Here is a 230,686-nt window from a genome sequence, read left to right as displayed (position 1 = left end):
GTGGCCCTCAAGAATGTCATCGGTATCGATCACGCGGTCGTCGTGGTGAAGGATCTCGACGCCGCGGCGGAGACCTGGAAGCGGCTGGGTTTTACGCTGTCTCCGCGCGGCACGCACAGTGCCAAGATGGGATCCGGCAACTACACCATCATGCTCGATCCTGACTACATCGAGTTGCTCGGCATCCTCGCCGAGACCGATCACAACGTTCCAACCCGCAATTTCCTTGCCCAGCGCGGCGAAGGCATCGAGCGCATCGCCTTCACGGCGATCGATTCCGCGGCCGGCGCCGAGGAAATCCGCGCGAAAGGTTTTGAGCCGATTGGTCCCATCGATTTCGAGCGCCCGGTGCCCCTGCCCGACGGGACCATCTCGGCAGCGAAATTCCGCGTGTTTCAATGGCCGGTCGCGGAGGCCCCGGGCGGCCTGCGCATCTTCGCCTGCCAGCACAAGACGCGCGAGACGGTGTGGATCCCGGAACTGATGCGCCATGCCAACGCCGCCAAGCAACTGAAGCAGGCGCTGATCGTGACGCCGGACCCGGCCAAGGACGCGGCTCACCTGTCGCGCCTGATCGATCGCGACGGCCGGGACGAAGCCGACGGCGCCGTGACCGTCACCTCGGGCGGTGACCGCGCCGATTTCGTATTCCTGACCAGGGACCAGCTCGCAGTGCGCTATCCGGGTGTGTCGCTTGCCGGCCTGCCGGAGCGAGGCGGCGCAGGCCTGGTGCTGGCCTCACACGATCTGACCGCCACCGAAAAGGCTCTGGGCGCGGCAGCGGTGCGCAGTGGCGCGAGCCTGATCGTTCCGCCCGCGTCGGCCACCGGCACTCTGCTCGCTTTCATGGCCGGCTGAGCGCCGGACTGCGGCCGCGCGCGTCGCGGCCGCAACGATCTCATTCCGCCGGCTGGAACATGGCCGGCCGGCCTCGCTGGCTGTCGAGCCACCCGACCAGCCGATCCATGAGTCCGCCGCTCGACTCGGAGGGCTGCGCCGACGAGACGAACGGATCGCAATGACACTTCGCTCCGGCCGCGCGCGACATCTTCGCGACCGCCTCCGTCATAGCCGGCGCGCCGCAGGTGTAGACGACGTCGTTCGGCGTGAGCTCCGGCATGTGTTCGGTCGGCCGGCCGCTGCGAATCGCCGGCGAGACGTTCTGCGGCTCCGACACGATCGGGATGATCTTCACGTTCGGGAAGCGCGCCAAGCGGCACAGCGCCTGATGCATGTAGAACGACTGCAAGGTGCGTGACACGACGATGAAGACGATCTCGCGCTTCGGATTCTCCGTGATGGCGGCGACCGCGATCGCCCACATCGGCGCGAAGCCGGTGCCGCTCGCCACCAGGATGATCCGGCCGCGATGCTTCTGACGGAAGAACGCGGTGCCGAGCGGCGCCGTCAGCTTGACGCGATGGCCGACCTGGATGTCACGGCCGAGCGCCGAGGACACCAGGCCATCCTTCAGGATGCGGATGTGCAGATACAGCAGATGGCTATCGGGCGCGCCGACCATCGGATAGGTCGGGCTGTAGCAGCGTGTCGGAAAACCGCGGTACTGGACCTTGGCGTATTGTCCGGGGAAGAATCGCAGCGGCTTCGGCATCTCGAGGGTGACACCGACGACGTCGGGCGCGAGCCGCACGAGATCGCCCACCTCGCAGTTCATCGTCACCGTATCCGGCACGGGCTCCGTGATGATCTTGAGGTCGGACACGACACGCGCCTGGCACGCATGCGCCATGTCGCCTTCCATGCCGCCGAACAGCTTGCCGTCGATGACCGTCACTTTGCAGGAGCCGCAGATTCCGCTGCGGCAGTCATGGGGCAGATCCACGCCACTGTTGATGGCGCCGTCGAGCAGGATATCGCCCACATTCGCGTAGAACGTTTCCCTGTTGTACTGGATCTTGCAAATCTTACCCATTACTGCACCTCAAGTCGCATCGGCCGGATCTGCCTGGTATGTCTGATCTGGGTATGGTCGAACGCTGCGACACGCATGAACACGCCATTCTTGATCGGAACGTCGTACTTGCTTTTCGTGTCCATTTTGCGGGCAATTTCGAGCGTCCAGTGGCCCGCGGCCCAACGCGCAGCGCAACGGATGTCCGCGCGATCACCGGTGAACTCGCCGCTGACGAGAACACCGGGCACCACGGTCCCGATCGGCGTCTGGGCATCCGCCTCGGCCGAATAGGGCACCGATTCGGCCTCTGTCATGAACCAGCGTGAGCCTTCACTCTCGCCGATGTTGGGATCGAGATTGATCTCGCCCATCGCCGCGGTCATCGCGGCGACGTCCTTCGGCAGGCGCTTCGGTCTCACGCCCCGATTTCCCAGTCTTGCGGCCTCCCTGTCGATCACGAAATTGTCCGAATAGTTCGCAGTCCCCGGATCCGGTGCAAACCCGCCCTTGTAGGGCGTGAGTCCCTTGACCTGATCCGGTGTCGGCTCCGCAGGCGGACCGAAATGATCATCGTCCATCCATCCGGTCGGGCCGCCGCTCGTCGCCTTCCACAGCCAGGCGTCGGCATAGAGATTCGGCGCCGGCGTGTAGTGGATGCCGCGACCCGACAGCGTCGGCGGCTTGTCCGGCATCGGCTGCGAGCTCATGTGAAACGTTCGGTCCGCGGCCAAGGTGATCGGCAGCGTCGTGAACAACAGCGAGAACTTGTCCTCGTTGAAATCGTTCTCGTCGCCCTTGTCGAATCCATTCTGCAGGAGATGCCAGCCATCCGCCTTCTTGATCAGCGGCAGCTGCTTCAACGATCGCGTCGGATCCTCCCAGATGACGAGGAAGTAGACCCACGTGCCGTCATGCGCCGCCTTGATCCAGACGCGCGATTCGCCGGTACCGTCGAAATTGTCGCCCTGGTTGGTCGTCACCATGTGCGGCTGGATGTTGCGCCAGACACGATCCGACGAATCGCCGTCAAGCGTCGGCGCATCCGATGTCGCGATTCGATACACCGTGACGGTGTCCTCGGCGTAGTAGTCGGCGGCGAACATCGCCGAACCGATCACGATGGCTGCGGCGATCGCGACCATGAACGGGTTGGATTGGAAGCTCGGATTGCGGCGGCGGGAATTGCCCTTGGCAGGTGTCGGCGGCGGACGCATGCGGCCCGGCGGCACACGCGGCTCGGACCGGGCCCGCATCGGCTCCTCCATGCGCCGCGGCGCCGGCATCGGCTCACGTGCTGCAGGCCGCGCAGCTGGCGCCGGCCTCCTCGGAGGCGCCTCCGCTTCCTCCAGCTTTTCCGACTGCTCGACCAGCATCGTGAGGAGTTCGACGGGATCGAGCTTTGGCGGCGGCGGCGGCAAGGGCGCCGGCCGGAACACGCGATAGAGCTGCATCTTTCCGCCGATGCTGAAGTGAACCAGGACGTGCAACACCACGAAGGCCGGGATCACCCAGGTCGCGTACCAGTGGATCATCATGGTGACGTAGCCGGAGGCTACGCCGAAGAAGAGCATGCCTCCGGTGACGATCAGGATCGCCATGGAGATGAAAAGCACCCAATGCAGCATCACGCTGATCGAGCCCAGCCGCGCCGGCCGGCGGCCGAGCAAGCCCTTGAAGCGCATCTTGTCGATGGTGACGCGACGGCCGAGCCCTGACTTCGAGATATAGATCATGTAGGCGACGGCGACGCTCGCGAGCACGACCCCAGCCGGCATGTGCCAGGTCCAGGTCCGGTGCCGGGGCAGCAGCCAGTCGAGATTGTTGGCGATCCATGCGTGCCCAGGCGCTTCGGTCGCCATGCGAAGCCCCGTCAGGAACGCGATCACCGTGGCCCCAACCAGGGTCCAGTGCAGGATGATCGTTCCATAGTCGGTCTTGCGGATCTTCATGCGTGCGCCTCCAGAGCTGCGCGCACGCGATCGGCGCGATTCACCGCCGACCTGGCGACCGTATTTCGTCTCAGCGGACCGATCCGGCGCAGGATGATCAAGTATTCAACCCTGCGGGCCGCCCCTCGACCCGAATCCATTCCCGCATCACGCGTCTCGATGGTGATGTCGTCCAGCAACTTTGTCGTCCCCCGGATACGCTTTACTAAGTGAGCAACTTCGTCCGACTTCGGCGTTACGGCGCCGTTCTGCACCCAATCGTTGCCCCGCTACGCTTGAGCGTGATCGGTTGGATCACGCCTATGGTTGATCAGCTGCCGTGGCCCGAGCCGGTGACGAGTTGCTCGGATCGCACGCGGACTGATCTGCTTCGTCCTCCCTGGAGTTGATGTTGATCTCGTGCGCCCGATGCTTGGCGGGTCACCGGTTCCACAGCGGCCGCACGTTCGATGATAGAACACATCGTCGGTCGCCATGCCCGGCTGAGCTGATTGCACGTCTTGGATTGGTGCGCGGAGCCGCATGTCCTTGTGTTGCCGCCGCCATCATGATCGTTCTCCGCACCATCATCGAATACCGCATGATCGAGATGACAACGCCTGTGCGTTGCACCGCAGGAAGATTTATTCGGCTTCGTGGCGTCATTCGGCCCGGACCGCGACCAATGAGTACGGAACCAAGGTGATAGACGGACGAATGTGTGACACGCGTCGCGTGCCGATGGCTGCTATCACGCTGCAACTATCGACGATCGCGGACGGATTTCGCACGGACCCGATCGCGCTGAACGATGCCACACTTTTTCAGAGCCGCCCCGGCGCATCGCGCCTCGTGCCGGTCGTTTACCCGCGACGCTGCGACGGAATTGCCCACTTGTCCAATTGTTGCCGGAAAATCGTCGGTATCGACTGTCAATAGCGCGGAGTGAAGCACTGTGTTTGGGAGACGCGCCTGGATGAGTCTGGCTCAAGACCGCCCGAGAACGAAAGCCGCGGCTGCCCTCAACGACCTTCTCTCGGGAAGCGACGATCCGGTGACGCGCGGGTTGCGCCAGGCTGTCAAACGCATGGCCGGCATCGGCGTGTTCAGCGGCGTCATCAACATCCTGATGCTCTCGGGCTCGGTTTATATGATGCAGGTCAATGATCGCGTCGTTCCGAGCAAGAATCTCGCCACGCTCGTCGGCCTGTCGGTGATGATTCTAGCCGTCTATCTGATTCAGGGTTATTTCGACGCGTTGCGCACCCGCATGCTGTGCCGGGTGGCGACCGTGTTCGACGCGAGCTTGCAGGACGCGATTCATCACGCTCTGGCCACCTTGCCCCTGCGCGGCACCAAGCCGATGCTGATGCAGCAGCCGCTGCGCGATCTCGACCAGCTGCGCGCCTTTATGTCGAGCATGGGACCAACCGCCTTTCTCGACATGCCATGGATACCGATCTTCCTGATCGGCATGTTTCTGTTTCATCCGCTGATCGGCATCACGGCCGTCATCGGCACGGCCGGAATCATCTCGATGACGCTGGTGACCGACCGGTTGTCGCGTCAGGCGAGCAAATCCGCCAGCGATACGAGCGCCGCGCGGCAGGTTCTCGCCGATGCCACCCAGCGCAATGCCGAAGTGATTCGCGCGCTCGGAATGCTGGATCGTTTCTCGGCACGCTGGAACGCCGTCAACGAGCGCTATCTGAAGGACAACATTCGCGCGAGCGATGTCTACGCCAATCTCGGGGCCGCCGCGAAAGTGCTGCGCTTCATCCTGCAGTCGGGCATGCTCGGCATCGGCGCGGCGCTCGTCGTCTCCGAGCAGGCCTCCGGCGGCGTGATGATGGCCTCGTCGATCCTGATGGGCCGCGCGCTCGCCCCGATCGAGATCGCACTTGGCAGCTGGAAACAGCTGGTCGCCGCGCGCCAGGGCATCGCGCGTCTGCGCGATATCTGCAAGGCCACCGCCAGGCCGGAAGCGCCGCCGGTCGCGTTGCCCCGCCCGTTCCGCGAGCTGACCGTACAGGAGCTGACGGTCACCGCGCCGGGCACCGATCGGCCGATTGTTCAAAACGTGTCGTTCTCGATCAAGGCAGGCACGGGTCTGGCACTGCTCGGCGCGAGTGCCTCCGGCAAGACCTCGCTCTCGAAGGCGCTGGTCGGCATCTGGCCTGCACAGCATGGATCCGTCCGCCTCGACGGCGCAGCGCTCGACCAATGGAGCAACGAGGATCTCGGCCGCCACATCGGCTACCTGCCGCAGGACGTTGCCCTGTTCGACGGCAGCATCGCCGACAACATCTGCCGCTTCGACGAGAATGCGAGCTCGGATGCGATTCTGAAGGCGGCGCAGATCGCCGGCGTGCACGACATCATCCTGCGGCTGCCGGAAGGCTATTCGACGCGAATCGGCCAAGGCGGCATGTCGCTGTCGGCCGGTCAGCGGCAGCGCGTGGGTCTGGCCCGCGCGGTGTATGGCGATCCCTTTCTCATCGTCCTCGACGAGCCGAATGCCAATCTGGACACCGACGGCGAGAACGCGCTCAGCCGCGCCATTCAGATCATGCGGCAGCAGAACCAGAGCATCGTGATCGTGATTTCGCACCGTCCCAGCGCGCTGAATGCGCTCAACATGGCGCTGGTCCTGTACGAGGGCAAGGCGATCGCATTCGGTCCCTGCCAGGAGATCTTTGCCCGCGTCGCCGGGGCCAACAAGGCCGCGGGACCCGCCGTCGCGCATGCCCCCGCTCCGCCCAGGGTTGCTGCTCCCGCAGCGGCGCCAAATCCGAACGCCCGCTCGCTTCGTCGCGCCGCCCCAGCAGAAAGCGCTTGATCAATGAAACACATCAACGACTTCAGGCCGTTCGACGACGACGATTATGTGCGACCGAAGACTCGCGCGGTCGGTCCGCAGGGCGATGCATTGATCCTCGAGCTGCAGCGGCTGCAGGGCGCATTCGACGACGGCTCCGACGAGGACCCGCGGCAGCGCCACGGCACACGGGACGGCGGCAAGAAGCGACGGCGTCCGCCACCGTCGCCAGGCAGGCCAAAGCCGCGTTCGAAGAAGAAGGGCAGCACCATGGGCCGCGCCCTCGGTGCGTCGCTGTCGCTGTTCGGTCTCGGCGCCCAGGCGCCCCGGACACGCCGGGGTGAAGGCATCCGCGAGATGGACTGGCAGCAGCCCGCACCGATGCGCGGCAACGAGCCGGAGCTGTCGCCGCCGCCGCGCCATCCGCCCGCGCGCATGGCGGGCAGCAATTCGGCGCCCCTGCTCGACCTGCAGGATGCACGACGCGACGGCAATTTCGGCGTCGGCGCGCCGCGCGCGGTCGGGCAGCAGAACCTCCCCGCCCGTCTGGCGCATGCGCCTGCCGTTCCGCAAACCCGTGTCGGCCGCCTGGTCGGCACCGCCGGCACGGCCTTGACCACCGGCATGACCTTCATTGCGACGCAAGGAACGGCGGCCGATCTCGACGACGGCTCGGACGAATCGCTGGTGCCGCGCGTCAGCCGCATGTTCGAGAACGAGTTGCGTCTCGGCTTGCGGGTGCTGCTTGTCGCCGGCGTTCTCGGCGGCGGCTGGCTGACCCTCGTGCCGCTCGCCGGCGCGATCGTGGTCCCCGGCAATCTCGTGGTGCAATCCAACGTGAAGGCCATTCAGCATCCGACCGGCGGCATTGTCGCGGAAATCAAGGTCGACAACGGCAAGCGCGTCGCGGCGGGCGATCTGCTCGTGCGGCTCGACGCTACGCAGAGCCAGGCCCAGCTCCAGGCGATCACCAAGCAATTGAACGAGCAGCGCGCCAAGATTGCGCGGCTCTCGGCCGAGCGTGACGGTCTCGATCAGCCGGACTATCCGTCCACGCTGACCTCACGTCAGGACGATCCGAACGTCCGCACCGTGATCGCATCGGAGAACGCGCTGTTCAAGGCCCGTGCCACGACCCGCAAGAGCCAGAAAGAGCTGCTGCAGGGCCGCATCGTCCAGCTGAACAACGAAATCAGCGGCATGGAGTCTCAGCTCGAATCCAAGAACAAGCAGATCGAGCTGATCAAGGGCGAGTTGGCCGGCGTGCAGGAGCTCTATGACAAGCGGCTCGTTCCGCTGACGCGACTGACCACGCTGCAGCGGGAAGCCGCTCGGATCGACGGTGAACGCGGCCAGCTGGTGTCCAGCGTGGCGGAGACGAGGTCCAAGATCAGCGAAGCCGAGCTCCAGACCGTCAAGATCGATCAGGATTTCCGCAGCGAGGTGGTCAAGGACCTCAGCGAGTCCCAGGCCAAGGAAGGCGATCTGGTCGAGAAGGGCGTCGCCGCGCGCGACCAGCTCGATCGCATCGAGATGCGCGCGCCGAACTCCGGCACCATCCACCAGCTCGCGATCCACACCATCGGCGGCGTCATCAAGCCGGGTGAGACCGTCATGGAGCTGGTCCCCGATTCGGACGAACTGCAGGTCGAAGGGCACGTCCAGCCCAAGGATATCGATCACGTTCACACCGGGCAGGATGCGATGGTCCACTTCAACGCCTTCAACCAGCGCACCACGCCGAAATTGAGCGGCCAGGTCTCGTTCGTGTCGCCTGATATCACCAATGACCCGCGAACCGGTTCCACCTTCTACACGGTCAGGATCACGCTGTCCGACGAGGAGCGCAAGCGGCTCGGCAACGTCAACCTGATGCCCGGCATGCAGGCCGAAGTCTACGTTCAGACCGGCAGCCGGACGATGCTCAGCTATCTGATGAAGCCGGTTCTAGATCAGTGGCGCCGCGCCTTCGTGGAGTAACAAGACCGAACGGCCGCGGTCGGCGTCATCGCTCACGAATGAACGCAGACCGCGTCGGCACCTCGACATGAACGTTGCAAATTTTCCCCGCACCTCAGACCCGGCGATGGTGCCGGCAAGTGCGTTACCGTCCGCCCAGCCAGGCGCCCGCACCGAGGCGTCTGATCACGCACGCAAGCCGCGACTGCCGCCGCCAGCGGCCGTGCCGACCCAGGAGGGTCCCCAGGGGCTGCGCTTCGACTTCAACGACGGCTGTCGTGTCATGCTGCCCGACACCGGACACGCCTGGCACGTCCGATTGAGCGATCTCGAGACCGCCAACGTCCTGTTCGACATCGACCTGCGTTCTGGGCACGTCAACAGCAGCAAACGCTACTTTGTCCCGTTCAGGCTCGAAGTGTGGTCAGGGCCCGAGCTGCTGCTGTGCCACGACTATGACGCCACCGACCGCGACGTCCTGATCCAATTCCCGGTCGGCACGATCGGCGACATCATCGGCTGGATGAGCTATGCAGTGAAGTTCAAGGACCTGCATCGGTGCCGCCTGAGCTGTGCGATGGGCGAGCCGCTGATCCCGCTGTTCCGCGACGCCTACCCTGACATCGCATTCCTCAGCCACGAGACGGTCCAGCCGGAGCGATACTACGCAACCTACTCGGTCGGGCTGTTCTTCGACGATGCCGAGCTGGTCCATCAGCCCTATGATTTCCGGCAGGTCGGCCTGCATCGGACCGCAGCTCACATTCTCGGCGTGGATCCGGCCGAGCGTCCACCTCGCGTCGCGTTGAGCGAAGACAGCCGTCCCATCGAGGACCCCTATGTCTGCATCGCCATGCAGGCAACGACCGCGTGCAAGCACTGGAACAATCCCGAGGGCTGGCAGAGCATCGTGGCCTTCCTCCGCGCGACCGGCTATCGCGTGATCTGCATCGATCAGACCGCGGAGCGCAGCCACGGCGCCTACCGGACGCAAATTCCCGCCGCAGCCGAGGATCAGACCGGCGACCGGCCGCTGCCCGAGCGCGCCCGCTGGCTCAAGCATGCCGCGTTCTTCATCGGCCTTTCCTCGGGGTTGTCATGGCTGGCCTGGGCGGTCGGCACTCCGGTCGTGCTGATCAGCGGCTTCACCCACCCGACCAACGAGTTTGCGACCCCCTATCGGGTCATCAACCATCACGCCTGCAACAGTTGCTGGAATGATGCCAGTCATCGCTTCGACCATGAGGACTTTCTGTGGTGCCCGCGATGGCAGGGCACGTCCCGACAGTTCGAATGCACGCGCCTGATCACGGCCGCGCAGGTCGAGGGCATGTTGCGCCGAATTCCCGGCTTCGGACAGGGATTGCATCCGCAACCGCGCACCTCTCAGCAGCAGGCACCGCCTGCGCCCTTTGATCGGCATCGAACCTCGAGGGCAGAGTCGGCGCCGGAATCCGTGGAGAGCGACGAACCGGTCGCGCTCGCAGCACTGCTGGCGCGACCGTGCGGCGACGTTGCCCGCGGGGGCCTTGCAGTCGGCGTCACGGTCGCCGCCGGCAGGCTGCTGGATCAGGCTGCCGCCGGCATCGCGGAAGGCGATCGCGCAGCCACCGCGAGCGATCTCATGGGCGCGCTGCAGAACTACAAGCAGAGCATCGCCATCGTCAGGTACCTGACCGCAGCCAATCCGGACGACGCCGGGTTTCAACGCAACCTTTCGGTCGCCTTGAACCGCATTGGCGCCGTGTTGTTCGTTCAGCGAAACCTCGAGGCTGCGCATGCCGCCTATTCCGCCAGCCTCGCCATCATCCGGAAGCTGACCGCAGCTCACCGCGGCAATCTCAGCTTTGAGCGCGACCTCGCGTGGTGCCACGCTCTGCTGGCGGACGTGCTCGCCGCCCAGGGCCGCCATGCCGAAGCCTTCGAGCAGCGTCGCGCCAATACCGCGCTGATCACCCACCTCGCCAACACGGTCGCCAACGATCCGTCGCTGCAGCAGGCGCTTGCAAATTCCTACCAGAGTCTGGGCGATGCCTTCATTCCACTCGGCAACATCGACGGCGCGCTCGCCGTCTACCGGATCAGCCTGGGCCTGACCAAGCAAGGGCTGGACGCGAACGGGCAGAATGACCCGGCCTGGAATCAGCTCTACACCACACTGCTGCAGAAGATCAGGACTGCGCTCCTGGCACAGCGTCAGGCCGCGCCGCCGTCCTGAACGGCGCACGGCGAGGTCGGCCGATACGCCCAGGCGCGTTCGCCTTTCACTCCCCCGGACAGACGATCCATCGTGGCGTTTTTCCAGCAATCGCGCTGCGACAATGCCGCGCGCCCTCGTCGCTGGGCAGCCTTAAGCGCATCAGACCAACCCTGCGTCTGATCTCCGGAGACCGGCCACTCACCGGCGAGATGCAGGCAGCATCTTGACGACAACATGCAATTCGCGCCCGATCGCCGTACCCCGCATTTGTCGCTTGCCGCCAGAAATCAATCACTTGGCACGTGATCGCGACGCATCTGTCACAGATCCGCGATGTCCCGAGAACAACATATTTGCGGACTCCCCCACGCCTTTTTTGGCCCGATTGCTCCGAGCATATAGCGAGGTGCGACAAAGTAGCGCGCGTCAGAAAAGCGCGCGACACAGCGGCGCACGGGCGTGAGGCGCGGCGCAGCACGTCCGACGCAGGGCCGATGCGCTTCCGCATCGTCCGGCCAGTTTCGGTACGGGGCCCTGCCGGGCGTCGGATGAACTTGGGGAGAGATGATCTATGGCGAATAACACCTTCAACCCGACGGCGCTGGCCAACGGAACGTCGAACCTGCTGGTGCGCGCCTCAGCGCTCAAGATGTCGACCGACCTCGTCCAAGCCGGCGTGGTGTTCAACGATGCGGTGCGCGCCTCGCTCGGCCTGTTCACGCAGGCAGGCAGCGGCAACTCGAACCCGTTCCTCGGCAGCTACACGACCGATCTCCACGCCGTACAGAACGACATCGCCGCGATGCTCGCAAATCCCGGCCAGGTGACCCTGGGCGGCCAGGCCTTCACGCTGAATGCGACCGACACCGCCGTTCTCACCAACGTACAGGCGCAGATCTCGACGCTGCTCACGGCCGCACCGCAGACCACGAATGCTGCGACGATCACAGCCGCGGATCAGACGCTGCACGCGGTCCAGCAGGAGATCCTGCAGGAGATCAACGGCGACGCGCATCTGTCCGGCGCGCTCAACAAGGTCAACTTCCTCGCCAACACCGGCGGCCAGGACGTCGGCTTCCAGAACACGCCGGCCGGTGCCGATGATGCGGCGACCTTGGCCGCAGCGACCGCAGGCAACACGCTGAAGGATGTCGGCCTCGTCTTCAACAAGGTCGTCGACCTCGCCTCCGGCGGCATCAGCACCGCGAACCTGCAGGAGGTAACGAACGACCTCACGGCGATCTCGCAAGGTCTCACCAAGATCCTCAACAACAAGACCCAGCTTGCCCAGATCGAGAATGGCGAAACGGCGAACGCGGCCGCGCTCACGACCATCCATCTGCAAACGGTGCTCGGGCAGATCAATCTCGAGCTCAACCAGTATGCCAAGGCGGAAACAACCGGCAATCAGGCTGCGCTGCGCGGCACGGCGGACAATCTGCTCGACAGCATCGACATCATTCAGAACGACGCCAATCTGAACAAGGCCGCGGGCGGCAACGGCATGCCGGGCCATGCCGGCGGGTTCGCGGAGGATCCGGGCGGGTTGACCGGCACGGTCACCAAGTTCCAGGACAACCAGGCGCAGACGAATTTCTGGGCCGCCTTCTTGGCGGAAGGCAACACCATCAACGCGACCCTGCAGAAGATCGCAACCGGCGGAGCGCAGGCCAGCGCCGCACTGGTCACTCAGATCCAGAACTATCAGGCATTTGGCGCCAATTTCGATGCCGCGCAAGGCAACGTCTTCCGTGGCCGCTTCGACAACGAGCTTCTGAGCGGCACGCTCGAAGCCGACACGGCGGCCGCGGTGAAGGGCCTGCAAGGCATCCTGAACGGCGATACGGGCGCTGCGCTTGCCGCAGACAAGGCGATGCTCGCCGCGGCCGGCCAGGGCTTCGCGGCCGACGCCATGGACGTTTCCGGCAACAACATCGCCATCGGCGGCGCGACCTATGTCGGCTCGGCGACCACGGTCTCGACGGCCACGTCGGTGCACGGACTCGCCCAGGGCACGATCCCGGTCACGGCAACCCCGAACATTGCCAACGGCACCGGCGGCTCATCGTCGACGCCGCCGGCTGGCGGCGCCACGCCGGTGAATTTCAGCCCGACCGCGCTTGCCAACGGCACGTCGAACCTTTTGACCCGTGCCACGGCGATCCAGCATTCGACCGACCTGGTGCAGGCTGGCGTCGTCTTCAACGACGCGGTGCGCGCCTCGCTCGGCCTCTTCAGCCTCGCCAACAGCGGCAACTCGCCGGCCTTCCTCACCAGCTACCAGGCCGACATCACGGCGGTGCAGACCGATATTGCGGCGATGCTGGCCAACCCTGGTCAGGTCACGCTCGGCGGCAAGACCTTCGCCTTGAACGCGACCGACACGGCGGTGCTGACCAATGTCGAGGGGCAACTGGGCACACTGCTGCAGGCGGCGGGACAGTTCGCCAACGCCAGCACATCGGCAGCGGCAAGCCAGACGATCCACGCGCTGCAACAGGAAATCCTCGGCGAAATCCACAATGACGCGCATCTGGCGAACGCGTTGAACAACGTCCCCTTCCTCGCCAATACCGGCGGCCAGGACGTCGCCTTCCAGACGTCGCCCGCGGGCGCGGACGATCCGGCGAGTCTTGCCGCCGCTACCGCCGGCAACAGCCTGAAGGACGTTGGTCTGGTCTTCAACAAGGCCGTCGAGGTCGCCTCGGGCGGCATCAACACCGGTAACCTTGCCGAGGTGACCGCGGACTTCACCGCCGTCCAGCACGGACTGACGGCCATCCTCAACAACAAGACCCAGCTCGCGCAGATCGAGGCTGGCGAGACTGCCAACGCCGCGGCGCTGACGACGATCCATCTGCAGACGGCGCTCGGCCAGATCAACCTGCAGCTGGGCAAGTATGATCAGGCTGCGACCACCGGCAATCAGGCCGCTCTCCGCGGCACGGCCGACAACCTGCTCGACATCATCGACATCATCCAGGGCGACACCAACCTCAACATGGCGGCAGGTGGCAACGGCAACGCCGGCCATGCGGGCGGCTTCGCCGAGGATCCGGGCGGGCTCAAAGGGACGGTCACCAAATTCCAGGACAACCAGGCACAGACGAATTTCTGGGCCGCATTCCTGGCCGAGGCCAACACCATCAACGCCACGCTGCAGAAAATCTCGACCGGCGGTGCGCAGGCGAGCGCGGCCCTGATCACGCAGATCCAGAACTACCAGCAGTTCGGCGCCAATTTCGACGCCGCCCAGGGGGCCGTGTTCCAGGGTCGGTTCGACAACGAACTGCTCAGCGGCACGCTCGAAGCCGACACCGCCAACGCGGTCAAGGGCCTGCAAGGCATCCTCAACGGCGACACCGGCGCAGCACTTGCGGCAGACAAGGCGATGGTCGCCGCGGCCGGCCAGGGCTTTGCCGCCGACGCCATGGACGTCTCCGGCAACAACATTCCGGTCAATGGCGGCACCTATGTTGGGACGGCCACGACGGTCTCGGCGGCGACCTCAATCAAGGGGACCGCGCACGGCACCATTCCGGTCACCGCGACACCGAACCTGGCCAACGGCACCGGCGGCACTGCTGCGGCAGGAACCACCGCCGCCGGTGGCGCTGCAGCCGGTGGCACCGCGGCGAACGGAGGCACGTCGACCGGCGGAACCGCGGCTGGCGGAACGGCGGCTGGCGGCACGTCGACGGGTACCACGGCCAACAACGGCAGCAACGCCACGCATCACAGCGATCATCACCATCATCACGATCAAAGCCAGGGCGCGCATATGAGCCAGGCCGCGGCTGCCGGGCCCGACATGTCGCATCTCCACGCGATGCATCACATGTGGGGTTGACGAGGCAGCCGCAGCAGCCGCTGCGGCTGGGATACGGATACCCGGGAGCACAAGCAGATGAGGTCCACTCGCGCAGTGCTCCCGGGGGAAATGAGAAGGACAATGAGCCGGGCGAGACGACACGCGTTGAAGAAGGAGGCCTCGGAAGATCAACAAAGATGCACGTTCCGTTCCGCACCGCGGAGGCTCGTCACGCTGGAACTTTTCTAAGGAGAGATCGGTGACCGGTCGCAAGATCGGGGCAACTTCTTGTCTGGACCGTGCGTCGAGGCGCCGCTGAGCGACGATGTTGCGGGGATGCCACGACAGAAATCAACGAGTTAGTAAGCTTCCGACCGTCGCCGTGACCCGGCTGCGACAGGAGCCATTTGCCCGAACAACATCATATTTGAGGACTCCGCGGCGCTTCTTTTGGCCCCATTGGAGCAAATAATTCCCAGGTGCTCTGAGGCTGCGACATTTCGCCCGTTCCGCGAAGGAGCGAACGAGACGTCGCTGCCCGATCAACGCCCGCGTGCTGCCGATACGCCAAGCAGCAGACGCCGGGTTGAAACTTGGGGAGATGATCAATGGCAGCCAATACCTTCAACCCGACGGCGCTGGCGAATGGCACGTCCAATCTGCTGGTTCGCGCCTCTGCGCTCAACCCGTCGACCGACCTCGTCCAGGCCGGCGTCGTGTTCAACGACGCGGTTCGCATCTCGACCGGTCTGTTCTCGACGCCCCAGAACAGCGGCAACTCCAACCCGTTCCTCGGCAGCTACACCACAGACCTGCATGCCGTGCAGAACGACATCAACGCGATGCTGGCCAATCCCGGAGATGTCACGATCGGCGGCAAGGCATTCACGCTCAACGCGACCGACACCGCGGTGCTCACCCAGGTCTCGAACGAGATCACGACGCTGATCAACGCCGCGCCCAACACGACCAACCCGGCGACCCTCGCCGAGGCCGACCAGACCATCCACAACGTGCAGATGCAGATCCTGGCGCAGATCCAGGGTGACGCGCATCTCTCGGCCGCGCTCAACAACGTTCCCTTCCTGGCCAACACGGGTGCCATGGACGTGGCGTTCCAGAGCCTTCCCGCCGGCAACGACAGCGCCACCAATCTCGCTGCAGCGGCCGCGGGCGACCTGACCGCTATCGGAACGGTGTTCAATGCCGCCGCTGACCTTTCGCTGGGCGGCATGAGCGCCAACAACATCAACCAGATCCAGGCTGATTTTACGGCCGTGACGCAGGGCCTTCAGGCGATCCTGAATGACCCCGCGAAGCTCGCTGCGATTGAAGCCGGTGAAACCGCCGTTGCGGCCCAAACGACGACACTTCACCTGATGACGCTGCTCAGCCAAGCAAACCTTCAGCTGAACAAATACGATGTCGCCGAGACGATGGCCAATCCGACGGCGCTGCGCGGCTCCGCCGACAACATCGTCGACATGATCGACGTGTTTCAGAACGACGCGGCGCTCAACGCAGCGGCGGGCGGCACCGGCGCGCCTGGTCACATCGGCGGGTTCTCCGAAATGCCCGGCGGCCTGACCGGGACCGTCACGAAGTTCCAGGATAATCAGGCGCAGACCAATTTCTGGGCGTCGTTCCTCGCCGAGGGCAATACGCTGGGTGCGAAGTTGGTTGCGGTCGCAAATGGAACAGGTACGGCGTCACAGGCCCTGATCGACCAGATCACGAACTACCAGAACTTTGGCGCCGCGTTCGATGCGGCGCAGGGGGCGGTGTTCAAGGGACGGTTCGACGACGAGCTCGCCGCCGGAGCTCTACAGTCTGACACCATCATGGCCACCAAGGCATTGATGGGCATCATGAACGGCGACACCGGTGCTGCCCTGGCGACCGATCAGGCGATGTTGAAGGCTGCCGCGGCGAACTACATCGGCAATGCCGGAGACATTGCGGGCAACAACATCGCGATCGGCGGATCGGCCTACGTGACCTCAGCGACGAGCTTCGTGACAGCGACTGCGGTCAATGGCATTGCCCAGGGCACCGGCATGCCGGCGGGCGCCAATCCGAACATCGCCAACGGCACGGGCGGAACGCCTACGAGCACGACCACGCCCGGCGGCGGCATGGGCGGAGGTGGCACGACCGGTGGTGGCACCACCGGAGGCGGCACTGCGGGCGGCGGCACCACGGGTGGTGGAACGACCGGTGGCGGCACGACGGGCGGTGGAACGGCCGGCGGAGGAACCACCGGCGGCAACAACAACACCACCACGACCCATCACTGCGGCGGCCACCACAGCCATCATAGCAGCCACCACACGGCGGCAGCCGCGGCCACGGCGGCAACGGCGGCGGCAGCCTCGAGCGGTCCGGACATGTCCCACCACCACGCGATGCACCACATGTGGGGCTGACGCCTTCAGCAACCTGACCAACATTGGCCGGCGCAGATCCCTTGGGTCTACGCCGGCTCGTTGCGTTGTGGCAGCACCGGCCATCGACGCTGCACGTGGCCGGACAAGCTCCATCCGCTGCTCGAAGGGTTCTAGCCGACCGTTTGCGATCGGCCTCGCCTAAGCCTCCGTTTCGCTTCAATCCGCCTCGACAACGGCATTCGTCGAACATTCAGCAAGTTGCCATCATGAACGAGCTCGCCGTCGCCTTCCGTCCCCGCCTCGTCCCCGCAGCGTCCGACGGCAGACAGCCGTCGGCGGCCGCGCTCAATGATCAAGCCTTGCGCATCGCCGAGCAGGCCTACCGGAAGGTTCTTTCGCTTCAGCCCCGTCATTTCCGCACCCTGTGTAGCCTCGCCATGGTCCGCCTGCAGCTCGGCGACACACATGAGGCACGCGACCTGCTCGACCAGGCCGCAGAGGAAGCCGGTGACGCCGCGGATCTGCACCTGTCGCTCGGCAAGTCCTTTGCAGGCCTCGGCGACCTCGCCAAAGCGAGCGCGCATCTGCAGCGCGCCGTCGCGCTCGACGAGACCTCGACCGAGGCCAGGCTTCTGCTCGGCAGCGCGCTCACCAGCCTCGGCGATCCTGCCGGCGCGGTTCGGCATCTGGAGCTGTTGCTGGCCGCGGACGCGGGCAGCGCCGATGCGCACCAGGCGCTCGGCTTTGCCTTGCAGCGCCTCGACCAGTACGAGCGCGCGCTCGCGCATCACGAGGCCGCACTCGACGCGCGGCCGGATTTCGCCGCAGCCGCCGCCAGCCTCGGCGACGCCTGCCGCATGCTTGGGCGGCACTCGGAAGCCATTGTCCACTACTCGCGGGCGCTCGCGATCCAGCCCAACGCGCCGGTCGTGCTGCTCAACATCGGCGGCTGTCAGCAGGCCACCGGTCAGCTCGACGCCGCGATCCACACCTATCAGCAGGCCCTTGCCCTGAACCCCCGGCTCGCAGAGGCGCACTACAATCTCGGCAATCTGCACCTGGAGATGAAGAGCGGCCCTGCCGCCATCTTCCATTACGAGCGTGCCATCGCCGCGCGGCCGGACTTCCCGGAGGCCCATAACAACCTCGCCAATGCGCTGCGATCGCGCGGCAAGCACGACCTGGCGCTCGCGCATTACGACGAGGCGGTGCGCCGGCGCCCCGACTATGCCGTCGCCCACCGCAACCGCGGCGATGCACTGCGCGACATCCAGCGCTACGAGGACGCCGTCGCGAGTTATCGAACCGCCCTCGCCCACGATCCCCGCGATGCGACGACGATGAACCATCTCGCTGGCGTGCTGATGATCCTGGGGCGGCTCGACGAGGCGGCGCTCGCGTATGAATCGGCCCTGGCTGTCAACCCGCGCAGTATCGGCACGCACCTCAATTACGGCGTGGTCAAGCCGTTCGCGGTCGACGACGCGCGCTGGGCACCTCTGCAGGATCTGGCCGCGAGATCGGAGACACTCACCGAGGATGCGCGCATCGCCCTGCACTTCACCCTCGGGCGGGCTTATGCCGACATCAAGGACGGCGAACGGTCGCTGGTGCACCTCAACGCCGGCAACGCTCTCGAGCGCCGCCGCATCAACTATGACGAGAACCAGACGCTGCGCCAGATCGAGCGCATCCGCGCGGTGTTCTCCAGGGACATGCTACAGGCGCGCGCAGGCCATGGCGATCCATCGCACGCGCCGGTGTTCGTCATCGGCATGCCCCGGTCCGGCACCAGCCTGGTCGAGCAGCTCCTCGCCAGCCATTCCGCCGTGCATGGCGCCGGCGAGGTCAACTATTTCGCGGCCGCCGCGGGGCTGTTCACCGATCGTGACCGCGGTGACTATCCGGAGATGCTCGCCAAGCTGTCCGACGCCGACATCACGACCCTCGCGCGCGCCTATCTCGACCGGTTCACGGACCTGCCGGCGGACACCAAGCGCATCGTCGACAAGATGCCGTCGAACTTCCTGTTCGCCGGGCTGATCCATCTCGCGCTGCCGAATGCCCGGATCATTCACGTGCGGCGCAATCCGATCGACACCTGCCTGTCCTGCTACACCCAACTGTTCGCCGAGCCGCAGCCCTTCGCCTACGATCTGGCCGAGCTCGGCCGCTACTACCGGGCCTACGACGCCTTGATGAGCCATTGGCGCTCGGTGCTGCCAGAGGGCGTCATGCTGGAGGTGACGTATGAGGACATGGTGCGCGACTTCGATGCGCATGCCCGCAAGATCGTTGCGCATTGCGGGCTCGATTGGGATGACGCCTGCCTGTCGTTCCACGAGAACGAGCGTCCGGTGAACACCGCCAGCCTGGTCCAGGTCCGTAAGCCGCTGTTCTCCGGATCGGTCGGCCGCTGGCGCATGTATGGCGACCGGCTCAAGCCGCTGCTCGATGCGCTCGGCAGCGAGGCCGTGCGGCCGACGATTGCCGAGGCGATCGCGGGCGCCAAGCCGCCCCAGCCGGTGAACGTCGCTCCGCCCGTGGTGACGCCGACGACAGCATCGCTTTCCTTCGCTTCGCAGCAGGCCGGATCGCTGCAGACTCTGGCCGAAGGCGCCGCCGCCGTGGCAAAGAAGCTGCAAGGCCGCGGTGACTTCAAGGATGCCGAGACGATCTTCAAGCTGATCCTCGCGGGGCAGCCGAACCAGTTCGACGCGCTGGTCGGGCTCGGCATGGTCTGCACCACCACCAACCGGCTCGACGAGGCCAAGGAGTTCTTCCGGCGCGCGGTCGCGGTGAACGACAAGTCCGCCGAGGCCCATGGCAGCATCGGAGCCGTCGAGGCCTCCGCCGGCCATTATGAGACGGCCGTCCAGCACTACGAGACGGCACTTGCGCTGGCGCCGAGCCACGCCGGCATCCTCTATGCCTTCGCCATGGTGCGCCAGAACCAGGGGCTGATCGACGAGGCGATCGCCCTGCTCCGGCGGGCGATCGACAACAAGCCGCAGCACCTCGATGCGCATTTTGCGCTCGGCAACCTGCTCTATACGGCGGGCAAGGATATCGAGGCGGCGAAGCACTATCTCAAGGTTCTCGACTTCAGTCCTGAACACGCCGAGACCCACAACAACATCGCCAACGTGCTGCTGCGCCAGGGCCATCGCGAGCGCGCCATCGAGCACTACAAGCGGGCGATCGCGAGCCGGCCCGACTATGCCGACGCCTATGGCAATCTCGGCAATGCCTTCCTTGAGCTCAACCGGCTCGAGGAATCGATCGAGCAGAACCTGCTGGCCATCAAGATCAAGCCGGAACGCTTCGGCTCCTACAACAATCTCGGCGTCGCCTACCAGGCGCTCGGCCGCTTCGACGAGGCGACGGCGGCGTTCCAGAAGGCCTTGGAGCTGGCGCCGGACGACGCGCCGATCCATCTCAATCTCGCGAACATGTCGAAGTTCAAGCCGGACGACAGCCGGCTTCCTGGTCTGCGGCAGCTCCTCGAACGCGTCGACCGGCTCGATCAGGAGAAGCAGATCGCAGCCCATTTCGCGATGGGCAAGGCGTTGTCCGACCTGAAGGACTACGACCAGGCCTTCTCGCATCTGCACAAGGCGAACACCCTCAAGCGCAAGACCTTCGACTACGACTCCGAGCAGCGGCTCGGGATGATGAAAAATGTCGCGGCGCGCTTCACGCCCGAGTTCTTTCGCATGGTTGCAGGGCACGGCGACGACTCCTGGGCCCCGATCTTCATCGTCGGCATGCCGCGCTCCGGAACCACCCTGATGGAGCAGGTGCTGGCCAGCCATTCCAAGGTCTTCGGCGCGGGCGAGCTCGAGACCTTCAAGGATCTCGTCGGCGAATGCGCCAACCGCCAGAAGGTCGTTCCGGCGTATCCCGATCTGATCACGCTGCTGCCACCCGAGGAGATGACGAAGATCGGTCAGGAGTACACCGCCCGCGTTCGGACGCTGGCGCCCGAGGCCGAGCGCATCGTCGACAAGATGCCGCTGAACTTCCTGTTCGTCGGGATGATCCATGCGGCGTTCCCGCGCGCCAGGATCATCAACACACGGCGCGACCCGCTCGACAACTGCGTCTCCTGCTACTCGCTGCTGTTCACCGGCTCACAGCCCTTTGCTTACGACCTGACCGAGCTCGGCCACTACTACCGGGGCTATGAGGGCGTGATGGAGCACTGGCACCAGGTGCTGCCGCCCGGCGTCCTGATGGACGTTCGATACGAGGATCTGGTCGACGACCTCGAGGGCGTGTCGCGCCGCGTGCTCGATCATTGCGGCCTCGACTGGGAGGATGCCTGCCTCGACTTCCATCGCACCGAGCGCATGGTGCGCACGGCGAGCCTGATGCAGGTGCGCGAGCCGATCTACCGCCGGTCGATCGGAAGCTGGCGCCGCTACGAGAAACATCTCGGACCGCTTTGCGAAGCCCTCGGCATCGACCTTCCGCCGCCGGAATCCACATGACCGCCGGCAAATAACCGGGTGCTGTTGCCCAGGGATTGGTGACAGGCGCGGCACCCGGCTATCCGGCCGCGCGGCGGAGCGGCCGGAGCATTGTGCTCCGTGGCCTTTAAGAAATTATCTTCGTCATATGCAGAAGCGTCAGTTTTAATACGCAGACCGACAACTAATTACACAATCAAAGGTTTATCTATCCACTCAGCCATTGGCTGAGGCGAATTGCGTTCGCAGACCGGCCAGATCGAACCCATGAGCCACCAGGATAGCACCTTCGGTCGTCCTTATCAGTTCAATTGATAGTTCGCTCCTAAGGGGTTTGAGGCCTGTCGACGGGCATGCCGCGATGCGGCACCGGTCCGGACACAACCTTTCGGCGAGTTTCGGGTATCGGTCCTGCCTCGCGGTCCATCTGATGCTGACGCCGGTCCCAACGAGGGTGTGTCATCCGCCACGGTCATCTCGGCCTGCACCTTGATGGCGCCCCACGGCATTCGGCGAGGTTGAAGCGCCCGCCCAACTCTGGCTCGCAGCAGCTTTCTCCTTTCCCGTTTGAATCCCCCCAGCGCCTCCACCGGCCGGACGAAGCCAGACTGTGACGACGGCCCAGCAGGCGCTTGACCTGGAGGCCAAGGCTTGGTTTGACCCGTTTCATCCGGTCAGAGCCCGACCGGATCCAGCCCCCAACCGTGGAAGATCCCTGACCATGCGCATCACTCTCGTCGGCTCCCGCCATTTCGGTGTCGCCACACTGAACATGCTGCGCGAGAGAGGAATCGAGATCGCGCGGGTCGTCGTTCATGATGGCGAGGACCGGCTCGCAGCCGCGGCGCGAGCAGCCGGGATCGAGGTCGTGGTCCAGGCCAATCCGAAGGTCGTGCCCGCCGGTGAGATCGCCCCCGACACGGACCTGATCGTCACGGCACATAGCCACGCCCGCGTCACCCACGAGGCCGTCGCAGCCGCCCGGCTCGGCGGCATCGGCTACCATCCCTCGCTGCTGCCGCGCCACCGGGGCATCGCCGCAGTGGAGTGGACCATCAAGGAGGGCGATCCGATCGCGGGCGGCACCATCTACCACCTCGCCGACCGCATGGATGCCGGCGCCATCGCCGCCCAGGAATGGTGCTTCGTCAAGAAGGGCGAGACCGCGCGCGAGCTGTGGGAGCGCGCTCTCGCACCGCTCGGGCTCAAGTTGCTCGGCGATGTCGTCGAATCGGCCAAGGCGACCGGCACGATTCCGGCCAAGCCGCAGGACGAGCAGTTCGCGACCAACGCGCCCAGCCTCACCCCGCACTGAACATCTGATCGCATCGCCCCGATAAGTTGTGGACATCCTCCCCGCTGGCGCCTTCGCGGTGCCCTGCGAACGGCAGCATGGGCGGTCAGCGGAAGGATGTGGGCGGTCGTCCGCTCATGTGGTGGGCGAAGGCGCAGTTTGCGCACAATGCCGCCCGAATGGCTCAAAGCCGGGTTCCGCATTAATCGTTAATGGACTGAAATTGCTCGATAAAAATTCGTTGCGGCGCTGCGGCAAATTTTCGTCACAATTCCTCCAAATAAGGTACCAATCAAACGACATTGAGGGACAACGATTCATGCGTCTCGACCGCATTGGAATGGCTTTCGCCGCGTCGATCCTGGTGGGTAGCTCGGCCGCCCCCGCATTCGCCCAGTCGCCCTATGACGGTCAGTGGCAGGTGACGATCGTCACCAACAGTGGCAGCTGCGAGCCCACGGCCAGCTCGACCTTGATCGTCGCAGACGGTAAGATTTCTGCGGCTGGCGCCAATGTGTCGGGTTCGATTGGACGCGAAGGCCTCGTCAAGGTCTCCATCAATGGCGCATATGCGAATGGGCAGCTCAACGGCAATTCTGGCTCGGGCAAGTGGAACGGCGCCTCGGCCGGCATCCCCTGTAGCGGCCGCTGGCAGGCTTCGCGCCTGTAACGGCGCGCACACGCTCCTGAAGATGGTGCGGCGGGCCGCGGCCGCCGCCGTCGTTTTGACAGCGGGTATGACCGCCTCGCCGGGACACGCCGATCCGGGCCCCTTCACCGGCATGGCCGGAACGTGGGGCGGCGGCGGCACGGTTGCACTTGAGGACGGCTCAACCGAGCGCATCCGGTGCCGGGCCAATTACGGCGTCTCGGGACCGCGGATGACGCTCGTCCTGACCTGCGCCAGCGATGCCTACAAGTTCGGGCTGCAGGCCGAGGTGATCGCTGAGGGCTCGGCCATCTCGGGGACCTGGAGTGAGACCAGCCGCGGCATCAATGGCGTGCTGCAGGGCCGTGGCGGCGGCGGCAACTTCCAGCTGCTCGCGACCACCGCCGGCTTCAACGCCAACATCGCGCTCGCCACCCGCGGCAAGAGGCAGTCCGTGTCGATCCGGGCCGACAGCCAGTTCCGCGCAGCCAACATTTCACTGTCGCGGTGATCTCGATCAACCGCCACGCTTGGCGCCGGGGATTGCACCTGCAGAGGGCGCCGGAGCAAGCTGCGCGGCGGTGCGCTTGATGGTCTTGGCGACCAGCAGCGCCTGCTCCCGCGTCATGGCGAAGTCCTGCACACCTTTATGGGTGGTCAGCGACAGCACCATGAGATGAGGCTCCCGCTCCGGCCAGCCGGTGGCAAAGGCGGTCACGAAGTCGGCTGAAGCGGCGCGTTCGGTCATGTCGTGTCTCTGGCTGCCTTGGGCTGTATCGCGGCGGTCGCTTTAGGACGAAACACAGCCACACTCCACGTTTTTCTCGATGACACGCGTCCGTCGCGGGCAAAGCCTGCAGCGGCGTTGGTGCACTGCACCGTTGATTTCATTTGCATTGCTCTGCACGCGAGGTGATACAGCCCGCCTTCGCCGCCCTCCTCCCTCTCCCCGCCACCTCATGAATCGTCCCGCTTCGAAACTGATCGCCGCACTGTGGATGACGGGCTGGCTCAGCCTGATGCTGGTGATGGCGGTGGCCGGACGCGAAGCCATGCGCGAGCTCAACGTGTTCGAGCTGATGGAGCTGCGCTGCCTGATCGGCCTGGTGATGCTGTCGCCGGTCATCGCATTGAGCGGCGGCTTTGCCAGGCTGCGCACCTCGCGCCTCAAGCAGCACGCGGCGCGCAACCTCGTCCATTACGGCGCGCAGCTCGGCTGGTTCTTCGCGCTCACCTTGATCCCGATCGGCCAGGTGGTGGCGATCGAGTTCACGATGCCGATCTGGACGGCGCTGCTGGCGGCGGCCTTCCTCGGCGAGCGCATCACCCTGTTCAAGCTGGCGGCGATCGGGCTCGGCCTCGTCGGCGTCGTCGTGATCGTCCGCCCGGATACCGGGGCGATCAATCCGGGACAGCTCATCGCGCTGGCCGCCGCGGTCGGCTTCGGTATCTCGATCGCGCTGGTCAAGCTGCTGACGCGCACCGAGCCCACCGTGTCGATCATCTTCTGGATGCTGGTCGTGCAATCCATCGCCGGCCTGATCCCTTCGCTCGTATTCTGGACGCCGCCCTCGGCCGCGACCTGGGGCTGGATCCTCCTCGTCGCCTTCTGTGGGACCTTCTCGCATTTCTGCATGACGCGGGCGCTGCTCTACGCCGACGCCACCATCGTGGTGCCCATGGATTTTCTCCGCGTTCCGCTGACCGCCACCGTCGGCTGGCTGGTCTATGCGGAGCGTCTCGACGGATTGACCGTGGTTGGCGCTGCGTTGATTCTCGCCGGAAACCTGCTGAACCTGCGTCCGCCGCAGCCTCGGGCCGTGCCGATGGGCAGTTCGGCTGGGACCTGAGGCGCCGGGGAGCCCTCAAGCGGCGTGATCCGGATCACGGAACCGGCGCGCTACACGCGATCGTCGTGGATCGGGCGCAACACCCGCGAACTGGTTTGTGGCGGAAGCGTGATTTTTTGCCCGGGAACAAGACTTTTCGCGCCGATCCGCGACAAATGCTGCAGTGAACGCTTCGCTTGATCGTTGGGGGATCTCCTGATGCGCTATCTCACCGTCGCCCTGTCCCTGCTCTGCATGGTGCTGACCGCTGAAGCCGCCAAGGCCGACCGCCGCGTCGCCTTCGTCGTCGGAAACGGCGCCTATAAGAGCGTGGCTCAACTGCCGAACCCGCCGGTCGACGCCAAGGCCATGGCGGCCACCCTGCGCAACGTCGGCTTCGACGTCGTCGAGGGCACCAATCTCACGCGCGACAAGATGACCGAGAAGCTGCTCGATTTCGGTCGCAAGGCGCAGGGCGCCGACATCGCGGTGTTCTATTACGCCGGGCACGGCATCGCCATTGCGGGCACCAACTACCTGCTGCCGGTCGACGCCGACCTGAAGTCGGAAATGGACGTCAAACTGGGCTCGGCCATCAATATCGACGTGACGCTCGACCAGACGATGGGGGACGCCAAGGTCAAGCTGGTGTTCCTCGATGCCTGCCGCGACAATCCGTTCGCCGCCAAGATCAAGTCGAACTCGCCAACCCGCAGCGTGTCGGTGCAGACCGGTCTGGCCGAGATGAAGTCCGGCGAGGGCACGCTGATCGCGTTCGCCACCGGCCCGGGCCAGACCGCCCTCGACGGCGAGGCCGGCGCCAACAGCCCGTTTACCCGCGCGCTGATCTCGCACATCGCCCAGCCCGGCGTCGAGATTCAGCAGGCCATGACCGCCGTGCGCGCCCAGGTCAATGAGGAGACCAGCAAGGGCCAATTGCCCTGGGGGCATACCAACCTGATCGGCGCGGTCTACCTCAACCCGGCGGCTGCCCCCGCTGCAACGGCCGCCACGGCCGGCACGACGCCGGCCGTCGCGACGGCCACCGTGACCGCAGGCGAAGCCGAGCTCGAATTCTGGCGCTCGGTGAAGGACTCCAACAAGCCGGAAGAGCTCAACGCCTATCTCTCGACCTACCCGAACGGGCAGTTCAAGTCGCTGGCGATGGCGCGCATCGCCGCGATCGAGAGCGGGGCCATCAACACCGCCACCCGCAACGTCGCCAAGGGCGTCGATCCCGCCACCTATACCGAGGAAGGCACTCAGGTCAGCGAGGATCAGATCGGCCTCGACAAGACCAAGCGCCGCGACGTGCAGCGGCGGCTGACCGGTCTTGGCTTCGACACCAAGATGACGGGCGTGTTCGACGACCAGACCCGCGGCGTCATGAAGCGCTGGCAGGCGGCCCGAGGCTATCCGTCGACCGGATTCCTGACCAAGCTGCAGCACAAGGCGCTGCTGGCAGAGCCGCAGCCGGCGCCGGCGACCGCCGCAGTCGGCGATGAGGCCAGGCCGCGCCGCGCCAAGCCGGCGGGCAACGTCGCGGCCGGCGGCCCGCCGCCGCAGGGTGCGCCGGTCTATCGCAATCCGCCGCCGCAGGACAACGCGGGCAACGCCGCCGGCGCCGCCTTCATCGGTGGCATGATGGGCGGTGTGCTCGGCAGCGCGCTCCGCCGGTAAACGTCTTCGTCTTTCCCGCGTAAAAAAAGCCCGGAGCACGAGCTCCGGGCTTGTTCGTTAGAATGCAGCCGGCCCTCAGAGCCCTGCCGCCTTGCGCAGCGCCGCATTGATGCGGTCCTGCCAGCCCGGCCCTTCGGACTGAAAGTGCTCGAGAACGTCCTGGTCGATCCGCAACGTCACCTGCTCGCGCACGCCAGGAACCGCCGCCTTCTTCGGCGGCGCCTCCACCGGCTTGGTGGTCACCTTCTTGAACGCGGCCTCGGCCTCGGTACGGGCGTCAGCGAGCGTGCGGGGCCGCCGCGGCTGGTCGGCCATGGTCAGATCCCCTCGAACAGTGCGGTGGACAGATAACGTTCGGAGAACGAGGGCACGATCGCCAGGATCGTCTTGCCCGCGCTTTCCGGTCGCTTGCCGATCTCGATCGCGGCCGCAATCGCCGCGCCCGAGGAGATACCGCCGGGAATGCCCTCGTTGCGGGCCAGCGCGCGCGAGGTCTCGATGGCGGTGGTGCTGTTGATCTTGACGATCTCGTCGATCACGGACCGGTCGAGAATGTCGGGCACGAAGCCGGCGCCGATGCCCTGGATCTTGTGCGGCGAGTGCTGGCCGCCCGACAGCACCGGGCTCTCCTCCGGCTCGACCGCGACCACCTTGATGCCGGGCTTGCGCGACTTCAGCACCTGGCCCACGCCGGTGATGGTGCCGCCGGTGCCGACGCCCGCGACGAACACGTCGATATTGCCCGCCGTGTCGTTCCAGATCTCCTCGGCGGTGGTGCGGCGATGGATGTCCGGGTTTGCGAGGTTCTTGAACTGCTGCGGCATCACCGAGTTCGGCGTCGTCCGCAACAGCTCCTCGGCGGTGGCGATGGCGCCTTTCATGCCCTGCGACGCCGGCGTCAGCACGATCTCGGCGCCGAGGAACGCGAGCATCTTGCGCCGCTCCACCGACATCGACTCCGGCATCACCAGCTTCAGCTTGTAGCCGCGCGCCGCAGCAACGAAGGCCAGCGCGATGCCGGTATTGCCCGAGGTCGGCTCGATCAGCACGGTGTCGGGCTTGATCACGCCGGCCTGCTCCATCGCCAGGATCATGCCGACGCCGATCCGATCCTTCACGCTCGCGGCGGGATTGAAGTATTCCAGCTTGGCGAGGATGGTCGCCTTGACGCCATGTTGCTCCGGCAGCTTTCGCAACCGCACAATCGGCGTATTGCCGAACGCGTCGACAATTGAATCAAATACGCGCCCGCGTCCGGGACGCTGTGCTGACGACTCCATGAAATCACTCCTCTGCGCGCCCCGCGCGACGTCGACAACGCTTCCGACCATCTTCAGCGAGCCTGTTGCGCTGCGCAAGCACGTTTGCGCGATCTTAGGACGATCGCGGCGCACAACAAGTCGTGGCTAAATTGCGAAAAACCAACGCATTTGTGTTGCGACAAGGTCAATAAACTCGGTGTATGCTTGATTTCAGCCGGACGAAGATTCACGGTGCAGGTCGACTGCAACCCGGGCGGACATCAGCAAGATGTCATCTTCGGAGTGATACAATCGGGGCGTTCGTGCCAAACGACAGCACCGTTGTAGAATAGACATAAGAACAGACCACCCAAACAAACTCTTTGTGTGACGGACTTGATATCCGCGAAAGTTGGACTCGTCGGAAATAGACCCGTTCGAACGCGACTCGTTCGAAATCGACCCTTTTCGAAATTGACGTCGTTCAAGCAGAGATCGCCACCAACAACAAAGAGATCGTCCAGGAGGTCAATATGTCAGCACTCGCTGATCTCGTGTCGACCGCAACCGCACGCCCGAATCCTCGCGGCTGCGATCTGCCGACATGCCCGGTCTGCTCCGACTCCATGATTGCCGCGGAGGCGTCGGCATATTTGGCTGACAATGCGATCAGCTATCTCTGGACCTGCGACACCTGCGGCTATGGCTTCGTCACCAAGCACTCCGTGAAAAGCCGCTTCGTGTGCAACTGAACGGTCTGCAACTGAACGGCGCCAGGGCGAGAGAGTTCCGCGACGTGATGTCGCGGCCGTTCCGTCGCTGAGGATAACGCGACCGTCGGGCAGGTCGGCAATGCATGATCAGCACAATTTCAAGAGGGCCGGCGCATAGGGCCGGGCTCACAACGAGCTGGCGGCCTTCACCTGAAGCGGCCGTCAGCCGGCGCGCGGGGCGATGTCGCCGCGCGCCCAATCGGCCTTGGTGCGCTCGTAGAATTCCGTGAAGCGCCCTTGTGCGATCGCCGCGCGCATCCCGGCCATCAATTGCTGGAAGTAGGCAATGTTGATTTCCGACAGCAGCGTGGCGCCGAGCGCCTCGCCGGCCTTGATCAGATGATGCAGATAGGCGCGGGCATAGCTGCGCGCCGCCGGCCACGGGCTCTCCTCATCCAGCGGCCTGTCATCATCGGCATGACGCGCATTGCGCAGGTTCACCGGCCCGAAGCGTGTGTAGGCGACGCCGTGGCGGCCGTTGCGGGTCGGCAGCACGCAGTCGAACATGTCGATGCCGCGCCGGACCGACTCCAGGAGATCGTCAGGCGTGCCGACGCCCATCAGGTAGCGCGGACGGTCGGCCGGCAGCACCGGCGCGGTCGCCTCGATCATCTCGAGCATGACCGCCTGCGGCTCGCCGACGGCCAGGCCGCCGATCGCATAGCCGTGGAAGCCGATGTCGACCAGCGCCTGCGCGCTGGCGACGCGCAGTGCGGGCACATCGCCGCCCTGCACGATGCCGAACAGCATGTAGCCTGCCGGCGCACTCTCGAACGCGCGGCGGCAGCGTTCGGCCCAGCGCAGCGACAGCCGCATCGCGCGCTCGATATCGTCGCGCTCGGCCGGCAGCCGCACGCATTCGTCGAGCTGCATCGCGACGTCGGAGTTGAGCAGGCGCTGCACCTCGATGGCGCGCTCCGGTGACAGCTCGATTTTCGCGCCGTCGATGTGCGAGCGGAACGTCACCGCCTGCTCGGTCACCTTGCGTAAACCCGACAGCGACATCACCTGGAAGCCGCCGGAATCGGTCAGCATCGGCCCGCCCCAGCCGGTGAAGCGCTGCAGGCCGCCGAGCGCGGCGATGCGCTCCGCCGTGGGCCGCAGCATCAGGTGATAGGTGTTGCCGAGCACGATGTCGGCGCCGGCCTCGCGGACGTCGCGCCAGTGGATGCCCTTCATGGCGCCGGCGGTGCCGACCGGCATGAAGGCCGGGGTGCGGACCACGCCATGCGGCGTCGTCAGCCGGCCGGTGCGGGCCGCGCCGTCATTGCCGAGCAGTTCGAAATGGTTGGGAAGGTCGCTGGCCGAGGAGCTCATGGCCGGCTTATTGCGTCAGGATGGCCCCCGATTCAACCGCGATGGCGCCGTTTTCGTCCATTTCGGCCGTTGACGGCGGTTCCGACCGCCCCTATGGTCCCGCGCCATGTCGATCTCGACCAAACGCACGACGAAAACCACCAAGCCCACGAGGGCCTCGGGAGGCGTGCGCGCGTAGTCGAACTCGATTGCGACCATCTTCGAACCGAAGCCCCGCCTGATGAAGGTCCGGGGCTTTTTTATTGCCCGAATTTCAACCGGAGACTTGAGACGTGTCCCACGATCCCACCATTGCCATTGTCGGCGTGACCGGCGCCGTCGGCGCCGAATTCATCGCCACCCTGGACCGCCGCAACGTCCGCGTCGGCCAGCTCAAGGCGCTGGCGAGCGCCCGCTCGGCCGGCCAGACCCTGACCTTCCGCGGCCAGACCATCGTGATCGAGGAGCTGACCGAACGCTCCTTCGAGGGCGTCGACATCGCGCTGTTCTCGGCCGGCGGCGGCATTTCCAAGAAGTTCGCGCCGATCGCCGTGCGCTCCGGCGCCGTCGTGGTGGACAATTCCTCGGCCTTCCGCATGGATCCGAACGTGCCGCTGGTGATCCCGGAGATCAACGCCCGCCGAATCCGCGACCACAAGGGCATCATCGCCAATCCAAACTGCGCGGCCATCACGGCGCTGGTGCCGCTGTGGCCGATCCATCAGAAGAATCGCATCAAGCGCGTGATCATCTCGACCTATCAGGCCGCCAGCGGCGCCGGTGCGGCGGCGATGGACGAGCTGGTGCAGTCGACCCGCGCGAGCCTCAACGGCCAGGTCTATGCGCCCAAGGTGATGCCGCATCCGTTCGCCTTCAACCTGTTCAGCCACAACACCGCCATCGATCCTGAGACCGGCTACAACGACGAGGAAACCAAGGTCATCAACGAGACCCGCAAGATCTTTGAGGACGAAGGCATCGCCATCGGCGTCACCTGCGTCCGCGTGCCGGTGCTGCGCGCCCATTGTGAATCCATCACCTTCGAATGCGAGAAGCCGATCTCGGAGGACGACGTCCGCCGCATCCTGGCGACCGCGCCCGGCGTGCGCGTGGTCGACGACCGCGCCAAGAACTACTTCCCGATGCCCGTCGACGCCTCCGGCCAGGACGACGTGCTGGTCGGCCGCATCCGCAAGGATCTGTCCGATCCGTCAGGCCACTCGATCGCGATGTTCGTTGCCGCCGATCAGCTGCTCAAGGGCGCTGCGCTCAATGCGGTGCAGATCGCCGAGCTCCTGCCCGAGCGGGCGATGGCGTAGCTCTCAGGGCGAACTTGCAGGGTGGGCCTTTTGCCCACCCTACGGCTCGACGATGCGCTCGTCTGGCTGACGAAACAACAGGCACGCATCGCCATACGAATAGAAGCGATAGCCGCTGCGGATCGCATGCGCATAGGCCGCGTGCATCGTCTCCAAGCCGGCGAAGGCTGAGACCAGCATGAACAGCGTCGAGCGCGGCAGATGGAAGTTGGTCATCAGGATATCGACCGCGCGGAAGCGATAGCCGGGCGTAATGAAGATCGACGTCTCCGCCTCGAACGGCGCGATCGTGCCGTCGGGCTGCGCCGCGCTCTCCACGAGCCGCAGCGACGTCGTGCCGACCGCGACGATGCGGCCGCCCTTGGCGCGCGCCTCGTTCAATGCGGCCGCCGTGTCCGGCGTGAGACTGCCCCACTCCGCATGCATGCGGTGGCCTTCGGTGTCATCGACCTTCACGGGCAGGAACGTGCCGGCGCCGACATGCAGGGTGACACGCTGCAGCCCGACGCCACGCTCGCGCAGCCGCTGCTCAAGCGTCGGCGTGAAATGCAGCCCAGCCGTCGGCGCAGCCACCGCGCCCTCTTTGGCCGCGAACATTGTCTGATAATCTGTCGCGTCCTGCTCGTCTGCGGGCCGCTTGCCGGCGATGTAGGGCGGCAGCGGCGGCCGGCCGAGATCGGCGATCGCTTGGTCGAGCGCGGGCCCATGGAACACAAAGGACAGCGTCAGCTCGCCCTCCTCGCCCTTGGCCTCGACGGTGGCGTCGAGATGCCCGAGCAGGCAGACCTTGCCCTCGTTGCCGAACCGGATCGTATCGCCTGGCGCGAGCTTCTTGGCGGGCCGCACCAGAGCCTGCCAGCGCGAGCCGTCGAGCCGCTTGATCAGGGTCGCCTCGATCTTCGCCTCGGTCTCGCGGCTGATGCGCCGACCGGACAGCTGCGCCGCGATCACCTTGGTGTCGTTGACGACGAGCTGATCACCGGGCTCCAGCCAGTCCGGCAGGTCGGCGACCGTGCGGTCGCGTAGGACACCGTCGCCTTGCACCACCAGCATGCGCGCGGACTCGCGCGGGCTCGCCGGGCGGAGCGCGATGTTTTCGGGGGGAAGACGGAAATCGAACAGGTCGGTGCGCATCGTCGTTCTGGGACGACCATCGGCCCTTCATCCCGGGACGCGTGCGACAGCACGCGTCGCGAAGGATGAAGGCCCGACTGTCTGCCTCATGGTGCGAGACGCGTGCTGCGCACGCGCCTCACCGTGAGGATCGCAAAGTCTAAGCCGCGTCGGCGGCCATGTAGGCCTTCACGATCTTGTCCGGGTTCTGCACCGGCTCGCCGCGCTTGATCTTGTCGACGTTCTCCATGCCCTCGGTGACCTTGCCCCAGACCGTGTACTGCTTGTCCAGGAAGCGGGCGTCGTCGAAGCAGATGAAGAACTGGCTGTCGCCAGAATCAGGATTGGCCGCACGCGCCATCGAGGCGGTGCCACGAACATGCGGCTCGGCGTTGAACTCGGCCTTCAGCTTCTTGCCGGAGCCGCCGGTGCCAGTGCCCTGCGGGCAGCCGGTCTGCGCCATGAAGCCGTCGATGACGCGGTGGAAGACGATGCCGTCGTAGAAGCCCTCGCGGACGAGCTCCTTGATGCGCGCGACATGGCCGGGCGCGAGATCGGGACGCATCTCGATCGTGACGGGGCCCTGAGTGGTCTCGAGGATCAAGGTATTTTCGGTCACAGCCATTCTGGTCTCTCGGTTTTTGTAGAATTGACGGGGGTCAGGACAAAGCAAATCCTGGGTCTGAAATGTCGCGGCGCCTTCCCATGTGCGGCCGTCACCCCTCCTGACGGCAATCCGAGCACGACGAGGCCCGCGATGCTGGCCCAGAATAGACCCAATGCGCTTAAAGCTGAAGCCACCGGCCCTGTCGATGTGACAGGGCGGCAGAATCGGCATGCCTCCGTGACGTGGCAAAAGGTTCCTTAAGGCCCGGGGGAACCCGGGCGCGAGACCCGGGCATGCCCCTGCTCTGCCTGCCTACTTGATGTCCGAGGCGACCTGAACCTTCACCATCTTGTCCGGATCGGTGACGGCACCGCCCGACGAGCCCGCAGGCGCCTTCTTGAGCTTGTCGACGACGTCCATGCCCTGCACGACCTCGCCGATCACGGTGTATTGGCCGTTGAGGAAGGACGCATCGCCGAAGCAGATGAAGAACTGCGAGTTGGCAGAATCGACGCTGTCGCCCCGGCGCGCCATGCCGACGGTGCCGCGCTTGAACGGCGTGCTCGAAAACTCCTGCTTCAGGTTCGGGTACTTCGAGCCGCCGGTGCCATTGAAGTTCTGGCCGTCGCCGGTCTGCGCCATGAAGCCGTCCATGACGCGGTGGAACGGCACGTTGTTGTAGAAGCCTTCGCGCGCCAGCGTCTTCAGTCGCTCGGCATGCTGTGGCGCCAGATCGGTGCGCAGCTTGATGATGATGCGGCCCTTGGTGGTGTCGATGACCAGGGCATTCTGCTTGTCGAGGCCGGCAGGCAGCGACTGGGCCAGCGCCGGCAATGCGAACACGAGAGCAAAGACGAAAGCGAGAGCGCGGATCATGGCAACTCCGATGACATGAGACGATGAGGCGAGGAAGGCACCGCCGGAAGCGGCCGGTGCCCGAAGGATCACTTGAACTTGGCCTTGAGACTTTCGGCCACCGACGGCGGCACGAAATGCGAGATCTCGCCGCCCATGGCGGCGATCTGGCGAACCAGCGTGGCCGCGATCGGACGGACACCCACCGAGGCTGGAACGAACACCGTCTGGACCTGCGGTGCCATGGTCTGGTTCATGCCGGCCAACTGCATCTCGTAGTCGAAATCGGTACCGTCGCGCAGGCCCCGGATCATCATGATCGCACCGGCCTTTTGCGCGGCGGTGACGGTCAGATTGTCGTAGGTCGAAGCCTCGAAGCCGCAGCCCGCCGCGGCTGCGACGGGACCGAAGATCTCGTGCGCCATCGCCAGCCGCTCCTCGGTCGAGAACAGCGGCTTCTTGCCGTGATGCACGCCGACCGCGACGATCAGGCGATCGCAGAGATGAACGGCCTGCCGGACCACATCGAGATGGCCGTTGGTGACGGGATCGAACGAGCCCGGATAGAGCGCAATGCGTTGCATGCGCCCGTCCTATACCGCCCGGAACAGGCCGGCAAGCCGCCGTCAGGCCCGCTGGCGTGGCTGTGATGAGCAAAGAGCGGCCGAGAGACCGCACCGCAATGAAATGGGGTGCGACACCGGGGAGCCGGAACTGTGGTCGGCTACCGCGATTGTTTCATCGGAACTCGGGACACGAAACACGCTCGCGCCGAGACGAAACCAATTCGCCCGTTCCGCGAAGACGTCTCGAAACCCGAACTGATTATCAAATCCTTAACGAACAACGGGCCGAACGGCCCAGACAGGGGACCGTCATGATCAAAGCGCTATCTGCAGTCGCAGCGGCCGGCTTGGTGGCTGCCGGCATCACCCTCCTGCCCGGCTTCGCTCCTCAGGTCGAAGCCAGCGTGCCGCGTCCGCTCGCCAAGGCGGACCGCCTGGACATTCGACCGATCGGCCGCGACTGCTCACAGCAGGCCTGGCCGAACTTCGAAGCGGGCTGCCTGCGCAGCGCCGGAACCCGGGGGACCATTCGTGAGGCGCGGATCATCGGAGTCGACCGGACGCAGTGAGGAGAGAGCGAATAGCGAATAGCGAATAGCGAATAGCGAATAGCGAATAGCGAATAGCCCGAAACCTGATTCGTCCCTATTCGCTACTCCCTATTCGCCATTCGCCGGCTCGCTCGCCCCGTTGCCGTTCTCGGCCTCCTCGCCGATATGCTCCACCGACACGACATGCTCATCATCGGCGGTGTCGAACACGATGACGCCCTGGGTCGAGCGTCCCGCGATGCGGATGCCGTCGACGGGGCAACGGATCAACTGCCCCTTGTCCGTCACCAGCATGATCTGATCGCCATCCTCGACCGGGAATGAGGCGACGAGCTTGCCGTTGCGGTTGTTGACGGACATCGCGACGATGCCTTTGCCGCCGCGGCCGGTGGTGCGGTACTCGTAGGACGAGGTGCGCTTGCCGTAGCCGTTGACCGAGACGGTCAGCACCACCTGCTCCTGCGCCGACATCTCGACATAGCGTTCCTGCGACAGCTGGATCGCGCCAGCGGCCGCCTCCTCGCCCTCGGTCTCGACCGGCTCCTCGGTGGCAGCATCGCCCGACATCGCCCGGCGCATCTTCAAGTACGCCGTACGCTCGTCCGAGGTCGTTTCGACATGGCGCAGGATCGACAGCGAAATCACCTTGTCGCCGCCGGCGAGCGCGATGCCGCGCACGCCCATCGAGGTCCGCCCGGTGAAGACGCGCACGTCGGTGACGGGGAATCGGATGCACTGCCCGCCCGACGCCGTGAGCAGCACGTCGTCACGCTCGGTGCAGATCTGCACGTTGACGATCTCCTCGCCCTCGTCGAGCTTCATCGCGATGATGCCGGAGCGGCGCACGTCGACGAAATCCGACAGCTTGTTGCGGCGGACGTTGCCGCCGGTGGTGGCGAACATCACGTCGAGATTGGCCCAGGAGGATTCATCCTCCGGCAGCGGCATGATCGTGGTGATGCGTTCGCCCTGCTCCAGCGGCAGGATGTTGATCAGCGCCTTGCCGCGCCCGTTGGGCGCCGCGATCGGCAGTCGCCAGACCTTCTCCTTGTAGACCTGGCCGCGCGACGAGAAGAACAGCACCGGCGTGTGCGTGGAGGCCACGAACAGCCGGCTGACGAAATCCTCCTCGCGGGTCTGCATGCCCGAACGGCCCTTGCCGCCGCGGCGCTGCGCCCGATAGGCCGACAGCGGCACGCGCTTGGTGTAGCCGGCATGCGACACGGTCACGACCATGTCCTCGCGCTGGATCAGGTCCTCGTCCTCGACCTCGCCTTCCTGCTCGGCGATCACGGTACGGCGCGGCGTGCCGAACTCCGCCTTGATCGCGGCGAGCTCGTCCTTGATGATCCCCTGCACCCGCGCCCGCGAGCGCAGGATGTCGAGATAGTCGTTGATCTCGACCTTGAGCTTGTCGAGCTCGTCGGAAATCTCTTCACGGCCGAGCGCGGTCAGGCGCTGCAGACGCAGGTCGAGAATCGCCTTGGCCTGCTCGAACGACAGCCGGATGGTACCGTCCTCGGCGAGGCGATGACGCGGATCGTCGATCAACGTGATGATGGCCTCGACGTCGCGCGCCGGCCAGTCGCGCGACATCAACGCCTCGCGCGCGGTCGCAGGATCGGGCGAGGTCCTGATGACCCGGATGACCTCGTCGATATTGGCCACGGCCACGGCGAGGCCGACCAGGATGTGGGCGCGGTCGCGCGCCTTGTTGAGCAGGAACTTGGTCCTGCGCGTGACGACACGCTCGCGGAACGCGACGAAGATCGTCAGCAGGTCCTTCAACGTCATCGTCTGCGGGCGGCCGCCGTCGAGCGCCAGCATGTTGGCGGCGAAGCTCGTCTGCAGCGGCGTGAACTTGTAGAGCTGGTTGAGCACGACGTCCGGCACGGCGTCGCGCTTCAGCTCGACGACGACGCGGTAGCCGTCGCGGTCGCTCTCGTCGCGCAGGTCGGCAACGCCTTCGACCTTCTTCTCGCGCACCAATTCGGCGATGCGCTCGACCATCGTGGCCTTGTTCACCTGGTAGGGAATCTCGGAGATGATGATCGCCTCGCGATCCTTGCGGATCGTGTCGATCGTCACCTTGCCGCGCATCATGATCGAGCCGCGGCCCAGATGATAGGCCGAGCGGACGCCGGCGCGTCCAAGAATGATGCCGCCGGTCGGGAAATCCGGCCCCGGAATGATGTTGATGAGCTCGTCGATCGTGAGCGCGGGATTGTCGATCAGCGCGATGCAGGCATCGATCACCTCGCCGAGATTGTGCGGCGGGATGTTGGTGGCCATGCCGACCGCGATGCCGCCGGCGCCATTGACCAGCAGGTTCGGATATTTGGCCGGAAGAACCGACGGTTCCTTGTCCGAATTGTCGTAGTTCGGCTGGAAGTCGACGGTGTCCTTGTCGATGTCGTCGAGCAGCGGGATCGCCGACTTGGCGAGCTTCGCTTCGGTGTATCGGTAGGCGGCCGGCGGATCGCCGTCGACGGAGCCGAAATTGCCCTGGCCGTCGATCAGCGGCACGCGCATCGAGAAGTCCTGCGCCATGCGCACCATGGCGTCGTAGATCGACTGGTCGCCATGCGGATGGTATTTACCGATGACGTCACCGACCACGCGCGCGGACTTGACGTATTTCTTGTCGGGCGTGTGCCCCTGCTCGTACATCGAATAGAGGATGCGCCGATGCACCGGCTTCAGGCCGTCGCGCGCATCGGGCAGCGCTCGCGACACGATCACGCTCATCGCGTAATCGAGGTAGGAGCGCTTCATCTCATCGAGGATGGAGACGGGACGAATGTCGGAAGGTCCGCCCGGCTCGCCGGGCTTCTCATCTTCTTTATCGGACAAAGGGGATACCGGTCGGTTTTGACACGCGAAAATCGCTTGGAATCATATAGCGCAGGAGCGTGCCGCAGGCCACCCCCAAGGCGATCCGAAGAGCGCTTTTTCTGCTCGCCTTTCCAGTCACTTAACCGGTTGCCGCGGCCGCCCATGGCAGGCTCCGGGAACCGTCTTCGGCTACGGCCCGAAGACGACCTTGTGCATGATGCGTCCCGGCAGCAGCGTGAACAGTCCGGCGATCACCAGGGCGCCGGAAAACAGCATGATCATGGCCCGGCGATGGGCCGCCACCCGGTGCCGGTGCGCAGCCCACACCGCCAGCGGCAGCACGGCCAGCGTGTAGATCGACAGCAGGTGGATCGGGCTCCATAGACCGACCAACCGGATGGTGTGAATCCAGAACGAACTGGCTGCAACGGCAACCATGAGCGCGACCCAGATCCAGCCGACCGTTCGATGCGGCACGGTCCCCTTCGGGGCGGCGAACTGAACGAGCCCGAGCGCGAACGCCGTCATCGCGGCGACGGCGTGCAGCTGGACGGCGGGCTCGGCGTCGAGCAGCGGCGCGAAGCTCATGGCAGCCCCCAGAGCTAGATCGCAGCCCGCAGCTCGTGCAGACGTTCCTTGATTGCGTCGACATCCACGCTGCCAGCACGCATCTTGGCTTCGGCTTGGCCTTTCACCAGCCCGCACAGTTCGACGAGCATGGCGTCATGGGCGCATACCGCGTCCATCTTGGTGTAGACGAGATCGTACTCGACGGGCTCCCAGGTCCCAAGATCGGCAAGGTTGTGCTGCATCTGAACCTCGAGGTGATCGAGCGCCGCGGCGAACTTGGCCTCCGCCGTGAGCTTCGCCTCAAATTCATGGAACAGGTCGAATATCTCCTGCCCGCCTCCCCCGGGCAAGCGCGACCGGATGACTTCGATCGCCTCGCGCTCCTTGGCGACCTTGGCATCCTTTCGGCTGCCGGTCTCGAAGAAGGGGACGTCTCCGACCAGCGCCTCGACGAGGTCGTGGACGATGATCATCTTCAGCACGCGATCGATCTTGACCGGTCTTTCGAGATGACGGTGCACGAGCAACGCGAGCAGAGACATGCTCCAGCTATGCTCGGCCACGCTCTCGCGGCGCCCGTCAGACAGCCAACTGTGGCGCAACTCGCGCTTCAGGCCCTCGGCGAGCCGATAGAAGTCGAGGGTCCTTGCCACAGCCTCCATCATCGCACCAACCTCGCACGATCGCTTGCAGCACCCCGGCCGGCCCCCTCGGATGACCGCCGGCCTGCCGTCCAGACACGGGCAAGCCGGCTCGCATCAGCAGCGTCCGCGCGCGCGCCTCAGAACGGAATGTCGTCGTCCATGTCGCTGTTGCGTCCGCCACCGCCCGCCGAAGCAACCGCGCGGCGCGGCGGCGCCATCGACGGACCGCTGCTGCCGAAATCACCGCCACCCATGTCATCGGAGAAGCTGCCGCCACCGCCGCCCCGGCCATCGAGCATCGTCAGGGTGGAGTTGAAGCCCTGCAGCACGACCTCGGTCGAGTACTTCTCGACACCGCTCTGATCGGTCCATTTGCGGGTCTGCAGCGCGCCCTCGATGTAAACCTTGGCGCCCTTCTTCAAATACTGCTCGGCGACCTTGCAAAGACCCTCGTTGAAGATCACCACGCGGTGCCACTCGGTCTTTTCCTTGCGCTCGCCGGTCGCCTTGTCGCGCCACGTTTCCGACGTCGCAATGCTCAGATTGGCGATCGGCCGCCCATCCTGCGTGCGCCGGATCTCGGGGTCCTTGCCGAGGTTGCCGACCAGAATCACCTTGTTCACACTACCCGCCATCACCACTCTCCCGCGGTTCTCGATCATCGGACCGGCCGTCCACACCGGCCTCACGGCGTCCGGTGGCTAACCCTTCCTCTCGCGGCGGACCCTATACGGTTGCCGCGCGGTCCACCCGCCCTGTCCATTGCTTATCCACATATAGCAGGCGGAAGGCCACTGTTCCAGTTTTGTTCGCGCCCATATGTCTACAACCGTGCGTCGAGTTCCACGGAACTCGATGGAACCGCAAGTTCTCGCAATGGAACCCGGAAAAAGTTCCCTTATTCACGAAAAAGGGATTAACTTTCATTAAGTTAGCCAGCCTCACTTCCTCCTCGGCTGTGGCTTTTGGGAGACGGTATCCAGGGTTGAATCGCGTATATTTGAGGATGGATTGGGGCCGCAAGCGTGGTCGCACCAACTTCACAGACGAGCGTCTCCGGGGACCATTTTGGAGACGCCCAACGCGGGAGACTTGGGATGAAACGAATTTTTCTCGGAGCTGTCAGCTTGATGGTTTTGGGGGCGCTGACGCCGGCGGGAGCCGCCGATCTCGCCGCCCGCCCGTACACGAAGGCCCCGGTGATGGCGCCGGCGCCGCTTCCGACCTGGGCCGGCTTCTACCTCGGCCTGCAGGGCGGAGGCGGCTGGGGCCGCAGCAACGAGACCTTCTTCGGGGCGCCGAATACGGCGATCTTTGCCGGCACCCAGAACTATGACACCAGCGGCGGCTTCGTCGGCGGTGTGGTCGGCTACAACTGGCAGGTCGACAACATCGTGTTCGGTCTCGAGGGCGACTATCACTGGGCCGACATCAACGGCCGGTCGGGCGTCGTCAACGCCGGTCTCGGCGATACCTACTTCACCAGGCTGCGCGGCTTCGGCGACATCAAGGGCCGCCTCGGCTGGGCTGCGGGTCCGGCGCTGTTCTTTGTCAGCGGCGGCGCTGCCGTCGGCGATCTCCAACACCGCTACGACGCAGCGCTCAATGGTGGCGCGGCGAATAGCTTCGCTCAGAACAACTGGCGCTGGGGTTGGACGATCGGCGCCGGCGCCGAGTACATGTTCGCGCCGAACTGGTCGGCCAAGGTCGAATACAACTATCTCGACTTCGGCAAGAGCTCGATTCAGTACAGCGCGGTTCCGGCCAATCGCTCCGAGTGGAGCGACACCGTGCACACCGTCAAGGCGGGCGTCTCCTATCACTTCGGCGGCCCGATCGTGTCGCGCTACTGATTGCACGCAAAAAGCGAATATGTCGAAAGGCCGGCCTCGCGCCGGCCTTTTTTGTGTGCCAGAACCGGCACTTGCCGAGCCGTTGTGTCCTTTGGGTGACGGCTTTTTACGGCGGAAGGAGCTATCAACGTCCGGCGGGTGGGCGTTGGTGAGAGCGTGCGTGCGGGCGTCGGACGTGGTTTGGGGAATGCGATGAGAAGGCTGTTGCTGGGGGCGACAACTTCGCTGGCGCTGGGGATTGCGCCGGCCATCGCTGCCGATCTGCCCGCGCGCACCTTCACCAAAGCGCCTGCGATGATCACGACGATCTATGATTGGAGTGGCTTCTATATCGGCCTGAATGCCGGTGGCGCAGCGGCCCGCACCTGCTGGACCAACAAGGTCAGCTTTGCCGGCGTGGCCGCAACCAACGCGGAAGGCTGCCATGATGCGACCGGCGCGCTGGCGGGCGGCCAGATCGGCTATCGCTGGCAGGCTGGCGGCTGGGTGTTCGGCATCGAAGGTCAAGGCAACTGGGCCAACCTCAAGGGCAGCAACACCAGCCAGTTCGCCCCGGCCGTGACCAACCAGACCAAGATCAACGGCATCGGCGTGTTCACCGGCCAGATCGGCTATTCCTGGAACAACGTGCTCTGGTACGTGAAGGGTGGCGCCGCGGTCGCGGGTGAGAAGTACAACGGCCTCTCCACGGCCACGGGCGTGGTGCTCGACGTGTCCAGCGCCACGCGCTGGGGGGCTGCGGTCGGGACTGGTGTCGAGGTCGGCTTCGCCAAGAACTGGTCGGTCGCAGCCGAATACGAGCACCTGTTCATGGGCAACCGCACCCTCGGCTTCTCGGGTGTTCCCCTTGGAGCCGCGGGCCGGACCGATGCGGTCGGCCAGGACGTCGACATGGCGACGGTCCGCGTGAACTATCGCTGGGGCGGTCCCGTCGTTTCCAAGCACTGACCCTCGAGGGCTGACACTCGGGATCTCACGCGGCGGCGCTTGCCCGGCCTGTCGTCACTCACGCTGTGACACAGCTCCCCCGTCGGCACTGGCAGTCGCCGTCTTTACCCGCGCTTAAGCACGATCGGTACATCCCGCCACGCGGCTCGTCCCGGTCACGAGTTTGGAAAGCAGTCTCCCTTACAACCAGCCACAGGCCACCTTCGCGTGGGCCCGGATCGGAGGGATCCGGAGCGTGGTGTATTGGGACTGGGGAGAGACGAATGCAGAAGACGACCTTGATCTTGACCGCAAGCGCCGCGGCGCTGGGACTGGCGCCGGCCTCGGCGGCCGACTTCGCGACGCGCCCTTACAGCAAGGCGCCGCCGCCGGCCTATGTCACGCCGCTGCCGAGCTGGGCCGGGTTCTACCTCGGCGTCAATGGCGGCGCCGACTGGAGCCACAATTGCTGGACGCTCAACCGCGTCGGCGGCGTGGCGGTCGTGCCGACCCAGTCCGAAGGCTGCCACAACGCCTCGAGCGGCCTCATCGGCGGCCAGGTCGGCTATCGCTGGCAGGCGGCGAGCTGGGTGTTCGGCGTCGAGGCCCAGGGCAACTGGACCGACCTGAAGTCGTCCAATGCGAGCACGGCTGCGCTGGCCGCGGGCATCACCAACACCACCACGACCGATGCGATCGGCCTGTTCACCGGCCAGGTCGGCTACGCCTGGGGCAACGTGCTCTGGTACGTGAAGGGCGGCGCCGCCGTCACCCACAACAAATACACCGGCACGGCGAATGCGGCCGCGCCCTTCCCGGTCGGCACGCTGCTGGATTCCGCCAGTGAGACCCGCTGGGGCGGCACCGTCGGTACCGGCGTCGAGTTCGGCTTCGCGCCGAACTGGTCGGTCGCCGTCGAGTACGACCACCTGTTCATGGGCTCGCGCGACATCAGCTTCCCGGCCACCGCAACCGTGCTGTCGCGCGTCGATACCATCAAGCAGGACATCGACATGGCGACCGTCCGCGTGAACTATCGATTCGGGGCGCCGATGGGCACGCGCTACTGAAAAAAGCCGCCGCTCGCACGCATTCGGAAAGGCCGGCCGTCGCGCCGGCCTTTTTCGTGTCAACAGCCCGGCAGCGTCGCGGCGTTTTTGTGCTAAATATATGATATATAACGCTTTTTAATTTCTGTGGCGGGCGCGTTACAGCCTCTCCGGGATGCCCTGTGTATGACTTGCCCATCGCTTGTCATTCCAACCTCCCGGGGGAGAATTTGATGAAGAAGTTGCTTGTGATCACGACGGCGCTCGTCGGCATCGCATCCGCCACATCCGCGTCGGCGGCCGACATGGCGGCCCGCCCGTACACCAAGGCGCCGCCGATGGTCGCGCAGATCCTGAGCTGGTCGGGCCTCTACGCCGGCATCCAGGGCGGCGGCGGCTGGGGCACCAGCAAGGAGACCTTCCTCGGCCGCTTCAATGCGCCGGGCTTCCTGGGCACCCAGAACTACAACACCAATGGCGGCTTCGTCGGCGGCGTGGTCGGCTACAACTGGCAGGTCGACAACGTCGTGTTCGGCCTCGAAGGCGACTATCACTGGGCCGACATCAACGGCCGCTCCGCCGTGGTCAATGCCGGCGTCGGCGACACTTTCTTCACCAAGCTGACCAGCTTCGGCGACATCAAGGGCCGCCTCGGCTATGCCGCCGGTCCCGCCCTGTTCTTCGTCAGTGGCGGCGCCGCGGTGGGCCAGTTGCAGCATCGCTATGACGGCGTGCCCGGCAACGTCTTCAGCCAGAACACCACCCGCTGGGGCTATACGGTCGGCGCCGGCGCCGAATACATGTTCGCGCCGAACTGGTCGGCCAAGCTCGAGTACAACTATCTCGACTTCGGCAAGAGCACGATCCAGTACAGCGCTGCGGCGCTCAACCGCTCCGAGTGGAAGGACACCGTTCACACGGTCAAGGCCGGCCTCAGCTACCACTTCGGCGGCCCGGTCATCGCAAAGTACTGATGCCTGCAAACCGACAGGTTCCGAGAAGGGCCGGCGAAAGCCGGCCTTTTTTGTTGCCCTGATGCCACCTTGCCGGCTCGCCACACCCGGAACCAAGTAATTGAGTGACATAGGCTTTCTGGAACTTGGCCGTAAAAACGCGGTTTGGGCGCGAGTGTGTCTTCAGGGTGACGGTAATCCGTACGGAACCGGGCTATAGGAACCTCGTCAACTTGAACGGGTGAGTCTGTTTCGTGCGTAAGCTTATCGGTGCGATGCGGACTTCGAGGAATAAAAATAAACTGGAGACTGGAATGAAGAAGATCCTGCTCGCGACCGTGGCCTTGGCCGCCCTGGCCGCTCCCGCTGCCGCCGCTGATCTTGCCGCGCGCCCGACCTACACCAAGGCCCCGGTTGCTGCGCCGGTGCTGACCTGGACCGGCTTCTACATCGGTGCCATGGGCGGCTACGCCAACGAGAACGCTGACTTCGCGGCTATGAAGGGCGGCTTCGCCGGCGGCACCGTCGGCTACAACTGGCAGCAGGGTGCTGTCGTGTTCGGCCTCGAGGCCGACGCCGCTTGGGCCGACATCAACGCAAACGTCGGCGCGCTCGGTGTCAACGCCGAGTCCAAGATCCGCGACTGGGGCACTGTCCGCGGCCGCATCGGCTACGCCTTCGGCCCGACCCTGCTGTACGCGACCGGTGGTTACGCCTGGGCCGACAACCGCATCTCGCTGACGGCCCCCGGCTTCGCCGCTGCCGACAGCAAGATCCACTCCGGCTGGACCGTCGGCGCTGGCGTCGAGTACATGTTCGCCCCGAACTGGTCGCTGAAGGGCGAGTACCTCTACAAGAGCTTCGGTGGCGAGAACTACACCTTCACCGGCCTTGGCACGCTCACGACCGGCACCCTCAACGTGCATTCCGGTCAGGTCGGCATCAACTACCACTTCTAAGTTTTTGCCTCCGGGCCAACGCACACAGCCTCCGCTCTGCCAGAGCGGAGGCTTTTTCTTTGTGGGATCGTGCACAAACCAGGACGGAACCGGCAGCCTCCTGCCAGTCGCTGCCATTCCCTGAGCGCATTGTTGATGATTCGCTGACGGCACTGGAAATCCAGCTCCGTTCTTCCTACGTTCCGACCATACCTTTTCCCCCTGGCGTCCGATGGCCGGCTTCCGGCGAAACGCGCCTGCAACGATGGCGCGACTCTGCGCCGTGGGACGATCGTCATGGATGAAGTGCTCAAGGCCAAGCAGCGCGCGCAAGCCAACCAGTCGAGCCTGCGGGCCATCACCATCCGCGGCGCCCGCGAGCACAATCTGAAAAACATCGACGTCGAGATCCCGCGCGACAGGCTCGTCGTGTTCACCGGGCTGTCCGGCTCCGGCAAGTCCTCGCTCGCTTTCGATACGATCTACGCCGAGGGTCAGCGCCGCTACGTCGAATCGCTGTCGGCCTATGCCCGCCAGTTCCTGGAGATGATGCAGAAGCCGGACGTCGACCAGATCGACGGCCTGTCGCCGGCGATCTCGATCGAGCAGAAGACGACCTCGAAGAACCCGCGCTCGACAGTCGGCACCGTCACCGAGATCTACGACTACATGCGCCTGCTGTGGGCGCGCGTCGGCGTGCCCTACTCCCCGGCGACCGGCCTGCCGATCGAAAGCCAGACCGTCTCGCAGATGGTCGACCGCGTGCTGGCGATGCCCGAGGGCACCCGCCTCTATCTGCTGGCGCCGGTCGTGCGCGGCCGCAAGGGCGAGTACAAGAAGGAGCTCGCCGAATATCTCAAGAAGGGCTTTCAGCGCGTCAAGATCGACGGCACCTTCCATGAGCTCGCCGAGGCGCCGACGCTCGACAAGAAGTTCCCGCACGATATCGACGTCGTCGTCGACCGCATCGTCGTGCGCCCCGACATCGGCCAGCGTCTCGCAGAAAGCTTCGAGACTGCGCTGAAGCTCGCCGAAGGCCTGGCCGTCATCGAGTTCGCAGACGCTCCCGCCTCGGCCGCGCCGGCGGAGGAGAAGGAAAAAAAGAAAACCGCAAAGATCCACGACAAGAGCGGGCCCGAGCGCATCCTGTTCTCGGAGAAGTTCGCCTGCCCGGTCTCCGGCTTCACGATCCCCGAGATCGAGCCGCGGCTGTTCTCGTTCAACAACCCCTACGGCGCCTGCCCGGAATGCGGCGGCCTGGGGGTCGAGCAGCACGTCGATGCCGACCTCGTCATTCCCGACAAGGACGTCACCCTGCGCAAGGGCGCGATCGCGCCCTGGGCCAAGTCGTCGTCGCCCTATTACCTGCAGACCCTGACCGCGCTCGGCAAGTTCTACAAGTTCACGCTGGACACCAAGTGGAAGGATCTGCCGAAGAAGACGCAGAACGCGCTGCTGCACGGCTCCGGCGACGACGAGATCAAGTTCACCTATGAGGACGGCGTCCGCGCCTACGACACCAAGAAGCCGTTCGAGGGCGTCATCACCAACATCGAGCGCCGCTTCCGCGAGACCGAGAGCGAATGGGCGCGCGAGGAGCTCGGCAAATACTTCAACGACGTGCCCTGCGCCGGCTGCAAGGGTTTTCGGCTGAAGCCCGAGGCGCTGTGCGTCAAGGTCGGCGGCAAGCACATCGGCGAGATCAGCGACCTCTCCGTCAAGGCGGCCGGCGAGTGGTTCGCCGAGGTGCCGAAGCAGCTCAATGCGCAGCAGACCGAGATCGCCACCCGCATCCTGAAGGAGATCCGCGACCGCCTCACCTTCCTGCTCGACGTCGGCCTGAACTACCTGACCCTGGCGCGCTCCTCCGGCACGCTGTCCGGCGGCGAGAGCCAGCGCATCCGCCTGGCGTCGCAGATCGGCTCGGGGCTGACGGGCGTGCTCTACGTGCTCGACGAGCCGTCGATCGGCCTGCACCAGCGCGACAATGCCCGCCTGCTCGACACGCTGAAGCGGCTGCGCGACCTCGGCAACACCGTCATCGTCGTCGAACATGACGAGGACGCGATTCGGCTCGCCGACTATGTGCTCGACATCGGTCCCGGCGCCGGCACCCATGGCGGCCACATCGTCGCCGAGGGTACGCCGACCGAGATCATGCGCAATCCGGCGTCGCTGACCGGCAAATATCTCACCGGCGAGCTCGAGGTCGAGGTGCCGGAGCGGCGGCCGCCGAACCATCGCCGCACCATCAAGGTCGTCAATGCCCGCGGCAACAATCTGAAGAACGTCTCGGCCGAGATCCCGCTCGGCCTGTTCACCGCGATCACAGGCGTGTCCGGCGGCGGCAAGTCGACGCTTCTCATCGACACGCTCTACAAGTCGATCGCACGCAAGCTCAACGGCGCCAACGAGGCCGCCGCGCCGCACGACCGCATCGAGGGGCTGGAGCATATCGACAAGATCATCGACATCGACCAGTCGCCGATCGGCCGCACGCCGCGCTCCAACCCCGCGACCTATACCGGCGCGTTCACGCCGATCCGCGAATGGTTCGCCGGCCTTCCCGAATCCAAGGCGCGCGGCTACGAGCCCGGCCGCTTCTCCTTCAACGTCAAGGGCGGCCGCTGCGAGGCGTGCCAGGGCGACGGCGTCATCAAGATCGAGATGCACTTTTTGCCCGACGTCTACGTCACCTGCGACGTCTGCAAGGGCAAGCGCTACAACCGCGAGACGCTCGACGTCCTGTTCAAGGGCAAGTCGATCGCCGACGTGCTCGACATGACCGTCGAGGAGGCCGCGGAGTTCTTCAAGGCGGTGCCGCGGGTGCGCGACACCTTCGAGACCCTGCGCCGCGTCGGCCTCGACTACATCCACGTCGGCCAGCAGGCCACCACGCTGTCCGGTGGTGAGGCCCAGCGCGTCAAGCTCGCCAAGGAGCTGTCCAAGCGCGCCACCGGCCGCACGCTCTACATCCTGGACGAGCCGACGACGGGCCTGCACTTCCACGACGTCAAGAAGCTGCTGGAGGTGCTGCACGAGTTGGTCGCGCAGGGCAACACGGTGGTCGTGATCGAGCACAATCTCGAGGTCATCAAGACCGCCGACTGGGTCATCGACCTCGGCCCCGAAGGCGGCGACGGCGGCGGCGAGATCGTCGCCTGGGGCCCGCCGGAAGATATCGTCAAGGCGCCGCGCAGCTACACCGGGCAGTTCCTCAAGCCGGTGCTGGAGAAGTCGGCCAAGCCGAAGAAGCGCGGCCGCGGCGCGGCGAGCGAGGCTGCGGAGTAGTTGCCCTCAATTCCCTTGTATCGATCGTCATTGCGAGCGAAGCGAAGCAATCCAGGGCCGCGTACGCGACTCTGGATTGCTTCGTCGCTGCGCTCCTCGCAATGACGCATGTGGTCGATACCGGTTCATCACAGCAAAGCCCGCCGCGCCCTGCAGAGCGGCGGGCTCGATGTTTCTGCAACGAACTCAGATTACCACTGACGGTAATACCCGCTCCGCGTGCCGTTGTTGTTGCCGCGCGGGCCGACGTCGCCCTGGGTCGAGCTCGGGGTCGGGTGGTTGGTGCCGTTGTAGCCGGCGCCCCAGCCCGGGCCGTCATACGGGCCCGGCGCGACGGCGACGTAGCCTTCCTCATAGACCGGCCCTGGCGCCCAGGCGAAGGAGTCGCGGTAGGCATAGGTGCTGGTGACCTGGCCGCCATAGCCGTAGCCGCCCGGCCCGTATTCGCCGGCCGAGGCGCCGATCGTGCCGGCGACCAGCGTGACGGCGGTGAGCGCTGCCAATCCAAACGTGCGTGTCATGAACTTGCTCCGTTGTTCCCAATTCATCGAGGAACAAACCATCGTCATGCCCCGGCAGTTCCGCCACCCGCCACAACATGTGTGCGACACAACGTGGCGCTCACGTTGCCGCGATCAGATGATCCGGAATGCTGGTCGCATCACCTCGCAAGCGACTGGGCGCCCTCTCGGACGACAAACCCGCCGCTCTTGTCGGAGCGGCGGGCTTGATCGACTCACTTCAGCGCGAGATGGCAACTACCACTGCCGGTAGGCGCCGGTCAGCGTGCCGTTGTTGTTGCCGGACGGACCGACGTCGCCCTGGGTCGAGCCAGGGGTCGGATGGTTGGTGCCGTTGTAGCCGTGGCCCCAGGCCACTGGGCCAGCCACCGGACCCGGCGCGTAGGCCGGCGCCGGCGCGGCGCCATACACCGGCTCGGAATCGGAGGTCTGCGCCGGCGGCACCCAGGCCATCGAGTCGCCGAAACGGGCATAGCCCTGCGCGGACGCCGCGGCGGTGCCGATCACCAGCGTGGCTCCGGCCAGCGCGGCCATCTTGATCGTGCGTTGCATGTCTCTCTCCTTGCTTCTGTGCGGGTCAACCACCGCACGGCGCAAGGCGTTCCTGCAGCGCACACTCACAAAAAACGTGATGAAAGGTTGATTGGCCGACGCACCGAGCCCCCCTTGCAGGACTGAGCGAACCCAGCCCTGCAAGAGCTGCCCTGCGGCGCTCAGGCCGCGACGGCGACCGCCCGTGGCCGCGCCACGCCGGTCTTGGTGACTCCCGGCAGCAGCGGCGCCTTCGTGCCGGTCGCATGCGGGAAATACTGCAGCTGCATGGAATGCATGTAGCCGGCTTCCGCGGTCCAGGAGTCGTTCGCCTCGACGATCGGCGTAATCGTGAACAGATCCGGATTGCTCGGCGCAATCGACGTATAGGTCGGGATCGCTGCGCTGAGCCACTCGAGCGGTTTGTAGATCGAGTAGTAGTTGGTGTCCTTCAGGACCGGCGCCGGCGGCGGATAGGTACCGAGAATTCCGTTCAGGTTGGCCCAGGCCATCGGCACGATGTCGTTGCTGTTGACCGCCGCGTAATAGGTGTAGCTCTTTGCGAAGGTCGTCGCGAAGCCCGCGTTCCACATCGTCGGAGCCGCGAAGGTGTGCGGCCACAGCGTGAACGTCAGCGACGAGTTCAGCTTCGGCAACTGGTCCTGCAGCCACGCCGTCGCCACCACGGCGAGCGCGCCGCCGAGACTGTGCCCGGTCACCATCAGTTGCAGGTTCTGCTTGGACGCAAGGCCGCGCAGATAGTCCAGCAGCGACAGGTCCGTCGTGGGATCGGTGAGCGCGATGACCAGCGCCAGCGCGTCGTTGATTCCGGCGCTGATCTGCAGCGGCGCTCCGGCCTGCTGCGGATAGAGCCACGGCACCTGGAAGACAGCATCGGCATCGGCGAGCACGTTCTCGAACGCGCCGGCGACCGAGCCATCGACATCGGTGCCGCGGAACGCCACCGCGTAGCTGCCGTCGCTGCCTTGCGCGACATAGGCGAGCACGCCGTTGTTGACCGCCGGGCCCCAGCATAGCGACCACGGACCGTTCGCCGCACCCGACGGGACGGACTTCAGCATCGCCACGAAATCGCTCGGCTGAACCACATCGAGCGCGTCGTCGATATAGGCGAAGTAGGACAGATACGCTGCAGCAACCTTGTTGAGGGCCATGTGAAATCTCTCTGGCTTGAATGATGAAAACAATTTCGATCAAATCGGGCAGGCAGACCATGATCCGCCGGCCCACCGGGATGATAGACCGCGTTATCTCCAGGTGCACATCACAACATGTTCAACCCCTGATCATCGAACGTCACCGTGGAGCTGCGACACGCAATGATCGCATCTCATTGCGCGCCGCCCCTCCCATTGCTATGGCGCAGGGCTGTCGCAGGACGACACGCCTCGACGATCATCAACTCCTCGCCACGCTCACCTCGCGCGATGCCCTACTCTCTCGTCATCTTTGATCTCGACGGCACGCTCGCCGACAGCTTCCCGTGGTTTCGCACCCACGTGAACGTCGTCGCGCAGCGCTTCGGCTTTCGTCAGGTGAAGGACGAGGACATCGACGGGCTCCGCCATGCCTTGACCCGTGAGATCCTCGATTTCCTTCAGGTGCCGCGCTGGAAGCTGCCCTTCATCGCGCGCCACGTGCGCCAACTGAAGACGGCGCATGCAGCGAGCATCCCGCTGTTCGCAGGCGTCGACATCATGCTCGACACCCTTGCCGCGAACGGCACCATGCTCGCATTGGTCTCGTCGGACAGCGAGGCCAACGCGCGGCAGAAGCTCGGATCGCGCGCCGGGCTGTTCGCCGATTTCGATTGCTCGGCCTCGGTGTTCGGCAAGGCACGGAAGTTTCGCCGGGTGCTGAAGCGGCTGCGCGTCGACCCGGCAGAGGCCATCGCGATCGGCGACGAGACCCGCGACATCGAGGCGGCGCGTGCCGCCGGCATCGCCTTCGGCGCGGTGACATGGGGCTATGCCGCGGAGCAGGCGCTGCGCGACCACCAGCCGGAGATGCTGTTCACCCGGATGGACGAGATCGTGGAGCGGTTGGTGGTGCCCGCCAGACGAGATTCGTAGCCTGCATCAGCGCCGCCGGCGACATGCAGGGATAGTGACGAGCCTCGATAACCTCACCGCGTCATTGCGAGCGCAGCGAAGCAGTCCAGAGTCTTCGCGCGGCCTCGATTGCTTCGCTGCGCCGCTGCGCTCGCAGTGACGGAGGCTGCAGATGCAACTCCATTTCCGCCACCGGCGGACCTGCTCACCGCCGCAGGAACGCGCCGAATGCGCGCGGACCGTCGCCGACCTTGATCTCTCCGGTGACCTTCAGCGCGGCCACGTCGATGACGCTCAGAATGTTGCTCTCCCAATTGGCGACGATGACGCGCTGGCCGTCGGCGGTCGCCTCGATGCCCTCCGGATAGTCGCCGACGCTAATGCGCTTGAGCGGCTGCAGGCTCGCCAGGTCGAACACGCTGACCGTGCCGTCATACTGGTCGGTGGCGAAGCCCCTGCCCTGCGCCAGCGCCACCGCATAGGGCCGCAAACCGGTCTTGACCCGGCCGATCTCGCGGCGCTCGGCGAGGTCGATCACCGAGACGTCGTTGGAGGCGACATTTGCCGTGTAGGCGCGCTTGCCCTCGGCGTCGATGGTGACACCGAACGGCCGCGTGCCGACCTTGATGGTCGCAAGGCGCTGGCGCGTCGCCGTGTCGATCACCGAGACCATGTCGTCATCGCGGTCGGCGGAGAGCAGCAGCTTGCCGTCTTGTGTCACCGCAAGCCCCGACGGCGAGGCGCCGACCGCGATGCTGCCGGTCACGGTCCGGGTCTTCGCATCGATCACGCGGATTGCGGCGTTGTACCAGTCTGCGACGTAGACCGTCGAACCGTCCGGCGTCACGGCAATGCCGAGCGGCCCGCCACCGACCTCGACCCGTCCAACCACCTTTCGCGCGACAGCGTCGACGACGCTCACGCTCTTGTCGTCCGGGCTCGCCACATAGGCGAAGCGTCCGTCGGCAGCCACCGCGACGCCGGCCGGCTTGCCGCCGATCGGGATCGTCGCCACCGGCTTCGAGGTCGCGAGGTCGACGATCGTCAGATCGTCGCTGAGCTGGTTGGTGACGAAGGCCTCCTCGGCATGGGCACTGGCGCAGCAGACGAGCAAGGCTGCGAGCAGAAACGCTCGAATAGGATCTGGGAGACGATGAGTGGTGCAGCGCCTTGCCTTGTACCCACCTCGCCCCGCTCTTGTCCGCCGTAGCTCGCAGAGCGAAGGCGGATGCGGGGCCGCGACGAGCTTCGCTCGCGCTGAGAGGTCGGATTGCATCGCCAGATGCAATCCGGGTGAGGGGGCACAGGTCCCACCACCCACACCACCCGTTCGGCAGCCCCTTACCCCAACCCTTTCCCCGTAAGAACGGAGAGAGGGAGCGCAGCGCTGACTTGGCGACATGGTCGTATCCAATCAGCTCCCGCTTTCCACCTTCTTCTTCAGTCCTTCGAGCCCGCCCTTGTACAGGCCGGTCACCGCATTGACCGCGGCCTCGTCGTTCAGCTCCGGTGGCGGATCGTTGTTGGGGAAGCCGCGGTAGAACGCGCCGGTCCATTCGACCACGCTACCCTTGCCGTCCGCGCTCGGCGTCACCGCGATGGTCGACGAGTAGTTCGTCACCGGCAGCACCTTCACGTCGACGGCGGTGATGCGGTACGAATAGCTCATCTTCTCGGCGTCGTATTTGTAGAGCTCCTCGTCGACGGTAGCGCCGCCCTTCAGGGTCAGCTTGCGCGTGGCGCCAATCTCGTTGCCCTTGTCGCCCGCGGTCTTGTCGACCACGCCGAGCCAGCTCATGTCCTGGAAGTTGCCGATCACGGCCCACACCTTGGCGGGCGCGGCGTTGATCTCGACGTGCTCCTGCACCTTGCGCCGGGTCGGACCATGCGCATCCGCTGTGGTCAGGGCCGTCGTTGCGATCGCGAGCGCCGCCGTCACGGCCAGCGCCTTGCCGAACACCATCCTCATGTCGTTTCCTCAGTCACTCTCATTGGCCGGCGCATCCGGCGCACGGCGGCGCATCTTTGCACCGCTCCCGATTGTTGCAACAAAAAAGACCGTGTCGTGGCCGATCAATTCGCGCCGCAGCAGCGCTTGTATTTCTGGCCGGAACCGCAGGGACAGGGGTCGTTGCGGCCGACCTTGCCGAACGACGCGAAGGGATTGGGCTGCCGGGCGAAGCTGGTGGACGCGGGCAGCGGAGCCCCGCTCTGCCGGTATTGATGCAGCGTCAGCACCGCCTCGCGGATATTCTGGGGCGCGTTGCGACTGAGATTTCGATATTCGACGGGATCCGGGTTCTCGTCGAGAGTTGCACCGATCATCATCATCAGACCGACCGCAGCCATGGCGACTTCGCCGCCCACCCGCTCATACGCATCGAACCTGTCACGACGCAGGTTCGTGGCCGCCGCGAAGCCGTCGATCCACAGCTCCCAGACGACCTCGCCGTTGAAGCCGTCGATCGGAAAGCGCGGCTGGTACTGCTCCGGATGATGCGCGAGCGTCAGCGCGATCTCCCGGTGATAGTCCATGACCAGCCCGAGCACCTCGTTGGCATGGTCGATGCCGGTGAACACGGAGCGACGGCCCTTGCCGAGCCCGAAGGCCGCCGCGAACCATTCGCCCGGCGGAATCGGCTCAGGGAGCACGAGCAGGCCGGCGATGAAGCCGTCGAGCTCCTCCAGCACCATGGCGCGATCATCCAGGGCCAGGAGCGCCTGTTCGAGCTTGTCGTGGCGACCGATCTGCTCCGGCATGCAGCCCCTCTTCCTTCGCTCCTGTCACGTTCCGAGTCGCCCGACGGGCACGGCGCGCACATGGCCGAGCCACGACGCGGCCGTTTTGACACCAAAACGGCCATGCGCGCAAAACCTAAATTTGCGCACGGGATCAGCGGCATCACCCTTGTCCAGTCCTGCCGTGAAAAATATTCCTGTTTCGCCATTTCGGAATTTCTGTTTTCCTGCATGCGTCCTGTCCTCACGAGAGGGGCGCTTCGCGGTCGTCACGGGCGTGGAGGGCGGGATGCGATGGACGTCACGGGCCCGGCGCTTTTGCGCAGACGACGGGTTTTGTGGCGGACGGCGAAATCGTGTGGTCCTGACCTCCCGACGCTGAGGTCAAGTGGGTGTCGATGCCTTCAAGGCGTCGCGCCGATGACGGTGGCCAGAAGGCCCGGCGCACCGAGGAGAGCGCGTATAAGCCGGTAGAAACCGTCGCGCAGGGAAGGCCGGTTGTTCGGCCAATCCTGTGGTTCCTGCCGCCTGCATTTTTTTTCGCAGGCGGGCCATGGGTGCGGCCTGCACCCGGCCTTCCCTGCGCCCTCTCACTGAGGAGGGCGGAATGAACGTCAAAGCTCGGGTGCACCTGGCACGGCGAGAACGCGAAGTCATGTCTCTCCGTCATCGCGAGGAGCAAAGCGACGAAGCGATCCAGAGTCCTCGTGGGATCCTGGATTGCTTCGCTTCTGTTCAGCCCGGTGACATAGCTGACGGGTGTTCGGGGAGATGGTTGATACTTCAAAATCGGCTCGATTCGTCAAGCAGAGGGGCGAGCGATGCCGTGGCGAGAGGTGTCTGTCATGGACCAGCGACGAGAGTTTGTGATGCTTGCCAAGCAGGAAGGGGCGAACCGGCGGGAGCTGTGTCGGCGGTTCGGCATCAGCCCTCAGACGGGCTACAAATGGATCCAGCGGCATGACGCTGGGGACACGGCGCTGGCGGATCGGTCGCGGCGGCCTCATCGAAGTCCGGAGCGCACCGCGGCTGCGACCGAGCAGCAGATCGTCGCATTGCGCGATGCTCACCCGGCCTGGGGCGCGCGCAAGCTCGCACGGTGTCTTGAGCGTGATGGTCAAGCTGTCCCGGCGATATCCACCGTGCACACCATCCTGCGCCGCTACGATCGAGTGGTCGAGCCTGCAGGCACGCCCGGACAGCCCTACACGCGGTTCGAGAAGGATGCGCCCAATCAGCTGTGGCAGATGGACTTCAAGGGGCACAGTGCGCTGGAGAACGGTGTGTCCTGTCATCCGCTGACAGCGTTGGACGATCACTCCCGCTTCTCGTTGTGCCTGGCGGCTTGTGACAACGAGCGCGGCTCTACAGTCAAAGGACATTTGGAGACGACGTTCCGCCGTTATGGACTGCCGGATGCGATGTTCGTCGACAATGGTGGCCCCTGGGGATTTACCCTCGAAGACCCCTGGACCGCGTTGACGGTCTGGCTTCTGAAGCTCGGCGTTCGAACGATCCACAGCCGGCCCTACCATCCTCAGAGCCGCGGCAAGAACGAACGCTTCCACCGTAGTCTGAAGGCCGAGGTGTTTGCCTTCAGGCGCTACCGTGATCTTCCCGATGTCCAGCGGGCACTCGACGGATGGCGCTCTGTCTACAATCTCGACCGGCCGCACGAGGCCTTGAACTTCGACGTGCCGGCAAGCCGCTATCAACCGAGCCAACGTGCGATGCCCGACCGGCTTCCGATCGTCGAATACGACGAGGGTGAGAGCATCCGTTCCGTGTCGAGCACGAAGGCCTACGTCAGTTTCGAGGGGCGGCTCTGGAAAGTCCCGCAAGCCTTCCGAGGTGAGCGGCTGGCTATCCGGCCACTCAGTGCCGACGGAAAGTTCGGAATTTTCTTTGCCGCACATCAGATCGCAGCGATTGATCTGCGCGACCCCAAAACTGTCAACTATGTCCCCGAACAGGTGTAAGCTATGTCTCCGGGCTGAACACTTCGCTCGCAATGACGGCCGAGCAGGCTTCGCTCTGCTCGCCTATCATCCCGGCCTCACTCCGCCAGCACCGCCTGCACGAAGCCGTCGGGGTCGGCGCAGAACTCACGCATCGCCTTGAAATGATCCGTATCCTGCACCGCGACCTTCTCAAGGCCGTATTTGGTCAGCCGCAACAGGGTCGCGCCGGGATAGGCCATCAGGACCGGCGAATGCGTCGCCATCAGCACCTGGCAATGGCTGGAGTCATCCATGCGCCGCATCAGCTTCAGGAACTCGATCTGGCGCGCCGGCGACAGTGCCGATTCCGGCTCGTCGAAAATGTAGATGCCCTGGCGCTGGCAGCGCTCCTCGAAGAAGCGCAGGAACCCCTCGCCATGCGAATGGGACAGGAAGTCGGGCGGCGGCCCGCCGAACGGATCGTCCAGTGCGGCCTGATCGAGATAGCGCGCCACCGAAAAGAAGCTCTCGGCGCGGAAGAACCAGCCTTGCGTGATCTTCGGCAACCAACTCGCGCGCAGCGCGGCGGCGAGTGCGCCGCCCATACGCTCGATCGCACGCCCATGGTCGACCGGCATGTAACCCTTGCCGCCGCCAGCTTCGTCGTAGCCCGCCAGCGCGGCAATGCCTTCGAGCAGGGTCGATTTGCCGGTGCCGTTCTCGCCGACGATGATGGTGATGGCGTTGGTGAAGCTGAGCTCGAACGCGTCCTGCAGGAACGGCAGGCAAAACGGATAGGCCGCGCGATCGGAGATCTTCGCCGGATCGAGCCACAGCCGCTTCAGATAAGGGGCCGGCAGCCGGATCTCGCGTTGCTTCCTCGCCATGACGCCTTCACAACCTCGGTGACATCACCGGCAATCTCGCACATCGCGCCCGCATCGGCCACCGGCCCACGCGGGCTACGCCACGACCTCCAGCACCAGCTCCATCGTCATCAGCACCGGATTGTCGCCGCGGACGAGGCGCCCCCGCGCGAGCGCGCCGGTGTAGTCGACCAGCGCGACGTCAACAGTGGCTTCAAGGCCGTCGTCGCCCGGCGCGATCGCGCCGGCGGTGATGGTCAGCTCCGTCGCGAACGGCTCGACGACGACGCCGTCCTCGAAGCGCGCCCCGATGGTCGAGCCGACGCCGCCGCGAATGCGGGCCTTGCTGATCCCCTGCGCCCGGCAGAACGCTTCCAGGCAACCGGCGAAATCCTGGTTCGGCCGCAGCCGGAGCGCGAAGGCGCGGCAGTCCGTCGTGGCGCCGCTTGGTGCGGCCGCTACCGGCCCGAACAGCTTGAAGCCGGTCTCGACGTCCGGCTCTGCCGTGAAGATCGCGCCGTCGAGCCCGAAGGCGTCGACCTCGAACGGCTCGGCGACGATGGTCTCCTCCGGCAGGATGTGCCCGCCGCCGTTGCGGCTCCCCTCCTCCATCCACAGCGCGTGGCAATGGAAGAATGGCGCGCCGTCGCGCACGCCGAGGGTCATCGTCCCCGTCGACAGGCGCGTCACACCGGCGGGACGATAGGTGTCGCTGTAGAACGCGGCATGATCCGCCGTCTTCGACAGCGCCGGCATCACATAGGCGAACGGTCCGAGCGCACCGCCTTTGATATCGAGCACACCGCCGGCAAAGCCATTGGCCGCAAAGCCGCGGCGCGCGGCGTCCAAGAGCGGCAACCCCTGCTCCATGGTGAAGGTGAACACGCGGCCGCGGGCCTCGACCCACTGGATGCGATCCGCGACGGGCGCACCGGGCTGGGTGATGGATCGCATCACGCGTCAACCCTGCCTGGTGAGATCGAGCAGGCCGCGCGCCTCGAGCTCGTCGCGCACCAGACGCTTCGGAATCTTGCCATAGCCCGATTTGGGCAACGCGTCCCAGAAGAAGAAGCGCTTCGGCATCTTGTAGCGCGGCAGCTTGGTGGCGAGATAGCCGGCGATCGCGCTCTCGCTCGGCGCGGCCGCACCTTCGCGCGCCACGCAGACGGCGACGCCGACCTCGCCCCAGACGGGATCAGGCACGCCGAGCACGGCGACCTCGCCGATGTCGGGATGGGTCAGGATCTTCTCCTCCACCTCGCGCGGATAGATGTTGGAGCCGCCGGAGATGTACATGTCCGACGCGCGGCCGGTGATATAGACGAAGCCCTGCGCGTCCATGTGGCCGAGATCGCCGGTGCGGAACCAGCCGTCGCGAAACGCCTTCGCATTGGCGTCCGGATTGTCGTAGTAGCCCGCAAACACGGCCGGACCGATGACGCAGATCTCGCCGGTCTCGCCCGGCTTCAGCTCACGCCCCTGATCGTCCTGGATCGAGACCTGCATGCCCGTGCGCTCATAGCCGCAGGTGCCGATCCGCGCCTCCGGTCCATCCTCTTCCTCGTGCGCCGCGGCCGGCAGCACCGTGATGTTGCCGGTGACCTCGCCGAGGCCGAAATACTGGACGATGACCTTGCCGAGCCGCGCCAGCGCGCGCTTCTGGTCCTCGCGATACATCGGCGCGCCGGCATAGATCACATGGCGCAGCGAGGAATGATCGAATTGGTCGACGGCGGGATGCTCGACCATCATCTTCAGGATGGTCGGCACCGTGAACAGGTTGCTGATGCGATGCATCTCGATCAGGCGGAAGGCTTCGGTGATGTCGAACTTCTCGCTCGGCAGCAGCACGGTCTTGGCACCGCGCGCGCTCTGCATCAGCTGGTGCACGCCGGCGCCGTGCGACAGCGGCGCCACGACGAGCGACGCGTCGTGCTCGGTCGTGCCCGGCGTCAGGTCTGCAAGATGGTTCGTGATGACGAACGCCATCTGGCCATGCGTCAGCACCGCCGCCTTGGAGCGGCCGGTCGTGCCGGAGGTGAAGAAGAACCAGCAGGGATCGTCATGCTCGACGGCCGCGTTCGCGACGTGTGCGCCGACATGCGCCTTCATTGCGTCGGCCACGGTCCCCGCGCCGAAGCTGCCGCCTTCACCGATGCGCCAGGTGAAGTCAGCAGTCGTCACCGCGGCAGCATGATCCGGAAAGTCGCCGTGGCAGAGAAACGCCTTCGCGCCCGAGGCGGTCGCGAGATAGGCGACCTCGTCCGGCATCAGGCGGAAATTGGTTGGCACCCAGACCGCGCCGAGCCGGAACGCCGCGAACATCGAGACGAACATCTCCTCGCAGTTCTTGGAGTGCACCAGAATGCGATCGCCCTTGGCGATTCCCTGCTCGGCCAGCGCCGCCGCGAGCGCCGAGACCATCGCGTCGATTTCGCGCCAGGTCCACGACCTCTCGCCCCAGACGAAGCCGACGCGGTCGCCAAGCCGGCGGCCATTTTGCGTGACGATATGCGCGAGGTTCATCACCCGGCGGGACATGCGCAGGGGTGCCGGCGTCATCGACAACCTCTCGCGCCGCTGCAGCTGACGAACAGAGCCATGGAAGCGTCCCCTCGATCGATCCTTCAGGCGATCTCAGCCGCCCGATACCTTTGGGCCTGTTTATCCCGGTCCTGCTCGCCCTCGCAAGGCCGGCCTCCCCATCGCACCCATGCGGTGGCGTGTTTCGAACGGATGCAGATGCCGCGCGACAAACCGTGGCCGGCCGCGCATTTCTTCATATCACCGCGCGCCGAATCTGATTTGAGGACAACCATGATCGATCGTCGCTTCCTGCTTCTCGGCCTCGCTGGCGTGCTCGCCGCTTCTCCGCTGCACGCGCAGGCGCCTGCTTCCAGCGAGCCCGTCGGCATCATGACCGCGATCTACACCCGCGTCGCCAAGGGCAAGGGGGAGGACGGCGGCACCTTCGTCATCGAGGACAAGGCGGCGCGCGCGAAATATCTGTCGAAGTCGCTGGCCGCCCAATGGGCGAAGATGGACGCCCGCACGCCCAAGGGCGAGGTCGGGGCGATCGATTTCGATCCCGTCACGAATTCGCAGGATCCCGATGTCGCCTCGTTCAAGGTGACGCTGGAAATGCAGGACGGCGACAAGGCAACCGTCGCGGTCAGTATTCGCGGCCACCGGACCGAACGCAAGGAACAGGCCGACGACATCATCCGTTACGACCTCGTGCGCGAAGCGGGCCAATGGAAGATCGACGACATCCGGGGGGCGGTCGATGGCAAGCCATGGTCGATCCGTGCACTGCTGGCGGAGTTCCTCAAGATCTCCGAGAAACCTAAACGAAAGTGAAAGTAGAGGCGCATGACTGATGTCCGTGACAACAAGGCCGGGAGCCGCTTCGAGCTCGACATCAACGGCCACGTCGCGTTTGCCAATTACCGGGCCACGCCGCAGGGGGTGATCATCACCCACACCGAGACCCCGCTACCGCTGCGAGGCCGCGGCATCGGTTCGCAGCTCGTGGAAGGTGCCCTCGCGCTGATCCGCGCCGACGGCCGCAAGGTCATCGCGGGCTGCAGCTTCGTCGCCGACTACCTCCGAGACCATCCGGAGAACCGGGACATCATGGCCTGATGGGCCGTGCAATTACCGGGCGAGACGATTGGAGCGCCTTGACGCAATGGCTACCTGGATGGATCAGCAATCCCCCGCCGAGCAGGCAACCAGACCCATGGGGAGAGGCAGATGTTCATCACAGCCATTTTCGACGTTCTCAAGCGCTACGTTCACTACCGCACGCAGCTCGCCTATCTCGACCAGCTCGACGAGCGCACGCTGCGCGACATCGGCTTCGACCGCGACCAGCTGCATGCGGAGGCCTGGGAACGCGCCGGCTTCGTGCACGTCTGAGGCGCTGGCACAGCCTCGCGCCAGACGCGATCCAAGACGACAAAGGCCCGCACGATGGCGGGCCTTTCGCTTCTTGTTCTTGCCGTGAGCGGCGCACGCTCAGTGCTTGATCTCCGGCGGCAGTTTGCCGCCATTGGCGGCGAGCTTGCTCATCACCTGCTTGTGCAGCCACACGTTCATGCTGGCGGAGTCGTTGGTGTCGCCGCTATAGCCGAGCTCCTTGGCGAGCTCCTTGCGCGCAGCGAGGCTCGAATCGATATCGAGCGCCTTCATCAGGTCGACGATCGAGGTTCGCCACTCCAGCTTCTCGTGCTTGGCAGCCGCCGCCTTGTCGACGATCGCAGCCACATCGACATTTTGCGGCGCAGCAGCCGGGGCCGCCGTCGGGGACGCAGCCGCGCCGCCTGCCGGCGCGGCACCGCCCGCGGCGGGCGTGCTGCCGCCGGCCGGTGCCGCCTCGGCATGATGGCCGAAAATCGCGCCCATGATCTTTCCGAAAACGCTCATCAATGGCTCCCAATGGATGGTGATCGTAAGAAGAACTCGGCCGGCGGTGTTCCGTTGCAGAGACGCCCGTCGGAGCCGCTCCGCCACCGCCGTGGCCTGCCAAACGCGAACACGGCGACGAATGTGAAGCTTACCCAAGGCGGAATGACGGCGGAACGACTTTATTGGACCATGCTCAGGCTTCTGCATGGGCGTGCCAAGCTAATGCACTGCGACATTCACAGCCCTCACCGAGGCGTGAGTAGGCGCAGCCTGTTTTGCCACTATCCTGATGACTTCCGTTCGCGAATGGCCGCCCCGAGGTTCGTCGCGTCTGGCCATCCGCGAATTTGTTCCAACGAGAAGCGCAGCCCGCCTGCGTGGTTGGGAAGCGCCCTGCGCAAGTTGAGGGAGCACACGACGATGGCTACCTACCACAGCAATGCTGCATCCCACGTTCGGGCGGCAGACGAGGTCGCGGCTGAGCTGACGATTCGTACGATCGACATGTCGAGCCTGATGCGTGCGCTGCGGCTCGGCTGGGATGACTTCAAGGCAGTGCCGAGTCACGCCGTGATGCTATGCGCGATCTATCCCGTTCTCGGCCTGGTGCTGGCGCGTGCAGTGTTCGGCTATGCGGTGGTGCCGCTGTTGTTTCCGCTGGCGGCCGGCTTCGCCCTGCTCGGCCCGTTCGCCGCGCTCGGTCTCTATGAGCTCAGCAGCCGCCGAGACCGCGGCGAGGACACCAGTGCCTGGGATGCCCTGGAGGTGCTGCGGTCGCCGTCGTTCGGCTCGATGCTCGGACTGGGCACGCTGCTGTTCGCGCTGTTCGTCACCTGGGTCGCGACCGCGCAGGCGATCTACGTCGCAGTGTTCGGCTATGGCGGCGCGACCGGTGTGAGCGATTTCCTGCAGCGGGTCTTCACCACGCCGCAAGGCTGGTGGCTGATCGCGGTCGGCTGTGGCGCAGGCTTCCTGTTCGCGTTGCTGGCGCTGTGCCTCAGCATCGTGTCCTTCCCCTTGATGCTCGACCGTCACGCCGGCGCGCTCGAAGCGGTCGTCACCTCGCTCCGCGTGGCGGCCAAGAACCCAGTTCCGGTTGCGGCCTGGGGCCTCATCGTCGCAGTGCTTCTGGTGGCCGGCACGATCCCGTTCTTCCTCGGTCTCGCCGTCGTGATCCCGGTGCTCGGCCACGCCACCTGGCATCTCTACCGTGAGGCCATCGCGATCCACCCCGACGCCGCCCGGATCGTGCCGCCGGTCCCCCGCAGCTCCAAGCCCGCGGCCGATTTCCCGGCGAACCTGTTCCCATGGCGCTCGCGTGACCAGATGTGAGGACGCAGCGATGAGTTTTCACTGCCGCCGGCCTCCGGGCCGGCGGTCGCGTCGAGCGGCCGCAGAGTGTGGCGGCGCTCACGAAATCCGACGCCAATGTGATCGAAAGGCCTTGCTGCTGCCGCGGTTACGCCCGACATGGAGCACGCCCAGCAACGCTTTTTGAATCCATTGCCGTCCAGGTGTTTCGATGATTGCTCGCGTTCTCGCCGTGTCCGCTCTTGCCTGTCTCGCTGCCCTTACCCCCCTGTCAGCGCCAGCGCACGCCGCGGTACCTTGCGGCAACGGCAATTTCGACGGCTGGCTCGCCGAGTTCAAGACCGAGGCTGCGGCCAAGGGCATCTCGCAAAACACGATCAATGCGGCGCTGACGGGCGTGACGCCGGACCAAAGCGTGCTGAACCGCGACCGCGGTCAGAAGGTGTTCAGCCAGACCTTCGAAGAGTTCTCCGGGCGCATGGTGCCGCCGCGCCTGACCCGCGGCTCCAACATGCTGAAGCAATACGGCTCGGTGCTGTCGCGGATCGAGCAGAGCTACGGCGTGCCCGGCGAGGTGCTGGTCGCGATCTGGGGCCTCGAGACCGATTTCGGCGTCAATGTCGGCAAGTTCCCGACCATCCGTGCGCTCGCGACCTTGGCCTATGACTGCCGCCGCGCCGAGCAGTTTCGCGGCGAGTTGCTGGATGCGCTGCGGATCGTCGACCGCGGCGATCTCCAGCCGGCCGAGATGCGCGGCGCCTGGGCCGGCGAGATCGGACAGACCCAGTTCATGCCGTCGTCCTGGATCAAATATGCCGTCGATTTCGACGGCAATGGCCGGCGCGACCTGATCCGCAGCGCGCCCGACGTTCTCGCCTCCACTGCGAACTATTTGAAGGGCTATGGCTGGCAGAAGGGCAAGGACTGGGAGCCCGGCGGCCCGAATTTTGCGGTCATCCAGCAGTGGAACAAGAGCGAGGTCTATGCGCGGACGATCGCGACCTTCGCGACGCAGCTGGCGCGGGCGCCATAGCCTGCCCGGAAAAAGGCCGATCGCGGTGACGCGATCGGCCCTTGGTTCAACGATGCGAACGATTGACGCGCTACTTGATCATCCCGGCCTGCATCGCCTTCGTCAGATGAACGCTGCAGGCGCCCATCTTGCCGCTCAGCAGCGCATCCTGGGCCGCCGCGATCTCTCGCTGCGCCGTGTATCTGGCATCGCCATCAGCCATAGCCTCGATCGCCGTCTCAGTCTTCTCCAGGTTGGCCCCGCTGCAGCCGGCGCCGTGCATCCGCGCCGCCTGAGCCGGACCGAACGCGGTCATCGCCGCGATGACGAGCGCGGCCCCCAACAGTTTGCTGTTCATTGTTTTTCCTCGCTGGTGCGACGGCGCAGGCATCATTGCCGGACGCCGCGACAATTTGTCGCACCACCGCGATATTCTCGCGAAATGAAATCACTGCGAGCCGCGCGTGATCGTGGACATCGGTTCACCGTCGCGACATCAAAGAGTGAATAAAAATTCACGCCGATCGACCCATGCACTTCGTCGGGGCTCGCGAGATGCTCAACGCCTAACGGCTTCACAGCCGTGGTGGCAGGCTATCGATCGGGCTTTTCAAACGAACGATTGAAAAACAGCATGATTACGGAGGTTTCCGACAGATCCGCCCCCTCTGATCCCCCTGCCCGATTCTTACTCAAGCGTTACCCAAGCTATGCGCCGGAGGTTTAGCTGCATCGCAACATCAACGCTTCCGCATCGCAACAATCTCTTCTATGTTCATTTCAACGATGAGGTTCCCAATGAAGAACTGAATCGTGAACTAAAGGAGATTTCTCATGTTGCTCTCGCTCATCCGCATGGTTCAGGCGTTCCGTGAGTATCAGCGCAACGTTGCCGAGCTGTCGCAGCTCAGCGATCGCGAACTCGCCGACATCGGTCTCGATCGCTCGGACATCCCGCGCGTTGCCGCCGGTCACTACAACGGCTGATCGGCCTTCTTCCGATATCTACCGGACATCGCCCGCCTCGCTGCGGGCGTTGCCGCATCTAGGCCTGGCGCAGCGAAACACATGCGCCCGCTTTCTCGCGCCGAGCCTCATTGGCGCATTTGCAGCGCTCGGGAAAAGCGCTACCTGTCCCGCGCATGACAGGCTCCAAATCACCTTCGAATACCGTCCACGTTGTCGGTGCCGGCCTCGCCGGCTCTGAAGCCGCTTGGCAGCTCGCCGAGGCTGGAGTCGATGTGGTGCTGCACGAGATGCGGCCGGACCGCATGACCGAGGCGCACCGAACCGCCACCGCGGCCGAACTGGTGTGCTCGAACTCTTTCCGCTCCGACGATGCGGCCAACAACGCCGTCGGCCTGCTGCATGCCGAGATGCGCCGGCTGGGCTCGCTGATCATGCGCGCTGCCGACGCCAATCAGGTTCCGGCCGGTGGCGCATTGGCCGTCGACCGCGACGGCTTCTCGGCGGCCGTCGCAGCGGCTCTCGAAGGGCATCCACGCATCGCGCTGCGCCGCGGCGAAGTTACCGGCTTGCCGCCGGTGGAGTGGGATCGCGTCATTGTCGCCACCGGTCCCCTCACCTCGCAGCCGCTCGCCGAGGCCATCCGTGACCTGACCGACGAGACGGCACTTGCTTTCTTCGACGCCATTGCGCCGATCGTGCACAAGGACACGATCGACATGACCAAGGCGTGGTTCCAGTCGCGTTACGACAAGGTCGGTCCGGGCGGCACGGGTGCTGACTACATCAACTGTCCGATGACGAAGGAGCAGTACGACGCCTTCGTCGCGGCGCTGCTCGCCGGCGAGAAGACCGACTTCAAGGAGTGGGAGACCAACACGCCCTATTTCGACGGCTGCCTGCCGGTCGAAGTGATGGCCGAGCGCGGCCACGAGACGCTGCGTCACGGCCCGATGAAGCCGGTCGGCCTGACCAATCCGCACAATCCGACGGTCAAGCCCTACGCGATCGTGCAGCTGCGCCAGGACAACAAGCTCGGCACGCTCTACAACATGGTCGGATTCCAGACGAAGCTGAAATACGGCCCGCAGCAGCAGATCTTCCGCACCATCCCTGGCCTCGAGAACGTGGAATTCGCGCGGCTCGGGGGTCTGCATCGCAACACCTTCCTCAACTCGCCGAAGCTGCTCGATGCGCAGCTCCGCCTGCGCGTCCAGCCACGGCTGCGCTTTGCCGGCCAGATGACGGGATGCGAGGGGTATGTGGAGTCGGCGAGCATCGGGCTGATCGCCGGCCTCTACGCCGCCGCCGAGGTGCGCGGCGCCAATCTGCTGCCGCCACCACCAACCACGGCGCTCGGTGCCCTGCTCGGCCATATCACCGGCGGCCACATCGAGACGATCGACGGTGCGACACGCTCGTTCCAGCCCATGAACATCAATTTCGGCCTGTTCCCGCCGCTGGCGACGACCCCGACCCGCAAGCCGGACGGCACGCGGCTGAAGGGCAACGAGAAGACGGTGGCGAAGAAGCAGGCGATGAGCGCCCGCGCGCTGGCCGATCTCGACCGCTGGATCGCCGAGCACTTGCCCGTCGCGGCCGCTGCGTGAGAGCCCCATGAGTTTGCCGAAGACTGATTTCGCCGTGCTGGCGGCGCGCTGGAGCGAAGGCGTTCTGCTCAAGCGCGACGTGTTCTCGACCGTCGAGCGCGGCCGCTTCAAGAGCGAGGCCGGTGACGTCGACGCCGTGCTGCGCCGGCTCGATGAGGTGCCGTGGTGGTCGTTCGTGCTGGCGCGGCATTTGTTCGCGCGCGAGCGCAAGGCGCTGATGCGCGCCAAGGGGCTCAACGCCGGCCCTGATCTGCTATGGGCTGGGGATCGCGCGCTGGTCCGCGGCTTCATCAATGGCGTGGCGCTGCATCTGGCCAAGCCGCACGGCAACGCCGCCTATTTCCGCTCGGCCAAGCGGATGATGCGCCGGCTGCATCGCGCCGGAATCACGCACAACGATCTCGCCAAGGAGCAGAATTGGCTCGTCGGTCACGACGGCCATTGCTACGTCACCGATTTTCAGTTGGCCGCCTGCTTCGAGAGCCGCAGCCGGCTGTTCCGGATCGCGGCCTATGAGGACCTGCGTCATCTGCTCAAGCATAAGCGGAGTTACGCGCCCGAGGCGCTGACGCCGCAGGAGCGCAAGATCCTGGCACGCAAATCGCTGTTCGCGCGCGTCTGGCTGATGACCGGCAAGAAGGTGTATCGCGCCATCACGCGCGGCATCTTCAATTTCACCGACCGCGAGGGTGGCGGACGACGCCTGGTCAACGATGCGCCGGTGCTGATGGACATGATCCGGAAGAACCCGGCCGTGCGCGACGCGGCGATCGTTGCCTTCGCAGACCGCCGGACCGGCGTCGGGCTCTATGCGTTCGTCGAGGGAGAGCAGCCGACGCTTGAAACTCAGCTGCAAAACGAGCTTGCTTCAGCCAAGGGCCCGAAGCCGCCGGAGCATATCCAGGTCGTGCATGCCCTGCCGCGCGACGCCAGCGGCAGGCCACGCACTGAACTGTTGCAGCTGGTCGCGATGAACCAGATCGACCTGATCGAACCGATGCTCACGAGCGACAGCGATCGCGCTTTCCTCAAGGACATCCTGGACTCGCGCAAAAACCTGCGCGACCGGTTCAATTTCGAGGCGGACCTGAACCTGCCTTCGGCCTGAGCGGACGAGACTTCGCGGACCGACCATTGTATCCTTTGGTTGCAATGTCGTTTGGGAGGATTGGCAATGAACGTCGAAACCCGCGCGGCCACAACGTCTCGGTCGTCGAACATCGAGATCATCCCGACCGGCCGGCAACTCGGTGCCGAGATTCGACATGTCGATCTCAAGCATCTGGACGATGCGGGCTTCGGCTCCCTGCTCCGTGCCTTTCACACGCACTCCGTTTTGCTGGTGCGCGGCCAGGGTCTGACGGACCAGGACTTGATCGCCTTCAGCCGCCGCTTCGGCGATCTCGACTGGGCGCCGGTGCAGGAGAACGGGCGCCGCTTCGTCGACGGTCTACCCGAAATCTATATCGTCTCGAACGTGAAGGTGAATGGCGAGGCGATCGGCAGCCTCGGCGCGGGCGAAGCGGTGTGGCATACGGACATGTCGTATCTCGACACGCCGCCGATCGCGAGCGCGCTCTACGCGCTGGAAATTCCCCCCGTCGGCGGCAACACGTCGTTCTGCAGCATGTATGCCGTGTACGACGCGCTTCCTCCTGAACTGAAGCGCCGCGTCGCAGATCTGAAGATCAAGCACGACGGCACCTACAACAGCGGCGGCTTCGTCCGACAGGGCGTAACGCCGACCGATGATCCGCGCACATCGCCGGGCGCGATCCATCCGCTGGTCTGCACGCATCCCGATTCCGGCCTGCGGATGCTTTATCTCGGCCGCCGGCGCAATGCCTATCTGGTCGGCCTCGAGCTCGCCGAGTCGGAAGCATTGCTCGACGCGTTGTGGGCCTATGTTGCCCGTCCGGAATTCTCCTGGGAGCATGTCTGGAAGGTCGGAGATCTCGTCATCTGGGACAATCGCTGCACCATGCATCGGCGCGATCCGTTCGATGATCATGCGCGGCGAATCATGCATCGGACCCAGATCAAGGGAACAGATCGTCCACACTGATTCGCTTGCGCGCGGGATCAGCACGATCAAGCGCCAGATTGCCTGCGAATGAGTTGCAGGTTGCTGGATATTTCCTCGCGCATCGCCTTGAAGCGTCCAACTTCCGACTCAGAGCGGCAGAGTGTGCCGACAATCGGCAGATCGTGCCGCGATCCTTCCGCGAATTGCCTCCGAGCCGAAACACCCCCGACAAATTACGATGGTTGATTTGCAGGCGCTGGTGAAACTTGGGAGATGACGCAAGTGAGTCTCAGAAGCAACGTTGCTCGAAGCGCCGAAAGCAGCCTCATCCAGGTCATCCCGACGGGAAAGACGCTCGGTGCCGAGGTCTGCAATGTCGATCTCGGATCCTTCGACGATTGGGCGTTCGCCTCGTTCATGCGCGCGCTGCTCAAGCATCAGGTCCTGCTGGTGCGCGGCCAGCGGCTTGGTGAACGTGACATCGCGGCCTTCAGCCGTCGCTTCGGTCACGCGGATCTATTTTACACCTCCCACGGGGGCTTGCTGGGCGACAGACTGTCATTCTGCAGCCTCTACGCCGCTTATGACGCGCTCTCACCGGCGCTGCGCAGCCGCGTCGCTCATCTGAAGGTTCGTCATCTCGCGACCGACACCGCCGATGATGGCCGTCGCACCGTCATCGCAGGCCCGGTGCATCCTCTGGTCGGCAATCATATCGATACCGGCCGCTCGATGCTCGCGCTGGGGCAGCGTCGCCATTCCTACGTCGTCGGCCTCGAGCAGGACGAATCAGACGCGCTGCTCGACGATCTCTGGCAGCTTGCCGAACGGCCCGAGTTCAGTTGGACCCACACCTGCCGACCGGGTGATCTCGTCGTCTGGGACACCCGCTGCACGATCCACCGGCACGAGCCGCCGGACATGCCGAGACTCCTGCACAGCCCGCCGCTCTGGAGCACGATGCCCTCGGCTTGAGCCCGCGACGGGGTCAGCGCGCGCAAAAACTCGTCGTCCCCGCGGCCCGCCACAGCGTCCACAGCGTCGCGAGGCGCGAGCGGGAGCGCGGCTGAAACGGATCGTCGCGGGGTCCGGCCCGCGCAAGGTCGCGCCGGACCAGCGCGAGCGGCAGCAGAACCGGCCGCACGGCCGGTGGCGCCTGACGCGCCAGCTCGAGGGTGTGATCGAGATGCTGCCGGGCCTGCCCGCGCAGGTCCATGATCACCTCTTGGATCGCCGGCGACGCCTTGCCGGAGAACATCTCCTCCTGGCCGACGCCATGCCGCGCGAGAAGATCGAGCGGGACATAGAGCTGCCGGTGGGCCGCATCGCGCGGCAGCGCCGCGATCACCTGGAGCAACCCTTGCGCGATGCCGGCATGGTGCGCGAGATGATCGGCGTCCGCAAACGGCGGCGCAATGATCTGCGCGGCCAGCGCGAACAGCGCGCCACGCGTGTCGCCGAGATAGCCGTCTAGCGCCGCCATCGTCGGCATCGGATCGTTGTAGAGATCGAACTGATGCTCATCGACCAGGCGCGTCAGCCGCTCGACCGGAAGCGCGAAGCGCTGCACGGTGAGCAGCAATTCGGCCGCAACGGGATTTCCCTCCGCGCCGCCATGTTCGTGACCCGTCAGCGTGTCGTGCCACCACTGCAGGCGGACTTCGCCCGGCAGCGGCTGCGACACGAGATCTCGAATGCGGCTGACTTCGACGTTGAATGCGTACAGCGACAACAGCGCACGCCGGGGCTCGGGCGACATGAACAGCGTCGAGGCGTAGCGGTCGAAATCGTGCTCGCGGACAAGGCCTGCACAGAACGCGGCGTCGCTGTTGGCGTTCGTCTCGCTCATGGGACGGCGATGAGCGCTGCCGCAACCCGGCGCCGCTCGCCGATCATGACGTTGTAGGTGCGAATCGCGGGGCCGGTCTGCATCGCATCGAGCACGACGTTCACGCCACGCAGGGCCGCGCGCAGCGGTGCCGGCGCGATCCAGACTTCGTTTCCGGTGCCGATGATGAGCGTGTCGATCCTGTTCGCCGCATCAAAAACGCGCTGCAACGAATAGCGGTCGATCTGGTCGGGCTGGATGACGTCCCAGGCCCAGATCGAGTCGGGCAGGCACAGCAGCGAGCCGCGATGCGACATGCCGGCAAAGGCGAAGCCGCCTTTGCCATAACCGTCGATCGGCGCGGACCGCGGGAAATGCGGGGCGTCAGTTGCCATGCGAGACCAACATCTCAACCCCGATCCGGGTCCAACGGCTGATCAGGGCTTCTTTTTCGGCTCGTCGATCTGATCACCCCGAACGGTTCCGACGCCGAGATAGATCAGGATCGGCGCGGCGATGAAGATCGAGGTGTAGGTGCCGACCAGCACCACGCCGAACATCATCACCGCGGTGAAGCTGTGGATCGCCGGGCCGCCGAACAAGAGCAATGCCAGTAGCGCCAGGGTCACCGTGACGTGCGTGATGATCGAGCGCGACAAGGTCGAGTTGATCGATTCGTTGAGCAGCTGCGGCATCGGCATCTTCTTGTAGCGCCGCAGCATCTCGCGGATACGGTCGTAGATGACGACGGTGTCGTTGAGCGAATAGCCGAGAATGGTCAGCAGCGCCGCGATGCTGGTGAGGTCGAAATCGACCTGGCTGATCGACATGAAGCCGATCGTCAGCACGATGTCGTGGACGTTGGCGATCATGGCACCGAGCGCAAACTGCCATTCGAACCGGAACCAGAGATAGATCAGGATCGAGATGATCGCGAGCATCAGGCCGAGCATGCCGACGGCCAGGAACTCGCCGGAAACGCGCGGCCCCACCACCTCGACCCGGCGATACTCTACGGAATCGCCGATCGCCGCCTTCACCTTGTTCGCGGCCTCCTGCTGCGCGGCGTCGCCGCCCGGCTGTTCGGCAATTCGGATCAGAACCGATGCATCGGCCGCAGTGCCGAACTGCTGCAGCTGCACCTCGCCCAGACCGAGGGTCGCCAGCGTCGCGCGCATCCCCGCAATGTCGGCGGTGCCGGACTTGGCCCGCACCTCGAGCAAGGTGCCGCCGCGGAAATCGATGCCGAGGTTCAAGCCATGGGTGAAGAACAGCACGATGGCGAGGATCGACAGCGCCGCAGAAATCGGAAAGCTGATGCGGCGGAACTGCGTGAAATCGAAATGCGTGTCGTCGGGAACGATGCGCAGCGACGGCAGCAGGCCGAGCGCGCTGACCACCGTCAGCACCGCGATCAGGATGCCAAGCCCGATGAGAACCCAGTGTGTCACAGTAGCTCCTAGATTGGCACGCTTTGCGGCCGCTTCCACCGCACCCACCCCGCGACGATCAGACGGGTGAGCGTGAAGGCGGTGAAGACCGTGGTGAGGATGCCGATGCCCAAGGTCACGGCGAAGCCGCGCACGGGGCCGGTGCCGATATAGAACAGCACGGCGGCGGCGATGAAGGTGGTGATGTTGGAGTCGAGAATGGTCGCCAATGCGCGCTTGAAGCCGGCGTCGATCGCCGAGATCGCATTGCGACCGCCGCGCAGCTCCTCGCGGATGCGCTCATAGATCAGCACGTTGGAGTCCACGGCGATGCCGACCGTCAGCACGATGCCGGCGATGCCCGGCAAGGTCAGCGTGGCATTGAGCAGCGACAGCACGCCGAAGATCATCGCGACGTTCACCACCACGGCGATGTTGGCGAACACGCCGAACAGCCGGTAGGTCAGCAGCATGAACACGATGACGAGGATCGAGCCGACATAGGAGGCGAGCTCGCCCTTGGCGATCGAGTCCGCGCCGAGGCCCGGACCGACGGTGCGCTCCTCGATGACCGTCAGCGGCGCGGGCAGCGCGCCGGCGCGCAGCAGGATCGCGAGCTCGTTGGCGGACTGCACGGTGAAATTGCCGGAGATCTGGCCCGAGCCGCCAGTGATCGGCTCGCGGATGACCGGCGCCGAGATCACCTTGTTGTCGAGGACGATGGCGAACGGCTGCCCGACATTCTCGGTGGTGGCTTGCGCAAACTTGCGCGAGCCGGCCGAGTTGAAGCGGAAGGTGACGATCGGCTCGTTGGTGCGCTGGTCGAAGCCGGTCTGCGCATCGGAGAGATCACCGCCGGAGACAAGCACCTGCTTCTTCACGACATAGGGCTGGTTGGGTGGCGATGCGCTCTGGAGCACCTCGGAATCCGGCGGCACCCGCCCCTGCACCGCCTGATCCGCCGGCACCGAGGTATCGACCATCCGGAATTCCATCTTGGCCGTGCGCCCGAGCAGGTTCTTGAGCTGCGTCGGATCCTGCAAGCCCGGCACCTGCACCAGGATGCGATCGTTGCCCTGGCGCTGGATCACGGGCTCGACGGTGCCGAGCTCGTTGACGCGGCGCTCGACGATCTGCATCGACTGCTCGATGGTCTGGCGGATGCGTTCGGTGATGGCCGCCGGCGGGATCGTCAGCCGGACCAGTCCGCCGCCGGCATCGCTGACTTCGAGGCTGCGCTGGCCGCTGGAGCCGAGCAGCCCGCCGAGCGGCTGCGAGAGATCGCGCAGCTTGGAGATCGCGGTTCCCGTGTCGCTTTCCTTGGTGATCCGGACCTCGACCCCATCACCCCGGCTCACCAATCCGGTGTAGCCGATCTTGGCATCGCGCAGCGTACGGCGAACGTCGTCGCGCACGGCATCGAGCCGCTCCTTCTTGATGTAGTTGGAGTCGACCTCGAGCAGCAGATAGGAGCCGCCCTGCAGGTCGAGGCCGAGCACCAGCCGGCGCTGCGCCCAGGCCGGCCAGGTCTTGACCGTCGCTTCGGAGAAGAAGTTGGGCACCGCGCACAGGCACACGACGAGCGCCGTGAGAATGATGCCCAGCGCCTTCCACCGCGTGAAATACAACATGGAGGTTGTCCGTAAGGGCCGTAGCCGGCCCGGAAAATCAGAACATCACAAAGAGCGAAGGCCGGCGTTCAACCGGCCAGGTCGGCGATCAGCTCGCTGCCTTCTCGTCCTTCTTGTCGTCCTTTGCGTCTGCCTTCGCGGGCTCGCCCTTGGTGCGGACGCCCGTGATCATCTGGCGCATCTGGCGCACGCGCACGCCGTCGGCGATCTCGAACTCGACCTGGTCGTCGTCGACGACCTTGGTCACCTTGCCGACCAGGCCGCCCTGGGTCACGATGGTGTCGCCGCGGCGGACGTTCTTGACGAGATCGGCGTGCTCTTTGACCTTCTTCTGCTGCGGCCGCAGGATCAGGAAATACATGATCACGAAGATCAGCGCGAACGGCAGCAGCGACATCAGCATGCTGTTGGTGTCGCCAGCGCCGGCGGCCTGGGCATAGGCAGGGGTGATCAGCATGTGGTCGATCCTCGTGGGCAGCGCCCGGTGAGACGGGAATAGCCGGCGAACCACGCTTGTCTCGGCGCGGGCCGGCCTCTTGCGAATTTCGCGCGGAATATAGCGGCAGCAGTCCCAATAGCAAGGCGCCCCGCCCCTTCATTTCGCCCCGCTTGCGGCAGCCGGCGAGGCCCGATATGGCTGCCCCATCAGGAACTTGCAGCATGTCGAAAAAACCAGCCAGAGCCTCGTCCCGCGCCCCCGCCAAAAACGCCCTCAGACCGCTCGCCAAAGGCCCCCGGCCTGCAGCGCAAAAGCCACCAAAGATCGCGGCAAAACGTCCCGCCGGCCCCGCCTCCGATGATACGGCTGACCGGATTGCCCGTGCGCTGGAAGCAATTGCCGCGCATCTGGCGACAACCCATGCGGGTGCCACGCCCGCGCTGGACCTGAACGCGGCCGACGCCTTCGTCTGGCATCCGAACGGCCGGCTCTCGACGGTGCCGCGCGTCAGCCGTGTCGAGATCGACCTGCTCAAGGGCATCGACCGGATGCGCGACATCCTGATCGAGAACACCGAGCGCTTCGCCAACGGCCTGCCGGCCAACAACGCCTTGTTGTGGGGCGCGCGCGGCATGGGCAAATCATCGCTGGTGAAGGCCGCCCATGCCAGCATCAACGTCACGCGCAAGCCCGCCGACCGGCTGAAACTGATCGAGATTCACCGCGAGGACATCGAGAGCCTGCCGGCGCTGATGGACATCCTGCGTGCCGCGCCGTTCCACTTCATCGTGTTCTGCGACGACCTGTCGTTCGACGGCAATGATGCGTCCTACAAATCGCTGAAAGCCGTGCTCGAAGGCGGCATCGAGGGACGCCCGGAGAACGTCATTCTCTACGCCACCTCCAACCGGCGCCATCTGTTGGCCCGCGACATGATCGAGAACGAGCGCTCCACCGCGATCAATCCGGGCGAAGCGGTCGAGGAAAAGGTCTCGCTGTCCGACCGTTTCGGCCTATGGCTCGGCTTCCACCGGTGCAGCCAGGACGAATACCTCGCGATGGTCAAAGGCTATTGCAGCCATTTCGACGTCGCAGTCGCCGAGGATCAGTTGGAGCGCGAGGCGCTGGAATGGGCCACGACGCGCGGCTCGCGCTCGGGCCGCGTCGCGTGGCAGTTCACGCAAGATCTGGCGGGCCGCCTCGGCGTGCGGCTGACAACGCAAAAAGCCGCGCAGTAATCTGCGCGGCCCTGTGTCGTCCACGATTGCGTGGGGTCAAACGACCGGACCTCACGCCCCGTTGAGGAATTGCAGCGGGTCAACCGGAGACGATCCCTTGCGGATCTCGAAGTGGAGCTGCGGCGATCCGACTTCTCCCGATTGACCCGACTTGGCAATGACCTGGCCGCGCTTGATCGGATCACCGCGCTTCACCATCAGCTCACTCGCATGGGCATATGCGGTGACATAGCCGTTGGAATGCCGCACCAGGACCAGATTGCCATAACCCTTCAATTCATTGCCGGCGTAAGCGACGACGCCATCTTCGGCCGCCTTCACCGGGGTGCCCTCGGGCACGGCGATGTTGATGCCATCGTTGGACTTGCCGTTGGTCTTGGCGCCGTAGCTGGTGATCACCTTGCCGCGCGCCGGCCAGCGGAAGGTCGGCAGCGAGCTGGTGGTCTCGGCCGGCCGTGCCGGCTCCTCCTCCTTCTCGGGCGCCGGATTGGCCTGGGCCAGGCGGGCGGTCTGGACCGGACCGGCGGCCGTCGCGACCCGCGTTGTCGGCGCTGGCGCCGGCACGGTCGCAACCGCCTGGGGAACGGTTGCGACCGGAGCCACCGGCGCAGCTGCCGCCACGGCCCTGCCAGGGACGGTCAGCCTGGTCCCGAGCTTGAGCGGCGAAGCCTGATCGAGATTGTTGGCGCGGGCGAGCTCAGCCGCCGTCAGATGATTCTGGCGGGCGATGCTGGCGAGTGTCTCGCCGCGGTTGACGAAATGGACGGTGGACGGTGCGACGGCCGCCACCGGCTTCGGCGCGACCATTGGCGCGGCGGCAACGGGCTGGGCCGCGGGCGCAGCCGCCACCGCGCCAGGATGCGGAATGATCAGCTGCTGGCCTGGCGACAACGCGCGCGGGCCCTTGTAGCCGTTGGCAGCCAGGATCTCAGCCGGCGTCACGCGGTAGCGCTTGGCAAGGATGTCGAGCGTATCGCTGGTGCCGACGATGATCTTGGTGCCACTGGCAGGACGCGCGGCCGCGACCGAACGCGGCGGCACGGTGCCGGTGGTCTCGAGGCGCGGCTGGGCCGGCGGAGCATAGGAATGCGCGGGCTGTGCATAGGCCGGGGGTGCGGCGACGGCGGGCGCCGCGACCGGGACCGCAGCGGGTGGCGCATAGGACGCGACGCCGCGCCCGCCCGACGACATGCCTCCGGCGCCGCCACCGGTCGGATAGGATTGCGGAGCCCCGACCGCCGGGGGCGGCAGCGCCGAGGACGAATAGGCAGGCGCCGGCGCGGGAGCCGGCGTGTAGGACTGGCTGTATTGCTGGTGCTGCCGGGGCGGCTGCGCCTGCACCGACCCGGTGGAATCGGATGCAAAGGGGTTTGAAAACGGATTTTGCGTCTGCGACAGCCGCGTCGACATGTCGGCGCTGCAGCCGGCGACGCCGAACGACATCAGCGCCAACGCCGCAACTTGCGGCAGGCGGCGCGAGCGAAGCAACTCGACAGTGGCGGGCATGGTTACTCACTCGTACGCAACAAACAACGAATTCGAGTAAACACAGCCGCGGTAAATAAGCGCTTAAGCCGCGAATAAAGCGTTGTGCGGCCTGCTGATCCGCACGTTTAAAGTTCGCGCGCAATCCCCGGAATTGCCGGCACAAATCGCACGTCGACGAGCTCCTTTCGGTCGAAACGATCACCCGTCCGCGTGCTCCTGACGAGCGTCTGCACCCCGTGTTGCGGCCCGACCGGCGCGATCAGGATACCGTCCGGCTCCAGCCGGTCGAGCAGGCTCTGGGGAATCTCGTCCATCGCCGCCGTTACGATGATGCGGTCGAATTGGCCGCCCCCCGGCGGCAGCGCGTAGCCATCGCCGAGCATGACCTCGACATTGAAGCAGCCGAGCTTCTCCAACCGTTCCCTGGCCTTGTCGGCCAATGTCCGGAAGCGCTCCACCGTCAGGACGTTGGTGGCCAGCCTGGACAGAATCGCGGCCTGGTATCCTGACCCCGTCCCGATTTCGAGTACACGATGGGACTTCTGCAGCTTGAGCTGCTCGGTCATGTAGGCGACGACGAAGGGCTGGCTGATGGTCTGCCCACAGGCGATCGCCATCGCGCTGTCGCGATAGGCCTCCGGGCGGTCGGCCGGCAGAACGAACTCCTCCCGCGGCACCTCTTCCATCGCGCGCAACACCGCCTGATCGCTGATCCCCCGCCGACGCAGGGTCAGCTGAAACATCATTTTCTCGGGAGGAGCAGCTGGGGGCATCGGGATGTCGGTTGGTGGGCTCGTGCGCAATTTACCTGCCGGGCGAGGGTTGCGCACCGATTTTCCGCACACCCGTCGCAACCGGATGCACCGTCATGGTCCCGACGACGGACCGCGTTCCGCACAAGGAACCAAGTCGGGTCCGGTTCGTTCACCTTATGGGCGATCGTGCCCACGCCGCACGACCGTGAAAGACGACATTGTTGACGTTGCGCCATAAGCCGTTATTTGCGAGCGTCAAATCGGGTATGGGCAAGGACTGACATCATGACTGCACCGCGGCCGCCGCGCGGCTCTGTGTTTTTGGTTGAAGACGAAGTCATGATCCGAATGATGGTCGCCGACATGCTGGAAGAGCTCGGCTACACCGTCGCGGCCGAAGCCGGCGAAATCGGCGAAGCGATGCGGCTGGCCGAGAGCACCTATTTCGACGTCGCCATTCTCGACGTCAACGTCAACGGCAAGGTCATCTCGCCGGTGGCCGATCTCATCAAGGCGCGCAACCGTCCCTTCATCTTCGCAACCGGCTACGGCTCGTCGGGGTTGCCGGAAGAATATCGCGACCGGCCGGCCCTGCAGAAGCCATTCCAGCTCGAGACGCTCGGAAAGGCGATCGACCATGCCCTGCGTGGCGCTGGGCCACAGGGGTAGAAGGCGCTTCAGCCGAGAATGTCGCTGAGCTTGCCGGAGAACGCCTCGTCCGTGCGATCCAGGCGAAGCGGGGTCACTGATACGTAGCGCGCCGCGAGAGCTGCGAGGTCCGTCCCCTCGTCGGGCACATCGAGCGCGGCAGCCCGGTCGAAGCCGATCCAGAAATAGGGGTTGCCGCGGCCGTCGCGCCGCTCATCGACTTTCAAGAAGCCCAGATTGCGCTTGCCCTGGCGGGTGACCACGACGCCCCTGACCTCTTCCGGTGCACAGGCGGGGAAGTTGACGTTGATCACTGTATTCCTCGGCACGCCGGCTTCGAGCACCTTGCGCACGATCTGCGGGCCGAATTTGAGCGCGGTGTCCCAAGACGGCTTGTCACGCGTTGCGACGCTGAATTCCTGCGACAGGGCAAACGACGGCAGACCGAGAATGGTGCCTTCGAGCGCGCCGGCGATGGTGCCCGAATAGACCACGTCCTCGGCAACGTTGCGGCCCTTGTTGACGCCGGACAGCACCACGTCGGGCAGCTTCACCCCCAGGATATGACGGGATCCCATGATGACGCAGTCGGTCGGCGTGCCGCGCACCGCGAAATGCCGCGGGCCGACCTCACGCAGCCGCAGGGGGTCATTGAGCGAGAGTGAATGGGACACGCCGCTCTGGTCCAGTTCGGGAGCCACGATCCAGACGTCGTCGGACAGGGCGCGTCCGATCTCCTCGATCACCTTGAGACCCGGCGCATGGATTCCGTCGTCATTGGTGCAGAGAATCCGCATGGCCAACCTTCCGTCCCTCCGAAAGCATCGTTCGGGGGTGTCTTATCTGCTGTGCAGCATCGAGGCAAACCTGAGCGCGCTGCGGCACCACCCGGTCAATGCCGGATCCGCCACTGCGGCAGGAACCTGGCGAACTGCCCTCGCGTGCCCAGCCTCAACGGTAGGCTGGATGTGCCGGATCCGCCGGGTGCCTGCTGGACAGGAGGCGCCGGCACCGCTGAAGGCTCCGTCCGCGGCACTGCCGCAAACCGGACCCGCGCGACACTCAACGCCTTCTCGAAGTCGACGGGGTTGAACCAAGCCTGATCGCGCAGCGAGTCGTGCAGGCCCTCGTCCCAGACCCTTGAGGATTCGATATCGAATGCTCCCTTCAGGCGCTGATCGACCGCCTGGATGCCGGAGCCGGTGACGGCCCATTGCCGCCCGATCCAGAAAATATCCCGATGCAGAGCCATGATGCCGGTATCTGAAAAGCAATTGCTGAACAGAACCGAGGATACGACCCGCCGGCGCGTACGCAATGGCGGCGACCTGAGCGGATGCAATTTGCCGCGACGCTATGGCTCCGCGGCCACCACCTTGAGGCCGCCCATATAAGGCTGCAGCACGTCGGGAATCGCGATCGAGCCGTCGGCCTGCTGATAGGTCTCCATGACCGCGATCAGCGCACGGCCGACAGCCGTGCCCGAACCGTTCAATGTGTGCACGAAGCGCGGCTTGCCATCGCTTCCGCGATAGCGTGCATCCATGCGGCGCGCCTGGAAGTCGCCGCACACCGAACAGCTGGAGATCTCGCGGAAGGCGCCGCCATCGCCCTGCCCGGGCATCCAGACCTCGATGTCGTAGGTCTTCTGCGAGGAGAAGCCCATGTCGCCGGTGCACAGCGTGATGACTCGATAGTGCAGATCGAGCCGGCGCAGCACTTCCTCGGCGCAGGCCAGCATGCGCTCATGCTCGTCCTTGCTGGTCTCCGGCGTCGTGATCGAGACCAGCTCGACCTTGGTGAACTGATGCTGACGGATCATGCCGCGGGTGTCGCGGCCGGCGGCGCCCGCCTCGGCGCGAAAGCACGGCGTCAGCGCCGTGAGCCGCATCGGCAACTCCTTCTCATCGACGATGGACTCGCGCACCAGGTTGGTCAGGGCCACCTCGGCAGTTGGGATGAGACCCAGCCGCTCGGTCTTGAGGCGATCATCCGGCTCTGCAATCAGCTCGCCCTTCACGGCCCAGAACTGGTCGTCCTCGAATTTCGGCAATTGGCCGGTACCGAACATGACGTCGTTGCGTACCAGCAGCGGCGGATTGATCTCGGTGTAGCCGTGCTCATTGGTATGAAGATCGAGCATGAACTGCCCGAGCGCGCGCTCGAGCCGCGCCAGGCCCCTCTTCAGCACGACGAAGCGCGCGCCCGACAGCTTCGCAGCCGATTCGAAGTCCATGGTGCCAAGAGCCGCACCGAGATCATCATGCGGCTTCGGCGCGAAGGCGTAGTTGCGCCGGGCGCCGAACATGTGGCGCTCGACATTGTCGTGCTCGTCCTTGCCGTCCGGCACCTCGTCGAGCGGCAAATTGGGAATCGCCGAGAGCTCGCGCGCCAGCTCCTCATCCGCCTGCTTCGCGGCTGCCTCCAGCTCCGGCATGGTGGTCTTGAGCTTGGCGACCTCCTCCATCAGCGCCGATGCGCGCGCGTCATCCTTGGCCTTCTTGGCCTCGCCGATTTCCTTGGAGGCGGCGTTGCGCCGGGCCTGGGCCTGCTCGGAGGCCAGGATCGCCGCGCGCCGCCGCTCGTCGATGGCGAGCAGATGCGACGACAGCGGTGCCAGACCCCGGCGCGTCAGCGCCACATCGAAACCTTGCGGATTGTCACGGATCGATCTGATGTCGTGCATGGTCGTTCGGTCCTGGGAACGAAGAGTATCGGCGAGTCGCCTGGGCTCGCGGGCCGGCCTGCACTACCGCGAATGGCGCCGGATGGGAACAGGCAACGCCCTGGGATGTCCCCGAGCGCAACCGTTCTATTCGGAAGGGTCGGCCGGGAGATTCCCCGAGCCGGACGACGAGCCGGACTTGGCCGCAGCCGCCTGCTTCTCGACGATGCCGACCGCGATGATCGCGCCCTCGTAGAGCGCCAGCAGCGGCAGCGCCAGCGAGGCCTGGCTGAGCACGTCCGGCGGCGTAAGCACGGCCGCGATGATGAAGGCGATCACGATGAAATAGCGCCGCTTCTCCTTCAGCATCTGCGAGGTGACGATGCCGATGCGGCCGAGCAGGGTCAGGATGACCGGGAGCTGGAACGCGATGCCGAAGGCGAAGATCAGCGACATCATCAGCGACAGATATTCACCGACCTTGGGCATCAGCGCGATTTGCGCCGTCTCGGGGCCGCCGAGCTGCTGCATGCCCAGTGAGAAGCGCACGATCATCGGCCACACCGCAAAATAGACCAGCATGGCGCCAAGCACGAAGAAGACGGGGGTCGCTATCAAGTAGGGTAGGAAAGCATTGCGTTCGTGGCGATACAGCCCCGGCGCCACGAACTTGTAGATCTGCGTCGCGATGATCGGGAACGAGATGAAACCAGCGCCGAACATCGCGAGCTTCAACTGCGTGATGAAATATTCGAGCAGCTGGGTGTAGATGAACTTGCTGTTCTCGGCACCTGCGACCCAGACGAACGGCAGCACCAGGATGTTGTAGATCTGCTTGGCGAAAAAGAAGCAGAAGATGAAGGCCACGCCGAAGCCGATCAGCGCCTTGATCAGCCGCGACCGCAGCTCGATCAAGTGGTCCATCAACGGGGCCTTGCTGGCCTCGATATCTTCGACGGTCATGACGCTTTGGCGTCCTTCGGGCGGTCAGCTTCTGCTGACGCAGACATTTCAGGCTGTGGCTCGGGTTTGATTTCACGGACGATCGCCAGCGGCTCGCCCACGGATTGATGGACTTCAGCCTCTGCGAAGGTCTCGGCCACTGGAGGTTCGGGGGTGGTCGGGGTCATCACAGGAGGCTCGGGCGAAGCAGCAGCCACATCCGATGCGGGCGCCGGCTCGGCGGGCTTGTCGATCCCCTCGATATCGAGAGCCTTGTCGACGTCGCGCTGCAACGAGGAGATCACGCCGGTCGGAGTGAAACCGCTGGCCGCCTCGCGGACCTCATCGAAACTCTTCTTGAGGTCGGCCATCTCCGCTTCGCGCATCGCCTCCTGGAACTGGCCCTGGAACTCCGAGGCCATCCGGCGCGCCTTGCCGATCCATTGCCCGACCATGCGCAGGACGCCCGGAAGCTCCTTGGGACCGATCGCGATCAACGCGACGACCCCAATGACGAGCAGCTCACTCCAGCCGATATCGAACATGAAACAATCCGCCTACGCGACGACGCCTCTGATCCCGCCTATCCGGGCCTGTCTGAACAGGTCCCGGTGCCGTCCCTGCGGGAGCGCGCCGCCGGCGCCTTTCACGCGCAGATCAAACGGCTTTGCTGCCGACATCCGTGCGGGTGGCCGAAGGCGTGGCGCCGTGATCGATCGACTTGACGGGCTCGGTCTTCTCCGGCGCCTTGTCGTCGTCCTGCATGCCCTTCTTGAACGCCTTGATGCCCTGCGCGACGTCGCCCATCAGATCGGAAATCTTGCCGCGCCCGAACAACAGCAGGACGACCGCGATCACGACGATCCAGTGCCAAATGCTAAGCGAACCCATCCTGCAACCCTCCAAACACCGGCGCAGCCTTCACCCGACTGCCCGTCGACGCTACCGCCGAAACCGCGTCATATCCATGGACTTGACCGCGACACTTCGCTTCTAGCATTCGATTGCGAAACATCAACACGAACGCGGCGCATCAGCCGAAAACGGCCCGCGGACAGCCCAATCTGGCCGGAAGGTAGGCGCCAACGCCCCCAAAAACAAGCACTTAAGGTCCGACAATTCGCGGCCGGACCTACGTAATAACGCGAGTGTTAACAGCCCCGGCCGCTAGCTTTGGTGCGGCGAGCCGTCGTCGTCGGTATCGCGGTCGTGCGCGTCATCGGCCGCGTCGATCTCCTCATCCGCCATGTCGACCTCGGCCTCGGCCTCTGCCTCGTCGTCTGCCTGAGCGTCAGCGTCGGCAGACAGCTCGACGACCTCGATAACGGCCTCGTCGTCCGGCTCGACCTCGATCTGCTCGACGGCCAAGTCCACCTCGGTGATCTCGGTTTCCGCATCGGCGCCCGGCAGTTCCAGATCGCCAACGGCAACCTGCGACGAGGTGTCGTCCCGAACGGCGGCCTCAGTGGTCGCCATCTGGCCTTCGGCGACCTCGGCCGCAGCCGTGTCGGCTGCGACCGTTTCCATCTCGGCCGTTTCGTCTTCCGCGGCTTCGGCCTCGCCAGGCTCGGCCTCCACCGCCGGCGCAAGCGCCAGGTCGAGATCGCCCGGATCCAGCGGCTCCTCGTCCTCCCGCAGCGTCGGATCGTCCGATGGCGTCGGGACGGTGAAGCCGGTCGGCAGCCGGGAATCCAGCAGGCCGGTTCCCTTCAGCTCTTCCAGGCCAGGCAGATCGCCCAGGGTCTCCAGGCTGAACTGAGCCAGGAACGCATCGGTGGTTCCGAAGGTCAACGGACGGCCCGGCGTCTTGCGGCGCCCCCGCGGCTTGATCCAGCCGGTCTCCAGCAGAACGTCCAGCGTTCCCTTGGAGGTGACGACGCCGCGGATCTCTTCGATCTCGGCACGCGTCACCGGCTGGTGATAGGCAACGATGGCCAGAACTTCGATCGCCGCGCGCGACAGCTTGCGCGTCTCGGTGCTCTCGCGCGTCATCAGCCAGGCGAGGTCGCCGGCGGTACGGAAGGTCCACTTGTTGGCGACGCGCACGAGATTGACGCCGCGATTGGCGTACTCCGCCTGCAGCTGCGCCAGTGCGGCCTTGATGTCGACACCTTCAGGCATACGCTTGGCGAGCGCAGCCTGCTCGAGCGGCTCTGCCGAGGCAAACAGGAGAGCCTCGAGGATACGCAACTCTTCGGGGCGCGCTACAGGCTCGATCGCGATCTCGTCGGGCTCTTCCATGCGCAGTTCCGCCAAGCTTGCCATGGCAGGGTCTCCTTGTTCGTTACTCAACCGTCAAGTCCGGCGCAGCCATGGCGCCGGGCTGGATCGGTGGACGCTTACGAAAGTACAGCGGCGCGAACGCCTGCTTCTGGTTCAGCTCGAGCTTGCCTTCGCGAACCAGCTCGAGGACGGCCGCAAAGCTCGATGCGAAGACGGTGGCCTTCTGTGCAGGCTCGACGACGTAGTCCAGCAGGTAGTCGTCGAGACATCCCCAATCGTCCGAGACCTCGGTCATGCCGACCAGACGCTCGAGCGAGGCGCGGGCCTCGGCAAGCGACCAGACCGTGCGCTTGGCCATATGAACGGACGTGACGACGCGCGACTGCCGCTGGATGGCATAGGCCGACAGCAGGTCGAACAGGGTCGCGGTGAACTTGGGACGACGAACCTCCGCTATGGCCTCCGGGTTGCCGCGCGGGAACACGTCACGCTGGAACTGGGGCCGGTTCATCAGGCGATTGGCGGCTTCGCGGATCGCCTCCAGCCGGCGCAGCCGGTTGGCAAGTGCCGTGGCCATCTCCTCGGCGCTCGGACCTTCCTGCGCTGGCGGCTCGGGCAACAGGAGACGCGACTTCAGAAAAGCGAGCCAGGCCGCCATCACGAGATAGTCGGCGGCGAGCTCCAGCCGGATCTTGCGGGCAGCCTCGATGAACTGGAGATATTGGTCGGCGAGCGCCAGGATGGAGATCTTGGCAAGGTCGACCTTCTGCTGCCGCGCCAGCGCGAGCAGCAGGTCGAGTGGGCCCTCGTAGCCCTCGACGTCGACGACCAACGCCGGTTCGGCCTCGGCCAGCTCCGTCGTGGGACGGCCGGTTTCAAACGACAGAATTTCAGCGGTCATGCGCTAGCGGATCCCAGCCGGTTGATCAAGGCGTCGAGCTCGCCGCGCGCGGCGTCACGATCGAAGCCTGTGGGTGCCTTGCGCGCCGCAAGCGCGCGATCGGCGCGGATCAGAGCCTGCCCTTCAAGCTCCGGCGTCTCGGCGGCCACGGCCTGCATCTCGTCGAGCTTGCCGTTGCAATGCAGAACCATGTCGCAGCCAGCCGCCACGATCGCACGCGTGCGCTCGGCGATCGATCCGGCCAACGCGTTCATGGAAACGTCATCACTCATCAACAAACCCTGGAACCCGATCCGTTTGCGAATCACCCGTTCGATCATTGTCGCAGAAGTCGTGGCCGGATGGGCGGCGTCGATCGCGCTAAACACAACATGTGCAGTCATCGCCATCGGGAGGTCGGCCAGCGGCCTGAACGCGGCGAAATCGGTTGCGTCGAGTTCCGCTTCTGGCGCGTCCACGGTCGGCAGCCGGAAATGGGTGTCGGCGGTGGCCCGGCCATGCCCCGGAATGTGCTTCAGCACCGGCAGCACGCCGCCCTGCTCCAGCCCCTCCGTCACCGCCCGGGCGATCGCCGCCACCTTTTCTGGCGTCGTGCCATAGGCTCGATCCCCGATCACGGCATCGGCGCCCGCGACAGGGACGTCGGCGAGCGGCAGGCAATCCACGGTGATGCCGAGCGCGAGCAGGTCGTCGGCGATCAGGCGAGCGCTGAGCCAGGCGGCACGGACGCCTGCGGCCGAATCAAGGTCGTAGAGACGGTCGAACACCACGCCGGCGGGATAGACCGGCCAATGCGGCGGCCCCAGCCGCTGCACCCGGCCCCCCTCTTGGTCGATCAGGACCGGAGCGTCGGCGCGGCCGACGCAGGCCCTTAATTCCTCAACCAGTGCAGTCACTTGGGCGGGCGACTGGACGTTACGTTTGAACAGGATGAAGCCCCAGGGCCTGAACTCGCCGATGAACGCGCGCTCGGCGTCGGTGAGATCAGGCCCGGAGATGCCGGTAATGAAAGCCCGCATGGTCATGCGGGCCGCATAGACCCCGCCTCGGGGCCGGTCAAGCAGGCCTTAATTGTTGCTAAACGGGAAACACTGTCCGCCGGCAGTTTTCAACGATCCGCACATCTTGTTGGCCTCTTCCTTCGTCGCGAAGGGTCCGACGGCTGCGCGGTACCTGACGCCGCCCTTCTCACCCAGATCCATCCGCTTGATGATCGGCTCATATTTGCCCAGCACGGCGCCGTACTTGTCCTGCACCGCCTTGTAGGACGACATCGCCTCCGCCTCGCTGGCCTGCGACGAGATCGAGACCAGGTAGCCGCCGGTACGATCGGTCTGGGTCTGCTCGGTGACCGGCACGGCCGCGGCGATGCGCGCCGGTGCGGCCGGCTGCGGTGTCAGCGGCATCGGGCTGTCGTTGGCGGCCGACGCATTGGCGTTGGCCGGCGATTTGCGGCCCTTCGGCGTCGCCGCCGGCTTGGTTGCAGGCGTCGCCGGCATCGGCGGATCGGCCGCAGCGGCCTGATTGCCCCCCGTCACGGACAGCGTCTTGATCGGACGCGGATCACTGTTGGGCAAAATGCCGTTGGCGTTGGCCATCTGCGACATCGGGGCCGCCCCGGCGCTGACCGGTGGCGGAGCCGCATTCTGGTTCATCTGCGGGAACACCACGCGCGGATTGCCGCCGCGGGCGTTCAGATCCATCGGCGTCTCCTCGCGGGACACCAGCTTCTCGCCGCCGTCATTGCCGAGCAGACGATCCGGCACCTTCGGCGTCGGATCCTGCTGGGCCATGATCTTGGTCGGACTGTTGTCGGCGCGAATGATCGGCGGCTCGCCGGTACGGCCGGACGAGATGTAGGTCTTGTAGCCGTAGGCGCCGCCGGTGCCGACCACCGCAAGGGTCAGCACGGCGAGCACGGTGCTCATTCCGCTGCGCCGCCGCGGCCGCTCCTCTTCCTCGCCCTCGTCGTAACCGTCCTGATAGCCGTATTGGCCGTCCTGGAAATCGTTGTCGCCCTGAAACCCCTGCTGTCCCGAGCCCATCTGCCCGAACAGCGCATCGTCATAGCGCGAGGAGTCCGGCTCGTTGTCGTCGAAGCCGTTGTCGCGGTTGTAGTCGCGGTCATTCTCGGCGAACCCGTGGCGCGATTCCCCGACGCTGTAGTCGAGCTTGGACAACTGATCGGCGAACTCCGCGTTCGGATAACCCTGCTGCTGCCGGGGAGCGGGCGCGGGCGCGAAATCCTGGTCCGGGAAACCCGGCTGGCCGCGCGGATCCTGATAGCCCGCCGGAAAGGCCGGCGGTGCAGGCGCCGGCTGCGGCGGCTCGCGGCCGATGTCGGCGAAGGGGTTGGCGGCGGCAGGCTGGGCACGTTGCATCCAGGCCGGAGCGCCGGCCGGAGGCATGCCGGGAACCGGCTGTTCCGGCGCGGGCGCCGCGGGGCGCGCCATCGGACGCGGTTGAGATTGCGGAGTTGCCCGGCCCGAGGCGGCAAAAGGATCGTTCTGCCCGATCAGGCGAGCGAGTTCGGCGAGCGGATCGGCATCGGCCTGCTGGTTTCCACCACGGCCAAAACCATCAGCGGGAAAGGGTCTGTCCTGGTAACGATCAGCCATCGTGATGAAGCGTCCCTGCGGGTGAGCCGCATATGCGTCCTAAGGCGGACCCTGCCAGATTGAGGCCCCCAACTGAAGTCGTGTGTTTCCCCCAATCAGCGCATTGCATCAGGAGCATTAACGCCCAAGATCGCAAGTCCCGACGCCAGAACCGAGACGACGCCCTGAACCATGGCCAAACGTGCCTTGGTCAATTCTGCATCATCATCGATAATGAAGCGTAAATAGGGCAAATCCCGCCCCCGCGTCCAGAGGGCGTGAAATTCGCTTGCAAGTTCATACAGGTAGAAGGCGATCCGGTGCGGCTCATGCGCCAGCGCTGCGCTCTCCACCGTACGTGGGTACAGTGCCAGGCGTTTCAAGAGGTCGTGTTCGGCCGAGTCGGAGAGTTTTTCGAGGTTGGCCTCGCGGAGGAACGCTAGCCGCGCCCCCTCGTCCTCCGGCAGGTCCCGGAAGCTCTCCCGCGCATTGCGGAAGATCGAATGCCCCCGCGCGTGGCCATACTGGACATAGAATACGGGATTGTCGCGCGACTGCTCGATGACCTTGGCGAGGTCGAAATCGAGCACGGCGTCGTTCTTGCGGTAGAGCATCATGAAACGGACCGCATCGCGCCCCACTTCATCAACAACTTCCCGCAAGGTGACGAAGTCGCCGGAGCGCTTCGACATCTTCACCGGCTCGCCATTGCGCAACAGCTTGACGAGCTGCACGACCTTGACGTCGAGCACGGCCTGTCCGGCCGTCACCGCTTTCACCGCCGCCTGCATGCGCTTGATGTAGCCGCCGTGATCGGCGCCGAATACGTCGATCAGGTCGGCGAAGCCGCGCTCGAACTTGTGCCGGTGGTTGGCAATGTCGGAGGCGAAGTAGGTGTAGCTGCCGTCCGACTTGATCAGCGGCCGATCGACGTCGTCGCCATAGGCAGTGGCGCGGAACAGAAGCTGCTCGCGATCCTCCCAATCCTCCACCGGCGCGCCCTTGGGCGGCGGCAGACGGCCTTCATACACGTCACCCCGCTCGCGCAGGAACTCGATCGTGTCGGCAACCTTGTTGGTGCTGCCTGCAATCAGCGAGCGCTCCGAAAAGAACACGTCATGACGGATGTTGAGCGCGGCGAGATCATCCTTGATCTCGGCCATCATCATCGCGATCGCCTTGTCGCGCACGATCGGCAGCCACTCGGTCTCAGCGAGCGCCTTGAGCTTGTCGCCGTGCTCGGCCGCGAGCGCCTGCCCGACCGGCTTGAGATAGTCGCCGGGATAGAGCCCTTCCGGAATCGCGCCGATGTCCTCGCCCAGCGCCTCGCGATATCTGAGGAAGGCGGAGCGCGCGAGTACGTCGACCTGAGCGCCGGCATCGTTGATGTAGTACTCGCGGGTGACGTCGCGGCCGGCGAACTGCAACAGGCTGCATAGCGCGTCGCCGAACACGGCGCCACGGCAATGGCCGACATGCATCGGCCCGGTCGGATTGGCCGAGACGTATTCGACGTTGACCTTCGGCGCGCCCGGCACCGGCGCAACGCGGCCGTATTCGGCGCCTTCGCGCAGGATCGTCGCCAGCGCCTTCGCCCAAACCGTCGGCTGTAAAGTGAGATTGATGAAACCCGGACCGGCGACGTCGACCTTCGCCACCAGCGCATCTTCGCGCAGGCGCTGGGCGATCTGCTCGGCGAGATCACGCGGCTTAGCCTTCGCCTCCTTGGCGAGCACCATCGCCGCGTTGGTGGCCATGTCGCCATGGCTCGGGTCGCGCGGCGGCTCGACGACCACGCGCGAAAAATCGATGCCCTCGGGCCAGCCGCCATCCTTGGCGAGCGCGGCGCAGATCGCGTGCACGCGGGCCAGCATGTCGGCGAAAAGATAGGGGGTGGACGCTTGTTCAACCATGCCGCCGCCTAACGCAAATCCGGAGTCGAGTCAAAAAGCCGGTGGTGCTCCGTTAAGGCGAAACGGTCCGTCATTCCGGCGATAAAATGGCCGATGCGGCGAGCCCGATCGCCCTCGCCGTCGCAACCGTCCAGCCAGCCCGCGGGCAGCGTCGAACCGTCCTCATGGTAGCGGCCGTACAGGTCGGCGACGATGCGCTCGGCGTCGCGCATCACCCGCATCACCCGCTCATGGCGGTACATCCGCTGCCAGAGAAACCCCTTGATGGTCGCCTCATGCTCGGCCACATCGGCCGGAAATGCCACCAGCGGCCCGCTGTGCCGCCTGATGTCGTGAGGCGACATCGGCTGCGCCCGCGCGATCCGGCGCTCGGCCTCTGCCGCTACGGCTGCGATCAGGTAGGAGATCAGCTCGCGCACCAGCTCGGCGCCGCGCCGGATCGGATCGAGCGCCGGATATTGGCGGTCGATCTCGGCGATCATCGCGGCCAGCAGCGGAATCTCCTTGAGGTCGTCGACCGTGAACAGGCCGGCCCGCAGCCCGTCGTCGATGTCGTGGGCATCATAGGCGATGTCGTCCGCGAGCGCCGCGACCTGAGCCTCGAGCGAGGCGTAGCTCCACAGCTCCAGGTCGAACCGGGTATTGAACTCGGCGATTCCCGGCGGGATCGGCTCCTGCAACGGCCCGTTGTGCTTGACGATGCCTTCGAGCGATTCCCAGGTCAGGTTGAGTCCGTCGAAATCCGGGTAGCGCTGCTCGAACGACGTGACGATGCGCAATGTCTGGGCATTGTGGTCGAAGCCGCCATGGTCCGCCATGCAGCGGTTCAGCGCGCGCTCGCCGGCATGGCCGAACGGCGGATGGCCGAGATCATGCGCCAAGGCCAGCGTCTCCGTCAGGTCCTCGTCGAGGCCGAACTGCCGGGCCAGCGCGCGGGCGATCTGGGCCACTTCCAAAGAATGGGTCAGGCGCGTGCGGTAGTGGTCGCCTTCGTGGAAGACGAACACCTGGGTCTTGTGCTTCAGCCGGCGGAAGGCGGTCGAATGGATGACGCGGTCGCAATCCCTGCGGAACGCGCTGCGGGTCCGGGACGGCGGCTCGGCGAACAGGCGGCCCCGGCTGCGATCGGGATCGCAGGAATAGGGAGCGCGGGGGGCAGCCATTCCGACCGACACGGGCGATTGTTCCTTTTGCGGTTTGATTCCTCGGCGGAGCCCACTTAACTATGGGGAGCGCCCGGCACCAAATGAATAGGGCATGACGCGCTACCTCGGAGACCTCCTGCCATGACTGATGCCTCGACCGGCCCCGTCACCATCAGCGAACGCGCCGCCCGCCGCATCGGAGAGATCCTCGGCAAGGAGAGCGCCGGCGCGATGCTGCGCATCTCGGTCGAAGGCGGCGGCTGCTCCGGCTTCCAGTACAAGTTCGACATCGACCGCGCCAAGGCCGACGACGATCTCGTTATCGAGCGCGATCGCGCGGTCGTGCTGGTCGATCCGGCCTCGGTGCCATTCCTCGCCGGCTCGGAGGTGGATTTCGTCGACGACCTGATGGGCGCCTCGTTCCGGGTCAATAATCCCAACGCCACCGCCTCCTGCGGCTGCGGCACCAGCTTCTCGGTCTAGCGTCCCCTCGTTGTCGGCTCAGGCCTCCGCCGTCGCAGCCGGGACATCTGACGGCGCAAGCGCCGGCGCCTCGACGTTTGGCGCGGGCGTTCCGATCGCCTTCAGCATTGCCGCCACCATGGCCGGCTTGCGCAACGGCTTGGCCAGAAAGTCGGTCATGCCGGCCTCGCGGCATTGCTTGATGTCGTCCGGGAAGGCGTTCGCGGTCAGCGCGATGATCGGCAGCTCGGCGAGCCGTCCACCCTTGGCCCGGATGGCCCGGGTCGCGGCGATGCCGTCCATTTCCGGCATGCGAACGTCCATCAGCACGAGGTCGAACTCCTGTTCGTCGGCCGCCTTCACCGCCTGCACGCCATCCGGAACGATGCATTTATCGACCGGGAACTCCTGCAGCATCTTCGACACAACCATGCGGTTGGTGGCGTCGTCCTCGGCGATCAGCACGCGCAAGGGACGGCCGAGTGCCTCGATCCGTGCCTTGAGGTCGCCGGCGCCGACCCGGTCGCCGCGCTGATCGGACACCTGCTTGTCGCTCCACGGCAAGGTCAGGCTGAAGCGGAAGGTCGAGCCTTCGCCCTGCACCGACGACACCGCGATGACCCCGCCCATCTGCTCGATGATCCGCCGGGAGATCGCCAGCCCGAGCCCGGTGCCGCCGAAGCGGCGGTTGATCGAGGCATCGGCCTGGGCGAAATCCGTGAACAGCTTGCCGACCCGATCGGCGGGAATGCCGATGCCGGTGTCGGAGACGCGCCACTCGATCGTCGCCCTGTGGTCGTCGCGCGTGCGGCAGGCCACGGCGATGGTGATGCCTCCCTGCTCGGTGAACTTCACCGCGTTGGACGCAAGATTGATCAGCACCTGACGAATGCGCGCCACGTCGCCCTTGAGCGCCGGCGGCAGCTTCGGATCGATATCCGCATTGACCAGCAGGCTCTTCGATTTTGCGTTGACGCCCATGATGGCGGTGACCGCCTCGACCAGCGCCGCCGGCGAAAAATCCACCGTCTCGAATTCGAGCTTGCCGGCGTTGAGCTTGGACAGATCGAGGATGTCGTTGAGGATGCGCTGCAGGTTGTCGCCGGACTCGCGGATCGTCATGACCGCGTGACGCTGCTCGTCGTCGAGCTTCGTCTCTAGCAAGGTCGAGGCGAGCCCGAGCACGCCGTTCATCGGGGTGCGGATCTCGTGGCTCATCATTGCCAGGAAGTCGGATTTGGCACGGCTTTCGGCTTCCGCCTGCTCGGCCCGCCAGCGCTCGGTGACGTCGCGGCCGAAGCCGCGATAGCCTGCGAACTTGCCCTCGTGATCCCGCGCCGGCCGCGCCGTCAGCGCCCAACGGCGGCGCTCGCCGCCAGCCACCACGACATGGATCAGAATTTCCGGGATCGACAGCCGCTGCGCCATGCGATCGGCCAACGTCTTGAGCGTCGCCGTATCGGTCGGGCAGAGATATTTCAGCGTATCGATCAGCCGCTCGCCCTTGAGCTGATCGAGCGGAAGCTGGGCCACGTCGGCGAAACGCTGCGGCGCGTCGATCAGCCGGCCCTCGGCATCGGTCTGCCACAGCCAGCTCGCGGCGTTTTCCTGGAATTCCTTCAGGAGCAGCGAGATCGTCTCGTTCTGGCGCTCGTGCCGGATCTGCGCCTTCAGGTTCTCCAGGAACACGTTGCCGTGCGACACCAGGTGCCGCACCATGAACGAGGTGTAGAGCAGCAGGAACACGACGAGCACGAGATAGGTCGCGCCGCCGCACAGAAACAGCGAGCCCACCGAGGCGAGCATCAGGGTCCAGGTGTAGGCGAGACCAGCCCGCGGCACGCTCGACATCGCGAACGCGCCACCGGAGATCATCCCGGTCATCAGCGAACCCACGATGATCTGCAGATGCGGATCGACCTGCGGCATCACGATCAGCGGCAGCGATCCCCAGATCGTCGCCAAGAAGAACGCCTGCAGCGTCATCCGGGAGATGGCGCGCTCGGACGCCTCCTGCGGCCGCGACTTGCGCGCGCGCCACCAGCCGCGCAGCGCCATGCCGCCGGCCACGCCGATCGCAGTGCCCCACGCGATGAGGAAGAGATTGGAGACGGTGTTCCAGAACACGCCGAGAATGATGGCCGCGTTCGCGAAATTGATGCCGATTGTCACGGGGACGAGGCGCGCGACGGCATCGACCTGCCGCGCCCGGATGCGCCGGCGATCGCGCTCGGTCAGCGCTTCGTCGTCGAGACCCTCGATGGCGCCGAAGCCGCCGATCCAAAGGAAGAACGCGCCCAGCGGACTGGCGCTTGCGGTTCGCTTCGAACTCGTGGGATCCCCAGGCCAATTCATGAGGGCGCGATGCTTTCCTTGTGGTCCCTTGCCATGCCTGATCGGCTGCTTCAGCCGCGTTAATTGTTCCGCCCGTAGAATTACGGAACCTCCGAATGCGCGCGCTGGCAGCGCCGGATGCAACTCATCGTTCCCGCGGCACGATGTGCCCGAGTCATGATCGTCCGTTTCCCCCTCGTTCAGGTCGAGGGCGCAGGGAATGCCGGGTGCTGGCCGCAACCCATGGCCCGCCTGCAGAAAGAAAGCAGGCGGCAGTCACCACAGGTCCAGCCGGTCAACCGGCATTCCCTGCACGACGGCTCTACGCCTTATACGCATTCTCCCCGGGGACCGGGCTGTCTTGCCCCCGTGACCGGCGGATCATCGTCACCACCGGCGTGGCCTCAGCGTCGGGAGACCAGGACCATGCGATTTCGGCGTGCGCCCTGTGCCGTTCGTCCGCACGGCATCACGCCATGCTGCGGCCCACGACGCCCATCGCATCCCACCCCGCGTGTCGTGACGATCGCGATACGCCCCTCGTGCCGGGGCGGGACGGCGACATAGGAGCATGAATTCTGTAAAAGCGAAACCACGATATTTTTCGCACCGGGACTGGACAGGGCAAATCAGCTTGAAGGCGCTCGTGAAATTAATCTCTCGGCGCACGCTATTCGACGCCGGCTGCGCCCAATTGGCATCGCCAACATGGGTCATGCGGTGGATCGATTTGCCCGACGTGCACGCGGGATCGCAATCACCACGTCGTTGTTCGCTGATCCCTCACAGCACCGCGCCGGAGGCGTAGGCACTGGCCCAATGCGGAAAACCGTTTTCGGCGGCACGCGCCGCCGCGTGATCCCAGTCATAGGTCAGCGCCAGCAGCTCGGCCTGCCAATGTCCGCGTCGCTCGGTCAGAACCGCATAGCGCGCGTGCGGCGAGCGATGTTCGAGCTGGGCTGCGATCGGGATGTCGCCGAACACCGGGCAGCCGACGCTGCCGGGGTTGATCACCAGCGGCCCACGGGGCACCTGCACCACCGCCTGCCGATGGCTGTGGCCGCACAGCACCAGCGTGGCGCCGCCGATGTTGGTGAGCCGTGAGATGAGCACGTCGCGACGCGCCGGGACGTAGCGGCCATCGTCCAGCATCTCTTCGAGCAGGAGGGCACAGTCATCGTCTGGCGTGCCATGCACAGCGAGGATGCCATGCTCCAGCGCGATCCGCGCCGGCAGGGCATGCAACACACGGCGCTGTTCAGCGGTCAGCGCGACCTGCGCGAAGCGGCCGGCCGGCGACAACTTCTCCTCCGGCCATTCCTCGATCCAGCGGTCATGATTGCCGCGCACCGTGGGCAGCGTCACGGATTGCAGCAGATCGAACGTCTCCCGCGGCCACAGGGGGCTGGTCACGCAGTCGCCAAGATTGACCGTGGCGTCGACGCCGCGCATCTTGATGTCCGCGAGCACCGCCTCCAGCGCCGGCAGATTGCCATGCACGTCGGAAATCACAGCCAGCCGCATTGTCGCCCCCTCGCAGTCCCGTCTCTCTTCAGTCGCTTGAGGTAGAACTCTAGCATCCTCGTCATTGCGAGCGAAGCGAAGCAACCCAGAGCCCTTGGCGGCCCTGGATTGCTTCGCTTCGCTCGCAACGACGGTGGAGACGCCGGATGAACTAGAGCGCGGCGCCTCCTCGCTCCATCTATACTGCAGCGGAAGCGGTGGCCTCGGCGCCCACGACGCTGAGGCGTTGCTGCGCGTCTTCAGCTCCCATGCAGCCACATCCTCGCCGTCATGCCCGCGCAGGCGGGCATCCAGTACGCCGCGGTCCATCGGTATCGCCACAACCGCCTCGGCGCACTGGATCGCCCGGTCGAGCCGGGCGAAGACAGTCGCGTTTGTCGCGAGGGCACTGCTCCCTTGGTGGTTGCGAAAACTCCCTCACTGCAGCGCCCCGATCGTGAACACATCCGCGCGCTCGATGATCAGGTCGCGGAACAGGCGGGCGCGGTGCGACATCCATTGCGGGTCGGGATAGACGACGTGAAGCGGCAGCGACGGAACGTCGTAGTCGGGTAGCAGATGGATGAGCCTGCCTGACGCAATGTGTTGAACCGCGCACCAGTCCGGCAGCACGGCGGCGCCGAGGCCTTCCAGCGCCGCCAGGGTCATGATGTCGGCGTCGTCGCAGGTGAGCGAGGGCGTGATGCCGACGACGTGGCGGCCGGTTTCGGATTCGAGGCTCCACTCGTTCTTCGGCGACAGCCGCGAATAGGTCACGCAGGGGAGCTGGCGCAGATCATTGGGCAACCGCGGCGGGCGGTGTCTTGCGAGCAGCGATGGCGCCGCAACCAGCAGCCGCTTGACCGTGCCGACGCGCCGCGCGACCAGCGAGCTGGAGCTGAGCACGCCGATGCGGATGGCGAGCTCCGTCCCGGTCTCCACGAGGTCGACGAACTGCTCGGTGAAGCGGATGTCGAGCCGCACCTCGGGATAACGGCGGCCATATTCGGCGAAGACGTCGCTGAAGAAATGGCGGCCGAACGAGGTCGGCACCGTCATCCGCAAGGTGCCCGAGGGCGCGCCGACGCGCTTCGGCGACGGCATGCCCGCGCTCTCGAACAAGCTGACGATGTCCTTGGCGAGCTTGAGGACGCGATCGGCCTCGGCTGTCGGCCGGAGCTTGCGCGTGGTGCGGACGAACAGGCGACAGCCGAACTGCTCCTCCAAGAGCGCGATGCGCTTGGTGATCGCCGGCTGTCCCAGGCCCAGATCGGCCGCGGCCTGGGTGAAGCTGCCGGCTTCCATGACGCGGATGAAGGTCTGCAGCGCGTCGATCCGGTCCATCCATTCCTCCCCGGAATGAGTTTTATTCTCGTCATTCCGTATACGTCAGGAGGCGGGCCGGTCTAGCCTCTCAAAAAATCAAACGGAGGGAGACCATGGAGAAGTCGATTGGCATCGTCGGGGCCGGCATCGGCGGGCTGCACCTGGCGCTGTATCTGCAGAAGAAAGGCATCCAGGCCACGGTTCTGACCGACCGCGAGCCGGAACAGTATGCTGCAACGCGGTTGATGAACACGGTGGCCCATCACGGCATCACCGTGGCGCGCGAGAACGAGCTCGGCGTGAACCACTGGGACAGTCCCGAATTCGTCTATCACCACCACGATCACTACTTCAATTTCCCCGGCAGCCCCCTGCTCTTTCGCGGGGCCTTCAAGCAGCCGAGCCGCGCGGTCGACTACCGGATCTACCTGCCGGCGCTGATGAAGGATTTCGAGGACCGCGGCGGCGCGATCGAATATGCCAGCATCCAGGACGACGACATTCCGGCGCTGGTGGCGCGCTTCGACCTGCTGGTGGTATCGACCGGCAAGGGCGCGCTGGGGCGGATGTTCAGCCACCGGCCGGAGCTGTCGCCCTACAACCAGCCGCAGCGCCTGCTCTGCGTCGGCCTCTATGACGGCGTCGACCACGGCAGCCCCGAGGGCGACGATCCGCGCGGCGTGACGCTGTCGGTCTCTCCGGGCCATGGCGAGATGATCGTGATTCCGACGCTCACCTTCGGCGGCATGAAGACGGCGCTGCTGATGGAGAACATTCCCGGCGGTGACATGGCCGAGCTGGTGTCGCTCAACTACGACGCCGATCCCTCAGCCTTCCGGCAGACGCTGCTCGACAAGCTGGAGAAGCACCATCCGCACACCTACAACCGGATCGACACGCACCGCTTCGATCTGCAGCCGCTGGACCTCTTGCAGGGCGCCGTGGTGCCGACCGTGCGGCGCTCCTCGGTCACCTTCGACGACGGCAAGATCGCGATTGCGCTCGGCGACGTGCACTCCGTGGTCGATCCGATGATGGGCCAGGGTGCCAACATGGCCTCCTATGCCGCGTTCGAACTCGGCAAGGCGATCACCGAGGCGGTGGCGTTCGACGACCGCTTCGTCGAGACGGTCGATCGCGCGCGCGAGAACCGCGTGCTCGCCGCGGCGCGCTGGACCAACCTGATGCTGCAGCCGCCGTCGGAGGCGATGGGCCGGCTGATCTTCACCATGGCGCAGGATCGCGGGCTCTGCGACGAGTTCACCGACAATTTCAACTACCCGGAGCGGCAGTGGGACCGGCTGGCGAGCGAGCGGCGCATTCATGCCTGGATCGACGAGCGGACGCGGCTCGCGGCGTGAGGCGTGATGACGGAGAGCGGCCGATGAGCCATCATCCCGATGCCGCGGGTTTTCGCGCAGCCGCGTCGCGGTTCTCCACCGGCGTGACCGTCGTCACCAGCAGCGATGGCGACGGCGCGCCGGTCGGCATGACCGCCAACAGTTTCACCACGGTCTCGACGCAGCCGCCGACGGTGCTGGTCTCGCTCAAGCGCGGCCGCACCTGGCAGGCGGTGAGCGCGTCCGGCCGCTATGCGGTGAATGTGCTCGCGGCCGATGATGTCGCGATCGGCCGGCATTTCGCCGGCGCGGCCCTCGCACAGGGCGCGCCTGCCTTGGACGCGCGTGACGGCTTCTTCCTGCTGCCGGCGGCCATCGCGCAATTCGGCTGCGAGGTCGTGAGCACGGTCGAGATCGCCGACCACACGGTGTTCATCGGCGAGGTCCGCTGGTGCCGCCACCAGGACGGCCTGCCGCTGGCATTCTACGCCAGCCGGTTTCGCAATGGGCTGGGCGCGGAGATATTGCCAAGCGACGGGCTGGCGTATCCGGCAGAGGGGTGGACGATCTGATCGTGGTGCGCGGTGGGCACGGCGCTGCGCGCCTTTGCCCACCCTCCAAGTCAGTGGAAAATCTGATGCGGTCCGCCGGGACGACTTAGTGAGCCAAACATCGTCACATTGAAGACTGCGGGTCCGGCACAGTCGTGAGGCTCAACCGCCGATCGGTCCGGGGTCGATGCCCCCCGTTGTGGCGGCTCCAGAATGACCGGAGCGCGGCCACGTGACGATCGAACCTAATTTTACGTCCCGTCCGGCGTCGTCGTCAAATGGATCGGCACTGCAGGCACGAGGCCTGAGGCTGATGATCCACAGCAGTTCCGCTCGTGCTGGACTAGCGACGCTCGTTCAGCATCGGGAAGCCGCGCTGATGCCGGACCGGAGAGGCCGCCGGCGTGTCGCTCGCGGCGTCGAGCGTGGCCACCTGCTCCGCCGTCAGGCTCCAGCCGACCGCGCCGATATTCTCGATCAGCTGGCTCTCGTTGCGGGCGCCGACGATGATGGTCGCGACCGTCGGGCGCTGCAGCAGCCAGTTCAGCGCCACCCGTGGAATGTTGCGCCCGCCTGTGATTCCCACGCCATCCGCCTTGACCGGAGTGGTCGCGGCTTGATCTAACCGGGGCCGTTTCTCCTTCCCCCCGGGAACCTCAAGCCAATGCGTATCGCCACTTGGAACGTCAATTCGGTCCGGCAGCGGATCGATCACCTCCTGACCTGGCTCAAGGAATGCTCCCCGGACATCGTCTGCCTGCAGGAGATCAAGTGCACGGACGACGCATTCCCAAGGCTCGAGATCGAGGCGCTCGGCTACAACGTGGTGACGCACGGCCAGAAGACCTTCAACGGCGTCGCGCTGTTGTCGAAGCTGCCGTTCGACGAAACCAAGTCCGGGCTCGACGGCGATGCCGAGGACGTGCATGCGCGGTTCCTGGAGGGCGTGGTCAGCCTCAAGAGCGGGGTGGTGCGCATCGCCTGCCTCTACCTGCCCAACGGCAACCCGCCGAACACGGAAAAATATCCCTACAAGCTCAAATGGATGTCGCGGCTTCGTGACTACGCGCGTGAGCGGCTGAAGACCGAGGAGCCGCTGATCCTCGCAGGTGACTTCAACGTGATCCCCGCTGCCGCCGACGTCTCCAACCCCGAGGCCTGGGTCGAGGACGCGCTGTTTCGCCCGGAGACGCGCGAGAGCTTCCAGTCGCTGCTCGGCCTCGGGCTCACCGACGCGCTGCGCGCCGTCACCGATGCGCCGGGGCAGTACACGTTCTGGGACTATCAGGCCGGCGCCTGGCAGAAGAACGCGGGGATCCGGATCGATCACCTGCTGTTGTCGCCGCAGGCCAGCGACCGGCTGGTCGAGGTCGGCATCGACAGCTATGTCAGGGCCTGGGAGAAGCCGTCGGATCACGTGCCGGTGTGGGCCGACTTCGATCTCGAGACGACGTAACTCGAGGACGGTCCATGACGATCTGCACACGGCGGCAATTGTTTCCGCTCGCAATCGTGCCGCTGCTGGCGGCGAAGCCGGTGCTTGCCGCCGACCTGCAGGCCACCATCGCCGGCATCGAAGTCGACAGCGGCGGGCGACTCGGCGTGGCGCTGCTGGACACCGCGACCGGCGCGCTCGGCGGCCATCGGCTCGACGAGCGGTTCCCGATGTGCAGCACCTTCAAGGCGCTGCTGGCGGCGGCCATTCTCGCCAAGGTCGATGTCGGCACCGAGCAGCTGGCGCGGCGCATTCCGATCGCGCAAGCCGACATCCTGTCCTACGCACCGGTGACCAAGGCCTATGTCGGCACGTCCGGCCTCTCGGTTGGTGAGCTGTGTGACGCCGCGGTGACGCTCAGCGACAACACCGCGGCCAACCTGCTGCTGGCGACGCTCGGCGGCCCGTCCGGCCTGACCCGTGCGATCCGCGGCTTCGGCGACGCCATCACCCGGCTCGACCGCATCGAGCCCGAGCTCAATGAAAGCGTGCCGGGAGATCCGAGGGACACGACCACACCAGCGGCAATGGCCCAGACCCTGGCGAAGCTGACAACCGGTAATGGGCTGTCGCCGGCCTCCCGCGATCAGCTGACGGCCTGGCTGATCGCCTGCAAGACCGGTGGCGCCAAGCTGCGCGCCGGCCTGCCCGGCGAATGGCGCATCGGCGACAAGACCGGCGCGGGCGAGCGCGGCAGCAGCAACGATGTCGCTGTGATCTGGCCGACAGGGCGCGCGCCGGTCGTCGTGAGCAGCTATCTCACCGAAACCAAGGCCAGCGACGACAAGCGCAACGCGGTTCACGCAGCGGTCGGCCGAGCCGTCGCCGGCGCGCTCGGGGCCTGAGCCTCGCGATAGATCGCGGCGATCGCGTCGAATCCGGTGCGCAGCTGGCGCATCTGGCGGCCCGCGAGGCGCACGCCGAGACCGGCGCTCTCCGGCAGCAGGCTTGCCGCGGCGTAGAGGCCGTCGATGCAGGACAGCGCATCGGCGAGACGCTGGCGGAGCGCGGTGAGATCGTTCGTCAGCGGCAGCATCAGCACGGCCGAGCCGAATGCGCGATGACCGTTGAAGACGGCGACATCAGGATCGCGCAGCTGCATGCGGTCGATGAGGAGCGGCGCCTCGCCCGTCCGGCGCACGACGAGCGCGGAGTCGAGCTCGCGGAACAAGCGCCCCTGCCCGACCGGGTCATGCATCGTGAAGGCGTCGGTCACGAGGGCCAAAGCATCGGCGGCGCAGTGCAGTTCGAGCACCTGGCACAAGGCAGCCCCGGGAAACAGAATACGCGGCTCCGGCCGATAATCGAGCCTGGCGCCGGTCTCGACCCGGAGCAGCACCTGCTCCATGGCACGTGCGCCCGGCTCGGCGCGATGGACTGAGGTGGCGCCCTGCGTGGTCACGCAAACGGCTGCACCCGCATGGAGCGTGAAGCGCTGCGTCAACCGGTCCTCGCCATGCACCGCGCCACTGCCGGTCTGCAGGATCACGCTGAGCAGGTCCGGCCGCTCGGCATCGGTGTGAAAGCTGCGTGTCAGCACGAACGGCCACGCGAACAGCCGGCGGTCGATCACCGTGCGGCCGCCGCGGCGAACGAAGGAGAGATCGAGCCGCGGCGGCTCTGGGGCTGAAGCGCTCACGTGCGGAACAGCACCTCGCGCTCGAGCAGATCGACGATCGCATCAATACCCTCGCCGCGTCGGCAGTTGGTCAAGAGCACCGGACGGCCGCCGCGCACCTCGGCCGCTTCGCGCTCCATGCGATCGAGATCTACGCTGACATGCGGGGCGAGATCGACCTTGTTGATGACGAGCAGATCGGCGCGGATCACGCCGGGGCCGCGCTTGCGCGGGATGTCGTCGCCGCCGGCGACGTCGATCACGAACATCCAGAAATCGGTGAGGTCGCGCGAGAAGGTCGAGGCGAGATTGTCGCCGCCGCTCTCCAGCAGGATCAGCTCGACGCCGGGAAAGCGCCGCTCCAATTCGTCGGCGGCCTCGATGTTGAGCGTCGGGTCCTCGCGGATCACGGTGTGCGGACAGGCGCCGGCTTCGACCGCCGACACGCGCGCCGGGTCGATCAATCCCGAGCGGCGGACGCGCTCGGCATCCTCGGCGGTGACGAGATCGTTGGTGATGACCGCGATGTCGATGCCGCGCGCCTGCAGCGCCGGGATCAGGCGCTCGACCAGAGCGGTCTTGCCGGAGCCCACCGGACCGCCGATGCCGACGCGCGCGGCGGTCATCGGCGCATCGGTGCGGGTGAGAGCGAGACGGCTCATCGCAGCATGAACCTCCTCGCGAGCGGCACGGTCGTCGCGGGCGGGCACATCAGCAGCTTGCCGTCGGCGCGGACCTCGAAGGTCTGCGGATCGACCTCGACATGCGGCATCGCCGCGTTGCGGACCATGTCGGTCTTGCGCAGCCGGCGCACGTTCTTGATCTGCACGGTCTCACGGCCGAGCCCAAGCTTAGCGCGGATGCCGGCGTCGACCGCGAGCTTCGACATGAAGTTGACGCCGAGCCGCTGTGGCGCTGCGCCGAGCGCGCCCCACATCCGCTTCTGGATCATCGGCTCGGAGAGACCCAGACTGCCATTGCCGTCGCCCATCGCGGCCCACACCGGGAAGCCGTTCTTGATCACCATGTAGGGCTTGAGGCCGAACGAGGCGCGCGGCCACAGCACGAGATCGGCCATCTTGCCGACCTCGATGGAGCCGACGACATGATCGATGCCGACGGCAACAGCGGGATTGATGGTGAGCTTGGCGACGTAGCGCTTGATGCGCTCATTGTCGGCGCGCGCGGTCGTCTCCTCCGGCAGCCGGCCGACGCGGTCCTTCATCACGCTGGCGAGCTGCCAGCATTTGGCGACGTTCTCGGCGAGACGTCCCATGCCTTGCGTGTCCGTGCCGAAGATCGAGATCGCGCCCATGTCGTGCAGGAAATCCTCGGCCGCCATCGACTGCGCCCGCACCCGCGCCTCGCCGAACATGACGTCTTCGGGCGCGTTGTAGTTGAGCTGATGACAGATCATCGTCATCGGCACGCCCTCCTCCATGCCGTAGGAGGTGTAGGGATTGGTCGGATTGGTGGAGGACGGGATCACGTTCGGCCAGGACACTACTTTGAGCAGGTCGGGTGCATGGCCGCCTCCGGCGCCCTCGACGTGATACATGTGGATGGTGCGGCCGTCGACCGCCGCCATCGTGTCCTCGCAGAAGCCGTATTCGTTGATCGAGTCGGTGTGCAGATGCACCGCGAAATCGTTGCGGTCGGCGGCGATCAGGCTCTTGTCGATCACGTCGGGCGCGGCGCCAAAGTCCTCGTGGATCTTGACGGACATGCCGCCGGCCGCAACCGCCTCCTCGACAGCTTCGGGGTTGGAGCCGCCGCGGCCGAACAACGCGTAGTTCAGCGGCGAGAACTCGATCGATTTCAGGAAGTGCCCAAAATTCGGCCCCGAGCCCGAGCCGACATCGAACACCGGCCCCGAGCCGTTGCCGATCATGGTCGTGGTGCCGCCGGCCAGCGCGTGATCCGACTGCTCCGGCGAGATCAGATGGGCGTGGCTTTCGATCGCGCCTGACGTGACGATGAAAGGCCCGCCGGCGATCGGCGCTGTGGTGTGGCCCACAACCATGTCCGGATGCACGCCCGGCATGACGTCGGGATTGCCAGCCTTGCCGATGCCGACGATGCGGCCGTCGCGGATGCCGATGTCGGCCTTCACGATGCCGGCGACGGCGTCGACGATGGTGGCGTTCTTGATGACGACGTCGAGGGCCTTGTGCTGGGAGGTGCGGTGCGCTGCGACGGCCTCGCCGTCACGCAAATTCTTGCCGGCGCCGACCAGCAGCTCATGACCGTAGGTGGTGTAGTCGTGCTCGATCTCGGCGAGCAGGCTGGTGTCGGCGAGCCGGATGAGATCGCCCTTGGTGGGGCCATACAGCTCGGCATAGGCGCGGCGGGTCAGCGTGGCCATGATCTCAGGCTCCCAGATAGCCGCGCGACTGCGCGAGTTTCAGCGCCTCGTCGCGCGCGCCCGCCGCATCGAGCGGGCCGTTGACGAGCCCGGCCTGGCCGCGCACGATCCGGTCGCCCTCGATCGGCACCAGCCGCACCGACTTGGTGACCCCCGGCTCGAAGCGGACGCCGAGCCCCGCCGGACGATCGATCTTCATGCCCCAGGCGGCGGCGCGATCGAACAACAGCGCGCGGTTGACCTCGAAGAAATGCGTATGGCTGCGCACCTGGATGTCCCGGTCCCCGGTGTTGACGACGTCGATGGTGACGGCCGGCAACGCGGTGAACATCTCGATGTCGCCAGGGCCTTCGATGATCTCGCCGGGCACGATGTCGTCGGCGACGGCGCCCTCCGCCGGCTGGATCGGCTCGAACAGCGCCATCACCTTGGTGCCCTCGGCGAACATCAGCTCGACGTAGAGCATCGGGATCATCTGGGCGACGCCGGGCTCGACGTCGTCGGTGGTGAGCAGCCGTCCCGCCATGTCGCGGATCTCGGCATAGGGCAGATTGCGGCGTGCCGCGGTCATCACTTCGTCGGTGATGTAGGCCACCGCCTCCGGATGGCTGAGCCTGATGCCGAGCAAGCGGTTGCGCCGCGCCATCTGCGCGGCGTTGAAGATCACGAGACGATCCATCTCGGTCGGCGACAGGTTCATCATGGCGCGGCACCTCTGGTCAGGTCGTGAACATGCGCACGTGCCGCAGCGGACCGCGCGACACGGCGATGTCGATGAAGGGCGTGAAGCTCGACGGCATCGCGTCGTCGGCGGGTGTCTCGTCGAGCAGATCAGCGAGCCGTGCGCGGGCAAGCGCGAGGCTGCGCTGCGACTCGATGTGGCCGATCAGGCCGAGCCGCACGGCGGCGCTGACGAGGCCGGCGACGAGGGTCCAGCCGGAGACCAGTTCGGCCGCGTCGAGGCCAAGGCCGGCATCGCGGCCGGTGATGGCTTGTACCACCGGCAGATGTCCGAGCCGCGCATCGGCAGAAACGCGGGCACGGTACGCCTGAGACAACGGACCGGCGAGCTTGACCCAGACGCCGAGCAGCGCCCTGCCCGCGCGCCGCGAGCCCTCGCGCATCTCGGCCGACGGCGTCGTCGCCTCGGCGAGGCGATCCACGGCGGCGATCGCGGCAATGTCGTCGGCGTGCCAGGCGCGGCGGAGCAGGATGCGATCCGTGCTGGCCCAGCGCTGCGCGAGGTGATCGGCAATAACGCCGTCGAGGTCGGCGCGACCGGACAGCAGGCCGTCGGCCGCGAGGCCTTCGACGCCCCAGGAGAACGCAAAGCCGCCGGCGGGAAAGGCACTGTCGCCGAGCTGCAGCAGCGCGAGCGCCTCGCCGCGGTCAAACATGATCGCGCTCCACGACCTCGCCGGCATCGAGCAGCGGCTGGATGCGGGCGCGATAGGTGTCGAGCGGGGCATCGAGCAGCACGATCAGATGATCGTCTTCGAAGCGGACGCGCCAGTGCAGGTTGCCGGCGTGCCAGCCGAGCTTCAGCGCACAGGCCGGATCGCGCGCGCGCAGGTGCCAGACCTGCTCCTCACCGAAGCGGGCGATGATCGCGCGATCGGAATCGAGATGCAGCAGCGCACCGTCGACGAGCTGTTCGTCGCGATCGAGGCTGACGGCGCAGTCGGTGCCGCGATCGGTGGTCAGCCGGAAGCGCCTGCGGCCGGCGTCCTCCGGCGGCACGAACAACAGCTCGATGCCGCCGCGATGCTCCAGCGCATGGAGCCGGCCGGCATAGGCCCTGTCGTCGGCGCGTCCTATGATGCCGTGCAAACGGAGCATCGGCGTGATTTCCTCTGGTTGACGTCATCACTGTCATTCCGGGGCAGCCCGCCAGGGCTGAACCCGGATCTCGAGATTCTCAGGTGCGCAATTGCGCACCATAGTTCGATGCTGTCGCATCGCCCCGGAATCACTGTGGAGACGGTTGGTACCTCCCAGCGCACTACCGCAGCGTCGCCGACACCTCCTGCGACGTCACGAGAATGACCTCGCCGTCGAGGATCGGCTTGGCGATGCCGAAGAATGTCGCCACCGCGGCGGAGCCGTTGTGGCGGTCCATCGCGGCCTTGTCGGCGAAGCGCTCGTAGGTCGTGAACAGACCGGGCTCGGTCTCACTCTGCGAGATGAAGAACCCGATCGTCTCCGGCTCGTTGGCCGCGACATGAGCCGCGACGGCGACGAGGGCGTCGCGCATCGTGGCCTCGTGTCCCGCCTTGGCCCTGATGACCGCGGTGATGGTGATCATCAGAAGGTCTTCCAGTCGCCGTCGGCCTCGAACGCCGCCGCCGCCTGGTAGATGGTGGATTCGGCGTAGTCCTTGCCGATCAGCATCAGGCCGACCGGCAGGCCGTCCGAGAGGCCGCACGGCAGGGTCATCGCCGGATGGCCTGTCACGTCGAACGGGCTGGTCGTCGCGGTCATCTCGAAGGCGCGCTGCACCACCTCGGCGAGCGGCGCATCCTTGGCCGGGATCGGCGTGGCGACGCACGGCAGGGTCGGCATCAGCAGCAGGTCGTAGGAGCCGAACATGGCATCATAGGCCGCCTTGGCCTGAATCGCGATGTTGCGCGACTTGGCGTAGTAGCGGCCACGATAGTGCTCGAGGCCCCACTGCCCGACCAGCATGGTCAGCTTCAACGTCACCGACAGATCGTCGGCGCGCGTGCGCCAGCCGGAATGCGCATCGAGCAGACCGACATCGTAAAGGCCCTTCCAGTTGAACCCCATGCCGTTGCCGAGCATCATCTGCACCAGGAAGCCTTCGAGCGTGATCGGATTCCACGCCGCCAGCGCATGCATGTGTTCGGGGATCGAGACTTCCGACACGCTCGCGCCCATCTTGGCGAAGCGCTCCGCGCCAGCCTTGACCTTGGCGACCACGCCCTCTTCCATGTTGGGCGCGCTGAAGCCTTCCTTGAGCACGCCGATCTTGAGACCCTTGACGCCCTTGCCGAGCGCCTCGGTGTAGGCCGAGACCTTCGGCGCATATTGCCGGGGATCGAGACCGTCGGCGCCGGCCAGCACTTCGAGCAGCAGCGCATTGTCGGCGACCGACTTGGTCATCGGTCCGGTGTGGTCGATCGTCGATTCGATCGGCATCACGCCGGTGTAGGGCACGAGGCCGTGGGTGGCTTTCATGCCGTAGATGCCGCAATAGGACGCAGGGATGCGGATCGAGCCGCCCTGGTCGCCACCGATCGCCATGTCGACCTCGCCGGCCGCCACCAGCGCGGCGCTTCCCGAGGACGAGCCGCCCGCCGAATAGCCCATCTTCCAGGGATTGTGCACCGGCGCGGGATCGGAGGTGTGGCTGCCGCCGGACAGGCAGAAGTGCTCGCACACCGCCTTGCCGACGATGGTGCCGCCGGCATCGAGGATGCGCGAGACGATGGTGGCGTCGGCGGCGGGAATGAAACCTTCGAGCGTGGTCGAGCCGTTCATCATGGGAACGCCGGCGAGCGCGACGTTGTCCTTCAGCACGACGCTACGGCCGGCGAGCTTGCCGCCCGCTGCGCCCTTGACCTCGGTCTTGATCGCCCAGGCGTTGTACTTGTTCTCCTTCGGCATCGGCTTGGCGCCCGGCGTGCGCGGATATTTGACAGGCGGCAGCGGGTTCGGCAGCTCATCGATGATATCGTACTGGTCGAACATGCCGCCCATCAGCGACAGATATTCGGCGGCCTCCTCGACCGTCATGTTCATGTGCAGGCTGGCGGCGAGATCGGCGACTTCCTCGGCATTCGGGCGTTTGATGGACATGAGTCATCCTTTCTTGTGAGGACAAGCTGGGCAGAGACAGCAGATTGTTAGTTCAAGGGGCCGGCGCAGCTGCGCCGGTACGGGCTCTAGCTCGGGACCATCTGACCTTCCCGGGCCAGGAGAGTCTCACGGTCGAGTTCCTCGGTGATACGCCCCTTCTGGATGTGCAGGATGCGGTCCGATAACGACGTGATGAATTCGAGGTTCTGCTCGACCACGATCAAAGACATCTTCCAGCGCGACTTCAACGCCAGCAGCGTCTCGATGATCTCCTCGATGATCGACGGCTGGATGCCTTCGGTCGGTTCGTCCAACAGGATCAGCTTCGGCTTGGTGCACAGGCAGCGTGCCAGCGCCAGCAATTGCTGCTCGCCGCCGGACAGCGCGCCGCCGCGGCGGTCGAGCAGGCGGACCAGCCGCGGAAAATCCTGCAGCACGGCATCGATGACGCTACGGTCCTCCTTGGGAGCCGCGGCGAGCCCCATGCGCAGATTTTCCATGACCGAAAGGTCCGGAAAGATCTCCCGGCCCTGCGGCACCAGGCCGACGCCGAGCCGCGAGCGCTCGTGCGGCTTCAGATGCGTGATGGTCTTGCCGGCGAACACCACCGAGCCGTCGGTGGTCGGCAGGTGTCCCATCAAGGTGCGCAGCGCCGTGGTCTTGCCCATGCCGTTATGGCCGAGGATGCCGAGATATTCGCCGTCGGCGACCGTCAGGTCGACGCCGAACAGGATCGGGATCCGGCCATAGCCGGACTTGAGCCCGTTGACTTCGAGAAGCGCACTCATGCCGCCACCTTCTTGCCGAGATAGACGTCGCGGACGCGCTGGTCGGCGAGCACCTTTTCCACCGTGTCCTCGACCAGCACGCGGCCCTGGTGGAACACCGTCACGCGCTTGGCGATCTGCTTGATGAACTCCATGTCGTGCTCGACGACCACGATCGCACGGGTCTGGTTGATCTCGCGGATGATCGCAGCGGTGTGGAAGGTCTCCTCGTCGGTCATCCCCGCGGCGGGCTCGTCGAGCAGGATCAGCTCGGGCTCGGCGGCGAGCACCATGCCGATCTCGACCCATTGGCGCTGGCCGTGCGACAGCGTCGCGACGATGCTGTCGGCGTAGTCGGTCAGCCGGATCATCTCGAGCACGGCATTGACCGCCGGGCCCTGCTGGCGCGGGGTCGCCTTGCGGCGCACCGCCATCCAGATGTTCTCGCGCACCGAGAGGCCGTTGAATACGTTCGGGACCTGGGTCTTGATGCCGATGCCCATGCGCGCGATCTCGTGCGACAGCTTGCCGGCGATCGGCATGCCGCGGAACGCGATGCTGCCCGACGTTGGCACCAGTTGTCCCGTCAGCGTCTTGAAGAACGTGCTCTTGCCGGCGCCGTTCGGGCCGATCAGGCAGCGCAACTCCATCTCCTGCAGGGTGAAGGTGATGTCGTCATTGGCGACGACGCCGCCGAAGCGCATCGTCAGGTGCTCGGCCTTGAGCAGAGGAACGAGGTCTGCCATGTCATTCGGCTCCTGCAGGATGCGGCGCCGCAGCGGATTGCACCGGTGGACCATTGGCTTTCGGCTTGGAGGCCGGCATCAGCCGCATCACGAGATCGCGGGCGGTCGGCACCATGCCCTTCGGCAGCAGCAGCACGAAGATCACCAGCACGCCGCCGAGCACGAGGTTGGAGTTCAACAGCTGCTGCGAGCCGATATAGGCGACGATGTATTCGATGACGACGCAGCCGATGATCGGCCCCAACAAGGTGCCGAGCCCGCCGACCGTGATCCAGATGATGATCTCCGCCGACAGCGAAAGGCTGAAGATGGTCGGGCTGACGAAGGCGCCCCAGTTGACGTAGAGCGCGCCGGCAAGCCCGGCGATCGCACCGCCGAGAATGAAGGTCAGGCACTTCACCAGCCGCGGGTCGTAGCCGAGCAGCGAGGCCCGCACCTCGTTCTCGCGCACCGCGACGATGATGCGCCCGGCCGGCAACGCCAGCAGCAGACGCAGCAGCAGGAACACGCCGAGCAGCACATAGGCCGTGGTCCACCACGACTGCTCGGGCGACAGCACGGTCGAGGGATCGAACGGCATGTTGAAGGTCGGCACCGCCGGCATGCCATTGAAGCCGCCGAGCAGCGCCTTGCCGATCTTGTACGCATCGCCCGAGGTCGAGTTGACCGAGTTGAACAGGATCAGGGTCACCGTGAGCGTGATGACGCCGAGATAGACGTCGGAGATGCGGCCGAAGAAGATGAAATAGCCGAGGATCGCCGCGAACGTCGCCGGGACCGCGATGGCCACCAGGATCGCAGGCGTCGAGTCCTGGAAATTGATGGCCGCGATCGCATAGGCATAGCCGCCGAGCCCGAAGAACGCGGTCTGTCCGAACGACAGGATGCCGCCGAAGCCCCAGATGAAGGCGAGGCTGAGCGCCAGCACCGCCATTGCAGCGAACAGCGTCAGCTGCATCAGCGCGAACAGCTCGATCACGCTCGGCACGATCGCAATCGCTACGATGGCAAGGACGATCGCGCCCACCTGGCCGGAAAGACGGAGGTGCTTGTCCATCACAGGTTTCCCTTGAAGAAGCGCCCGGAGATGCCCTGCGGCAGCAAGCGGATCAGCACAATCGCGGTGGTGAAGACGATCACCTCGCCATAGACGGGCGTGGTGAAATAGGCGCCGATCTGGTTGACCGAGCCGAACAGGCTCGCGGCCGAGAGCGTGCCGGAGAGGATCGCGGCGCCGCCGCCGACCACGGTCATGAACGCCTTCGCGACATAGGCGCCGCCCATCACGGGGGTGATGCCGGACACCGGCGCCAGCAGGCCGCCGGCGAGGCCGGTCACGGCCGCACCGAGCGCGAAGGTGCTCATGTAGACCCGGGCCGGGTTGACGCCGAGCGTCGCCGCCATCGCCGGATTCTGCATCGTGGCGCGGGCGACCAGGCCGAAACGGGTGTAGCGCATCACGCCGTAGATGATCGCCATCATGACGGCCGCCATCAAGGCAAGGAACAGCGTGTAGTAGCTCGACTGATACGAGCCAATCGAAAAGCCGCCGAGCGGCGTCGGCACGCCCTGCTGGGTGTTGCCATAGATCGTCGTGATGATCCCGATGATCAGGAGGCTGAGGCCCCAGGTCGCGAGCATCGAATCGACCAGGCGGCCATAGAGGAAGCGAATCAGGCAGCGCTCGATCACGAGCCCCACGATGCCGACGAACAGCGGCGCGATGATCAGCATCGCGATCCAGATGTTCACACCGGCATTGGCGGAAATGACGGTCGCATAGGCGCCGAGCATGATGAATTCGCCATGGGCGAGATTGATGATCTTCATCATGCCGAAGATGATCGCCAGTCCCAGGCAGAGCAGGAACAGCGACGAGATTCCATTGAGGACGTCGAGCGCGAGGATGACGTAGATCGCCATGCGTCAGGTCTTTCAGGGCAGTCCAGGGACACCGGGCCCCGCCGGATGGCGGGACCCGGCAGGCGTCAGAGATTGATGATGTACTGCTTGGTGTCGGTGGGGTTCTTGACGAGGTCGCAGACACTCGCGGTGTCCGCCGGCTTGGCGTCGGTGTAGGTCTCCAGCACCGACCATTTGCGATCCTTGACCTCGGCCAGGAACGCGTTGCGGACGGTGTGATGGGTCGGCTTGTCCAGCGAGACCTTGCCGCTGGGGCCGTCGAAGACGAGGCCGCTTTCGAGCGCCTCGATCACCTTCATGCGGTCGATGCTGCCGGCCTTCTTGACGCCCTCGGCCCACAGCATCACGCCTTCATAGGTGCACGAGGCGAGCTCGCTGATGTAAGGCGAATCCGGATGCGCCTTCTTGATCTTCTCGACGAAGCTCTTCGAGGTCGGCGTGGTCAGCTCCTCGAAATAGCCGTAGGCGCCAATGACCCCATCGCTTTCCGCCGCGTCCAGCGTCGAGGGCTCGTTGACGAGGCCAAAGGTGGTCGAGGCGATCGGGATCTTCGATTTCATGCCGGCGGCGGTCCACTGCCGGTAGAACGCGGTGTGGTTGCCGCCGACCAGCGCCGACAGGATGAGGTCGGGCTTGGCCGCCTGGATCTTCGAGATGGTCGAGCCGAAATTGGTCACGTCGAGCGGGAAGAAGTCGGTCGAGAGAATCTCGCCGCCATTGTCCTTGCAGTACTTGGTCATCCACTTCGCGGTGATCTGACCGTAATTGTAGTCGGCCGCGATGATGTAGGCCTTCTTGCCCGCCTTCTTCATCGCGCTCGGCACCAGCTTCTCGACCGTCTGCGCCGGCGTGGTGCCGGTGCAGAAGGTGTTGCGGTCGCAGACGCCGCCTTCATACAGCGTGTTGTAGAAGTACAGCACCTTGAAGCGGTCGAAGGTCGGGCGGATCGCCTCACGCGAGGCCGAGGTGATGCCGCCGTGCACGACGTCGACCTTGTCCTTCACCGCCAGCTGCTGGGCATATTGCGAGTACAGCTGGATGTTGGACTGGGTGTCGTAGTGGATGACCTTCAAGGGACGTCCGAGCAGGCCGCCGGCGGCATTGATCTCATCGACGGCGAGCTGCAGCGCGTAGACCATCGGCGTGCCGGAGGTGCCGATCGGGCCCGACTGGTCGTGCAGGCTGCCGACCGTGATCGGGTTCTCGGCCGCGAGCGCGCCTGAGCGGAACACCGCAGGTGTCGCGATCAAGGTCGACGTCGCGATGGCCGAGCGTTGCAGAAAACGACGGCGGGAAAAAGTCATCAGGGGTCCCCATCGGTTGGTGATGCTGTTGCACAAGTCGCGCAAAGTTTAAAATTACAATATTTGAAAATGCAAGTTCTTTTTGGCGCGGCAGCGCTCAGTGTGACGATGCGACAACCGAGAAATCGTAGCCGTCCAGCTCGGCGAGGTGGATCGGGTGCCGGCCGCCAACCACCGGCTGTGCCTCCGTGCCGCGCGCGGTGCGCCGCTGCAGCGTGCGCCCGAAGAAGCGCCTGAGAACGCGCGCATCGAAGCTCTCGGCGCGCTCGATCAGCGCGGCGAGCGCGTGAATGCCCTCGTAGCAGGACTCGCCATAGCCGTTCGCGGGCGGCGGGTTGTCGCCGAACGCCGTGTAGTAACGCTCCAGGAAGGCGCCGTTGTTGCGCGAGCGCAGCGATGCAAAGTAGCTGGAGGCGACGAACACGTTCTCGGTCTCGCTGCTGTCGAGTCCATAGACGATGGTCTCGTCGAAGGCCGAGGAGAAGCGCAGAACGTGGCGGCTGAGCCCGGCGGCGCAGAAGGCGCGGCTGAACACGATGCAGTCGAAGCCGAGAAAGACCGGGAGAACGACGTCGCTGCGCGTGGTCTTGATACGATCGAGCATCTCGTCGAAATCATGCACGCCGACCGGCACGTAGTGCTCTCCGGTGACGACGCCGCCGTATCGCGCGATCAGGCGCTTGGCGATGTCGAGCGAGGAACGCGGCCAGATGTAGTCGTTGCCGCACAGGAAGAAGCGCCGGGCGCGCTTGCACTCCGAGAGCCATTGGATCGCGGGTGCCAGCAATTCGCCGGCGGTCTCGCCCGTGGTCATCACGTCGCTGTTCGCCGGCAGGCCCTCGAACTGGGGCGTGTAGACGAACGGCACGCGGCCGCGCGCGGCCTGCGCGACAGGATCGCGCGCGTAGCTCGGCAGCATGCCGACGAGGCCGTCGACGGCGAACTCGTCGACCGCTTCGACCGCGGCCCGACCCGCGCTGGCGGCGGTTGCGCCGGCGTCGATGACGATCAGCTCGACCTGTCGGCGGCGGATGCCGGCGGCCTGGTTCAGCTCGGTCACGGCCAGCCGCCCACAGGCTTCCGCGGAGGGGGCCCACAACCCCGCCGAGCCGCGCTGAGGAATGATCAGGCCGATCCGAACGCTGTGCAAACGTGCCGCCTCTGCTGTTGCAGAGGATTTGCACTCACGAATCGTGCCAAGCGCGTTTTGGCGTCATCGCGGTCGTTCGTGTACCAAAGTTCGCCGATTTTGGTTCTGGAACCTGACGCTGGTCAGAACATCGGCGCGCCGACGCCTATTCGTTAGGCATCCGCTGCCATGGCCTCGATGTGTCGTCGCGACCCGCGACTCACCGCGCGGGACCGAGGGTTTTGCGCATCGGATAGGAGGCCGCGGTGCCGAACTTGCCGGCGGGCACGCCGACATCGGCGTAGCCGCGGGCGAGATAGAATCGATGCGCGGTCTCGGTGCTCAACAAGGCGATCTCCCTTGCACCAAGCGCGAGCGCCCGCCGCTCCAGCTCGGCCACCAGCGCCGAGCTGATGCCGCGAAACCGGGCTTGCGGCGACACGTAGTTGACCGTGATCTCGCCGGGATGGGCGAGCCCGCCGACCGCGAGAATCGCACCATCCTCGACCGCGACCAGCAGTGAGCGCCCCTGCCCGTCCGCCCACTGCGCCACGTTCTGGGGTGTCTTGTTGGCCAGCCAGCGCGCCAGGATCTGCGGGTCGCCGCGGTGGTCGTCCCTGCACAATTCGGAAATCGAGGCCCGCAACACGGCGCAGGCCGCCTCGGCATCGTCAGCCGTCGCATCGCGGATGATCATCGCAGCCCCTCTCTGGAACGGAGGGAACGCGATGCATTCCGCTCCTGCTACTCGCGCTTGCCCTGCACCCAGCTCTCGAGCATCTGCAGCGCCGAGGCGCGGTCATCGTCCGAGGCCTTGGCGAAGGCGCGGTTGTAGCTCTCCTTGATCCAGGCTTCGTCCGGACCGGCGCTGTCGCGCGCCAGCGTGAGCCACATCAGTCCGCGCGCCGGCTGGCGCGGCAACCGGTCGCCGTTGAACAGCATCTGACCAAGCAGCGCCTGGGCCTGGTGCTGGCCCTTCTGCGCGGCGAGGCCGAGCCAGCGCGCACCATAACGGAAGTCGTCGCGCGAGGCATCCGCGGTCTTCAGGTACATCCGCGCCAGGTCGTACTGGGCGTCCGCATTGCCGAAGTAGGACGCCGCATAGGAGAACATCTCCCGCGCGCGATCCGGATCGGCCTTGACCTTCGTGTTGGGGATGCCGCTCAGGTAATAGCGGCCGAGCGCGACGAAGGCATTGGCGACGATCTGCGCCTGCGGCGCCGACGGGCTGTCCTCCGCATGCGCATTGGCGATGCGGCTGAAATAGTCGAAGGCGCGCATGTCGTCGCGCGCAACGCCATCGCCCGCCGCATACATGCGGCCGAGCTTGAACTGCGCAATCGGGTGACCTTCCTCCGCCGCATATTGCAGCGCCGTCAGGGACTGCGTGGGTGAGGTCGAGGACGTCGTCGCGGGCAGCGCCTTGCGCAGCGCGCCGGCGCCAGCCTGCTGTCCAGCCACGGGGATCGCCGGCTCCTGGTTGACCGGAGCGCCATCGAACGCGAACGATGGCGTCGGCAACGCGAGCGGGGCAACCCCCAGCATCAATGCGAAAAGGATCCGATCAGATGTCCGCATAGCAATACTTCTCTTGCGCACCACCTGGATGGGTCACGGCGCCCGCCACGGCCGGCCCCACCTGCTGGGCATATTTCCAAAGTGCACCTGACGTGTGATGCGTCTCACGCGGCGTCCACTTGGTCTTGCGTGTCGCCAGCTCGGCATCGCTCAACTTCACGTTAAGGATGCCCGCCTCGGCGTCGATCTCGATGATGTCGCCATCCTCGACCAGCGCGATCGGTCCGCCGACCGCCGCCTCCGGTCCGATATGGCCGATGCAGAAGCCCCGGGTCGCGCCCGAGAACCGGCCGTCGGTGATCAGCGCGATCTTGCCGCCCATGCCCTGCCCGGTCAGCGCCGCCGTGGTCTGCAGCATTTCCCGCATGCCCGGACCGCCGCGCGGCCCCTCGTAGCGAATGACGATCACGTCGCCTTCGCGATAGGTGCGCTTCTGGACGGCGTCAAAGGCGTCCTCTTCCCGATCGAAGCAGCGGGCCGGCCCAGAGAATTTCAAGTTCGACATGCCCGCGACTTTCACGATCGCGCCCTCTGGCGCGAGATTGCCTTTCAGACCGACGACCCCCCCGGTTGCAGTGATCGGCTTGTCAGCCGGCACCACCACGTCCTGGTGCGGATTCCACTTCACGCCTTTGAGGTTTTCGGCGATCGTCCGGCCGGTGACTGTGAGGCAGTCGCCGTTCAAATAGCCATGGTCGAGCAACGTCTTCATCAAGAGCGGAATGCCACCAGCCTCGAACATGTCTTTGGCGACATAGCGGCCACCCGGCTTCAAATCCGCGATATAAGGTGTCTTTTTGAAGATTTCGGCGACGTCGAATAAGTCGAACTTGATGCCGGCCTCGTGTGCAATCGCAGGTAGATGCAGCGCAGCATTGGTCGACCCGCCGGACGCCGCCACAACCGCAGCGGCATTCTCCAGGGATTTTCGCGTGACGATGTCGCGCGGGCGGATATTGGCGGCGATCAGCTCCATGACCTGTTCGCCGGCGGTCATGCAGAAGGCATCGCGGATTTCGTAAGGCGCCGGGGCCCCGGCCGAATAAGGCAGCGCCAGCCCGATCGCCTCGGACACCGTCGCCATCGTGTTGGCCGTGAACTGGGCGCCGCAGGCGCCAGCCGACGGACAGGCGACGCGCTCGAGCTCGTCGAGGTCGTCGTCCGACATGGCGCCCACCGAATGCTTGCCGACAGCCTCGAACATGTCCTGCACGGTGACCTGCTGGCCGCGGAAATTGCCGGGCAGGATCGAGCCGCCATAGATGAAGATCGAGGGCACGTTGAGCCGGACCATCGCCATCATCATGCCCGGCAGCGATTTGTCGCAGCCGGCGAGGCCGACGAGCGCATCGTAGGAATGGCCGCGAATCGTCAGCTCCACGGAATCGGCGATCGCCTCGCGCGACGGCAGCGACGAGCGCATGCCGTCATGGCCCATCGCGATGCCGTCGGTCACGGTGATGGTGCAGAATTCGCGCGGCGTGCCGCCGGCGTGCGCGACGCCCTTCTTCACCGCCTGAGCCTGCCGCATCAGCGCGATGTTGCAGGGCGCAGCCTCGTTCCAGCACGAGGCGACGCCGACGAAGGGCTGATGGATCTGCGCCGTGGTGAGGCCCATGGCGTAGAGGTAGGACCGATGCGGCGCACGCTCGGGCCCTTCCGTCACATGACGGCTGGGCAGCCTGCGCTTGATGTCGGTCTTCGCGTCCATCGCTGTTTTGGCCTCCCGGTGCCGCGGAGAACGCTCAAAATCCGGCAAGTGGATTTTCGGCAGCCTCACACGCACTGGTTATGTTCTGATCAAAGTATTTCACGACCAGGTGTGGCTAAAAAGCGGCGCGTTTGCGGAGCGCCGGAGATTGTTACCAAAACTTCGTAAACTGTGGCGACGTCGCAACATTCGTGGCCGATGCGCAACCATGTGCGATTGGGCGTGGCAGGGTGAACCTACTCCGGCACCACCCCGGCGGCGCGGATCATCGGCCACCATTTGCGGATCTCGGCGCGTTGCAGGGTTCCAAGCGCGGCGGGGCCCCGTTGGTCGGCCGCGGGCATCTGCAACCCCAGGTTTTTCAATTGATTTTTCACATCCGGCTCGTCCAGCGCAGCCACCGCCGCAGCATTGAGGGTGTCGACGATCTCCTTGCTGGCGCCCTTCGGCAGCCAGAGGCCCGACCACAGGGTCATGTGGAAGCCCGGCAGGCCGGCCTCGTCGGTGGTCGGAATCTCCGGCGCGGACTCGAGCCGCTTGGCGTCGGTGACGGCGTAGGCGCGGATCGTGCCGGCACGAACCTGGTTGATGGCGTTGGAGGTCTGGTCGACGATCAGATCGATCTGGCCGGCGACCAGATCGTTCATCGCCGGTCCCGTGCCGCGATACGGCACATATTGCAGCTTGAGGCCGGTGACCTGCTCGAAATAGAGCCCCGCGATGTGGCTGCCGGAGCCATTGCCCGCGGTGCCGGCCGACACGGGGTTCGGCTGCGACTTCACCCAGGCGAGAAACTCCGGCAGCGACTTCGCCGGGATATTGTTCCTGCTGACGATGATCATCGGATTGCTCGGCAGCAGCACCACCGGCTCGAGATCGGCTTCGAGGTCATAGCCGAGCCGGTAGACGGCGCCGTTGGCGACATGGGTGCCGAGATGGCCGAAGCTCACGGTGTAGCCGTCGGGCTTCGAGCGGACGGCACGGCCCACGCCGATCGAACCGCCCGCCCCTGTCACGTTCTCGATCAGAACGGGCTGGCCGAGCGTCTGTCTCATGTGCTCGGCGAGGATGCGCATCATCGCATCCGATGGGCCGCCGGCAGCGAATGGCACGATCACGGTGATCGCGCGCGAGGGATAATTGTCGGCGCGCGCCGGCTGCATCAGCGCAAGACACACCAACAGCACGGCGCAAAGAGCTCGTCGCATCACGTCCTCCCTTGTGTCGCACGCACCGGCGGCAGACGCGAATGCGTCTGCGCCGGAGCATGTGCCCGAGGCCGCGGTGCTGGTTGTTAGTTAGAACTGCCCGAAGTCGATCGGCTGGTGACGATCGAGCGTGCGGGTGACCGGCGGCAGCGGATATTTAAGTCCTGTCGCGCAATTGAACAGCATGACGCGATCGTTTTTCGTTACGCGCCCGTCGGCCAGGCTCTGCTTGTAGGCGGCATAGGTCGCCGCGCCTTCCGGGCACAACAGCAGCCCCTCCTCGCGCGCGACTTCGCTGAGCGCAGATGAAATCTTCTCATCATCGACCGCAATGGCGAAACCTTTGCTCTCGCGCACCGCGCGCAGGATGAGAAAATCACCCACCGCCTGAGGCACGCGGATGCCGGACGCGATGGTGTGGGCGTCTTCCCACCGGGTCGCATGCTCGACGCCCTGCTCGAAGGCCCGCACCATCGGCGCGCAGCCCGAGGCCTGCACCGCGACCATGCGCGGACGCTTTGCGCCGATGAAGCCGATCTTCTCCAGTTCGTCGAACGCCTTCCACATGCCGATCAGGCCAGTGCCGCCGCCGGTCGGATAGAAGATCACGTCGGGCACGTCCCAGCCGAGCTGCTCGGCAAGCTCCAGGCCCATCGTCTTCTTGCCCTCGATGCGATACGGCTCCTTCAGGGTCGAGGTATCGAACCAGCCGACCTTGGCCTTGCCCTCGCCGACGATCTTGCCGCAATCGTCGATCAGTCCGTTGACGCGGTAGACGGTCGCGCCCTGCAGCTCGATCTCGCTGACATTCACCTCCGGCGTATCGGCCGGACAGAAGATCGTGGTCTTGATGCCGCAGGAGGTCGCATAGGCCGCGAGCGCAGCACCGGCATTGCCGTTGGTCGGCATCGCCATGTGCTTGATGCCGAGCGCCTTGCCCATCGACACCGCCATCACGAGGCCGCGCGCCTTGAACGAGCCGGTCGGCAGCCGGCCCTCATCCTTGACGATGATCTCGCCGCCGCCGAGCTTCTTCGACAGCTTGGGCAGGCTGATCAGCGGTGTCATGACTTCGCCGAGGCTGACGATGTCCTGGCATTTGCGCACCGGCAGCAGTTCGCGATAGCGCCACATGTCGGCCGGACGCTGCGCCAGCGCGTCCTTCGTGAGCGCCCGCTTCACGCCTGCGAGATCGTAGCGCACCAGCAGCGGCTTGCCGGCCTTGGAGAGGTTGTGGACCTGATCCGCCGGATAGTGATCGCCTTCCATCGCGCATTCGAGATGGGTGACGAAGGTCGGACGTTCGATGGTGAGATTGTCGCTGGATTTCACGGCAGTGACTTTCTGGCTGCTGTCGTCATTGCCGGGCTTGACCCGGCAATCCATCCGCTTCGCAGAGTTTCCCGAAGCGCGATGGATGCGCGGGTCAAGCCCGCGCATGACGAGCGGGGACGGAGCTACATGTTCAGCACGCGGCCGTAGGCGTCGAGCACGGCTTCCTTCATCATCTCCGACAGGGTCGGATGCGGGAACACCGTGTGCATCAGCTCTTCTTCCGTCGTTTCGAGGTTCATCGCCACGACATAGCCCTGGATCAGCTCGGTGACCTCGGCGCCGACCATGTGGGCGCCGATCAGCTGTCCCGTCTTCTTGTCGAAGATCACCTTGACGAGGCCCTGGTCCTCGCCGAGCGCGATCGCCTTGCCATTGCCGACGAAGGGGAAGCGGCCGACTCTGACGTCGCGGCCCTGCTCCTTGGCCTTGGCCTCGGTGAGCCCGACGGAAGCGACCTGCGGATGGCAATAGGTGCAGCCTGGAATGAGGTTCTTGTCCATCGGGTGGGGATGTAGGCCCTTGATGGCCTCGATGCAGACCACGCCCTCGTGCTCGGCCTTGTGCGCCAGCATCGGCGGACCGGCGACGTCGCCGATCGCGTAGAGGCCGGGCACGTTGGTCTTGCCGTAGCCATCGATGACGATGCAGCCGCGATCGGTTTTCACGCCCAGCTTCTCGAGCCCGAGATTCTCGATGTTGCCGACAACGCCGACCGCCGAGATCACGCGATCGAACTCGACCGACTCCGTCTTGCCCTTGCCGTCGTCGATCGTCGCCACCACGCTGTCGCTCTTCTTGTCGAGCTTGGTGACCTTGGCCCCGGTCATGATCTTGAGGCCCTGCTTCTCCAACTGCTTGCGGGCAAGGCCGGCGATCTCGGCGTCCTCGACGGGCAGGATCTGCGGCAGCACCTCGACCACGGTGACCTCGGAGCCCATCGTGCGGAAGAACGAGGCGAATTCGATGCCGATCGCGCCAGAGCCGACCACCAACAGCGACTTCGGCATCTTGTCAGGAACCATCGCCTCGAAATAGGTCCAGACCAGCTTCTTGTCCGGCTCGAGCCCCGGCAGCACGCGCGGCCGCGCGCCGGTGGCAACGATGATGTGCTTCGCCTGATAGGTCCCCTCACCCAGCGCGCCCTTGGGCGCTTCGACGTCGGACTTGGTCACCGTGATCTTGCCGGGCGCGTCGATCGCAGCCTTGCCCCAGATCACCTGGACCTTATTCTTCTTCATCAGGAAGCCGACGCCGTCGTTCAGCCGCTTCGAGACGCCGCGCGAGCGCGCCACCACCGCCTTTGGATCGTAGGAGATCTTCTCGGCAGACAGCCCGTAGTCCTTTGCGTGCTGCATGTAGTGATAGATCTCGGCCGAGCGCAGCAGCGCCTTGGTCGGGATGCAGCCCCAGTTCAGGCAGATGCCGCCGAGGTATGACTTCTCGATGATCGCGGTCTTGAAGCCGAGCTGGGCGGCGCGGATCGCGGCGACGTAGCCGCCCGGGCCGGACCCGATGATGATGATGTCGAAGGATGTGTCGGCCATGACGGCTCCCATTCAACTTAAGCAGTCGGAAATCAGACGGTGGGGCTGCGGACGGAGCGTCGCCAGATCATGGCTCGCATGACGGCTTCCAGGAGCATCAGCAGGGTGCAGATAGCGAATCCGGCGAGCGCGATTGGCGCCCAGATGCCGCGCGACAGCGCCTCGCCGGAGAAGAAAGCAGAATGGATGACGTCGATCCCGAGCGGGTTGGCGAACAGCGCGACGCTCACCAGTGCCGTGATCCAGGGCCACCGCGTTCTGATCCGCATGCGCTGGCCCCGTTTGCCATCCCGCTCCGGAAAGCAACATCACACCATCATCATCACGGGATTCTCGATCAGCTGCTTGAACGCGCCGATCAGCTCGGCGCCGAGCGCGCCATCGATGGCGCGGTGGTCGCACGACAGGGTCACGCTCATCATGCTGGCGATCTCGATCTTGCCGTTGCGCACCACGGGCCGCTCCTCCGAGGTGCCGACCGCGAGGATCGTCGCATGCGGCGGGTTGATCACCGCCGTGAAGTGATTGATGCCGTACATGCCGAGGTTGGACACGGCGGTGGTGCCGCCCTGATACTCCTCCGGCTTCAGCTTGCGCGAGCGGGCACGCGCGGCGAAGTCCTTCATCTCGCCCGAGATCGCCGACAGGGTCTTGGTCTCGGCCTTGCGGATGATCGGCGTGATCAGGCCGCCCGGCATCGCCACGGCGACGCCGACGTCGGAATGCTTGTGCTTGACCATGCCGCCTTCGGTCCAGCTGACATTGCAGTTCGGGATCTTCTGCAGCGCCACCGCCATCGCCTTGATGACGAAGTCGTTGACCGAGAGCTTGTAGAGCGGCTTCTTCTCCTTGTCCTTCGGCGCCGCCGCATTGATCTCCTCGCGCGCGGCCAAGAGCTTGCCGATGTCGCAGTCGATCGTCAGGTAGAAGTGCGGGACGTTCTGCACCGATGCGGTCAGGCGCTGCGCAATGGTGCGGCGCATGCCGTCATGCGGGATGACCTCGTAGGAGCCCGGCTCGAACAGCGCCAGGATCTGCTTGTCCGACATCGACGGCGCCAGCGCGGGCGCGCCTGTCGCGGCAGGTGCCGCCGACGGCGCGGCCTTCAGGCCCTTGCCGGACTTGGCGTCCTCGACGTCGCGCGCAACGACGCGGCCGTGCGGGCCGGTGCCGGTGATGCGGCCGAGATCGATGCCGGCATCCTTGGCGAGACGTCGCGCCAATGGCGACGAGAAGATGCGCGCATGACCGTTGACCTGAGGGGCCGCCGCAGGCGCGGCTGGAGCAGGAGCCGTAGCCGGCTTCGGCGCGTGCGCTGCGGCCGGTGCAGCCGTCGCAGCGGGAGCCGCCGAGGCGATGGGCTTGGCCTCGGGCTTGGGAGCTGCCGCAGCCGGTGCGCTGCCGGCGGCCTTGACGTCCTCGCCCTCGCCGGCGAGCACCGCGATCACGTCGTTCACGGGCACGTCCTGCGTGCCTTCCGGCACCAGGATCTTGGCGAGGGTGCCTTCGTCGACCGCCTCGACTTCCATCGTGGCCTTGTCGGTCTCGATCTCGGCGATGACCTCGCCTGACTTGACCTGGTCGCCTTCCTTCTTGAGCCAACGGGCGAGGTTGCCCTTCTCCATCGTCGGCGACAGCGCGGGCATGAGAATGTTGATCGGCATGATCAGTGACCTTGTTTCGACCTGGGGCTGGTGGTGCCCGTATCGGTCGGCCGAGCCAGCTCGGCTTCGAACATCTCGACGATGCGCTGCAGCGCCTCGTCTTCGGAATAATCGCTCTCGCGCGCATAGGCGCGCGCAGCATGACGGGCGACGTCGACCAGGAGCAGCCCCCACACGTCGGGCTCCTCGAACGCGCGCTGGAAGGCGATCGAGAGCCCGCCATCGAGCACGAAGGCGCGCAACACTTCGGTGGCGTCCTCGCGGCCGATTACATCGGGCGGCAGCGGCTGCTCCTTGGGTCCGGCCATCTGGGCGTCCTCGACGGCTTACCGGTAGCAGACGGATTTGGCGGCCTGAACGACCTCCGCGGCCGAGGGCAGCGCGAGCTTCTCGAGATTCGCCGCATACGGCATCGGCACGTCCTTGCCGGACACGCGCGCGACTGGGGCATCGAGATAGTCGAAGGCGTGCTCCATGATGCGCGCGGCGATCTCGGCGCCGACGCCGCTCTGCTGCCAGCCCTCCTCCACCGTCACCGCGCGGCCGGTCTTCTTGACCGAGGCGACGATGGTCTCGGTGTCCATCGGACGCAGCGTGCGCAGGTCGATCACCTCGGCCTCGATGCCCTCCTTGGCAAGCTCATCGGCGGCCTTCAGCGCGTAGGTCATGCCGTTCGACCACGAGATGATGGTGACGTCCTTGCCGCTGCGGGCGATGCGCGCCTTGCCGATCGGGATCACATAGTCGTCGAGCTTCGGCACTTCGCCGGAGTGGCCGTAGAGCACCTCGTTCTCGAGAAAGATCACCGGGTTCGGATCGCGGATCGCGGCCTTCAGCAGGCCCTTGGCGTCCGCCGCGGAGTACGGCGCGATCACCTTGAGGCCGGGAACGTGAGAGTACCAGGACGCGTAGTCCTGGCTATGCTGCGCGGCAACGCGGGCGGCGGCGCCGTTCGGACCACGGAACACGATCGAGCAGCCCATCTGGCCACCGGACATATAGAGTGTCTTCGCCGCGGAGTTGATGATCTGGTCCATCGCCTGCATGGCGAAGTTGAAGGTCATGAACTCGACGATCGGCTTCAGGCCGGCCATCGCCGCACCGACGCCGATGCCGGCGAAGCCGTGCTCGGTGATCGGCGTGTCCATCACGCGGCGGGCGCCGAACTCCTGCAGCAGGCCCTGGGTGACCTTGTAGGCGCCCTGATATTCGGCGACCTCCTCGCCCATGATGAAGACGTCGCCGTCTCGGCGCATCTCCTCGGCCATGGCGTCGCGCAGCGCCTCGCGGATGGTTTGCGTCACCATCTCGGTGCCCGCTGGCACCTCGGGATCGGGCTCGGCCACGCTCTGCGGCGCAGCCACGCCGGTCGGCGCAGGCGATGCCGACACCGAAGCAGCCGGCTCGGCCGGCGGCGCCGACTGCGCGGCTTTCATCTCGGCAGCGGGTGCCGCCTTGCCGAGATCGGCCACGCTCTCGCCATCCGCGAGGATGGTCGCAATCGGCGTATTGACCGCGACGTCGGCGGTGCCTTCGGGGATCAGGATCTTGCCGAGCGTGCCCTCGTCGGTCGCCTCGACCTCCATCGTGGCCTTGTCGGTCTCGATCTCGGCGATCACGTCACCCGACTTGATCGCCTCACCTTCCTTCTTCAGCCATTTGGCGAGATTGCCCTTTTCCATCGTGGGCGACAGCGCAGGCATCAAAACTTGAATAGGCATATCAGCTCCAGAGAAACAGCTTGCGCGCGCTCAGCGGTAAACGTCGGTGTAGAGCTCGGCGACATCGGGCTCGGGATCGGCCTGCGCGAAATCGGCGGCCTCGTTGACGATCTTGCGCACGTCGGCATCGATCGTCTTGAGATCCTGCTCGCTGACCTTGGCCGCCAGCAGGCGGTTGCGCACCTGCTCGATCGGATCCTGGTCGTGACGGACCTTCTCCACCTCCTCGCGGGTGCGATACTTCGCCGGGTCCGACATCGAGTGGCCGCGATAGCGGTAGGTCTGCATTTCCAGAATGTACGGGCCCTTGCCCTCGCGGCACCAGGCAACGGCCTTCTCGCCCGCAGCCTTCACGGCGCGGACGTCCATGCCGTCGACCTGCTCGCCCGGGATGTTGAAGGAGATGCCGCGCTTGGAGAAGTCGGTCTGCGCCGAGGCGCGCGACACCGCCGTGCCCATCGCATAGCGGTTGTTCTCGATGACGTAGATCACCGGCAGCTTCCAGAGCTCCGCCATGTTGAAGCTCTCATAGACCTGCCCCTGGTTGGCCGCGCCATCGCCGAAATAGGCGACGCTGACCGAGTCGTTGCCGCGGTAGCGGTTGGCGAGCGCAAGGCCGGTGCCGAGCGAGACCTGGGCGCCGACGATGCCGTGGCCGCCGAAGAAGTTCTTCTCCATGCTGAACATGTGCATGGAGCCGCCCTTGCCCTTGGAGTATCCACCGCGGCGCCCGGTGAGCTCGGCCATCACGCCCTTGGCGTCCATGCCGGTGGCCAGCATGTGGCCATGATCACGATAGCCGGTGATGACCTGATCGCCCGGCTTCAGCGCCATCTGCATGCCGACCACGACGGCTTCCTGGCCGATGTAAAGATGGCAGAAGCCGCCGATCGCACCCATGCCATAAAGCTGACCGGCCTTTTCCTCAAAGCGGCGGATCAGCAGCATGTCGCGAAGCGCAGCCAATTCCTGTTCTCTGGTGAATTCCGGCGGCGGGCCGTTGTCTCTGTCCTGCCCTTGTTCCTTTGCGGCGGTCTTCTTCGGTGCGGCCATGGCAATTCCGGATGAGAGAAAAAGTAGCTCTCTCTAGCTCAACTCCAGGAGACGTAAAAGGACCGCGTGGCGCGTCCGAAGGCTTTGGCGTGCCGCGCTGCAATGCACACGAAATATTGCAAATACAATTCCACCATTTTTGGAATCCGACCGCAGGCCGCTACAAAAAAGAGCAGCCATCTCAGCGGATGGGACGCGTGAGGCCAAGCCGGCGACGCCCTCGACGACACCCTCATCGTTGGGATCTCGACGACGCCGACAGCGACCAAAAAACCCGACATATCGAACATCGGCATAACGGATATTCCGACCGAGCAGCGGCAGGGGGTCTCCGTGTTCCTACGGGCCTTCGAATCAATCAATTCTAAACCCTCCGCAGCGCACAATTTTTCCGAATTCATCAACGAAATCAAACAACTCAACGAAAATCCCTGGCTGCCTGGACTGTCCGGCTGCCTGGGCCCTCTGACAGGAACGAACATGGTTCTCACCATCCCTCGCCGCTTTGCGGTTCTGGTCGCGTTATCCATCGGCGTCTGTATCGTCGCCGTGGTCAGCCAGCTGCTGGCCACCCGAACAGCCCTGGTCGAAGAGCGTAAGGCTGCAGTCGTCGGACAGGTGCAATCTGCCGTGTCGATCGTGAAGGGCTTTGCCGATGCGGCGGCGAAGGGGGCCCTGACCGCGGACGAGGCGCAGAACCGCGCCAAGGCCGTGCTCCGCGGCATTCGGTTCGGCAAGAACGACTACATCTTCGTCTACCAGCCGGACGGCGTGAACCTCGTGCTTGGCCCGAAGCCGGATTGGGAGGGCAAGGGTCTGCTCAACGAAAAGGACGCCAATGGTCTGCCCTTCGTACGCGAGTTGATCGCGGCTTCGACCCAGCCTGGTGGCGGCTTCGTCAGCTATATGTTCGCGCGCGCCGGCAGCAGCGTCCCGGTGGCGAAGCTCGGCTACACCATGAAGGCCGATCCGTGGAACTGGGTTGTGGGCACAGGCGTGTATGTCGACGATCTCGACGAGGCGTTCTACGCCTCCGTCAAGGTGACGCTGATCTGGGCCGTCGGACTGATCGCCCTGCTGTGCGTTGCGACCCTGATGATCGCGCGCGGCCTGGTCCGGCCGCTGCAAGCGATCACCCGGACGATGACCGAGCTTGCGAACGGGAATCTCGCTGTGCAGATCCCGAACTCGGAACGGCGCGACGAGGTCGGCGAGATGGCCCGTGCCGTCGAGGTGTTCAAGGTCAATGCCGTCGCCCGCCAGCGGCTCGAGGCCGAGCAGAACGAGCTGGAGGCACGCCAGGCCGAGCAGCGCAAGATCGATACGATGCGCCTTGCGAACGATTTCGAGACAGCGGTCGGCCAGATCATCGAGACGGTGTCGTCGGCAGCGACCGATCTGGAGTCATCGGCCCAGTCGCTCAGCGCAACGGCCGAGCGCTCGAAGGGTCTTGCCACCGTCGTAGCCGGCGCCTCAGGCGCCGCCTCCAACAACGTCCAGTCGGTCGCCGCCGCCACCGAGGAAATGTCCTCCTCCGTGAACGAGATCAGCCGACAGGTGCAGCAGTCTTCGGCGATCGCCAGTGAAGCCGTTGAGCAGGCCCGCAAGACCAATGAACGCGTGGGCGAATTGTCGCAAGCGGCGGCTCGCATCGGCGACGTGGTGGAGCTCATCAACACCATCGCCGGCCAGACCAACCTGCTGGCCTTGAACGCCACCATCGAGGCGGCGCGGGCGGGTGAAGCTGGTCGCGGCTTCGCCGTTGTCGCCTCGGAGGTCAAGGCGCTCGCCGAGCAGACTGCCAAGGCGACGGGAGAGATCAGCCAGCAGATTGGCGCCATCCAGACCGCCACTCAGCATTCGGTGACCGCCATCAAGGAAATCGGCGACACGATCGGCCGGATGTCGGAAATCGCCGCCACCATCGCAGCCGCTGTCGAAGAACAGGGCGCCGCAACCCAGGAAATCTCGCGCAACATCCAGCAAGCCGCCAGCGGTACGAAAGAGGTCTCCGCGAATGTTGCCGACGTCCAGCGCGAAGCAACCGAGACGGGGACGGCTTCGTCCCAGGTGCTCAACGCTGTGCAGTCACTGTCCCAGGACAGCAACCGCCTGAAGGCCGAGGTCCACAAGTTCCTCGCCACCGTGCGGGCCGCATAAGGGGCAGCCCATCAGCGATCGTCGAAGGCCCGCGCGCAGCGCGGGTCTTCCTCGTCATGGGCTTGTCGTGCCTGCGTTCGTTACGCAGACGCGAGGCGAGTCTCACAACGGATGCATCGCGGAGACCGGCTCGCTCAGTTCGGCCGATTGATCCGGATCAGATCACGCGGGTTAGCGTAGCCGAGCTGGAAGCGGGCGCGCTCATCGAGCATGTCGGGATCGACCCGGTCGGAGCGCAGCAGCGACACGCGCTTCTCACCCTCCGCCCGCTCCTGCTTCAGCCGGGCGAGCTCGGAGGTGAGCGCAATGATCTCCTGGTCGAGCTCCTGACGCGCGGTCAGGCCGTAGCGGCCGGTATAGGCGTTGATGCCGAAATAGCCGATGATGGCGGCCGCCATCGTGTAGAGGGCGAGCCCGGTCAGGAACGATTTGAGCCGCGCGCGGGAGACCATGGGCCGGAAGATGGGGCGCCTTGGTTAAGGATCTGCTAATCTACGCCGCGGCGGCTTCGTTCCGAAGGTCCCATCACGCGTCACTGGCTGACGGATTGCCGAAGCACCGTGAAACACAAGGTGGCTCGCGACACGAAGCCGAGACGCTCATACAGCGCGATCGCGGCATGATTGTCGTCTATGACGTGGAGAAACGGCGTCTCGCCCCTGCCCCTGATGGCCGTCATCAGGACCGTGACGAGCCTCTGGGCATAGCCAAGGCCGCGATAGTCCGGATGGACACAGACCGCGCTGATTTCCGTGAACCCGTCGAGGCGCATGCGCTCCCCGGCCATGGCGGCCAGGCGCTCCCCGTCACGAATACCGATGTAGCGGCCCAGCTCGCGGGTCCTGGCCAGGAACGGACCGGGCTTGGTCAGCGCAGTCAGTTCCAGCATCGCCGGGATGTCGCGCTGGTCCAGCACCTCGACCGCGGCATCCCCCACGGGATCGACCGCCGCCACGGCAACCATCTGGCGGACGCTGGCTCTGAGCCGGGCGTCAAGGCCACGCACATCGCCCGGGGGTGCAGGGGTCACGATCGCAACGACATCCTCGTTGGCAAGGTCGGCGAGTTCAGACCACGCAGCATCGCTGTCGTCCGACATGGCGGCAAATGGCGCAATCGCCGCCGGATAGCGACGAGCATGCGCGGCGCCCTCCGCAAGCGCTCGGTGCCCGGTGGTCAGGGCTGACCAGACGGGGCGATCCAGCGCTGCGTGCTGCTCGGCAGAAAGCTCCAATTTGGACATCGAACCAGCCTCCAGACGATCCGTCCTCAGCTCCGGTAGACCGGCTCTTCGAGGTCGAGCATGCGCTTGACGGCCTCGAGGTGCAACCGAGCCGATTCCGCATCTCCTTCGCGCATCTGGCGATAGGCGGCCTCGGCGATCTCGGGCGCGACCGGCACCACCTTGCGGCCGGTCGACAGCGCCAGGCACTGCACCTGGCAGGCGCGCTCGAGGTAGTAGAGATCGTCCCAGGCTTCGGCGATGGTCGGCGCCAGAACCATGACGCCATGATGCTTCATGAAGACGATGTCGGCATCACCGACAGCCCCGGCGATGCGATCCCCCTCCCGCGCGTCGAGCGCCAGCCCGTTGTAGTTCGCGTCGACCGCGGTTCGCCCATAGAATTTCAGCGCCGTCTGCCCGGCGAAGATCAGCGGGTCGCCTTCGGTCATCGACAGCGCGGTGGCGTAGGGCATGTGGGTGTGGAACGCGACCTTGGCGCGCGGCAGCGCCTTGTGGATGCGGGCGTGGATGTAGAAGGCGGTCGCCTCCGGGCGGCCGTCGCCGGCAACGACGTTGCCGTCGAAGTCGCACACCAGGAGCTTCGAGGCCGTCAGTTCGCGGAACGCATAGCCGTAGGGATTGACGATGAAGAGGTCGTCATAGCCGGGGACCAGCGCCGAGAAGTGGTTGCAGATGCCCTCTTCGAACCCGTGCCGCGCCGCCATCCGGAAACAGGCCGCGAGGTCGATCCGCGCCTGCCAGACGGCCTCCGAGTCCAGATCCGGCTGGTTCGGGCCGGGCCTCGACGACGACGCGGGTGTGAACGAATGGGCCATCATCTGTCCTTGGTAACGCGCATCCTTGCGCAAGTCCGGCATCGCCTTGGAACGGATCGGGCAAGGCGCGTCAACGCCCTGCCCGCATCATACCCGTCATGCAGTTGCCGACCGCCGCAGGTGGACGCGGCGGCGGCGAACGCGATCAGCCGTTCTGCTTGGCCACGAATGCGGCGAATGCATCCAGATATTGCTGCAACACCGTCTTGAGCGAATCCTTGACCAGCTCGCCCTGGGCGTCGAAGGCGTCGCCGACGCCATTCAGGTAGATTTCCGGCTGCCCCATGACCGGGCCAGAGATGCCAGGCATGATGTTCTGCAGATGCTTGGCCGCCGCCACGCCACCGAGCGGGCCCGGCGAATTGGAAATGAGGCCGACCGGCTTGCCCAGGAACGAACTCTGCCCATAGGGACGCGAGGCGACGTCGATCGCATTCTTGAGCACGCCGGGAATCGAGCGGTTGTATTCCGGCGTCAGGATCAGCACGCCGTTCGAGGCCTTCAGCTTCTCCCGCAGGGCGAGCCAGTCGGCCGGCGGATTGGCTTCGAGATCCTGGTTGAAGAACGACAGGCCGTTGAGCGTGGTCACGTCGATCTTCAGGCTGGCCGGCGCCAGCTTGGCGAGCGCATTGGCGATCTTCAGGGTGAAGCTCTCCTTGCGGAGACTGCCGACGAGGGCGACGATCGAATAAGGTGCGGGCATGGGGAATCCTTTGAGGAGCGGGGTGTGGAGCGCACTTAAGGCGCGCGAGCAGGAACATGCAAGTGCATGGACCATCCTCACGCGAAACACTGCGTTTCATCGCAAGCAACGCCCGAGTGTTCCCGACCCTTGCCCGCGTCGTGGAGCTCAGCCGGTCCCCTTGAGACAGCGCGTGAATTCCGCCACCGCCTGATGTGTGAGCCAGATCGCCTGCCCGTCGACCGGCTGCGCCCATGACGAGACCTTGGCGATCACGATGCCGTTGGCTGCATCGACGAACAGGTTCTGGCCGTGAATGCCCATCGCGAACATCAGCTGCGGCGCGTCGTTTGTGACGTACCAGCCGCTGCGATAGTGCATGTTGCGGCTGATCGCGGCAAAACTGTCGCGCCATTGGCCGTCGCGCCAGGCCTGCACATCGCCATTGTGCCTGATGTCGTCGATCCAACCTTCGGGAATGATCGTGTGAGAGCCCCGCCGCCCGCCTGACAGCACGAGCTGGCCGAGCCGGGCGACGTCGCGCAAGGTGGCGCAGAAGCCGCCGGTGCAGCGCGGCGCGCCGTTGCGGTCGAGGGTGATGAAGGCCTCGCCGCTCGCCCCCATCGGCTTCCACAGCAGGCTGCCGGCGAGGCTCGCGAAGCTGCGGCCGGTGGCGCGCTCGATCGCCCATCCCAGCAGATCGGTGTTGGACGAGACGTAGCTGAAGGCGCCGCCATGCGGCGCCGCCTGAGCGCGCATCGTCGCAAAGAAATCGTGCAGGTTTGGCGTCGTGCCCGGCGCGACCGGCTCCCAGCCCGCGGCGTCGGCATAGGCCTGCAGGCCGGCACCATCGAACACGACGCCCGCACGCATGTCGAGCAGCTGCCGGATCGTGGCGCCGCGATAGGCCGTGGCGGCCACTTCCGGCACATAGCGCGTGACCTCGGCGTCGACATCGAGCTCGCCGCGGCCGGCCAGGATGCCGACGATGAGGCCGGTGATCGACTTGGTCGCCGACATCAGGATGTGCGGCGTGTCGCGGTCGGTGCCGCCGTCATACATTTCGAAGACGATGCGGCCGTCCTGCAGGATCAGGAGCCCGTCGGTCGCCGTCGCCTTCAGGAAACCGTCGAGATCGAGCGTGCCGCCCTTGGGCAGCCGCACGCTGAAATCGTCGAACGACACGAGGCTCGACGGCAGCGTCCAGGCGCTGCCCGGCGCGCTCTCGATGTCGGCGACCGGCAGGATCGCGCGGATGTTGTGAAAGGCCCAGCGGCTGAACGGCGCAGTGCGCCAGTTGGAGAGATCGGCGTTGGAGGGAGAGGGATCGGTCGACATACGAATCCTGCGGGATTTCCGAGGTGCTCGACATAGGGGTTCGCAACAGGCGCGGAAAGCCCGACATCTCGCATATGCAAAAACGCTCAGGCCGCCCGAAGGCGGCCCCCTCTCTCCTCCGTCATTGCGAGCGAAGCGAAGCAATCCAGGGCTCGGTTGGGAGTCTGGATTGCTTCGTCGCGGAGCCTGTCCTCGGGCTCGCCGGAGGCGAGACCCGGGGGCTCCTCGCAATGACGCTAACCGATATTCAGATCACCGGATTCCACGGCGCCGGAATCAGCCGGTACTTGGCGCCGTCCTTCTCGACATAGCCCACCGACGGGAACGAGAAGTGGAAGCCGATCACCTTGGCCTTCTCGGCGGCGGCCATGTCGTAGAACCTGTGCCGCGTGGCCTGCGCCATCTCGGCATCGGTGTCGAACATCACGTGCCAGTCGGGGTTGCGTAGGAACAGCTCGGGGACGTTGGTGACGTCGGCCTGGATCAGGACCCTGGCGTTGCCGGACGCGACCGCGAACGAGGTGTGTCCCGGCGTGTGACCGGGCGTGCCGAGCGCGGTGATGCCGGGCGCGACCTCCTTGTCCCACTCGTACTGAGTGACGTTGCTCTCGAGCCCGCCGAACACCTTCTTGAAGTTGGCGAAGTTGCCCTTCATCAAGTCGGTCTGCGCTTTGGCGGCGTTCTCGTCGCTATTCCAGAACGCCCACTCCTTGGCCGGCACCTTCAGCTCGGCGTTCGGGAACGCCAGCGAGCCGTCCGCGAGCTTGAGGCCGTTGATGTGGTCCCCATGCATGTGGGAGAGCACGACGACGTCGATGCTCTTCGGATCGACGCCGGCGGCAGCGAGGTTCTGCAGCGTGCGGCCAACCGCGCCCTTGCTGGCCTCGAAGGCGCCAGCGCCGTTGCCGGTGTCGATCAGGACCAGCTTGGAGCCGGTGTTGATCAGCTGCGGATTGAAGGGGATCGTGATCATGCCCTTCGGCATGTAGGCGCTTTCGGCAGCCGCGAGCGCGTCGTCCTTCGCCGTGTTGACGACGAACGTGTCGGGCATCGGGAAGGTGCGCGCGCCGTCATTGACGGAGGTGCATTCATAGTCGCCGACCTTGTAGCGATAGAAGCCGGGCGCCTGCGCGCCGGCGGGTGCAACCGCTGCGCGTGCCCGTCCGGCCAGCGGCGGCAAAGCGGTTGCAGCCCCGGCGAGGGCCGCACCGGCCAGAAATCGACGGCGATCCAATCGGGTCATGACAAATCTCTCCTCAGTGCTCCATGCGGCTGACACCGCCCCCAGACAAACGGGGCGGATTGTCTCCGCATGCGGGCCAAACGCAAGCCCGTCAGCAACGTCCGAGGAGCGACGTTAGGTCACTTCTCTTTGTTGGGGTCGATGAGGAATTTTTCGCCGGTGGCCCGTTTGGCGTACACGGCAAGGTTGGCCGGATCGAGCGCCTCGGACAAGGAAACGACCTTGGTGTAGTGGCTCGCAAAGGTCGTCTTCAGCTCGTCGACGACGCGCTGGCGCAGCCGCTCGGTATCCGCCTTGCCGATCTTCATCAGGAACGGAAACAGCAGCCAGCCGCCGACGCTCCAGGTCATGCCGAAGCCGCGCGTGATCTCGGTCGGGCGCGTGTCGAGGCTACCGTAGATGTAGACCTGCTTGTGCACGTTCGAGCCGTAGCGGCTGTAGGGATGCTTGCCGGACTTGTTGATCGCAGCTTCCATCGCGTTGAGGATCTGGCCGGCGAGCTTGCCGCCGCCGATCGCATCGAAGGCGATGGTCGCGCCGGTCTCGACCAGCGCCGCGATCAGGTCGTCCATGAAAGTCGGCGCCGTCGAATCCACGATGTATTTCGCGCCGATGCCGCGCAACAACTCGGCCTGATCAGCGCTGCGCACGATGTTGACGAGCGGGATGCCGTCCTTGAGGCAGATCTTGTTGAGCATCTGCCCGAGATTGGACGCGGCGGCCGTGTGCACCAGCGCAGTATGGCCCTCGCGCCGCATCGTCTCGGTCATGCCGAGCGAGGTCAGCGGATTGACGAAGCAGGAGGCGCCCTCGGCCGGCGTGGTGCCGGCCGGCAGCGGCAGGCATTCGGAGAGCTTCAGGCAGCGATACTGGCTGTACATCGCGCCGCCGATGGCCGCGACCGTGCGGCCCATCAGCGCCTTGGCGGCATCCGACGACCCGGTCTTGACCACGACGCCGGCGCCCTCGTTGCCGACGGCCAAGGACTCGTCGAGCCGGCCGGCCATCGCCCGCATCCCCGCCTCCGGCACCTTGGCGGTGATCACGGGCCGCTCCTTGGTGCCGGACGCCTGCAGGGTCGACAGATCGGCCGCGCCGACGAGGAGGCCGAGATCGGACGGGTTGATCGGCGCCGCCTCGATCCGGACCACGACCTCGTCCGGTCCGGGCTCCGGGGTCGGCACGTCCACCAGCGAGAGCTCGAGCTCGCCGCTGCGCTTGATCAACGTCCGCAGTTGCAGGCCCTGTGTCTCGACACCCATGCGTGCCTCCCTTTTTTCTTTGGTTAGCTTGTCCAGACTCAGGCCAGCGCCTTCAGCGCCGCCCTGCCCGCATATTTGGCCTGCGCGTCCAGCTCCTGCTCGATGCGCAGCAGCTGGTTGTACTTGGCGGTGCGGTCGGCGCGCGCCAGCGAGCCGGTCTTGATCTGCCCGCAATTGGTGGCGACGGCGAGATCGGCGATCGTGGAATCCTCGGTCTCGCCGGAGCGGTGCGACATCACAGCGGTGTAGCCGGCCTTGTAGGCCATCTCGACCGCGGCCAGCGTCTCGGTGAGCGTGCCGATCTGGTTGACCTTGATCAGGATCGAGTTGGCGCGGCCGTTGCGGATGCCGTCGGCGAGACGGTTGACGTTGGTGACGAACAGGTCGTCGCCGACGAGCTGGCACTTGTGGCCGATCAGGTCGGTCAGCTCCTTCCAGCCGTCCATGTCGTCCTCCGACATGCCGTCCTCTATCGAGGCGATCGGGTAGCGGGCGACCAGATCCGCAAGGTACTTGGCCTGCTCGGAGCGCGAGCGCGACTTGTTCTCGCCCTCGTAGACGTACTTGCCGTCCTTGAAGAATTCGGTCGCGGCGCAGTCGAGCGCCAGCATGACGTCCTCGCCGGCGGTGTAGCCGGCCTTGCCGATCGCGCTCATGACGAAGTCGAGGGCTGCGTCCGCCGACGGCAGGTTCGGCGCGAAGCCGCCCTCATCGCCGACATTGGTGTTGTGGCCCGCCTTCTTCAGCTCGGCCTTGAGCGTGTGGAAGATCTCCGAGCCGCAGCGCAGCGCCTCCGCGAAGCTCGGCGCGCCCACCGGCATGATCATGAACTCCTGGAAATCGATCGGATTGTCGGCGTGGACGCCGCCATTGACGATGTTCATCATCGGCACCGGCAGGGTGCGGGCCGAGGTGCCGCCGACATAGCGATACAGCGGCATGTCGTAGGAGATCGCCGCCGCCTTGGCGCAGGCGAGCGAGACGCCGAGAATGGCGTTGGCGCCGATCCGGCTCTTGTTCTCGGTGCCGTCGAGCTCGATCAGGATCTGGTCGATCTGGACCTGGTCCTGCACCGACATGTCGCTGAGCGCCTCATAGACCTCGTCGTTGATGGCTTCGACGGCCTTCAGCACGCCCTTGCCGAGATAGCGGTGCTTGTCGCCGTCGCGCAGCTCGACCGCCTCGTGGGCGCCGGTGGAAGCGCCGGACGGCACGGCAGCGCGGCCGACCGAGCCGTCCTCCAGCACGACGTCGACCTCGACCGTGGGATTGCCGCGGCTGTCCAGGATTTCGCGGCCGATGATGTCGACGATGGCGGTCATGAGGTCCTCTCGCGAGCGTTTCTAGGTGGGCGTTGTTGCGCTGCTTCTACCGCAAGCCCGCGAGCGCGAAAAGGCCAAGTGGCGTTGAAATCAAGTCACGACCAAATCACGAAGCGGGTGACGGGGGCGCCCCGATTGGCTAAACGGGCGCCACTGCGGCAGGTGACACGACACATGGCGAAAAGACCCAACACATCCCCGACATCGGCCGGCCTTCAGCTGGGCCGAGAGGTGGCGGCGCCGGACAGCCCGGATGCAGCGACGCTCGACCGCGTTCCCAACCCGCAGAAGGACACCGATTATCTGGCCCGCTTCACGGTGCCGGAATTCACGTCGCTATGCCCGGTGACGGGCCAACCCGACTTCGCCCATCTCGTGATCGACTATGCCCCCGGCCCGTGGCTGGTGGAGTCGAAGTCGCTCAAGCTCTATCTGGCGAGCTTCCGCAACCATGGCGCGTTCCACGAGGACTGCACGGTCGCGATCGGCAAGCGCCTCGCCACCGAGCTCAAGCCCAAATGGCTGCGCATCGGCGGCTACTGGTACCCCCGCGGCGGCATCCCGATCGACGTGTTCTGGCAGACCGGCAAGCTGCCAAAGGGATTGTGGGTGCCGGACCAAGGCGTGGCGCCGTATCGCGGGCGGGGGTGAGGTCCAACAATCGCTCGTCCAACGGCGTCACAGCCACCGTCATTCGGGGGCAAAGCGCAGGTCTATAACCCGGAATGAAGGCCGTTGTGACGCACTGTCTCCGAAGTTCATAAAGCGCATGGCTGAAGAGCGTCCGGCGCTCTACCAGCGCCCGTCTTTGGCCTTTTCCAAAGCGACCCGCACGGAGTCTTCGATATTGTCGCTCTTTAGACGCAGATCCACTTTGGCACGATATTGAGCATAAGTGCAGATCTTTGAGATCGTCTCTTGTGCGGTGAAATAGATTCCGCCGTAGAGCATGAGCGTGAGACCGTCAACCACGCGCTCATTGCTCAGCTCAGCATCCAGCGCCTTTCGGCATGGATCATCCCAGATCCCCGTATCGAGCATGGTGTAAATCGGCGTCAGGTCCCAAAGGCATGGGATCAGCTTCCCGGTTAAATGCTCCGTACGCCAGCGATGAGACAAGTCCTTGGCGACTGCGTCCGTTTGCTCCGCCGTTAAGATGACGGCATTTTCCGGATGCTTCACATTTCCATAGAGGCCATGACGAAGGACTTGCCGACGAAGCCACAAAGCTACAAGCGCGTCTTCATTCTGGTTTTTGAGGTTGACGAAGATCTTGGTGGCTGTGTCTTGAAACTCTGGATTGCGCCGAATGCAATTCTCTAGGATCTCAGCGAGATTTTGGACGATTTCGTGCATCGGACTGTAGCTATGAAGCCATTCGCAGTCAGGCTTCCTGGCAAAGAGCGCGATGCCGCGCCATAGATTAACATGGTCGATGCTGGGCACCTGGGTGTAGATGTCGTCAAATCGATCGATGAATGCGCGCAGGGAGCCTTTGCTGAATGCTGTACGAAGTATCTCTGCAGCCTCTTCAGGCGGAGCTTTCAAAAACGCCAGAATGCTGGTCCGCGAGTATTCGCCAGGTGGCAAGCCCAATCTCAAGGTTGTTATGAATGGACGGCGATGGTGGATCGCATCCGGGCTATCGTCGTCTCGGCTCTTACTTTGCAACGCCGAGGAGACGACCGGGAACATAAAACCGAGCAATGATCGGATGCCCTCGGGATACTCGGAGTCTGGCAGGAGCTTTTTGAGCCGTTCTCCCTTTTTTTCCTCCTGGTGGTCGAGCCGATCCTGAAGGCGGCGAACCATACCTGCCTCCGAGAAGATTTCGCTCGTAAACTCGTCGGGCTGTGACCGCAGCAATTCCACTGCCTGGGGTGCCTTTGTAAGGAGGACGCTGAAGCCGAGCAGATCGATCCAGTCCACTTCGTCGCGCAACATTCCGGCGATCGCGTGGAACGTGCCCGTCAGTCGTGACACATCGCGAGGCGTATCCAGAACTTGTTCGGAGAGAAGCTTGACCAGTTTTTGATAGCGGTCCAGCGTGTCGAAGCCGTCCGGCAAGGCGAGCTGGTCTTTGAGCATCTGGAGCTCGTTCGTCAAAAGCTCGGCGACCTCATTCGCAAAGATTGTTGGAAGGGGAATTTGGAGTTGGACGATCTTTTCAAGATAGGCGCGGCCGCGCTTTTCAGCGGTCGCATGCCCCAGTCCCAGGGCCTGAACGACGCGCTTCTCGTCGTAGGCCAAGACGTAGGAGATCCCTGGGAAATCGGCGACGGAACGGACCAATTGTGCGATAGTGCGTATTTCTTCATCTTCAACCCGGTCGAGCTCGTCGATCAAAACGACGATCGGCACATCGACCGCAGCGAGTTCCCTCATGAGGCGGGATTTCAGGGCGCTGAGACTCTCGCGGCTTTTGGCCGCCTCTTTGTAGGCGTCCGCTCCGCCTTTCATGATGCGGCCAAGCAGCGGGTTCGCCATACTAGCGATTGGGGCGATATAGCCGCCATAGGTCGCGAGGGTTTGCCCAATTTTCCGTAGCTGCGCGCTCGCCTTCGACTCTGCATTGATCGTACGGATGAGTTCGCGAATGAATTCACCGATCAGGTCCGTGCGACCAGAGATGAGCCACGGATCGAAACGGACCACGACCGCTTTGGGATACGTTGTCTTTAAGTGCTCGCTTAACAGATTTAGGATTGAAGACTTACCGCTTCCCCAAGGGCCCGTAATGCCAACGGCAATGCCGCGAGACTTTTGCGTCTGCTTATCAATCAATGAATCCGCCAGTCGCCGGACGAAATTCAATCGCCCAAGGACATCCTGGCTTGCATGATCGATCGGGCGCTCAGGCTTGCCCGGCGACTCCGACCCTTTCTCCTTGCTGTCCTCAGCCATGGCACCTCGTTTCTACTGCTGACATTTGGCGCGGCCAGACCTGGCGGGCGCCACTCAGTCGCTCAAAATCGCTGATGCTGAGGGCGCCGCGTTCGTTGCGGGCCCGAGAGCCCGGTTCGGCAAGACGCCGGGAGACGGAGCTGAAGGGCGCTTCCCACATTTCAATTGGTTCAAGGATCGCGGCGTCTAGCAGCACCACAAGAACCACGTCGCAGGCGGAGTCGAGCTTGATGCGCCCGATCCGCTGGCCTCGGTTTGCATTCCCGGTGCAGGCGCGGCCCTCGACCTGGATACGAACGGGCCCGTTCGGACTTTGGCGAACGGCGTCATACCCAGCGGTACGCGCCACCGTGAGCTCAAGACCGAGGCATTCTGCGGCGGCGAACTCGGCGATCTCACCGGTGACGCCCAGGGGCTTACCTGTAAGGGCATAGTACTCGGCTGCCAGGGGGCGGACGGCGGCCAGGATTGCACGAACGCATGCGGCAGCGTCTGCATTGCTGGGCGAGATATCGGCGGAGGAACGACCTTCGGTTGTCATGCCGCCATCCTGCAAGAAGATTTGGCAGGAGCAAAGACGAATTTCCGGCAGTTCTCTTCTAGAGCGACGATCAAACCCGTCTCAATTTTCTGCAAGCACCAGCTTCAGCCCTTCCTGCCACGACAGGTAGGTAGGCAAATTTCGGAGCTTGCCGTCCCGATCTATGAAGATGGGAGCGTTTCCGGCAAGCGCATACTGAAACTCGTCCGTCTCTTGATGCAACTTTGAGTCATAAAAGAAGACCCATCCTTGCTCCACATTTTTCGTGGCCTCTTGAAGAACCACCAACTCGCATCCAGCCACTTGCTCCAGTTCCGCGACGTGACTGGCGGCCAACTCTCTCGCTTCGTCGAAAGAAACCATCCGTGAGTCCTCAAACACCATGCAAACTGGCAGACTTATACCCGCTCGTTGTGGGCATTACGAACAAGTCAGACAGTGTTTCGGGAAATATTCAGGTAGCCTGCGCCTGTGTGGCCTCACGGATACTCATCTATTTGGCTTGGTACTTTTCAGTTGAGCAGGCCTTCCTGGGTCTCAGCCCTGTACCGCACCACTGAATGAATCTTCTCCCGCCCGCGAGCCTATGGCCACTGAGTCGCCCGACGGGCACGCTCCCGTTCGACCTTCTCAGTCGACGCAACCATCAAACCGCTGCCCCCGAAAGCCAATTTGTGCCGCGCTTTCAAGCCGATCACCGCTCTCAGACCTCCCGCTAAAAATATTCCACTTTCGCTTTATCAGAATTCATGATTGACTATCGTCGTCCCGTCTCGATCAGAGGGGCGCTTCGCGGTCGTCACGGACGTTGAGGCGGGATGCGGTGGGCGTGTCGGGTTCGCAGCGTGATCACTCATGCGGACGAACGGTCCTGATGCGCCGGCGAAATCGTATGGTCCTGGCCTCCCGACGCTGAGGCTACGCTGGTGGTGATGATCCGCCGGTCACGGGGGCAAGACAGCCCGGTCCCCGGGGAGAGTACGTATAAGCCGCCCAACCATCGCGCGGGGAATGCCGGGATGTCTCGGCTGAACCTGTGGTTCCTGCCGCCAGCATTTTTTTCTGCTGGCGGGCCATGGGGGCGGCCAGCTCCCGGCATTCCCCGTGCCCTCTTCTCAGAAAGAGGGCATGTCCCAAGGCAAAGCTCGGACGCCGACGCGCCGCGAGATGGCGGCGGTGCGTCCCGCGGCCAACGAAAGCGCCGATATGTCTCAGCCGCGCATCTTCAGCATCGAGAGCGAGAAACGCCCTCGCCGCACTTTCCCAGGACCATCGCAGCTAACGATGGGCATTTTGCCCTCGCCCGTCTCCACGTCGTCATGCCCGGGCTTGTCCCGCCTGCGCGGCCGAAGCCGCTTCGGCGCGGCGAAGGCCCGGGCATCCACGTCCTTCTCAGCGCGCCGAACGACGTGGATGACCGGGACAAGCCCGGCCATGACGGAGCAACAAATTAGCAGGCGTTGCTGCCGCGACGGGACCATGTCTTCAGATGCAATGGGCCCGCGCCCGTGTCCGACATGGCCGTCAGCTGACCGCCGCATCTGCCGGCGGCCGCTGCCGCAGCAGCGCGGCGCAGGCGAAGCCGAGCGCGACCATCATGATGGCGGCGATCAGCAACGTCGGCTGCTTGCCGCCATGGACCAAGCCGAAGCCATAGGCGATCGGGCCGACCGTCTGGCCCATGAAGAAGAAGAACGAGTGCAGCGACATCGCGGTCGCGCGCGCCCCGATCGACAGCTCGCTGGCGAACACCTGCAGGCAGCCATGGATCATGTAGAAGCCCCAGCCCATCAGCAGCATGCAGCCGAACTGCAGCTTCCAGCCCGGACCGAAGGCGAGCGCGGCAAGCTGCAGCCCGACCAGGGCAGCGCCCGTGATCATCATACCCTTGACGCCGAGCCGCGGCAGGAAGTTCGAGACCGTGAACGTGTAGAACAGGCCGCCGACCGCGAAGCCCGCGATGACGATGCCCGCGATCGACAGCGAGGTCTCGCCGAGATCGAACAGGAACGAGGCGATGAACGGAAACAGCCCGAACACGCAGCAGCCTTCGACGAACACCGCCGAGAAGCAGAAGCGCGAATTGGGGTTGGTGAAGATGGTGCGGTAGCCCTTCCTCAGCGCGGCGAGATCGGTGGTCGGCGCATGCGTGACCTTGGCGCCGCGAAAGCCTGCGGCCACCGCGAAGGAGGCGATCAGCCCGAGTGCGCCAAGGATCGCGAGCACGCCGCGCCAGCCGATGAGATCGCCGATGATGCCGGATGCCGTCGCACCGAGCAGGTTGCCCGCCATCGAGCCCGCGAGCGTGCGGCCGATCGCGACCTGCCGCTTGTCGGGTGCAACGAGATCGCTGGTCAGCCCGAGCGCCACCGGAAACACGCCGCCCGAGGCGATGCCGGCGAGGATGCGCGAGGCGAACAGCAGCGGAAACGAGGTGGCGAGCGCACCGAGGATGCTGGCGACACCGAGCAGCGCCAGGCACAGCGTCATCAGCCGCGCCTTGCCGAACAGATCGGCGGCGGCGCCGATCGCCGGCTGGATCAGCGCGTAGATCAGCGCATAGCCCGCGGCAATGCCGGCCGCGGTCGTGATGCTGATCGCGAAATCCTCGGCGACATGCGGCAGCACCGGATCGAGCGCCCGCGTCGACAGCGCCGCCGAGAAGCCTGCGAGGGCGATGATGTTCACCGCCGGCGGAAACTTCTGCCCCGCGGGCTTGGCGGCGGTCTGGTGCATCAGCGCCCGGCGTCCGCCGACGGCGCCTTGGCGAGTGCATCGAACGCCATCAGCGTTCGCAGCAGCCCCTCGAACTGCGCGAGCGGGACCATGTTCGGCCCGTCGGAGGGCGCATGATCGGGATCCGGATGCGTCTCGATGAACACACCGGCGACGCCGACGGCCACCGCCGCGCGTGCCAGCACCGGCACGAACTCGCGCTCGCCGCCCGAGGACGTGCCCTTGCCGCCCGGCTGCTGCACGGAGTGGGTCGCATCGAAGATGACCGGTGCGCCGGTCGTGCGCGCCATGATCGGCAGCGACCGCATGTCGGAGACCAGCGTGTTGTAGCCGAACGAGACGCCGCGCTCGGTGACCAGCACGTTTGGATTGCCGGAGCTCGTGATCTTGGCCACCACATTGGCCATGTCCCAGGGCGCCAGGAACTGGCCCTTCTTGACGTTGACGACCTTGCCCGTCGCCGCGGCCGCCAGCAGCAGGTCGGTCTGCCGGCACAGGAAGGCCGGGATCTGCAGCACGTCGACCGCCTGCGCCACCTCGGCGCACTGGCTGGCGTCATGCACGTCGGTCAGCACCGGCAGGCCGAGCGAAGACCGGATCTCGGCGAAGATCGGCAGCGACTGCGCCAGGCCGAGGCCGCGTGCGGCGGAGGCCGAGGTGCGGTTGGCCTTGTCGAACGAGGTCTTGTAGACGAGCCCGATGCCGAGCCGCGTCGCGATCTCCTTCAGCGCCGAGGCGACCTCGAGCGCATGCGCGCGGCTCTCGAGCTGGCATGGGCCGGCGATCACGGCGAGCGGCAGGTGGTTGCCAAACTTGACGGAGCCGAGGCTGACGACCGGCGCGGCAGAGATCGAAGCGTTCACGACATCATCCTCATGAGAGCGCGCGACCATGGCCCAGCGCCGGCTGCCGGATCAACCGGCGTTTGCCTGCGAATAGCAGGGTTGCGGGGATCGGTCATCCCAGCCCCTCCCCAGCCTCTATTTCAGCGCCGAGAACGCCGTCGGCACCAGGAACTGGCTGGTGATGTTGGCAACGATCTGGCCGTCCTCCTCGCTCTTGGCACGCGCCGAGATCCAGTCGGGATCGGACATGAACTTGGTCCACTTGGTCTCGCGCTCGGCGAGCGATTCCCAGGCCAGGAAATAGGTCAGGTCCTGGTTGGATTCGCCGATCAGGGTCGTGAAGAAGCCCACGGGGCGGATGCCGTGCTTCTCCCACAGCTTCAGCGTCGTGTTTTCGAAACGCTTCAGCAGCGCCGGCAGCCGGCCCGGAATGCAGCGATAGATGCGGCTCTCGTAGATCATCTGATCCTCCCTGATCTTTTCTGGCTTCGCGCGATCGGGGAGCGTTGTCGCAACAATCGTCGCGGCCGTCAAAGGTCGCGTTGCGCGCCTCGGCCGTCGTTGCGAGGAGCGTCAGCGACGAAGCAACCCAGAGTCACGCCCGCGACTCTGGATTGCTTCGCTCCGCTCGCAATGACGGGACTTGGCACCACGAGCCCGTTACACCAGTCGCGACTGCACCACTGCGGCCTGAATGAACGACGCGAACAGCGGATGCGGCTCGAACGGGCGCGACTTCAGCTCGGGGTGGAACTGGACGCCGATGAACCACGGGTGGTCCTCGTATTCCACGATCTCCGGCAGCACGCCGTCGGGCGACAGGCCGGAGAACTTCAACCCGTGCTGCTCGAGCCGGTCCTTGTAGGCGGTGTTGACCTCGTAGCGGTGGCGATGCCGCTCGGAGATCTCGGTGGCGCCGCCATAGACCTCGGAGACGCGGCTGCCGCGCTTGAGCGCCGCAGGATAGGCGCCGAGCCGCATCGTGCCGCCGAGATCGCCGCTCTTGGAGCGCTTCTCCAGCTCATTGCCACGCAGCCATTCCGTCATCAGGCCGACCAGCGGCTCCGGCGTCGGACCGAACTCGGTCGAATTGGCCTCTGTGATGCCCACGAGATTGCGCGCCGCCTCGATGACCGCCATCTGCATGCCGAAGCAGATGCCGAAATACGGCACGTCGCGCTCCCGCGCGAATTGCGCCGCACGGATCTTGCCCTCGGCGCCGCGCTGGCCGAAGCCGCCGGGCACCAGGATGCCATTGACGTGCTCGAGGAATGGCGCGGGGTCTTCGTTCTCGAACACCTCGCTCTCGATCCAGTCGAGCTTGACGCGCACCTTGTTGGCGATGCCGCCATGCGACAGCGCCTCGATCAGCGATTTGTAGGCGTCTTTCATGCCGGTGTACTTGCCGACGATCGCGATCGTGACGTCGCCTTCCGGGTTGCGGACGCGCTCGTTGATCGTGTGCCAGCTCGAAAGCGCCGGCGGCACCCGCGGCTCGATGCCGAACGCGGCCAGCACCTCGTCGTCGAGGCCGGCGGCATGATAGGCCTCCGGCACGGCATAGATGTTGTCGACGTCACGCGCCTCGATGACGGCGCTTTCTCGCACGTTGCAGAACAGGCCGAGCTTGCGCCGTTCCTCCTTCGGGATCGGGCGGTCGGTGCGACACAACAGGATGTCAGGCTGGATGCCGATCGAGCGCAGCTCCTTGACCGAATGCTGCGTCGGCTTGGTCTTCAACTCGCCGGCGCTCGGGATGTAGGGCAGCAGCGTGAGGTGGATGTAGATCGCGTGATGGCGCGGCAGCTCATTGCCGAGCTGCCGGATCGCCTCGAAGAACGGCAGGCCCTCGATGTCGCCGACGGTGCCGCCGATCTCGACCAGCACGAAATCGTACTCGTCATTCCCGGACAGGACGAAATCCTTGATCGCGTTCGTCACGTGCGGGACGACCTGGATGGTCGCACCGAGATAGTCGCCGCGGCGCTCCTTGGTCAGGATGTCCTGGTAGATCCGGCCCGTGGTGATGTTGTCGGCCTTGGTCGCCGGTCGGCCGGTGAAGCGTTCGTAATGTCCGAGATCGAGATCGGTCTCGGCGCCATCATCGGTCACGAACACTTCGCCGTGCTGATACGGCGACATCGTGCCGGGATCGAGGTTGAGATAGGGGTCGAGCTTGCGAAGCCGGACCTTGTAGCCGCGGGCCTGCAGCAGCGCGCCTAACGCGGCTGAAGCCAGACCCTTTCCGAGCGAGGAAACCACGCCGCCGGTGATGAAGATGTACCGCGCCATGGGACCCTACCTTTAATGCCGCGCGCTCGATTCGCCAAAACGAATCGCTTGCAGCCCGCAACGCTGTCGCGGGCCTGTGGGTTACTTCAAAATCTGAATGGTCTCAGGTACTTGAGACCGCCTCATGACGCAGGACGCCAATTGCGTTCCTGCATGGCTTATCCGCGTTATTGCGATTGCGGTGCCTGCGGCGCAGCCGGAGCCGCGGGAGCCTGCTGCTCGTCGGCCTTCTTGAGCTGGTCGAGCACGCCGCCCCCGGTCGGCGCCACCGGGCTCGCGCCGCCTGACTGAGTCTGCCCAGGCAAGGTGCCGAGAATCGAGGTCGGTTTGCGATCGTAGCCAGCCAGCCAGGTCAGCAGCAGGCTCGTCAGGAAGAAGCCGACCGCCAAAATCGCCGTGGTCCGCGTCAGCAGGTTTGCGGTACCGCGGCTCGACATGAAGCCGGCGCCGCCGCCCATGCCGAGGCCGCCGCCTTCGGACTTCTGCAACAGCACGGCGCCGATCAGGACGGCGACGATCATGAGGTGAATGACGATCAAGACAGTCTGCATGGTGACCTTCCGTCACAAGCCCTCGCAGGCCCCGACCGGAGGCCGGGATCGCGAGAGCTTCGCGGGCTATTCGGAAATTTGCGCGGTGTTACACGATCATGTCGAGCAACGCCACCCCGCAGATAATCGCAGCCGCGCTTCTCACAAGCGCTGCCGCGCCGCCCGTCGTCGAGGCTTGCCCGACCATCCATTTTCTACTATTAGAGACATATGGATCAAATAATAGACGACTTCAGCCAGCGGCTGGCGCGCCGCCTGCTGCTGGAACGGGACAGCCGCGGCTGGTCGCTGGCCGACCTTGCCGAGCGCTCGGGAGTGTCAAAGGCCACCATCAGCAAGATCGAGCGCGCCGAGGTCAGCCCGACGGCGGTCATCCTGGTCAAGCTGGCAAGCGCGTTCGATCTCACGCTGGCCGGCTTGATGCTCCGAGCCGAGGCCCAGTCGGAGCGCCTGTCCAAGGCGGCCGAGCAGCCGGTCTGGCGCGATCCGGACACGGGCTATGTCCGGCGCCAGGTCTTTCTCAGGCCGGATCATCCGATCGAGTTGGTGACCGTCGAGATGCCGGCGCACCGCAGCGTGACCTTGCCGGCCTCCTCATACATCCACATCCGCCAGCTTCTCTGGGTGCAGAGCGGGCAATTGACCATCACGGAAGGCGCGGAACGCCACGTCCTCGGCCCCGGCGACTGCCTCGGCTTCGGCCCACCGATCGACACCACCTTTGCCAACGAGTCGGACGCACCCTGCGTCTATGTCGTGGCGCTTGCCCGGAGTTGAGAATGTCCGCGATTCGAATTGCATCCCTATCGGACACACCGGTCGTTCGAAGCGCGCTTCGCGCCATGCTGATCGAGACGGTCGCCGATGGTGGCTCGGTCAGTTTCATGCACCCGCTTCGCGAGGAGGATGCCGACGCCTTCTGGCGGGAATCGCTTTCGGCCGCGGCGCGCGGCGAACGAGCCGTTCTTGGCGCCTTCGACGGCGAGGATGTGATCGCGACCGTCACGTTGCAGCTGAAGCTGCCGCCGAACCAGCCGCACCGCGCCGAGATCGCAAAGATGATGACGCGCATCAGCCACCGCAAACGCGGAATCGCGACCGCGCTGCTGCGCGCGGCCGAAAACCTCGCCCGCGCGCACGGTCGGACGATGCTGGTCCTCGATACCGCCGAGGATGGGGGCGCCTCACGGCTTTATGAAAGCGTCGGCTTCCAGCTGAGCGGAACCATTCCGGACTATGCCTTGAAGCCGCATGGCGGCCTTACCGGCACGAAGATCTATTGGAAGCGAATCGAACAGGCGGACTGAGGCGTGCGCTTTCGCTCACGTTGCTTCTCAACAGCCCTTCGCAATGGCGAGAAAGTCTGAGGCTTTCAGGCTGGCGCCGCCGACCAACGCGCCGTTGACATTCGCGACCGCCATCAGCTCGGCCGCATTGGAGGGCTTCACCGAGCCGCCATAGAGGATGCGCGTCCGCGCTCCCTCCTGCTTGAAGCGATCGATCAGCAGCTCTCTGATAAAGGCATGAATCTGCTCGACATCCTTGGCAGTCGGGGTCAGGCCGGTGCCGATCGCCCAAACCGGCTCATAGGCCACGACCAGGTTGCCGGCCCGTGATTCCTGCGGCAGGCTGAGGTTGAGCTGGCCGCGCAGGATGTCGAGCGTCTGCCCTGCATCGCGCTGCTGCTGGGTTTCGCCGACGCAAACGATCGCGACCAGCCCGGCGCGCCACACCGCCTCGGTCTTCTGGTGCACCACAACATCGCTTTCGCCATGATCGGCACGCCGCTCGGAATGGCCGACGATGATGGCGGTGGCGCCAGCATCGGCCAGCATCTCCGCCGAAATGTCCCCGGTATGGGCTCCCGACGCCTTGGGGTGGCAATCCTGAGCGCCAACCGCGATCGCGTGGGAGCCGCGCGCCCTTTCGGCGAAGCCTGCCACCAGGGTGGCGGGAGGACAGACCAGCAGGTCGGCCTTTCCGGTGACCTCGGCGGCTCCGGCCAGCATGGCGTCGAACTCGGCGGTCGAGGCCTTCAGGCCGTTCATTTTCCAATTGCCGGCGATCAGCGGCCGGATGCGGTCGGTCATGGCGGGATTCCAGCAAATGTTGTGACAGACATCGGCTAGCAGAGCCCTTCGACGAGCACCAGAGCGGGAGCCGTCTTCCCACCGCTTCAATCGGCCTCAGGGCCGAGGTTGCGACCGGGCGGCCGCCTCTTTATAAGCCGTTTCAACTCGGTGACGGCCTTTTGCGGAATCTGCTTTAAGGCGCGGCCTCTTCATCCTTTTTCCTGCAGACAGACTGGACCCATGCTTCGAGGATTACGCAAGGCCTCATCAAACTGGCTCGGCAAGACCATCATGGCGGTGGTCATGGGCGTTTTGATCGTCAGTTTCGGCATCTGGGGCATCGCCGACATCTTCCGCGGCTTCGGGCAGTCGACGGCTGCAACCGTGGGACGCACGGAGATCTCGGTCAACGAGTTCCGGCAGATCTATACCGACCGGCTGCAGCAGATCGGCCGCCAGCTCGGTCGTCCGCTGACCACCGAGCAGGCCCGCATGTTCGGGCTCGACCGCTCCGTGCTGCAGCAGACGATTGCGGAAGCCGCCCTCGATGAGCAGGCTCGCCGTCTCGGTCTCGCCCAGTCCGATGCGGAGACCATGCGGGTGATCCTCAGCGATCCCAACTTCAAGGGCCCGAACGGGGCGTTCGACCCGCAGCGCTTCCAGGCCATCATCCGCAATTTCGGCTTCACCGAGCAGCGCTACCTGGCTGACCAGCGCCGACAGTCGCTGCGGCGGCAGATCACCGGCACGATCGCGGCCGGGCTGGAGCCGTCCAACACGATGCTCGAGGCGCTCGGCCGCTTCCAGAACGAGCAGCGCTCGATCGATTACATCAAGCTCGACGCGGCGCAGGCCGGCACCATCGATGCGCCCTCGCCCGAGGTTCTCGCGTCCTATTTCGAAGAGCACAAAGCCCAGTTCAAGGCGCCGGAATATCGCAAGATCTCCTTCGTCGTGGTGACGCCCGAAGAGATCGGCAAGTCGACCGACGTTTCTGACGAGGACGCCAGGAAGCTGTTCGACCAGCGCAAGGCGCTGATGGGCACGCCGGAGAAGCGCCAGGTCCAGCAGATGACCTTCCCCACCATGGAGGAGGCACAGGCGGCGCGCGCCCGGATCGCCGCGGGTGAAGTCACGTTCGACGAGCTCGCCAAGGAGCGCAACCTCAACCCGGCCGATCTCGATCTCGGTCTGGTGACGAAATCGGCGATTCTCGACCCTGTCGTTGCCGATACCGCCTTCTCGCTGCCGACCGGCGAGGTCAGCCAGCCGGTCAAGGGCGCATTCAACGTGGCGCTGGTCAAGGTCAGCGCGATTCAGCCGGGCCAGCAGCCCGAATATGAGAGCGTCGCTGCCGACATCAAGAAGGAGATCGCAGCCGACCGCGCCAAGTCGCAAGTCGCCAATCTTCGTGACAAGATGGAAGACGAGCGCGGCGGTGGCGCCAGCGTCGCCGAGGCAGCCAAGAAGCTCGGTCTCAATGCCATCACGCTCGAAGCCGTCGACAGGTCCGGCAAGCAACCCAACGGCCAGCCCGTTTCGAACATCCCGCTTGGCCTCGATGTCGTTGCGCAGGCCTTCACCAGCGATGTCGGTGTCGACAACGAGCCGATCTCGTTCCGCGGCGGTTATGTCTGGTTCGAGGTTCTCGGCATCACCCCGCCGCGCGATCGCCCCCTCGACGAGGTCAAGGATCAGGTCGCCGCGCGCTGGCGCGATGACGAGGTCGCCACCAAGCTGCGCGCAAAGGCCACCGAGCTGGTCAAGAAGCTCAGCGAGGGCGGCAAGCTCGCCGACGAGGCGGCATCGCTCGGCGTGAAGGTCGAGACGGCCAGTGCGTTCAAGCGCGACGCCTCGGTGCCCGGCGTCCCCACCGGCGCGATCACCGCCGCATTCCGCACGGCGAAGGACGGCGTCGGCCAAACCGAGGCTGATGGCGGCCGGCGGTGGATTGTGTTCCGTGTCACCGACATCATCGAGCCTAAGGTCGACCTCGCGTCCGAAGATACCAAGAAGCTGAAGGACCAGTTGCAGCGCGCGCTCGCCGACGAGCAAGGCACGGCCTATGTCATGAAGCTCGAGAAGGACATCGGGACGACGATCAACGAGGCTGCGGTGGCCCAGGTGGTCGGCGGCAACAATCAGTGACGGTTTGCTAGGGGCACGCGTGATGGACGATCTCAAGTCGATCATTGGCAAGGTGGCGACCGGCGCGCCGCTGTCCCGCGAGGAGGCGGCGTCCGCCTTCGACAGCATGATGTCGGGCGAGGCGACGCCGTCGCAGATGGGCGCGCTGCTGATGGCGCTGCGCGTGCGCGGCGAGACGGTCGAGGAGATCACCGGCGCCGTCAGCGTGATGCGGGCGAAGATGCTGCGCGTCGATGCGCCGGCGAGCGCGGTCGACATCGTCGGCACCGGCGGTGACGGCTCCGGCTCGGTCAACGTCTCGACCTGCGCCTCCTTCATCGTGGCCGGCGCCGGCGTGCCGGTCGCCAAACACGGCAACCGCGCACTGTCGTCCCGCTCCGGCGCCGCCGACGTGCTCGCCGCGCTCGGCGTCAAGATCGACCTGAAGCCGGACCAGGTCGGGCGCTGCGTGCGCGAGGCCGGCATCGGCTTCATGTTCGCGCCCGCGCATCATCCGGCGATGAAGAACGTCGGGCCGACCCGGGTCGAGCTCGCCACCCGCACGATCTTCAATCTGCTCGGTCCCCTGTCCAATCCGGCCGGCGTCAGGCGCCAGATGGTCGGCGTGTTCTCGCGGCAATGGGTCGAGCCGTTGGCCCACGTGTTGAAGAATCTCGGCTCGGAGGCCGCCTGGGTCGTGCACGGCTCCGACGGGCTCGACGAGATCACCTTGACCGGCCCGACCTTTGTCGCCGCGCTGGAGAACGGTCATATCCGCACCTTCGAGGTCACGCCCGAAGAGGCCGGGCTTGGCCTGTGCGGCAGCGACGGTCTGAAGGGCGGCGACGCCGAAGCCAACGCGGTGGCCCTGCAGAGCGTGCTGGACGGCCTGCCGAGCCCCTATCGCGACGTGGCGCTGCTGAATGCCGCGGCGGCGCTGGTCGTTTCCGGACGCGCCAAGACGCTGAAGGAAGGCGTCGCAATCGGCCGGGATTCGCTCGACAGCGGCGCCGCGGCGGCGCGGCTGAAGCAGCTGATCGAGGTCTCCAACAGCTGATCCACCGGAGCGTGCCATGTCGGACATCCTGACCAAGATCGAAGCGTATAAGCGCGAGGAGATCGCGGCCGCCAAGCGGGCATGCCCGTTGCCGGAGCTCGAGGCCCGCGCGCGTGACGCTTCGCCGCCGCGCGGCTTCGTTGCCTCGATCCGAGCCAAGCATGCGAACGGCGACTACGCGCTGATCGCCGAGGTGAAGAAGGCCTCGCCGTCCAAGGGACTGATCCGCGCCGATTTCGATCCGCCGGTGCTTGCCAAGGCCTACGAGGCCGGCGGCGCGGCCTGCCTGTCGGTGCTGACAGATACGCCGTCGTTCCAGGGCCATCTCGACTTCATGGTCGCCGCGCGGGCCGCGACCGCCCTGCCCGTGCTGCGCAAGGACTTCATGTTCGACACCTACCAGGTGATCGAGGCGCGTGCTCACGGCGCCGACTGCATCCTCATCATCATGGCCGCGCTGGACGATGCCGCCGCTGCGGACATCGAGGCTGCCGCGCTCGCCCACGGCATGGATGTGCTGATCGAAATCCATGATCGCGCCGAGCTCGATCGCGCGCTGAAGCTGCGCTCGCCGATGATCGGCATCAACAACCGCAACCTGCGAACCTTCGAGACCACGCTGGCGACCTCCGAAGCGCTGGCGCCGCTGGTCCCGGTCGAGCGTCTTCTGGTCGGCGAAAGCGGCATCTTCACATCGGCCGATCTCGCGCGCCTGGCGCGCGTCGGCATCCAGACCTTCCTGGTCGGCGAGAGCCTGATGCGGCAGGCGGACGTCACGGCGGCGACGCGCGCGCTGCTTGCGCGCAATGCCGCCTCCGCCAGCGCGGCTGAGTGACCATGGCCGACAAGTCGCCCGACGCTCCCGCCCTGACCCACATCGACGCCCGCGGTGAAGCCCGCATGGTCGACGTGTCGGACAAGGCCGCGACCGAGCGAACCGCGACCGCCGAGGGCCGCGTCGTCATGAGCCCGGCGACGCTCGAGCTCATCCTGTCCGGCAACGCCAAAAAAGGTGACGTGCTCGGAACTGCCCGCATCGCAGGCATCATGGCCGCCAAGCGGACCTCCGAGCTGATTCCTCTGTGCCACCCGCTGGCGCTGTCCAAAGTCACCGTCGACATCACGCCCGATGCCGCACTACCCGGCTGCCTTGTCAGCGCCACCGTCAAGGTGACCGGGCCGACCGGCGTGGAGATGGAAGCCCTGACGGCCGTGTCCGTCGCCTGCCTGACCATTTACGACATGATCAAGGCGGCCGAGCGCGGCGTACGCATCGAAGGTATCCGCTTGACCGAAAAGATCGGCGGCAAGTCCGGGCACTATCGCGCCTGAAGAGATTACCAAGCCAAATACAACTTCGAATTAATTGTTCGCTAACTCAACTTCCTAACCTCACTTCCATTGCGGACCGATAGCAATGGTTGTGGGAGGGACATCGTAGCGGTTCCATCCCGAAGCGCCGATCGCAAGCGTATTCAGGACCGATGACGACCAACGCTAGTCCAGGGAATGCCCTCAGAGCTTCGACCGACCGCGGTGGACCGATCCGCTGGCTGGTCGGCGGAGGCCTCGTGCTGATTGCAGCCATCGCGATCGGTACGACCATCATGGCCGACAGTTTCCGGGAACGCGCGCTGAACAGCGCGACGCGTGAGCTGGAGAACACCGTCCTTCTGCTGGCGCGCCATTTCGATCAGCAGATGGAGGATCTCGGCGCGATCCAGCGCGATCTCGCCAACTACGTCCGACAGAACCACATCGACAGCGGCGCCCGCTTCAAGGAGCAGATGGGAAGCGCCGCCGTCAATGCCATGCTGAAGGACAAGCTGAGCGCGGTGACCTATGTCGGCGGTTTGAACATCTTCGACTCCGACGGCAACCTGATCAACTCCGGAGCGGCCTGGCCGGTGCCGCCCGTCAACATTGCCGATCGCACCTTTTTCAAGCGGCTGAAATCCGATCCGACCGCGCCGCAACTGCTGATCGAGCCGGTGGTGGGCCGGATCACCGGCACATATGTCGCAGTCATCGCCCTGAAACTGACCAGTCCCAACGGCGAGTTCCTGGGCATCATCAGCCGCAGTCTCGAACCCATCAATGTCGAGCGGTTCTTCGCCTCGGTCGCGCTCGGGCCCGACGCGGCGATCTCGATGATGCATCGCGACGGAACCCTTCTGGCCCGCCATCCACGCCATGAGGGCATGCAGAACCAGAACTACAAGAACGCGCCGATCTTCCGCCAGATCCTGGCCGGCGATGGCAACACCACGGGCATTTTCAGCAGCCCCGTCGACGGCGAGCACCGCATCGGCGCATCGCACCGGCTGACGAGCTATCCCTTGATCGTGACTGCGACGACGACGGTCTCGGCGGCGCTCGCCGACTGGCGCGAGCAGATGCGCTTCCTGATCGCCGTCGGCGTGACGTCGGTGCTGCTGATCGCCGGCATGCTTTACGTCGTGGTGCGCCGGCTGATCAGCGACCACGACGCCTCCAGCCGCCGCTTGACGCTGGAGAAGGAACGGCTCGACAAGGCCGTCAACAACATGACCCAGGGCCTCTTGCTGTTCGATGCATCGGAGCGCCTGGTCATCAGCAACCAGCGCTACGTCGACATGTACGGCCTGTCTGCTGACGTCGTGAAACCAGGCTGCACGTTTCGCGCGCTGATCGCGCACCGCAAGGTCACCGGCTCGCTGGCGGGCGACGACGTCGAATATGCCGATGCGGTGCTGCGCGACATCGGCCGCAAGACCTCGCAGATCATCGAGACCACGGACGGTCGCTGGATCCAGATCGTCAACGAGCCGATCGCGGGCGGCGGCTGGCTCGCCACCCACGAGGACATTACCGAGCGCAAACGGTCCGAGGAGCAGATCACGCATCTGGCGCACTACGACGCCCTGACGGATCTGCCGAACCGCACCCTGTTTCACGAGCGCCTCAAGGAGGAGCTGACCGGCGTCCCCCAAGGCCGGCGCCTCGCGCTGCACTACATCGACATCGACGAGTTCAAGGGCGTCAACGATTCGCTCGGCCACCTCATCGGCGACGAGCTGTTGAAATCCGTCGCGGCGAGCCTGAGCGCCTGTGTCGGCACCGCGGGGTTCGTCGCCCGCCTTGGCGGCGACGAGTTCGCCGTGGTCCAGACGGCGATCCGCAACCGGGAGGATGTCGAACAGCTGATCGAGGATATTCTCGGCGCGATCCGCGCCCCGCGTGACTGCCTCGGCCATCAGCTCACCGCCGACGCCTCGATCGGCGTGGCGCTGATCCCCGAGCACGGCACCGATCTCGACCAGATCATGAAGAACGCCGATCTGGCGATGTACGCCGCCAAGGCCGCGGGACGCCGCACCTGGCGCTTCTTCGAGCCCGAGATGGACGCCCAGATCAAGGCGCGCCACCAGCTCGAGGTCGACCTGCGCCAGGCCATGGCCGACGATCGACTCGAGGTCTACTACCAGCCTTGTCTGAGCCTGCAGGACGACCGCATCGTCGGTTGCGAGGCGCTGGTGCGCTGGAAGCATCCGACCCGCGGCGCCGTCTCGCCGGCCGAGTTCATTCCGATCGCCGAGGACACCGGCCTCATCAACCTGCTCGGCGAACGCGTCCTCCAGGTCGCCTGCACCGAGGCGGTGAGCTGGCCGGACGACATCCGGCTCGCCGTCAACGTCTCGCCGGTGCAGTTCAAGAGCGGCACCCTGGCGCTCAAGGTCGCCAATGCACTTGCGACCTCCGGCCTGCCGCCGCATCGGCTGGAGCTCGAGATCACCGAAGCGGTGCTGATCCGCGACGACGACGCGCTCGACACCCTGCACCAGTTGCGCGCGCTCGGCGTCCGCATCGCGCTCGATGATTTCGGCACCGGCTATTCGAGCCTCAGCTATCTCCAGCGCATTCCGTTCGACAAGATCAAGATCGACCGCTGTTTCGTCAAGGACATCACCGAGAGCGAGGGTTCCGCGGCGATCGTCCAGGCCGTGGTCAACATCGCCGCCATCCGCAAGATGTCGACGACCGCCGAGGGCGTCGAGACCGAGGCGCAGCGGCAGGTGCTGAAGCGGCTCGGCTGCTCGGAGATGCAGGGCTATCTGTTCAGCCCTCCGAAGCCCGCAGCCGACGTGCGGCAATTGTTCGCCGCGCAGCGCGCCAATCCCTCATCCGGCCGCCGTTCGCGCTCGGACGCCGCCTGAGCCGGTTCCGAACCGATAAATACCGTTGCAATTTGAGGCTTTTCCGCAAGCCAGATTCAAACCCTGCCGACCGGTCGTGCCTTGAAGTCCACGGCTCCGCCATGATCTACGGGACACAGACGGACATACTCCGTGTTCGCCTGTACACACTGGTCGAAAACCACGGCGGGACGGCCTCAGGGCCGCCCCGTCGGGTGTGAGCATCGCAAGCCGCGCACCCGCCCGCTTCGCAGATCAGTTCGGCACCGCCGCCTTGGCGCGGACGTCAGCGTTCACCGTGACGCCCCGCAGCACGTTGAATGCGGCGTGCAGCGCCTTGTCGTCCTTCTCGTCCGGCGGAACGTAGGACTGCGAGCCGGTCTGCTCGGTGCCGTCGGGCGCCGAGAGATGGCCGCGCATGCCGGCCTCACCCTTGAGATCGCCGCGATCCTTCAGCTCGTCCGGCACGTCCTGCTTGACCTCGATGTCCGGCGCGATGCCCTGCGCCTGGATCGAGCGTCCCGACGGCGTGTAGTAGCGCGCCGTGGTCAGCGCCAGCGCGCCGTTGCCGGCGCCGAGCGGAATGATGGTCTGCACCGAGCCCTTGCCGAACGAGCGCGTGCCGACCAGGGTCGCACGCTTGTGATCGTGCAGCGCGCCGGCCACGATCTCCGACGCCGAGGCCGAGCCGCCATTGATCAGCACCACCAGCGGCTTGCCCTTGGTGAGGTCGCCGCCGCGCGCGGTGAAGCGCTGCGTCTCCTCCGGATTGCGGCCGCGGGTGGAGACCACCTCGCCCCGCGGCAGGAATGTGCTGGAGACCGACACGGCCTGATCGAGCAGCCCGCCCGGATTGTTGCGCAGGTCGACCACGTAGCCGGCGAGCTTCTCCTGCGGGATCTCCTTGGAGATGCTGGCGACCGCCTTGCGCAGACTCTCGGTGGTCTGCTCGTTGAAGGATGTGATGCGGATATAACCGATGTCGCCGCCTTCGGTGTGATAGCGCACCGGGCGCACCTTGATGATCTCGCGCGTCAGCGTAACGTCGAGCGGTGCGTCCTTGCCCTTGCGCATGATGGTGAGCTTGGTCTTGGTGTTGACGCCGCCCTTCATCTTGGCGACGGCCTGCTCGAGCGTCAGTCCCTGCACCGCCTCGCCGTCGATCTTGGCGATGAGATCGCCCGAGAGAACGCCGGCCTTGGACGCGGGCGTGTCATCGATCGGCGCGACGACCTTGACCAGGCCCTCCTCCATGGTGACCTCGAGACCGAGTCCGCCGAACTCGCCGGACGTGGTCTCCTGCATGTCGCGCCAGGACTTGTCGTTCATGTAGCGCGAATGCGGATCGAGCGAGGACACCATGCCGTTGATGGCGCCTTCGATCAGCGCGGGATCGCTCGGCTTCTCGACATAGTCGGCGCGAACACGCTCGAACACCGCGCCGAACAGATTGAGCTGCGAATAGGTGTCGGCCATGCCGGCCGCGGCCTTGGCCTTCGCAACGAGTTGCGCGCCGTCGGGACCCGTGACCATCAGGGTCAGCCCGACGCCGGTCATCGTGCCCGCCAAGAACAGCCAGTTTTTTCGCATTGTTTGCTTCCCGAGCGTTTGTTGGATGGCCGGCCGATCAAATGGTCCGCACGCATCGCCGGCGCGATTTGTGTTGCGAACACACACCACATTTCCGGTTTCTTCAAGGCCGATATTGCGCCGCCGTACCGGGGCCCGACCGCCGGCGCTCGCATCCGAAATGGACGTTCACAGGCTGAAATCAAGCTCAAGGCTGCGCCGGCGCCGGGCCCGGCTGAACATACCCCGTCTTTCACGGACACCCATGATCACAATTCGACGAGCCGTGTACCACGCCGCGATTTGATGGCCTGGGCCTGCGGGGCGCCGCTCCCCGCGCGCGCCCGGGAAGCTCGAGTTCGGAATGGCTTGCTCCCGGCCCGCTCGATGGGCAATGCTCCGCAGCAAAACCGCAAGCATGACAGTCGCTGGGAGGCAAACATGAACCAACGGACCCCGATCGAGGCCGGGTGGCGGAACGTCGAACTCGGCTCGAGCGACGAGAAGTTCCAGAACCTGCACGAGCTCATCCGCAAGGCGCGCGCCCAGCTCAACCAGAACGCCTGGGACTACATCATCGGCGGGGCCGAAACCGAGACCACGCTGCGCCGGAACCGGATGGCGCTCGACGAGATCGCGTTCCGTCCGCGCGTGCTGCGCGACGTGTCCAGGGTCGATGCCTCGGTTGAAACTTTCGGACGCAAGCTGCGCCTGCCGGTGGTCATGGCCCCGGTCGGTGCGCTCGAAATCTTCGATCCGGCAGGGGCGGCCAGCGTGGCCCGCGGGGCGGGCCGATTCGGAGCCGCGCACATGCTGAGCTCGGTGTCGGAACCCGGGCTGGAGAAGACCGCCGAGGCCGCGCCCGACGCGCTGCGAATCTTCCAGCTCTATGTCCGCGGCGACGACGCCTTCGTCGAGGACTATGTGAGCCGGGCGGTCGCCAACAGCTACACCGCGTTCTGCCTGACCGTCGACACCGCCCATTACAGCCGGCGTGAGCGCGACATCGCCAAGCGCTACGTCCGCGAAAGCCGGCTGCGCGCGACCGGCGGCGACCACCAGAAGGCGCTGAGCTGGCACACCGTCAAGCTGATCAAGGACAAGTTCAAGCTGCCGCTGATCATCAAGGGCATCGCGACCGCCGAGGACGCGCAGATTGCGGTCGATCACGGCGTCGACTGGATCTACGTCTCCAACCATGGCGGCCGCCAGCTCGACCATGGCCGCGGAGCCATGCATGTGCTGCCGGAGATCGTCGCCGCCGTGAAGAGCCGGGCAAAGATCATGGTCGACGGCGGCTTCTGCCGCGGCACCGACATCGTCAAGGCGATCGCCTCCGGCGCCGACCTCGTCGGCATCGGCCGGCTGCAATGCTGGGCGCTCGCCGCGGCCGGCGAGGACGGCATCCTGCGCATGCTCGAGCTGCTGGAGGACGAGGTGATCCGCACGCTCGGCCTGCTCGGCGTCACCTCGTTCGCGGAGCTGAACGCGTCCTATCTGCATCCGGCGGCCGCCACCAACCTGCCGAGCGTGGTCAGCGCGTTTCCGCTGGTCGACATCGAGCCCTACCGGTATTGAGGAGGCGCCGCTTCCGTCCCACGCAAGGCATCGTCGACCCGCCCCATGCCCGCCTCCGCTCTCCGCCCCGGCGTCGCCGACGCGCTGCTGTTCGACCTCGGCCGCGTCGTCATCGACATCGATTTCGTCCAGGTGGTCTCGCGCTGGGCAGCGCATGCCGGCTGTCCGCCGGAGCGCATCGCCGCGCGCTTCGTGCGCGACGAGATCTATCACGGGCACGAGCGCGGCACCGTCTCCGATGCCGCGTTCTTCGCCAACCTGCGCCGGCAACTCGGCATCGACATCACCGACGCGCAGTTTCTCGACGGCTGGAACGCGATCTTCGTCGGCCCGATGCCGGGCATCGCCCCGCTGCTCGCACGCGCGGCTTCGAGACTGCCGCTCTATGCCTTCTCCAACACCAACCAGCCGCACATCGATCACTTCTCGCCGCGCTATGCCGACCTGCTTGGTCACTTTCGCGAGATCTTCCTGTCGTCGTCGATCGGCCTGCGAAAGCCGGATGCCGAGGCGTATGATCACGTGGTGCGGGCGATCGGCGCGCCGGCCGAGCGGATCGTTTTCTTCGACGATCTCGCTGAAAACATCGACGGCGCGCGAACGAGCGGGCTGCAGGCGGTGCTGGTGCGCTCGACGGCCGACATCGCCGCGGCGCTGGAGGCGCTCGGGATCTGATCGCGTCGCGCAAGGGTGCGTCATGGCCAGCGGCGTGACGTTCTGAAAGGCTGCGCTCGCAATGACGGTGCCCACTCGTGCAAAATTGTTCTCGCGACACGATGTGCCCGAGCTTTGCTGCTCTCATTTCACCCTCCTCCAATCGGAGGGCGCAGGGAATGCCGGGCTGCAGGCCGCAACCCATGGCCCGCCTGCAGAAAAAAAGCAGGCGGCAGTCACCACAGGTCCAGCCGACATCCGGCATTCCCTGCGCGATGGTCTTCACGCTTATACGCGATCTCCCCGGTGCCCGGCTTGTTGGCCACCGTCGCCGACGGGATCATCAGCACCCTTCGGCTTGGCATCAGCTTCGGGATGCCAGGACCACGCGACTTCACGTCCGCGCCATGCCGTTCGTCCGCGCGCCATCAGGGCACGCTGCGACACGTCGCGGCCACCGCATCCCGCGCTCCACGTCCGTGACGATCGCGAAGCGCCCCTCCTGTCGAGCACGGGACCAAATCAGCATAGCAGCTTTTTCCGAAAAAGCGAATCCTAAATGCGACCGCCGGCAACGGCGCCATCCGGCCCGTCTCCCGCCACATCCGCTGGCCGCAGACGAGCCGGCGCCTAAGCGCATCGGCATCGGCGGCGAGATCGTCAAGATCGCGCCGTGCTCGATGACCATCGTCGGTACGCTCGCCGATTGGTCGCAATGGACCGGCGTGACCTTCGACAGCTCGGGCTAGATCGAGGTCCCCGGTGCTCTCGTGCCCGTGCTCGCGTCGGTCGAGCACGACCGTGCCGCCTATGTCGAGCCGAATGTCTGGATTCGGCATCCGCTCTGACGCGGTGCAGGTCGTCCGCGCGACGATCAACGCGCCGGCACGACGCGCTCGTTGAGAAATCCGATCACCACGTCGAACGCCTGCCGTCGATTCCGCTCCATCAGGATCATGTGCGTGCCCTGCCCGATCTCGACCAGGCGCTTGTATGGCGCGCTCACGAGGCGAACGAACAGGTCGTGCGCCATCCCGAAGCGGACATCCACATCCCATTCCGTCGCGAGCACGAGAACCGGGCAGTCGATCGTGCTGGGATCGTAGATCGGCTGGTCCACGGTCCAATGCTCGTCCATGTGGCGCGTGCAGATCGAGGGCGTCGCGGCAACGCATATGACGATCGCCTATGACCGGCGCGGATTTGGTGAGACGGTCGCCTATGAGGAAGCTCATTCTCCGGTCGAGGACCTGCTCGCCGTCGTCGACGCGCTCGCGCCGGGGCGGCCGGCGACGCTGATTGCCTGCTCGCAAGGAGGCCGCATCGCGCTCGACTTCGCGCTTCGCCATCCGTCACGTATGGCATCGCTGGTGCTGATCGCACCTTCGATCAGCGGCGCGCCGGAGCCGGTCTATCCACCGGAGATCAAGGCGCTAACGGCGTCGTTGGCCGCTGCCGAGGCCGCACAGGATTGGGATCGGGTCAGCGCTATCAAGACGCATCTGTGGGTCGACGGTCCCTTGCAGCGCGAGGGACGCATCTCCGGCGAGCCGCGCGAGACGTTCCTGAAGAAGAACGCCGCCGCACTCCGCGCGCCGCCAACCGGCGCGACTCTCGATATGGCACCAGCCTTCCCGCGCCTCGCGGAGATCGTCGCGCCATCGCTCGTCATCTGGGGGGACTTGGACTTTCCTCACATCCAGCAGCGAAGCAGGCTGCTCGCCGCAACAATGCCGAACGGGTCAGGACATGAGCTGGCCGGAACGGCGCACCTGCCGAGCCTGGAACGTCCGCAGGAGGTCATGCGGTTGATTGCGGACTTTCTCGCGCGATCGTGAGGCAGCGGCCCGGAAACGGCCCACAGCAGACGGTCAGAACGCAGGGAGCGGCCTAGGCCCTTGGCCGCGCCGTGCGCGTTCGGTTAGAAGGCGATTCATTCGATCTGCCGTCTCCGTCCGAAGGAACTCTCATGGCCCTGATGCCGGTGTCTGATGCGTTGTCCGCCGTGCTCGCCGGCGCCGAACCGCTGGCCGAGGAGCAGGTCGGGCTGGACGAAGCGTTTCACCGCATCCTGGCGCGGGACCTCGCGGCGCTGCGGACGCAGCCGCCCGAGGCGATGTCGGCGATGGACGGCTATGCCGTGCGCGCGGCGGACGCCGCCCAGGCCAAGGCGCGGCTGAAGGTCATCGGCGAGGTCGCGGCAGGGCGTCCGTTCGATCGCGTGGTTGGACCCGGCGAGGCGGCGCGGATCTTCACCGGTGGCGTTGTCCCGGAGGGCGCGGACGCGGTGGTGATCCAGGAGGACACGATCGCCGAAGACGGCCACGTCGTGATCACCGAGGCCGCGATCAAGGGCCGGCATATCCGGCCGGCGGGCGTCGACTTTCACCAGGGCATGGTGCTGCTGAAGTCCGGGCGCCGGCTCAGCGACCGCGACCTGTCGCTGGCGGCCAGCATGAATCATCCGGCGCTGCCGGTGCGGCGCCGGCCGAAGGTGGCGCTGCTCGCCACCGGCGACGAGCTGGTGATGCCGGGCTCGACGCCCGGCCCGGGCCAGATCGTCTATTCCAACGGCTACGCCTTGCGGGCGCTGGTGCGCAACGAGGGCGGGACCCCGATCGATCTCGGCATCGCCGCGGATACGATGGAGGCGACGATCGCCGGCATCCGCCGGGCCCGCGAGGCCAAGGCCGACATCCTGATCACGACCGGCGGCGCCTCGGTCGGCGATCACGACCTGGTCAAGCAGGCGCTCGAAGCCGAGGGCGTCGAAATGGCGTTCTGGAAGATTGCGATGCGGCCGGGCAAGCCGATGATGCACGGACGGCTCGGCGACATGAGGGTGATCGGACTGCCCGGCAATCCGGTGTCGTCCTATGTCTGCGCCATCCTGTTCCTGGTGCCGCTGATTCGGCGGCTGCTCGGCCGTGACGAGGCCGTGATGCCGCGCGAGACCGCCCTGCTCGGCCGCGAACTGGGGCCGAACGATTCGCGCGAGGACTATCTGCGGGCGCAGCTCGAAGAGCGCGCCGACGGCACGCTGATCGCCACGCCGGTGACGCAGCAGGATTCGTCGCTGCTCGGGAATCTCGCGCTCTCGCAGGCGGTGGTGATCCGGCCGGCGTTTGCGCCGAAGGCGCCTGCCGGCAGCCCGTGCGAGATCCTGCGCCTGCCGAACTGAGCCGCTTCCCCGGTAAAGCCCGGTCTGTTCATCATATTTTTAGGATTGCGGAACACACATCGAACATATAGTGTTCGTTCATGATTTGTTTTTAGTATGTTGCGGGCGACGCGATGACGGTCCGACTCCAGGGCGCTCTCAGCCGGTTTGTGCGCGAGGCGCAGCTCTTGGACTCGGACGACAACAAACCGGGGACCAGGTCGAGATGCTGACGCGCAAACAGTACGAACTTCTGCGGTTCATCAACGAGCGGCTCAAGGAAGCCGGCGTGCCGCCGTCCTTCGACGAGATGAAGGATGCGCTCGATCTGCGCTCGAAGTCCGGCATTCATCGCCTGATCACGGCGCTTGAGGAGCGCGGCTTCATCCGCCGGCTGCCGAATCGCGCCCGCGCGATCGAGGTGATCAAGCTGCCCGAGCTGTCGCAGGCCGCGGGCAACCGCCGCGGCTTCACCCCATCGGTGATCGAGGGCAATCTCGGCAAGGTGCGCACCAGCACTCCCGCGCTGGACGATGGCGAGCGCCCGGTCGCGGTGCCGGTGATGGGCCGCATCGCCGCCGGTACCCCGATCGAGGCGCTGCAGACCCGCAGCCACACCATCAGCGTGCCTGCCGACATGCTCGGTAACGGCGATCACTACGCGCTCGAGGTACGCGGCGACTCCATGGTCGATGCCGGCATCCTCGACGGCGACATGGCGCTGATCCAGCGCAACGAGACCGCCGACACCGGCGACATCGTGGTGGCGCTGATCGACGATGAGGAAGCGACGTTGAAGCGCTTCCGCCGCCGCGGCGCATCGATCGCGCTGGAGCCGGCCAACACCGCCTACGAGGTACGCATCCTGCCGCCGAACCGGGTGAAGATCCAAGGCAAGCTGGTCGGGCTGTACCGCAAGTACTGATCGCGAATGGGATCGGTCGATCGGCGGCGGGCGCACGCGCTTTCGCCGCCGATCGGAGGCTGCCCAGCAAAATACGTCACGCGCGAATGCACCTCATGATGTGCAGCGCGGCATGCTCAAACGCTTGTGATCGGCCGCGGGCACACGCGATGCAGATCAGCGCAGAATTGCCGCGAAGCGCGCGCTAACATCACCATCGATGTCCACTCTGATAGAGGCCTGCGCCTGTCCGGGGGGAGCGTGGGTCGGCTATCTCTCAACGAGGAGCGATCCGATGTGTGACTACAGCCTCCATGCGGTTGCGTCCCGTCCCGCCAAGGTCGGCGAGACGTTGATCTCGATGACCTTCCGTGGCACCGCCACCCGCGGCTTCGCGCTGGAGAGCGAGCCGACCGTCGCAGTCTGCATGCTGCCCGGCACCGAGTTGGCCTTCGCCGAGGACGTCCGCTACGACAGCCGCTGGCTCTGGACCCGGACGATCCGCGAGCGCGTCGCAAAGTTCAACAGCATCGAGACTCACATTCCCGATCGCCATCACGACGCGATCGAATTCGCCGACGGGCGCCACGTGCTGGTGACCCAGCTCTGCGAGGGTCAGCGCGTCACCGTGCTGCAATTGCCGGTCAGCAAGCAGCCGGCGGAGCGACGCCCGGACATCGCCGAGGACGTGCCGCCTTCGCAGGCCACACCGATTCGCCGCATCAGCATCACCTGAGGGGTCTCCGCATCGGCATTTCTCTCGGTCGTGAGCGAGCTTTCGACCGTGGGAGATTTGGGTTCTGCAAGCGCAAAGTCCTCTCGGGCGAACCGCACGCCCCGGCATCGCATCGGATAGGAACGACATCCCTCGGCCGCCATGATGTGCCGGGGGAGCCTGCCGCCGTGGTCAACAAGATCGATTGGAACAAGGCCGCCGGGATCACCGAGCCCCGGTGCGATATGCTTGTGTTCGGATGGCTGACAGTCACGGCTGACGACATCGCCATCTGGCAACGCTATCCGCGCGCTGCGTTCACGCTGGCCGAAAGCCCCGCGCTGTTCGATGGACCTGGCAACATGGACCTGGCGACACCGAGTATCATCTCGGCACGTTCGAGCTGCCCGGCACTCAGTCTTCCTCGCCCTGCTCCGTCTCCGGCGGCGTCGCGTCCTGAGGCCGCGCGGCCGGCGCGCGCGGCGTCAGCGTCGTGTCGAACTCGCCGGCCTCGGCGGGCGCCGGCCACCATGGGCGGTCAGTGCCGCCGGCGCGCGCCGGCGTGACGGCGAAGCTCCTGCCCCGCCGCACCAGCATCAAGGCGCCCTGCTGCCGCAGCCGCTCGCGATCGATGACGGCCGCCGCGCAGGATGACGGCGCGGCGCGCGCGGTGACGATGAGCGCGGCACGGGCGCAATCATCGGCGAGCGCCTCGGCGCGCAGGGTCAGGGCGGCGATTCGGCCGTCAGCCATTGCCGCCACGCAGCCCGCCTCGTCGCAGGAGACGCCATCGGTGAGCGATGAATCCGCCGGCAGCCGGGCATCGGCGTCGGCCGCGAGCCACTCCTTGGTGGCGAACACGTCCTTGCCGGTGCGCATCACATGCAGGCGCCCGTCACGGCCGCGCACCGCCACCGCGCGCCCATCGCCGGCGATCAGCACGTCGGGCAGCGGCGTCGCGGCGGCCCACGCGGTGGCCACCACGAGCCCCACGACGCCCGACCAGCGCAGCGGTGTGCGCAGCAGGCCGATCAGGATGACCCCGAGGCTGGCCAGGATCAGTGGACCGATGTCGAAGGCCGGGATGCGCCCGACCGCGCCGGGCAGCGCCGCCACCCAGCGCGTCACCGCGATCATCCAGTCGATGCCGAGGCCCATCAGCGTCCACCAGGGACCGTCGAGCCCGAACGGCGCCGCCACGAGGCCCATCAGGCCGGCCGGCATCACCAGCGCCGAGACGACCGGCATCGCCGCGAGATTGGCGAGCACGCCATAGGGCGTGACGCGATGGAAATGGAAGGCGGCATAGGGCGTGGTCGCGAGCCCCGCGATCAGCGAGGCCAGCAACAGCATCGCAAGCTCGCGGCCGCCCCACAGCGCGATGCGCTGGGTGGCCGAGCTGTCCGGCGTCGCGAACAGTCTGGGCAGGCCGAACTGCACCAGCGCGACCAGGCCGAGCGTTGCCGCGAACGACATCTGGAAGCTCGTGGCCGAATTTCTTATCCAGCAAGATATTCAACGACTTAACTAGCCTTACGCTTGGCAGTCTGGGACTTTTTCCGGGACTTTGCCACCGCTTCCACAGCGCTGGCTACGTCCTCGTCGAGGACGTGCGCGTAACGCAGGGTGCTCTTGATATCCCGATGGTTCAGGGCCTTTTGCACGAGCTTGAGGTTGCCCGTCTCGCGCAGCAGCTTGGTCCCGAAGTCATGCCGGTAGTCGTGGAAGCGGAAGTCCTCCACGCCGGCCTTGGAGCGCATGGCCTGCCAAGCGCTCTTGGCGCCGCTGATCGTGAGCGGATAACGATGGCCGCGCACCCGGCCGAGCCCCTTGTGGCCGTAAACGGCCACGTACGTGAATACGAATTCTGGGTGCAGACCCTGCAGAGGGAACAGGATTTCCCGGATCGTGTCAGTGATCGGGAACACCACGCGGCGACCGCCCTTCCCGATCCGCACGATCTGCTTGGTCCCGAAGTTCACCTCCGACCACCGGAGCGTAATGCACTCCTTCTGGCGCAGCCCGCTGGCCGCCACGAACCCAAAGAACGGCACGTAGTCGTCGCGCATGGCGTCATCCAAGGCAGTAGCCTCGTCGTCCTGCAGCTCACGGACGCGCTCCTCGGGCTCCGGCAGTAACAAGTCGGTCCAGACCGGCTCGTTCTTGAACTCGGCGCCCTCCGCCTTCGCGAACGAAAAGAGCCGCTGCAGCACCTTAGTCGTTGATCGGTTGACGGTGGCGTTGGAGATCAGCGGCAAGGCGTCACGCTGTTCCTTGGTAAGCTTGCCGCGCCGGGATACGCGATGCCCGCGACGCCATGCCACCAGCTTCTTGGCGGCCGTATGATCGATCTCGGTGAGCGGCTTGGCCTTGCCGAAGTAGTCCACCAGCCGCGCTAGGTTCGTCTCTGTGGCGTCTGGAGCGGCATCGTATTGGCCCTGCTCGTTCCAGAGCCGATCGGCAACGTCATCGATCAGCAGCGAAGCCGCCGATCGCTTCATGGCCTTGACCAGCTCTTTGGCCTTCTCGCGCTCTACGGCTTCGAAGCGTTCTGCTTCTTTGCGAGTCTTGCATTCCGTTGAGCCGTAAAACCGATGGCCACGGAGCACAAAGTCGAATTGGTAGTACGGACTTTTCTTGACCTTGAAGACGGACACGGAGCTTCCTCGCGCGCACGGCTAGCCTCGATGAACTCATTCAAATCCGCCTCAGTAAAGCGGTAGCGTGGGCGCTTTCTGCCGCGACCGATGTTAACGTATCGCAAGCGGCCGTCATCGACGAGCGCCCGGACGTGATCGACAGAAGCACCGAGCCGCTTCGCTGCTTCTCTGAGATCGAACAACATCCACGACGCATCCCAAAGCTTAACATCGTCACCTTGCAGCGCGCAACCGGCTGTATGCTCAAGGCCGCGGACAAAAGCAGCGCGATGATGCTCGCAATGTCCGAGCTGCTGCAATCCGCGGAATTCGCGGGTCAAGCGACTGACCAGAGCACAAGCCGTTGTCGTTGGCGCGGCGAGGCTCTTTTCGTTCCTCTACCCGTCGCCACTCCATCGACAGCTCGCTCGAACGAAAAACACGATTAAGCGCAGAACGGAAGTCGGAAAGTCGAGCCGTCGTAGTGGAGCGTAGAAATACTTGCTCCGGCCGGTTGGCGCGCATAGCCGACGTGGCCCAAAGCCACGAGCCGGCCGAAAGGCAAAGGATATCCGCTACGGCTCCTGGGCGTATGATGACCGACCGGTTCCTGCCTGGGCGTTTATCGGATATGGATATCAGCCGTGGAGGACGTTGTACTGGGTCTTCGGCCTAACGCTCCTAGGTGCGGCCGTTCTCCGCTTCACGGGAGAGGGACCTAAGAACTAGATGCCGATCGGTCTGGCTTTCAGCTTCGATATGTTGCTTCCGATTGTCCGTTTGCGCGAGAAACACTACACGGACGTCGACCTGCGGCCGGGTGTGGCTCAGTATTATTTCTACGGTCACAAAATCATGGGCTACGTCCTCGCCTCGTTCGTGATTGCAGCGCTTGCGGCCCTTATGAAATAGACCCTGCGGAAGATCATTGGCTGCCCGTCAACAACAGGGAGCTGGGGTCGGCTGCTCGCGGGTCCCCGCTCCCGGCGGCTTTCCGATCCAGATCGGATGCGCGACGCCTAGAATATCGCGGCGTGAAACCGGCCCGAAATACCGGCTGTCGAACGAATGAGGATGCGGCCCTAGTAGAACGAATTCGCCCTCGATCAGGATCATGCAGCCTTCCTAGGATGGAAGAGGCCGTCCCTTACGATCCGTCACAAGGACGTTTGCCACCATCTTGCCGTTGAAAGAGATGGTGCCTGCCGCTCTGGAGCGGTAGACTTCATCACCGCCGATCGCAGCGATCTCTTTCACCAATGGCATCGAACCCAGAAGGATTCCGCGTGAGGCGATCATCAACTCGATCGTTGGCGGCAGCAACACCAGCGCGATCTCGCTCGCAAGCGAATCCAGTCGAAGCAGAGTGGCGCGCTGTCCGAGACGTTGTAGACGATGAGCGCCTTGCGAACTCGGTTGCGACCGGCGTTGCGGCGAATGCCGCCGCGATCGTCGCCAGCACAATGATTTGCAACCGCGAGCGGGCTGATTTAACCAGCATCGGAGGTCGACCTCCGCCTGCTCGCCTGGGAGTAATCGACGAGATCCTCGATCTGATAGCGGACGTAGCTGCCGTGCTTGCCGTACATCGGCCCCGGTGCCCTGGACCCTCATGTTTTCCAGCGTGTTCTTGGTGAGCCGGAGCTGTCATCGTCCTGCCCGGCGGCCCGGCCGAACGACAGGGATCGAACCTGTGACCGCACCATGTCAAGGTAATCCGGAACACGAATTCTCGCGCAAAATCAAAGCGGAAGAGCCAGTATCCAACTCGGCCCACGTCCCCGCAAGCAATATCACACCAAACGTTCCGACGGGCACTATCCGCAGCTTTTTCCGAGTGCTCCGCATGTCCTTCATAGATCACTCCCTTAGGGAGCTGCCGACCTAGAAGTTGCCGCCATTGGAATTTTGAATTAGCTCGGAAATATCGTCATGGACAGCAATTCGCTCCATCGCCTCCAAAAGTTCGACCCATTCACTCGTCGGTAATGCACCAGAACAATGCCATCGATTAGCCGAAAAGGGTTCTGCCGCCTTTCGCTCAATCCAAAAATCGGAAAGTAGCGTGTTGTTAGCGAGTGTGAAGGGATCGCCTCGCCATTGCAATCGAAGAAGATTCACGTCCTGAGTAAATTCGTATCGGCTCTTCGCCCGTTCACCCAAGAGCGCCTGCAGCCGCTTCCATCCTCGAAATATGTTCTCGAACTCGGGCGCGAATTCGACTGTGACTTGGCTGAGGAACACGTGTTTTGGTGGCCGAATAAATGGCTTGAATCCAAGATCCGCTTGCGCCCAATTCACGATTTCATCCGAGACCAGCTTGGCGTCATCAGTGTTTGAGCAATCGACAGAAAACCCATCACTGTAGGTTTCGAGCCTTTGTATGGCAATCAAGATGTCGCCAATTACCACCGAGCCATCACCAAACTTCGCAACACTGTCGGGTGGCAACGGAAGCGGCGGCTTGATCTGAAACTGGAATCGATCGGCGATCGCAGAGGCCAATATCGCGGGACTTATGCCATGCACTGGTCGAATTTCTTCCCACGAGAAAAGCTTGAGACACCGACCAATGACCGAAGCGATCAACCTCATGCGGCGACTCCCTCTAATGCTGCGCTACCCTTCATTACACGCTCGCCAAGAATTGATGCTCGCTGGAAAGAAACATCTGTGTTAGCTGCGGCCGACGTCGGCGCACTACTTCCTAACCCGCGTCCCTGCAGCGCCGCTGAACTCGCATGAGCATTGGCCGAAGAACTCGATCCTTCTGTCATGCGCTGTCGGAGTTCAAGGAGTCGATTCGCATCGAAACTTCGCTTGCGAAGTGCGCTAGGTGACACATTAGACATGCGAGACAGCCAATCCTCCCACTCCACAAACTGCACGAGTAGCGGCAGATCGAACGCTACTGCAATTTCTAAGCAAGATTGCAGACTGAGCTTTCCGTAATCAGGGTCTTCCAGACGAGAAATAACGCTTTGTGTCTTGTTCGACGCTTTGGCCAAATCCGCCTGGTTCCAGCGCCGCTGCTCTCTCAATGCGCGAATTTGAAAAGCAATATAGGATCGAACCTGATCCATCATGTACTCGTGGCGAAACTCCTCGTCTGATAGCTCTCGAACGAGTTCGTTACTCCAAGGGCAACCAGAACGGGTGACTTCGCTTAGCATCGCCTTCGATTTCCTTTTTTCTGGTTTCGGCTATACTGGCAGCCCCCTTAGGGACAAACCGTCCGCCCTTCTCGATCGCGCAAAGTACGATGGTGAAGACCATCGACGCGCTGAAAAATCCTAAAGGCCGATGCTCGACGCTATCGGCGTTGAAGCGAATCTCTCCAAGTTCGTATCCATGAAGAAGGTCAAAGGGCTCACGCTTCCAACCCGATCTGGGCGTTTGAGCTAGAAATCGTATTCGCGAAAGGAACTTCGCGCGGCATCGTGCCGTCTGGTTATCGTGCCACTTACGAACTTCATCGACACCACGCTCTGAAACATAAGTCCTGATCGTCCAAAGGACCGGCATTTGAATATCGCATTTTTGTGATTCGGCCACAAGCAGCCTGAGGTGGCGCCAATCGCAATTTTGCGATATTGTGAACGAGTCAATAACAACCCGGAATTGCTTAAATATTACGAGCCTAGCGGGGCTTGGCAATAAAGCGCTTGTCTCCAGCTCTGCTCGTTAAGAAGCACGGTGATCCCTGGAGATCCGCGATAGCCCTTGGACAGGGCCTGTCGGGAAAGTAGTGATAGACTGATCGGCCACGGCTGGAATTGGAGCCTCTCATGCCCGGTACGCCGCCCGACCATCCAATGTGCGCTTGCTCAAGGGGAAGTCCCGGCACGCGCCCAGCGCGGTGCCTGCCGAGCCTACATGTGACAAGGAATGCCTCCGCCGCCAACCCATCTGAGCGCCTATGCTCAGAAGGAGTGGCGCGACATTGCACCCGAGCTGCATCGGCTCAACCTGCTGACCGTTCTCGACGTCGGCCAGCTCGTTGCCTTATTACTGCGCCGCTGGGTCCCGGCATTTAACGTCGTTCCGCTATGGTGCGGCCGTTCTCGACGCCACCAGTCTTGTCAGGGCTCAACCGGGATTGCTGGCGTATGAATGGTCCGTGCCAGATGCCGCGCGCGACGGCGACAGAGGGCAGCGCAGGGTTCCTCGAACACACCGAAAAGGCCAATTGCCACATCGAGGCGAACTTCAAAGGCCATTGACGGTCGCGTCTTGATTGGTTGCGGTGTTCGCCCGATCGGTATTGCAGCTGTCGGAGATGGCCGCCTCGCCACTGACCGCGACCGCACTATGCCCTCGTTTCGCGCCGGCCAGGTCGGCAAGGTGCCTGAGCGCCGAGCGGCTGGGCAGGAAGAAATATCCTCCGGCGCGCACCGTAACGAAGTTTTGCATATCGCCGAGCCGAACCGGGCCGGAGACGGTCGGAATGGTGAACGAGCTCTCTTTCGAATGCCAGGCAACGAGCGGATCGGGCTCATTTCTCAATCCGTGGAATGAGGGCGAGCCCACCCACGTCTGCTGCACGAACTCGAACTGCCGATCCAGGTCTGCACACAGGCAGGTAAACAGCAGGCCCTTCTCGACCTTGTCATCCGTCGGTTTCGGTCGGTAGGTGTAGGTTCTTCCACGCCTCAACAACCGATGACGATTTGTGATCGCTTGCTGAGAAGGATCGTCCGGCTGCATGCTGTCGCGGGGATTGGCCCGGCGGATATGTGCACCAAACGGACAACTCAGGCCCTGGGGATCGTCTATCCCGTAGTTGAAATCGTTGTAGGACATTTCCTTGCTCTTCGCGCCGAACGGTCCCTTGCTCGCTTCCGGACGCTCGACCAGCGGTGTCCCGTTCGGCCATCGCCCCATCATTTTCGCCGCGATCCATTCGGCGGTCACGGGGGTGCCCGTGGCCTCGTCTAGGTTCGGGTAGTCATCCTGAACCTGCAGCACCTTTGCATCGAGGAACTTCTTGAATCCCTCGACATCCTGTTCGAGCTGCCGAATCACAAGGAAACTTCCATTGCGGCCAAAATCGCGCGCGGCCGTGTTGGCTCCCTCGAATGACGGGAAACGGCTTGGAATCTCCTGCAGGACGACCGGAAGCCGTTTGCCCGGATCTGATTCCGCACGAACCGAGGCAGTCGGTGGATAATAACCCTGGTTGTTGCGATAGCCGAGGATGAATTCGCCTGGCTCAAGGACATCGCGGGCCGGCGGACGGTTCAAGAACCGCTTCGTTCCGCGGATGACCGGTTGGGAGATGCCGTCGCGGAAACCAAAATGCTCGAACTTGAGCAGATCACGCTTCTTTTGCGCCTCGCTCTTCTCGAATTCGGTAGGGCTGTGACCTGGCACGTCGTGCCCTTTATAATCATCACTGTCGTCGCCCTTCACCACTTCGAGGGCGGCGCTGCCGTCGCGATAGACAATTCGCTCGGTCAAGGGCTCGGTTACGATCGTATGGAGCAGGACACGGCTCCGGTCGCCCAGCGAATCGAGATGGCAATCCAGTATGTCGTCACACTGCTTACGATCCTTGCCGTAGATGAGCAGGATGGCGTCGGCCGCCTTTCCCGCCCCGCCATCGCCCGCCCCTTGACCATCAATCTCGGCGTCCCGCCAATGCCATCGTAGCGATGGCGACACTTCGTCGTCGCCGAGGCCGCGCCCGCGGTTGGCCATACCCATGTTGAACGCGGCCGAAAACGTCGCCAATCCGTCCTGCTTGTCCGGTCCGCTCAGGCCAAGCTTTGCAAGGCCTTGCGCGGTGAAAGCGACGAATGCGGCGCTACGGGTTTTCTCCACATTGGCCGGGAACATGTGATCGCCAAACGTGATTGCGCACGAAGCGGGTGCGTCGTCGATCAGTTCCGGCACGAGACTCTCGAGCCAGTCGGCGCGAGCATTTCGACCGTCCTCGTCGTCGTCAGGCAGCCTTATCAACGCATAGTTCACGCAGTACAGGTGCCGCTGGGCGCTGAAGACCAGCGATTGGACCTCGTTGCTCTCGATCGAATAGTCCGGTCGAGGGATCGAGCCAAAGCAGTCTAGCCATGCACGCGCCTTCTCTTCGGTCATGGCGCGTGCGAGCCCGTCACGGATCAGCGCGTTGTTGCGAATCTGGTCGGTCGTCAGTTTGGGAAACCGGCTGTACCAGAACGGCGCCAGCACCTGCTGGCGCCGCACCCAACGCTTGAAGCGGTCGCCGTCCTGCGCGCCACCGTAGATCAGGAACTTCGTGCGAGGGAATCCGACCCCGTTGCTCCAGGCCGCGGTCTGCCCCTGATGAGCCTTCATGATGAAATCTTCAAGATAGCTTTCCCAGCTACCGTCATAGTTCGCCTGGAAGATCAATTTCTCCTGGCCCGGCAGGCGGAACCATTTTGCATAGTGGATGGTGCCCATGTTCAGCACGAAGCCCGGACGGAACCAATGCAGCACCATCTGCTTGATGACCCAAAGTGACAGCGCCAGGGTCAGTCGCCTGAACCAACCGCGTTTCAGCTCGGTGACCGCCATGAAATGGTTGTGCGCGAACCCTGGTGGGTCTTCGACGCGCGCGACCTTGCGAACCGCCTGCAACGGCGGATCCTTGTCGTCGGGAACGTCATGGAGGTCGTGATAGTGGAGCAGCGCGACGAAGCCGGCCGCGACGATGCCGACCAGCAGGGCCGTGCCGGCGATGCCGCCGGTCGTCGCGAGCAACAATCGGCCGGGAAGGCCAAGCCAGGTCGGGCCGACTGCCCGGGATATTGCGACCGACAGCAGCAAATCGACCACGGCAAGGACAACGGCAAAGCAGAAGAACGTCGGCGACCGAATGAACGCGAAAACCGCATCGCCCTTGGTGCGTGGTGTCCAGTCCGAGATCTTCAACCGGTTGCGGCTCGGTACGATCAGATAATCGGCAAACTCCGCCTCGCGTCCCCCCCATCCCTCCGGATTGCGGAAGTTGGTGGCGCGTTCGCTCATGTCCGCCGGGCGCCGAACGAAATCGCGGACATAAGTCAACGCCTGCATTGCGAGGCTTCCGTAACGGGCGTGAAACGCCATCGACGAATCGAGCGCCGCCCTTGCGAAGGCCGCGAGCTTGTCCTGCATGTCGATGTCGGCCACCGAAAATTCGGACGTGCCCGCGAAGTTGAGTCCGATCGTTCCCCATGGACGGGTTTGCAGGTCGCGCTTGTAACGATTGAGCACCGTTTCCAGCGGCACTTTTCCGAGCGGCGTGTTCTCGAAGATCGCCGTCAGGCTTCCGCCGGCGGCAATGTCAGCCGCGGCAACGGAAGCAATGGCGGCTTCCAGCGATCCGTCGACGTTCATCTCGAGCAGCAGCATCGGACACGGTGACGCCGCATCGCCGGCTTCGATCAGTGCGAGCGATGCGAAATGAACGATGTTGGTCTCATCCAGTTGCTTGCGCAAATTGCCCTCAGCGGGGTTGCCGAGCGTGCCGATTTTCGCCTCGATGGCTTCTCGATATGCGCCGTCTGCAAGCGGCGCGCAGATCGTCACCATCGTCTGCGTGCCGGGCGCCAGGGCCGGAGCAAAATCCATGTCCAGCCAGCGCGGAAATGGCCCAACCCATTTGATGCCGCCCCACCAGCCCCAGTTAGTCTTGCGGCGCCGCAGATTATCCTGCGACAGCAAGACCATGAACAACTCGGTGATTTGCTCGATAGCAAGATACTTGCCCAGGCACTCGTGAATGCCGGTGCCAAACAGGAGATCCGACGATGGCGCCGGGCGATCCGGGTTGAACCAGCCGGGAGATTTGATCTCACGGCCGTCGCGCAGCGCCGACATCGTCGAGACGACCACGGTCGCGCCCGCGGGGACCGAACGGCGAAACACTCCCTTGCCGACCTTGGACTTCTCCTTCGCATATCGCCACTGCCCCGGCGCGAGAGCCGGATTCAGGCGTGCAGCTTCGAGCAAGATGGCCCGCAACGCGTGCCGTTCCGGATGCTTCAGTTTGCCGATCCTCTGCTCGTCCTGTTCATCGGCCTTGCGGGCCGCACGCGCTCTTTGCATGGCGTCCTGCATCGCGAAGGGCCGGCGCAGCAATTCCTGCAGGATCTTGCCCGCAGCCAGGGTATTGGTCGGAATGAATCCGGTTATCAGGCCGACCAGGACGGCGCAGATTTTCTCGTCGGTGACGGCGGCCGGGTCCTTCCGCTGCAGCAGGATCAGCCTGCCAAGGATGGTATCGGAGGTATCGGCCGACGCACTCTTTGCTTTGATGTCGGCAATGGAATTGGCGATTACGAGGCGGATGCGCGCCGCGCCATTGAGCGCCAGACGCCGCGTAGCCCGGTCGCCGGTCGGGTCGGCGAACAGCAACGCCGAAATCGACATCGCCCATTCGGCAAACGCGTCGGGATCCTCGACCTTCAATCCGAAATATTCGATGCAGGTCTCAGTGGCGATCCGCGTAATGTAATCCTTCATCACGTCGATCCGTCCGGCGGACGAACGGATCAGCGCCTTGGCAAACCGGTTGCTGAGCCGGGCGACCAGTTCGGCATCCTCCCTGCGGACGGCGACACGCAGCACCTCGTCCTTCGTATCTAGGACGCTTTTGATGATCTCTCGCTGTTTGGCGTGAGGCTCTCCTTCGAGGCCAAGAACGAAGTTCTCGCCACCGGCGAGCTTCGTCATCTCCGGCCCAAACGGCACTTCGAACATTTCCGGCTGCGTCAGTACCTTGCGGACGTCTTCAGCGCGCGTGACGATGACGAAGGAGCCGATCCTGGCGACAGGCCAGAACGTGCGGAGCAGAAACAGTGCAGGCGGAAGCATGGCACCGATCAGCCAGACCTTGAAGCGGTGACGCCAGCTGTCTGCGCCGATCTCATCGAGATTGAAGGGCGGAAAGCGAAGGCCATCCTCCTGCGGATCTTCAGCTTGGGCCTGCTCGATGGCAGCGTAATATTTGGACTTCAACATCGGCCCCCCGACGACTTTTCAAGTACGAATGAACGAATATGATGCGCATCATGCGTTTGCGCCCTGGTCGTCGTTCGTCAGCCAGCCAACCGGGCTGTCCGGAACGCGCTTCAGGCCTTCCAGAAAATGATCGTTCCAGCGGCGGTCGACGAACGGCAGCCAGTCAATGTAGCGACGGGAAAAGTTCGGCTTCACGCGCAACAACTCTCTCAATGCGTCGCGCGCGGCGTCCAGTTCGCCTGCTCTCGACATCGCATTGATCCGGATCATGTGCGCATACCAATAGGCCGGACGGCGGGCGATGGCGTGGTGCGCATGCTCGATCGCGTCGCTCCAGCGGTCGAGCAGCGTGAAGGAAAGCGCAAGCTCGGCAAGCGTGTAGAAATCGTGAAGGTCGTTGGAGTTCAGGCGCAACGCGGCGTGAAGGTGCGGCAGCGCCTGCTCCGGCTCGGCCGAAAGGTTGAAGCTTCCCCCCAGATGTGCGCGCGCGAGCGCAAGGCTGGGGTTCAGCGCGATCGCGCGCTGCAGCAGCTCTCGCGCGGCGATCGGATGCCGCAGCCACATTTCGGCGATCCCGGCAAGCATGTAACCCCGGCCGTCGTCACGATCGGCATAGATTGCCTCCTGCGCGAGCTTTCTCATTTGCAGGATGCGCTCTTCGGCCTGGCGTTCGGCCCAAATCGCCCAGCCCATTGCGAATGTCGACTGGATCAGGGCTTCCGAGGAATGCGGGTCGAGCTCGCGGGCCTCGGCAAACAGCTTCTGCGCCATTTCCGAGTCGGCGCGCGTCAGCCGGTTCAGATGCCAGCGCCCGCGCCAGATCAGCTCGCTGACCGAAAGGCTATCGTGCCGCTTGCTTCGCGTGCGGACCTGTTCGGCATGATCGATGCGGGTCTCCAGATGCGCAACCAGCTCGGTCACGAATTGCGCGAACGCATCCATCGAGGTGAGCGACTTAAGTTCAAAGCGCTGGGTCCACACCGTATGCCCGCTGGACGCATCGACCAGGCTGGCGGCGATCAGATACGCATCGCGGTCGCGGCGGACGCGACCTTCCAGAAGGTACCGGGCACCGAGACTCTTGCTGATGAGCTTGCGATCGGCGTCATCCGGAAATGAAAAGCTGGAATTGCGCGCAATCACCGGCAGCCAGCGGATGCGGGACAGGCGGTCGATCAGCTCTTCGCTTATGCCCTCCGCCAGATAGTCATATTGCGCGTCGCCGGTCATGTTGAGAAACGGCATCACGGCAAGCGCCGAACTGCCCTCGAACCCGATCGGCAGCTGCGAGGTGTCGACGATATGGGCAGGCAGCGGCGCGGCCGCGGTCGGACCGTCCATGCGGGGATTGGCCGCAGGGAGCGTTTCGCGCCGGTCGCGCGCCGCTCGCGCGAGCGCGTTTCTCTGTTCCCGCAGCCATTCCTCGAAGCTGTCCTCGCCGGCGATATCGAGGCCTTCGAGGAATTCGCTGGCGAGAGCCTTCTCCGGCTCGTGCCAGACGTCGACGTCGATCAGGTCGAGGCGGAGCCTGACCCGGTCGCGCTCGCAGATCAGAATCTCGCTGGAATCGCGGTTGAGGAGCTTTCGCAGGTTCGATAGCTCGCGCCTCAGGCTGCCACGGCCTTCGGTGTGCTGGCGTTTGCCCCAAAGCTTGTCCTGCAGCCAGCCGCGCGTGCGCTCGCCGTCCCTGGTCATGGCGAGCATTGCCACCACCGCAACCCCCTTCTTGCTGGGGATTTCTATGCGCTCACCTTCCGGTCTCAAAAGCCGGAAGGGTCCCAAAAGGCCCAGCGAAAACCTCTTAGCCGCCGACATCATTGCCGAATTCGTCCTCACGCCCAAGGCGAGGATAGCATTTTTCACACCTCCATCACGTTTTTTTCACGAGGCAGGAACCCTTTGCTCGCGATTTGCGAACGGATGAGGGGAACAGTCGGGTCCAACTGAAGCGATCCGGAGCCCGAGGGTCTGGGTCGATACAACAGGGGAGCATGAGATGCGTTTACTTTCGCGATTTCTTCCGCGCTTATTGTCAACTTCCATCCTTGGCCTGATCATTTCCAGCCCTACGCACGCAGCCTATCCCATCATCGATGGGGTTGCCGGGTTGCCGTATCCCGAGCTCATTACCGTCTACCCTGATGACTCCGATCCAAATCTCTACTACTTCGTTCCGACCAGTCTGTCATTCGTCTATGAGAAGAAGGCGGATGGCACGCTCCGGCCGCGACTGGGCGTCCAGTATTGGGGCATCACCGGTCCGGACATCGATGGCGCAGGAGGCAATTTCGCATTCTCGGTTCAGCCGACGATCGATAAGGCCAAGGTCGATGCCGTCGTCACGGAATTGAAGAAGGTCAAGCCGAACGCAAAATTTGCCTATCCGGCGCTCGTCTCCAGCAAGATGGAGCTGATCATCAATGGGCAGTTGGTCGCCGACCATCAAGACAAGTCCTCGCCGACGTCTACGACGGGTGGGACGGTCGATGCCACGCAGGGATTTGCAATCGGTCTGTCGCGGCTGGGAGCCCGCGTATTCGCGCAAGGCGCCGCGGCGGACAGCGATGTCTTTGCGGCAAGGTACACCTACAAATTCACGGGCATCGCCAAGCGTCTGCATGCCAAGATCACCATCTACGACAGGCGGGTCTACGATCACTTCAAGGCATCCTCCAGCGGTTCATGGTGGGGCGGCTTCGTCAAGGCGGCCTGGGCGGCCGACTGGCAGAAGCTGACGACCGATGGCTCAATCAAGCTCGAATACCTGGAAGGCGGCGACACCGACACCGACAATTACATGCTCGAGGTCTTCAAGACGATCGTCAATGCGCGCGTGGGTCAGGAGGGCATGTTCAAGCCGGAACTGAAGGCGGGCGGCGTGCCGAATGCAGAAGCGCAAACGCTCGGTTTTGGATTCTCCGCCAGCGCCGGGTGGGAACACTTGGAGGAAACGCACAACTTCGCGTTCGAAATCAATAAGGCGAAGCTCGAGGACAGGGAATTCAACATCGGGCTCTCGTTCAACGCCGTCTGCGCCAAGTACCCCGACAGCTTCGCCGACATCACCAAGCCACCGGGCAAATGCGTCGACAAGAACAACTTCGGGACGACCGTCAAGGAAATCGCATCCTGCATCAAGAACAAGCTGGCGTTCTTCAAGGGTCTGCTGGATCAGGGGCTGATCAATCAGGCGACTTACGACGCCAAATCGGCAAAGGTTCTCGACGAGCCCTGTTACAAGGACGATGTCGGTCCGAACGCCGTGCAGGATATCGCGGCCGCATTTGCCCCGGTCCTCCAGGGGCTCAACGACGGTCAACTTTCCAGGGCCGACGCGGACCTGATTATTTCCCGGTGGATGGACCGGCCAAGCGCAATCGCGACGCCCGAGATTCGCGATTCGATCAAGGGGCTGACCAATGTCATCATCAACGGTCGTTCGTAAACTGGCTTTGGTTCTGGTGCTTGCGGGAGCGGCCGCCGCCAGCGGCCGCTCCGCCAGGTCGGCCATTCTCGTCAAGATCGATGGCCTGCCATATGCCGAAACCTACGACACGTTTCTGGTTGCGACTGACGTGGCGGGGCTGGCCAATCCGCGGCTTGGCATTGTCCCGAAGGTCCTGGAGTTTGAGCGGGACGCGGTGTCGGGACGACCGAAGTTCGGAGTGCAGTATGATCTGTCCGTCGGCAACACGTCTCCCTTCGTATCGCTGACGGCCTCGCTGCGCTATCGCCAGGACCAAACGGAAATCCGATCGGTCCTGACCGCGGCCGAAACGAAACTCGGCATGGGCAGCGGGACCCTGCAGCCGGCTTCACTCAATGCGTTCACCACCAAGATCTCGTTCTTCGTCAAGCTTGCTGACGGCTCCCTGAAGACCCAGGACCTCTCGCCGTCTCCGAGCGCGCTAAATGCGACCTATCCTGTTGTCGTCGACCTTTCATTTCTCGCGAAGCCGCAATTGAAGGACTTGCTCGCCGGTGCGGCTCCCGCAGGTGGCTTCGTCGGCGAGATCGAGGCCGCGACGCCGGCTTTCGAGCGCAAGAACGATGGCGGCGACTGGGAAAATGTAATCGGCTGGGCAGTCGCGTCCAAGGTGCTATCGATTCGAGACCTGACGTTTCCCGGCAACGACCTGGCGAAATCTCGCGTCGACATCAGGTTGGCCATTGCATTGGCTCTTGGCGCGCCTTCGATCGTTTCCACCGGCTCCAGCTATGTATTCGGCTGGGACACGACGCTTCCGGCTCACAAGGCAAAGCTGCAGAAGCTGGTTGACGATGCGAAATCCAGCGGAGCTTTGACCAAGATAGCCGACAAATATCGAAACGGCAGCGTCATGCCGCTCACGGACCTCTGTTCATCCTTCGGAGGTCAGATTGTTGACATCTCTACCGGTTCGCCGGGCTGTTCAGGATTGGCACCATGAAAATCAAGGCAACATTCCTTCTGGCATTGCTGGGTCAAGCGACGTCGGGCGCCGTGCTCGCAGCCGAGCCGCCTGCCGCCATGATGGATTTCGACCGGCAAATGTCGTTCAGCCGTCCGATGTTCGTGTCGGTATTCCGCGGCTACAACGACGATCACACCTATTACGTGTTGCCGAATTCGGTCACGCTCAAGGAGGCTAATGGAGGAGTTCCAGAGCTTTCCCTGGTCTATGAAAGTATCAAGCAGAGACGGAACGCGTTGCTGTCCGTCAAGGGGACCGTGGCCTATGGCCGGGATTATGCCGAGGCGCTCGACGAAATAAAGAGCATGGATCCCCAGGCCCGGTTTGCAATGCCGCAACCCTATTCATTCCAGTTCAGATTGATGACTCCATCCAGCGACGGCCAAGGCGCCGTCATCGAAGGAAGCAAGATCGGTTCGGCCGGTCAGTTTGAATTGATCGCCCGCGTTTCCGACATCACGTCCCGGATATTGCTCCTTCCCAACTCGTACAAATTCGAGTTCATGTCTGTTGTCTACGCGCCCACCTATCGAGGCATCGTCAGGGACGACGATGGCACGGTAAAGATCCGTGACAGGAGCTTTGAGGTCGGCGTCGTCAGCAACGGCGGTTGCGCCTTCAATCCCGACACCTATGTCGGATGGCCAAGCAACCGCTCCGGCTGCATGTTTCCGAAATATGATCCCGTCCTGGTGCGCGGACTGCAGAAGAACTTGCACCGCCTCGGACTCTACAAGTCCGGGATCGACGGCATTTATGGCCCGGCGACGGGCCAAGCCATTCGAAGCTTCCAGAAGTCGAAGACCCTCCCGGAGGACGGAATCCCAAGCGCGCAATTGCTGGCACTGTTGTCGGAAGCTGCCGCCTGATCTGAGGCAGCGCAGAAGTGGGGAAGTCATGGCCAATGGTGGAACGAGCAGAACCGAAGGTTGGCGGGCGCATGCCTTCCGGACGGCAGGGCTGGGTTTTCTCATTGTGCAGTTGGCCCTGATTCCCGGGTCTAGAAGCGCGGCGGCACAGCCAACAGTCAGCAACTATGCGGACCTTCCCGAACTGCCGGGGCCGTTCTCGGAGCTGGAGGACATGCCGCCGTCCTTGAAACAAGCTCCGATAATGAAGACGCCGACGGGTGACCTTGTTGTCCTTCCAACCACGCTGAGGTTGTACCCGGATGAAAGCGGGCTCCATCTCGAATACAACTTGCTGTCGGCTGCGGGCGCAATGCCGGGGCCGCCGGCTCGGCTCGAGCTTTTCGTTCAGACAACCGTCGATCACCTTGCCTCGATTCTCGCTGACGTCGCGAAGGCGTATCCACTGGCGAAAGTGGGCCGGCCGAAGCTAACGCGACCGATCACGGCGGAATTGGGCGTTGCCGGCCCATTCAGCAATGGTCACAGGGAATCGATTTTGGCGCTGGGACTGGATTTCTCCGTCAGCGACATTGCATTTGTGACGTTCGAGCCCACTCAGCTTTTCATGCGGTTGCCATTCAACGACGGCCCCGATCTGCTTTTCGTCAGGGTTGCCTACGAAATTCCCTACGGGAACGGGGGCAAGCAATATGCGATTGCGACGTCTTTCTCACCCAACTGTCGCACGTCACCGGGGTCATTTCTCGATTTGATGTACGCCAGATATGGCTGTCCGGATGCTGAATCGTGGAAGTTTGCTTCCCCCAACTCGCTGTTGAACGAACTCGTGGCCGACTGTGTCGCGAAAGCTGACGTTCCGTCCTCGATGCCGGAAGCAGTTCTCAGCCGCTTGAAGGAATGGCGGAGAAAGAATTGCGTCATAACCCTGTTCTCGGGTCGCCGCCCGGGCTAGTCGCCCGCGTGCTGGGGGTTGATTGGTCCCCCCGCCCCTGACACGAAGCGTAGCTGTTGCTTACCGAAGTATCTCTGATTGGCCTCCATCATCAACACAAACATTCCAGGAGTTGAAGATGCTCTGTAAGATGCGAAGCGAAGTCGTCACTCCGATCTCGGCGAACCTCCTGGTTGCCGGCGTTCTGGCGATCTCATCGGGCCATGCTGTTGCCGCAGACCATAATTTCATTGTCGAAGCCTTCCCCGATGCGGTTCAGGCCTCGATCGAAATCCACCAAAAGCAGATTGCTGCAGCCGCCCAGGGGGTGACGTCGCTGCCGAATTATCTGATTGTCCCCACACTAAATCGATGGCAGCCCGCCAGCACCGTCAAGGTTGCGTTCAGCGGAGGCGACAACGACCTCAGGTCCAGGATCGAGCGCACCGCAAACGAATGGACCAAGCCGGGCGTTGCGAACATCAAGTTCCAGTTTCGCCAGCCAAATGGATCGTTCCTGGAATGGTCTGAGAAGGATCAGCACTACAGCGCCGATATTCGTGTCGCATTCAACTCGGGCGACAGAGGCGGATACTGGTCTCATGTCGGGCGAAACAGCGTCAATGGCGATCTCGTCGGTGGTCGTCCGAACGAGGGCTCCCTCAACCTGGATTCCTTCGACAAGGCCCTGCCAGGCGATTGGCAGGCAGTCGTGATCCACGAATTCGGGCATGCGCTCGGATTTCAGCATGAGCATCAGAATCCGGTTGGCGGATGCGATTTCCGCTTCGAAGACGATGCCGGTTATATCCCGACCAAGAATGCGGAAGGCTGGTACGTCGTCGACGTAAACGGCCGGCGACCCGGCCTGTACACCTATCTCGGCGGCTACAAGAACTACTGGCCCAGGACGAAGGTCGACGCCAATCTGCGTGCCATTCCGGTCTCGTCCGCATACCTGGTGGGGCAGTTCGACAAGTTTTCGATAATGAAGTACGTCTTCAGCGCATTCATGTTCGTGAGCGGCGAAAATAGTCCTTGTTACACGAGCTCTGAAAACCTGACCCTGAGCGACCAGGATAAGGATGGCGCCAGACAAGCCTACCCGTCCGCGCCCGCAGCTGTTGCCAGCGCTGTCTCGCAGAAGAAGACGTTGTTGAACGAGATCCTTGCGAGCCCGCAAATCTCTGCGCCCTTCCAGGCCAACGTGCGCTCTCAACTCGACCTGCTGAAATAGAGAAATAGAGGAGATAGCGCGTCGGTCGGGGAACACCCGAAGCCGGTGCGAGCGTACGTTTGGCGGCGGCTTGAGGCCATCGTTGCAGCGTGGCTTCCCAGAGCGCAAACGTCCGCTCGACATTTGCAATTCAAGGGAGAGAAGCCGCCCGCCCTTCCCCTACCCTGACCTTGCCCCCAAGTTTTATCCAGGTCTGAGTTCGTTCGGGCGGTGGTTTTGAAGTGCTCCCGAAAACTAGGCCAGTCGAGACTGGAATTTTCCGGGTAGCGGCGGGAGCTGGCGCGGAGCCTTCGACACAGCGCAGCGCCAGATCCCGCCGCGGATTGCAGGCGGTGGCGAACTCGGATGGCGTCTTCCATCCGAGCTGGGAGTGCGGCCGAGCGTCGTTATAGTCGGCCAGGCAGCATCGCGACGCGGGCCTGTGCGAGCGGGTCTCGTTCAGCAGTTCATCCCGCAGGCGGCCGTTGAAGCTCTCAATGAAGGCGTTCCGCATAGGCTTCTCCAGTGCGATGCCAGGCGATGCGGCTCTGATCGGCCCATGTCAGGATGGCATTGCTGGTGAGTTCGCTCCCGTTGTCATTCACCATCATCCCGGGCTTGCCGCGCTCGGCGACCAGCCGATCCAGCTCCCGAGCGACCCGGGCGCCCAAGAGTGAGGTGTCGGCCACCAGCGCCAGCCATTCGCGGGTGCAGTCATCGACCACGATCAGGATGCGGAGGCGCCGGCCATCGGTCGTCTGATCCGACACAAAGTCGAGCGATCAGCGATCATTCGCGAGCAGCGGCACCGTCATTGCGCTCATGTGCCGAGGGCCCGCTTGCGGCCACCTCTGCGGCGCTCCGTGAGCCGTTCCTCCCGGTACAGCCGGAACAGCTTCTTGTGATTGACCAGGTAGCCCTCCCGCTTGAGCAGCACGTGCAGGCGACGATAGCCGAAGCGGTGGCGCTCAAGGGCGATCGCCCTCATGCGCTGCCGCAGTCCAGCATCCTCGGCCCGCCCCGTCTGATATCTGACCGTCATGCGACAACAGCCGATGGCTTTACACGCCCGCCGTTCGGTCCTCCCGTGAACGCCCGCGAGATGCGCGACAGCTTTCCGCTTGGCCGCGGGCGTTACCACTTCTTTCCCAGGAGATCCTTCAGGGCGGCATTGTCCAGCATGGCGTCCGCCAGCAGCCGCTTGAGCCGCGTGTTCTCGTCCTCCAGCGTCTTCAGACGCTTGGCCTCCGAGACGTCCATTCCGCCGAACTTGGCCTTCCACTTGTAGATGCTGCCGTCGCTCACGCCATGCTTGCGGCACAGATCGGCGACCGGACGGCCTGCCTCTCCTTGCAAATCCCGATGATCTGTTCTTCCGTAAAGCGGCTGCGCTTCATGCTCTGGTCCTCGTTGGGGCCAGAACGAACTTCAAACTGGATTGTGCCCGAGGGGCAAGGTCACACCGACCCGCCACTTCTGGTCTACCCCAATCAACGGACATATTCCGATACTGTCCAGATTGAAAACGAGCCGCGCGCGGGCGCGCGTATTTCGAAAGCGCGACCGAGACGCTCCTACAGCGGTCACCTATCGATGGTCTGACTCACCTGCCCCAGCATCTTCGAGCCGCGCGAGCACAGCGTATACGGCCCCTAGCAATATCGCCGATTGACGAAACCTGCGCGAGAGCGCCAGCTTGGAAGGGTTTCGGCAGTTGAATACTTTCAAGGCGCATTCGGACAAGAGGTACCTCAAAGCGCTATTGAACCGTAATAGCTTTTCCGGCTTGTCCGAATCAGTGCAGGCTCCAGAACGCCCCGTTGAGCCCATCCATGGCTGGAGACCTGTCAGGTTACCCAGAACACAATCCGCCTTATCGAGGAGCAGCGGGCCGCCTAAAGTGATGGCCGCGCAGTTTATGGTTCGCATCGGTGCGCATTCATTGCGAGTTGAGCTTGCCGTATAGTGCATCAAAGAATTCGTAGCGATCGCGGTGCAGCTCCCCACGCATGCCGATCTCCTTGCCGAGTTCCATCACCTGCCCGCCGCCGTTCGGCTTGTAAGCGCTCCATTGCGGCAGACCAAGTCCGTTGGGGTCGCCGGTCTTCGCAAAGTTCGCCCAATAGGACGACATGGCATCGGCGAGATGCCGGTCGTCCGTTTCCCACGGCCAGTCGCGCACGCCGAGCGTGTTGAAGACATAGTAGAGCTCTGCGCTGTGGTAGACGCCGGGCGCGGTGAGCGGGCCGATCGACGACAGCGGCGCGCCGGGCGGGCGGCGGATGAAATAATAACGGTAGACAGCGGGCCTGCCAGTGGCCGCGGCCCGCTCCGCCCAGGCCCAGCCGCCATATCCGATGATCTCGTCGCCGAACAGCGCCGCAAAGGCCGCCTTGTGCTCATCGGGCGTCGATCCCGGCGGGTAGAGTTTTAGAACCTGCTCAGCTTGGTCCTTGAACTGGGCGCGGACGCGATCGGCATAGGAGGGGGCGCCCGCCGAAAAGCTGACGCGCGCGGTGAACAACGTCCCCTCATCGGCATTCCAGCTGACCAGGAGCGGCACGTCGTTCTGCCGGCCCTTGGAGAAAGCCTGCGCCGGATGCTCGGTCACCACATGACCGTCGACGACACCGAAGCCGTAGGTGATCGGCTCCTTCAAAATGGCCTCCAACAGCTCGGCGGCCGGCCGTGCGCGCAACTCCGCAAGCGAAGGCTCTCCAAGCGAGGCGACGAAATCGGCACCGTCGCGCTCGCCGGCCGCAAGCGGCTTCGGCCCGAAGGCCTTGATCGGCGTCAGCGCACCGCCGCTCTCGCCGATCGCGCGCGCGAACAGGCCTTTCGCTAGCGGCGAGGTCATCAGCGCGCTGATATCGAGCGAGCCGGCCGATTCGCCGAACATGGTCACGCGGCTCGGATCGCCGCCGAAGACCGAAATATTGTTCTGCACCCATTTCAGCGCCGCGATCTGGTCCAAGGGCCCGGTAATTGCCCGACGCATGCGTGTCGGATTCCTTTGTCAGCTCAGGGGTGGCCAGAAAGCCGAAGATGTCGAGCCGGTAGTTGATCGTCACGACCACCACGCCCTTGCTGGCCAAGCGCGCGCCGTCATACTCGGGCTGGGAGCCCGCGCCGTTGAGATTGCTACCGCCTTGGATCCACACCATCACGGCCAGCTTCTCGGCTGCTGATGTCGGGTTGAATGGATCGATGTCGCCGAGCCGGTTGTTCTGCATGCAGCGCGCGCCCCACCCGGTGGCAGTTGGCAGGTAGATTTCGCTGAACGGAAGAAGCGCGCGATGCCTACGACGGAAGCGCCCCTTCAACTTTTCACGAACGCGCGGCCAGACTACACTAAAGCGCAATTACGATCAGCCACCGGCATTTCATCTGCTTCACTGAATCGGTTTTCGCATTGGGATGTGTTGGGCAAATTACCGGCAATGGGAGGTCGATCACGTAAGGCCGCTGTCGTCGGCGCGAACGCTGAGCGAGCTGATTGCTCTGTGCCACTTCACGAATCTTCAACCGCTGTGGCGCAGTGAGAATCTAAGGAAGGGCGGGGCGTAGTGCCCCGTCCTAAAACACGCGTACGCACCTGTCTTTTCGACGTTTGGCGCGCATCCCCTGATTGACAGCAACGCCTTTTACTCGATGATGCCGTCCAAGGACTTGGAATGGGAGGCGGTCAAATGGTTGCCAAACTGGCACGTGTCGCATTGCGGGCGGCGCTCCTCGTAGTCGTATTGGCCGCCATGAGCAGGGTTTCTTTTGCTCAATCCCCTCAATGTATGCCGGGCGGAAGCTGTTGTATCAACGGCACTTGCGGCACGCTAGAACAATTCAAGCGGAACGCGACAATCGTCTGCCTGCAAGCGGATGCAATCGAGAACAAATCTCTTCCGCAAAGCATCGAGTGGGCCGGCCGGTGCACGGCGGCGCAAATGATGGCGGAACGAGTTGAAGAGACGCAACTGGCCAACGCCAAAGAACATCGGCAGGCGCTCGAAGCACAGCGTAGGCTTCGCGAAATGGGCGCACCGATGCCGCCAGAAGACCCTATGGTGATCGCGAAAGACGAGATGGTCGCGGCGATCACTGAATGTAGGAATAAGAGAATTGAAGGCACGTTGAAGACCTTTGTTGCGTCGGCCGAGTGTGCCAATCCTCGCATCATCGAAGCGTTTAGCAAAGCCAAGTACCGCTACATGGACCTCATCGCGGCATTCAATGCGAAGCGCCTTCAAATATCCGAGCGCGTTGACAGAGAGGAACTCGCCGAAGCCGACGCACAAACTGAAAGTCAAAGGCTCTTCGCCAGTATCGTCGAGGCCGAGCGGCAACGCGACGCCATGCGGAAGTGACTGCGCGAGTGAACCACCGTTACCGCTTGCAAACACCATCATAAAGCGTTTCGCCGAGCGTGTCTGGCACGACGGCCGCCCAGCCGCTTCTGCCCTCATAGCTTCCTGTCAAATTGCCTATCCCATCGTAGCTTGCCGACGAAATCGTACGTATCCGCCGCGCGCCGCAGTTTAGTTCGAATTGCTGCACCGAATACGGGCTGTTCTCGTCGCGAGCCTGCTTCACCCAAATGTTTACGGCTTCGCCGCGCTCGTCATTGAACGTCTTCATGTCGATGTAGAGGCGCGCATTTTTCAGTGGGCCGATCTCGCGCCAGCGGTCTATCGCATCGGTAGCGTCGTTATATCCGCGCGCAGCACGCCGGAAGTCGAGTTTGGCGGCGTGCCAATTACCCGCTTTGAGGTTGGCGTCCGAACGCTTGAGAAAAAGGTCGCCGATCACGAAGTTTGGGAAGCCAAAGGAACCATTTCCAGTCAGAAACTTTCCTGCAAAATCTTCATACTTCCAATCCGGGTAGAAGGTCTGCTGTAACTTTCGCGCGACTGCATCGTCCGTGGCTGTCCTATATTCAGGGTAAAGTGCTCGGAATTGACGGATGTTGGCAAGCAGCACTTGCCCTCCTAGTTCAAGGGAAAGTGCAGCTGTTAAATCTCTGACGGACAGGTCCCATTGTCGCGTTTTGATATAAGCATCCGCGCGCGCCTGATAGCTTTCTGAGTGCTGTAGCTGACGCTCCCCCTTCTTGATCACTTCACTGAGATCCAAAATCGCAGCGAAAGTGTCGCCGATCTCGATTTTGGCCAGAGCGCGATCATTGAGGCTAACGAGATCTTTCGGATCGGCCACAAGTGCTCTGTCGTAGTCGGCAATCGCCTGTCGCCACTTCTTCAAGTGAGAATACATCAATGCGCGCTCTTTAAGTGCCCAGATGTTCTCGTTGTCGAATGCCAGAATTTGATCAAGCAAGTTGATCATCGTGTTATTCAGTTGATCGTGTTGAGGATCGTAAATACTCATCATTTGAAAAAAGAATGTTTTGAGAAATACCTCGGCCTTGAAGAGATGCGGCAACGCGGAGGCTGGATTTATCTTGGCGGCCGTATCGAAGTCATCAAACGTGCGGCTGAGTAAAGCTTTCTTCGTGGTCTCATTTTGTTCAAAAAATACGAAGAAGCCGTGATAGAGTCCTCGGAACAAATATGGTCGATAATCGCGGGCGAAGCGTTGCACCAGCTCGTCCAAATCTGTTTCGGTCCAGACGCAGACCGGGCCAGTTTTCTCCGGCTTTACGCCGCCGCTGTTCGAAAATTCTAAAGCCTTGCTGAGATCGGAACGAGTAGCTTGTTCTAGGTCGTTGATCGCGGCGACGTAGTCGCCGTTCAGATATTCGATTTTAGCTCGCGTTGCGAGCAGTGACCCAAACGGCGTTTTTCCGGCTCGAGAACCGCTGACGGATTTGAGGGCGCGGCCCACGTCTGCCGAGATCGCGGCACGATCATTACCGGCATCACAGAGCGCGAAAGCCCGCATAACGTAGCCATCTGAAAAATCGGGATACTGTGCAAGAATCTGATTGAGTGCTGGCAACAGTGTTGATGGCTTGCTGTTGTCGGAGGCTTTCAGCGCGTCGCCAAGCATTCGCTCCGGCGCAGTCAATTCGATTTTTTTGATCGGAAGCGGCTCGACCCGCATCTCTTCCGGTTCCAACACACCGGGTATCAAGACCGGGCTTTGCTGAGCCGTGGCAGTCGGGTTCGTCAAAGCAGAAGTCGCGGCGAAGACGAGCGCTTCCAAACTAGGTATCCAGAATCGACGCATCTAACCGCGCCCCCGTCCCGAAAAGGCGCAACCTAGACGGTCCGCTAAATGTCAGCAAGCGGTTTCCGCCTTTTCGCAATCGCTTCCGCAACCTTGCGCTCCGTTCAAATAAGAAGCCGTCGGCGGATTGGGGGGATAGTTAGTTCAGTTTGAGCTTCGCTCGTAGCTCTCCCAGATTTTGCTCTACACGTTGATTGAGAGCTTCTTCGTTAATTCCAAGCTTCTCGCGCACCGGTTTGGTCGCTATTCGTACATCTATGTCAAGCTGCTCAAGCGTATCGGCGTCCTTTGATAGTTCAGCGATCATTTCGTCGCGACCGATCTTGGTCATGAATTTTTCGGCGATCGAAGGCCAATAGTGATGCGCCAGGAAATTGCGCCGCAACGTTGCGTCCATAATCCGCTTGCGCAACTCCTCGTCGAATATCGGGTGCTTGGATACCCCCATGTTGAGGGTCCCCATTGTCTTCTTTGCCTGTTTTCGCATAAAGGCGTCCAACTCAGTAGCGAATGCCTTCGGATCGAAGCTCTTTCCATTGTCTTTAATAATCTTTTCGCGCGCCGGTGTAAGAAACTCTACCTGCAAAAGCGTCTGGATCATGCTCAACTCCACGACGTTCGCCATATACATGGCACGTCCGAACCGAGCGAATACTTCAACGATTTGTGGATCATCCTCTTTGTCGATCATTTCGCGCGCTCGCAGCTTTGGAACCTTGAGATGCAGAACACACCTACGCTTCGTCAAAAATTCTCGGCAAATTTTTTCGCGCGGGCATCCTATAGAATTTGGCGCTCGATTGTCCCCCGTGGCCCTCGCTTGATTCGCGTCGCGGCCACAGCTCGGTCACAACGGTCACACCAATTGCGTCTACTTGGACTTGACGTTTGGGAGGGCTTCCCCCTAACCTAAGGTCGTTGATCGCCTGTGTTTTCAGGTACTTTGGAGGCTAAGCACCAAAGAAAAGCCACCCACTGACCGGTTGAGTTGCCCTCCGAAGGCAGATGTCAAGCTGTTTTGCGGGGGCGTGAGAGTAAAAAGAGAGTTGAATTTCAGATACTTAAGAACTCGGCGCGGATCGCTTCACAGCCACGAAGTTTCCGCGTAAGCACTGCGTAAGCAGACAGGCACCCGTAGCTCAGCTGGATAGAGCGTCGCCCTCCGAAGGCGAAGGCCACACGTTCGAATCGTGTCGGGTGCGCCACCCACTGGATAGCTCTCTCGGAAGCCGAGATGAGCTAGCAGCACATCCCCGAGCCACTTGTTAAGATCGCGTTCAGCGCGAAAAGGCGCCATCGCTCGGTTGCGTTTGGTCGTTAGAAGCCAATTCATCTGCGTGAGTTGCGAACCTCGGTCCTGACGCCGTCGATCGAGGCAAGTGGGGGCAAGATTCGGGGTTGGTTAGGCCTTGGGGCTCTTGAGCCTCACGCCCTCGCCCTTCTGGTCGGCAACGAGAAATTCTATGCCGGCTTTGACCAAAGCGTCCTGAACCGCTTGCACCGTACTTATCCGAGAATCCACAACACCGCCTTCTAGCCTGGCAACGGCGTTCAGCGACACGATCGCCTTGTCCGCGAGTTGCTGCTGGGACCAGCCAAGCAACGCTCTAGCAGCCCGAATTTGTCGAGAGGTGATCATGAGATCACCATCGACACCCCTAGTAAAAGCGCCACTATAAGGTTATAAATACACCTCTTAAGGGTATTATATGCCCGTAACGGGATGAAATCTCATGTGGATAGTCAAGAGATCCCCGAACTGTGCCTTCCGCGCATTTTCCGGGTGCAGATCGTCCGTTGGGGATGCCTGAGCAATGAAGACCCCCTCGTCTCAACCGTCTTACAAGTCTCAGACCGAAGTCGGTTCTCACCCTGGCCGCTGCGATGGCGACAATCCTAGCAACGGTTCTAGACGCTCAACTTCAGACCTCGCCAACATACGGTTCAAGGCGACTGACGACGATTTCGGCTTGATCGTGTTGGGCAGGCAGCTCGAAGAGGCTCTTGCCAAGATACGAGCCTTGGACGATCCGGCATCACCAGACCATCTTGAACGAATTGAAACCTTGCTCGCTGGCCTCGCGCCGATAGAGCAGGCCATTATTGCCACACCGGCACGAACTATAGCCGGTCTGGGCGTAAAAGCTCGTCATGCAGCCTACGTCAATTCCGAACACTGGGATGCGCCAGTTGACGAGATCGATTGGGATGCTCGGGCTGTTCGTTCCTTGATTGAAGCAGTGTGCGACGTGGCCTCCATACCATTGATCTTGGGGTCGAACTCCAAGGAAGAGAAATAGTCGCTCCGTACAGTTCTTGCTGCCGTTCAACTTTCGATGAAAGGATCGAAGGGAATGAGCATCGTGTCGATCATGGCCGCGATCCTCCAAGAGGAGTTGCGAGAACATGGTATCCACGGACTATCACAACGCGACCGTGAAACCATCGTCCACAGCATGATCCAACGCACCGCCGAACTCGAAACAAACATCAAGCAGCGTCATTTGGGAGCACGCCTCGATGATCAAAATTGAGGGACTGTTGGTGTGTTGCGGACGGCTTATGAGCCTGGAGGAGCGGAGGGATCGCCGACCGAAGGCCGCTGGCGCTCCACAAACCTAAGAATAGGGGCGTTGCGAAAAGGCCGGCGGAGGTTTGCCTCCACCGCTGTGTACCACTTTTTCGGTAGTCGGGAAGGTTCGAGTCGAGCACGTCCAGGGCGGCTTGGGACGCTTCAAGTAAGCGTGGTGTTGGAGCCTTAGGAAGCGCATTGGACGAACGAGCGGTGGAATGGGCTTCGACGGCGGTTGACACTCTCTGGTAGAGGTGGATCGATGGTCCTGCCTCTCAGGCGAGTCGTCGCGAGGCGGATTTTTAATGCCCTTCAGCCTTGAGCCACGCTGTTGCACGATCTCTTTGCTCAGAAGATCGAACTCGACCTGCCCCGCCAGATCGACTGGTCGGCAAGTCGTCTTGGTAATCCCATCTACTGCCTGCGTCGTCCGGCACAGCGGCTGCCGGCGAGCGTCCTTGAGTTCGAACACAAGGGCGTCCGGGGATACAAGGCGGTTACGCAGGACGGGCACAGCATCGCCATCGTGGCGGAAAGGACTTCATTCACCTTCGGCTGCGATAGCGTCCTGCACGTGCCGGCGGCGAGCACCCTATCGGCGATCGCCGAGGGCTCGGCTGCCCTCAAGGAAGGCCAGTGGCTCTATCCGAAAGCGCGACGAGCCACGGGCGATGCGCTCGCGGCCGCTTCTCTGTTGCCTGAGGAAATTCTCAGGACCTGGCGCAACCAGATCGTGCTTAAGGCCGAGGATCCAGAAAACGGCACGCCCGGCCTCCGTTCACCGCAGATCGGTGCCGTCTATGCGACGCTCGCTCATTGGAGCACGTCCGACAAGCCGGCGACCGTCGTCATGCCGACCGGTACTGGCAAAACCGAGACGATGCTGGCGCTCCTGGTGGCGGCCGGGCTCGGGCGGCTGCTGCTGGTCGTGCCGAACGACAACCTCCGAAGCCAGATCGCCGCAAAGTTAATGGAGCTCGGCGTGCTGCGCGCATGCGGGTGCCTCGGCGACCGGGCGCGAACGCCGGCCGTCGCCATCCTGCGCCACCGGCCGAAGACCGTCGAGGACGTGGACGACGTCTTCCTGAGGGCCAACGTTGTCGTCTCGACGATGCAGATCGTCGGCGGCTGCTCCCCGGAGCTGCAGGAGCGGATGGCAGAAAACGTCTCGGCTCTTTTCGTCGACGAAGCGCATCATATGGGGGCACGCACGTGGAACGCCTTCAAGGGACAGTTCGTCGGCCGCCGGCGCGTTGTCCAGTTCACCGCTACCCCCTTCCGCAACGACGGGCGCCGCGTGGACGGAAAGTTCATCTACGTCTATCCGCTCAAGAAGGCTCAGGAAGAGCGCTATTTTAAGAAGATCGATTTCGTGCCCGTCAACGGCCTGGATCAGGACGACACCGACCAACTGATCGTCGCCGGTATTAAGAGCACCTTGGAACGCGACATCGCCGCGGGTTTCGACCACCGAGCCATGGCGCGGGTCGAAACGATTCCCCGGGCCATCGCCCTGCATCGCGCCTACCAAGCCGCGATGCCCGGATACCATCCGGTCCTGGTTCACAGCGGGCTCACACGCGCCGAGCGACGCGATGGGCTTGAACGGCTCAGATCGGGCAAGAGCAAGATCGTCGTCTGCGTCGACATGCTCGGCGAGGGCTTCGATCTCCCGGAACTGAAGATCGCAGGTCTCCACGACAAGCAGAAGAGCGAAGCCGTCACTCTTCAGTTTATCGGACGCTTCACGCGCATCCGGAGGGATCTGGGCGATGCGACGGTAATCGCGAACATCGCGCACGACAACGTCGCCGAAGCGTTGCAGGACCTTTACGCTGAGGACGCCGACTGGAATGCGCTGCTCAGCGTCGTCGGCGCGAAGTTGACCGAGCGCGAGGAACGGCGGGAAGCCATCTTCCAGGGATTCTCCGAGGAGTTCGAAGGCTTTCCCGTCAGCACTCTCTTTCCTCGCATGAGCACCGTCGTCTACCGCACGACGTGCGCCGCGTGGCGTCCCCTATCCGTCGCCGATGCGATTACCAAATCCTCGTCCATCATCGATGGTCCGGTCGTGAACGAGGAGGCGAGACTGGCGGTGTTCGTCACGAGGGACGATGAGCGCCTGCGCTGGACCACGCTGAAGGAGCCTCAAAACGTCTCCTTCAATCTCTATCTGGCTCATTGGGACGACGAGACTGGATTACTCTACATCAATAGTTCGAAGATGTCCGATCTGCACCTCAACGTCGCCAGAGCCCTGTGCGGAGAAGAGGTCGTCCGGCTGTCGGGCGACGCCGTCTTCCAGGTACTCGACGGATACCGCCGTATGGTACTCATGAACCTCGGCCTGAGCGAGACCCAGCGGCGCCCGGTGCGCTACTCCCAATTCATGGGCTCCGACATCGCCGAGCAGCTCGATACGCTGCCGGGCAACAGAAACCGGACCAAGACCAATCTGTTCGGCCAAGGATACACCGACGAGGGCCGCTCCACGATCGGCTGTTCCGTCAAGGGCAAGTTCTGGTCGTACGAAACAACCAACAATTTCAGCGAATGGATCGACTGGTCCCGCAATGTCGGTCGGAAGCTGCTCGATGATACGATCACGACCGACGGCATCCTGCGCAACCTCGTCCGTCCGAAGAAGCAGACCGTTCGCCCGGCGAAGCCCGCCATCGCGATAGCGTGGCCCGACGCGCTTCTGCTCACGCCGGAAGAACGGATTGACATCGTCTTCGGTGACCGCGTCGAGGCCTTCTACGATTGTGATATCGATCTCGCGGATCATGAAGCGGACGGGCCGATCCGCTTCACTGTAAGATCCTCAGGCGTCGCCGCGGACTTCAAGTTGACCATCGAGCCCAACGCCGCCGTATTCGTGCAGACGGCCGGCGATCCCGTGCAGGTCACGGTCGGCAAGAAGATCCGAAGCCTCACGGATTACTTCCACGAAGAACCGCCGCACATCTACTTCGCGGACGGCGACATGCTTCTGCTCGACGAACTCTTCATGCTGCCCCACGACTCGGAGCGGCCATCGTTCGATCTGAGCAGGATTGAGACGCCGGATTGGCGCGGCGTCGATATCACGAAGGAATCCCAACGCGACGAGAAGCGCTCCGACTCTATTCAGCGCCGCATCATCGACGACCTGCTTGCCCGCGGCGACCTTTACGAAGTAATCGTCGACGATGACGGCGCCGGCGAGTCCGCCGACGTCGTAGCTATGCGGTTGGCCGGATCGAAATTGCTCGTGGAGCTCTATCACTGCAAGTACTCGGCCGACCCCAAGACCGGCGCCAGACTGGACGATCTCTACGAAGTCTGCGGCCAGACGCAGAAGTCGATTCGATGGCGCGAGCGTCCGGACATCTTTCTCAATCACCTGCTCAAGCGGGAGAGCGACCGCAAAAGGGCCGGCCGTCCCAGCCGTTTTGAAAAGGGCACACGCGCGAACGTCATCGGTTGGTTGAACCGCTGGCAGAAGCTCCATTACGAATTCCACGCGGTCATCGTTCAGCCCGGATTCTCCAAGGCTAAGGCCGAACAAAGCCACCTCGAACTCTTCTCCGCGACGCAGTCGCTTCTCATGGATACGTGGGGGATGACACTTCGGATTCTGGCCAGTCCCTAGGACCCCCTCGCAATCGTGCGCGCAAGACTTCAGTCGGGCGGTTCTAACGCCCCAAGCGCAGAGGCGCGGTGTTCGCGTCCGCTGCCGTGAGATGATAACATGTATCGCTCGTCGCGCATCCCCTTGCGCATAGCCGGGTCAGCCTCGAACGCTTGCTTTCCCTTTGCCACCCAGAGCGCTCGCGCCCTTTCGCCCTGATCGCCTTGCAGCTTGTCGGCCATCCAAAGCAACGCGCCAAGAATGATGGCGCGGTCATCGCCGGTCAGATCAACGATTCCGGCTTTGACGATGAGGCCACCAAGTTCGATGAGGTGCCGCGTGCGCTTGCGGCGCTCGACTTGCCACGCACGCATGTCATGTCGCACCCTTGCGGCCTGGTACCGGTTGCGCGCCGCCCGGCTGCGCAGGAGGGCCGTCCAAGTTGCGTTCAGCTGCTGGCGCATTTCGTCGCGACCGGCTTCGAAAAAACGCCGCCCCGCGTTTGGCCCATGCCTCCCTCTTTCCGGCCTCTTTCGTCTCAGCCATTACGATCAGCGCGCCGGTCAGTTCTTCGGCAGTAAGCGTGTCGGCTCCAGTCGCGATAACCAGTTCGCCGAGCTGGCGCACTTTGCGAGTTTTCAGTCCGCGGGCCTTGTCTTCGAGAGCCTTCAGGTCTGCATCAAAGTCCCTTGGTTTACGCATCACTGTCTCCTTGAGGATTGATCCATCAATGATAGCTTGGCGCCCCACGCAATGCTGTAAGGTCATCAGGACGGGCTGAGACGGGATAGTCCCTCACGAGAATTTTTCGAGGGAGGGCGCGCTTATACGTCGTGCCGACGTGTGCTTCGCCGTGTAGATGATCTGACCGCGATGGCGATCTATCATCTTCACGTCAAGGTCATTGGCCGCAAGGCCGGGAGCAGTGCGGTGGCTTCAGCCGCCTACCGCTCGGCCTCGCGGCTGCGTGACGAGCGGTTGGGCCGTGAGCAGGATTTTTCTGCCAAGCGCGGCGTCGTCCATTCCGAGGTGATACTGCCGGAGAATGCGCCGGTGGCGTTTGGAGACCGCGAACGGCTTTGGAATAATGTCGAAGCACACGAAATCCGCGAGGACGCGCAGCTGGCCCGCGAGGTGGAGTTCGCCCTTCCGCGCGAGCTGAGTGAGGCCCAGGGCATTGAGCTTGCCCGCGACTTTGTTCGCGGCGAGTTCGTAGGCCTGGGCATGGTCGCCGACCTCAATGTGCATTGGGACAGGGCCGAGGACGGCCTGCCCAAACCTCATGCCCATGTCATGCTGACAATGCGCGCGGTCGACGAGAACGGGTTCGGCCAAAAGGTGCGGGACTGGAATCGTGTTGAGATGGTCGAGCGGTGGCGGCGGCGATGGGCGGAGCTTGCCAATGAGCGGCTGGCCGAGCTCGACATCGACGCGCGGATCGATCATCGCAGTCTGGAGGCCCAGGGCATCGCGCTGGAGCCGCAGAGCCAGATCGGCGCGCCGGCGAAACGGATCGAGGTTCGAGACATCTCGGGCGAAAGCGGCCAGGCGGACCGGGCCGAGATGCACCGAAAGATCGCGCGAAATAATGGCGTGCGGATCATCGCAGATCCCTCATTTGGGCTGGATGGCATCACGCAGCAGCAATCGACCTTTACGCGCCGCGACCTCGCGAAGTTTGCGCACCGACATAGCGACGGGCTCGACCAGTTCGACCAGGTAGTAGGCGCGCTGCAGAACGCGCCCGATCTGGTCGAACTCGGTAAGGACGCGCGCGGTGAGGACCGGTTCACCACCCGCGGAATGATCGAAGCGGAACAGCGCCTGCACCGTGCTGCGGAGCGGATGGCGGAACGGGAGCGCCACGGGATCCACGACATGGACCGCAGGGCCGCTCTGGCGCGGGCGGAAGCGCGTGGCCTGGTGCTGTCGGCCGAGCAGGCCGAGGCGCTTGCGCACGTCACTGAGGGGCGCGATCTCAGCGTCGTGGTCGGCCATGCCGGGACGGGAAAGAGCGCGATGCTGGGGGTGGCGCGGGAAGCCTGGGAAGCAGCCGGCTTCGAGGTCCGGGGCGTGGCGCTATCCGGCATTGCGGCTGAGAACCTCGAAGGCGGATCGGGTATTGTGTCGCGCACGATTGCCAGCCTGGAGCATGGCTGGCAGCAGGGCCGCGACGGGCTCACGTCCCACGATGTCCTGGTCATCGATGAGGCCGGCATGGTCGGCACGCGGCAGCTCGAGCGCGTGCTGTCGCGTGCGGCCGATGCTGGTGCCAAGGTGGTGATGGTGGGCGATCCGCAGCAGCTGCAGGCCATCGAAGCCGGCGCGGCGTTCCGGTCGATCCATGAGCGTCACGGCGGCGCAGAGATCGGTGACGTCCGCCGCCAACGGGAGGACTGGCAGCGCGACGCCACGCGCGATCTGGCAACCGGCAAAGTGGGACAAGCGCTTGGCGTCTACCGCGCCCACGGCATGGTGCAAGAGGCGCTGACCCGTGAGCAGGCGCGCGGCGATCTGATCGAGCGCTGGAATCGCGATCGGCAGGCCTCACCGGAACGGAGCCGGATCATTCTCACCCACACCAATGACGAGGTCCGGGCGCTGAACGAGGCAGCGCGCCAGCGGATGCGGGATGCCGGTGGTCTTGGCGACGAGGTGCGTGTGACGGTCGAGCGCGGGGCGAGAAGCTTCGCGAGCGGAGACCGGGTCATGTTCCTGCAGAACGAGCGCGGGCTGGGCGTGAAGAACGGCACGCTTGGGGCCATCGAGCTGGTCAGCGCACAATCCATGACCGTGAAGACTGACGATGGCCGGTCCGTGCGCTTTGACCTGAAAGATTACAATCGGATTGACCATGGATACGCCGCGACGATCCACAAAGCACAGGGCATGACGGTGGACCGCGTCCATGTGCTCGCAACACCGGGGATGGATGCGCACAGCAGCTATGTTGCGCTGTCGCGGCATCGCGACGGCGTGGATCTGCACTATGGTCGGGACGATTTTGCCAATGACGACCGGCTGGTCCGCGCGCTGTCGCGCGATCGCGCCAAGGACATGGCCTCGGATTACGAGCGAGCCGATCCGGTCCAGAGCTATGCCAAGCTGCGTGGAATCGCGATCCGCGAGCGTGTGGCCGAGATCGTGCGCAAGATCGTGCCGGAGACGCTGCGCGAGATGTTGGACGGCCTGCGCTCGCCTGTGGAGGTGCCCGGTCACGATCGCAAGCTGGGGCCACAGCGACAAGCGCCGGAAAGGGAAAGGAACGGTGCGGCCGTGGAGCGCCGCGGCATCGAAGCGCGAGAAACGCAGCTCGCGGAAGGCGCGGAAGCGGAAGCGCGCCGCGTGCGGACCCGGGCGCTGGTGCGCCATGCCCGCGCCGTGAATGCAATCTTCGCGACGCAGGAGATGGGCGGCGGGGCAAGCCCCGAGCAGCTGAAAGAGCTGCAGACCGCCCGCCAGACCTTCGAGGCGGTGCGGCCCTATGGCTCCCGGGACGCCGAAGCCGCATACAAGCAGAACCCAGAACTGGCCCGTGAGGCCGCGGGGGGCCAGGTGGGCCGCGCGGTGCGCGCGCTCCAACTCGAGACCGAACTGCGTATGGATCCGAGCCGCCGCGCCGACCGCTTTGTGGAGCGCTGGCAGAAGCTCGAGCAGACCAGTCAGCGCCTATATCAGGTCGGCGATATGACAGGCTACAAGGCCGCGCGCGCGGCAATGGGCGATATGGCCAAGAGCCTCGAACGTGACCCGCAGCTGGAATCCATCCTCGCCAGCCGCAAGCAGGATCTTGGCATCGCCTTCGAGTCGGGCCGCCGGCTCGGTCAGGAATTGGCGTTCACCCATGGCATCGACCTCGGCCGTGGCCGAGGTCTCGGAATCTGATTCATACCGTTTGCCGCCATTCCTACGCCACAGCCGACGACCCGCGAGATCGTCTTCTATTCGAGATGTTTGGCCTGTCTGGTCTCAAAAGTTCTCAGAGGCAGTCAGCAAGAGACATCGCCGCCATGCGCGAACCAGACCGTATCATCCGGATGAAAACTGTTCTCGCCAGAACCGGCCTGTCCCGGTCCACCATCTACCGCAAGATCGCCGAGGGCACGTTCCCGTCTCAGCTCAAAATCAGCTCCCAAGGCTCGGGCTGGCATGAATCCGATATCAACCGCTGGATTGCAGATCCAACTGGATGGCGCCCGGATAGAGGACAATGAATATGCTGCGGCAAGTGGAAGCGCGCATGCGTCTTGGAGTAGTCTAAGAGGCCATCGGTCATTAACGTCATGTGATAGGCGTCTATGTCTCCGCCCCAACTTACCAAAGAAGGCTCACCGCTGATTGCCTAGAGTCGTAGGTATCATACCCAACCCCAAACAAGACTACTGCAGATAAGCCGCAGATCATTACTAACGGCGAAACGCGATAAAACCGGCCATCTTCAGTTTTCTTGGCCCAGTCCGCATAAAGCTTCAAAGCGCTAATGACGAGCGCACCACATTAGAAATTACAAGGATCCAATAGCGGGCATCCATTGTAAAGCGCGATCTTGGTTGATTTCCCGTGTAGCGCCCTCACCGAGCCTCAGCGATTCCTTGCCTAAGAGGCAGGAAGACGTCTCAGTCTGCAGTCCACGTTCCACGTCTTCTCACTCATTCGTGTAAGGTCTTCGTCACCTCGGAAACGGCGATTGCAAATTCCGCGATGGTAAGCCCTCGCCCTCATATATCCTCCTGGACACGTCAAATATCTCCCTCTCCTTCGGGTCAGGCCGATCAAACCACGACCCCGGTGGATTGGAGGCAATTCGCTTCGCGAAGAGGGATTGCGGCTCCCACCCCTGACCTTCTTTCATCTCAAAAATGATAATGCCGTCACGAGTATAGTAGCGAGGCCCTGGGATATTGCAGTCCACCGAAATCTGGACCCGCCACAGATTGCCCCTTGCCGTCTGACTCTCGTCCAACTTCGGCAGATAGTCTACCCCAACTGGATCGCCGATGGTGCAGCGGCCAGCACGCAAGAGATCGCCAAGCTTACCTTGCGGAGTCGTAACGAAATTGAGGTTAGTCGGGTCGTGCAGAAAGCGACGATTCGCCCCAACAACATCTTCGCTGACCTCCGTACCGATGAGCGAAAGCGCGAAAGCCTGCCAGCCCAATTCCAAAGGCTTCGCGTACGGAGGACCAAGTGTCAGCTTCCCGTCTTTGGCGACGTCCCAGGCGAAGGTGAATTCGTCATCGGCCTTGTCCGTTTTGCGTCTCGCCCACGAAAATACGACGGACTCGTCTCTGTCATCGGACCTCGCGACCTCCCAACCTCGCGGGACGAAATGCGCGACCTTCGAAACCTTCGCTATGATCTCTTCGGCAGCTTCGCCGCTTTGCGCGCGCCACTTCGTCTTCACTTTTTGAATTAGCTTGCTGTCGTCCTCGGCACGTGCCGCAGAGGCGATACCTATCGAAATGATTCCGATTATGATCGCTCGACCAAGCGAAAAGCGCCCCATTCAAATATCCCCCAATCGAATTTCCTTCTCGCGACGCTTGCACGCTTGACTTGCCCAAAACAGAATACGAACATTGTACAGCCTTGGCTACTTGGCTTCTCCCGTTTGGTTAGATTAGCGGAACCTATATTGCTCCGATTAAGCGATCCGATCAGGCGTTGCCGCGCTATTCAAACATCCGCGTTGAGCGTGATCCTGTACGCGTCTCAGATCATCGCCAACGGCATTGGCAGCCGATCCCGCTACAATGCGCGTCACAGCCGCAGAGGCGACATTGGCGCTTGCTGCAAGCCCGCTGAGGGTCGATACCAGCGAGGCTGGCGGGTGCCTTCCGATCCGGTTTGCGAGAGAGACTTATGTTGGGAGACAAAGAAGACGGCAGGATCTGCACGATGTGCGGTGGCGGCCGTTTCAATAGCTGGAACCGCTGCATGGATTGCCGCAACGCACGCGGTAGACGTCGCAACACGCGCCTCGCCGCGAACGGCGGAAAGCACACGGCATCCGAATGGCGCGCTGTACTCGCGGTGTCTCCGACCTGCGCTGAATGCAAGCGTCCCTGGGCCACGATCGCCCCGCGTCCAGACCCGCGATACAAAGCGGTATGGACTAAAGGTCATAAAGTCCCAGTCTATCACGGCGGGACCGACGATATCCGTAATATTCAAGCCGAATGCTATGAGTGTAATTTTAGAAAGAACGCGGGAGCTCTAAGGTGAGCCGCGGGAAGCATCCTCTCAAAAGCACTAACTTGAGCTCGGAAGCTCCCTTGCCAATAGCGCCGCCAATTCGACGCAAAGATGAAGCGCAACATAGGCAGTTCCGACGTCAACCTCAGCCGCCTTGGGATGTACGCCAAAATCGCGAAATCCTTGCAGAGCGTTCGCCAGCACGTACGCATTCTTGGTCACCCGACGGGCCAGCCGATCACTTTTCTGAGTTCCCGTTATAAGATCGAGCAGGCGCAACCGCTGTCCCCCCTCCGGGAAGCGTGTCTTCCATTCCTCTAGAATTCTTTCGTCATTTCGTTGCCAGAGAGAAAACCATTCACTTGGAATCCAAGGTCTATCTCTTTTTGAATCCCAGCATTCAGCTTTCCAGATCAGCGCAAGCGCTCGTTCCAGGATGCCGTGGACACTTGAGAGGAACACTCCAGGATGCTCTGGGAAATCCCCGACTCCCTGCTCAAGGTACCGCTTGAGAACCTTGTCCATACCCTCGACTTGGCCCAGGCGATGCTCCAGAGCTCCTTTCAGGTTGTTGTTGTAGGAGGCGACATCTCCGAACATGCGCAGTAGCGCGCTATTCTCGTTCGGCTGCTCTTCGAGGTATCTTTCGAGCAATCGGCTAACGCCTTGCACCTTGTTGCCAGCGAGCCGGACAAATCCTCTCTCGATGAGGGTTTCGGCGTCAACCACGATAGAGCCGCTTCGAGGTACCGCGCCTTCTTCCTTGACGCGAAAAAGCAGATCTTGACATTGGGGAGAACAATCCTTCCACAGCGAGTCAATCTTGTCTCTAAGGTGGGGATAGGCGCTTTCACATGATGCTTTCATCGCTTCGGGCGTGACCGAGCCATCATTGGAGCGTTCACTGCAGACACAATTGAGTGCCTCGAGCATCAGGACAGGAAACCCGTTGCTCGCATTCCAGAGCTCTGTCTGAGCGCCACCCGTCAGACGAAGCCCGGGAACCTGAGCGAGTAATGCGGTAAGATCATTCTCATCAAAACATCCGACACGAACTGGCGACGGGTCGAAAATACCCCAGAAATCGCTGGTTTGAGATTCGGGATTACGGATCAGATCGCGCAGCGTTCGACGACTGGCGGTAACGAGTCTCAAGCTCGGCTTGAGCGCTAACTCTCGGAGCTGATCCCACAAGTTTCGCGTTAAGCGTCCGTTCGACAACGGTTTGTCGAAGCCGTCTAATATTGCGATAACTTTTCCACCTTCCTCCTTTATCGCATCAAGCACTTCCGCAATGTCCTGATATGCGTTGTCTCGGGGCTTCTTTAAGTGTTCCGCATAGTCGGAGTGCTTATCGACCAGCGCTACAGATAGCTCACTGGCTAAGCGCTGCATGAACAATTCATCAGTAACTGGAGTCTGATGACCAAGGTCCCAAAGCAGCACCGCAGTGTAAGTAGTGTTGTTGGCGCTTTTCAGCCGGCGCGCCAACTCGTGCAAAATGACGGTCTTGCCAGAATAACGCGGGCCGACCATCTGCAGGTGGTCGGGATTCGCTTTGGTCAGCGCCGCCAACATCCTCCCCACAATTAGCTCTCGGCCCAACATCGGTGGCACCGAAGTTCCGAGAACGGGGAATTTGCGATCAAGCATTCTCTTCCTCCGCCTCCGTGCGCGCACGGCTCGCGATCACGTTTGCGTCCTGTTGTTGTCCAATCCAGTCGGCCATCAGCGGGATCGTCATGTGGTAGCGTCCGTCACCAGTCGCGCCCGAGAAATCTACTAGCTCGAGTTCGCGCAAATAAGCCAGGTCAGCGTCCAACGCTTCGTCATCAACGTCGACACCGAGTTGAGCCAATTGCTCCTGAAGGGTACCAAAATTTACATGAGTGCCCTGCTTCGCATTCTGCGCGCAAAGCAACAGGACCAGCTGGCGACGACGGCGCCCGAGCGTTGGGCCGGCACCGGCATAGTCCCAAAGGCTCGCAAAATGCTCGTTGTCCCGAACTAAATTGTTGGCAGCGTCATTGACGATCCCAACCGTGATCGAACGGCTCTTAGTTTGCACGGCATAGTCAAAGACTTTGTTGCAAAGACATTGCATCAGGTAGGGCTGACGCGCCGTCAGCTCGACCACTCGTTCAATTGCCTCGGGTGAGTATGTGAGCTTACCCCGCACAGGCTCTGTAACGACGCTACGCGCACTCTGCATGTCCAGCGCTGTGACCTGCACACTAATGCCTAGCCCGTACAGTGCCGACCAATACTCTTCTCGAAGCCGTTTTAGCCGACGTGAACCCGTGAGGATCGCGGAGAAGTTTGGATACGTTTGTATGAGAAAGCGGATATTCTCTGGCACTTGAGGCGAGGTCACGCCGTTATCGATGCCTTCTTGCAGCTTGTCGAACTCGTCCAGCATGAGCAGCAAGCCAAGCCCAAGCGGCTCCAGAGTAGATAACAGGAGTTCGAGGTACTCACGAAAATCCGCGAACGGCGCCTCATCTCCAATACCATCGCGGCAGGCACGCGCAGTGCCTAACACTGCCTTGCCTGCTCGGATTACCTGACCATTGGGCAAAGGCACGTCCATGCCGAGTTTTGTTAGACCGGTTGCGATACTGCGCGCAATTTCGCGAAACACTTCAGGCGTGGGAATGCCGACCGCTTCTGTGGCGCCTTCAGCACCTTGCAGACTGGCATAAATTGCCATCCAGCCTGGAATGGCCTTACGACCTTCGAGATGTTTGAGGATAGACGTTTTACCCGCTCGTCGATTTCCTTCCAACAGCACAACATTGCCGTGCGTGGCGATTTGGCGACTAATCTGCCCGATGACGTCGTCGCGACCGAAGAACACCTCGTGACCGTGCCGCGGCTCCAGTGGGCTGCCCGTCACATAAGGGCTGCCCCCTAAATCGGCGGCCGTCGTCGGAGCAATTGATTCTCGCGACACGATGCGGATAGCCAGCTCAACCACACCCTTTACAGTTTGTTCGAGCAAGTTGCGCGCGGACCAACTTAGCCTCAGTGCCAGCTGGTCACCTTGCTTCGGTACATCGCCACGCAAATTCAATGAAAAGCGGCCACGCTCCGCCAAATAGGGCGTCTTCCCACTGCCCCATTCTGGTGCAGCATCTATTACGAAGTCTCGAAGCGGCAACGTACCCTCGTTTTCGAGCTCGATGGCGAACTCGGCGAAACTTCCAGCCGTCAAAATCTCCGGAGCAGCCCGCAAACGAATGTTGCTTGCATCTGCCAGGAACTTAATGGTTGCGCGCAGCAGAACGCTAAGTTGTTCGGCAACGCCGCGAGCTTGAGACTCGTAGGGAAGGTTTCCGGTGGCTAATTCCAGCACATCCCAGACACCGCGCTCGGCCTTCTGCAACACTGCCAACAAACCTGGACCGGCAGGTATGTGCACGATGCCCGAAAATGGCGACAGAGCCTCAATCAGAGGCACCAACCATTTTGCCGATTGGCTTGCGTCCTGCTCTTGTTCGGCCCATCGTCGCGCGTCGCCGGCCATGGCGCCTAGCGCATCGAACTGGCTTAGCAGCTGGGTTGCGTCGGTTCCCACCGTCGGCGCCGTTGCCTGAGTACTCGAAGCCGTTAGACTGCTCAGCTCGGCCAACCAGTTGGCCAAGCGATCTGACCTGCCTGCACCCGTTGCTTGTTGCAAGAATGTAAGAGCGTCTGTACCAAAATCGCGAAACTGCGCCGCCGCCCTCGCTTGCAGCTGCAGCGGAGGCAACGGAACGGGAAGCACGTTCAGCACCTCGCGATTGAGATGCTGGATCACCGCTCCCCGCGCTTGAGCCGTCAGCCAAGTCTGACAAGCTGTACTGGCGAGATACGCTATCAGAAAACCAGGATCTAACCTTTTTTGGTCGGCGCGTAATACATAAAGTCCATTCGCTGCGATGGAGCCCACGGCGCCGTTGCGCACCATAGCCACCTTGCCAATGGTGCCCGACTTAGACAGCAAAATGTCTCCGGGCAACAGAGTGAATCGTTGCTCAACAGCCGCCAAGTCAGGCGCCAGCCAGCTGGAGCAATTTCCGACCTTTCCTTGATTCAAATCCCTTATTCGAATGTAACCAACGGGATGCTCGTTCGGGGGTTCATTCCAAAGATCTGCAGATTTAATGGAACGGCCTGCGGTGATTTCCGCCACGCTCGCCAAGGTTACGACGGATCCTGTTTCCCCAAAGGCTCCCTCAATGGAAATCAGCAGGTCGCCCAAGCTACCCTTCTCCCGACGTCGAGGCGAAAGGTCCCAGTCGGCGGCAGCGAGTTCGGTTGCGTCTACTTCCCAAACGGAACGCGCCATCACGCCCGTTCCCGGCGCGCCTTCAGCAATACCGGGAGGGAGTTCACGGGATTTGCGAAGCTCTGTGCGACGAACTTCGGCCGCTAGTTGTTGCGCCATTACGTTCCGGAGAACCGGCGCCTTTCGGCCCGATCGTTGCTCGAAGAACGGTGCGGCGTCCACCATCCTTACTCGGCTTGCTCCGCCCGATTTGTTCAGTACCAGCAGACTCCCTTTAACATTCGTGTACGGGGCGAATGCACCTGCTGGCAGGCCGACAACGGCCTCTACCTGTCCTCGTTCAATGAGATAACGACGGAGCTCGCGTTCAGGACCGCCACGGAACAGAAATCCTTCTGGTACGGCAATTACGGCGCGCCCAAGCGGCTTTAGCTGTAATAGCGCATGTTGAATAAACAGGCCTACGCTATCGCTGGTTGGAATAGCATATTGCTGGTACCGCCAAGGCTCGCGGTTCGTCCGGACACCGATTGGCGGGTTAGCCAAAACCACGTCAAACCCCTGTCGGCTGAGGCTACCGGGTTGTTCGCGTTCGAGGCTGTTCCCCCGCTCTAGACTTGGCGTATCGACGCCTGCGAGCAACATACGGACGAGGCCAATCAGAAAGGCGCTCGCGTTAAGTTCAATGCCGGCAACTTCGAGTAACGGCCCAGAACGTCGAATCTCGCTGCGGCTGAACTCAGCCTGTTGCCAAGCTGCAACCAAAAAATTGCCGGAGCCGAAACAAGGATCATACACGCGCTCGCCGGGCTTCGGATCAGAAAGCGCTGCTACCAGGCGGGCAATACTACGTGGCGACGAGAATTGGCCATACGAAGGATCGCTGTCTTCCTCCGCCATCCGATCGAAAACCTCGAGTAGCGCGCGCCGCTCACTCGGGGTCTCGAACGGAAAGTTGCCTATCCGATTTACAAACTCCTGCAGATTCGCAGAATTTTCCTGCAATACGCGCCTTAGCGGCGCTGCCAGCGTGTGTAACCAAGCGCTCATTGGTTGGGCGGCATCCCCCTGTAGAGCCTCGGCCCGCCGCTCCAATTCATGCAATCGCTCTATCATTTCCCCACGATGCTTGAGCTGCGCCCAATGCCGCCACTGCAACGCCGCAGGCAAAAGAGGTTCGTACGGACGATCCTCGAAGATCGCCATTGCCTCCTGCTCGGCTTCCGCAAGATCAATCCAGCGCAGCAGCAAGAAGGTAGCAAAGGTCTCTCGGATTAATTGCTTCGAGAGCCCACCAACAAAGAGTTCGTCAGCGATGTGCCAAGCAGACTCCTGCAGCGCCCTGTCCGATGACACGCTCACAACTCACCAGCAAAAGCTTTCCGAAGCACAGCACTTCTGAGCGCCGCGATTTCCCCGGATTCAGATTCAACTGAGAGGTGACGCATAAGATCATGCGCGGCATCTAACCGGCCAACGATTCTTTCTTGTTCGACCAGCGAAGGCACGGGCACCGTGACCTCCCGCAGACGCTCACCGGAAATCTTGACCATCGATCGGCTCGAGCCCAATGCCCGGGCTTTGATCTGCCTCCGGGCGCTCGCACTCCGCAATGCGTAGGCAAGATAGCGCGGTTGTATCTGCGTGCGATCAATTTTTAGTTTGATTAGCAAATCGGGGTAGATGAGCCGATCTGCAGGCTTTTCCATCGCGACGGATGCTAGTCCCACAAGCTCAATTGTGTTCGCGCGAGAAACAAAAACATCACCTTGATCGATGCCGAATTGGCCGGCAACTTTCTCTGGGAGAACAATAGATTTCCGGAATTGAACGTCAAGAGACGGGCTCCGAACCGAGGTCAGCGTCAGCACCGCACCATCGGCATGGCCGTTGGTGTCCTGCGGTATGGACTTTCCATTGCGCACAGCGAAAACAAGCTCCCCTACTGCACGGGGCTGCCATTTGTTCGCGTCCGCAACATCGGCATGCAATTCAGACTCGATCAACGACGCAGATAAGTGCTGTTGCTCTTTTATAGAATCTGAACGAAGGCCTTCGATTTCCGCCACTCGCTCAATGCACGCATTGACGCGAGCGACAATGCGACGTTGGTCCGCGAGACTTCGAGGCACGGGTATTTTGTGCGCCCACAGCTCCGCCATTGCTATACGTGGCAAGTTTGCTCCCCGAGTGTTTGCATTCGCAAAATCGAGGAAGGCTTGACTCCGAAGATAGTGAGCAAGAAACTCGCGATCGAGCCGTTGCTCAACCGGCAACAACGGAATCAATTCACTTGTGCCCACGCCCGGCTCGTCCGGGAGCGCAACTTTGTTCAGATAAGGGCGCAGCTTGGAGAAGAGAACGTATCGACCATCGAACGAGCACTTCTGCGAACCTAGATCCTTAACGCGGCAGCGCTGCTTGTGTAAGATTCGACCAGTTGTCCCCTCGATATCCTCTAGTGACAAATTCCAGATGACCGCGTCTTCGGCCGGCATCGGCGCGGATCGAGCCGGCGCTATTTCACCCAGCGGGACGTAATCCCAGTTACTCTTCATTGTCTCAACTCGAGCAGCGACTCGATCTCATCCAGGAGGTCAACGATGCGCGCCTCCTTCGCCTTGATCGATTGCACCAGCTCCATCGCCGGGCGATGCTCATAGTCATCTATCTTGCGCGGGTTCTTGGCAGACAAGTCGAACTCCTTAGCTGCGATGTCGGCTATTGGTACGATCCATGAGTTTTCGCTCACAGCGCGTTCCTGCCACTTTGCTAGGAAGTCCGGCAACTGGCTGCCGCTGACAGGTTTGCGAGTCTGCTTGAGCTCAAAGCCATCATTGGTCAGGTCGTAATACCAAACAGATTCTGTTCCTGAGCCGTCCTCGGTGCGATCGAAGAACATCACGTTGGTTTTAACGCCTGTATACGGTAGGAAGCAGCCTGCTGGTAACGAAAGGATTGTATGTAGCTTGAACTGCTCGAGGAGCTCCCTGCGGACCTTTTGATCCGGTCCACTACGGAACAATACCCCCTCAGGGACAATCACAGCCGCGCGCCCGCCCCTGGCCAAGCTGGCCATAATATGTTGAAGGAACAAGCATTCCGTGGCACCGCTCCTCACCCGGAAGTTGGTTTGCAGCTCTTGCGCCATCTTGCCACCATAAGGTGGATTGGCGAGGATGACCCGATACCTATCTTTCTCCGCCACGTTATGGCTATGCACTTCCAGCGTGTTTACTAACTCAAGGTTGGCGCCTTCAATGCCGTGTAAAATCATATTCATTGAGCCCAGCAGGTAAGTCAGCGGCTTGATCTCGTTGCCGTAGAAAGTCTGGTGCTGCAGATCGTACAACTGCTGGCTGCTCAGGACGCTTTGTTTACGCACGAAGTCGGCGGCCTCCCCGAGAAAACCGGCCGTTCCGAAGCAGGGATCGTAGACGCGTTCGCCCGACTTTGGCTGCACCACTTGCACCATAGCGCGGATAATGTGGCGCTGTGTGTAAAACTCGCCGGCGTAGCCAGCCGAATCAGCCGCGACCCGCTTTAGTAAGTCTTCGTAAATCTCCGAGAGCACGATGACGTCGGTCTCACTGGAGAAGCGCAGTTTGTCGACTTGTTGCACGACTTTGGCAAACCCCGCGCCTCGGCGGCTATAGTTGCGCACGTTATCGAAGATCCGACGAAAGCGCTGGGCGAGCGGATCATTGCCCAAACCCTTAGTCGGATCAGGACTGGTGAGCTTGATCCACAACTTCCCATCTACAAACTCGAGCATCTCGTCCGGATGATCGGTGTCTTTCGCCCAACGGCTCCACGCGAACTCGCCGCCGAGGCGGCGCTCATATGGGGTGTCGTTGAAGCTTGCTTCTTGCTCCCTGCGCGATTCAGCCTCATCGAACGCCTTTAGAAAGAAGAGCCACGCAAGCTGCTCAACGTAGTTGCGCGCATCCACGCCCTCCGCATTCAACTGATCGCAGGCATTTTTTACGATCTGCTGCACTTCCTGGCGGCGGTGGTCGATCTGGTCCATGTCTTGTACTTCTGTTCTTCTGAGGGCCGTCGCGTCAGGCTACCATGGGCACGTAGATGTGTGCCTTCACCAGCTCTAGGTCGGCCTTGAGCAATGCAGGGCCGCCATAGCGCTGGGTGAGCGTCGAGAAGCTGCCGAACTGATCAGCGAACTGCGGCGTGCTATAGGTGCGAGCCTGCTCGAGCTCGTCGATGCCAAACAGGCGGTAGTGGTCAAGTGCGGTTTGCCAAACATGAGTCTTGAACCGCTGGCTTTCCGGCAGCGCGGATTCCCCTAAATGATTGAGCAGCCATGTCTGGTCTTCGTCCCAAAGCCGATTGGCGCGGTCTGCGCGATTGGGCACCAAGGGCAACTGAAAGCCAATCTTGGCGAGGATGTCGACATCATCTGCATCTGGCAGGTCAAGATAGTGCCGAAACGCTGACGGATAGATGTCGCGATCGCGCAGAGCCTCTCGGAGCTCGTGCCGACTGCCTTTGCCGATCCAGATCCGCAGTAGCTCATCCATTCCCTTGTTGCTAACATCGAGAATAAATTCGCGTGAACGCTCGGTGTACTCCTCGAACGGGATCTTCCGGCCATCGGCGAGGCACACATACCTATTCTCGGTCGAGATAACTACCGATACGCCTTCTCCGACAGGTTTGGGCGCAGCGTCTTCGCTCTTTTTCTTCGATTTGCTACGAGCTGACACCGCCTTCTGTCGATTGGCGGGATGACCATCGAATTCAGCGTCCTCAAGCCGACTTGCCCCCGAATAATCGAAGATCGTGAAGTAACGCTTATCAATGTCTTCGCACAGACGCGTCCCGCGTCCCTTCATCTGCTTGTAAAGAATGGCGCTGCGCAATGGGCGCACGAACACCACATTCTTCACATCGGGGGCATCATACCCTGTGGTGAGTAGATCGACCGTAACCGCCACACGCGGATTGCTTTGGCCAACCACAGCAAAATTTCGTTCAAGCTGATGGCTGTTGCGCTCGGCCCGAGTGATGCGAGCAGCGTAATCATTGTCTCCCGAAAGACGGCGAAGCTCTTGGGCCATAAAGGCCGCGTGCGTATCATCCACGCAAAAGACGATGGTCTTTTCGTTCCGAAGCTCATACTTACCCAGTACATTCCAAAGGTCTTCGGCAATCGCCTTGGTGCGATCCGGCATCCGGATCTCGCGTTCGAAATTCGCGGTGGTGTAGCGTTTGCCGTCCGGGCCAACAAATCCCTCCTCGTCGACGTTGCTAATACGCTCTTCCAGAAGATAAGGCACTAGGTACCCGTCTTCGATCGCCTGCTTTAGGCTATAAGTGAAAGTAGGATCGCCGAAGTAATGTTGGGTATCGCGCCGCTTTTCTGCGTCGGTCAACGCACGCTCGCCCTCTTCGAGCTCACGCGGAGTGGCGGTGAGACCAAGTTGCAGCGCGGAGCTGAAGTGCTCTAATACGCCAAACCAGTCGCCAAAGCCGGACCGGTGGCACTCGTCCACAACGATTAGGTCGAAAAAATCAGGATCGTAGTGCCGATAGACCGTCCTCCCATCAAGATCTTCGTCGAGGTTCTGGTAGTTAGCAAAGAAGATTTTGCCCACTAAATGCTGACCTCGAGCAACTGTGTCTCTGTCTATTTGGACACGCTCAGCCGCAGAAAAGGCTGAGAAAGCCCGATAGGCTTGATCCTTGAGACTATTGCGGTCCGTCAGAAAGAGTATGTGCTCGCGCTTGAGCGCCTTGCCGTTGAGCATCTTCCAAATGAGCTGGAAGATCGTGAAGGTTTTTCCGGTGCCTGTCGCCATCAGCAACAGCACTCGACTCACGTTCTGAGCGAACTGCCATAGCGCCTTGTTGATGGCGACATCCTGATAAGGTCGAACGCCTTTGCGCGAGACTTGGTCAACGTGGTAGTTTGCAGCGAATGCGCCCTCCCACCGAGACCAATCGATCGTCACGCCCATTCGAGCAACCAGCTCGTCGGGGGATGGCGGCGAACTTAGTGCTTCGAAGTTTCCCGTATCGTTATCGATCAGGATCCAATCGTTGCCATTTGAGGCGATTGCAAAACGCAGAGATAGGCGTCGGGCGTAACGCGACGCCTGTTGCATGCCATCGGCCGCCGTCTCGGTTTCAGCCTTGGCTTCGACGATGGCTAGTGGCACGCCTTTGTAGCGCAACAGGTAATCCGCGATGATCGACTGTGTTTCGTCGTACATCGCATCGCCTGTGAGATTCACGCGGCCCGGACCAATACGAAGCTGTTCCTGCAAATCCCAACCGAGCCCAATAAGCTGGGGCTCGATCAGTTCCTTACAGGTCAATCTCTCGTTGCGTGCCATTCGCCGAATGCTTTCCCTGGGTTCTTCCCACCGGGCTGGAGTTAGAAGAAATCTGTTGCCGGAGTGTCAGCATACGTCATGCCAACTATGAGACCCGATACTTTTCAAGCCAATTCGACAAGGTCTGATAGTTGGCCAACCCCAAGAGTTTTGCCGCTTTAGATTTGTTTCCGCTTGCCGCAACCATCGCTCGCCGCAAATAGTGCTCGGCGACCGAACCTATTATTGATTGAATATCAACGCCTTGCTCGAGCGGTCGATTGAGGATCGATTCGCTTGCAGCCCTACCAACGACTGCCGGCAGGACCGCCTCTTTGATGTCAGCCAGTGAGATTGTCTCGCCATCCCCCCATACTGCCGCCCGGCGCAGGGTGTTTTCCAGTTCCCGGATATTGCCCGGCCAAAGCTGCTGTATCATAAATTTCTTTGCATCCTCAGAAATTTTTTTACGGAGAAAGCCCGGCTCTCTGGCTTGCTCGCTCTGATCATTGATTCGCGCAAGCAGCCCAGTGATCAGGGGACCCAGGTCACCTTCACGCTCGCGAAGCGGGGGCACCTTCAACACAAGGACTGCCAAACGATAAAAGAGATCTTCACGAAAGCGCCCGGCCGCAGCCTCGATAGCAAGTTCACGGTTAGTGGCTGCGATTACGCGGACATCGAGCTTTACGGTCTTAACGTCGCCGACCCGCCGTATTTCGCCCTCCTGAAGGGCGCGAAGCAACTTCACTTGGGCCGAGAGCGGCAACTCACCAATCTCGTCGAGAAAGAGAGTCCCCCCATTCGCGGCTTCAAAGTGCCCGACGTGGTCCCTCGTGGCGCCTGTGAAAGCCCCTTTCACATGGCCGAATAGCTCCGACTCGACTAAGTCGACTGGAATCGCTCCACAGTTTACGACCTGAAATGCTCGACCACTCCTCATGCTCGCTTGATGGATGGCTCGAGCCAGCAATTCCTTTCCGGTGCCTGATTCGCCCTCGATCAAAACGGACACCGATCTAGGTGCCGCCTTTTGTGCGCGGGCGATCAATCGCCGCATAGCATCGCCTCGATAGATGATATCGCCGAACTTGAATATCTCTTGACCACCACCAGAGCTGAGGTTTTCAAGGCTTTTATCAGGAGCCCTTAACACGTCGGCTACGAACTCCGGCGACAGCGAAATGTCAAAAGGAACAGAGGCTGTTTCTACACCTCTCTCTCTCGACGACTGTATAAGCTCTGCTTTGTAGCGGGTCTTGCCGAGAATGACCCAAGTCGCCGCCATAGCAGGCGTTCCAGGGCTGAGATGGAATGTGAGATCGGGCTCTTCGGGCAGTTCTGCTAAAAGACGCTCGAGCGTTTGAGTAACTACGCTGTAGATATCATCGAAGTCAGTAGGACTTCTAAGCTGGACATGCTCCAGGCCAAGTACACAACGCTTCGAGCCAGCCAACCGCGTTCGCAGCCAGCCTTCGTATCTGCGAAGTTTACTCTTCTCCTGATCAGCTAAGAGCAAGACCCGATCGAACTTCCGCGCCTCAAGCGCCTGTGCGACGGGACCAATGCCGAACTCCTCCTCCGAGCCAGGAGCCCTTAAGTCAGCACTGCCGATCCAAGAGACAAGAAGGCGCATAAGCCACTTGTAATATTTCTTACGCGTTTAACAAGTTTTATTATGATAATCGACGGTTGGATACACAAGGGAAAACGCGGTTAAAGCTCTAACCTATTCTCATTTTTTTGCGCGATATCCGCTAGTTAAGCAACGTTGGGTCTTGGACCAAGCCACGCTGAATCGAAGATTGGCACGTCCGTTGCGAATGCTGCGTCATGACCAAGAACGTTTCATATTCCGAAAACAGCGGTCGTGCTGCGCCTTTTGCGAGGCGCCCCTTCGGAAGATCGAATGGCATTGAGTGCGCCCGGCCTGCACGTCACTCAACTCCTCGCACATGCGCTTGCGGCAATTGCGACATTGGTAGGGCCAGCAAATGGCGGTCATCTTCTACGATGCGGGAACCACTGGCAATGCGGCTGGCTGACGGTTTCGGCCGCTCGCGCTCGAGTGAAGGAGCTAAAGGACACCTACCGGATCGCCGCGGGTTCTTGAACATACTCGTTCGGTTCCTGGAACACATGTGCCCTGAAACTCTAACGGTAGCCTGATCGGAGACAGGCAAACTGCGCGGAGCGCGAGAGGCGAGCTTTGGCCAAAGTAGCAATTGTCCCAGAAGGCCCAGTATTGCGATATGCTATAGGCGAATCGGGGCCTCCACATTCGCAATTGGTGTATATTCACGTAAGCAACGACTGTGACATTTTTGAACTCGAGAGCCGTACAATGCTTCAGCAGATAAGCAGCGAAATCAAAAATGACCCTTACTATCAACAAAACTTCGCGAATGACGGTGAGCGGTTCGTTGCGTGGTATTTGCGACGTGTATTGTTGAGGGACGCAATTCAAGCTCGCGACGACCTTACTGACGGCAGCAACGACAAGCAGATGGACGCTGTGATCGTTGACGACGAGGAACGCCGAATCCTTATCATTCAAGGGAAGTTTCTGAAGTCTTCAACTGTCGATTCTGAACCACTCCGTGAAATCTTGAGCGCGTGGGTCAGGCTTCAAGATCTTGAAGCACTCCAGGAAGATTGCAACGAGAAGCTGAAGCTAAAACTTGAAGCCGTTCGCAACGCCCTAGAGGACGAATACCGACTAGAGTTCGAACTGCTGACGACTGGTAAGCTGTCGGAAGCCGCACAAGGCGACCTTAGAGCCTTCGCTGACAAGCTCGATCAAGATGGCTTCGACGAATTTTCTGCAAGTATTCATGTGATTGACAGTGAAATAATTGAAACGCGACTTGCGGAGGCCGAGGCTCAAGAACTCCCGTCGCTGAACCACGTCATGAATGTTGAGGCAAAGAACACGCTCGCGACGGAGATGAGCGGCGCAAAGACGATTATGACCGTATTGCCCTTAGCAGAGTGCTTGCGGCTGCCCGGAATCGCGGACGGCAAGCTCTTTCGGAAGAATGTTCGACAGTCGTTGGGAGCAAACAATAAAGTAAACAAGGCGCTACGAACTACAATAGCTGGCGAGCGCGTAAAGGAATTCTTCTACTATCACAACGGCATCACCGCTATTTGCGATGCGGTAACCTACGATCCGGCAAAAGAGACCTTGAAGATCGAGGGATTGAGCGTAGTTAATGGGTGCCAATCTATTTCGACAATCAATTCAGTCTCGCAGAGAGTTAGATCGCCCGAAGCAAAGGAAGCCAGGATTCTATTTCGGCTCTACGAGATCCCGGACCGCGCTCTTGCTGATCGAGTAAGTATCAACACAAATTCGCAGACGGCCGTTAAACCACGCGACCTGCGTAGCAACGACAAGGTTATGGTCGGACTAAAGAGAGCATTCGAAGCTCGCTTTCCGGACGGATCGTTTCTCACAAAGCGCGGTGAAGAACGTCCTACGGACAGGGACGCGAAGAAGACTATTGATGCCGCAGTTCTGGCTAAGATGCTAATGGCCTGGCATTGCCAGAGGCCTAACATCTCTTACAACGAGAAAAAGTTGTTCGACGAGTACTACAAAACGCTTTTCCGGACAGGATACGATCCCTCATCGATGCTCGCGCTACAAACCTGGCTAAATGCGATCGATGACGCTTGGCCGAATCTCGCTTTGAATGACGTACTCAAGGCTGGGAGAACATACGTCAAGTTTCACCTTCTGTTCTCGATTTCATCGATTTTTGCTGCGGTGAACAAGCAACCAACCAAAGTGGTGGCTCCAAGCGCGACAATGAATGCAGCCAATTCACCAGGCGATATTCTGCCTCTTGCCGCGAACTGTTTAGAAAACGCGCTGCAGAACGCGATCAACCAATCCCAAATCGGAGGCAAGATCTTCAGTCCGCAGAACTGGCTCAAGAGCAACGCTAGTGTCCAGGGTGAGACGCTTGTGGCCGGCACTATTGCAGGCATGTTGCCAGGCTTTCCAAATGGCGCGCATTTGCTAAACCTCATGCGCGTCCCAGCCGGAGACCTTTCGACAAGGTGGCAGGCGGAATAGTCGCCTATTAGGCCCTCGTTAGGTCTGGGTGGACCGATCCGTCCGCTCAATTACGCGAGCGCGATGAGCAATACTAAAACCGTTACCCTGCCGGATCATCGTAAATTCGTTCTCCACCCGGAACTTTGAATACTTGGCCGCGAGATCCTTTATGTATTGGTTCTCGCCGCTGCTAAGAATCAAGCTCTCAGCGCTTTTCGCAATCGTGATGTTGATACGTTCGACGGTCTCTAGCGGAACCTCGACGATCTCGATCTTTCCCTGGGACGGCTTGGTGAAGTCCCGCTCGCCCTCCCGAAGCTCTGGCTTTTTGGACAAATCGCACATTAGACACAACTTTGGTGTGATTGGCAGAATCTGAAAATGATCGCGTTGCCCCCATTTGCTATCGCCATAACTGGCGGGGTTATCGCTAGTTACGAAGTCGGTACCGGTCTTGTTTTCAAAAACTTGCCAGTCTGCGTTGTAGAGCTGCCAGGCGTACTTCATCGCATGAGCAGCCGCGAAGGCCCGGATCTCATCAGCGTCGACCGAGATTTTCAGCAGTCCCCGATCCATTGCCTCGATACCCTCGGCGAGCAAATGTTCTGGTTTTCCGTTTTCGGCCCCAAGTGAATTTCGCGCGCGTAACTTCAGCTCGATCGTGTGGTTGACAAGGTCGGTTCCAACCCGCCTAAATGTTGGTGTGCAAATCATCAGGTTGGCCCAATAGCCCGCGATATGGAGCTTGTCTGCGTCCGTCGGTGTCTTGGCTTCAAGAGCCGCGACGGCGCGATCCCACTCCTTCTCGAACGTGGCCCTAAAATTTCCGAGATACTTCTTATCGATCAGCAGATCAGGGATAACGTCGCCATCAAGCTCGGCACAGATGTCTTTTGGCGCGCATGGGAAGCTCTTTCCATCGGTCTTCTTCACCCCGTAGAGTTTGTCCGTCGCGCCAGCGAAATGCTTGAGATAGGTCCGAGCTACAATCACCAGCTTCCAGAGCGCGTTGACCTGGTTGGACGCGTGCCCGAGTGCAAGGAACAATGTGCGCTCCTCCTTGGCCATCGAGCGCAGCAGATCCTTGGTGACGCCGAGCCTGAGGATGTCGAGCTTCACTTCACAATGACCTTCGGGTCCGCTGCCATGACCGTGCCGACCAGCTTCGCCGGATCGACATTCTTTTCCTCGGACCATGCGACGAGGTTTGGCGGCCGATAGTTGCTGTCGCTGCGCCAGCGGTCAAACACCGAACCATCGATTGTCTCGTTGATGCGCGCCGTGGTCGCGTCGGTTCCGATCTCGGGCGCGATGCCGACGGACCGGAAGAACCGTTTCGAGAAGATGCGGTAGAGCCCCTCCCCGAATTCACAGTAGGAATCGTTGATCGCCGGGTCTATTGCCGTCACGTCGATTTCGACCTTGTCCCGATAGACAAGACCGAGCGCGCCGGCCTTGTCCATCAGCCAGACCAGCGGTCGCTGGGAAAGCGGATCGCTGGCGTAGCCGCCGCCGACGTTCGCGTGGCAGCCGACGAACCAGCGCTGCTCGACGTGCTCGATCGGACGTTCGGGTGCTCCCTTCTCCCCGGTCTTGACGGTCCGCGTCCAGAACGTCGCGTCGAAGTCCGCGCGGTGCTCGTCGAGCGCCAGCGCATGGAAGGCGTATTCGTTGTCGAGGCGCAGATGCGTGTCGAGGAAGCGGTACTTGTGAACCTTGGCCTCGACGCTGCTGATAGGGATGCCCATGGACCCGACCGTGTCCCACACGCCGACGAACTTGATCTTGGTCGGCCGTGAATACTTGGTCAGCCACTTCACCTCGAGCGACGCGTCCGCCGGCAGGGGCTTCTCGAGCAGCGACCTGATCGTCGGCGTGTCATATAGACGATACCTCTCATAGAGCTGCTCGATCGACAGCGGCGCGCCGAGCTTTAGGATCCCGCATTTGCTGATCAGCCCAGACAGTGATCGGGCCGTGTACGCCCCACGGCTGAAGCCGAAGATGAAGATTTCGTCGCCTTCTTCGAAGTTCTCGATCAGCCACGTGTAGGCGTGGATGATCTCGTCGTCGATTCCGTACCCGACGACGCCACCGCGGACGACCTCTCCGCGGATCGTGCCGACGCCCTGCGAGTAATAGACGCGCTGGTCGACAGTCTCCGCCGTGAGGCTCTTCAACCGCCAGACGTTCGTGTTGTTGTTGAGGGTGTTGAAGGTGCCATCGAGGTAGATCGCGAGCTTCTTCATTCAAGCCTCTGAAAGATAGGAGAAATCTGGGCAGCCACGGGACAAGCAAGTCGCAGCTGGCCTTCTACATAGGGTTGCAGGTCGCTGGCGCAACATGTACAGGAGAGTTTCCGGGCCGATACTACTGTCGTACGGTCTTGAAAAACTCTGCGAGATCTACTCGATCGAGCTCGACAATCATCATCGGGCTTTATGCGATGCGCTAGCCTCGGCGCACCTGTTGAATCTGATCAATCGGAAGCGAGGCGAGGAAACGAACCTGGATGCGGAGGCTGCCTAACCTGGCACGTCAGGAGTCCTCCATCTCCTGCTACATTTCTGCTACCATTAACCTTTCGGTAGAGACGGCCCGATGGCGGTGAATCAGCTATGGGTCGCTTTCGGTGCTCCGATTCACACACGCCTATAACGGTCGTCCATGTCGCGGCAGCGTAGCGCGGTCCTCATCAAGGTTACGGACGACGCGCTCATAGTCGCGAACGATGGAAAACGCGTATCCCGCCTCGGCGTTCTCGCACTCTGTGCGCTAGACCTCTCGGAAAAGACCGGGAGCGAAGACGAACTGCCCGAGGACTATCCAGACATCCCCGACTCGGAGCTTCTTCGAGCCATCGCGGACCGCTCGATTGCGGTCTATCGTGTGGACGCAAACCGTCTAAAGCGTGACCTCCGGCATGAAAGAGGCGTGGTGGCCGACTACGGCGGCCGCTACCTTTGGGAGCTGCTGCAAAACGCCGACGACGCGCTCGCAGACGATTCCGCCGAGGCCGCTGAACTGATCGGAACGAAAGGTCTGGGATTCATCTCGGTCCTCGAAGTCACGGAACGACCGGAGATCTTCTCGCGGCCTTTTTCCTTCCATTTCAGCAGGTCTGACACGGAAGCGCTTCTCCTATCGCAGCTAGGAAAGAGGATCGCTGGCCCGACCTTCGAGATTCCGCATGCTGCCGTCGAGTCGCCTTTGATCGCGAGTCTCCTGCAGGACGGATACGCGACCGCGATCCGTTTGCCGTTCCGGAACGCGGAGGCAGCGTGCAAGGTGCGGGAGGATGTCGGGCGGCTCGATCATCGATTCCTTCTGTTGCTGCAACATATCACGCGGCTGAGAATCGAGGTGTCCGGCCTGGCCTCGCGCTCGATCGAGGTCGACCGTTCGGTCATGGCAGCGGAGCGGGAACGGATTGCACTTTACGTACGCGTGGCGAACGGGAGACCGCATGTCGGCCGATGGGCCAAATGGTCGCGTCAGTGGCAAAGCGAAGGCGAAGACAAGCGCTTAAGCGTGGCCGTGTGCCTTCCGCTGGACGAAGCTGCAGTTGCCGTCGCGCTGCAGGAGAACGATAAACCTCCGGTGCATATGTTTTTTCCGACCGACGAAACGGTCGGCGCGAGGGCGATCGTGCATGCCTCGCTCGACGTGACCGAAAACAGAAAGCATTTCCGGGAAAGCCAAAGGAATGACCTCGTCTATCCGCGGATGCGCGAGCTCGTCGCGGAGATCGTCGCCGCCATACCGGCGTCGTCGTCGCTTGACGCCTTCGGTTGCGTCGATCCGAAGTCGACGAGCGGGGCCGCGCGGATTCTCGCTTCAACGATCTTGGACGCGGTCAAGGAGACGCCCTTCGTTCCGACCATCGGAGGGGACAAGGTGCGGCCACGCGACGTCGTGGTCTGGAAGGGGGACTTCGGGAAGGTCCTTCGTCAGGAAGCGCCGGGACTCAAGAACTACCGATTCCTCCACCCCTCCGTAATCGGCCGCAATTCCGTTCTTCAGGCGATGCAGGCCAAGGCGATTGGCCCTCATGACTTCTTCGGTGCGATGCGCCACTGCAGAAACGGATCGCCGGCGGAATGCGAGCGCGCGGTCGACGTTTTGCTCCAGGAGGGCGTGCCGATGCTCGACGCGTATCCGTACTACGCCTGGCTCGAGCAGGTGCCGTGCTGGTGGACCGAGGCCGGTCTGGCGCGGTCGATCGCCGGAGGCATCCTACTGTTCTCGCGGCCACGGAGTTGGCCGAAATCCGTGCCCGCCGATGCTCTCTCGACGGAAGCCCATAGTCATCTGGAGACTATCGAAAAGGCGCTCTCCGGCAACGTCTCCGCCAAGCACATGCATTCGGTATGGAGGGAGCACGTCGTCAAGCAGTTCGTCCACGAAGGCGAATACCTCGAAAGGGCATTGCTGCCCGCCATGGAGAAGATGAAGGCCGCGGAGTGGGACAAACATGGATGGGAGATCCTGCGCTGGTACCGCGACTGGTCGGAAAAGCCACGCTTCGAAGTTGTCTCGCCAATGCCCATCGTCCACGACCGCGAATTGGGCGAAGGCGACATCTTCCGAAGGCGGCTTTCGCGCGCGCTCCGGTTACCGACCGACAAGGGATGGCGCGCCGCGGAGCAATGCTACGCCAGCATGGCATGGGGCGCGCCGAGGTCGTTCAGGGCGTTCTTCGAAAAGGTTGGAGATCGGGCGGTGGTACGGCCTCTTCGCAGTTGGCAGGAGCCGCTGCGAACGCGCGCCGATCTGGACACCTGGAAGGGTCTACTGCGGTTCGCGGGTGTGGCCTGGGAGCCCAAGATGGTGACGGCCGGTCTTGGGGACGTAACCCGCGAGTACGCAGATCTGCATCTGGGTGATTTCAACCGAAGCGATTTCGATGTTCGGATCGAATACTTTCCGGAATGCCTCGCGACCGAGAACAGGCTTCTACCGCTGCTCGACGCGGGCCGAACCATGTGGACGACCGCGCAACGGCTTCCGGCGAAGTATCTCGCCTATAACAAACAGAAGCCGCAGACGCTGAAGACGAACTTCGCCCGCCATCAACTCGAATTCACCAAGTGGCTTCCGCACAAAAAATCGCTGCTCTTTCCAGAAGGTACGGTGGCCGGGTCGGACGCCTACCTGGCCGGAAAGGGCATAGAGGGACTGCTTCCCGAGATCGCCCTGCCCGACGTCGAGCCGAGACGGAAGAACGATCTGCTCCGATTCCTAAGGGCGATCGGCATCAAGGAATCCTTGCCCACGGACGGTTTCGCTTGGATTGGATGGATGCAGCGTCTCGCGGACGCATCCGATCAGGCCTCCGCCAACAAGCCCATGCTGTTCGAGGTCGCGAGAACGCTCTATCGCCGGCTATTCGAATCGAAGATCGAAGATCTCTACCCATCGCTCAGACTGCGCTTGCCGTGCTTCGTCGGAGGAGACGACCGGGAGCATTTGGGATTCGTCCGCGCGCAACAGGCGCAATGGCTCGACCAAGCGATCTTCGAGGCGCCCGACATCAGGCGGGCCCTCTTGGCTCACGGCTATCGCATATTCATCCTCTTCATGAACCAGGCAGATAGGGCGGACGAGCGCCTGGGCCTCGGTCGCCTCTCGGAGGCGGTCACGCTTGTGCCGGTTTCGGCCGGCGTCGACGACGAGGGCTCGGCATTCGCCGGCGAACTCTATCGGTCCAGAATACGCGCCCTGCGCGCTGTTGTCCCCGACATGCACAGGTCGCTCCTGAAGGAGGATCTCCGGATCGAAGCGACACCCGGTCTGTCGATCTCGATGCGGTCCGAGGATGGAAACGAGATTGCCACCACGGAAGTGCGGGCCTTCCGGAATCGGCATGGGACGCTAATGATCGTGGGCGACGGCGCTTACCATCGCTCCTTGGGATTGGGTCTTGCTCACTACCTCGTCGGTCAGCCCAGGCATACGGCGATCTTCGAGAACATCCTGTCCGCGGCGAACGAGCAGGAAGTCATCGAGCGGCTTCGGGATCAAGGCGTTCCCGAACAGGAGCTCGAGGCGGTCCATGCTGAGATGTCGAAGGAAGACGCCGCGCACGCGTCCCGATCGAACGATGTGACGGCGGGTGACGAAACTCGCGTCGATCGCGGGACGGATGCCACTTCGCCCTCCTCCGATAAGCCCTCCGTGACGACGTCCCCGAGTTACGTGCGCTCACGTCCCGCCGAGCCCTCACCGACCTTCCCGACGCCGACGGACAACTCCATAGGTCCGCGATCCGGCCCGAGCGGAAGCACAAACGCCACTGCGGGCCGGCAAACCATTCAGGTACAACGCCTCGGCACGCAGACATGGACGTCGCGAGGAGCCGGGATCGGAGATCCTTCGCTGACTTCGCAAGCCGGGAGACATGCCGAAGACTGGCTTCATGCCAGATTGACGGTTGCCTTTCCCGGACGTCCGATCACCAGGAACGAGCTCGACGACGAGAGGCGCGAAAGCGACTTCGTCATCCGCCTCGACCGACGCACCATCCATATTGAGGTAAAACGGCTTGGGACCATGCCGGGATACATCTACTGGTCCGACCTTGAATTCCGGAAGTGCGAAGCGCTCGGAGACGATTACTGCATGGCGGTCCTGCTTCCTTCGCAGGACGAGTACAGCGTCGCCTGGATTTGGCGGCCGATCGACGAACTCGCCGACGCCGAGCGGTTCGTGGACTGGATCTGGAACGAACGGAGAAGCGACCAACTGCCCGACGGCGACTGGCAGCCGACCTCGCCGCCTTCGATGCCCGCGCGCGGTTTCACGTACCGGATCTTTCTGGCGCAGGCCTTTGTCGATTCCCTCCCCAAGGACGCCGCCGACCTAACTCTGCTGAAGAGTCGCTCCGTTTGAAAGCTCAGGACGGCCGTTTCGGGGAGGTTGAGCTTCTGGCAGATCTCTGCCGGCTCGCCTCACCCGTAGTGGGTGGGTGTCTGGATAAAGGCCGCAGCAGTCACGTTGATCCGGCTGCCGGATGATTTTGAGTGGCAAATCACGAACACGGAACGCACGCGCCTGAAGTCATGGTGAGTCTCGAGACGCTGCACGGCGAGCTGCAGCGCTATTCAGTCACTCCTCCGAAGGAGTCGGAATTGTACCAAGTCTGGTAGCGTACGGAGGGGGACTACTTGTTGATCGAGTTGGCGAGGGCGGGGCCTTCAGCAGCCGCTTCATCCGCGGACAACCCCGACGGTGGGTCCCGGTGGGCGACGTCGAGGGCGCGGGCGAATAGCCACCGATGGCTACCTTAACTTGGATTTCAGCTCCGTGTACCATGCTGGGATCCATGGCATCTAGAATGTCGGCACCCGCATGCCGCCTTCGGAAATGCGCCTGAAACCCCCTTCGGCATCCGAGCGCCACTTGGAGATCGAACGCATGACGGCACAGGGACAGTCCGGCGGCAAACTCGTCTGCAGGACATGCCGCGACGAAGACGGCGTCGCGTCGTCCAGGACCGTTCAGCATCGCTGCACCAACGAACGGACGCAGAAGACATTCGACGCGTTCGTCTGCGCGCGCTGCCTGGAGGCTGGACGGGAAACGCGGGTGACCTGCCGAACCTTCGTGCGTACGGAACAGCCGGATCGGCCGCGACCGACCATGTCGTCGATCGACGGAAACGCAAAGCGAGACGCTCTCCTCCAATTGGCGAGAAAACGCCAGGAGGCGACATTCGAGCGCTACACGAAACGGTATTTCGATCTCGCCGATTTCCACGGCGGCTATTACGAGACCGATCATGTCGTGCCTTGGACGATATCGGCGTGCAACGTCGACGCCGAGCTGATGCTCATCTGCCAGGACTGGGCCTCTTCGGACTTCCTCAACAAGCCCAGAAATCCGGAGCAGAAGAAATCCGGCCACGACGCCACGCTGCCGACGAACATCAACATCAAGGAGATCCTCCGCGAGCATTTCGATCTGTCGTTCGCCGACACCTATGCGACCGACGTGTTTCCATTCATCAAGGAAGGCGCGATGGATGCGAAGATTCCACCCCGCGACTTGGTGAGAAGCGCTTCGGAATATGCGCTGCCTCAGATCGAGATCGTCCGTCCGAAGATGGTGATCTGCCTGGGGTCGGATCCCTTCAATGCGTTGCGATACGCCCTCAACAAGGGGAAACGGATACCCATGGAAAGGGCCTACATGGTCGAGACACCGTTCCACACCGAGTTCGCCGGCATCCCCATCTTCGGCGTCGTGCATGTGGGAGGACAGGCAACAGCATTCGCGGGCGGGAAAGCTGTACTCCGGCCCCGATGGCAGGCACTAGGCGCCTATTTCCGCTCCATCGGGACGCTCCCGGCCCCCGAAGTCGGGTAAGCCCACTGGCCGGGTCCGTAAGAGGTGCGAGATGCCGATCTTCGGCTGCTGACCAGTCCGAGAACGTTCGCCGAGTTGCGGAGGTTTTGCGTGAAGATCTCCTCCCGCGGCTTGCGTCGTCGCTTCTTCTTCCGGGACGTCTTCGGCTTCGCTTCTTCGCCCATCGCGGTCTCCGCCGGCATCCGAGGGCGCGGCGAGGCTAGTTGCTCGTTAGATCACCTTCAGAGGCTACGCACACAAACACAAGATTTCACCTGGGTCTCATGGCGAAAGAGAATCTGAACTCTTTGAGTAATCTCGAAATAGGATCGACGTCCGAAATAGGAAATAATATAACTTATTGATTTATAACATTTATTTGACTTTCCGCCGGGATCTGGTGAGAGTCCGCTCCTAACCTTCGCGGCCGTCGCGAAGGACATCTCTTGCAAAAAAAGGATTTTCAGATGGTTGAATATCTCGGAAAGCAATACATTGATGTCGACCAAGAGTTTCTCGCGCCGCCTGCCCATATCGTCGCCCCGAACCTGATCGGATGCGTGCTTCTGCACGACAACCGAGGGGTCGAGACCGGAATCATGCTGGTCGATGACGAGGGCTACGGGGGTGGCTCCGACCGCGCCTTCCACCTGCATCCCGAGAACCGGTCGCGTCGAAACCGAGGATCCAAGAACCTGACGCCGTTCGCCACCCTCCGCATCCATGGCTATCGCGACATGTGGGCTATCGACATCGTCTGCGGAAAGGAAGGGGAAGAAAGCACGGTTCTGGTCCGGGCCGGAGTGCCGGTCGCGGGAATGGACATCATGGCCGAACGCCGCAGCAAACCCGCTGCCGCCTCGAAAACAATCAAGGAGTGCAAGAAGGGGTACGAGAAGCAGCTGTGCCGCGGACCGTGCAGTCTGGCCGAGGCGCTTGGGATCTATCCTCTTCTCGATGGCGCCTCGCTCCTCAAGCCTCCTTTCCGTCTGCTTCGTCCCGTAGAGCCCGTCGCGAACCTGCTCAATGGACCTCGCGTGGGCGTCACCCAGGACAAGGAGCTTCCGTGGCGCTGGGGCCATCCGGGCTACTCGGGATGGGTCGCAAAGAAGTTTCCGCAGAGGGGGGCGAACTGACCGGCAGGATCCGCATTCCGGCCGATTTCGAGCCGCACACCCGCACGATCATGGCCTGGGCCATCCACAACGAGTGGGGAAGCGATCGTGAGCGGGTCGAGCGCGAGCTCGACACCGTCGTCCGCGCCATCGCAGATTGCGAGCCCGTCCTGCTGCTCACGCCGCCGGAACACTTGCGGTTTTATCGAGTGCCGACAAGCGTCCTCAGAGGAGGCGCAGCCCAGGGAATTGTTTGTTTCGTCGCCCAAAATGGGATATATGAACCCTAGCTGTTCAGGTCTCGCGCCGAGGCCGCTTAAAGCTGCTAATTGGTCTGCGCGCCGCAGATCGCCTGGTCGACGGGACCCCAGCGCGCCGCTTGGGAAGTTCGAACATCCGAAACCCAATCAGACGAGGCCACCATGTGCGGCTTCTGCGACAACTGGCGTGCGCGAATTTCCGATAGACGACGCCGGCTCGAAAGCCTGAAATCGGCGCCCTCCCTGTACCCGATGGGCGCCTCCATTGACGCTGCCGCTGCGGCAGTCGGGGAGCTGCGACGGCAAATCGGCGTGTACGAAACATTGCTCGATCGGCCGCCTTGCGGGCCAGCCAGGACGTGAAAAACACGGCCTCCGCCCCTTTGGGCGGTGGCCGTTGCGCCGAGAACCTCCCAAGAACGATGAAACCAAGTCTGGGACTTATTCTGGGACTTTTGGACCGGAAATCTCGGATTGTTCGGGTTTTTGTTCGATTTTCGTGCTCGGCCGAGAAGCCGGGGATGGACTAAAAACCCTTTAGATTCAATTTAGTTACGGGGCAAATTTCGCTCTCAAGCCGAACCCGAGCCCGACATCTGGAAGCTCGGATGCACCAGAGCTTCGGGGGCCGCGACCAGCACGATCATCGCGGCGACCGCGAGCGTGCGGAAGGTGACGGCGCGGCGGTCGACCATGACCGCGATCAGCACGACGGCCGTCATGAAGAACGACCTTTGGGTCGCGACCTCCGCGCCTGAGAGCAACAGATAGAACGCCGCCGCGACCAGCGCCGCGGCCGCCGCCCATTTCTTGATCGGATGGCTGATGGTGAGGCCGGGGATCAGCGCCAGCAGCGCGCGCACGGCGAAGAACACGACGCCGGCGACGACCGCCATGTGATAGCCGGAGATCGACAGCACATGGCCGAGACCGGAGACGAACATCGCGTCGTTGACATCGGGCGTGATGGCGTCGCGCCGGCCGGTCAGCAGCGCGGTGGCGATGGCGCGCTCGTCGCCCGACAGGCGGCCGCGGATGCGTGCGTCGATCGCATCACGCAGACCCTGCATGGCCGCCGCATAGCCCAGGCCGAAGCCGGCGGCCTGCGGCGGCGTCGCCGTCGTGATCGCGCCCATCACGAAGCCGGATGCGCCGATGCCCTGGAAGAACATGTCGCGCGCGAAGTCGTAGGATCCGGGCCGCACCGGGGCCATCGGCGGCAGCAGCCGCGCCTTGAGCTGCACGAAGCTGCCGACCTCGGGCGCCGCGCCCTTGCGCACCGCGAGCCTGACACGCGCGATGGTGACGGCGTTGCGCGGGCTCTCCATCGACGTCACCCGCAGCACGATGCGGTCGCTGCGCTCGCGGATGTCGCGCGCCTCGACGAAGCCGGACAGCGCCACCGAATACAACGGCCGCGCCAGCACCGGATGCGCGACGCGCGCGGTCTTGACGGTCGCCGCGGCGAAGCCGCACGCCGCCGCCGCGATCATCACGGCTACCGGAAACAGCCGATGCCGCCGCATCATGATGGCGACAATGCCGAGCAGCGTCGCGGTGGTGGCGGCAATCCAGAGCACCGGCTCGTGATCGGCGGTGAAGTACAGCGCGATGCCGGCCCCGAACGCCACCGGCACCCAGGGCAGCAGCCGGCCCGCCCCGGCCTCCTCGGCCGCCCAGCCCTTCAGGCGAGCGGCGAACGCCGACGACGCGCCGGACCCGATCGCGGACCGGCCGCCGGCCAATGCACCGCGCGGCGGCCAGACATCGGCCATCACGCCCGCGATCCCGCGACGCCCTCCTGGCGGCCTGACCGGCTCCGCCATTCCCTGCACCACCCGTTACCCGACGGGCGGAAAGGCTACCGAAAGCTGCGCGAGCGCGCCTAGCAGAACGGAACGGGAATCCTGAAAATCTGCAAGGCCGCTGTGCGGGAACTTTTTGCACCGCACGTGCTTTTTAGGGGATGGACGCCCACGACCCTGAAGACCCCTTCGCCGACCTCGCGCTCGAGAAGGCGATCCACCTGCGCTGGACTCTCCGGGACATCAAGGCCCACCGGCTGACGCTGTCCCCTGTCGCCGAGGAAGATCTTTCGCTGCTCACCGAGCGCGGCCTCGTCGAACTCACCGACGGCGTGCCGACGCTGACCGAGGCCGGGCAGGACGCGATCAGCTGAGCCACACGCGTCCCGCGGTCTCCGCTTGCCTCACCCCTTCGCGACTTCCTTGGCGAAGGTGTCGCGCAGGCCGATGGTGCGGTTGAACACGAGCTTGTCGGGTGTCGAATCCGGATCGCGCACGAAGTAGCCCTGGCGCTCGAACTGCATCGGCGCGTCGGAATTGCTCTCGGCGATCGCCGGCTCGATGCGCGCGTCGGTCAGGACCTCGAGCGAGTTGGGATTGAGGTCGGCGGTGAAGTCGGCCGCATTGGGGCTCGGATTGGCGAACAGCTGGTTGTAGAGGCGGATCTCGGCTGTCAGCGACTGTGCGGCGGCAGCCAGTGCATCGTCGCCTTGACCTTGCGTCCATCCGGCGCGTTGCCGCCCTTGGTCGCCGGATCATAGGTACAGCGCAGCTCGACGATCTCGCCGGCGTCGTTCTTGATGACGTCGCGGCACTTGATGAAATAGGCGTAGCGCAGCCGCACCTCGTTGCCCGGCGACAGGCGGAAGAACTTCTTCGGCGGATTCTCCATGAAGTCGTCCTGCTCGATATAGAGCTCGCGGCCGAACGCGATCCTGCGCGTGCCGGCCGACGGATCGTCGGGATGGTTGATCGCCTCGAGCTCCTCGACCTGGCCTTCCGGATAGTTCTCGATCACCACCTTCAGCGGCCGCAGCACCGCCATCCGGCGCAGCGCCGTGCGGTCGGTGCCGATAGATACTAGCCCCAAGCTTGTGTTCGAGGGCCGTTCTGGCGCCGAACTACTTTATTCGAATCGCGCGCCACAGCGCCACACCCAGAAGCACTACGCCTTCTGCGCCTTAGTCACTTCGCAGAAACACGAACTCATCCTGATTTTCATTCCAAACATACGTAGAGCGGGTAACATCTATGGCTTCGTCCAAGTCGAAATCAACAACGTGCACCATGCAACCTCCCGCGTTGTCAACGCAGCAACTGGAACCAGCGCAATAGATCGTCTGCGAGGCAACAGTTTTGACCAAAGCCTCATGGGTATGCCCACACAAAATTACCTTGATCCCCAGAGCTCTGGATGCATCGATTAATCTCTGATGATCATGCAGTTGGAGGCTGGATCCGCATTCATAAGGAGCGAAATGGATCAACCAAACTATCTGAACTCCATCTACGTCGCTTCTCAATCTGAGAGTCTCTGCTCGCAATTCATCAAGGACGTCGACATAAACCCTGCCCTGCCCATAGGCCATAGCTCTGCGCGGAAACGACGCCCCAAGCCTCATCGAAAGACTAAAATCGGCGTGGACGAAAGCAAGGTGCCTGTCATTCTTTTCGACTGTCCAAGACCCCACGCATGAGGTCTTGAGATCCATATAGTCTTTGAAGATGAAGTCGAAGTAATTGCTAAAAGGCTTGGCGCCATTATTCACGTACCTGTCGTGATTCCCTGCAAACAAATGAATAGGCAAACCAAGGGACGCAATTGTCGGAGTTCGGCTTTGAGTGAGATGCGCGAACGCTGCAGGCTCTTTTACGAACTGTTCTGCGACACCGATGTCGATAGCTAGGCCAGTCGTCGCCAAATCACCCGTTATAATTATTCCATCAACTCCATCTCGCCAATCAGCGCAAAATTGAGCTACCCCCTTGGCGATTTCTGGGTCAAAACTGGCGGGCAAAAAAAAACTGGAAAACCCCCACTGCTTCCGCTGCTCACCAATCGTATCTATGACTTCATTCCATCTTCGCCCCCATAGCGACACAGCGTTTTTTCTCAATGGTTGCTGACAAAGATGCAGGTCACTGAGATGAATGTAGCTGAACAGCGTCATGGACGAAATTCACGAGCTTTAACAAATCCCTCGCGCTTAATTCGGTTTGGCGGTTGCAACTGCAAAACTAATGTCTTGTCCGGTTCTCGAACTAGCGCTCCCCAACCCGCAGCGAAGATACTGTCATCAAAGTTTGAAAGATCGCGATATAGTAGATTGAAGAACAAAGCACTCTTTTGAGGTACTAAAAGGAACCTTTCGCTCACATCCAGTTGGAAGTCGAGATCGAACTCACCATTCTCATTGGCAACGATGACGCGACGGATTCCAGAATACCTTTTCTCTTGTGCGAAGGCTCCGATCAACCTCCGGAACATCTTGCTAAATTCAGCAGAAGCTTGGCCTACCTTAGCTCCAGAGATCGCTTGGCCATTTGGAAAGTGGGAAACGTTTTCCCGCCAAACCTCTATAAGTTCCTCACTTGGAACGAAGTTTATCGAGAGTGAAAGCGCAAGTTGGGATGTCTCTAGTTCTGCAGGCTCTGGCGCCACCGCTTCAGTTACTGAGTCTTCCAGCACGATCGGCGCATACACATTTAGCCGTGCAATAGCTCGTTCCATGACCTGAAAAAAGGCGACGTCTTGTTCACTTTGCAGCAACCTCGCAACATCGAGGGGCCTGACCATCGCTGGTTGCAAAATTCTAGTCCACCCAGAAATACTTGCGTTTGCCCAATCCGAAGCCACCGTGTCGGTGTTCGAAGTACAAATCTCCTCACTATCGAAAATGGCCTCGAAATCAGGGGTGGGCTGAAGCATGAAATTCATGTTGTGGCTCTCGGCAACAGATGCTGTGCAAGTGAAGGAAGTTCGTCCAATGCACGTATCTTAGCTCGGGCTCTATCGATCGCCTGCTGTAGATCGTCGAGCCCGTCTTCATTGATCTGGAAAACGAATTCTTTGGTCTTCTCCGCGTCCGCGTCAGTTCGAATGCGAAACTGGATCACCTTCAGAAATCCGCCAAATTGCAAATTTTCGTCACCCCCAAAGTCTGGCCGAAGGTCCACGAACGTGCGAAATCCGATAGCATTCGGCAAGAAGCCCTTCTCAAGCCGCTGAAGCTTCTGCGCCGCATCATAATTCTCGTTCTTACGGAGCAACTTTATGAGACGTTGTTCAAGCGTCACACGGAGTTCTGGCGAACACGGAACTTCAAAATCATCGATGATTTGGGCGACGATCGTCTCCAGGCTCGACTTCTCTCGGAGAAGAGCCAGCCTACCGTAGAGGAAATTCAGTGCTCCCAACGTGAAGGTAACTGTTGGTCCGAGAGCGGGGATCTCACTGGCCAGCTCCTTCGCAACTTTTGGCTTTACATTAAATAATCTGCGCGTGGAAGTTGCTTCTCGCAGTTTCTCGAACTCTTGCTGCGAAAGCGCTGCAAGAGGGGCGATCGCAGCGCCCAACGACTCAGGCGGCGACAGTTTAGGCAGTTGTGCCATGAGGCCAAAACTCAATTGTTACCAGCCTTGAAACGACGCGGCCGGTCGGGAAGACGCCAGTAAGGTAGCGGAGGCGCATCTTACGGTTACCAGTTTTCAATCCACCGATCTACCAGTGCTAACGGATGAGCGACGGTCGTGGTTCATGAGAGTATGCCAAGTATTAAGATGGAAGTTTGTGGGATTTCATGGGACTATCCCACGCAGAGGACAAATTTGTCCAAACTTGGCTTCACTGCGCTCCGGGCGCCACGCTCAATTTCAAAAAAACTACTTTAATTTCAATATGTTATGCGCATTTCCTGCCGCTGGGCGTGTAGGACAGATCTATGCTTGCAACTGCGCATTGGAACTTTAGGCACTTCTCGTGCTTATCCCGGTATGGACGACCGCGGCATCGAAGACCTTTTCACCCACCTCGCGCTCGAGAAGGCGATCCACCTGCGCTGGACTCTCCGGGACATCAAGGCCCACCGGCTGACGCTGTCCCCTGTCGCCGAGGAAGATCTTTCGCTGCTCACCGAGCGCGGCCTCGTCGAACTCACCAACGGCGTGCCGACGCTGACCGAGGCCGGGCAGGACGCGATCAGCTGAGCCACACGCGTCCCGCGGTCTCCGCTTGCC

General features: G+C 63.5%; 195 protein-coding genes, 1 tRNA gene and 6 pseudogenes. 78 read left to right on the top strand and 124 right to left on the bottom strand.

What is annotated here, in order from left to right:
• Positions 1 to 858: a VOC family protein gene (locus ACQR1E_RS01010; protein ID WP_315751055.1), complete on the top strand. Its 858-nt coding sequence runs from the start codon at positions 1 to 3 to the stop codon at positions 856 to 858.
• A 40-nt stretch (positions 859 to 898) separates the two neighbouring features.
• Here the strand turns inward: ACQR1E_RS01010 and ACQR1E_RS01005 are convergent, their stop codons facing one another.
• The 3 genes from ACQR1E_RS01005 to ACQR1E_RS00995 are packed head-to-tail and all read right to left on the bottom strand — an operon-like array spanning position 899 to position 4,043.
• Complete coding sequence (locus ACQR1E_RS01005; RefSeq protein ID WP_315711805.1) at positions 899 to 1,933, bottom strand: 2Fe-2S iron-sulfur cluster-binding protein; 1,035 nt, start codon at positions 1,931 to 1,933, stop codon at positions 899 to 901.
• The gene (locus ACQR1E_RS01000; RefSeq protein ID WP_315711803.1) at positions 1,933 to 3,864 is read right to left on the bottom strand and encodes an ethylbenzene dehydrogenase-related protein; all 1,932 of its coding nucleotides are present in this window, start codon (positions 3,862 to 3,864) and stop codon (positions 1,933 to 1,935) included. Before ACQR1E_RS01000 ends, ACQR1E_RS01005 begins: the two co-directional genes overlap by 1 nt.
• Positions 3,861 to 4,043 carry a hypothetical protein gene (locus ACQR1E_RS00995; protein WP_315711801.1) on the bottom strand — a complete coding sequence of 61 codons (183 nt, stop codon included), beginning with the start codon at positions 4,041 to 4,043 and terminating at the stop codon, positions 3,861 to 3,863. Before ACQR1E_RS00995 ends, ACQR1E_RS01000 begins: the two co-directional genes overlap by 4 nt.
• 776 nt (positions 4,044 to 4,819) lie before the next feature.
• On the opposite strand from ACQR1E_RS00995, the gene ACQR1E_RS00990 reads away from it, so the two are divergent.
• From ACQR1E_RS00990 to ACQR1E_RS00950, 9 genes are all read left to right on the top strand, one after another.
• Positions 4,820 to 6,682, top strand: a complete 1,863-nt coding sequence (locus ACQR1E_RS00990) for a type I secretion system permease/ATPase (protein ID WP_315711800.1) — start codon at positions 4,820 to 4,822, stop codon at positions 6,680 to 6,682.
• Between the two features lie 3 nt (positions 6,683 to 6,685).
• A complete protein-coding gene (locus tag ACQR1E_RS00985; RefSeq protein ID WP_315711799.1) occupies positions 6,686 to 8,641 on the top strand; it encodes an HlyD family type I secretion periplasmic adaptor subunit in 1,956 nt (651 codons plus the stop codon).
• A gap of 67 nt (positions 8,642 to 8,708) precedes the next feature.
• The gene (locus tag ACQR1E_RS00980) at positions 8,709 to 10,838 is read left to right on the top strand and encodes an autotransporter strand-loop-strand O-heptosyltransferase (protein WP_410052166.1); all 2,130 of its coding nucleotides are present in this window, start codon (positions 8,709 to 8,711) and stop codon (positions 10,836 to 10,838) included.
• Between the two features lie 553 nt (positions 10,839 to 11,391).
• Positions 11,392 to 14,670: a beta strand repeat-containing protein gene (locus ACQR1E_RS00975; RefSeq protein ID WP_315827556.1), complete on the top strand. Its 3,279-nt coding sequence runs from the start codon at positions 11,392 to 11,394 to the stop codon at positions 14,668 to 14,670.
• Between the two features lie 569 nt (positions 14,671 to 15,239).
• Positions 15,240 to 17,057 carry a hypothetical protein gene (locus ACQR1E_RS00970; protein ID WP_434896547.1) on the top strand — a complete coding sequence of 606 codons (1,818 nt, stop codon included), beginning with the start codon at positions 15,240 to 15,242 and terminating at the stop codon, positions 17,055 to 17,057.
• A gap of 227 nt (positions 17,058 to 17,284) precedes the next feature.
• Complete coding sequence (locus ACQR1E_RS00965) at positions 17,285 to 21,511, top strand: sulfotransferase (protein WP_434896546.1); 4,227 nt, start codon at positions 17,285 to 17,287, stop codon at positions 21,509 to 21,511.
• 700 nt (positions 21,512 to 22,211) lie between these two features.
• Entirely contained in the window at positions 22,212 to 22,805 is a 594-nt protein-coding gene (locus tag ACQR1E_RS00960) for a formyltransferase family protein (protein ID WP_315711792.1), read from the top strand.
• A 298-nt stretch (positions 22,806 to 23,103) separates the two neighbouring features.
• Positions 23,104 to 23,454: a hypothetical protein gene (locus tag ACQR1E_RS00955; RefSeq protein WP_315751045.1), complete on the top strand. Its 351-nt coding sequence runs from the start codon at positions 23,104 to 23,106 to the stop codon at positions 23,452 to 23,454.
• A gap of 22 nt (positions 23,455 to 23,476) precedes the next feature.
• A complete protein-coding gene (locus tag ACQR1E_RS00950) occupies positions 23,477 to 23,944 on the top strand; it encodes a hypothetical protein (RefSeq protein WP_434896545.1) in 468 nt (155 codons plus the stop codon).
• A gap of 6 nt (positions 23,945 to 23,950) precedes the next feature.
• Here ACQR1E_RS00950 and ACQR1E_RS00945 read toward each other — a convergent pair whose 3' ends face one another.
• A complete protein-coding gene (locus ACQR1E_RS00945) occupies positions 23,951 to 24,181 on the bottom strand; it encodes a hypothetical protein (protein WP_315711788.1) in 231 nt (76 codons plus the stop codon).
• A 211-nt stretch (positions 24,182 to 24,392) separates the two neighbouring features.
• On the opposite strand from ACQR1E_RS00945, the gene ACQR1E_RS00940 reads away from it, so the two are divergent.
• Both ACQR1E_RS00940 and ACQR1E_RS00935 read left to right on the top strand, forming a co-directional pair.
• Positions 24,393 to 25,283, top strand: coding sequence for a DMT family transporter (locus ACQR1E_RS00940; protein ID WP_316170193.1), 891 nt, complete (start codon positions 24,393 to 24,395; stop codon positions 25,281 to 25,283).
• Between the two features lie 198 nt (positions 25,284 to 25,481).
• Positions 25,482 to 26,942 carry a caspase family protein gene (locus tag ACQR1E_RS00935; RefSeq protein WP_315711785.1) on the top strand — a complete coding sequence of 487 codons (1,461 nt, stop codon included), beginning with the start codon at positions 25,482 to 25,484 and terminating at the stop codon, positions 26,940 to 26,942.
• 75 nt (positions 26,943 to 27,017) lie between these two features.
• Here ACQR1E_RS00935 and ACQR1E_RS00930 read toward each other — a convergent pair whose 3' ends face one another.
• Both ACQR1E_RS00930 and cysK read right to left on the bottom strand, forming a co-directional pair.
• Complete coding sequence (locus ACQR1E_RS00930; protein ID WP_315711784.1) at positions 27,018 to 27,257, bottom strand: BrnA antitoxin family protein; 240 nt, start codon at positions 27,255 to 27,257, stop codon at positions 27,018 to 27,020.
• Positions 27,258 to 27,259: 2 nt separating this feature from the next.
• Positions 27,260 to 28,222, bottom strand: coding sequence for a cysteine synthase A (cysK, locus tag ACQR1E_RS00925; RefSeq protein ID WP_316186138.1), 963 nt, complete (start codon positions 28,220 to 28,222; stop codon positions 27,260 to 27,262).
• 494 nt (positions 28,223 to 28,716) lie between these two features.
• On the opposite strand from cysK, the gene ACQR1E_RS00920 reads away from it, so the two are divergent.
• Complete coding sequence (locus ACQR1E_RS00920) at positions 28,717 to 28,935, top strand: hypothetical protein (RefSeq protein ID WP_315751042.1); 219 nt, start codon at positions 28,717 to 28,719, stop codon at positions 28,933 to 28,935.
• Positions 28,936 to 29,118: 183 nt separating this feature from the next.
• Here ACQR1E_RS00920 and tgt read toward each other — a convergent pair whose 3' ends face one another.
• Positions 29,119 to 30,273, bottom strand: a complete 1,155-nt coding sequence (gene tgt / locus ACQR1E_RS00915) for a tRNA guanosine(34) transglycosylase Tgt (RefSeq protein WP_316186136.1) — start codon at positions 30,271 to 30,273, stop codon at positions 29,119 to 29,121.
• 272 nt (positions 30,274 to 30,545) lie between these two features.
• Between tgt and ACQR1E_RS00910 the strand changes: the two genes are divergently transcribed.
• Positions 30,546 to 31,571, top strand: a complete 1,026-nt coding sequence (locus tag ACQR1E_RS00910; RefSeq protein WP_316186135.1) for an aspartate-semialdehyde dehydrogenase — start codon at positions 30,546 to 30,548, stop codon at positions 31,569 to 31,571.
• Positions 31,572 to 31,610: 39 nt separating this feature from the next.
• Here ACQR1E_RS00910 and queA read toward each other — a convergent pair whose 3' ends face one another.
• The 4 genes from queA to coaD form a co-directional block, all read right to left on the bottom strand.
• A complete protein-coding gene (queA, locus tag ACQR1E_RS00905; protein WP_315751039.1) occupies positions 31,611 to 32,705 on the bottom strand; it encodes a tRNA preQ1(34) S-adenosylmethionine ribosyltransferase-isomerase QueA in 1,095 nt (364 codons plus the stop codon).
• Positions 32,706 to 32,844: 139 nt separating this feature from the next.
• Entirely contained in the window at positions 32,845 to 33,309 is a 465-nt protein-coding gene (locus ACQR1E_RS00900) for a peptidylprolyl isomerase (protein WP_315799860.1), read from the bottom strand.
• 294 nt (positions 33,310 to 33,603) lie between these two features.
• Complete coding sequence (locus tag ACQR1E_RS00895; protein ID WP_316165350.1) at positions 33,604 to 34,167, bottom strand: peptidylprolyl isomerase; 564 nt, start codon at positions 34,165 to 34,167, stop codon at positions 33,604 to 33,606.
• A gap of 68 nt (positions 34,168 to 34,235) precedes the next feature.
• Positions 34,236 to 34,730 (bottom strand): pantetheine-phosphate adenylyltransferase, encoded by a 495-nt coding sequence (gene coaD / locus ACQR1E_RS00890; protein WP_315827550.1) that lies wholly within the window; start codon positions 34,728 to 34,730, stop codon positions 34,236 to 34,238.
• A gap of 293 nt (positions 34,731 to 35,023) precedes the next feature.
• Between coaD and ACQR1E_RS00885 the strand changes: the two genes are divergently transcribed.
• A complete protein-coding gene (locus ACQR1E_RS00885; protein ID WP_316165348.1) occupies positions 35,024 to 35,281 on the top strand; it encodes a hypothetical protein in 258 nt (85 codons plus the stop codon).
• A gap of 90 nt (positions 35,282 to 35,371) precedes the next feature.
• Here the strand turns inward: ACQR1E_RS00885 and gyrA are convergent, their stop codons facing one another.
• The 4 genes from gyrA to ACQR1E_RS00865 form a co-directional block, all read right to left on the bottom strand.
• On the bottom strand, positions 35,372 to 38,116 hold the full coding sequence (gene gyrA / locus ACQR1E_RS00880) for a DNA gyrase subunit A (protein ID WP_315711767.1): 2,745 nt from the start codon (positions 38,114 to 38,116) through the stop codon (positions 35,372 to 35,374).
• A 171-nt stretch (positions 38,117 to 38,287) separates the two neighbouring features.
• On the bottom strand, positions 38,288 to 38,686 hold the full coding sequence (locus tag ACQR1E_RS00875) for a DUF2306 domain-containing protein (protein WP_434896544.1): 399 nt from the start codon (positions 38,684 to 38,686) through the stop codon (positions 38,288 to 38,290).
• A 14-nt stretch (positions 38,687 to 38,700) separates the two neighbouring features.
• Positions 38,701 to 39,333, bottom strand: a complete 633-nt coding sequence (locus tag ACQR1E_RS00870) for an HD domain-containing protein (RefSeq protein WP_316175358.1) — start codon at positions 39,331 to 39,333, stop codon at positions 38,701 to 38,703.
• A gap of 116 nt (positions 39,334 to 39,449) precedes the next feature.
• The gene (locus tag ACQR1E_RS00865; RefSeq protein ID WP_315711764.1) at positions 39,450 to 39,947 is read right to left on the bottom strand and encodes a single-stranded DNA-binding protein; all 498 of its coding nucleotides are present in this window, start codon (positions 39,945 to 39,947) and stop codon (positions 39,450 to 39,452) included.
• Between the two features lie 462 nt (positions 39,948 to 40,409).
• On the opposite strand from ACQR1E_RS00865, the gene ACQR1E_RS00860 reads away from it, so the two are divergent.
• The 6 genes from ACQR1E_RS00860 (at position 40,410) to uvrA (ending at position 48,323) form a co-directional block, all read left to right on the top strand.
• Positions 40,410 to 41,165, top strand: coding sequence for an outer membrane protein (locus ACQR1E_RS00860; RefSeq protein ID WP_315827545.1), 756 nt, complete (start codon positions 40,410 to 40,412; stop codon positions 41,163 to 41,165).
• Positions 41,166 to 41,357: 192 nt separating this feature from the next.
• A complete protein-coding gene (locus ACQR1E_RS00855) occupies positions 41,358 to 42,113 on the top strand; it encodes an outer membrane protein (protein ID WP_315827544.1) in 756 nt (251 codons plus the stop codon).
• A 263-nt stretch (positions 42,114 to 42,376) separates the two neighbouring features.
• Complete coding sequence (locus tag ACQR1E_RS00850; protein WP_434896543.1) at positions 42,377 to 43,162, top strand: outer membrane protein; 786 nt, start codon at positions 42,377 to 42,379, stop codon at positions 43,160 to 43,162.
• A 212-nt stretch (positions 43,163 to 43,374) separates the two neighbouring features.
• Positions 43,375 to 44,115 (top strand): outer membrane protein, encoded by a 741-nt coding sequence (locus ACQR1E_RS00845; RefSeq protein WP_315827542.1) that lies wholly within the window; start codon positions 43,375 to 43,377, stop codon positions 44,113 to 44,115.
• 293 nt (positions 44,116 to 44,408) lie between these two features.
• A complete protein-coding gene (locus tag ACQR1E_RS00840) occupies positions 44,409 to 45,053 on the top strand; it encodes an outer membrane protein (protein ID WP_434843078.1) in 645 nt (214 codons plus the stop codon).
• 276 nt (positions 45,054 to 45,329) lie between these two features.
• Entirely contained in the window at positions 45,330 to 48,323 is a 2,994-nt protein-coding gene (gene uvrA / locus ACQR1E_RS00835) for an excinuclease ABC subunit UvrA (RefSeq protein ID WP_434843079.1), read from the top strand.
• A gap of 191 nt (positions 48,324 to 48,514) precedes the next feature.
• On the opposite strand, the gene ACQR1E_RS00830 is transcribed toward uvrA, so the two are convergent.
• The 3 genes from ACQR1E_RS00830 to ACQR1E_RS00820 form a co-directional block, all read right to left on the bottom strand.
• On the bottom strand, positions 48,515 to 48,844 hold the full coding sequence (locus ACQR1E_RS00830; protein ID WP_315751036.1) for a hypothetical protein: 330 nt from the start codon (positions 48,842 to 48,844) through the stop codon (positions 48,515 to 48,517).
• A gap of 237 nt (positions 48,845 to 49,081) precedes the next feature.
• Positions 49,082 to 49,396: a hypothetical protein gene (locus tag ACQR1E_RS00825; RefSeq protein WP_315751035.1), complete on the bottom strand. Its 315-nt coding sequence runs from the start codon at positions 49,394 to 49,396 to the stop codon at positions 49,082 to 49,084.
• Positions 49,397 to 49,557: 161 nt separating this feature from the next.
• Complete coding sequence (locus ACQR1E_RS00820; RefSeq protein WP_434843080.1) at positions 49,558 to 50,550, bottom strand: lipase family protein; 993 nt, start codon at positions 50,548 to 50,550, stop codon at positions 49,558 to 49,560.
• 273 nt (positions 50,551 to 50,823) lie between these two features.
• On the opposite strand from ACQR1E_RS00820, the gene ACQR1E_RS00815 reads away from it, so the two are divergent.
• Complete coding sequence (locus ACQR1E_RS00815; protein WP_434843081.1) at positions 50,824 to 51,468, top strand: HAD hydrolase-like protein; 645 nt, start codon at positions 50,824 to 50,826, stop codon at positions 51,466 to 51,468.
• A 184-nt stretch (positions 51,469 to 51,652) separates the two neighbouring features.
• Here the strand turns inward: ACQR1E_RS00815 and ACQR1E_RS00810 are convergent, their stop codons facing one another.
• The 3 genes from ACQR1E_RS00810 to ACQR1E_RS00800 form a co-directional block, all read right to left on the bottom strand.
• Positions 51,653 to 52,585 (bottom strand): cytochrome D1 domain-containing protein, encoded by a 933-nt coding sequence (locus tag ACQR1E_RS00810; RefSeq protein ID WP_315712611.1) that lies wholly within the window; start codon positions 52,583 to 52,585, stop codon positions 51,653 to 51,655.
• Positions 52,586 to 52,861: 276 nt separating this feature from the next.
• Positions 52,862 to 53,416 (bottom strand): SRPBCC family protein, encoded by a 555-nt coding sequence (locus ACQR1E_RS00805; RefSeq protein ID WP_315711749.1) that lies wholly within the window; start codon positions 53,414 to 53,416, stop codon positions 52,862 to 52,864.
• Positions 53,417 to 53,520: 104 nt separating this feature from the next.
• On the bottom strand, positions 53,521 to 54,207 hold the full coding sequence (locus tag ACQR1E_RS00800) for a UPF0149 family protein (RefSeq protein ID WP_434843082.1): 687 nt from the start codon (positions 54,205 to 54,207) through the stop codon (positions 53,521 to 53,523).
• Between the two features lie 800 nt (positions 54,208 to 55,007).
• Between ACQR1E_RS00800 and ACQR1E_RS00795 the strand changes: the two genes are divergently transcribed.
• On the top strand, positions 55,008 to 56,165 hold the full coding sequence (locus ACQR1E_RS00795; protein WP_315759740.1) for an IS481 family transposase: 1,158 nt from the start codon (positions 55,008 to 55,010) through the stop codon (positions 56,163 to 56,165).
• 77 nt (positions 56,166 to 56,242) lie between these two features.
• Here ACQR1E_RS00795 and ACQR1E_RS00790 read toward each other — a convergent pair whose 3' ends face one another.
• The 3 genes from ACQR1E_RS00790 to ACQR1E_RS00780 form a co-directional block, all read right to left on the bottom strand.
• Positions 56,243 to 57,013 carry an AAA family ATPase gene (locus ACQR1E_RS00790; RefSeq protein WP_315827535.1) on the bottom strand — a complete coding sequence of 257 codons (771 nt, stop codon included), beginning with the start codon at positions 57,011 to 57,013 and terminating at the stop codon, positions 56,243 to 56,245.
• A gap of 75 nt (positions 57,014 to 57,088) precedes the next feature.
• Positions 57,089 to 57,946 carry a PCC domain-containing protein gene (locus ACQR1E_RS00785; RefSeq protein ID WP_315827534.1) on the bottom strand — a complete coding sequence of 286 codons (858 nt, stop codon included), beginning with the start codon at positions 57,944 to 57,946 and terminating at the stop codon, positions 57,089 to 57,091.
• 6 nt (positions 57,947 to 57,952) lie between these two features.
• Positions 57,953 to 59,554 carry an acyl-CoA synthetase gene (locus ACQR1E_RS00780; RefSeq protein WP_434896542.1) on the bottom strand — a complete coding sequence of 534 codons (1,602 nt, stop codon included), beginning with the start codon at positions 59,552 to 59,554 and terminating at the stop codon, positions 57,953 to 57,955.
• Between the two features lie 255 nt (positions 59,555 to 59,809).
• On the opposite strand from ACQR1E_RS00780, the gene ACQR1E_RS00775 reads away from it, so the two are divergent.
• From ACQR1E_RS00775 to ACQR1E_RS00765, 3 genes are all read left to right on the top strand, one after another.
• Positions 59,810 to 60,352, top strand: a complete 543-nt coding sequence (locus ACQR1E_RS00775) for a DUF3828 domain-containing protein (RefSeq protein ID WP_434896769.1) — start codon at positions 59,810 to 59,812, stop codon at positions 60,350 to 60,352.
• Between the two features lie 12 nt (positions 60,353 to 60,364).
• Positions 60,365 to 60,637 (top strand): GNAT family N-acetyltransferase, encoded by a 273-nt coding sequence (locus ACQR1E_RS00770; RefSeq protein ID WP_315711742.1) that lies wholly within the window; start codon positions 60,365 to 60,367, stop codon positions 60,635 to 60,637.
• 111 nt (positions 60,638 to 60,748) lie between these two features.
• Positions 60,749 to 60,913: a DUF1127 domain-containing protein gene (locus tag ACQR1E_RS00765; protein ID WP_315751025.1), complete on the top strand. Its 165-nt coding sequence runs from the start codon at positions 60,749 to 60,751 to the stop codon at positions 60,911 to 60,913.
• A gap of 99 nt (positions 60,914 to 61,012) precedes the next feature.
• Here ACQR1E_RS00765 and ACQR1E_RS00760 read toward each other — a convergent pair whose 3' ends face one another.
• Positions 61,013 to 61,420: a DUF3597 domain-containing protein gene (locus tag ACQR1E_RS00760; RefSeq protein WP_315827531.1), complete on the bottom strand. Its 408-nt coding sequence runs from the start codon at positions 61,418 to 61,420 to the stop codon at positions 61,013 to 61,015.
• Positions 61,421 to 61,822: 402 nt separating this feature from the next.
• Between ACQR1E_RS00760 and ACQR1E_RS00755 the strand changes: the two genes are divergently transcribed.
• Both ACQR1E_RS00755 and ACQR1E_RS00750 read left to right on the top strand, forming a co-directional pair.
• Positions 61,823 to 62,734, top strand: a complete 912-nt coding sequence (locus ACQR1E_RS00755; RefSeq protein ID WP_315711738.1) for a DUF2189 domain-containing protein — start codon at positions 61,823 to 61,825, stop codon at positions 62,732 to 62,734.
• A 190-nt stretch (positions 62,735 to 62,924) separates the two neighbouring features.
• The gene (locus tag ACQR1E_RS00750) at positions 62,925 to 63,746 is read left to right on the top strand and encodes a lytic murein transglycosylase (protein ID WP_315711736.1); all 822 of its coding nucleotides are present in this window, start codon (positions 62,925 to 62,927) and stop codon (positions 63,744 to 63,746) included.
• A gap of 70 nt (positions 63,747 to 63,816) precedes the next feature.
• Here ACQR1E_RS00750 and ACQR1E_RS00745 read toward each other — a convergent pair whose 3' ends face one another.
• Entirely contained in the window at positions 63,817 to 64,083 is a 267-nt protein-coding gene (locus ACQR1E_RS00745; protein WP_315712608.1) for a hypothetical protein, read from the bottom strand.
• Between the two features lie 476 nt (positions 64,084 to 64,559).
• Between ACQR1E_RS00745 and ACQR1E_RS00740 the strand changes: the two genes are divergently transcribed.
• The 5 genes from ACQR1E_RS00740 to ACQR1E_RS00720 all read left to right on the top strand — a co-directional run bounded on the left by ACQR1E_RS00740 (position 64,560) and on the right by ACQR1E_RS00720 (position 69,302).
• The gene (locus tag ACQR1E_RS00740; protein WP_006614327.1) at positions 64,560 to 64,712 is read left to right on the top strand and encodes a DUF1127 domain-containing protein; all 153 of its coding nucleotides are present in this window, start codon (positions 64,560 to 64,562) and stop codon (positions 64,710 to 64,712) included.
• Between the two features lie 155 nt (positions 64,713 to 64,867).
• A complete protein-coding gene (gene trmFO / locus ACQR1E_RS00735) occupies positions 64,868 to 66,301 on the top strand; it encodes a methylenetetrahydrofolate--tRNA-(uracil(54)-C(5))-methyltransferase (FADH(2)-oxidizing) TrmFO (RefSeq protein WP_434896541.1) in 1,434 nt (477 codons plus the stop codon).
• 7 nt (positions 66,302 to 66,308) lie between these two features.
• Positions 66,309 to 67,409: a serine/threonine protein kinase gene (locus tag ACQR1E_RS00730; protein ID WP_316191261.1), complete on the top strand. Its 1,101-nt coding sequence runs from the start codon at positions 66,309 to 66,311 to the stop codon at positions 67,407 to 67,409.
• 66 nt (positions 67,410 to 67,475) lie between these two features.
• Positions 67,476 to 68,366: a TauD/TfdA dioxygenase family protein gene (locus tag ACQR1E_RS00725; RefSeq protein ID WP_316186127.1), complete on the top strand. Its 891-nt coding sequence runs from the start codon at positions 67,476 to 67,478 to the stop codon at positions 68,364 to 68,366.
• A gap of 243 nt (positions 68,367 to 68,609) precedes the next feature.
• Positions 68,610 to 69,302, top strand: coding sequence for a TauD/TfdA dioxygenase family protein (locus tag ACQR1E_RS00720; RefSeq protein WP_434896540.1), 693 nt, complete (start codon positions 68,610 to 68,612; stop codon positions 69,300 to 69,302).
• Between the two features lie 13 nt (positions 69,303 to 69,315).
• Here ACQR1E_RS00720 and ACQR1E_RS00715 read toward each other — a convergent pair whose 3' ends face one another.
• The 5 genes from ACQR1E_RS00715 to yajC all read right to left on the bottom strand — a co-directional run bounded on the left by ACQR1E_RS00715 (position 69,316) and on the right by yajC (position 73,673).
• Positions 69,316 to 70,176: a phytoene/squalene synthase family protein gene (locus ACQR1E_RS00715; RefSeq protein WP_315751016.1), complete on the bottom strand. Its 861-nt coding sequence runs from the start codon at positions 70,174 to 70,176 to the stop codon at positions 69,316 to 69,318.
• Positions 70,173 to 70,550: an Mth938-like domain-containing protein gene (locus tag ACQR1E_RS00710; protein WP_315711727.1), complete on the bottom strand. Its 378-nt coding sequence runs from the start codon at positions 70,548 to 70,550 to the stop codon at positions 70,173 to 70,175. The genes ACQR1E_RS00715 and ACQR1E_RS00710 overlap by 4 nt, the downstream gene beginning before the upstream one ends.
• A 42-nt stretch (positions 70,551 to 70,592) precedes the next feature.
• Complete coding sequence (secF, locus tag ACQR1E_RS00705; protein WP_316170173.1) at positions 70,593 to 71,606, bottom strand: protein translocase subunit SecF; 1,014 nt, start codon at positions 71,604 to 71,606, stop codon at positions 70,593 to 70,595.
• Between the two features lie 8 nt (positions 71,607 to 71,614).
• Entirely contained in the window at positions 71,615 to 73,216 is a 1,602-nt protein-coding gene (gene secD / locus ACQR1E_RS00700; protein WP_315711724.1) for a protein translocase subunit SecD, read from the bottom strand.
• Positions 73,217 to 73,304: 88 nt separating this feature from the next.
• A complete protein-coding gene (gene yajC, locus ACQR1E_RS00695; RefSeq protein ID WP_006614336.1) occupies positions 73,305 to 73,673 on the bottom strand; it encodes a preprotein translocase subunit YajC in 369 nt (122 codons plus the stop codon).
• 203 nt (positions 73,674 to 73,876) lie between these two features.
• Between yajC and ACQR1E_RS00690 the strand changes: the two genes are divergently transcribed.
• A complete protein-coding gene (locus ACQR1E_RS00690; RefSeq protein ID WP_316225520.1) occupies positions 73,877 to 74,893 on the top strand; it encodes an ATP-binding protein in 1,017 nt (338 codons plus the stop codon).
• Positions 74,894 to 74,944: 51 nt separating this feature from the next.
• Here ACQR1E_RS00690 and ACQR1E_RS00685 read toward each other — a convergent pair whose 3' ends face one another.
• Together ACQR1E_RS00685 and ACQR1E_RS00680 are read right to left on the bottom strand one after the other, a co-directional pair.
• Complete coding sequence (locus ACQR1E_RS00685) at positions 74,945 to 76,399, bottom strand: LysM peptidoglycan-binding domain-containing M23 family metallopeptidase (RefSeq protein WP_315711721.1); 1,455 nt, start codon at positions 76,397 to 76,399, stop codon at positions 74,945 to 74,947.
• Between the two features lie 107 nt (positions 76,400 to 76,506).
• Entirely contained in the window at positions 76,507 to 77,154 is a 648-nt protein-coding gene (locus ACQR1E_RS00680) for a protein-L-isoaspartate(D-aspartate) O-methyltransferase (protein WP_315712607.1), read from the bottom strand.
• A 267-nt stretch (positions 77,155 to 77,421) separates the two neighbouring features.
• Between ACQR1E_RS00680 and ACQR1E_RS00675 the strand changes: the two genes are divergently transcribed.
• The gene (locus ACQR1E_RS00675; RefSeq protein ID WP_315711720.1) at positions 77,422 to 77,805 is read left to right on the top strand and encodes a response regulator; all 384 of its coding nucleotides are present in this window, start codon (positions 77,422 to 77,424) and stop codon (positions 77,803 to 77,805) included.
• Positions 77,806 to 77,813: 8 nt separating this feature from the next.
• Here ACQR1E_RS00675 and surE read toward each other — a convergent pair whose 3' ends face one another.
• From surE to ACQR1E_RS00615, 12 genes are all read right to left on the bottom strand, one after another.
• A complete protein-coding gene (gene surE / locus ACQR1E_RS00670) occupies positions 77,814 to 78,581 on the bottom strand; it encodes a 5'/3'-nucleotidase SurE (protein ID WP_316192974.1) in 768 nt (255 codons plus the stop codon).
• A gap of 95 nt (positions 78,582 to 78,676) precedes the next feature.
• The gene (locus ACQR1E_RS00665) at positions 78,677 to 79,036 is read right to left on the bottom strand and encodes a hypothetical protein (RefSeq protein ID WP_315751010.1); all 360 of its coding nucleotides are present in this window, start codon (positions 79,034 to 79,036) and stop codon (positions 78,677 to 78,679) included.
• Between the two features lie 102 nt (positions 79,037 to 79,138).
• Complete coding sequence (gene serS, locus ACQR1E_RS00660) at positions 79,139 to 80,470, bottom strand: serine--tRNA ligase (RefSeq protein ID WP_315751008.1); 1,332 nt, start codon at positions 80,468 to 80,470, stop codon at positions 79,139 to 79,141.
• A gap of 126 nt (positions 80,471 to 80,596) precedes the next feature.
• A complete protein-coding gene (gene tatC / locus ACQR1E_RS00655; protein ID WP_315827526.1) occupies positions 80,597 to 81,412 on the bottom strand; it encodes a twin-arginine translocase subunit TatC in 816 nt (271 codons plus the stop codon).
• Entirely contained in the window at positions 81,409 to 81,936 is a 528-nt protein-coding gene (tatB, locus tag ACQR1E_RS00650; protein WP_315711712.1) for a Sec-independent protein translocase protein TatB, read from the bottom strand. The genes tatC and tatB overlap by 4 nt, the downstream gene beginning before the upstream one ends.
• Before the next feature lie 112 nt (positions 81,937 to 82,048).
• Complete coding sequence (locus ACQR1E_RS00645; protein ID WP_006614346.1) at positions 82,049 to 82,282, bottom strand: twin-arginine translocase TatA/TatE family subunit; 234 nt, start codon at positions 82,280 to 82,282, stop codon at positions 82,049 to 82,051.
• 276 nt (positions 82,283 to 82,558) lie between these two features.
• Positions 82,559 to 83,656 carry an SMC-Scp complex subunit ScpB gene (gene scpB, locus ACQR1E_RS00640; RefSeq protein ID WP_316192975.1) on the bottom strand — a complete coding sequence of 366 codons (1,098 nt, stop codon included), beginning with the start codon at positions 83,654 to 83,656 and terminating at the stop codon, positions 82,559 to 82,561.
• A 19-nt stretch (positions 83,657 to 83,675) separates the two neighbouring features.
• Positions 83,676 to 84,515 carry a segregation and condensation protein A gene (locus tag ACQR1E_RS00635; protein ID WP_315751001.1) on the bottom strand — a complete coding sequence of 280 codons (840 nt, stop codon included), beginning with the start codon at positions 84,513 to 84,515 and terminating at the stop codon, positions 83,676 to 83,678.
• On the bottom strand, positions 84,512 to 85,540 hold the full coding sequence (nagZ, locus tag ACQR1E_RS00630) for a beta-N-acetylhexosaminidase (RefSeq protein ID WP_434896539.1): 1,029 nt from the start codon (positions 85,538 to 85,540) through the stop codon (positions 84,512 to 84,514). Before nagZ ends, ACQR1E_RS00635 begins: the two co-directional genes overlap by 4 nt.
• 42 nt (positions 85,541 to 85,582) lie before the next feature.
• Positions 85,583 to 87,133, bottom strand: a complete 1,551-nt coding sequence (locus ACQR1E_RS00625; RefSeq protein WP_315750999.1) for an SPOR domain-containing protein — start codon at positions 87,131 to 87,133, stop codon at positions 85,583 to 85,585.
• A 95-nt stretch (positions 87,134 to 87,228) separates the two neighbouring features.
• Complete coding sequence (gene argS, locus ACQR1E_RS00620; protein WP_316170167.1) at positions 87,229 to 89,025, bottom strand: arginine--tRNA ligase; 1,797 nt, start codon at positions 89,023 to 89,025, stop codon at positions 87,229 to 87,231.
• An 8-nt stretch (positions 89,026 to 89,033) separates the two neighbouring features.
• Positions 89,034 to 90,200 (bottom strand): deoxyguanosinetriphosphate triphosphohydrolase, encoded by a 1,167-nt coding sequence (locus tag ACQR1E_RS00615; RefSeq protein ID WP_315711700.1) that lies wholly within the window; start codon positions 90,198 to 90,200, stop codon positions 89,034 to 89,036.
• Positions 90,201 to 90,311: 111 nt separating this feature from the next.
• On the opposite strand from ACQR1E_RS00615, the gene erpA reads away from it, so the two are divergent.
• On the top strand, positions 90,312 to 90,653 hold the full coding sequence (gene erpA / locus ACQR1E_RS00610; RefSeq protein WP_315711699.1) for an iron-sulfur cluster insertion protein ErpA: 342 nt from the start codon (positions 90,312 to 90,314) through the stop codon (positions 90,651 to 90,653).
• Positions 90,654 to 90,671: 18 nt separating this feature from the next.
• Here erpA and ACQR1E_RS00605 read toward each other — a convergent pair whose 3' ends face one another.
• The 3 genes from ACQR1E_RS00605 to ACQR1E_RS00595 form a co-directional block, all read right to left on the bottom strand.
• Complete coding sequence (locus ACQR1E_RS00605; protein WP_315750995.1) at positions 90,672 to 92,987, bottom strand: hybrid sensor histidine kinase/response regulator; 2,316 nt, start codon at positions 92,985 to 92,987, stop codon at positions 90,672 to 90,674.
• A gap of 762 nt (positions 92,988 to 93,749) precedes the next feature.
• Positions 93,750 to 94,490: a metallophosphoesterase family protein gene (locus ACQR1E_RS00600; protein ID WP_316165448.1), complete on the bottom strand. Its 741-nt coding sequence runs from the start codon at positions 94,488 to 94,490 to the stop codon at positions 93,750 to 93,752.
• A gap of 417 nt (positions 94,491 to 94,907) precedes the next feature.
• A complete protein-coding gene (locus ACQR1E_RS00595) occupies positions 94,908 to 95,813 on the bottom strand; it encodes a LysR family transcriptional regulator (RefSeq protein WP_316165312.1) in 906 nt (301 codons plus the stop codon).
• A 95-nt stretch (positions 95,814 to 95,908) separates the two neighbouring features.
• Between ACQR1E_RS00595 and styA the strand changes: the two genes are divergently transcribed.
• Positions 95,909 to 97,156, top strand: a complete 1,248-nt coding sequence (gene styA / locus ACQR1E_RS00590) for a styrene monooxygenase subunit StyA (protein ID WP_316165311.1) — start codon at positions 95,909 to 95,911, stop codon at positions 97,154 to 97,156.
• Positions 97,157 to 97,179: 23 nt separating this feature from the next.
• Positions 97,180 to 97,707: a flavin reductase family protein gene (locus ACQR1E_RS00585; RefSeq protein ID WP_316165309.1), complete on the top strand. Its 528-nt coding sequence runs from the start codon at positions 97,180 to 97,182 to the stop codon at positions 97,705 to 97,707.
• Between the two features lie 322 nt (positions 97,708 to 98,029).
• On the opposite strand, the pseudogene ACQR1E_RS00580 reads toward ACQR1E_RS00585, so the two are convergent.
• Positions 98,030 to 98,278: pseudogene (locus ACQR1E_RS00580) on the bottom strand (aldo/keto reductase); the annotation flags it as partial.
• A gap of 72 nt (positions 98,279 to 98,350) precedes the next feature.
• Here ACQR1E_RS00580 and xth point away from each other — a divergent pair.
• Together xth and bla are read left to right on the top strand one after the other, a co-directional pair.
• Positions 98,351 to 99,142, top strand: a complete 792-nt coding sequence (gene xth, locus ACQR1E_RS00575) for an exodeoxyribonuclease III (RefSeq protein WP_316165306.1) — start codon at positions 98,351 to 98,353, stop codon at positions 99,140 to 99,142.
• Positions 99,143 to 99,156: 14 nt separating this feature from the next.
• Positions 99,157 to 100,026: a class A beta-lactamase gene (gene bla / locus ACQR1E_RS00570; RefSeq protein ID WP_316165305.1), complete on the top strand. Its 870-nt coding sequence runs from the start codon at positions 99,157 to 99,159 to the stop codon at positions 100,024 to 100,026.
• On the opposite strand, the gene ACQR1E_RS00565 is transcribed toward bla, so the two are convergent.
• The 25 genes from ACQR1E_RS00565 to pdhA all read right to left on the bottom strand — a co-directional run bounded on the left by ACQR1E_RS00565 (position 99,981) and on the right by pdhA (position 124,666).
• Positions 99,981 to 100,820, bottom strand: coding sequence for an urease accessory protein UreD (locus ACQR1E_RS00565; RefSeq protein ID WP_316165303.1), 840 nt, complete (start codon positions 100,818 to 100,820; stop codon positions 99,981 to 99,983). The genes bla and ACQR1E_RS00565 overlap by 46 nt on opposite strands.
• A complete protein-coding gene (gene ureG / locus ACQR1E_RS00560; protein ID WP_316172802.1) occupies positions 100,817 to 101,461 on the bottom strand; it encodes an urease accessory protein UreG in 645 nt (214 codons plus the stop codon). Before ureG ends, ACQR1E_RS00565 begins: the two co-directional genes overlap by 4 nt.
• Positions 101,458 to 103,164 carry an urease subunit alpha gene (gene ureC, locus ACQR1E_RS00555; RefSeq protein ID WP_434896538.1) on the bottom strand — a complete coding sequence of 569 codons (1,707 nt, stop codon included), beginning with the start codon at positions 103,162 to 103,164 and terminating at the stop codon, positions 101,458 to 101,460. The genes ureG and ureC overlap by 4 nt, the downstream gene beginning before the upstream one ends.
• A 4-nt stretch (positions 103,165 to 103,168) precedes the next feature.
• Complete coding sequence (gene ureB, locus ACQR1E_RS00550; protein ID WP_434896537.1) at positions 103,169 to 103,867, bottom strand: urease subunit beta; 699 nt, start codon at positions 103,865 to 103,867, stop codon at positions 103,169 to 103,171.
• Between the two features lie 16 nt (positions 103,868 to 103,883).
• Positions 103,884 to 104,561, bottom strand: a complete 678-nt coding sequence (locus ACQR1E_RS00545) for an urease accessory protein UreF (RefSeq protein WP_434896536.1) — start codon at positions 104,559 to 104,561, stop codon at positions 103,884 to 103,886.
• A complete protein-coding gene (ureE, locus tag ACQR1E_RS00540) occupies positions 104,554 to 105,003 on the bottom strand; it encodes an urease accessory protein UreE (protein WP_316170159.1) in 450 nt (149 codons plus the stop codon). The genes ACQR1E_RS00545 and ureE overlap by 8 nt, the downstream gene beginning before the upstream one ends.
• Before the next feature lie 163 nt (positions 105,004 to 105,166).
• On the bottom strand, positions 105,167 to 105,469 hold the full coding sequence (locus ACQR1E_RS00535) for a putative quinol monooxygenase (protein ID WP_257164995.1): 303 nt from the start codon (positions 105,467 to 105,469) through the stop codon (positions 105,167 to 105,169).
• Positions 105,469 to 106,983, bottom strand: coding sequence for an amidase (locus ACQR1E_RS00530; protein WP_316170157.1), 1,515 nt, complete (start codon positions 106,981 to 106,983; stop codon positions 105,469 to 105,471). The genes ACQR1E_RS00535 and ACQR1E_RS00530 overlap by 1 nt, the downstream gene beginning before the upstream one ends.
• Positions 106,984 to 107,069: 86 nt before the next feature.
• The gene (locus tag ACQR1E_RS00525; protein ID WP_434896535.1) at positions 107,070 to 107,771 is read right to left on the bottom strand and encodes an ABC transporter ATP-binding protein; all 702 of its coding nucleotides are present in this window, start codon (positions 107,769 to 107,771) and stop codon (positions 107,070 to 107,072) included.
• On the bottom strand, positions 107,768 to 108,496 hold the full coding sequence (locus ACQR1E_RS00520; protein WP_434896534.1) for an ATP-binding cassette domain-containing protein: 729 nt from the start codon (positions 108,494 to 108,496) through the stop codon (positions 107,768 to 107,770). The genes ACQR1E_RS00525 and ACQR1E_RS00520 overlap by 4 nt, the downstream gene beginning before the upstream one ends.
• Before the next feature lies 1 nt (position 108,497).
• Entirely contained in the window at positions 108,498 to 109,553 is a 1,056-nt protein-coding gene (locus ACQR1E_RS00515) for a branched-chain amino acid ABC transporter permease (RefSeq protein WP_316194219.1), read from the bottom strand.
• Positions 109,553 to 110,419, bottom strand: a complete 867-nt coding sequence (locus tag ACQR1E_RS00510) for a branched-chain amino acid ABC transporter permease (protein WP_315711674.1) — start codon at positions 110,417 to 110,419, stop codon at positions 109,553 to 109,555. The genes ACQR1E_RS00515 and ACQR1E_RS00510 overlap by 1 nt, the downstream gene beginning before the upstream one ends.
• Before the next feature lie 65 nt (positions 110,420 to 110,484).
• Positions 110,485 to 111,723, bottom strand: coding sequence for an urea ABC transporter substrate-binding protein (locus ACQR1E_RS00505; protein WP_434896533.1), 1,239 nt, complete (start codon positions 111,721 to 111,723; stop codon positions 110,485 to 110,487).
• A 97-nt stretch (positions 111,724 to 111,820) separates the two neighbouring features.
• Positions 111,821 to 112,873: a substrate-binding domain-containing protein gene (locus ACQR1E_RS00500; RefSeq protein ID WP_315711671.1), complete on the bottom strand. Its 1,053-nt coding sequence runs from the start codon at positions 112,871 to 112,873 to the stop codon at positions 111,821 to 111,823.
• Positions 112,874 to 113,072: 199 nt separating this feature from the next.
• On the bottom strand, positions 113,073 to 113,549 hold the full coding sequence (locus ACQR1E_RS00495; protein ID WP_316175310.1) for a GNAT family N-acetyltransferase: 477 nt from the start codon (positions 113,547 to 113,549) through the stop codon (positions 113,073 to 113,075).
• A 47-nt stretch (positions 113,550 to 113,596) separates the two neighbouring features.
• Positions 113,597 to 114,313, bottom strand: coding sequence for a tetratricopeptide repeat protein (locus ACQR1E_RS00490; RefSeq protein WP_409977886.1), 717 nt, complete (start codon positions 114,311 to 114,313; stop codon positions 113,597 to 113,599).
• Between the two features lie 103 nt (positions 114,314 to 114,416).
• Positions 114,417 to 116,141 (bottom strand): dihydroxy-acid dehydratase, encoded by a 1,725-nt coding sequence (gene ilvD / locus ACQR1E_RS00485; protein ID WP_315711667.1) that lies wholly within the window; start codon positions 116,139 to 116,141, stop codon positions 114,417 to 114,419.
• 236 nt (positions 116,142 to 116,377) lie between these two features.
• On the bottom strand, positions 116,378 to 117,349 hold the full coding sequence (locus ACQR1E_RS00480) for a tripartite tricarboxylate transporter substrate binding protein BugD (RefSeq protein ID WP_316165295.1): 972 nt from the start codon (positions 117,347 to 117,349) through the stop codon (positions 116,378 to 116,380).
• A gap of 90 nt (positions 117,350 to 117,439) precedes the next feature.
• A complete protein-coding gene (locus ACQR1E_RS00475) occupies positions 117,440 to 118,681 on the bottom strand; it encodes a threonine synthase (RefSeq protein ID WP_316165294.1) in 1,242 nt (413 codons plus the stop codon).
• A gap of 125 nt (positions 118,682 to 118,806) precedes the next feature.
• Positions 118,807 to 120,228 carry a dihydrolipoyl dehydrogenase gene (gene lpdA, locus ACQR1E_RS00470; protein ID WP_434896532.1) on the bottom strand — a complete coding sequence of 474 codons (1,422 nt, stop codon included), beginning with the start codon at positions 120,226 to 120,228 and terminating at the stop codon, positions 118,807 to 118,809.
• Positions 120,229 to 120,260: 32 nt separating this feature from the next.
• Positions 120,261 to 120,458, bottom strand: a complete 198-nt coding sequence (locus ACQR1E_RS00465) for a hypothetical protein (RefSeq protein ID WP_434896531.1) — start codon at positions 120,456 to 120,458, stop codon at positions 120,261 to 120,263.
• A 78-nt stretch (positions 120,459 to 120,536) separates the two neighbouring features.
• On the bottom strand, positions 120,537 to 121,892 hold the full coding sequence (locus ACQR1E_RS00460) for a pyruvate dehydrogenase complex dihydrolipoamide acetyltransferase (protein ID WP_316202404.1): 1,356 nt from the start codon (positions 121,890 to 121,892) through the stop codon (positions 120,537 to 120,539).
• Between the two features lie 2 nt (positions 121,893 to 121,894).
• Positions 121,895 to 122,200 (bottom strand): DUF5076 domain-containing protein, encoded by a 306-nt coding sequence (locus tag ACQR1E_RS00455; RefSeq protein WP_015666657.1) that lies wholly within the window; start codon positions 122,198 to 122,200, stop codon positions 121,895 to 121,897.
• Positions 122,201 to 122,218: 18 nt separating this feature from the next.
• A complete protein-coding gene (locus ACQR1E_RS00450; RefSeq protein ID WP_315827496.1) occupies positions 122,219 to 123,613 on the bottom strand; it encodes a pyruvate dehydrogenase complex E1 component subunit beta in 1,395 nt (464 codons plus the stop codon).
• A gap of 30 nt (positions 123,614 to 123,643) precedes the next feature.
• A complete protein-coding gene (gene pdhA, locus ACQR1E_RS00445; RefSeq protein ID WP_315711659.1) occupies positions 123,644 to 124,666 on the bottom strand; it encodes a pyruvate dehydrogenase (acetyl-transferring) E1 component subunit alpha in 1,023 nt (340 codons plus the stop codon).
• A gap of 480 nt (positions 124,667 to 125,146) precedes the next feature.
• On the opposite strand from pdhA, the gene ACQR1E_RS00440 reads away from it, so the two are divergent.
• On the top strand, positions 125,147 to 126,826 hold the full coding sequence (locus tag ACQR1E_RS00440) for a methyl-accepting chemotaxis protein (RefSeq protein WP_315711658.1): 1,680 nt from the start codon (positions 125,147 to 125,149) through the stop codon (positions 126,824 to 126,826).
• A gap of 134 nt (positions 126,827 to 126,960) precedes the next feature.
• Here the strand turns inward: ACQR1E_RS00440 and ACQR1E_RS00435 are convergent, their stop codons facing one another.
• The 8 genes from ACQR1E_RS00435 to eno all read right to left on the bottom strand — a co-directional run bounded on the left by ACQR1E_RS00435 (position 126,961) and on the right by eno (position 134,734).
• The gene (locus ACQR1E_RS00435) at positions 126,961 to 127,278 is read right to left on the bottom strand and encodes an FtsB family cell division protein (protein WP_315711657.1); all 318 of its coding nucleotides are present in this window, start codon (positions 127,276 to 127,278) and stop codon (positions 126,961 to 126,963) included.
• A gap of 80 nt (positions 127,279 to 127,358) precedes the next feature.
• The gene (locus tag ACQR1E_RS00430; RefSeq protein WP_434896530.1) at positions 127,359 to 128,069 is read right to left on the bottom strand and encodes a GNAT family N-acetyltransferase; all 711 of its coding nucleotides are present in this window, start codon (positions 128,067 to 128,069) and stop codon (positions 127,359 to 127,361) included.
• Positions 128,070 to 128,095: 26 nt separating this feature from the next.
• Entirely contained in the window at positions 128,096 to 128,887 is a 792-nt protein-coding gene (locus ACQR1E_RS00425; RefSeq protein WP_316186102.1) for an aldolase, read from the bottom strand.
• Positions 128,888 to 129,032: 145 nt separating this feature from the next.
• Positions 129,033 to 129,590, bottom strand: a complete 558-nt coding sequence (locus ACQR1E_RS00420) for an NADPH-dependent FMN reductase (protein ID WP_316165286.1) — start codon at positions 129,588 to 129,590, stop codon at positions 129,033 to 129,035.
• Between the two features lie 147 nt (positions 129,591 to 129,737).
• Positions 129,738 to 130,907: a serine hydrolase domain-containing protein gene (locus ACQR1E_RS00415; RefSeq protein WP_316186101.1), complete on the bottom strand. Its 1,170-nt coding sequence runs from the start codon at positions 130,905 to 130,907 to the stop codon at positions 129,738 to 129,740.
• Positions 130,908 to 131,154: 247 nt separating this feature from the next.
• Positions 131,155 to 132,150 (bottom strand): MBL fold metallo-hydrolase, encoded by a 996-nt coding sequence (locus ACQR1E_RS00410; RefSeq protein WP_316186344.1) that lies wholly within the window; start codon positions 132,148 to 132,150, stop codon positions 131,155 to 131,157.
• 119 nt (positions 132,151 to 132,269) lie between these two features.
• Entirely contained in the window at positions 132,270 to 133,412 is a 1,143-nt protein-coding gene (locus ACQR1E_RS00405; protein ID WP_434844848.1) for a zinc-binding dehydrogenase, read from the bottom strand.
• A gap of 38 nt (positions 133,413 to 133,450) precedes the next feature.
• Positions 133,451 to 134,734: a phosphopyruvate hydratase gene (gene eno / locus ACQR1E_RS00400; protein ID WP_315738192.1), complete on the bottom strand. Its 1,284-nt coding sequence runs from the start codon at positions 134,732 to 134,734 to the stop codon at positions 133,451 to 133,453.
• A gap of 174 nt (positions 134,735 to 134,908) precedes the next feature.
• Between eno and queF the strand changes: the two genes are divergently transcribed.
• Entirely contained in the window at positions 134,909 to 135,385 is a 477-nt protein-coding gene (queF, locus tag ACQR1E_RS00395) for a preQ(1) synthase (protein WP_315750940.1), read from the top strand.
• Positions 135,386 to 135,526: 141 nt separating this feature from the next.
• Here queF and ACQR1E_RS00390 read toward each other — a convergent pair whose 3' ends face one another.
• From ACQR1E_RS00390 to secG, 8 genes are all read right to left on the bottom strand, one after another.
• Complete coding sequence (locus tag ACQR1E_RS00390) at positions 135,527 to 137,638, bottom strand: KAP family NTPase (protein WP_434896529.1); 2,112 nt, start codon at positions 137,636 to 137,638, stop codon at positions 135,527 to 135,529.
• Positions 137,631 to 138,179 carry a DUF6998 domain-containing protein gene (locus ACQR1E_RS00385; RefSeq protein WP_434844846.1) on the bottom strand — a complete coding sequence of 183 codons (549 nt, stop codon included), beginning with the start codon at positions 138,177 to 138,179 and terminating at the stop codon, positions 137,631 to 137,633. Before ACQR1E_RS00385 ends, ACQR1E_RS00390 begins: the two co-directional genes overlap by 8 nt.
• Before the next feature lie 81 nt (positions 138,180 to 138,260).
• The gene (locus ACQR1E_RS00380) at positions 138,261 to 138,542 is read right to left on the bottom strand and encodes a YrhB domain-containing protein (protein WP_434844845.1); all 282 of its coding nucleotides are present in this window, start codon (positions 138,540 to 138,542) and stop codon (positions 138,261 to 138,263) included.
• Between the two features lie 1,161 nt (positions 138,543 to 139,703).
• Complete coding sequence (locus ACQR1E_RS00375) at positions 139,704 to 140,915, bottom strand: MFS transporter (RefSeq protein ID WP_434896528.1); 1,212 nt, start codon at positions 140,913 to 140,915, stop codon at positions 139,704 to 139,706.
• Positions 140,915 to 141,778 carry a 3-deoxy-8-phosphooctulonate synthase gene (kdsA, locus tag ACQR1E_RS00370; RefSeq protein WP_434896527.1) on the bottom strand — a complete coding sequence of 288 codons (864 nt, stop codon included), beginning with the start codon at positions 141,776 to 141,778 and terminating at the stop codon, positions 140,915 to 140,917. The genes ACQR1E_RS00375 and kdsA overlap by 1 nt, the downstream gene beginning before the upstream one ends.
• Positions 141,779 to 141,895: 117 nt before the next feature.
• Positions 141,896 to 142,222 (bottom strand): NIPSNAP family protein, encoded by a 327-nt coding sequence (locus ACQR1E_RS00365; protein WP_315827488.1) that lies wholly within the window; start codon positions 142,220 to 142,222, stop codon positions 141,896 to 141,898.
• 198 nt (positions 142,223 to 142,420) lie between these two features.
• Positions 142,421 to 144,052 carry a CTP synthase gene (locus ACQR1E_RS00360; RefSeq protein WP_316188250.1) on the bottom strand — a complete coding sequence of 544 codons (1,632 nt, stop codon included), beginning with the start codon at positions 144,050 to 144,052 and terminating at the stop codon, positions 142,421 to 142,423.
• A 167-nt stretch (positions 144,053 to 144,219) separates the two neighbouring features.
• Positions 144,220 to 144,603: a preprotein translocase subunit SecG gene (gene secG / locus ACQR1E_RS00355; RefSeq protein WP_316185825.1), complete on the bottom strand. Its 384-nt coding sequence runs from the start codon at positions 144,601 to 144,603 to the stop codon at positions 144,220 to 144,222.
• A 210-nt stretch (positions 144,604 to 144,813) separates the two neighbouring features.
• Between secG and ACQR1E_RS00350 the strand changes: the two genes are divergently transcribed.
• Together ACQR1E_RS00350 and ACQR1E_RS00345 are read left to right on the top strand one after the other, a co-directional pair.
• A complete protein-coding gene (locus ACQR1E_RS00350) occupies positions 144,814 to 145,380 on the top strand; it encodes a helix-turn-helix domain-containing protein (protein ID WP_315711636.1) in 567 nt (188 codons plus the stop codon).
• A gap of 2 nt (positions 145,381 to 145,382) precedes the next feature.
• Positions 145,383 to 145,910: a GNAT family N-acetyltransferase gene (locus tag ACQR1E_RS00345; RefSeq protein ID WP_315711635.1), complete on the top strand. Its 528-nt coding sequence runs from the start codon at positions 145,383 to 145,385 to the stop codon at positions 145,908 to 145,910.
• 27 nt (positions 145,911 to 145,937) lie between these two features.
• On the opposite strand, the gene tpiA is transcribed toward ACQR1E_RS00345, so the two are convergent.
• Positions 145,938 to 146,693: a triose-phosphate isomerase gene (gene tpiA / locus ACQR1E_RS00340; RefSeq protein WP_315750930.1), complete on the bottom strand. Its 756-nt coding sequence runs from the start codon at positions 146,691 to 146,693 to the stop codon at positions 145,938 to 145,940.
• Between the two features lie 222 nt (positions 146,694 to 146,915).
• On the opposite strand from tpiA, the gene ACQR1E_RS00335 reads away from it, so the two are divergent.
• The 5 genes from ACQR1E_RS00335 (at position 146,916) to ACQR1E_RS00315 (ending at position 154,055) form a co-directional block, all read left to right on the top strand.
• Positions 146,916 to 148,823, top strand: a complete 1,908-nt coding sequence (locus tag ACQR1E_RS00335; protein WP_316170138.1) for a peptidylprolyl isomerase — start codon at positions 146,916 to 146,918, stop codon at positions 148,821 to 148,823.
• A gap of 22 nt (positions 148,824 to 148,845) precedes the next feature.
• The gene (gene trpD / locus ACQR1E_RS00330) at positions 148,846 to 149,859 is read left to right on the top strand and encodes an anthranilate phosphoribosyltransferase (RefSeq protein ID WP_315711632.1); all 1,014 of its coding nucleotides are present in this window, start codon (positions 148,846 to 148,848) and stop codon (positions 149,857 to 149,859) included.
• A gap of 16 nt (positions 149,860 to 149,875) precedes the next feature.
• On the top strand, positions 149,876 to 150,694 hold the full coding sequence (gene trpC, locus ACQR1E_RS00325) for an indole-3-glycerol phosphate synthase TrpC (RefSeq protein ID WP_315827486.1): 819 nt from the start codon (positions 149,876 to 149,878) through the stop codon (positions 150,692 to 150,694).
• Between the two features lie 2 nt (positions 150,695 to 150,696).
• On the top strand, positions 150,697 to 151,191 hold the full coding sequence (gene moaC / locus ACQR1E_RS00320) for a cyclic pyranopterin monophosphate synthase MoaC (protein ID WP_316165272.1): 495 nt from the start codon (positions 150,697 to 150,699) through the stop codon (positions 151,189 to 151,191).
• Between the two features lie 152 nt (positions 151,192 to 151,343).
• Complete coding sequence (locus tag ACQR1E_RS00315; protein ID WP_434896526.1) at positions 151,344 to 154,055, top strand: bifunctional diguanylate cyclase/phosphodiesterase; 2,712 nt, start codon at positions 151,344 to 151,346, stop codon at positions 154,053 to 154,055.
• A gap of 234 nt (positions 154,056 to 154,289) precedes the next feature.
• Here the strand turns inward: ACQR1E_RS00315 and ACQR1E_RS00310 are convergent, their stop codons facing one another.
• Positions 154,290 to 155,624 carry a S41 family peptidase gene (locus ACQR1E_RS00310; protein WP_315750922.1) on the bottom strand — a complete coding sequence of 445 codons (1,335 nt, stop codon included), beginning with the start codon at positions 155,622 to 155,624 and terminating at the stop codon, positions 154,290 to 154,292.
• A gap of 420 nt (positions 155,625 to 156,044) precedes the next feature.
• Here ACQR1E_RS00310 and ACQR1E_RS00305 point away from each other — a divergent pair, with 420 nt between their 5' ends.
• The 3 genes from ACQR1E_RS00305 to ACQR1E_RS00295 all read left to right on the top strand — a co-directional run bounded on the left by ACQR1E_RS00305 (position 156,045) and on the right by ACQR1E_RS00295 (position 158,584).
• Positions 156,045 to 157,181 carry an alpha-hydroxy acid oxidase gene (locus ACQR1E_RS00305; RefSeq protein ID WP_316170136.1) on the top strand — a complete coding sequence of 379 codons (1,137 nt, stop codon included), beginning with the start codon at positions 156,045 to 156,047 and terminating at the stop codon, positions 157,179 to 157,181.
• A gap of 45 nt (positions 157,182 to 157,226) precedes the next feature.
• Positions 157,227 to 157,856 (top strand): HAD family hydrolase, encoded by a 630-nt coding sequence (locus ACQR1E_RS00300; protein WP_316175269.1) that lies wholly within the window; start codon positions 157,227 to 157,229, stop codon positions 157,854 to 157,856.
• Positions 157,857 to 158,314: 458 nt separating this feature from the next.
• Positions 158,315 to 158,584 (top strand): hypothetical protein, encoded by a 270-nt coding sequence (locus ACQR1E_RS00295; RefSeq protein ID WP_316193001.1) that lies wholly within the window; start codon positions 158,315 to 158,317, stop codon positions 158,582 to 158,584.
• Positions 158,585 to 158,709: 125 nt separating this feature from the next.
• Here the strand turns inward: ACQR1E_RS00295 and ACQR1E_RS00290 are convergent, their stop codons facing one another.
• Entirely contained in the window at positions 158,710 to 158,973 is a 264-nt protein-coding gene (locus ACQR1E_RS00290; protein WP_315750918.1) for a hypothetical protein, read from the bottom strand.
• On the opposite strand from ACQR1E_RS00290, the gene ACQR1E_RS00285 reads away from it, so the two are divergent.
• The 4 genes from ACQR1E_RS00285 (at position 158,972) to ACQR1E_RS00270 (ending at position 162,635) form a co-directional block, all read left to right on the top strand.
• On the top strand, positions 158,972 to 159,673 hold the full coding sequence (locus ACQR1E_RS00285; RefSeq protein WP_316193002.1) for an alpha/beta fold hydrolase: 702 nt from the start codon (positions 158,972 to 158,974) through the stop codon (positions 159,671 to 159,673). The two genes, ACQR1E_RS00290 and ACQR1E_RS00285, sit on opposite strands and share 2 nt — an antisense overlap.
• Before the next feature lie 131 nt (positions 159,674 to 159,804).
• Positions 159,805 to 161,016: a molybdopterin molybdotransferase MoeA gene (locus tag ACQR1E_RS00280; RefSeq protein WP_316193003.1), complete on the top strand. Its 1,212-nt coding sequence runs from the start codon at positions 159,805 to 159,807 to the stop codon at positions 161,014 to 161,016.
• Positions 161,017 to 161,221: 205 nt separating this feature from the next.
• The gene (gene lexA, locus ACQR1E_RS00275; protein ID WP_006611089.1) at positions 161,222 to 161,920 is read left to right on the top strand and encodes a transcriptional repressor LexA; all 699 of its coding nucleotides are present in this window, start codon (positions 161,222 to 161,224) and stop codon (positions 161,918 to 161,920) included.
• A 274-nt stretch (positions 161,921 to 162,194) separates the two neighbouring features.
• The gene (locus tag ACQR1E_RS00270) at positions 162,195 to 162,635 is read left to right on the top strand and encodes a hypothetical protein (protein WP_315711618.1); all 441 of its coding nucleotides are present in this window, start codon (positions 162,195 to 162,197) and stop codon (positions 162,633 to 162,635) included.
• A 393-nt stretch (positions 162,636 to 163,028) separates the two neighbouring features.
• Here ACQR1E_RS00270 and ACQR1E_RS00265 read toward each other — a convergent pair.
• The 3 genes and pseudogenes from ACQR1E_RS00265 to ACQR1E_RS00255 form a co-directional block, all read right to left on the bottom strand.
• A pseudogene (locus ACQR1E_RS00265) lies at positions 163,029 to 164,099 on the bottom strand (ComEC/Rec2 family competence protein); the annotation flags it as partial.
• Between the two features lie 38 nt (positions 164,100 to 164,137).
• Complete coding sequence (locus ACQR1E_RS00260; RefSeq protein WP_434885918.1) at positions 164,138 to 165,223, bottom strand: tyrosine-type recombinase/integrase; 1,086 nt, start codon at positions 165,221 to 165,223, stop codon at positions 164,138 to 164,140.
• On the bottom strand, positions 165,148 to 165,459 hold the full coding sequence (locus tag ACQR1E_RS00255; RefSeq protein ID WP_434885919.1) for a helix-turn-helix domain-containing protein: 312 nt from the start codon (positions 165,457 to 165,459) through the stop codon (positions 165,148 to 165,150). The genes ACQR1E_RS00260 and ACQR1E_RS00255 overlap by 76 nt, the downstream gene beginning before the upstream one ends.
• On the opposite strand from ACQR1E_RS00255, the gene ACQR1E_RS00250 reads away from it, so the two are divergent.
• Complete coding sequence (locus tag ACQR1E_RS00250; RefSeq protein ID WP_434885920.1) at positions 165,406 to 165,702, top strand: hypothetical protein; 297 nt, start codon at positions 165,406 to 165,408, stop codon at positions 165,700 to 165,702. The two genes, ACQR1E_RS00255 and ACQR1E_RS00250, sit on opposite strands and share 54 nt — an antisense overlap.
• Before the next feature lie 280 nt (positions 165,703 to 165,982).
• Entirely contained in the window at positions 165,983 to 166,165 is a 183-nt protein-coding gene (locus ACQR1E_RS00245) for a hypothetical protein (protein WP_434885891.1), read from the top strand.
• 27 nt (positions 166,166 to 166,192) lie between these two features.
• Here ACQR1E_RS00245 and ACQR1E_RS00240 read toward each other — a convergent pair whose 3' ends face one another.
• From ACQR1E_RS00240 to ACQR1E_RS00215, 6 genes are all read right to left on the bottom strand, one after another.
• On the bottom strand, positions 166,193 to 166,369 hold the full coding sequence (locus ACQR1E_RS00240; RefSeq protein ID WP_434885892.1) for a S26 family signal peptidase: 177 nt from the start codon (positions 166,367 to 166,369) through the stop codon (positions 166,193 to 166,195).
• Between the two features lie 9 nt (positions 166,370 to 166,378).
• Positions 166,379 to 166,579 carry a hypothetical protein gene (locus tag ACQR1E_RS00235; RefSeq protein WP_434885893.1) on the bottom strand — a complete coding sequence of 67 codons (201 nt, stop codon included), beginning with the start codon at positions 166,577 to 166,579 and terminating at the stop codon, positions 166,379 to 166,381.
• Positions 166,580 to 167,137: 558 nt separating this feature from the next.
• Entirely contained in the window at positions 167,138 to 167,848 is a 711-nt protein-coding gene (locus ACQR1E_RS00230; RefSeq protein WP_434885894.1) for a hypothetical protein, read from the bottom strand.
• Positions 167,845 to 168,426 (bottom strand): helix-turn-helix transcriptional regulator, encoded by a 582-nt coding sequence (locus tag ACQR1E_RS00225; RefSeq protein ID WP_434896525.1) that lies wholly within the window; start codon positions 168,424 to 168,426, stop codon positions 167,845 to 167,847. Before ACQR1E_RS00225 ends, ACQR1E_RS00230 begins: the two co-directional genes overlap by 4 nt.
• 1,036 nt (positions 168,427 to 169,462) lie before the next feature.
• Positions 169,463 to 174,220 carry a cytochrome P450 gene (locus ACQR1E_RS00220; RefSeq protein ID WP_434896524.1) on the bottom strand — a complete coding sequence of 1,586 codons (4,758 nt, stop codon included), beginning with the start codon at positions 174,218 to 174,220 and terminating at the stop codon, positions 169,463 to 169,465.
• Between the two features lie 48 nt (positions 174,221 to 174,268).
• The gene (locus ACQR1E_RS00215) at positions 174,269 to 176,038 is read right to left on the bottom strand and encodes a hypothetical protein (RefSeq protein WP_434885897.1); all 1,770 of its coding nucleotides are present in this window, start codon (positions 176,036 to 176,038) and stop codon (positions 174,269 to 174,271) included.
• Between the two features lie 178 nt (positions 176,039 to 176,216).
• Between ACQR1E_RS00215 and ACQR1E_RS00210 the strand changes: the two genes are divergently transcribed.
• The 5 genes from ACQR1E_RS00210 (at position 176,217) to ACQR1E_RS00190 (ending at position 181,714) form a co-directional block, all read left to right on the top strand.
• On the top strand, positions 176,217 to 177,665 hold the full coding sequence (locus ACQR1E_RS00210) for a hypothetical protein (RefSeq protein WP_434885898.1): 1,449 nt from the start codon (positions 176,217 to 176,219) through the stop codon (positions 177,663 to 177,665).
• Positions 177,640 to 178,650 carry a hypothetical protein gene (locus tag ACQR1E_RS00205; protein ID WP_434885899.1) on the top strand — a complete coding sequence of 337 codons (1,011 nt, stop codon included), beginning with the start codon at positions 177,640 to 177,642 and terminating at the stop codon, positions 178,648 to 178,650. The genes ACQR1E_RS00210 and ACQR1E_RS00205 overlap by 26 nt, the downstream gene beginning before the upstream one ends.
• Positions 178,647 to 179,543, top strand: a complete 897-nt coding sequence (locus tag ACQR1E_RS00200) for a peptidoglycan-binding domain-containing protein (protein WP_434885900.1) — start codon at positions 178,647 to 178,649, stop codon at positions 179,541 to 179,543. Before ACQR1E_RS00205 ends, ACQR1E_RS00200 begins: the two co-directional genes overlap by 4 nt.
• A 28-nt stretch (positions 179,544 to 179,571) precedes the next feature.
• Entirely contained in the window at positions 179,572 to 180,498 is a 927-nt protein-coding gene (locus ACQR1E_RS00195; RefSeq protein ID WP_434885901.1) for a hypothetical protein, read from the top strand.
• A gap of 118 nt (positions 180,499 to 180,616) precedes the next feature.
• Entirely contained in the window at positions 180,617 to 181,714 is a 1,098-nt protein-coding gene (locus ACQR1E_RS00190; RefSeq protein WP_434885902.1) for a hypothetical protein, read from the top strand.
• Between the two features lie 183 nt (positions 181,715 to 181,897).
• On the opposite strand, the pseudogene ACQR1E_RS00185 reads toward ACQR1E_RS00190, so the two are convergent.
• The 3 genes and pseudogenes from ACQR1E_RS00185 to ACQR1E_RS00175 form a co-directional block, all read right to left on the bottom strand.
• A pseudogene (locus ACQR1E_RS00185) lies at positions 181,898 to 183,090 on the bottom strand (IS3 family transposase).
• A gap of 542 nt (positions 183,091 to 183,632) precedes the next feature.
• Positions 183,633 to 184,691: a carboxylesterase family protein gene (locus tag ACQR1E_RS00180; protein ID WP_434885903.1), complete on the bottom strand. Its 1,059-nt coding sequence runs from the start codon at positions 184,689 to 184,691 to the stop codon at positions 183,633 to 183,635.
• Between the two features lie 43 nt (positions 184,692 to 184,734).
• Positions 184,735 to 184,857 (bottom strand): annotated as a pseudogene (locus ACQR1E_RS00175) (carboxylesterase family protein); the annotation flags it as partial.
• A gap of 525 nt (positions 184,858 to 185,382) precedes the next feature.
• Here ACQR1E_RS00175 and ACQR1E_RS00170 point away from each other — a divergent pair.
• Positions 185,383 to 186,054, top strand: coding sequence for a hypothetical protein (locus ACQR1E_RS00170; protein WP_434885904.1), 672 nt, complete (start codon positions 185,383 to 185,385; stop codon positions 186,052 to 186,054).
• Positions 186,055 to 186,073: 19 nt separating this feature from the next.
• On the opposite strand, the gene ACQR1E_RS00165 is transcribed toward ACQR1E_RS00170, so the two are convergent.
• Both ACQR1E_RS00165 and ACQR1E_RS00160 read right to left on the bottom strand, forming a co-directional pair.
• Positions 186,074 to 187,849 carry a tetratricopeptide repeat protein gene (locus ACQR1E_RS00165; protein WP_434885905.1) on the bottom strand — a complete coding sequence of 592 codons (1,776 nt, stop codon included), beginning with the start codon at positions 187,847 to 187,849 and terminating at the stop codon, positions 186,074 to 186,076.
• A 163-nt stretch (positions 187,850 to 188,012) separates the two neighbouring features.
• Positions 188,013 to 188,564: a hypothetical protein gene (locus ACQR1E_RS00160; RefSeq protein WP_434885906.1), complete on the bottom strand. Its 552-nt coding sequence runs from the start codon at positions 188,562 to 188,564 to the stop codon at positions 188,013 to 188,015.
• Between the two features lie 437 nt (positions 188,565 to 189,001).
• Between ACQR1E_RS00160 and ACQR1E_RS00155 the strand changes: the two genes are divergently transcribed.
• Positions 189,002 to 189,078: transfer RNA gene (locus tag ACQR1E_RS00155), tRNA-Arg, on the top strand.
• Positions 189,079 to 189,275: 197 nt separating this feature from the next.
• Here the strand turns inward: ACQR1E_RS00155 and ACQR1E_RS00150 are convergent.
• Complete coding sequence (locus tag ACQR1E_RS00150; protein ID WP_315774315.1) at positions 189,276 to 189,512, bottom strand: helix-turn-helix domain-containing protein; 237 nt, start codon at positions 189,510 to 189,512, stop codon at positions 189,276 to 189,278.
• 175 nt (positions 189,513 to 189,687) lie between these two features.
• Between ACQR1E_RS00150 and ACQR1E_RS00145 the strand changes: the two genes are divergently transcribed.
• The 3 genes from ACQR1E_RS00145 to ACQR1E_RS00135 all read left to right on the top strand — a co-directional run bounded on the left by ACQR1E_RS00145 (position 189,688) and on the right by ACQR1E_RS00135 (position 194,079).
• Positions 189,688 to 190,173: a hypothetical protein gene (locus ACQR1E_RS00145; RefSeq protein WP_434896523.1), complete on the top strand. Its 486-nt coding sequence runs from the start codon at positions 189,688 to 189,690 to the stop codon at positions 190,171 to 190,173.
• Positions 190,174 to 190,227: 54 nt separating this feature from the next.
• On the top strand, positions 190,228 to 190,407 hold the full coding sequence (locus ACQR1E_RS00140; protein WP_434896522.1) for a hypothetical protein: 180 nt from the start codon (positions 190,228 to 190,230) through the stop codon (positions 190,405 to 190,407).
• A 369-nt stretch (positions 190,408 to 190,776) separates the two neighbouring features.
• Complete coding sequence (locus ACQR1E_RS00135) at positions 190,777 to 194,079, top strand: DEAD/DEAH box helicase (protein ID WP_434896521.1); 3,303 nt, start codon at positions 190,777 to 190,779, stop codon at positions 194,077 to 194,079.
• 29 nt (positions 194,080 to 194,108) lie between these two features.
• Here the strand turns inward: ACQR1E_RS00135 and ACQR1E_RS00130 are convergent, their stop codons facing one another.
• Positions 194,109 to 194,432: a conjugal transfer protein TraD gene (locus ACQR1E_RS00130; protein ID WP_434896520.1), complete on the bottom strand. Its 324-nt coding sequence runs from the start codon at positions 194,430 to 194,432 to the stop codon at positions 194,109 to 194,111.
• A 1-nt stretch (position 194,433) separates the two neighbouring features.
• The gene (locus tag ACQR1E_RS00125) at positions 194,434 to 194,760 is read right to left on the bottom strand and encodes a conjugal transfer protein TraD (RefSeq protein WP_434896519.1); all 327 of its coding nucleotides are present in this window, start codon (positions 194,758 to 194,760) and stop codon (positions 194,434 to 194,436) included.
• Between the two features lie 171 nt (positions 194,761 to 194,931).
• Here ACQR1E_RS00125 and traA point away from each other — a divergent pair, with 171 nt between their 5' ends.
• Both traA and ACQR1E_RS00115 read left to right on the top strand, forming a co-directional pair.
• Entirely contained in the window at positions 194,932 to 197,943 is a 3,012-nt protein-coding gene (traA, locus tag ACQR1E_RS00120; RefSeq protein WP_434896518.1) for a Ti-type conjugative transfer relaxase TraA, read from the top strand.
• 125 nt (positions 197,944 to 198,068) lie between these two features.
• Positions 198,069 to 198,272 carry a helix-turn-helix transcriptional regulator gene (locus ACQR1E_RS00115; protein WP_434896517.1) on the top strand — a complete coding sequence of 68 codons (204 nt, stop codon included), beginning with the start codon at positions 198,069 to 198,071 and terminating at the stop codon, positions 198,270 to 198,272.
• Between the two features lie 455 nt (positions 198,273 to 198,727).
• Here the strand turns inward: ACQR1E_RS00115 and ACQR1E_RS00110 are convergent, their stop codons facing one another.
• Positions 198,728 to 199,564 (bottom strand): nodulate formation efficiency C protein, encoded by an 837-nt coding sequence (locus tag ACQR1E_RS00110; RefSeq protein WP_434896516.1) that lies wholly within the window; start codon positions 199,562 to 199,564, stop codon positions 198,728 to 198,730.
• Between the two features lie 356 nt (positions 199,565 to 199,920).
• Between ACQR1E_RS00110 and ACQR1E_RS00105 the strand changes: the two genes are divergently transcribed.
• On the top strand, positions 199,921 to 200,283 hold the full coding sequence (locus ACQR1E_RS00105; protein WP_434896515.1) for an HNH endonuclease: 363 nt from the start codon (positions 199,921 to 199,923) through the stop codon (positions 200,281 to 200,283).
• Between the two features lie 27 nt (positions 200,284 to 200,310).
• Here ACQR1E_RS00105 and ACQR1E_RS00100 read toward each other — a convergent pair whose 3' ends face one another.
• From ACQR1E_RS00100 to ACQR1E_RS00075, 6 genes are all read right to left on the bottom strand, one after another.
• A complete protein-coding gene (locus tag ACQR1E_RS00100) occupies positions 200,311 to 201,906 on the bottom strand; it encodes a hypothetical protein (RefSeq protein WP_434896514.1) in 1,596 nt (531 codons plus the stop codon).
• Positions 201,899 to 205,879 carry an N-6 DNA methylase gene (locus ACQR1E_RS00095; RefSeq protein WP_434896513.1) on the bottom strand — a complete coding sequence of 1,327 codons (3,981 nt, stop codon included), beginning with the start codon at positions 205,877 to 205,879 and terminating at the stop codon, positions 201,899 to 201,901. The genes ACQR1E_RS00100 and ACQR1E_RS00095 overlap by 8 nt, the downstream gene beginning before the upstream one ends.
• Positions 205,880 to 205,881: 2 nt before the next feature.
• Positions 205,882 to 207,081, bottom strand: a complete 1,200-nt coding sequence (locus tag ACQR1E_RS00090; protein WP_434896512.1) for a restriction endonuclease subunit S — start codon at positions 207,079 to 207,081, stop codon at positions 205,882 to 205,884.
• A complete protein-coding gene (locus tag ACQR1E_RS00085) occupies positions 207,078 to 208,553 on the bottom strand; it encodes a type I restriction-modification system subunit M (protein WP_434896511.1) in 1,476 nt (491 codons plus the stop codon). Before ACQR1E_RS00085 ends, ACQR1E_RS00090 begins: the two co-directional genes overlap by 4 nt.
• 34 nt (positions 208,554 to 208,587) lie before the next feature.
• On the bottom strand, positions 208,588 to 210,879 hold the full coding sequence (locus ACQR1E_RS00080; protein WP_434896510.1) for a DEAD/DEAH box helicase family protein: 2,292 nt from the start codon (positions 210,877 to 210,879) through the stop codon (positions 208,588 to 208,590).
• 85 nt (positions 210,880 to 210,964) lie between these two features.
• Complete coding sequence (locus ACQR1E_RS00075) at positions 210,965 to 212,494, bottom strand: sigma-54 interaction domain-containing protein (RefSeq protein ID WP_434896509.1); 1,530 nt, start codon at positions 212,492 to 212,494, stop codon at positions 210,965 to 210,967.
• A gap of 708 nt (positions 212,495 to 213,202) precedes the next feature.
• On the opposite strand from ACQR1E_RS00075, the gene ACQR1E_RS00070 reads away from it, so the two are divergent.
• The gene (locus ACQR1E_RS00070; protein ID WP_434896508.1) at positions 213,203 to 214,942 is read left to right on the top strand and encodes an AIPR family protein; all 1,740 of its coding nucleotides are present in this window, start codon (positions 213,203 to 213,205) and stop codon (positions 214,940 to 214,942) included.
• Between the two features lie 18 nt (positions 214,943 to 214,960).
• On the opposite strand, the gene ACQR1E_RS00065 is transcribed toward ACQR1E_RS00070, so the two are convergent.
• Together ACQR1E_RS00065 and ACQR1E_RS00060 are read right to left on the bottom strand one after the other, a co-directional pair.
• Complete coding sequence (locus ACQR1E_RS00065) at positions 214,961 to 216,043, bottom strand: DUF4238 domain-containing protein (RefSeq protein WP_434896507.1); 1,083 nt, start codon at positions 216,041 to 216,043, stop codon at positions 214,961 to 214,963.
• Complete coding sequence (locus ACQR1E_RS00060) at positions 216,040 to 217,173, bottom strand: DUF2235 domain-containing protein (protein WP_434885842.1); 1,134 nt, start codon at positions 217,171 to 217,173, stop codon at positions 216,040 to 216,042. Before ACQR1E_RS00060 ends, ACQR1E_RS00065 begins: the two co-directional genes overlap by 4 nt.
• Positions 217,174 to 217,591: 418 nt before the next feature.
• On the opposite strand from ACQR1E_RS00060, the gene ACQR1E_RS00055 reads away from it, so the two are divergent.
• From ACQR1E_RS00055 to ACQR1E_RS00040, 4 genes are all read left to right on the top strand, one after another.
• Positions 217,592 to 221,815 (top strand): hypothetical protein, encoded by a 4,224-nt coding sequence (locus ACQR1E_RS00055; protein WP_434885843.1) that lies wholly within the window; start codon positions 217,592 to 217,594, stop codon positions 221,813 to 221,815.
• A 525-nt stretch (positions 221,816 to 222,340) separates the two neighbouring features.
• Positions 222,341 to 223,291 carry a hypothetical protein gene (locus ACQR1E_RS00050; protein ID WP_434885844.1) on the top strand — a complete coding sequence of 317 codons (951 nt, stop codon included), beginning with the start codon at positions 222,341 to 222,343 and terminating at the stop codon, positions 223,289 to 223,291.
• A 446-nt stretch (positions 223,292 to 223,737) separates the two neighbouring features.
• On the top strand, positions 223,738 to 224,406 hold the full coding sequence (locus ACQR1E_RS00045) for a DNA-3-methyladenine glycosylase (protein WP_434885845.1): 669 nt from the start codon (positions 223,738 to 223,740) through the stop codon (positions 224,404 to 224,406).
• Positions 224,367 to 224,675, top strand: a complete 309-nt coding sequence (locus ACQR1E_RS00040) for an agmatine deiminase family protein (protein WP_434885846.1) — start codon at positions 224,367 to 224,369, stop codon at positions 224,673 to 224,675. Before ACQR1E_RS00045 ends, ACQR1E_RS00040 begins: the two co-directional genes overlap by 40 nt.
• A gap of 560 nt (positions 224,676 to 225,235) precedes the next feature.
• Here ACQR1E_RS00040 and ACQR1E_RS00035 read toward each other — a convergent pair.
• Positions 225,236 to 226,471, bottom strand: a pseudogene (locus ACQR1E_RS00035) (ComEC/Rec2 family competence protein); the annotation flags it as partial.
• A gap of 140 nt (positions 226,472 to 226,611) precedes the next feature.
• Between ACQR1E_RS00035 and ACQR1E_RS00030 the strand changes: the two are divergent.
• Positions 226,612 to 226,824: a hypothetical protein gene (locus ACQR1E_RS00030; RefSeq protein WP_434896506.1), complete on the top strand. Its 213-nt coding sequence runs from the start codon at positions 226,612 to 226,614 to the stop codon at positions 226,822 to 226,824.
• A gap of 30 nt (positions 226,825 to 226,854) precedes the next feature.
• Here ACQR1E_RS00030 and ACQR1E_RS00025 read toward each other — a convergent pair.
• From ACQR1E_RS00025 to ACQR1E_RS00010, 4 genes and pseudogenes are all read right to left on the bottom strand, one after another.
• Positions 226,855 to 227,516: pseudogene (locus tag ACQR1E_RS00025) on the bottom strand (glutamine--tRNA ligase); the annotation flags it as partial.
• Positions 227,517 to 227,631: 115 nt separating this feature from the next.
• Entirely contained in the window at positions 227,632 to 228,621 is a 990-nt protein-coding gene (locus ACQR1E_RS00020) for a metallophosphoesterase (protein WP_434896505.1), read from the bottom strand.
• Positions 228,618 to 229,388 carry a hypothetical protein gene (locus tag ACQR1E_RS00015; protein ID WP_434896504.1) on the bottom strand — a complete coding sequence of 257 codons (771 nt, stop codon included), beginning with the start codon at positions 229,386 to 229,388 and terminating at the stop codon, positions 228,618 to 228,620. Before ACQR1E_RS00015 ends, ACQR1E_RS00020 begins: the two co-directional genes overlap by 4 nt.
• Complete coding sequence (locus tag ACQR1E_RS00010) at positions 229,385 to 230,062, bottom strand: hypothetical protein (RefSeq protein WP_434896503.1); 678 nt, start codon at positions 230,060 to 230,062, stop codon at positions 229,385 to 229,387. The genes ACQR1E_RS00015 and ACQR1E_RS00010 overlap by 4 nt, the downstream gene beginning before the upstream one ends.
• A 381-nt stretch (positions 230,063 to 230,443) precedes the next feature.
• On the opposite strand from ACQR1E_RS00010, the gene ACQR1E_RS00005 reads away from it, so the two are divergent.
• Positions 230,444 to 230,656 carry a hypothetical protein gene (locus ACQR1E_RS00005; RefSeq protein ID WP_434896502.1) on the top strand — a complete coding sequence of 71 codons (213 nt, stop codon included), beginning with the start codon at positions 230,444 to 230,446 and terminating at the stop codon, positions 230,654 to 230,656.
• Positions 230,657 to 230,686: the final 30 nt, after the last annotated feature.

It is taken from the genome of Bradyrhizobium sp. HKCCYLRH1030, from assembly GCF_051168395.1.
Classification (GTDB): Bacteria; Pseudomonadota; Alphaproteobacteria; order Rhizobiales; family Xanthobacteraceae; genus Bradyrhizobium.
This window is presented reverse-complemented; position numbering and strand designations above follow the sequence as displayed.

Bases quoted from the DNA above. Each gene is read 5' to 3' on its own strand.
- ACQR1E_RS00795 (WP_315759740.1), top strand. From the start codon at position 55,008: ATGCCGTGGCGAGAGGTGTCTGTCATGGACCAGCGACGAGAGTTTGTG.
- surE (WP_316192974.1), bottom strand. From the start codon at position 78,581: ATGCGGATTCTCTGCACCAATGACGACGGAATCCATGCGCCGGGTCTC.
- ACQR1E_RS00360 (WP_316188250.1), bottom strand. From the start codon at position 144,052: ATGGCGCGGTACATCTTCATCACCGGCGGCGTGGTTTCCTCGCTCGGA.
- ACQR1E_RS00315 (WP_434896526.1), top strand. From the start codon at position 151,344: ATGACGACCAACGCTAGTCCAGGGAATGCCCTCAGAGCTTCGACCGAC.
- ACQR1E_RS00975 (WP_315827556.1), top strand. From the start codon at position 11,392: ATGGCGAATAACACCTTCAACCCGACGGCGCTGGCCAACGGAACGTCG.
- ACQR1E_RS00520 (WP_434896534.1), bottom strand. From the start codon at position 108,496: ATGGCAGACCTCGTTCCTCTGCTCAAGGCCGAGCACCTGACGATGCGC.
- ACQR1E_RS00380 (WP_434844845.1), bottom strand. From the start codon at position 138,542: ATGGTTTCTTTCGACGAAGCGAGAGAGTTGGCCGCCAGTCACGTCGCG.
- serS (WP_315751008.1), bottom strand. From the start codon at position 80,470: ATGCACGACATCAGATCGATCCGTGACAATCCGCAAGGTTTCGATGTG.
- ACQR1E_RS00390 (WP_434896529.1), bottom strand. From the start codon at position 137,638: ATGGCTGAGGACAGCAAGGAGAAAGGGTCGGAGTCGCCGGGCAAGCCT.
- ACQR1E_RS00345 (WP_315711635.1), top strand. From the start codon at position 145,383: ATGTCCGCGATTCGAATTGCATCCCTATCGGACACACCGGTCGTTCGA.
- ACQR1E_RS00930 (WP_315711784.1), bottom strand. From the start codon at position 27,257: ATGGCCGACCAGCCGCGGCGGCCCCGCACGCTCGCTGACGCCCGTACC.
- ACQR1E_RS00715 (WP_315751016.1), bottom strand. From the start codon at position 70,176: ATGAGCGAGACGAACGCCAACAGCGACGCCGCGTTCTGTGCAGGCCTT.
- ACQR1E_RS00435 (WP_315711657.1), bottom strand. From the start codon at position 127,278: ATGGTCTCCCGCGCGCGGCTCAAATCGTTCCTGACCGGGCTCGCCCTC.
- ACQR1E_RS00875 (WP_434896544.1), bottom strand. From the start codon at position 38,686: ATGAGCTTCGCGCCGCTGCTCGACGCCGAGCCCGCCGTCCAGCTGCAC.
- ACQR1E_RS00305 (WP_316170136.1), top strand. From the start codon at position 156,045: ATGAACCAACGGACCCCGATCGAGGCCGGGTGGCGGAACGTCGAACTC.
- ACQR1E_RS00055 (WP_434885843.1), top strand. From the start codon at position 217,592: ATGTCGCGGCAGCGTAGCGCGGTCCTCATCAAGGTTACGGACGACGCG.
- ACQR1E_RS00430 (WP_434896530.1), bottom strand. From the start codon at position 128,069: ATGTCCAAATTGGAGCTTTCTGCCGAGCAGCACGCAGCGCTGGATCGC.
- ACQR1E_RS00385 (WP_434844846.1), bottom strand. From the start codon at position 138,179: ATGACAACCGAAGGTCGTTCCTCCGCCGATATCTCGCCCAGCAATGCA.
- lpdA (WP_434896532.1), bottom strand. From the start codon at position 120,228: ATGGCCGACACATCCTTCGACATCATCATCATCGGGTCCGGCCCGGGC.
- ACQR1E_RS00510 (WP_315711674.1), bottom strand. From the start codon at position 110,419: ATGGCGATCTACGTCATCCTCGCGCTCGACGTCCTCAATGGAATCTCG.
- styA (WP_316165311.1), top strand. From the start codon at position 95,909: ATGGAGAAGTCGATTGGCATCGTCGGGGCCGGCATCGGCGGGCTGCAC.
- ACQR1E_RS00845 (WP_315827542.1), top strand. From the start codon at position 43,375: ATGAAGAAGTTGCTTGTGATCACGACGGCGCTCGTCGGCATCGCATCC.
- ACQR1E_RS00245 (WP_434885891.1), top strand. From the start codon at position 165,983: ATGCCGATCGGTCTGGCTTTCAGCTTCGATATGTTGCTTCCGATTGTC.
- ACQR1E_RS00015 (WP_434896504.1), bottom strand. From the start codon at position 229,388: ATGAATTTCATGCTTCAGCCCACCCCTGATTTCGAGGCCATTTTCGAT.
- ACQR1E_RS00270 (WP_315711618.1), top strand. From the start codon at position 162,195: ATGTGTGACTACAGCCTCCATGCGGTTGCGTCCCGTCCCGCCAAGGTC.
- ACQR1E_RS00960 (WP_315711792.1), top strand. From the start codon at position 22,212: ATGCGCATCACTCTCGTCGGCTCCCGCCATTTCGGTGTCGCCACACTG.
- trmFO (WP_434896541.1), top strand. From the start codon at position 64,868: ATGACAGGCTCCAAATCACCTTCGAATACCGTCCACGTTGTCGGTGCC.
- yajC (WP_006614336.1), bottom strand. From the start codon at position 73,673: ATGCTGATCACCCCTGCCTATGCCCAGGCCGCCGGCGCTGGCGACACC.
- ACQR1E_RS00635 (WP_315751001.1), bottom strand. From the start codon at position 84,515: ATGACCGCTGAAATTCTGTCGTTTGAAACCGGCCGTCCCACGACGGAG.
- ACQR1E_RS00480 (WP_316165295.1), bottom strand. From the start codon at position 117,349: ATGCGACGAGCTCTTTGCGCCGTGCTGTTGGTGTGTCTTGCGCTGATG.
- ACQR1E_RS00300 (WP_316175269.1), top strand. From the start codon at position 157,227: ATGCCCGCCTCCGCTCTCCGCCCCGGCGTCGCCGACGCGCTGCTGTTC.
- cysK (WP_316186138.1), bottom strand. From the start codon at position 28,222: ATGGAGTCGTCAGCACAGCGTCCCGGACGCGGGCGCGTATTTGATTCA.
- ACQR1E_RS00200 (WP_434885900.1), top strand. From the start codon at position 178,647: ATGAAAATCAAGGCAACATTCCTTCTGGCATTGCTGGGTCAAGCGACG.
- ACQR1E_RS00350 (WP_315711636.1), top strand. From the start codon at position 144,814: ATGGATCAAATAATAGACGACTTCAGCCAGCGGCTGGCGCGCCGCCTG.
- ACQR1E_RS00885 (WP_316165348.1), top strand. From the start codon at position 35,024: ATGATCAAAGCGCTATCTGCAGTCGCAGCGGCCGGCTTGGTGGCTGCC.
- ACQR1E_RS01005 (WP_315711805.1), bottom strand. From the start codon at position 1,933: ATGGGTAAGATTTGCAAGATCCAGTACAACAGGGAAACGTTCTACGCG.
- ACQR1E_RS00240 (WP_434885892.1), bottom strand. From the start codon at position 166,369: ATGATCCTGATCGAGGGCGAATTCGTTCTACTAGGGCCGCATCCTCAT.
- tatC (WP_315827526.1), bottom strand. From the start codon at position 81,412: ATGACCGTCGAAGATATCGAGGCCAGCAAGGCCCCGTTGATGGACCAC.
- ACQR1E_RS00760 (WP_315827531.1), bottom strand. From the start codon at position 61,420: ATGAGCGTTTTCGGAAAGATCATGGGCGCGATTTTCGGCCATCATGCC.
- ACQR1E_RS00365 (WP_315827488.1), bottom strand. From the start codon at position 142,222: ATGATCTACGAGAGCCGCATCTATCGCTGCATTCCGGGCCGGCTGCCG.
- traA (WP_434896518.1), top strand. From the start codon at position 194,932: ATGGCGATCTATCATCTTCACGTCAAGGTCATTGGCCGCAAGGCCGGG.
- ACQR1E_RS00455 (WP_015666657.1), bottom strand. From the start codon at position 122,200: ATGGCCGGACCCAAGGAGCAGCCGCTGCCGCCCGATGTAATCGGCCGC.
- ACQR1E_RS00140 (WP_434896522.1), top strand. From the start codon at position 190,228: ATGAGCATCGTGTCGATCATGGCCGCGATCCTCCAAGAGGAGTTGCGA.
- ACQR1E_RS00085 (WP_434896511.1), bottom strand. From the start codon at position 208,553: ATGGACCAGATCGACCACCGCCGCCAGGAAGTGCAGCAGATCGTAAAA.
- ACQR1E_RS00730 (WP_316191261.1), top strand. From the start codon at position 66,309: ATGAGTTTGCCGAAGACTGATTTCGCCGTGCTGGCGGCGCGCTGGAGC.
- nagZ (WP_434896539.1), bottom strand. From the start codon at position 85,540: ATGACCATGCGGGCTTTCATTACCGGCATCTCCGGGCCTGATCTCACC.
- ACQR1E_RS00830 (WP_315751036.1), bottom strand. From the start codon at position 48,844: ATGACACGCACGTTTGGATTGGCAGCGCTCACCGCCGTCACGCTGGTC.
- ACQR1E_RS00215 (WP_434885897.1), bottom strand. From the start codon at position 176,038: ATGATGTCGGCGGCTAAGAGGTTTTCGCTGGGCCTTTTGGGACCCTTC.
- ACQR1E_RS00310 (WP_315750922.1), bottom strand. From the start codon at position 155,624: ATGCGAAAAAACTGGCTGTTCTTGGCGGGCACGATGACCGGCGTCGGG.
- ACQR1E_RS00805 (WP_315711749.1), bottom strand. From the start codon at position 53,416: ATGAGGATGGTGTTCGGCAAGGCGCTGGCCGTGACGGCGGCGCTCGCG.
- ACQR1E_RS00010 (WP_434896503.1), bottom strand. From the start codon at position 230,062: ATGGCACAACTGCCTAAACTGTCGCCGCCTGAGTCGTTGGGCGCTGCG.
- ACQR1E_RS00205 (WP_434885899.1), top strand. From the start codon at position 177,640: ATGTCATCATCAACGGTCGTTCGTAAACTGGCTTTGGTTCTGGTGCTT.
- ACQR1E_RS00290 (WP_315750918.1), bottom strand. From the start codon at position 158,973: ATGGACGAGCATTGGACCGTGGACCAGCCGATCTACGATCCCAGCACG.
- ACQR1E_RS00725 (WP_316186127.1), top strand. From the start codon at position 67,476: ATGAACGTCGAAACCCGCGCGGCCACAACGTCTCGGTCGTCGAACATC.
- ACQR1E_RS00195 (WP_434885901.1), top strand. From the start codon at position 179,572: ATGGCCAATGGTGGAACGAGCAGAACCGAAGGTTGGCGGGCGCATGCC.
- ACQR1E_RS00150 (WP_315774315.1), bottom strand. From the start codon at position 189,512: ATGATCACCTCTCGACAAATTCGGGCTGCTAGAGCGTTGCTTGGCTGG.
- secD (WP_315711724.1), bottom strand. From the start codon at position 73,216: ATGTTGTATTTCACGCGGTGGAAGGCGCTGGGCATCATTCTCACGGCG.
- tgt (WP_316186136.1), bottom strand. From the start codon at position 30,273: ATGAGCTCCTCGGCCAGCGACCTTCCCAACCATTTCGAACTGCTCGGC.
- ACQR1E_RS00945 (WP_315711788.1), bottom strand. From the start codon at position 24,181: ATGACCGAACGCGCCGCTTCAGCCGACTTCGTGACCGCCTTTGCCACC.
- ACQR1E_RS00920 (WP_315751042.1), top strand. From the start codon at position 28,717: ATGTCAGCACTCGCTGATCTCGTGTCGACCGCAACCGCACGCCCGAAT.
- ACQR1E_RS00130 (WP_434896520.1), bottom strand. From the start codon at position 194,432: ATGCGTGCGTGGCAAGTCGAGCGCCGCAAGCGCACGCGGCACCTCATC.
- ACQR1E_RS00515 (WP_316194219.1), bottom strand. From the start codon at position 109,553: ATGGACAAGCACCTCCGTCTTTCCGGCCAGGTGGGCGCGATCGTCCTT.
- queA (WP_315751039.1), bottom strand. From the start codon at position 32,705: ATGCGCACCGACCTGTTCGATTTCCGTCTTCCCCCCGAAAACATCGCG.
- ACQR1E_RS00950 (WP_434896545.1), top strand. From the start codon at position 23,477: ATGGTGCGGCGGGCCGCGGCCGCCGCCGTCGTTTTGACAGCGGGTATG.
- ACQR1E_RS00060 (WP_434885842.1), bottom strand. From the start codon at position 217,173: ATGAAGAAGCTCGCGATCTACCTCGATGGCACCTTCAACACCCTCAAC.
- ureE (WP_316170159.1), bottom strand. From the start codon at position 105,003: ATGCTCCGTTTGCACGGCATCATAGGACGCGCCGACGACAGGGCCTAT.
- eno (WP_315738192.1), bottom strand. From the start codon at position 134,734: ATGACCGCCATCGTCGACATCATCGGCCGCGAAATCCTGGACAGCCGC.
- ACQR1E_RS00980 (WP_410052166.1), top strand. From the start codon at position 8,709: ATGAACGTTGCAAATTTTCCCCGCACCTCAGACCCGGCGATGGTGCCG.
- ACQR1E_RS00710 (WP_315711727.1), bottom strand. From the start codon at position 70,550: ATGGCAACTGACGCCCCGCATTTCCCGCGGTCCGCGCCGATCGACGGT.
- trpC (WP_315827486.1), top strand. From the start codon at position 149,876: ATGTCGGACATCCTGACCAAGATCGAAGCGTATAAGCGCGAGGAGATC.
- ACQR1E_RS00440 (WP_315711658.1), top strand. From the start codon at position 125,147: ATGGTTCTCACCATCCCTCGCCGCTTTGCGGTTCTGGTCGCGTTATCC.
- ACQR1E_RS00145 (WP_434896523.1), top strand. From the start codon at position 189,688: ATGAAGACCCCCTCGTCTCAACCGTCTTACAAGTCTCAGACCGAAGTC.
- ACQR1E_RS00230 (WP_434885894.1), bottom strand. From the start codon at position 167,848: ATGAGGTTGATCGCTTCGGTCATTGGTCGGTGTCTCAAGCTTTTCTCG.
- ACQR1E_RS00505 (WP_434896533.1), bottom strand. From the start codon at position 111,723: ATGACTTTTTCCCGCCGTCGTTTTCTGCAACGCTCGGCCATCGCGACG.
- uvrA (WP_434843079.1), top strand. From the start codon at position 45,330: ATGGATGAAGTGCTCAAGGCCAAGCAGCGCGCGCAAGCCAACCAGTCG.
- ACQR1E_RS00940 (WP_316170193.1), top strand. From the start codon at position 24,393: ATGAATCGTCCCGCTTCGAAACTGATCGCCGCACTGTGGATGACGGGC.
- ACQR1E_RS00415 (WP_316186101.1), bottom strand. From the start codon at position 130,907: ATGTCGACCGATCCCTCTCCCTCCAACGCCGATCTCTCCAACTGGCGC.
- ACQR1E_RS00020 (WP_434896505.1), bottom strand. From the start codon at position 228,621: ATGACGCTGTTCAGCTACATTCATCTCAGTGACCTGCATCTTTGTCAG.
- ACQR1E_RS00285 (WP_316193002.1), top strand. From the start codon at position 158,972: ATGTGGCGCGTGCAGATCGAGGGCGTCGCGGCAACGCATATGACGATC.
- ACQR1E_RS00740 (WP_006614327.1), top strand. From the start codon at position 64,560: ATGTTGCTCTCGCTCATCCGCATGGTTCAGGCGTTCCGTGAGTATCAG.
- ACQR1E_RS00605 (WP_315750995.1), bottom strand. From the start codon at position 92,987: ATGAATTGGCCTGGGGATCCCACGAGTTCGAAGCGAACCGCAAGCGCC.
- ACQR1E_RS00335 (WP_316170138.1), top strand. From the start codon at position 146,916: ATGCTTCGAGGATTACGCAAGGCCTCATCAAACTGGCTCGGCAAGACC.
- ACQR1E_RS00585 (WP_316165309.1), top strand. From the start codon at position 97,180: ATGAGCCATCATCCCGATGCCGCGGGTTTTCGCGCAGCCGCGTCGCGG.
- xth (WP_316165306.1), top strand. From the start codon at position 98,351: ATGCGTATCGCCACTTGGAACGTCAATTCGGTCCGGCAGCGGATCGAT.
- ACQR1E_RS00825 (WP_315751035.1), bottom strand. From the start codon at position 49,396: ATGCAACGCACGATCAAGATGGCCGCGCTGGCCGGAGCCACGCTGGTG.
- ACQR1E_RS00110 (WP_434896516.1), bottom strand. From the start codon at position 199,564: ATGGGGCGCTTTTCGCTTGGTCGAGCGATCATAATCGGAATCATTTCG.
- ACQR1E_RS00800 (WP_434843082.1), bottom strand. From the start codon at position 54,207: ATGCCGGAGCAGATCGGTCGCCACGACAAGCTCGAACAGGCGCTCCTG.
- ACQR1E_RS00680 (WP_315712607.1), bottom strand. From the start codon at position 77,154: ATGCCCCCAGCTGCTCCTCCCGAGAAAATGATGTTTCAGCTGACCCTG.
- argS (WP_316170167.1), bottom strand. From the start codon at position 89,025: ATGGTTGAACAAGCGTCCACCCCCTATCTTTTCGCCGACATGCTGGCC.
- ACQR1E_RS00790 (WP_315827535.1), bottom strand. From the start codon at position 57,013: ATGGCGAGGAAGCAACGCGAGATCCGGCTGCCGGCCCCTTATCTGAAG.
- ACQR1E_RS00160 (WP_434885906.1), bottom strand. From the start codon at position 188,564: ATGATCGACAAAGAGGATGATCCACAAATCGTTGAAGTATTCGCTCGG.
- ACQR1E_RS00450 (WP_315827496.1), bottom strand. From the start codon at position 123,613: ATGCCTATTCAAGTTTTGATGCCTGCGCTGTCGCCCACGATGGAAAAG.
- ACQR1E_RS00075 (WP_434896509.1), bottom strand. From the start codon at position 212,494: ATGCGCCTTCTTGTCTCTTGGATCGGCAGTGCTGACTTAAGGGCTCCT.
- ACQR1E_RS00170 (WP_434885904.1), top strand. From the start codon at position 185,383: ATGGTTGCCAAACTGGCACGTGTCGCATTGCGGGCGGCGCTCCTCGTA.
- ACQR1E_RS00935 (WP_315711785.1), top strand. From the start codon at position 25,482: ATGCGCTATCTCACCGTCGCCCTGTCCCTGCTCTGCATGGTGCTGACC.
- ACQR1E_RS00665 (WP_315751010.1), bottom strand. From the start codon at position 79,036: ATGGCTCTGCATCGGGATATTTTCTGGATCGGGCGGCAATGGGCCGTC.
- pdhA (WP_315711659.1), bottom strand. From the start codon at position 124,666: ATGGCCGCACCGAAGAAGACCGCCGCAAAGGAACAAGGGCAGGACAGA.
- ACQR1E_RS00850 (WP_434896543.1), top strand. From the start codon at position 42,377: ATGCAGAAGACGACCTTGATCTTGACCGCAAGCGCCGCGGCGCTGGGA.
- ureG (WP_316172802.1), bottom strand. From the start codon at position 101,461: ATGAGCCGTCTCGCTCTCACCCGCACCGATGCGCCGATGACCGCCGCG.
- ACQR1E_RS00190 (WP_434885902.1), top strand. From the start codon at position 180,617: ATGCTCTGTAAGATGCGAAGCGAAGTCGTCACTCCGATCTCGGCGAAC.
- ACQR1E_RS00750 (WP_315711736.1), top strand. From the start codon at position 62,925: ATGATTGCTCGCGTTCTCGCCGTGTCCGCTCTTGCCTGTCTCGCTGCC.
- ACQR1E_RS00690 (WP_316225520.1), top strand. From the start codon at position 73,877: ATGTCGAAAAAACCAGCCAGAGCCTCGTCCCGCGCCCCCGCCAAAAAC.
- ACQR1E_RS00005 (WP_434896502.1), top strand. From the start codon at position 230,444: ATGGACGACCGCGGCATCGAAGACCTTTTCACCCACCTCGCGCTCGAG.
- ACQR1E_RS00970 (WP_434896547.1), top strand. From the start codon at position 15,240: ATGGCAGCCAATACCTTCAACCCGACGGCGCTGGCGAATGGCACGTCC.
- ACQR1E_RS00685 (WP_315711721.1), bottom strand. From the start codon at position 76,399: ATGCCCGCCACTGTCGAGTTGCTTCGCTCGCGCCGCCTGCCGCAAGTT.
- ACQR1E_RS00855 (WP_315827544.1), top strand. From the start codon at position 41,358: ATGAGAAGGCTGTTGCTGGGGGCGACAACTTCGCTGGCGCTGGGGATT.
- ACQR1E_RS00870 (WP_316175358.1), bottom strand. From the start codon at position 39,333: ATGATGGAGGCTGTGGCAAGGACCCTCGACTTCTATCGGCTCGCCGAG.
- ACQR1E_RS00375 (WP_434896528.1), bottom strand. From the start codon at position 140,915: ATGCACCAGACCGCCGCCAAGCCCGCGGGGCAGAAGTTTCCGCCGGCG.
- ACQR1E_RS00770 (WP_315711742.1), top strand. From the start codon at position 60,365: ATGACTGATGTCCGTGACAACAAGGCCGGGAGCCGCTTCGAGCTCGAC.
- ACQR1E_RS00280 (WP_316193003.1), top strand. From the start codon at position 159,805: ATGGCCCTGATGCCGGTGTCTGATGCGTTGTCCGCCGTGCTCGCCGGC.
- trpD (WP_315711632.1), top strand. From the start codon at position 148,846: ATGGACGATCTCAAGTCGATCATTGGCAAGGTGGCGACCGGCGCGCCG.
- tatB (WP_315711712.1), bottom strand. From the start codon at position 81,936: ATGTTCGATATCGGCTGGAGTGAGCTGCTCGTCATTGGGGTCGTCGCG.
- ACQR1E_RS00225 (WP_434896525.1), bottom strand. From the start codon at position 168,426: ATGCTAAGCGAAGTCACCCGTTCTGGTTGCCCTTGGAGTAACGAACTC.
- ACQR1E_RS00105 (WP_434896515.1), top strand. From the start codon at position 199,921: ATGTTGGGAGACAAAGAAGACGGCAGGATCTGCACGATGTGCGGTGGC.
- ACQR1E_RS00040 (WP_434885846.1), top strand. From the start codon at position 224,367: ATGGGTCGCAAAGAAGTTTCCGCAGAGGGGGGCGAACTGACCGGCAGG.
- ACQR1E_RS00755 (WP_315711738.1), top strand. From the start codon at position 61,823: ATGGCTACCTACCACAGCAATGCTGCATCCCACGTTCGGGCGGCAGAC.
- ACQR1E_RS01000 (WP_315711803.1), bottom strand. From the start codon at position 3,864: ATGAAGATCCGCAAGACCGACTATGGAACGATCATCCTGCACTGGACC.
- ACQR1E_RS00780 (WP_434896542.1), bottom strand. From the start codon at position 59,554: ATGACGCCGGCACCCCTGCGCATGTCCCGCCGGGTGATGAACCTCGCG.
- ACQR1E_RS00745 (WP_315712608.1), bottom strand. From the start codon at position 64,083: ATGAACAGCAAACTGTTGGGGGCCGCGCTCGTCATCGCGGCGATGACC.
- ACQR1E_RS00405 (WP_434844848.1), bottom strand. From the start codon at position 133,412: ATGGGTGTCGAGACACAGGGCCTGCAACTGCGGACGTTGATCAAGCGC.
- ACQR1E_RS00090 (WP_434896512.1), bottom strand. From the start codon at position 207,081: ATGAAGAGTAACTGGGATTACGTCCCGCTGGGTGAAATAGCGCCGGCT.
- ilvD (WP_315711667.1), bottom strand. From the start codon at position 116,141: ATGGACGCGAAGACCGACATCAAGCGCAGGCTGCCCAGCCGTCATGTG.
- ACQR1E_RS00255 (WP_434885919.1), bottom strand. From the start codon at position 165,459: ATGTTGTTCGATCTCAGAGAAGCAGCGAAGCGGCTCGGTGCTTCTGTC.
- ACQR1E_RS00765 (WP_315751025.1), top strand. From the start codon at position 60,749: ATGTTCATCACAGCCATTTTCGACGTTCTCAAGCGCTACGTTCACTAC.
- ACQR1E_RS00535 (WP_257164995.1), bottom strand. From the start codon at position 105,469: ATGATCACCATCACCGCGGTCATCAGGGCCAAGGCGGGACACGAGGCC.
- ACQR1E_RS00595 (WP_316165312.1), bottom strand. From the start codon at position 95,813: ATGGACCGGATCGACGCGCTGCAGACCTTCATCCGCGTCATGGAAGCC.
- ureC (WP_434896538.1), bottom strand. From the start codon at position 103,164: ATGGCCACGCTGACCCGCCGCGCCTATGCCGAGCTGTATGGCCCCACC.
- ACQR1E_RS00100 (WP_434896514.1), bottom strand. From the start codon at position 201,906: ATGCTTGATCGCAAATTCCCCGTTCTCGGAACTTCGGTGCCACCGATG.
- erpA (WP_315711699.1), top strand. From the start codon at position 90,312: ATGACTGATGCCTCGACCGGCCCCGTCACCATCAGCGAACGCGCCGCC.
- ACQR1E_RS00045 (WP_434885845.1), top strand. From the start codon at position 223,738: ATGGTTGAATATCTCGGAAAGCAATACATTGATGTCGACCAAGAGTTT.
- ACQR1E_RS00990 (WP_315711800.1), top strand. From the start codon at position 4,820: ATGAGTCTGGCTCAAGACCGCCCGAGAACGAAAGCCGCGGCTGCCCTC.
- ACQR1E_RS00820 (WP_434843080.1), bottom strand. From the start codon at position 50,550: ATGGCCCTCAACAAGGTTGCTGCAGCGTATCTGTCCTACTTCGCCTAT.
- lexA (WP_006611089.1), top strand. From the start codon at position 161,222: ATGCTGACGCGCAAACAGTACGAACTTCTGCGGTTCATCAACGAGCGG.
- ACQR1E_RS00900 (WP_315799860.1), bottom strand. From the start codon at position 33,309: ATGGCTGTGACCGAAAATACCTTGATCCTCGAGACCACTCAGGGCCCC.
- ACQR1E_RS00965 (WP_434896546.1), top strand. From the start codon at position 17,285: ATGAACGAGCTCGCCGTCGCCTTCCGTCCCCGCCTCGTCCCCGCAGCG.
- scpB (WP_316192975.1), bottom strand. From the start codon at position 83,656: ATGGCAAGCTTGGCGGAACTGCGCATGGAAGAGCCCGACGAGATCGCG.
- ACQR1E_RS00030 (WP_434896506.1), top strand. From the start codon at position 226,612: ATGGACGCCCACGACCCTGAAGACCCCTTCGCCGACCTCGCGCTCGAG.
- ACQR1E_RS00895 (WP_316165350.1), bottom strand. From the start codon at position 34,167: ATGATCCGCGCTCTCGCTTTCGTCTTTGCTCTCGTGTTCGCATTGCCG.
- ACQR1E_RS00050 (WP_434885844.1), top strand. From the start codon at position 222,341: ATGACGGCACAGGGACAGTCCGGCGGCAAACTCGTCTGCAGGACATGC.
- ACQR1E_RS00815 (WP_434843081.1), top strand. From the start codon at position 50,824: ATGCCCTACTCTCTCGTCATCTTTGATCTCGACGGCACGCTCGCCGAC.
- moaC (WP_316165272.1), top strand. From the start codon at position 150,697: ATGGCCGACAAGTCGCCCGACGCTCCCGCCCTGACCCACATCGACGCC.
- ACQR1E_RS00125 (WP_434896519.1), bottom strand. From the start codon at position 194,760: ATGCGTAAACCAAGGGACTTTGATGCAGACCTGAAGGCTCTCGAAGAC.
- ACQR1E_RS00525 (WP_434896535.1), bottom strand. From the start codon at position 107,771: ATGAGTGCGCTTCTCGAAGTCAACGGGCTCAAGTCCGGCTATGGCCGG.
- ACQR1E_RS00220 (WP_434896524.1), bottom strand. From the start codon at position 174,220: ATGTTGAAGTCCAAATATTACGCTGCCATCGAGCAGGCCCAAGCTGAA.
- ACQR1E_RS00600 (WP_316165448.1), bottom strand. From the start codon at position 94,490: ATGCGGCTGGCTGTGATTTCCGACGTGCATGGCAATCTGCCGGCGCTG.
- ACQR1E_RS00410 (WP_316186344.1), bottom strand. From the start codon at position 132,150: ATGACCCGATTGGATCGCCGTCGATTTCTGGCCGGTGCGGCCCTCGCC.
- ACQR1E_RS00840 (WP_434843078.1), top strand. From the start codon at position 44,409: ATGAAGAAGATCCTGCTCGCGACCGTGGCCTTGGCCGCCCTGGCCGCT.
- ACQR1E_RS00860 (WP_315827545.1), top strand. From the start codon at position 40,410: ATGAAACGAATTTTTCTCGGAGCTGTCAGCTTGATGGTTTTGGGGGCG.
- coaD (WP_315827550.1), bottom strand. From the start codon at position 34,730: ATGCAACGCATTGCGCTCTATCCGGGCTCGTTCGATCCCGTCACCAAC.
- bla (WP_316165305.1), top strand. From the start codon at position 99,157: ATGACGATCTGCACACGGCGGCAATTGTTTCCGCTCGCAATCGTGCCG.
- ACQR1E_RS00070 (WP_434896508.1), top strand. From the start codon at position 213,203: ATGCTTCAGCAGATAAGCAGCGAAATCAAAAATGACCCTTACTATCAA.
- ACQR1E_RS00530 (WP_316170157.1), bottom strand. From the start codon at position 106,983: ATGTCCATCAAACGCCCGAATGCCGAGGAAGTCGCCGATCTCGCCGCC.
- ureB (WP_434896537.1), bottom strand. From the start codon at position 103,867: ATGATGAACCTGTCGCCGACCGAGATGGATCGTCTCGTGATCTTCAAC.
- tpiA (WP_315750930.1), bottom strand. From the start codon at position 146,693: ATGACCGACCGCATCCGGCCGCTGATCGCCGGCAATTGGAAAATGAAC.
- ACQR1E_RS00180 (WP_434885903.1), bottom strand. From the start codon at position 184,691: ATGCGTCGGGCAATTACCGGGCCCTTGGACCAGATCGCGGCGCTGAAA.
- ACQR1E_RS00495 (WP_316175310.1), bottom strand. From the start codon at position 113,549: ATGATCATCCGCGATGCGACGGCTGACGATGCCGAGGCGGCCTGCGCC.
- ACQR1E_RS00775 (WP_434896769.1), top strand. From the start codon at position 59,810: ATGATCGATCGTCGCTTCCTGCTTCTCGGCCTCGCTGGCGTGCTCGCC.
- secG (WP_316185825.1), bottom strand. From the start codon at position 144,603: ATGCAGACTGTCTTGATCGTCATTCACCTCATGATCGTCGCCGTCCTG.
- ACQR1E_RS00210 (WP_434885898.1), top strand. From the start codon at position 176,217: ATGCGTTTACTTTCGCGATTTCTTCCGCGCTTATTGTCAACTTCCATC.
- ACQR1E_RS00420 (WP_316165286.1), bottom strand. From the start codon at position 129,590: ATGCCCGCACCTTATTCGATCGTCGCCCTCGTCGGCAGTCTCCGCAAG.
- ACQR1E_RS00425 (WP_316186102.1), bottom strand. From the start codon at position 128,887: ATGGCCCATTCGTTCACACCCGCGTCGTCGTCGAGGCCCGGCCCGAAC.
- ACQR1E_RS00460 (WP_316202404.1), bottom strand. From the start codon at position 121,892: ATGCCGATCAACATTCTCATGCCCGCGCTGTCGCCGACGATGGAGAAG.
- ACQR1E_RS00785 (WP_315827534.1), bottom strand. From the start codon at position 57,946: ATGCGATCCATCACCCAGCCCGGTGCGCCCGTCGCGGATCGCATCCAG.
- ACQR1E_RS00955 (WP_315751045.1), top strand. From the start codon at position 23,104: ATGCGTCTCGACCGCATTGGAATGGCTTTCGCCGCGTCGATCCTGGTG.
- ACQR1E_RS00645 (WP_006614346.1), bottom strand. From the start codon at position 82,282: ATGGGTTCGCTTAGCATTTGGCACTGGATCGTCGTGATCGCGGTCGTC.
- ACQR1E_RS00625 (WP_315750999.1), bottom strand. From the start codon at position 87,133: ATGGCTGATCGTTACCAGGACAGACCCTTTCCCGCTGATGGTTTTGGC.
- ACQR1E_RS00865 (WP_315711764.1), bottom strand. From the start codon at position 39,947: ATGGCGGGTAGTGTGAACAAGGTGATTCTGGTCGGCAACCTCGGCAAG.
- queF (WP_315750940.1), top strand. From the start codon at position 134,909: ATGGCGAAAAGACCCAACACATCCCCGACATCGGCCGGCCTTCAGCTG.
- ACQR1E_RS00985 (WP_315711799.1), top strand. From the start codon at position 6,686: ATGAAACACATCAACGACTTCAGGCCGTTCGACGACGACGATTATGTG.
- ACQR1E_RS00080 (WP_434896510.1), bottom strand. From the start codon at position 210,879: ATGGCACGCAACGAGAGATTGACCTGTAAGGAACTGATCGAGCCCCAG.
- ACQR1E_RS00545 (WP_434896536.1), bottom strand. From the start codon at position 104,561: ATGTTTGACCGCGGCGAGGCGCTCGCGCTGCTGCAGCTCGGCGACAGT.
- ACQR1E_RS00115 (WP_434896517.1), top strand. From the start codon at position 198,069: ATGCGCGAACCAGACCGTATCATCCGGATGAAAACTGTTCTCGCCAGA.
- ACQR1E_RS00675 (WP_315711720.1), top strand. From the start codon at position 77,422: ATGACTGCACCGCGGCCGCCGCGCGGCTCTGTGTTTTTGGTTGAAGAC.